We start from the raw sequence: 226,610 nt of genomic DNA, 5'->3' as shown, positions 1-226,610 counted from the left end.
GCTGGAATGCCACGGGCACCCGGGATGGCCTGGATCTGCTCATTGGAGATGGTCCGGCCCTCTTCCCGCAGGGTGATTGCGGACACGAAGGCCTGGGCACCTGCTGCCTTGACCTGCTGCACGTAAGCGGCGGGGTCCACGCCTACCAACGCTGCCAGCTTTCCTGCCGAATCCGCGGGATCTGCGCCGCCAAGCTGCGGTTTGTCGATCCCCACGTTCACCACCGGACGGTAGGTCACCAGCGGGACATCACCGGCACCCAGGATGTCTGCCCGTTTGGGTGACTGGGAGCCCTTTGTCACAATCTCGCTGTCCGCAAGGCCCGGTGCCAGCATGGCCGGGTCCCAGACGGTAAGCCACTTGTCGCCGGACTTCTTGAAGTTCGCCGCCAGGGTGTACTTCCACTCCGCATCGCCGAACTTCCAGGTGTAGTCCAGCGGTGCGGATGCCTTGTCCCCGTCCAGCGTGAGTCCGCCTGCCTGGACCTCTGGTTTTTGCGGGTCCAGGGCCGCGAAGACCTGCTTGAGCTGGTCGTTGGCCGCTGCGGCGTCCTTGCCGTCAAAGGCCACGGACCCGACATCCAGTGCCGAGACCGCGCCGGCCAACTGTTGTGCGGCGGCTTCCGCCCCGGATTTTCCGTCGTCGCAGGCCACCAGCGAGGTTCCGAGGATGAGCGCAGCTACGGCCAGCGAAAGTTTTGTTGATTTCCCCATCGCGCCATTATCCCCCGGCCCGGCCGCCTGCTGCGCCACGGCGCAGCAGGTCAGGACCCTAAAAGCCCAGGTCCGGGAGCGGCAGCTTGAAGACGTCCTTGAGGGCGTACCTGGCGGCATGCATCCCGGGCATGCCCGTCACCCCCGGGCCCGGCGGCGTGGAGGACGAGCACAGGTAGACGCCCAGCAACGGCGTCCGCCACGGAACTGGGGAGACCACCGGCTTCTGGATCAGCCCGCGCACGTCCATGATGCCGGCGCTGAAGTCGCCACCGACGTAGTTGCGGTTGTACTCAGCCAACTCCGCCGCTGTGATGACGTGCGATTCCACCACCAGGTCGCGGAAGCCGGGCGCGAACCGTTCCAGCTGGGCCACCACCTGGCTGGTCATGTCCTTGGTGGAGCCGGAGGGGACATGGCAGTAGGTCCACAACGTGTGCCTGCCTGCAGGGGCCCGGCTGGAGTCAAAGCGGGACGGCTGGGCCACGAGTACGTAAGGCCGCTCGGGATGGCGACCGGCACTGACTTCGTTTTCGGAGCGTGCCAATTCAGCCCTCGTACCGCCGACATGGACGGTACCGGCGTCGGAAAGTCCCGCACCTTGCCAGGGCACCGGGCCGGACAGGATGAAATCGACCTTGCAGGAACCGTTGCCGTAGCGGAAACGCTCCAGAGCCCGCCGATAGTGGCCCGGAAGTGAGCTGCCTGCCATGTTTAGAAGTCCCCGGGGGGCCACGTCCAGCAGGGTGGCCCGGGCGGCCGGGAGCTGCTCCAGCCTGTCTATGGGTGTTTCAGTGTGGATCACGCCGCCGTGGGCGCGGATGTCATCCGCCAGTGCTGCCGCGATCGAGGCGGAACCGCCGCGGGGGATGGGCCATCCCCCTGCATGTCCCAGGGCACCAAGCATGAGACCCGCCCCGGAGGCTGCCAGGGACGGCAGGTGTGAAATGGCGTGGGCAGCCACCCCGCTCAGGAGGGCCGGTGCAAGCTCTTCCCGGAACCGGAGGTTCCAGAGACCGGTGCCTTGTTCCAGGGTCCGCAGCCCGTAGATGCCCGCTATGAGCGGGTTCCGGGGGACCCGGAGGAGCTGGTTCTGGGTCAAGTCCATGACGTCATCGATATGGCGGACCAGCGGTTCCATGAGCCGGCGGTAGGCCGGGCCATCCTGTCCAAGTGCTTCCGCCGTCCTGTCCAGCGACTTGTACGCCAGCGCTGCGCGGCCACCCTCCAGCGGCGACCCAAAGGAGATCTCCGGGGTGATCAGGTCAACCCTTCGGGGCAGCTCGAAGGCGCGGAAGAACGGGGAAGCCACGGCCATCGGATGCACGGCGGAGCAAACGTCGTGGAAGTGGCCGGGCTGCATCAACTCGGTGGTCCGTGTGCCACCACCGATCTTTGATGCTGCCTCGAAGACCTCCACTGAGAGCCCGGCGCGTGCCATGACCGCCGCTGCCGAGAGCCCGTTCGGACCGGAGCCTACTACCGTGACATCAGGCATGGGACCTTGCTTTCAAAGGTAGAGGCGAACGGTCCGCGGCGTCGGCGAAGGGACCGCCATGAGGATCGTCAACGTGGTGCCGGCGGATGGGGTCGTAAGCGGGGTTGTAGATGTCCCAGGTGACCCGCACCATGAGGTACGCCACCGCGGCCATGTGCGCGGCAACGGCCAGGACGTAGTACGGCATGTCCAGGTTGTGCTGGGAGGAACCTGCGCTGGTCACTTGTCCAAGGTACATCCAGACCGCAGCCCAATGCAGGGCTTCGATGCCCTGCCAGACCATGAAGTCGCGCCACCGCGGCCGGGCCAGGGCCAGGAGCGGGATCAGCCACACCACGTACTGGGGTGAATAGACCTTGCTGGTGAAGATGAACGCTGCGACGATCAGGAAGGCGAGCTGGGCCAAACGGGGACGACGGGGCGCCGTCAGGGCGACAACCGCAATCCCGGCACAGGCCAGCACAAAGAACCCCGCGGACAGGACGCTGACACCGTCGGCCCCCAGCGTGGACCAGCCCAACCTGCCCGCCACCAGGTTGTAGGCAAACCAGGCCGAGCTGTATCCCGCGCCCCTGTCGGCACTGTACTGGAAGAAATAGCCCCACCCGGAAGGGTTTACCGCCGCGAACGGAAGATTAACCAGCAGCCACGTCCCGGCCGCACTGCCCGCAGTGACCAGGAACGGCCGCCATTTACCGGTCCGGACCGCGAGCAGCAGTATGGCTCCCAGGACCAGGAGTGGATACAGCTTGGTGGCGGTGGCCAGCCCGATCAGCACGCCCGCAAGTACGGGCCGCCTCCTGGCGAAAAAATACATGCCCACGGCAAGCAGGCAGGCAGCCCACAGATCCCAGTTGATGGTGCCGGCGAGCACGATCCCCGGTGCAACCGCCACCATGGCCGCATCCCAGGGCCGGCGGCCGGGCATGCGCGCCACCACCACCACGGTGACCATGGCCACCGCCGCCAGCAGCAGGGTGTTGATATCGAAGTAGGCCAGAGCCATGGCGTTGATATCTCCGCCGGGCACCAACCAGGCAGTGATGCCTGCGATCAGTCCGATGAGCACCGGGTATTCGAACTGGCTGCCGCTGCCCAGGATGGGGAAGATGCCATCCGCCATCCCACGGTTCCGGAACAGTTCAGGGAAGTCCGAGTAGCAGGTGGCGTAGAACTGTGTGGGCGTCTCCCAGCCGTTGGCCCGGCAGTACCCCTTCAGCAGGATCCCCAGCAGGGCTGCCAGCGCCGTAAGGACGATGAGCACCCTCTCCACCGTAAAGCGGCCGGGGGAGACCACGCCCGGTTCCGTCCTGGTCCCCAACGGGCCACCGACCACCTCCGTGAAATTCCGCAGCAGGTTGTCGCTGCGGCTGGGCACCACGATTCGGGGCCGTCGTGCATCCTCCGGCGGCTGGGTCTCGTGCATGGCATCGAGCTTACCGCCGGCCCCGTCCTGGCGGATCAGTGTTGGCAGGAACGGGGCCGGCCGTCAGCGCAGGCCGCCCAGCTGCTGGTGCAGGAGCACGAAGACATCGTTCCGATGGTGCTCCAGCAGGGCGCTGTTGAAGGAACTGCGGCGCTGCAGGGTGCGGGACAGGAGTCCCATGATCTTTTCCATCAAGGAAGCCACCTCCTTTCTTTGATCACTGAGTGAAAAATGGCACGTTGAATTAGCCCGGCTTTTAGGCGCAACAAACCGCATAAATACGGGCGCGGGGACTCCACAAAGGGAATTAGCGGAAATTGCACGCAGGCAGCGCAATTTAATGGGTGCTGCCCAGGAAAGAAGCCGTAAGGGAATTGCCTCAGAACTCTTTCGGGCAGGGACTATTCGAGTACAGCGCAGGGGCTATGCCAGGAGCTTTTCCAGGGAGTCAGCGGGGAAACGCAGCGGTCCGGAGCCGGGCGGGAGCCAAAGCTCCGGCCCGCCTGCTGATGCTGGTGCCGGTTAGCGGCGCCGCGGCGAGCCCGGGAAGGCAACCGTGCGGCGGGAACCGGAGTAGACCGAGGCTACGCGCGCGTGATCAGCAAAGGCCGGGAACGCATTGACGGGGGCATTCCATTCGCCAGTCAAAGTCATCATTATCCCAACCTCCTTTTCTGCTGTCCGCTGCGTTGATTGCGATGCGGTCTAAGACCCAGGCAGATCACCTTGGGTCAGGAACAAAGTTACCCCAGGAATCAGCAGAAGGCCAGCAATTCCTGGGGTAAAGGCAAAACTTCTTGGAAAAAAGATTCAGAGTCCCCACCGGACAATAGCGGGCGTCTTTTTATCCCACCCCAATGTGCAAACCTTGGCGGTACCCAAAATAAAGTGCCGGCCCTCCGTGGGCGGCAGTTCCAACCAGCGCGCGGTGAGGATCCGGGAAAAATGTCCGTGCGCCACGATCAGTACATTGTCCATTCCGGATTCCAGGACCCGGCCGATGATCTTGTCCGCCCGCGCTGCCACCTCGTCCAGCGTTTCGCCATTGGGCACGCCGTGCGTCCAGATCAAGTAATCGGGGTTGTCCTTGCGGATCAGGTCGGAGCTGATGCCCTCATAGTCGCCGTAGTTCCATTCGACGGCGAGCGGTTCGTGCCGTGCGTCGGGGAAGCCGGCGAGTTCGGCCGTCCGCCGTGCCCGCCGCAGCGGTGAGGTGAGCACCAGGTCAAAGTCGACGCCGTCCAGCACCTTGCGGGCCTCCACGGCCTGCTGTTCGCCTTCCACAGTCAGGGGAAGGTCGGTGAGGCCTGTGTACTGCCCGCTCTTGGACCATTCGGTCTCGCCGTGGCGGAGGATCCAGAGCTGGGGGCGCGGGGCAAAGGCGGGATTGGTCACTTGGACTCCTCAGCGGGTGAAGGTTCGACGACGGCGGGAGAGGCATCTGCCCCGGGTCCGGCAGGTGCTGATTCAGGCTGTTCGGCCCACCAACGGAGCAGGCGCGCCTCCGCTTCCTCCGTGGGCAGCGGTCCGTCTTCCATGCGCTCGTTGAGGAGGAATTTGTAGGCGCGGCCCACTACCGGCCCCGGTTTTAGTCCCAGGAGGGCCATGATCGCCGCTCCGTCCAGGTCCGGGCGCACCGCGTCCAGGGATTCCTGTTCGCGAAGTGCGGCGATCCGGGATTCGAGGTGGTCGTAGGCGAAGGCGAGCCGTTCGGCCTTGCGCTGGTTGCGGGTGGTCACGTCGGAGCGGGTGAGCCGGTGCAGCCGTTCCAGCAGCGGGCCGGCGTCAGTGACGTAGCGCCGGACGGCTGAGTCGCTCCAGCCGGCGTCGCCGTAGCCATAGAAACGCATATGGAGCTCCACCAGGCGTGCCACGGCCTTGGTGGTGTCGTTGTCGAACCGCAGCGCCTTCATCCTCTTGGTGGTGAGCTTGGCACCCACCATGTCATGGTGCCGGAAGCTCACCGCGCCGCCCGGTTCGAAACGGCGCGTAGCCGGCTTCCCGACGTCGTGCATTAATGCTGCGAAGCGCAACACGAAGTCCGGCCCGGGCACGGGGCCCTCTGCGCCGGTTTCCAAACCGGCAGCCTGTTCCAGGACCTGGAGGGAGTGCTGGTAGACGTCCTTGTGCCGGTGGTGCTCGTCGGCTTCCAGGCGAAGGGCGGACACCTCGGGCAGCACGTGCTCGGCCAGGCCCGTGTCCACCAGCAGGTCCACGCCCACGCGGGGCCGTGCCCCGCAGATCAGCTTGACCAGCTCGTCCCGGACCCGCTCCGCGGAGATGATCTTGATCCGGTCCGCCATGTTGGTCATGGCCTCCCGGACGTCGTCGCGGACGGAGACCCCCAGCTGGGCGGCGAACCTGGCCGCACGCATCATCCGCAGGGGGTCATCCGAGAAGGACGCCTCGGGCGAACCGGGCGTGGCCAGCAGGGAGGCGTGAAGGTCACGCACGCCGCCAAAAGGATCCACCAGCTCCATGGAAGGCAGCTTCAGCGCCATGGCATTAATGGTGAAGTCGCGGCGCAGCAGGTCATCGGTCAGGGAGGAACCGAACGCCACCACCGGTTTGCGGGAGTCCGGATCGTAGGCCTCCGCGCGGTAGGTGGTGATCTCGATCTGGAAACCGGCCTTGCGCATGCCGATGGTGCCGAAGGCCTTGCCGATCTCCCAGAAGTTGTCCGCCCACTTCTTGATCAGGGCCACCGTCTGGTCGGGAGTGGCGTCAGTGGTGAAGTCCAGGTCTGGGGAGGTCCGGCCAAGGAACAGGTCGCGCACGGGACCACCCACAAGGGACAACTCGTGGCCGGCGTCCACGAAGCGCTGCCCGAGCTCCAGGACCACCGGATCCACCTTGAAGTCGACAGTGTGGGTATCAATCTTGTGATGTGCGTGCGCCATAGTTCCTTAAGCTTGGCAGAAACCAGCGCCACGGCAGTCCAAAAAAGCGTCACGATCCGCGCTGAATGGTGTTCCCTTCCCGAAAGTACGTCACATCCCGTCCATGTTGGGGTCATGTTCCGGTCATCACCGGAGGGCAACAGTCGTTAGAGTGGACTCCATGGCCCATCCAGTACCGAGCGCTCCAGGCAGGAGGACAAACGCACCGTTGCCGTCGGCGATCGGTGCGCACGTTGCCCCTGCCCAGCAGTCGGCACCGGCGTCGCTGCCCACGGTTGAGGAAGTCTCGGCCGGCGGCGTTGTAGTGGACACGTCCGACGCCGAATTGAGGGTGGCGATTATCGCCCGCCTTAACAGGGGCGGACGCCTCGAGTGGTGCCTGCCGAAGGGCCACCCGGAAGGCAAGGAAAACAACGAAGAGGCCGCTGTCCGGGAAATTGCCGAGGAAACCGGGATCGAGGGCGTCATCCTGGCCCCGCTTGGCAGCATCGACTACTGGTTCACCGTCAGCGGCCACCGGGTCCACAAGACCGTTCACCACTACCTCCTGCGCGCCACCGGCGGCGAGCTCACCATCGAGAACGATCCGGACCAGGAAGCCGTGGATGTCGCGTGGGTACCCATCCACGAGCTGGCCCGGAAGCTGTCCTTCCCCAACGAACGCCGCATCGCCGACCTCGCCCGCGAGGTCCTGCCCGGGCACCTCTAAGCCAGCCCGCCGCCGTCGCCATTGCGGTGTTCTGTGCCCGCGGGTGAGACGATGAAGTCGATGTCAGCTACCAACTTTCCTTCCGACCGGTCCGGCCGGCCCGATGACGCCGCACCCGACGGCGTGCCTCCGGAGCCGGCGGCGCCGGACATTGCCCAGCCAGCGGCAGCGGGTGCCAGCGAGACACGCTCCAGTGCCATCATGGCTGCCGGGACGCTCGTTTCACGGTTCCTGGGCTTCGGCAAAACCTGGATGCTTGGCACCGCACTGGGTCTGGGATCAACGGTCAACGACACATTCATCAATGCCAACAACCTGCCCAACTTGATCTTCCTCCTGGTGGCCGGCGGCGTGTTCAATGCCGTGCTGGTCCCGCAGATCATCAAGGCCAGCAAGGCTCCGGACAGGGGAGCCGACTACATCAGCCGGCTGCTCACGCTGGCGGTCCTGCTTTTGTTGGGCCTGACCGCGCTGGTGACCTTGGCCGCCCCGGCGGTTATCGAGCTGACCACGCAAGGCTACTCGCCCCAGCAGAAGGCCCTGGCGGTCACGTTTGCCTTCTGGTGCCTGCCGCAGATCTTCTTCTACGGCCTCTACGCCCTGCTCACCCAGGTCCTCAACGCCAACGGCGCGTTCGGCCCCGCCATGTGGGCGCCCATTCTGAACAACGTGGTGGCCATCGCCGGCCTGGGCATGTTCATCTGGATCTTCGGCACCAACGAGTTCAGCCCGCATACGCTGGACAACTGGGGTGCCACCCAAACCCTGCTGGTGGCCGGGTTCTCCACCATCGGCGTGCTGTCCCAGACCGCCATCCTGCTGGTACCGGTCTTCCGCCTCAAGCTCGGACTCCGGCCGCGTTTCGGCTGGCGGGGCGTGGGCCTGGGCCACGCCGCCAGGCTGAGCGTATGGACGCTCCTGACGGCCGCCGTCGGGCAGTTGGCCTTCCTCTATGTCATGCGTATCGCCACCATTCCCGGTGCGGAACGCATCCGGCTGCAGCAGGCGGGGGACCCCTCGGCCTCCACCCTTCCCGGCAACGCGGTCCTGGAAGTCGCCAGCCAGCTGTACCTGCTGCCGCACTCAATCATCGCGCTGTCCCTGGCCACCGTGCTGTTCAACCGCATGACGCGCGCCTCCCAGGAGGGCAACCGGGGGGAACTGCGGGATGCGCTCTCGCACGGTCTGCGGACCATGGCCGTGGCCACCGTCTTCGGAGCCCTGGCCCTGTTTGCCCTGGCAGGTCCGCTGGGCATGTTCTTCTCCGGCGGCCTGCGCCAGGACGGCGTCATGCTGGCCCAGACGCTCACCATCCTGGCCCTCAGCACCCCGTTCATGAGCGCCAATTTCATGATGTCCCGCGTCTTCTACGCCAACGAGGACGCCCGCACCCCGTTCTACGTACAGCTGCTCCTCGCGGTGGTGTACGTGGCTGGTGCCTTCGCCATCCAGTTCCTGCCGGTAGGCCAGATTATCTACGCCATTGCCGTCCTCTATATGGTGGGCAACATCCTGTCGGTGGTCATCAGCGCGTTCTTCCTGCGCCGCATGCTGGGCAGCCTCGACGGTCCCCGGATTGCCAACGCATACATCCGGATGGGGTACGCGGCCCTCGGCTCCGCCATCGCCGGTGCCGTCGCCCTGTGGCTGATGGGCAGCTACAACCCCGACGGCTTCGCATGGAGCGGGCGACTTCAGGCACTGGTGACGGTCGTCGTGGCGGGCCCGGTCATGCTGGCCGTCTACTTCCTGCTGCTCAAGCTGTTCCGGGTCTCCGAACTCAGCGATATGCTCCGGCCCCTGCTCGGACGGCTTGGCCGCGGCGGCCAGGCCCCTGCGCCGGAAGCCGGGGACGCGCCGTCGTCCGCTCCTGCCGACGAACCCTCCAGGCCCCGCCCCGAACGGGCCACCACCTCCGTGGACACCGGCCTCATTCCCAGGATCTCTGGTGAGTTCGACGCCGTCTCCTTCCGCGCCGGGCCCGACCCGGAGCGGGGTGGCCGCCGCCAGGAAACGCACGACGACGGCACCCGCCACAGTGCCGACCCAGGCTCCGAAGCGACCTACCTGCCGGGCGAAGACCAGCCGGGCACGGCCCGCGGAGGCCTGCTCAGCGAACAGATTCCACTTCCCGGCCGCCGCACCTACCAGGGGAAAGCCGGTGAGAACCCGTATTTCAGCAGCCGGCGCAAGCGTAAAAAGTGACGCGTGCATGCTTTGGGGCTTGTCTTCTCCGCGGCCGTCCGGGGCGGATCGGCTAGGATCGAACAGGTACAGGGGTAGTTGCAGTCAGGGTTTGGTCGTGCGCGGCGCCTGAACAGCGGTTGCGTCATCGAGGCCGGCAAACCCGGACAGTCTAGGAGGAACACGTGTCCAACCCGATCGATGTCGGATCAGTACTGGGCGGCCGCTATAAAGTGACTGCCACGGTGTTGGCCTCGCATGACCACGATCTGGTGCTGGATGGTGTGGACCAGGTCCTAAACCGTCCGGTCAGCATCCTGGTTGCAGGCCCAGAGAACACGGAACAGGTTGCGCAGAGCGCCCGCGAGGTGGCCACGGGCGAACGTCCCGGCAGCGTGCAGGTCCTGGACCTCGGCGTAACCGAGGACGCCACGTACCTGATTACCAACCACACCTCCGCCGCCGACCTGCTGGACCTGGTGGTGGCCCCCAGCCCGCCCTATGTTGAGCCGTTTTTCACGGACACGCTTGGCAGCGAAATCTTCGGACAGCCGCGGTCCCACGAGCCCGAACCGTACGACGAAGAAGACCACGTCGACGCCGGATACATCAGCTACGCCGATTCACATCCCAGCCAGGTTGATCCGTACCGTTCCGCTCCCTCCGTACCGCCCCGGCCGCCCGTTCGTCCCGCTGCCCAACAGCCCTCTTCGCAGCAACCCTCTTCCAACGGTTACCGCGGTGCTGGTGCTGGTGCTGGCGTGGCCGCTGCGGGTGCTGGAGCTGCTGCAGCCGCGGGCGCCGCCGCTGCCGGTTCAGGTGCTTCCGGTACCGCGGCATCCAAGGCGGGGGCAGGCGCCTCCCGGGTTGATCCGGATGCCACTGCCGCCCACCCAGTAGCCGGCCGTGCCCCTGCTGCTCCCGGACGGGCAGTTGCCGCAGATACAGACACAGGCCCGAACGACACGGCTGCTGTGGGCAGCACCCAGGCACAGCCCGCCTCCCAGCAGCAGCGCAAGCCAAAGGTTTCCCTATGGTCCGAGGACGACTATGCGCAAGTGGATGACCAGGACCATTACGAGGACAGGGACGTAGCTCAGCAGGAATCGCGGCCTGCCAAGGGCAAGCCGGGCCTCTTCCCACGCGCAGCAGCACCCGCTGCCGCCGGAGTCACCTTTGCCGACCGGGACGACACCGACGATGACCGTGATGAGTCCCAAAACCAGCCGCGTTCCATGCGCTGGTTGGTCGGGGGACTGCTTGCTGTCGTGCTGATCGCCGGCCTCATCTTCGCCGTGACCAACCTGGGCAGCCTGTTCAGCTCGGACCCGCAGGCCAAGCCGACGGCCGCGCCGGTCAGCACCAATGCTCCGCAGGCCTCCGCGCCGGCAACGCAGGCAGCTCCTTCGAAGCCCCCCGTTGTTCCGCCGGTGATCGAAAGCGTCAGTCGGCAGGGTAATTTCGATTTCGCCGCCACCTTCGACCGCGACTTGATCAAGGCATATGACGGCAACGCCGCAAGCTACTGGTCCGACATGGAGTTCGCCACGGAAAACTGGGGCGGTTTGGCCCCGCAGGGTGTTCCCCTGGTGGTGAAGCTGGAGAGCCAGTCCACCATCTCTTCCATCACGCTTTCCCAGCTTGGTGGTTCGGGCGGCAACATCACCGTGTACACCAATGACCGGCCCACCACTGAAGGTGCCAAGGTTGTTGGAACCAACAGCTTCACTTCGACTGATCTGAACGTGCCCCTCCCGGAGCCGGTGCAGACACAGTACGTGATTGTGTCCATCAATTCGCTGCCCAAGCTCGCAGCCCCCAAGACCCGCTATGGCTACGGACTCCGGCTGGCTGAGATCAAGGTTCAGTAGGTCCAAGGCAGGCGCTGCGACGGCTCGTCGTCTGCCTTACCCTTTGTCCACCATGCCTGGGCGCTGGAATATTCAGCACACGGACACAGTTGTGCCATGTGGCCGGCCTCCATGGGGAGGCGAGTCGAACAAGGAAGAGGTTCACGGTCCAGTGACCATCGAAGAGAAGGCGGCGTCCGACGTCCGCGACGTCATCATTGTCGGTTCGGGCCCTGCGGGCTATACCGCAGCCGTCTACACCGCCAGGGCAAACCTCAACCCGCTGCTGTTGGCCGGCTCAGTGACTGCCGGCGGTGAGCTGATGAACACCACGGATGTGGAGAATTATCCGGGTTTCCCTGAAGGGATTATGGGGCCGGACCTGATGGAAAACTTCGAGAAGCAGGCTGCCCGCTTTGGGACGGAGATCCAGTTCGAGGATGTAACCGCGCTTGAACTGGAAGGGCCGGTCAAGACCGTCACCATCGCCACGGGGGAGACCTTCAAGGCAAAGGCCGTCATTCTCTCCACCGGTTCCGCATACCGGGAACTGGGGTTGCCCAACGAGAAGCGGCTGTCAGGCCACGGTGTTAGCTGGTGTGCAACCTGTGACGGTTTCTTTTTCAAGGATCAGGACATCGCTGTGATCGGTGGAGGCGACTCCGCCATGGAGGAGGCTCTCTTCCTCACGAAGTTTGCGAAGTCGGTAACGGTTGTCCACCGCCGCGATACGCTGAAGGCCTCAAAAATCATGGCGGACCGCGCGCTTGCCCACGATAAGATCAACTTTGTCTGGAACAGCACTGTTGACGACGTATTGGGAACAGACAAGGTGACAGGTCTTCGACTGAAGAACCTGCTGGACGGTACGGTATCAGAGCTCGCCGTCACAGGTGTGTTCGTAGCCATCGGCAATGACCCGCGCACCGACCTCGTCAAGGACGTACTCGATCTGACGACGGAGGGAACCATCGCAGTGGAAGGGCGGAGCTCCCGTACCAGCGTGCCCGGCGTATTCGCGGCCGGGGACGTTGTTGACCCCACCTACCGCCAGGCCATTACGGCCTCCGGCTCCGGGTGTGTGGCAGCCATTGACGTCGAACACTACCTGGCAGACCTGCCGGCATAATCTGCGCACTGTTATCCAAGAGAAAGATAAGGTTATGAGCAACGCTAAAGAAGTAACTGACGCGAGTTTCAGCACGGACGTCCTGTCGGCCGAAAAGCCCGTCATCGTGGACTTTTGGGCGGAATGGTGCGGCCCCTGCCGCAAGCTGGGCCCCATCCTCGATGAAATCTCCGTTGAGTACGGCGAAAAGGTCGATGTGGTCAAGGTGAACGTCGACGACAACCCTGCTATCGCTTCGGAATACGGCATCACCTCCATCCCTGCCGTGTACCTCTTCCAGGGTGGCGAAGTGAAGAGCACCGTTATCGGAGCCAAGCCGAAGCAGTTCTTTGAGAAGGAATTCTCGGACGTTCTTTCCTAATCGCAAGCGCCCGGGCTGATTCTGGGGCGCGTTTCGTAAAGCAGTGGCCGTTGCCGGAAGGCGATGGCCACTGTTTTTTTTGCGAATCAGGAACGCGACGTCTATACCTGCTGACACTCCGGCGCCGACTCTGGGCAGACGCGTGGCTGCTGTTTCACGTGAAACACTGGCAGCTTCCGCCCCAGGTCGCGAGTGAGGGGGAGGGACTGGAGGTAGAGCTCCTATGTTTGCCTCATGTCGTCGGAACGGGACGAGTGCCACTGCTGCGGTGTGCGGCGTTCAGAGCATAGGAGCGCGTGCCGCTACATCCTGCGTTCTAGCAGGGCATGAGGAGGTTCGGCGACTGTGCGCTGCAGTACGAAGAGCTTGCCCTCCATCCCGGGGTTACAAGACGCTGTCTATTCCTTCGCCGCGCAATGCTACCCGGCGCGCCTAATCGCGGTGCCGTTTCACGTGAAACAGTACGAGCCACCCGCGTTAGGGCATGACGCACTGCAAGCACGCAACCTACTTCGCAACATATCCAACTATCTTGCGTATGTTGGGAGCCGCTCGATGATGCCCCACTAGGCAGTTAGGCAAACGGACAACCGAACGCACCAGGGCCAGCACACACTCCCCAAGCACGAGGACTGACCCCGCGCAGTGCAGTCTCGTCTAGAACAAGCCGATCGCGTACTGACCTGCACCGCAGCCCTGGGCTTCACAGCCCGGCCGAAGGCTCGTAACACCGGGGCCGCCGTACGCCTGACTGCGGCTTACACGCGCCTCAAGCCGAAATTGCCTTTGCACATTCCTGTTGAATCCCACCTGCCGAAACGCAGGCCAGCCGTCTTGCACCACACTGTCTACCCACAGTACTGAGCGTGACTCCGCTCTGCCGTGCGGATGAAGACGGACGACATCACCCTGAACGCACCTAGTCGGGCCGCGCGGACAAACCCACATGTAGACCACGGCGGCTAGCAGTAGGCGCAGCCCGTGGGAGACCCGATATGTCTCTGCCTCTCCCTCTCGCAAGGTTATCCTCCATCAGCTTTCCATCGGCACCACCGCCTGCACATGGAGCTTGACCTGGTCAGTTAGCAATGAGGCCACAATGAGGCCCCTTGCGTCAGGGCTGCACGATGATGGAACCTGGTCTTGAAGGAGTACCAAAGAATCAACGTATTCCCAAGAGCGACGCCGCCTATAGCAGTCCGCAGACGTGGTACTCCTAGGGCAGAGTTGCCAGCCGCCACGGGGAGTCAGCGACCCCCCGCCCCTTCCAGCGGTGCCACCAGCCCTCCTCTCACTCGGTCCGTGTGTTCCCACGAGGCGGCGGCTGCGACTGCGCGGATGTTCCACGTGAAACTGGTGCCGTGCCGGCAACCTGCATGTATGAGGTCCGATAACGCGCGCAACGACTGCTGATGCGTGATGGAGCGCGGCGTGCGCCCTGCTCATAAGGCAGGGCCCGCGCCTTGCCGCGACCCCGGGATAATGAGCCCTCCGTCGCCGTGCCTAGGCACCACGCCGCACTGCGGACGAACAGACCCTGCCGCACACATGTTTCACGTGAAACTGTCGCCCCTCTACTGCAAGAGAAGGAACGAAAATGAGCGTTGCGACGTCAGTATCAGTGAACAGAAGAGCGTCCTCCGATGAGGAGAGTCAGGAACCAGGCCGGCGTGGCGAACCACTTAGGAGCAATCGCTGCCAGAACATGAGCCGTGGTGGCGTGCGGAGTTCGGTAACCGCACCGGCGCCGTATCAGCACCTCATGCCTGGGTAGCGCTTGTGGTCGCGTCCCACGAATCGCCGCGAACACCGGCGCCTGCCCGTGCATCTTAAGGTCTCTGTCGGAGCCTGCGGCAGCCTCGGCTAGTCGATGTCGTCCGCATGGTAGAAAGCCTCCCTGAGTGATCCGCGTGCGAACATTGGACGTCAAAGTATCAGCAGTTTGGTCGCGGCTGTCTCGAAGGGCGCAGCCTAAGGCCGTCGTACTCACAGTGGGTATGGCGGTCTGCTCAGCGTACGCGGAGACGTGACGGCCCTGTGGGGAAGCGGAGCCAACGCGTCTTCCTCGGCCACGATGACGCCCTTGGGGGTACCGACCGCACTCCTGGCAACGCAGTCGTCCCCAATCTTATCCACAGTCGCCGCGCGGCCATCCACAGGATTATCCACAGCGTCCATGAACCTTCACGAGTCGGGATTGCCGAACGCCTGAACAGTCGGAGCTGCGTACGTCGGCGTGCGCCCTAGCACCGATATTACCGGTCGCGTACGGAAGCTCCCAGGAGCCACAAGGGGCGTGCAGGGAGCAGTCAATGCAACCGATCCGCGGCGACTCCGAGGCAGAGCAGCGGCACGGCTGGGCGCTGACGATCGTTTCACGTGAAACAGCGCGGTTGCTTCGCTCCGCTGCACCCGACGGGCGCTCTTACGGGATGCTCGTGTCGCTGCAGGGGGATGGAGGATGCACCGAGATATCCCCAGACCGCCGCGGTTATCCACCTCGTTATCCACAGGTCCTGGATTCCCACGCGAGGCGAAGCCCGCGTACCGCTAGTTCCTAATAATAGGCGTAAGGAGACAGCTCAAATAGGAAAGACGCTATCCGGTGGGTTTGCTCAGGCGGTACCAGCATCTCCAACTAGTCCTCGCCCGGGCGGATCTCACAGCGATAGGGGCCGGCAAGCAGCTTCTTCCTGCAAACCCGAGTCGAACCATGGTGCAGAGGTACCTGGTGTCCGTTGGCGTGCTGTGGCCCTGAGATGGCAGTCGTACGGCTGTCCACCGTCACTGGCTCGATGCCTGGCCGTCCTGGACGGACGTGCGAACGGGTCTCGCCGCTACATGTCGAGTAGGGATAGCGGCGCCTTGCAGACCTCGGAGGAACGGCCCCGGTAGGGGCCGTGTACTTTAGCTCATCCTCACAGCGGCGCAAAGCTGTGCATCATGCCATTCGCCCTAACCGCTACGCACATCATGAGCGCCAGCGGGATACGCGCGGGTTCATAAGCACCCATGCAGACGTCGGTACACCTCCGTATACAGAGCAGCGCGGCGCGCAAACGGATCGTGCGCTCATCCCTGCACGAGCATCTCGCGTCGACGGCCTTAGGAGCTGATCGCGATTTAGATGTTGGGCGTCGTGCATCAGGACTGCAGGCGGGAGAGAAGTAGTTTCACGTGAAACATCCCCGGTGATAAGCGCGGATGCTGGGGCGATGGCGATGCATCCACAACGCTGGACGAGAGAACGAGCCCAGCGGAGACAGCAGATGCCATAGATGGAAGGAAACCTGTCCGAGCATGCGAGGGGAGCGTGCACTATCCAAAGCTGCGAGACGGGGCAAGCGGTTGAGCGGTCCTTGGCCCAGGCCGCGCTGTTTCACGTGAAACGTGCCTGCTCCTCCTTCCGCCTGCCAGTCACCACGGAAGTATCCGAGGTAGAGAGCTAGCCCCCCTCAATCCATCTACAGAACGAGTGCGCAGGTATCACAAAGCGACAAGAGAACGCGCGGGCATGCTAACGGTATCGGTGAACGGATGGCAAACGCCTATGCGCCGCGGTTACTCCGGCCCTTCCGAAGCCAAGATCCTGCTGAAGGGACAGGCCACCCGAAAAGGTGCTCGACGGAATCGCATGAATACACTTAATTGCGCAGGAATCGTACGGCCGCTGACGCACAAGAGGAAGGCCAGCGCCGACACGTCAGTCTGAGCGGGTGTCATCCGTAGACTCCCGTGTACCGTTCCACTGAACTGGCGTCTTTCAGTCGGCAGAAATGGAAGTGACTCGAGAGTAAACACCACGCTGTCTAAGTTGCCCATCACTGTAGATCTACGCATCGAGGCTCAGCAGCAGAGACGGAGGACACCGACATGGACACGGCAAAACGAGCGTGGGCGTCTGAGTGGCGTACCCCACTCGCCCGCGCCGCCGCTACTGGGGCAGGCGTGTTTCACGTGAAACGTGCGTTCCTCTAGCCTGGAAATGAACAAAGCCCAAATCTCGGTTCGCCTACTCGTCCATCAACGCGAACTGATATTTGCTGGGATCCATGAAGAAGGCACATGGAGACGGGGAGCTGGGACTAAAGAGACGAAAGCGTGGAGCTAGTAATCGAACAGTAGGCCACCGAAGAAGCTGGTGCCAACTGGAGGGGACGGCGACATACCCGCCATCAAGTACCGCCCGCATGGAGTCGGGCAAAATCTGCTGCAATATCGGCTGCCTGAAGGGCACTTATGTCCTCTACTGGTGCTGCTAAGTTGCAGGTGGCAAGCACAGGCTGCGCCGCTGTAGCGGAAGAGCGCCAAGGGGGAGCAAACGGCCTTGTCCTTCACGGCATCCAGCGATCCTCGGCAACGACCGGCTACCACACCGATATTGCATAGAAAAAGGCCCGATTCCGAGGAATCGGGCCTTCTCGGCGTTTCAGTTCGTCGAACCGGGAGCTAAAACATCCATGATTCGGTTCAGGTCCTCTACGCTGGCAAATTCGATGCTTACCTTCCCCTTCCTTACGCCAAGGGAAATCTTGACGTTCGTATCAAGGCGGTCGGAGAGCGAGGAAGCCAGGTAGTCCAGACGTTCATGTCGGGCCCCAGGGCGCGGAATGTTGTTCTTTGCAGGCTTTGCGGGGTCCTGGTAGAGGGTCACAGCCTCCTCTGTGGCGCGTACGGACATTCCCTCTGCCACGATCTTCTGCGCAAGGCGCTCCATGGCTGCAGCATCAGGAAGCGAGAGAAGGGCCCGGGCATGTCCTGCAGAGAGCACACCGGCGGCCACGCGGCGCTGTACCAGCGGGGGAAGCTTCAGGAGGCGGAGAGTGTTGGATACCTGGGGCCTTGAACGGCCGATGCGGTCCGCGAGCTGCTCGTGGGTGGTCCCGAAGTCTTCAAGGAGCTGCTGGTAGGCCGCAGCCTCTTCAAGCGGATTAAGCTGGCTGCGGTGGAGGTTCTCAAGCAACGCGTCCCGGAGAAGGTCGTCGTCCGCTGTATCACGAATGATGGCAGGGACAGTTTCGAGCCCCGCGGCCTGGACAGCGCGCCAACGGCGTTCACCCATGACGAGCTCATAGGGCTCGCTACCCGATTCGGTTGATGTCCGAACGACGATGGGTTGAAGAACCCCGATCTCGCGTACGGAGTGGACCAGCTCGGCCATGTCGTCTTCGTCGAAGACATTTCGGGGCTGCTTCCGGTTCGGGTGGATGTCGGCCACCGGAATCTCGGCGAAACGGGCGCCGGGAACCTCGACGAGCTCGATGCCTGAGTCAGCTGTCTTGCTGGCCGTGGCATTCCCAGCGGGAGTTGCAGTATCCGTCGGCGTCGTTGCTGCTGGATCGCCTACGGCGGCATCAGACTCGGCTGCCGGCTTGGACTCGGCGGTGGGGGACTTCGTGGCAGGAGTCCTTTTGGCCGGCATGGGCGGATCCGAGGGTGCTGGCGCGGATTTCCTGTTGCCCGTCGCGGGAGCGGATTTGGAGGCAGCTGTCTTAGCCGTAGAAGGACGGGCGGCCGGGGCTGCGGCTTCCTTCTCCTGCAACCGGGCGGCTGCCACCGCAGCGGGCTGCTCGGCCGATTCTGTTTTCTTCCGCCCTTCTGGGAAGAAGAGATCCACAGGCCGGGATACCGCCCCACTGTTGCCGGAACCATTGGTTGCGGCGGAACTTGGAATCAGCGCGCCAAGACCGCGGCCTAGGCCTCGTCGCTTATCGCTCATGGGTAAATCCCTCCAGTGGTAGAGCGAGGCCAAGCCTTGCTCCGTGCGTTGCGGTATTGAAGATTTTATCGTTCCGCTATTTCGGCAGCGGCTTCCAGGTAGGACAGGGCACCGCTTGAGGACGGATCGTACGTCATGACAGTCTGCTGGTAGCTGGGGGCTTCGGAGATCCGCACGGACCGCGGGACAACGGCCGAGAGCACCTGGTCGGGGAAGTGCTGGCGTACCTCCGCGGCAACCTGGGCAGCAAGGTTGGTACGGCCGTCATACATGGTGAGCAGGATGGTCGACACAACGAGGTCCGCGTTGAGGTGTTTCTGGATCATCTCGATATTCTTGAGCAGCTGGCTGAGGCCCTCCAGTGCGTAGTATTCGCACTGGATGGGAATCAGTACTTCACTGGCCGCGCAAAACGCGTTTACAGTCAGCAGGCCCAGGCTGGGCGGGCAGTCAATAAAGACGTAGTCCAGCCGCTCCTCGCCGTTCTTCTCCCGCGTCTTGGCATACACATCGATGGCGCGGCGCAGCCGCTGTTCCCGGGCCACGAGGGACACGAGCTCAATCTCGGCTCCTGCCAGGTGGATCGTGGCAGGTGCACAGATCAGCTTGCCAATATCCGGGCACGGGGCCACCACGTCAGCGAGCGGAACGTCGTTGATCAGGACATCGTAGATGCTGTCCACATCCGCGTGGTGTTCGATCCCCAGGGCGGTGGAGGCGTTGCCCTGCGGGTCGATATCAATGACCAGTACGTTCAGTCCGGCAGCTGCCAGGGCGGCCGCAATGTTCACCGTGGTGGTGGTCTTGCCCACCCCGCCCTTCTGGTTGGACACAGTGAAGATCCGGGTCTTTTCAGGGCGTGGAAGCTGGCGTCCCATCAGGCGCTCACGGCGCTTCGTCTCGTGGGCGAGCTCGCGTGCGATGGGGCTGGAGTCGTCGATGGCGTCAATAACGTTGGATCGACCATTGGAGGTTGTTTCACGTGAAACTGTTTTGCTGGGAGCTGGAGAGGAAACCGTTTTAGGGTGGTTTCCTCCTCGGGCAGGAGCCATGCCGGTTCCGGTAAGCCCGGACCCAGCGACAGAACGTGCCGACCCCAAGGACACAAACGGCGGGATCCGTTGTGCGGAGGCTTCACTACTGGTCACTGGGGCACACTCACTCTCGTTCAGCCAATTTTGCTGCCGTGTCTAGCCTAACTGCTCCGGTCTGCTGACAGCCGTCAGCGGGCCCGGGTCAGGACTTCTTTTGGGACTTGTTCACCACGATGCGGACCACCGTGGTGGGCTCCTCGAGGAGGTTGTCGCCTACAGTCAGCACCGACGTCTCAACACCACCCAGCTTACGGATAGTCTTGGCGGCCTTCTCAATCTCTTCACCGGCACTGCGGCCCTTGATAGCCACCACTTCACCCCGCCCACCCAGAAGCGGGATGGTCAGGCCGGCGAGGTTTGTCAGTGCAGATACGGCCCGGGCCGTTACTACGTCGGCGTCCACGTGCCCCACAGCCAACTCAGCCCGGGTACGCATCACCGTGACGTTATCCAACCCGAGGTCATCCACTACTTCCTGGAGCCAAATGACCCTGCGCTCCAGCGGTTCAATCAGGGTCAGCTCAAGGTCCGGGCGCGCGATGGCAAGGCACAGGCCGGGCAGCCCGGCGCCGCTTCCGACGTCGGCCACGTGGCTTCCGGGGGCAATCTCGCTTTCGATGACTGCACAATTTAGGACATGCCGGCTCCACAGCCTGGGAACCTCCCGCGGACCAATGAGGCCCCGCTCAGTTCCGGACGTGGCCAGGTGCTCCACGTAGCGCTTGGCCAGGTCCAGCCGGTCGCCGAAGATTTTCTCAGCAGCGAGTAGCTCTGCTGCCGTGATGTCAACCATGGTTATTGGGCCAGCATTCTCTAGTCCGCGGAAACAACAATATGGCGTCCGGCGCCTTCGCCCTCGGACTCGCTGACCAGGCCGAGGTCGGCCACAGCATCGTGCACAATCTTGCGTTCGTAGGCGCTCATAGGTTCCAGCGCCACAGACTTGCCGGTTTCCTTCACAGAGGCTGCGGCATCTTCGGCGATCTTCTGCAGGTGGCCGGTGCGCTCCTGCCGGTAACCGTTAATATCAAGGACAAGCCGGGAACGGTTTTCCGTGGCTGACAGTACTGCCAGCCGCGTCAATTCCTGAAGTGCTTCGAGGACCTCTCCGTCTTCGCCAACCAGGCCCTCAAGCCCTTCAACTTCCTCGTCGGAGACAATGGAGATATACGTGCGGCCGTTGCGGACCTCGATGTCGATGTCGCCGTCAATATCGGCGATGTCCAGCAGCTCCTCCAGGTAGTCCGCAGCCACGTCCCCCTCTTCCTCGAGGCGGCTGGCGGCAGAACCCTTGACGGCGGAATCATCCTGGTTCACGGAATCGTCCTGATCTTCGATCTCTTCAGAAAAGGCGTGCTCGGTGCTCTCAGCTGACATTACTTCTTCTTCCTGTTCTTGCGCTGGGGCTGGACGCGCTGTCCCTTGATCTCAACTGCGGCGGCCGCGGCGTCGTCGGCTGCTTCGTCCCGCTTGCCGGTCAGGACGGACAGTGCCGGCAGACCCTTGGCGGCGCGGCGTTCGGCGAGGGCCTTGGCTGCGGGGGATCCCGGCGTCGGCATGCGGCGGATGACGAAGAACTGCTGGCCCATGGTCCAGAGGTTGGTGGTGGTCCAGTAGATCAGCACGCCGATGGGGAAGTTGATGCCGCCTACGCCGAAGACGAGGGGCAGGATGTACAGCATCATCTTCTGCTGGCGCATGAACGGGCTGGCCATGGCTTCTTCAGACATGTTCTTCGCCATGATCTGCTTCTGGGTGATGAACTGCGAGGCCGTCATGGCCAGGATCATCACGATCGACAGCACCACCACGGCAACCTGACCGCCGCCACCCCCGCCATGCAGCAGGGAGGCGGACAGCGGAGCCCCGAAAATGCTTGAGGCGTCGAATTCCACCACCTGCTCGTGGCTCATGGCACCGATGCCCTGGCCCTGCTCCTTGGCCCCCGAAATACCGGACAGCACCTGGAACAGAGCGAAGAAGAACGGCATCTGGATCAGCATGGGCAGGCAGGCGGAGAACGGGTTGGTTCCGTGCTTCTTGTACATGGCCATCTGTTCCTGCGCCATGGCCTGGCGGGACAGCTGGTCGGTTTTGCCCTTGTACTTGTCCTGGAGCTTCTTCAGGTCGGGCTGCAGCAGCTGCATGCCACGCTGGGCCTTGATCTGCTTGACGAATACCGGGATCAGGGCGGCACGGATCACCAACACCAGTCCGATGATGGACAAAGTCCAGGTCCAGCCGTTCGCGGCGGGCATCCCGATGGCACTGAGGCCATCGTGGAATCCAATCATGATGATGGAAACCAGCCACTTGAACGGGGCCATGATTGTTCCAAAGAAGTCCATACTTATCCCTATTCGTCAGGCCGCACTGCGGCCTTCTTCATCAGTCTTAACAACCAGGAACTTGTCCGGGTTGTTAAGCACAACAATTGTGGGGGTCTGGCCTTCAGGCCATTCCCTGCCGCCGGCGGGGACGTGGTCCACTCCGCCGGCGTTCCATGGATGGCAGTGGCCAAGGCGACGGGCTGCGAACCAGCTTCCTTTGACGGCGCCGTGTACAGTGACCGCTTCAAGGGCATAGGCCGAGCACGAAGGGAAGAATCGGCAGACCGGGCCGTACAAGGGAGAAACCACCTTGCGGTATGCCATCAGCAGGAGAATGAGGATGTTCCGGGGCAGGTTCCAGAGGAACTTCCCGACGGCGGCGGTCACATTCCGGAGACGGGCGACGACGGCAGTGGCGTTAGGCACGCGTTGTCCCCTCCTGTGTTGTACCGGCCGAACCTTTGGCGGCAGCCCGTGGAGGGCGGCCGGCCAGCCGGTTCAGCGCAGATCCCAGTGCAGCGTTGTAGTCCGCCAGCAGCTGGTCCCAGCTGGCGGCGGCAGACGCGGGAAGCGCCCGCACCACAATGGCGAGCCCCGTGGGGTGCCCACCCAGCGATGCAGCAGCTGCTTCTCTCAGTCTCCTCTTAACGAGGTTCCTGACCACAGCGTTCCCTACACTCTTGGAAACAATGAACCCGATCCGGCTGGGTTCGTCGGCAGCAATGGCTGCCGCATATAACACTACGTTCCGGCGCCCATTGCGGACACCGGAACGTACAGTTGTTGAAAAGTCGGTTGAGGTCCTCAAGCGGTTGCGGGCGGCCAGCACCTTAAACTCGCAATGGGGATGTCTACCGACGAGCCAGTTATTTAGGCCGACAGTTCGGTGCGGCCCTTGCCACGACGGGCTGCCAGGATGGCACGGCCGGCACGGGTACGCATACGAAGGCGGAAGCCGTGCTTCTTGGCTCGACGGCGGTTATTCGGCTGAAAAGTCCGCTTGCTCACGTTAGTTACTCCAGTGGATCAAAGGTGCGCCCACCCGATCAGTATGGGGAAGAACTGGCCGACGCTAAGTTTTGTATATGTACGCTTGCCCCGGCTGCCCAGGCGCGCTGCGCTTGGATAGTTCGGTTGGGGCCAAAAGCGGACACAAAGGACTTCACAACGTTAGGGCAATCCGCGGTCAGGAGTCAAACCGGAAGGTGCCTCTCCGGCTGTCCCCAGCTGTGCCTAAGTATCCCCACAACCCTGTGGATGAAGTGCCTCACAGGGCCGGCTGGAGAACCACACCCGTGTAATTATCCACAGCCGGATAGCCAGCTATCTTCTAGGCTTTTCATCCCCTAGAGTGTCCCAGTAGCCGATTATCCACGGGCTGTGCATAACCCTGTGGATGAACTTGGGCCAGGACCCTGGTTCCGGACCTGGGCTGCAGGCAATGCAGGCATAGCAAGTTTTGAGGGAACCGATTGATGACAGTAGACGAAGCCAACCACGCCAATACTGTCGGAAGTTCCTGGCGCCGGGTTGTCAGCCTGCTGGAACAGGACCACCGTGTTTCCCCCCGGCAGCGGGGCTTTGTCATTCTTGCGCAGGCGCAGGGTCTCATTGGTTCAACCCTCCTCGTGGCCGTCCCCAACGAGCTCACCCGGGAAGTGCTGCAGACGCAGGTCAAGGATGCGCTTGACGACGCGCTGCACAATGTCTTCTCCGAGGACATCCGCTGCGCCATCGACGTCGACACTGACCTGGTTCCCATCCACGCGGAGCCCGAGCCCGTCGTCGAACCCGCCTACGCACCGGACCAGTTGATCGAGCAGAAGCCGCAGCCCATGCTGCCCAGTACTTCGCACGAATTTGGCCGGCTGAACCCCAAATACGTGTTCGATACCTTTGTGATCGGCTCCTCCAACCGCTTTGCCCACGCCGCCGCCGTCGCTGTCGCTGAAGCTCCCGCCAAGGCATACAACCCGCTGTTCATCTATGGCGACTCCGGGCTGGGCAAGACCCACCTCCTGCACGCGATCGGCCACTACGCCCGGCGGTTGTACAGCGGCATCCGTGTCCGCTATGTCAATTCCGAGGAATTCACCAACGACTTCATCAACTCCATCCGTGACGATGAGGGTGCCAGCTTCAAGACCACGTACCGCAACGTGGACGTGCTGCTGATTGACGACATCCAGTTCCTGGCCGGCAAGGACCGGACGCTGGAGGAGTTTTTCCATACGTTCAATTCGCTGCACAACAACAACAAGCAGGTGGTCATCACGTCCGACCAGCCGCCCAAGCTGTTGGCTGGTTTCGAAGACCGCATGAAGTCCCGCTTCGAATGGGGCCTGCTCACCGACATCCAGCCGCCGGAACTTGAAACCCGTATCGCCATCCTTCGCAAGAAGGCCCTGAGCGAGGGACTCTCCGCCCCCGATGATGCCCTGGAATACATCGCCTCCAAGATCTCCAGCAACATCCGCGAGCTCGAGGGCGCACTGATCCGGGTCACGGCATTCGCCAGCCTGAACCGCCAGCCCGTGGACGTGGCCCTTGCCGAGATGGTCCTGAAGGACCTCATCACCGACGACGGTGCACAGGAGATCACGTCTGCGCAGATCCTCCAGCAGACCGCGGACTACTTCAAGCTCAGCATGGAGGAACTCTGCAGCAAATCCCGCACGCGGACTCTGGTCACCGCCCGCCAGATCGCGATGTACCTCTGCCGGGAGCTGACTGACATGTCGCTTCCCAAGATCGGCCAGGAACTCGGCGGCCGTGACCACACCACCGTCATCCACGCGGACCGCAAGATCCGCGAGCTGATGGCCGAGCGCCGTGTGATTTACAACCAGGTGACGGAGCTGACCAACCGGATCAAGCAGCAGCAACGCGACTCCTGAATCCACACGGCGCCCCGCACTCTATACCTTATTAACAGGGGCATGTGGATAAGCCTGTGGATAGTTAAGGGGACAAGCGCCATTAATGGGCTTAAAACCCTTAAGCCGTCTGTGGATCGTCGAAAACCGGCTTTTGCGTTGTCCCCATCCACACCCTGTTTAAAACCCAGCTACGCACATTCGATGAACAGGGCTTAACCGCGGATCCGTGCGACAGGACTGGGTTATCCACAGTTTCCACAGCAGTTATTAACACTACAAATCCCAAAAAATTGAAGTCCCTCAAACAACAAGATCGATGCGCCCGTCCTCCGAGGGGGCCTGCCGGCCCAATGGAGCAGGCGGAGCAGACCCGGGGGATGGGTTAATCCCCGATCTTCCGGCTAAGCTGTCAGCAGCGCTCCCATCCCTGGGTTTTCGTGTGGTTCCCGTCTCCGCGGACCATGCACCAGCCGGGTTGCGCCCAACTTCTTCCGGAGTTTTCCAGCGAAACTCCCGGGTCATTTGGCAGCAGCAATGAAAGGCGGCACCCTTCCGTGAAGTTCAGAGTCGATCGGGACGTCCTGGCAGAAGCCGTTACCTGGACAGCCCGGTCCTTGTCTCCGCGGCCGCCCGTACCCGTCCTTTCCGGCCTGCTCCTGAAGGCTGAAGCGGGAACCGTCAGCCTCTCCAGCTTTGACTACGAGACCTCAGCGCGGCTTGAGATCACGGCAGACATCCGGGACGAAGGCACCATCCTGGTCTCCGGCCGGCTGCTTGCCGATATTTGCCGCAGCCTGCCTTCCGCGCCGGTGGACGTTGAAACCGACGGCAACAAAGTCACGCTTACGTGCCGCCGGAGCAGCTTCCACCTGGCCACCATGCCCGAAGCCGAATACCCGCCGTTGCCTGCCCTGCCCGCAATCAGCGGAACGGTAGCCGGCGATGCCTTCTCGCAGGCTGTCTCCCAGGTCATCATTGCGGCAAGCAAGGACGACACCCTGCCCATCCTCACCGGCGTGCGGATGGAGATCGAAGATGATCTGATCACCCTGCTGGCCACCGACCGCTACCGGCTGGCCATGCGCGAAGTCCCATGGAAGCCCGTTACACCGGGCATCTCCACCAGCGCGCTGGTCAAAGCCAAAACCCTCAACGAGGTAGCCAAGACCCTGGGCAACAGTGGAGACATCAACCTGGCATTGTCCAACGACGACAGCCGCCTGATCGGCTTCGAGAGCGGCGGCCGCACCACCACGTCCCTGCTCGTGGACGGCGACTACCCGAAGATCCGGTCGCTATTCCCCGAATCCACACCCATCCACGCCACGGTCCAGACCCAGGAACTGGTGGAAGCCGTCCGCCGTGTATCGCTGGTGGCCGAACGCAACACCCCGGTCCGGCTCGCCTTCACTGCCGGCTTGCTGAACCTGGATGCCGGCACGGGTGAGGATGCGCAGGCGTCGGAGGAACTCGAGGCCCAGCTGTCAGGCGATGACATCACCGTTGCCTTCAACCCGCACTACCTCATCGAGGGACTCAGCGTCATTGAGACCAAGTTCGTGCGGTTCTCCTTCACCACGGCGCCCAAGCCGGCCATGATCACCGCCCAGGCCGACGCCGACGGTGAAGACCAGGACGACTACCGCTACCTGGTGATGCCGGTCCGCCTTCCCAACTAGTCCCCACCGCCCCCTTGCCTCGCAAGCTCGGCCAGGGAACCCGGACGGCCTGGGCCCACCCACCGCCTCCCACCGCCAACCCCGTTCCTCCCACTAGCGCAGAAAAGAGTTCCACCATGCACATTGGACTGATCGGCCTCGGCAAAATGGGATTCAACATGCGCGAACGCTTGCGCAAGGGAGGCGTGGAGGTCACCGGCTACGACCGGAACCCGGACGTCACCGACGCCGCCAGCGTCGATGAGCTGATCGCCGCCGTTCCAGCACCAAGGATCGTCTGGGTCATGGTACCGTCGGGTGCCATCACGGACGCTGTGATTACTGAGCTTAGCGAAAAGCTGCAGCCGGGAGACCTGATCATCGATGGCGGCAATTCCCGGTTCACTGAAGACCAGAAGCATGGCGAACTGCTCGCCGCCAAGGGCATCCGCTTCGCTGACTGCGGCGTCTCGGGCGGAGTCTGGGGCCTGCAGAACGGGTACGGGCTGATGGCCGGCGGCGACGCGGCGGACATCGAACGGGCACTCCCGGTCTTTGATGCCCTGCGCCCGGAAGGAGAGCGGGCGGACAGCTTTGTCCACGTTGGCGGTATCGGCGCGGGCCACTACGCCAAGATGGTCCACAACGGGATCGAATACGGCCTGATGCAGGCGTACGCCGAGGGCTACGAACTGCTCGCCGCCAAGGAGATTGTCACGGACCTGCCCGGCACATTCCGGGCTTGGCAAAAGGGAACGGTGGTACGTTCCTGGCTCCTTGACCTCATGGTCAAGGCCCTGGACGAGGACCCGGGCCTGGCCTCGATCGACGATTATGTAGAGGACTCCGGCGAAGGACGGTGGACGGTGGAAGAGGCAATCGCCAACGCTGTCCCCGCGCCGGCCATCACCGCTGCACTGTTCGCCCGCTTCGCATCCCGGGAGGACGCCTCGCCCGCCATGAAGATGGTTTCCGCGCTGCGCCACCAGTTCGGCGGCCACGCAACCCGTCCCGCCAAGTAGCATCCATCGGGAACCAACAGCGTTCCCAGAATTGCCGAAAACCGCGTGTATCTGGAACACCTTTCACTGACCGACTTCCGCAGTTACGCCCAGGTTGACCTTGCCCTGGGTCCCGGCGTTACCGTCCTGGTGGGATACAACGGCATTGGCAAGACCAACCTGATGGAAGCCATCGGGTACCTGGCCACCCTCAGCTCACACCGGGTCAGCTCCGATGCTCCGCTGCTGAGGTTTGGCACGGAACGGGCCCTTGTCCGCGCCCGCCTGGTCCGTGGAACCCAAACCACTGTCCTTGAGCTGGAAATCAACGCCGGCCGGGCCAACCGGGGCCGCATCAACCGCAGCAACCCGGTGCGCGCCCGCGACCTTCTTGGCATCTGCCAGACTGTCCTCTTTGCCCCGGAAGACCTGGCCCTGGTCAAGGGTGATCCCTCCAACCGCCGTCGCTTCCTGGACGAGTTGCTGGCCAGCCTGGTTCCGCACCATGCCGCCACGCGCAGCGACTATGACCGCGTACTGAAACAGCGCAACGCCCTGCTCAAGTCGGCCCGCGCCGGGCGGTTTACCGCCGCGCATGAGTCAACCCTGGACGTGTGGGACCAGCACATGGCCCGGGCCGGAGCGGAATTGCTGCATGCACGGCTGGAACTGGTGGAACGGCTCCGCCCGCACCTCGCCCGGGCCTATGCGGAACTCACGGACGCGTCCAAGCCCGCTGACGCCACCTACCGGTCCACCCTCCAGAACCAGATGGACGACGACGGCGTCCCGGCCGCCGCAGGGCAGCCCGCCGCAGCGGGAGGTTCTTCAGGCGAACCGGACGACCTCCGCCTGCTCTCCGTTGAACAACTCACCGACCGGTATGTCCGGGCGTTCGCGGAATCGCGGAAAAAGGAACTGGAACGGGGCATCTCCCTGGTCGGTCCGCACCGCGACGAACTGGAGCTGATGCTCGGCCAGGCGCCGGCCAAGGGCTACGCCTCGCACGGGGAAACCTGGTCCATGTGCCTGTCCCTCCGGCTGGCCTCCTACTACGTCATGCTGGATGATGCCCGGACCGGCGGTTCAGCCCCCATCCTCATTCTTGACGACGTCTTCGCAGAACTGGACGTCCAGCGCCGGCGTAAACTGGCGGCAATAGTCTCCGGCGCGGAACAGGTCCTGGTGACCGCCGCCGTCGACGCCGATATTCCGGAAGAGCTGTCCGGGCGGCGGGTGAAAGTCATCCCGGGAGGTATCGATGAGCAGTGACCAAGGCGGCGGGCTGCAGCCCGGCCGGGAACCTGACAACATCGATGCCCCGCAGGCTGCGCTGAACCGCATGCGCGAGGCCGCGGCGGCGCGCGGCGAAGTCCGCAGGAAAGTGGCGCGGCCGGGTTCGCAAAAGGCCAAAGGCAGTATCCGCGACACCCGCGGCTTCAGCCAGTTCCACGCCACCGGCCGTGACCCGCTGGGCCTGGGAAAGGTTGTCGGACGGCTGGTGGCGGAGCGGGGCTGGACCTCACCCGTGGCCGTCGGATCCGTCATGGCCGAGTGGTCCACCCTGGTGGGACCCGAAATCTCCGCCCACTGCACACCGGAAAGCTTCACCGACACCACCCTCCACGTACGGTGTGATTCCACTGCCTGGGCCACCCAGCTGCGGCTTCTGAGCAGCAGCCTGCTCGACAAATTCCGCCGTGAACTGGGCGACGGCGTGGTCACCAGCATCCAGGTACTTGGCCCCTCGGCACCGAGTTGGCGCAAGGGTGGGCGCAGTGTCAACGGCCGCGGGCCGCGGGACACGTACGGATAGTCCGCGCGGCAGCTCTTGAAACTGCTTCCCAGGCCGTGTACGGCGCTGTAAGGACTCGAGGGCGTATAGGCACCCGGAGGGCGCACCGCTGGGCCGCCCTAGGCAGGGCCTAGAGCCTCGCAGAGCCATATTCGCTGCGGGCGAAGCCCCTGGAATGCGGGGATATGCGGCTGTTCGCGGTAGAATTGGTGCAGATAACTGGGCGCGGATGAAACGTTGACTTCAGTCCGTTCTCCGCGCACTTTTCGTGTGCGGGGCATGGACCACCATCGTCAGCAAGTCACCGGCGCCATAAGTTTGTGCCTGTTGGCGGGTGGCTTTTCCCTTGGGAAGAGAAACCGGCCGGCCATAATCGAGAACAGAGGAGTCGCAGCGCCTGTGGCTAACGACAATACAGATATTCTGGCAGCAGATACAGCAGTCGAGGATGGCCGCACCCCTGATACTCCACCTGCGGCAGCCACTCCAAGGGAATACGGCGCCAGTGACATCACTGTCCTTGAAGGCCTCGAGGCTGTCCGCAAGCGTCCCGGCATGTACATCGGCTCGACTGGTCCCCGCGGCCTCCACCACCTGGTTTACGAAGTGGTGGACAACTCCGTGGACGAGGCGCTGGCAGGCTACTGCAGCCACATCGAGGTAGTCCTGCAGGCCGACGGCGGCGTCAAAGTGGTTGACGACGGCCGCGGCATCCCCGTGGACATGCACCCGACAGAACACAAGCCCACCGTCGAGGTGGTCATGACCATCCTGCACGCAGGCGGCAAGTTCGGCGGCGGCGGGTACGCCGTGTCCGGCGGCCTCCATGGTGTCGGCATTTCAGTGGTCAACGCCCTGTCCAGCCGCGTGAACACCGAAGTGCGGCGCCAGGGGCACGTGTGGCGAATGTCCTTTGCCGACGGAGGCAAGCCGCAGGGCAGCCTGGTCAAGGGCGAAGAAACGGATGCCACCGGTACCAGCCAGACGTTCTACCCGGATCCGGCGATCTTCGAAAGCACCGAGTTCGACTTCGAAACGCTCCGTGCCCGCTTCCAGCAGATGGCGTTCCTCAACAAGGGCCTGCGCATCACGCTCACGGATGAGCGCGACGCCGCATCAAGTGAGGCCGACGGCGACCTGGACCTCGATGACCTCAGCACCGAGGGTGAGGTCAGCGCAGAACACCGCACGGTGGTGTACCAGTACGACGAAGGCCTGTTGGACTACGTCAAGCACCTGAACTCGGGCAAGAAAGTCGAAGTGGTCCACGAGGACGTCATCGCCTTCGAAACCGAGGACAAGGAACGCCGCGTCGCCCTGGAAATGGCCATGCAGTGGACCAATGCCTACTCCGAGAGCGTGCACACCTACGCCAATACCATCAACACCCACGAGGGCGGCACCCACGAAGAGGGTTTCCGCGCTGCCATGACGTCCCTTATCAACCGGTATGCCCGGGAAAAGGGCATCATCAAGGAGAAGGACGACAACCTCACGGGCGATGACATCCGCGAGGGCCTCACCGCTGTCATCTCCGTCAAACTGGCCGAACCCCAGTTCGAGGGCCAGACCAAGACCAAGTTGGGCAACTCCGAGGTCAAGGGCTTCGTCCAGCGCGTGGTCACCGACGGCCTGGGCGACTGGCTGGAGCGCAACCCCGGCCCCGCCCGCGATGTGATCCGCAAGGCCATTTCCGCCGCACAGGCCAGGATGGCGGCCAGGAAGGCGCGCGACAACGCCCGTCGCAAGAGCCCGCTGGAATCGTTCGGCATGCCCGGCAAGCTTTCCGACTGCTCCTCGAAAGACCCGGAAAAGTGCGAGGTCTACATCGTGGAGGGTGACTCCGCCGGCGGTTCCGCCAAGCGCGGCCGCAACCCTGAAACGCAGGCCATCCTGCCGCTGCGCGGCAAGATCCTGAACGTGGAGCGGGCCCGCCTGGACAAGGCCCTGGGCAACGCGGAGGTCCAGTCCATGATCACTGCCTTCGGCACCGGCATCGGCGAGGACTTCGACCTCGCCAAGCTGCGGTACCACAAGATCGTCCTCATGGCAGACGCGGACGTGGATGGCCAGCACATCACAACCCTGCTGATGACCCTGCTGTTCCGTTACATGCGGCCGCTGATCGAGAACGGTTACGTGTACCTGGCGCAGCCCCCGCTGTACCGGATCAAGTGGTCCAACGCCCCGCACGACTACGTCTACAGCGACCGCGAACGCGATGCCAAGCTGGTGGCAGGGCAGGCAGCGGGACGCCGCATCCCCAAGGACAACGGCATCCAGCGCTACAAGGGCCTGGGCGAGATGGACTACACCGAGCTGTGGGATACCACCATGGACCCGGATCACCGCACCCTGTTGCAGGTCACCATGGACGACGCCCTTGCCGCCGACCAGATCTTCTCCGTCCTCATGGGCGAAGACGTGGAATCACGCCGCAACTTCATCCAGCAGAACGCCAAGGACGTCAGGTTCCTGGACATCTAAGGACCCGCTCCAAAGTATTCGGAACCAGACATATACCTGAAACGGAAAATAAAGAATGAGCGACGAAACCCCCGAGAATCCCGCCCCCGAGGCCGGAACTCCGGACACCGTTCTTGAAGGTGACGTGCTGATCGACCGCGTGGAGCAGGTGGATCTGCAGACGGAAATGCAGCGTTCCTACCTGGACTACGCCATGGCAGTCATTGTGGGCCGTGCCCTCCCTGACGTCCGGGATGGCCTCAAGCCCGTGCACCGCCGCGTGCTCTATGCGATGTTCGACGGCGGCTACCGCCCCGACCGTTCCTTCAACAAGTGTGCCCGCGTGGTGGGCGAAGTCATGGGCCAGTACCACCCCCATGGTGACACCGCTATCTATGACGCCCTGGTGCGCCTGATCCAGGACTGGACCATGCGCTATCCGCTGGCGCTGGGGCAGGGCAACTTCGGCTCGCCGGGCAACGACGGAGCGGCGGCTCCCCGGTACACCGAAACCAAGATGGCGCCCCTGGCCATGGAAATGGTCCGCGACATCGACGAGGAAACGGTCGATTTCCAGGACAACTACGACGGCAAGAACCAGGAACCCACCATCCTGCCGGCCAGGTTCCCCAACCTGCTGGTGAACGGTTCCTCCGGCATTGCCGTCGGCATGGCCACCAACATCCCGCCGCACAACCTGCGGGAAGTGGCCGACGGCGTGCAGTGGTACCTGGCCAACCCTGAGGCCACCCGCGAGGAGCTCCTCGAGGAATTGCTGGTCCGGGTCAAGGGCCCTGATTTCCCCACCGGCGCCACCATCCTTGGGCACAAGGGCATCGAGGATGCCTACCGGACCGGACGCGGTTCCGTCACCATGCGCGCCGTGGTTGCCGTGGAGGAACTGCAGGGACGCACCTGCCTGGTGGTCACCGAACTTCCGTACCAGGCCAACCCCGACAACCTGGCCATCAAGATCGCCGAACTGGTCAAGGACGGCAAGATCCAGGGCATTGCCGACCTTCGGGACGAAACTTCCGGCCGCACCGGCCAGCGGCTGGTCATCGTGCTAAAGCGCGACGCCGTGCCCAAGGTGGTTCTGAATAACCTCTACAAGCACACCGAGCTGCAGAGCAACTTCTCGGCCAACATGCTGGCCATCGTGGACGGCGTCCCGCGAACCCTGAGCCTTGACGCATTCATCCGCCACTGGGTGACGCACCAGATGGACGTCATCGCCCGCCGCACCAGGTACCGGCTGCGCAAGGCGGAGGAAGAAGCCCACATCCTGCGGGCCCTCCTGAAGGCACTGGACATGCTGGACGAGGTCATCGCCCTTATCCGCGCCTCCAGCACCACCGAGGCCGCACGTGACGGGCTGATGGAACTGCTGGACATCGACGAGCTCCAGGCGCGCGCCATCCTCGACATGCAGCTGCGCCGCCTTGCCGCCCTGGAACGCCAGCGGATCCAGGAAAAGCACGCTGAACTCGAAGCCCTGATCACCGAGTATAAGGAAATCCTTGGCTCCGAAGAGCGCCAGCGCGGGATCATCAGCACCGAGCTGGGCGAAATCGTGGACAAGCACGGCGATGACCGGCGGACCAGGATTCTCATGGGCTACGACGGCGACATGTCCATGGAGGACCTGATCCCCGAAGAGGAGATGGTGGTCACCATCACCCGCGGCGGCTATGTCAAGCGCACCCGCAGCGACAACTACCGGTCACAGCAGCGCGGCGGCAAGGGCATCAAGGGTGCCCAGCTGCGCGGCGACGATGTTGTGGAACACTTCTTCGTCACCACCACCCACCACTGGCTGTTGTTCTTCACCAACCTGGGCCGCGTCTACCGTGCCAAGGCGTACGAGCTGATGGAAGCGGGGCGGGACGCCAAGGGCCAGCACGTTGCCAACCTGATGGCATTCCAGCCCGACGAACATATCGCCCAGGTCCTGGACCTGAAGGACTACCAGCAGTCGCCGTACCTGGTCCTGGCCACCAAAAGGGGGCTGGTCAAGAAGACCAGGCTGGAGGACTACGACACCAACCGCTCGGCCGGCGTCATCGCCATCAACCTGCGGGACGGTGATGAACTGGTTTCCGCACAGCTCGTCTCGGAAACCGACGACCTCTTCCTGGTGTCCCGCAAGGGCCAGTCGATCAGGTTCACGGCAACTGACGACGCACTCCGCCCCATGGGACGCGCCACGTCCGGCGTGACCGGCATGAAGTTCCGCGAGGACGATGAACTGCTGGCCGCCGACGTAGTCACGGACGGTTCGTTCGTGTTCATCGTGACTGAGGGTGGATATGCCAAGCGCACCGCCGTTGAGGAATACCGCCTGCAGGGCCGCGGCGGCCTGGGCATCAAGGTGGGCAAGTACCAGGAAGAACGCGGGCACCTCGTAGGGGCTCTCATTGTCCAGGAAGAAGACGAAGTCCTGGTGGTTATGGAGGGCGGCAAGGTTGTCCGGTCCTCCGTTGCCGGAGTCCCGGCCAAGGGACGCGACACCATGGGTGTCATCTTCGCGAAGCCGGATAAGAATGACCGGATCATCGAGGTGGCACGCAACAGTGAACGCGGCCTCGAGGACGAGGAATCCGCTGGCGATGACGTAACGTTGGCTGAAGATGGCGGGACCGCTGGGGAATCCGCCGCGCCAGCAATGGCAGAAGAATCACCGGCCGTTGAGTCAGAGGACGCCTCGGGCGACGCTGAGCCGAACGAAGACAATACGGAGGTAACGAGTGAGTAATTCCGACTCATTTCCCAAGCCGAACAGCGCTGTTCCCGACGGGAACCGACCTTCAGCGGCACCCCGCGTGAACGCTCCCGTTCGTCCGCAGCAGCGCCCCGCAGCCCCCGCGGGTGCACCAGGCCAGCGGCCAGCCGCCCCCGGCCAGCGTCCGCAGCAGGGTGACCGCCCCGTGCAGCCCGGGCAGCGGCCCTTCCAGGGCCAACAGGGGCAGCGCCCCTCGGCTGCAGGCCAGCGCCCTGTGCAGGGATCGGCCGGCCAGGGCACCCCCGGACTGGTCAAACCGGCCCCCAAGGCGAAAGTCCGCCGTGCCCGGCTGCTGATCAGCAGGGTGGACCCGTGGTCCGTCCTGAAGATGGCATTCCTGCTTTCCGTGGCACTGGGCATCGTCACCGTGGTGGCTGCCATCGTCCTCTGGACGGTCCTTGACCTGACCGGGATTTTCGACCAGGTGGACAGCCTTCTCGGCACGCTCGCCGGCTCTGAAAGCGGCGGTTTTGAGCTGAAGAAGGTTGCCTCGCTGGGGCAGGTGGCCTCGTTCGCCACCATCATTGCCGTGGTTAACGTTGTCCTGCTTACGGCGCTCTCCATGCTTTCCGCGGTCCTGTACAACATCTCTGCCACCCTGGTGGGCGGCATCGGGGTAACCCTCACCGACGATTAGGAAGCCATTTCGCCCGGTTCCGGACCGGCGGAAAGGCCCGATTTGAGATCGGGCCGGGGTGTGCTGTAAAGTCATGTCTCGGCCCGATGAGGGATCGGGGCGTATAGCTCAGGCGGTTAGAGCGCTTCGCTGATAACGAAGAGGTCCCAGGTTCAAGTCCTGGTACGCCCACGGAACCTGTGCAGGTTTCAAACGGAGGTTGGTACGGTTCGCCCGTACCTGGCCGGAAGGGGGAGCATGTGAAAAAGTTGCTCGTACTGGCAGCGGCAATCGCAGGCGTCCTGGTCTACCGAAAAGCACAGGAGTCTGAAGCCCGGAAAACGGTCTGGAGCAAGTCAACCGATACGGTGGACTAGCCCGGACGCCCGCCGGGAGCTGTCAAAGGCTCCCAGGTTCTAGGGTATGATGGACGGGTTGCTTCTTATGGGGGCATGGCGCAATTGGTAGCGCACCTGCTTTGCAAGCAGGGGGTTCGGGGTTCGAGTCCCCGTGCCTCCACCATAGGAAAGTCCCGGTCAGCGTAAAACGCAGGCCGGGACTTTTGCTTTCCACGGTCGCGGGAAAACCAGTATTCAGGGGGCTGCAGTGAACTCGATCATCGCGGCCCTGGGCGTGCTGGGCGTCGCTTCGTCAGGCCCCTTGATTGCGGCCACCCTCGGGGCCACCAGTGTCAGCGCCCTGGCCATTGCCTTCTGGCGCAACGCCATCGGTTCCGCCGTCATGGCCACCCCGACCCTGGTCGGGAACCCCCGCCAGTTCGGCAGCATCACCAGCCGCGAGTTCCGCTGGTCCGCGCTGGCAGCCGTCGCCCTTGCGCTGCACTTTGCCTGCTTCATCACCTCCCTCCAGCTCACCTCCGTGGCAGCGGCCACGGCCCTGGTGTGCCTGCAGTCGGCATGGATTGCGGTCTTCCAGCTGTTGCGCGGCACGCGCCACCGCTGGCAGGTACTGGCAGGGCTGGGCATAGCCTTCGGCGGTGTCGTAGCCATCACCGGCTTCGACCTGGGATCTTCCCCGCAGGCCGTTACCGGAGACCTGTTGGCAATGGCCGGCGGTGCTTTAGCGGGGCTCTATACGCTGGCCGGCGGCAAGGCACGGCAGAGCATGACCACCGGAACCTACACCACCCTCTGCTACGGTATGTGCGCCGCACTTGTGGCCGTACTCGCCCTCTTCACAGGCCAGCCCCTGGCCGGCTTCGAGGCTGCGGGATGGCTTGGCATCGCCGCCATTACCGTGTGCGCGCAGCTGGTGGGCCACACGGCGTTCAACCACCTGCTGGCCACCATGAGCCCGCTCATCGTCTCCATGATCATCCTCCTGGAAATCCCCGGGGCAGCCTTGCTGGCTGCCGTGTTCCTGCATGAAACGCTTCCTGCGGGAACGTACGCGGGGCTCGGCCTGATCCTGGCGGGACTCGCCGTCGTGGTCCTGGGCCAAAGGACCGGCAGGGGCGAACGGACCGGCAGGGACGGCACGGACGGGGCGGCACCCCAGGAGGAACCGCCGTCGGAACGCCTCGCCGAGCTGGGAACCGACTAAAGGCTACTGGCCGCCGCGGCGCATCGGCTGGGCCGTGTTGACAGTGTGGATTGCCCTGAGCAGCTTGGCCGGGAAATACACCGAGAAGAAGACCACCATGGGAGCCTTCAGGGCCATTTTCTTGACGTTGTGCGCCTTGTACGTGCGGTCAAACCGGGTGACGTAATAGCGGTAGTCACGCGGTGAATCCTCCAGCCGGCGCGCAGACATCCCGGACACCATTTGCGGCCAGTAGCGCACCGGGAGTTCATGGTCGGCGAGGTGCAGGGACAAATCGATGTCCTCATGCATCTCGTCCTTCTCGTCCCGGCAGGTCTCGGATCGGATGGTCTCCCAGGCGCTGGCACGCAGCGCCATATTGGAACCGAAGAGGAAGTGGTACTGGTGCTTGGCCAGCTTCAGCATGAGCTGGCGCATCTTGTCATCGGCCTTGAGCCCAAAGCGGCGCATCGGCATGTCGTAGTAGACCACCGGGCCGGTGGCAGCCTGGACTGACGGGTCGGCGAATGCCTTCTGCACCTGCTCCACCCAGTCCGGCTCGACGATGGAGTCGGCGTCGATGCGTCCCAGGACGTCCCCGGTGGCGCTGTCCAGCCCGAAGTTCCGGGTGGGGATCAGTCCCTGCTCCCGGTCCTGGCTGAGAAGGATGAGGGGGCTTTCCGGATACTCGAGCTGCATTTGGCGGACAATGTCGGAGGTACGGTCTTTCGAAAGGTTGTCCACCACGATGATCTCGTGCGCGGGAACAGACTGGTAGATGGCAGCGATGAGGCACTGCCTGATCACGCTCTCCTCGTTGTACGCCGGGATAACGATGGATACGCGGAGCTGTACGTCTGCGTCGTTCAAGGCATCCCCAGAGGGTCGATTGGATTGGCTGGCATCACCACAAATCTAGCACCCGTGCCCATCCCCGCCGGGGATGGTGCGCAGGCACAGGAAAGGGGCCCCGCACGGTGAACTGGTCACTGGACGGAGCCCCCTTTGGCTGCGGCAGGAAACTAGGCCGGGCTGCTGCCCTCGCCGTCCTTTGAGGCAGTCTTTGAACCTTCTGCGGCGTCGTCGGCCACGTGCTTTGCCTTCTCGGCGGCGTCAGCAGACTTCTCCTTGACGGTCTCCGCTGCGTCGGCTGCCTTGTCCGCGACGGCGTCCGCGGCCGAACCGGTTGCATCAGCAGCCTTGTCAGCTGCACTTGCGGTGGTTTCCTTGACGTCGCTGACGGTGGTGGCAGGAACCGGCGCGGGAGTGGGGGTGACCGGCGAAGGAGTCTTCCAGGGGTCCTCCACAGGCTTGGATGCCTTCCATGCCGCAACGCCGGCGGCCACGGCAGCGGCCACCACGCCAAACACCAGCCATCCGCGCTTCTTGGGCTTCTCCGGCTGGGCCAACTGGACATCCACCGCCCGGCCGGCGCCGGTAGCGGCTGCCTTGAGCTGGGTTCCGGTCAACTGGGCCTGCTCCTGGAGGGCGTGGATGAGCCCCACATCGCCCAGCTTCTGGGCCACGGCGTCCACCCGTGCCGGTGTGTTCTCCAGGGTCCGGTGGACTGCACCGGATGCCACGCCGATCTGGTCCGAGAGCTTGGGCAAGTATTCCACCACCACGCGGTCGCGCGCATTCAGGACAACCGGGGTGGCCCTATCCAGGGCGTCGTGCAGCCTGGGCGAGGCGCCTTCCACAACATCATTGATCTTGGGGGCCAGCTGGGCCAGCCCGTCCTGGATCCGGGGAGTCACGGTGGCTACGCCGTCAGCCAGGTTGTGCGCTGCCGACTTCAGGCCCTCCTGAATCTTGGGAGATGCGGTGTCCAGACTCTGCTGGAGGCGCGGAACAGCCCAGTCCACGGCAGCTTCCACCCGGGGGGCCGCCCAATCCTTGGCGTTTACCACCGCGCTGGTGACCGACTGCTCAAGGTCACGGGCAATACGATCCGATTTCTTCACAACTACCTCCCGATTAATGTGACGGTTCTGTCGCTAGCCTACGTGCCCAGATCTACAGGGGCTATTCACTCTGCAGTTTTTAGGGCGATTTCACCCAGCGCGGAACTGCCTCCGCTGCCGCTGCCGGCCGGAACTGGCATGGGAGAATGGGGCCATGACTGCCATCGCAACTGCAAAAGCAACCATCCACACCAGCCTCGGCGACATCGTGGTTAACCTCTTCGGCAACCACGCGCCCAAGACGGTCAAGAGCTTCGTGGGCCTTGCCACCGGCGAGCAGGCGTGGACCCACCCGGAAACCGGCGAGGACAAGACGGGCACCCCGTTGTACAACGGAACCATTTTCCACCGCATCATCAAGGACTTCATGATCCAGGCGGGCGATCCGCTGGGCCGTGGAACCGGCGGCCCCGGCTACCGCTTCGATGACGAGATCCACCCGGAACTGAGCTTCAACCAGCCCTACAAGCTCGCCATGGCCAACGCCGGCATCCAGATGGGCAAGGGCACCAACGGTTCACAGTTCTTCATCACCACCATCCCCACGGACTGGCTCCAGGGCAAGCACACCATCTTCGGTGAAGTGGCTGATGAGGAATCCAAGAAGGTTGTTGACGCCATCGAGGGTGTGCGCACCGGCATGGGCGACCGTCCTGTGGAGGACGTGACCATCAACAGCATCGACATCGAACAGCTGTAACGCTCAAGCATGAGTTACGGAATTCCGTCGGCTGAGCCGTCCGCCCAGGTTCCGGTCTGCCCCCGGCATCCGGACCGGCCGTCCTATGTGCGTTGCCAGCGCTGCGGGCGCCCGGCGTGCCCCGACTGCCAGCGGGCGGCCGCCGTCGGATTCCAATGCGTTGACTGCGTCAACGAAACACAACGCACGACGCCGGAGGTACGGACTGTCTACGGCGGTGCCGTTGCCACTGGCAAACCATTGGTGACGTTTGGGATCATCGCGGCCTGCGTCGTCGTCTACGCACTGCAGATGCTCATTCCCGGCGACTGGGTCTACAAGCAGTTCGCCTACAACAACTACTTTGCCGTCCCCCAGTTCGGCGCGTTCGAGCCGTGGCGGATGATCACGTCAGCCTTCCTCCATTCCCCGGATTCGCTGCTGCACATCCTCCTGAACATGTATACGCTGTGGATTTTTGGCCAGGCCCTGGAACCCATCCTTGGCCGGGTGCGATTCCTGGCGCTGTACCTCATCTCCGCACTGGGCGGCTCGGTGGGCTACCTGCTGCTGAACCCCCTGCTGGTGCCCGGACAGGGCCTCGTGGGACTGGTGGGTGCCTCCGGTGCCATCTTCGGCCTCTTCGGCGCCATGCTCCTGGTCCAGCGTCAACGCGGTGGAGATACCCGCCAGTTGTGGATCCTGATCGCCATCAACGGCGTCATTGGCTTCCTCATCCCACAGATTGCGTGGCAGGCCCACCTCGGTGGCCTCATTACTGGCGGACTCTGCGCTGCCGTCCTTGCCTATGCCCCCCGTGGGCGCCGCCGGGGACTCATCCAGGCACTTGGCCTTGCTGCTGTGTTTGCCCTGCTGATCGCCGTGAGCTGGGTGAAGGTGGCGCTCTAGTCCCCTGAATCCCTGTAAAACAGAAACGCCCCTCGCACCATTGGTGCAAGGGGCGTTTCTGTTATCCACAGTGGTTGTCCACAGTGTTAATAACTTACAAGGCTGTAGTTTGGACGTCGCGCCCGCCTCTGACGGCTCCGTTCGGGCCCTCGGCTGACCACGGATCTTCGTTCTCCACATCTGTGGATAACCTGTGGGGATATCACTGTGCGTAAGTGGATAAGCTGAGGATTAACCGCCGTTCTGTGGAAAACACTCCCCGGCCAAGCGCGTGGAAGCCCTCCTGCCGGTGCATTCCTGTGGTTATTAACAGCGTTATACACACTGTTAATAAGTCACACTCCTGTAGTTCACGTCCCGCCCCTCGCCGTGGGAGTAGGGCAGCGGGCCGGGGGGTGGCGGGATTTCCACTCGGTTTCCCACAGCTGTGGATAACTTGTGGGTATTGCGATGTTGGTAAGTGGATAAGGGGCCCCAGCACCGGCGATATCCTGCCTATGATGGTGCCTGCCGAGCCGTTCCAACGAGAAGGACACCCGTGAGCGTTACCGAGCACCTGTACCTCGACAAACAGCATCCAGCCCTGTGGAAGGCCATCAGCGGCTTGGGCCTCAAGGTTCAGGAAGCGGCAGAGGAAGCCGGGATCGGTCGCGGCCTGCTGGAGCTGCTCAACGTCCGGATCTCCCAAATCAACGGATGCGCCTACTGCCTGGACCTCCACGTGAGGAGGGCCGGCGAGGCAGGAGAAACCCCGCAGCGGTTGGCGGTACTGCCCGCTTGGCGGGAGACAGCACTGTTTACGGACAAGGAACGGGCCGCACTGGGGCTGGTGGAGAGCATTACCGGGCTCCCTGACGAACATGCCAGGGAGTATGCTGAGGCAATGGCGCGCAAATGCCTCACGGCTGAAGAATTTTCTGCGGTGAGCTGGGTCGCCGTGACGATGAACGCCTTCAACAGGGTCTCCATCACCAGCCATCATCCCGTCCGGCGGGACCGCCCGTAGCTTTCGGGCTCCACTGCGCGGAGCGTCCGTCCACGCCGCCCGCGCGGTTATCCACAGGTATTCCACACTGTTAATAAGCGGCCGGTGAAGGGGTGGACGGGACAGCTCACCGCGCTCCGCTGCCAAAACAGCTTTCCCAAGGCAGCGAGCATCATTTATCCACAGTGTGGATAACTTTCCCAACAGCTGGGGATAACGGGCAGCGGTAGGGTCTTTAGGCCTCTTTAGGTCTGTATGGACCAGATGCCGGAGGAACCGCGACGGTGGCTGCCCAACAGATGCGTGTCCACCATCCCCACAGCCTCCATCAGCGCGAACATGGTGGTGGGACCCACGAAGGAGAAGCCGCGCTTCCGGAGCGCCTTGGACAGGGCCACGGACTCCGCCGACTGCGTGGGAATATCGGCATGCACCGCGGGCTCGGGAGTGCTGGCCGGGCGGAAGCTCCACACAAAGTCCACCAGTCCGCCGTCGTTGCGAAGTTCCAGGGTGGCCTGTGCATTTTTGACTGCGGCAAGGATTTTGAGCCGGTTCCTGATGATTCCCGGATCCTGCATCAGCCGTTCCACGTCCGAGCCGCTGAACAAGGCAACCTGTTCCGGGTCGAAGCCGGCAAAGGCCACGCGAAAGGCAGGGCGCTTCCGCAGGATGGTGGCCCAGGAAAGACCTGCCTGGAAGCCCTCCAGGCAGATCCGTTCGTACAGTCCCTGCTCGTCGGTGACGGGCAGGCCCCACTCTTGGTCGTAATAGTTCCGCAGGAGCGGATCTGTGGCAGCCCAGGCAGGCCGGGCAAGGCCATCTTCGCCGACAATCATCCCGGCGGAGTCGGGAGCCACTGCAGGCCTCCTCGGTAACGGTTGTACGTCCGGCGGCCCGCTAGGAACGCCAGCGGGTGGTCATCAGGAATCCCAGGATGGCAATGCCGAAGCCGGCGACGATGTTCCAGGACTGCCAGGCCTGGACCGGGAAGCGGCCCTCGCTGATGTAGAAAGTGATGATCCACAGGAGGCCGATAATCATCAGGCCAAACATGACCGGCTTAAACCAGACGGGATTGGGCTTGTAAGCCTGCGGGGAAGCCGGCTGGGCGGTGCTGGCGGTCTTCTTGCGAGGCTTTGACTCGGGCACTGGCTCTCCTTGACGGGCTGGGCAAGCTCGGCGGTCCGGGCTTGGTATCCTGCAAGAAGGAAATTGCCAGCGGTCTGCGCGATCTTGGTCAAATCTGGATTCTTACTAGCAGCCAATTCTAGCCGCAGTTGATGGCCAGCCGGTGCCGGCCTGACCGGGGCCTGCCAGGGTAAACGCCAGGAGGGGAACGCGTGGTAGTGCAGGAGAAGGCGGGGCAGGCCACTGCGCCAGCGCCCCGTGGTGCCGTGCTGCGCGGCACCATCCAAGTGCTGGGCGAACTGCTGATCACTGCCGGCATCATCCTCCTGCTCTTCGTGGCGTGGCAGCTGTGGTGGACCAACGTGGAGTCCGACGCAAAGCAAAGCCAGGTCATCAAAGAATTCGCCAAGGACCTGGGCGGGGAGGCCCCTGCCCCCGCAGCCACGGCCCCTTCTGCGCCTGCTGCAGGGGTGGAGGACTTCGGCAAGCCCGTCGTGGGAGCCGCTCCCGGCCACGCCGGCACCATCGGCATCATCTACATCCCCCGGTTCGGTCCCACCTACACGCGCCCCATCGTCCAGGGAACCAGCCAGGACGTCCTGGACACCCTGGGCCTTGGACACTACAGCAACACGGCGATGCCGGGGGCAGTGGGCAACTTCGCGGTGGCGGGCCACCGCCAGACCCACGGTGCGGTGCTGGACAACATCCACACGCTGGTCCCGGGCGACAAGATCTATGTACAGACCAAGGACGGCTATTACGTCTACGTCTTCCGGAACAACCAGATCGTAATGCCGTCCCGCACAGACGTGCTGGAACCGGTGCCAACCCAGCCCGGCGCCGCACCCACCGAAAGCTACCTCACCATGACCAGCTGCAACCCCCGCTTCGGCGCGGAAGAACGCATCATCGCCTACGCCCTGCTGGACAGCTGGCGACCTGCCTCCGCCGGGCCGCCCGCCGAGATCGCGGCCCAGGTTGCGGCAGCCACCGGAAGGACCTGACCGTGTACGCCTGGATTTTCCGCCACCTGCCCGGCCCGCTCTGGGCCAGGATCATCATTTCGCTGGTACTGGTCTTCATTGCCCTGGTCCTGATGGTCCAGTTCCTTTTCCCCTGGATGTCCCACTTCACCCAATTCACCGACTCAACGATTGGTTCCGCAGACCAGCCATGACAACCAAGATCCTTGTAGTGGATAACTACGACAGCTTCGTCTACACTCTGGTGGGCTACCTCCAGGAACTGGGCGCCGAGACCACAGTGGTCCGCAACGACGACGTCACGCTGGCGGAGGCGATTGAACTTGCCAGAACCCGTGACGGCGTCCTGATTTCCCCCGGTCCCGGGAACCCCGCCGAAGCTGGAGTCAGCATCGAACTGATCAAGTGGTGCGGTGAGAACAGCGTCCCCATGTTCGGCGTGTGCCTTGGGCACCAGGCGCTGGCAGAGGCCTTCGGCGGCAAAGTAACCCACGCCCCGGAACTCATGCACGGCAAGACCTCCCAGGTGGAGCACATCGGCACCAGCGTGTTCGCCGGACTCCCCTCCCCCATCACGGCCACCCGCTACCACTCGCTGGCAGCCGTCCGGGAATCCATTCCTGATGTCCTGGAAGTCACGGCACAGACTGCGTCCGGCGTGGTCATGGGACTGCAGCACCGGACGGCGCCGCTGTGCGGGGTGCAGTTCCACCCTGAATCGGTACTCACCGAGGGCGGATACCAGATGCTGGGCAACTGGCTGGAGTCGCTGGGCATGAAGGGCGCAGCTGCGCGGGCCGCGAAGCTGAGCCCGCTGATCCAGCATTAGCCGGAGCCGGCACCCGCCGCAGAGGGATTAGCCCTTTTTGGTGGGCTTTGGCGTTGGCGTTGGTGTCGGCGTTGCCGTGGGCGTGGGCGTGGGGGTTTCCGTTGGTGCCGGCGGCGGTGGCGGGGCCTTGGCCACCACGATCGTGATGGTCTTCCCCTGGTCGACAGCGGCGTTGGCCGGATCACTCTGGTCCGTGACCTTGCCCGGTTCCACCTGCGAATTCTCCATCTCTATCACCGAGGGGACCAGGCCCAGCTGCTTTAGGGCCGCTTCGGCCTCGTCACGGCTCAGGCTGCGAAGTTCGGGGACTACCACCTTGCCGGTGGAAACGATCAGCTCCACGCTGGTGCCGACGCCGACGCTCTGCCCCGGCGCCGGGTTGGAGGTGATGACGATTCCGGCCGGCACGGTGGCGCTGTTGGCCGTGGTGGTGGACGGGGCACCAACCAGCCCCACCTGCCGCAGGATGTCGCGTGCGGCAGCTTCAGTCTTGCCGGGGAGGCTGTCCGGGATCTTCACCGAACTGGGCCCGTCGGAGACATTGAGGACTATTTCGGCCCCCGGGTCCAGTGACCCGCCAGCCGCGGGGTCAGTCCCGACGGCGGTCCCCTTGGGTACCGTGTCGTTTGCCGCCCTCGCAATCTTGGGCCGGAGCCCCGCGTTGTACAGTTCCTGCAGTGCCGCAGTTTCCGTCATGGAGGCCACAGATGGGATCTGCACTTTCGCCGGAGCAGGGGCAGGGCGGTTGACGGTTTGGTAAAGCCACAAGCCGCCGCCGGCGAGGACCAGCAGGGTGAAAATCACCAGGGTGGCAATCCAGGCGCGACGGCGCGACTTCTGCCGCTCGGTCCGCTCACGTTCCGGGGGGAGGCCGAGCGGCAGGGCTGCGGCTGCACTGTACCCGCCGGTGCCGTATCCATCTGGCGCATACTCAGCTGACCCGCGTTCATCGGCCAGTTCCAGTGGAACGGCTGGTCCGCCGTCGTCGTGGAAAAAGTTGGTGGCGGCCAGCCGGCCTGTGGGCCGGTCATCAAGGAAACCCGCCCCGGTGGCAGCGAATGCCTCGGTGGGCGGCGCTGGTTCGGGAACGTGGTCGTTTGGATCGGTGGGTGCCTCGGACGCCGGTACCGCCGGGACGGGGACTCCGGCCTTTGCAGCGCGCAGGGCACGCCGGAAAGCGGCAGCGTCCTGGAACCTGTCGTCCCGGTTTTTCTGCAGGGCCTTCGCCAGGACACTGTCCAGCGCCGGTGACACCTGGGGGTTCAGGCGGCTGGCCGGCTCCGGAATCTCACGGACATGCTGGTAGGCGACGGACACAGGACTGTCGCCAACAAACGGCGGCCGCGAGGTGAGCATTTCGTAGAGCAGGCAGGCAGCGGAATAGAGGTCGCTCCGCGCATCCACGGTCTCACCCCGGGCCTGCTCGGGCGACAGGTACTGGGCTGTTCCCACCACGGCCTGGGTTTGTGTCATGGTGGCGGAGGAATCGGCGATGGCCCGGGCAATCCCGAAGTCCATCACCTTCACCGAGTTGGTGCCCTGACAGTACATGACGTTGGCCGGCTTGATGTCACGGTGGACAATCCCGGCCTTGTGGCTGTACTCGAGCGCCCCCAGCACCCCGAGGCAGTAGTCGATCGCCTGGCTGACGGTGACGTCCTTGGCGCGGATCAGGTCGCGCAGGGTCTTGCCCTCAACGTATTCCATGACGATGTAAGGCACCCGGACGTCGTCGGCGGACCCGTCATGGACGGTGTGCTCGCCGGTATCGAAGATGGCCACGATGGAGGGGTGGTTCAGGGCGGCCACGGCCTGGGCTTCGCGCTTGAACCGTCCCTGGAACTGCGGGTCCCTGGCCATGTCCGGCCGCAGCAGCTTGATGGCAACCGTCCTGCCCAGCCTGGTGTCGGTTCCCTTGTAGACGTCCGCCATGCCGCCGCGGCCGATGAGGTTCCCCAGTTCGTAGCGGCCGCTGAGGACACGCCGGTTATCCACCGGCAGGCTGTCCTCCCGGTGCAACGGTGTGCGTGGTGACTCATTCACTGGTGTTCCTGACGTTTAGGGCGTGCAGGTGGGGGGTGTGCCGGGCGTTTGCCCCGCCGCGCAGGTTGCCAGCGGCGAGATGGGTGTGGGCCCCGCCTGGGAGGACGTGGTGGGCGTGGGGGTTGGTGCTGGTGCTGCCGTGGTGGGTGCAGGGGCCGGCGACGGCGCCGTTGCGTAGACCACGGTGATGGGCGATCCCTTGGGGACGACGCCCGTGGGGTTCAGTTCCAGGACGGTGCCGGGGGCGGCGGAGCTGCTTTCCTGGGGCAGGACCGTCACCTGGAGTCCCAGGCCGGCCAGGGCTGCCTGGACCTGCCGGTAGTCCTTGCCCAGGTAGGCGGCCGGGATCACGTTGACGGTGGCTTGGGTGGGTTCCGGTGTAGGCGTGGGCGTCGGCGTGCTCCGCGTCTGCGTAGGCGTGGCCGAAGGCGTCGGCGTCTTGCTCGGCGTTGCGGACGACGGCGGCGCACTGCTGGTGGTGGTGCCGGACGTGGGGTTGCCGGACGGCGAGAAGAGCCCCACCTGGTTCAGGAGGAAACCCACCAGGGCAAACAGGAGCAGCAGGATCAAGGCGACCAAAGGCCACGTCCAGGGGCTGCGGCCCTTCCGCCGGGGCTCATCGGAGGGCTCGTCGTCGTACGTTTCCTCCTCCTGGTCCCAGTTCCGCTGGGCAGCCAGCGCATTGGCACGCGCCAACGCCCCCTGAGGGGCGTCGCCCTCAGCGGCGGCGGCGCCCGCGGCGCCGGCAGCCATTCCGGCAGCAGCACCTGCCGCACCTGCACCAAGCACCGGCAGGGCGGACGTGGCCGTAGGTGAATCCCGCTGGGCACCAATGACGCCGGTGGGCGCGGTGGCGGTGTCGACCGGGGCCGTTATGGGACCGGTGTCGGCGTCGAAGAGAAGCATGCCCGGCACGGCGGCGCGGGCTGCACTGATGTCGCCGTTGCGGATGGCCTCCGCTGCCTCTGCGAGCTTGATGGCGTTCGCCGGCCGGTCCTTGGGGTCCTTGGCAAGCATGGACATCAGGAGCGCGCGGACCGGGGCAGGCAGGCTCTCCGGAAGCGGCGGCGGAGCGTCATTCACTTGGGCCAGCGCAATGGCGATCTGCGATTCGCCGGAGAAGGGACGGTGGCCGCTGAGGCACTCGTAGCCGATGACGCCGAGCGAGTAGATGTCAGAAGATCCCGTGGCGGTCTGGCCGGTTGCCTGCTCCGGTGCCAGGTACTGGGCCGTTCCCATAACCTGGCCGGTCTGGGTGAGCGGCACCTGGTCGGCCAGGCGGGCAATGCCGAAGTCGGTGACCTTGACCCGTCCATCGGGAGTGATCAGGAGGTTCCCGGGCTTCACGTCACGGTGGACCAGGCCCTGGGCGTGCGCGACGGCCAGGGCGCGGGCGGTCTGCGCGATGATCGAAAGCGTGCGGTCCGGTGAGAGGACCTGTTCGTGCTCGATGATGCTGCTCAGCGGCTGACCCGGGACCAGTTCCATGACCAGGTACGCGGAGCCTTCCTCTTCGCCGTAGTCGAAAACGTTGGCGATGCCTACGTGGTTCAGGAGGGCGGTGTGGCGGGCCTCTGCACGGAAGCGCTGGAGGAATCCGGGGTCGCCCGTGTATTCCTCCTTGAGCACCTTGATGGCGACGATGCGGCCCAGGACGAGGTCCTTGGCTTTCCAGACTTCCCCCATGCCGCCAATCGCGATCCGTGTGGTCAGCTGGAATCTGCCGCCGAGGGTGATTCCCGTTGTAGGCCTCACTTATTCAACACCGCCTCAAAAATCTTTTTCGCGTTGGGACTGGTTAGCTTTGCACCCGCGTAGATGTCTACGCCTTCCATGACGATCGTGACGCTGACCTTGGGGTTGTCAGCGGGGGCGAACCCGGTGAACCACGAATTGTTGGTTCCGTTGCCCAGTTCGGCGGTGCCGGTCTTGCCGGCTACCTGCACGCCCGGAACCGCAGCACCCTTGGCTATGCCGTCAGTGACCACACTGGTCATCCACTCGGTGATCTGCTTTGCGATCTCCGGGGTGGTGGACGTCCTGAGCTGGGCCGGCTGGGGCTCATTGATCACCCGCAGGTCCGGGGACCGCAGGGCCTTGATCAGGCTGGGCGCCATCTGGGCGCCGCCATTGGCGATGGCGTTGGTCATCATGTTGACCTGCAACGGCGTGACCCGGACATCCTTCTGGCCAATGGCTGACTGGGCAAGGCCGGGGGCGTCCAGGTTGTCCGGGAAGCTGTTGCCCTCGGCATGGCCCAGCTTCAGCTGGTCCCCGACGTCTTCGCCGAAGCCGAACTTCTTGTACTGCGCGGCGATGGCGTCGCGGCCAAGATCCAGGGCGATGCTCGCGAAGGGGGTGTTGCAGGACTGTTGCAGCGCGAAGGCGAAGCCTGCGGTATCCCTGGTGTAGCAGTTGCCGCCTGCGTAGTTGGGCAGTTTGTACTGGATGCCGTCAAAGGGCATCTCGGCGGGGTTGGGCAGCACGCTGTCCTTGTTGTACTTCCCCGAAGCGAGTGCGGCGGCGGTGTCCACGAGCTTGAAGACGGAACCCGGTGCGAGCAGTTCGCCGGTGGGACCGCTGACGTTCTGGTTCAGGTTGATGCCCGGGACCTTTACCAGCTCATTGATGTTGGCGCTTTCAGCCTTTGGATCCTGGGTGGCTATCAGGTTTGGGTTGTAGGACGGCTTGGAGACCATGGCAAGGATGGCACCGGTCTTGGGGTTGCTGACCACGATCGAGCCGCGCTGGCCGTCCGGGATGAGGTTGTAGACCAGCTGCTGGATCTGGGGATCGAGGGTGAGTTCCACGGAGGCGCCCTTGGGCTGGTTGCCCAGGAAGAGCTGGCCAACCCTGTCCAGGAAGAGCTGGTCCGAGTTGCCCGCCAGTTCGGCGCCCATGGTCTGCTCCAGCCCTGTGGCACCGTAGTTCTTCGAGAAGTAGCCGGTGATCCCTGCGTACAGCTCGGGCTGCGGGTAGGTGCGCTGGAATTTGCAGGTCTCCGACGTTGTCTCCACCGATTCAGCGACGGGAGTTCCGCCAACAATGATGGCGCCGCGGTCATTGCAGTAGTTCTGCAGGATGGCCCGCTGGTTCAGGGGGTTGGTCTTGAGATCGTCCGCACCCACCACCTGCACAAAGCTGATGGCGCCGAAGAGCAGCGCAAACATGGCGACGGCGGCTACCCACGCGTGTCGTACTGCCTGGTTCATGCCTGCTTCACCGCCTCGGTGGGAGTGTCAATGCCGGTTGCCGCTGCCGTTCCCGTGGGCGGGAGCGGGGTGGTGTCCACGGGGCCGCGCGCGACGTGGGAAATCATCAGGAGCAGTCCCACGATGATCCAGTTCGCCAGCAGCGAGGAACCGCCGGCGGCCAGGAACGGCGTGGTGAGGCCCGTCAGGGGAATCAGCCGGGTGACCCCGCCGATCACCACGAAGCACTGGAGGGCTACTGCGAAAGAAAGGCCGCAGGCGAGCAGCTTTCCAAAGGCATCCCTGGTGCCCAGGGCGGCGCGGAAACCACGGGTGAAGAACAGCAGGTACAACAGGACGACGGCGAAGAGGCCGATCAGGCCCAGTTCCTCACCCAGCGAGGCAATAATCATGTCGCTGTTGGCGAACGGGACCAGGTCCGGCCGTCCTTGACCCAGGCCGGTGCCCACCAGTCCGCCGTTCGCCATCCCAAACAGGCCTTCGATGACCTGGCGGCTGCCGTTCTCGTAGACGTCGGGGGAGAAAGCGTTGAGCCAGCCGTAAACGCGTTGCTGGACATGGGAAAAGACCTGCGCCGCCACAAAACCGCCGCCAAGGATCAAGGCCAGGCCGATCACAACCCAGCTGATCCGGCTGGTGGCGACATAAATCATGACAATGAACAGGCCGAAGAACAGCACAGACGATCCCAGGTCCCGCTGGAAGATCAGGACGCCGATGCTGACCAGCCATGCGGTGATCATGGGACCCATGTCCTTGAAACGCGGGAACTGCATGGGACCGATCTTCCGGCCTGCCAGCAGGATGAGGTCGCGGTTGGAGGAAAGATACCCGGCGAAGAATATGGCGAGGGTAATTTTTGCCACTTCACCCGGCTGGAACGTCATTGGGCCGAACCGGATCCAGACCCGGGCGCCGAGGATCTCACCGGCGCTGATCCCCGGAACAAGGGGGAGGATCAGCAACAGGGCGGATGCAGCCAGGGAAATGTAGGTGAACCGGCGCAGGATGCGGTGGTCCTTGAGGAAGAACACCACGGCAATTGCGACGGCCATGGCAATGAGGGTCCACCGGAGTTGGTTGTTCCCCGTATCCTCACCGGGTGCGTCGAGGCGGTGGATCATCGCCAGGCCCAGGCCGTTCAAGGCCACCACGATTGGAAGTATTACCGGATCCGCATACTTGGCGCGGAAGCGCAGGACGCCGTGGAACACGAGGGCCGCGACGGCCAGCAGGCTGGACTGGAACCAAAAGTCAGAGTCGAAGGCCTTTTCCTGGTCCACGCCCACCAGCATGTTGGCACCGATGCCCACGGCGAGGGCCAGCAGCAACAACGCGAGCTCAACGTTGCGGCGAGGCTTGGGCACGCTGCTTACCTGGCTCATTTCGCCGCCTCGCAAGTGATGGTGGGAGTAGGTGTTGGGGACGCCGCCGACGGCGCCGGGGCCGATGCGTTCGGGGCGGGCGGAGCCGCTGCGCTGGCGGGAGGTGCGCTGGGAGACGGGGCGGGGCTGCCGGGTGGGGCTGTGGCCGAGGCAGAGCCTGAAGGCTTGGGGCACTCCTCCTCCGGTGAGGTGGTTCCCGTAAGCTCCAGGTTCTTCACGATCCGCTGCGCGTCGTACAGGTCATTGGCCGGAACTGTCTGGCGGACCCGCTGCTGCGAGAACTGGGGCAGGGTGTCCATCCTGATATCCGTCACTGCCTCGAGGGAGGACAACTGGATGGGTCCCAGCCGTTGCGAAACGCCGTTGTAGATGGCAACCCGTGAATCGAATTCGCCCACGTAATAACGGGTCTGGGTCCATGCGTAACCGAGCCAGAGCCCAATGGCCACCACAAGCAGCACGGCGGCGGCAATGGACCATGCAAGCCACCGGCGCGGCTTCAGGGGCACCAGGTTGTCGTCGGGATCGGCGGAAGGTTCTGCCTTGTGGGTAAGGAGCGTGGCGGCCCGCCGGGCCACCGTGCGTCCGGCAACGGTGGGGATGGACCCGGATTCCGCGGCGGCTGCGGCCGCACCCACCAGTTCGTGCGGGCGCGAGGCAAGTTCTTCCCGCAGGACCTCGGCTGACAGGTGTTCGCCGAGGTGCGGATCGGTGCTGCCCGGGTCCGTGGAGCCGGCGTCCCCATCATCAGCGCCGCCTTCGGTGGCACCGCTTGCTGACTGTTCCTTCGCAGGCTCCGGGGTTTGCCTGCCGTCCTCGCGGTCCGGCGCGGCTTTAGTGCCGGCTTCGGTGCCGTCGTCATGACCGGCAGGACCGGTGGCAGCAGCGTTGGCGGCGGTGGCGCCGGCAGCCGCGGCAGCGGGCTTGCTGCCCGGCACCGGCGGGACGATTTCGACGGCGGCGGTGCTGACGTCGTCGGCCGTTTCCTCCACGATGTCCACCATGACCACGGTGACGTTGTCCGGGGAACCGGCCTCAAGGGTCAGTTCAACCAGGGTTTCGGCGCATTCATGCAGGTTGTGGGTCTCCCGGACCGTCCGCTCCACGGCATGTCCGGCCACGTAGTTCAGCCCGTCGGAGCACAGCAGCCAGCGGTCACCAGGCTTGGCGTCCAGGGTGTCCAGATCCAGTTCAGGACTGGCGTCGACATCGCCGAGGACGCGCATGAGGACGTTCTTGTGGGGGTGCGTTTCCGCTTCCTCCGGGCGGAGCCGGCCTTCATCGATAAGCCGCTGCACAAAGGTGTGGTCCACGCTGATCTGCTTGAATTCACCGTCGCGGAGCCGGTAGGCGCGGGAATCGCCGATATGCGCGAAATGGAGTCTGTCTTCCGCCAGCAGGAGCGCGGTGACTGTGGTGCCCATCCCGGCGAGCTTCGGGTTGATGTGCACCAGTTCGGAAAGCAGCGAGTTGGCGGTCTGGATTTCGTCGGCAAGGACGGTCCCGGCGTCGTCCCCGTGGTCCGGGCTGTCCAGGTGGATCATGTCCAGGACGGTTGCGGCGGAGGCCACGTCGCCACCGGCGTGCCCGCCCATGCCGTCCGCAACGACCGCGAGGTGGCGGCCAGCGTAGGCGGAGTCATCGTTCTTGGAACGGATCCTGCCGACGTCCGACCGCGCCGCGAAGCGCATGATGAGGGGCCGCTGCGCCGGACTGGAGCCGGTTGCGGGCTTTTCAGGAACCGCCACGGTTACGGCCTCAATTCAATGACCGTCTTGCCGATTCTCACGGGTACCCCTGGTTCAACCGGCAGGGCACGGGTAAGTTGCTGGTCTCCCAGGTAGGTGCCGTTGGTGGAGCCCAGGTCCTCGATGAACCAGCGGCTGCCCTGCGGGAAGAGCCGGGCGTGGCGGCCCGAGGCGTAATCGTCCTCGAGGACCAGGGTGGCTTCCTGTGCCCGCCCCAGGAGGATGGGGCTGGCGGCCAGGGGCAGGGTACGGCCCTTGAGCGGGCCTTCGACGACCACGAGCTGCCGCGCCTGCTGCTTCACGGGCTGCGCCGGTGCCTCGGCCAGTTCCGGGTTCCGGCGGACCTGCCGCGCAGTGGGGGCGCCCGCGGCGGCCTTGCGGCCCACCATGAGGTCCCTCCGCATGGCTGAGACGATGCTGAAGACAAGCACCCAGAGGAGCAGCAGGAAGCCGAACCGCAGGGCGGTGATGGTCAGGTCGCTCATGCGCGGCCACCCGGGTTGGCAGGAAGCAGGCGGAAAATGATCTTTGTCCGTCCCATCGTGATGGTGGAGCCGTCGGTGAGTTCCGTGCTTCCGGAGACCTTCTGGCCGTTGACGTAGCTGCCGTTGGTTGATCCCAGGTCCACGGCGCTGGTCACGCCGTTGGCCGTGCGGATTTCCAGGTGGCGCCGGGAGACTCCCGTATCTTCGACGTGGATGTCCGCTTCGGATGACCGTCCCAAAACGATGGACGGTGCGTTCAGCGAATAGCGCTGGCCGTCGATGTCCAGTACCGGCTGGAGCCGTACAGGCTGCCGGCTCGGCGCCGCCGGAACGTTGGGGCGTGGCTGGGCAGTGCCCCCGCCTTGGGATTTTTCGGTTGTTGAAGCAATTTCGAAATCTCCGGCGCGAAGCTCGGCGTCCCGGCGGAAGGAAATGCGCACCGGGCCCTGGAGGATGTACCCCTGGCTGCGGACGTGGTTGATCACGACGTCGCAGAGCTCTTCGGCCAGCGGCGTGCCCCATTCCTGCGCCCGCCCGAAGTCGTCATCGCTGAGCTGGACGTCGAAGACGTTGGGGACCAGCGTGCGTCCGGCCGCCACGGTGAGGGCTTTGTGGTCCACCTCGCGGCGGAGCCTGCTGGCGATCTCCACCGGTTCCACCTGCGCCTTGGAACCGGTGGAGAAGACGCCGCGGACGGCCTTTTCAATGCCACGTTCAACCTTGTCCAGCAGACCCATGGTTCTTCTCCTTTCCCCCCGGCTCCGGGGCAGTAGTTGTTGCTGACCAGCACCTGCAGGGCAGCCCACCGCTGTGCGGTTCACCCACGGGCAGTGCCCACTCCTACATCCGATACTACTTGCCACCCCTGTGAATGGCCTTAATCCGCAACGGCCGGACGCCGGCGAAAGTTCGGATTCCGGCCCGCTGCGGCCCGCCGCGGTGCTGTCTTTCCGCGGGTTCCCGCGCAGGCAGGCGCCCGCATTTTCAGTGGCTCTTCCGCAGGCCAGGGCGGGGCAGTACAGGGCGGATGGAGGCCAATTGGTAATTTGCGGCAACTGTCCGTTATGCTTGATCTCGCTGCTTTTACGAGGCGCGGAAACGGGAAACCGGCCGGCCAAGTGAAAGAAGTTGCGCGCGAGTGGCGGAACGGCAGACGCGCTGGCTTCAGGTGCCAGTGTCCGAAAGGGCGTGGGGGTTCAAATCCCCCCTCGCGCACGCAAATGGAAGAGCCCCGGTCTTTGGACCGGGGCTCTTCTGCGTTTCCGCGGGCTTGGGGTCCGCCTAGCTGGACGGACGCGATGAAGCCCTGAACCGGCGTCGTGAATTGGCCAGGTGGCTGCGCATGGCCGCGGCCGCGGCAGCCTCGTCACCATCGGCGATGGCGTCCAGGATGGACCGGTGTTCCAGCACCACCTGGTCGAAGTGATCCCGCGCGTAGTGTTCGACGCCGGTCATCAGGCGGGTGCGCGGCATGGCGATCATGGTCTGGCCCAGGGCGGCGAGGCAATCGGAGTAATAGGGGTTGCCGGAAGCCGTGGCCACCGCGCGGTGGAAATCGAAGTCCGCCTTCATGGCGTGCGCCGGGTGCCCGGCACTGGCGGCAAAGGTGTCCAGCGCGGTGCCCACAGCCCGCAACTGCCGCTCGGTGCGGTTGCGGGCGGCCAGCGCAGCGGCTTCCGTCTCCACTCCCATGCGGAACGCCAGCAGGTGCAGCCTGTCCTCGGTGGTGGCCACCGGCCGGCCCCCGGGCACTGCCGAGGGCCCGTCCGTTGGGGGAGTGAGGGCGAAACTGCCGCGGCCGCGCTCGGTCTCAACCAGTCCCTCAGCCTGCAGCCGGGTGAGGGCGGCGCGGACCACGGTCCGGCTGACACCGAAATCGCTGATCAGCGTGTTCTCGCTGGGCAGCTTTTCACCCGGCTGGATCACGCCCTCGACGATGCGGTTGCGAAGGTCAGCGGCGAGGTCCGCGGTGAGGTTCCGGGTCATGGCTCAAGGTTACGGCTTCAGGGTTACGCGCCGAACTCCACGCTTTCGGTGGTCCAGGCGCGGGCCTGGTCACTCAGGGTGACGCCGAGGCCGGGGCGGTCCGGAACGATCATGCGGCCGTCCTTGGTTTCCAGGCGCTCATTGAACAGCGGGTCCAGCCAGTCGAAGTGCTCCACCCAGGGTTCGCGGGGGTAGGCGGCCGCCAGGTGGAGATGGATCTCCATGGCGAAGTGCGGGGCCAGGCCCAGCCCGCGCTCGTCGGCCAGGGCGGCGAGCCGGAGGAACTGGGTGATGCCGCCCACGCGCGGGGCGTCCGGCTGGATGATGTCACAGCCGTCGGCGGCGATCAGGCTCTTGTGTTCCGCCACGGAGGCGAGCATTTCGCCGGTGGCGATGGGGGTATCCAGGACCTGTGCCAGGTGGGCATGGCCTTCGAAGTCGTAGGCATCCAGGGGTTCCTCGATCCAGACCAAATCGTAGTCCTCGAGCCGGCGGCCCATGCGCAGGGCGGTGGCCCGATCCCACTGCTGGTTGGCGTCCACCATGAGCGGAACGTCCGGGCCGATGTGGTCGCGGATGCCCTGGACGCGGCGCAGGTCCTCTTTGCTGTCCGGCAGGCCCACTTTGATCTTGATGCCGCCGATGCCTTCTCCAATGGATTGCGTGGCGCGTGCCTTAACCTCGTCAAGGCTGGCGTTCAGGAAGCCCCCGGAGGTGTTGTAGGTCCGCACCGAGTCCCGGTAGGAGCCAAGGAACTTGGCCAGCGGCAGGCCTGCGCGCTTGGCCTTGAGGTCATACAAGGCGATGTCGACGGCGGCGAGGGCCTGGGTGGCGACGCCGGAGCGCCCCACGGAGGCACCTGCCCACAGGAGCTTGGTGTAGATCCTGGCGATGTCGTTGGGGTCCTCGCCGATGAGGCCTTCGGCCACCTCTTTGGCGTGGGCGTACTGTGCAGGGCCGCCGGCGCGTTTGGAGTAGCTGAAACCGATGCCCGAGTGGCCCAGCTCCGTGGTGATTTCTGCGAACAGGAAAACCACCTCGGTCATGGGTTTCTGCCGACCGGTAAACACCTTGGCGTCGCTGATGGGCACGGCGAGGGGAAGGCGGGCGGTGGACAGCTTGACGTGCCGGATCAGATCGACGGAACTCATGTGGATTCTCCTGGAAGACGGGTGGGGCTTCTTCGCCCGCACCCCTAGGGTATAAGTTGATAACTTGTATTACAAGTACTCGGCGCCGCCGACTCAGGATGTCTTGCAGGTGCTGCTTCCCGGATTTTGTCTCCGTGGGATGATAGAGGGGATGACTTCCCCCACTCCTTCCCCTGAAACCCCTGTCCGCGCCCCGAAGGCGGCCGAAGGCGCTGCGCGTCCCCAGGTCCGGCCCACTGCAGAGGGCTGGGAGCAGGCCCGTACCGTTGAGGGGCGGCCGCTGCTCCAGTTTGCTTCCCCCAGGGTGAAGCAGCCGCCGACGCACCTGGCGGACATGAGCCTGGCCGAGCGCGGTGACAAGCTGAAAGAGCTCGGCCTTCCGGCTTTCCGGGCAAAACAGCTCTCCACGCACTACTTCCAGCACTGGACAGTGGACCCGGACCGCATGAGCGACCTGCCCAAGGCTGGCCGCGAAGAGCTGGTCTCCCAACTGTTTCCGCCGCTGCTTACCGAGGTGCGGCGCAACCGCACCGACAAGGGCGACACCATCAAGTTCCTCTGGCGCTTGTTCGACGGGGCGCTGGTGGAGTCCGTCCTGATGCGCTATCCCGGCCGCATCACCCTCTGTGTCTCCTCGCAGGCCGGCTGTGGCATGAACTGCCCCTTCTGCGCCACCGGCCAGGCGGGACTGACCCGCAACATGTCCACCGCCGAGATCGTCGACCAGGTGGTCGCTGCCAACCGGGTCATCGCGGCAGGTGAACTGGGTCCGAAAGAGCACGACGACGAGCGGGTCACCAACATCGTCTTCATGGGCATGGGGGAGCCGCTGGCCAACTACAAGCGCGTGATGGCCGCCCTGCACCGCTTCGTGGACCCCGCACCCGAAGGCCTGGGCATGTCCGCCCGGAACATCACCGTTTCCACGGTCGGCCTGGTCCCTGCGATCCGGAAGCTCGCCGACGAAGACCTTCCCGTCACGTTTGCGCTGTCCCTGCACGCCCCGGATGACGAGCTTCGTGATGAGCTGATCCCGGTCAACAACCGGTGGAAGGTGGACGAGGCGCTCGACGCTGCCTACGACTACTACCGCAAGACAGGCCGCCGGGTCAGCATCGAGTATGCGCTGATCAAGGACATGAATGACCACCCCTGGCGCGCGGACCTCCTGGGCAAGAAGCTCAACCAGCGCGGGCGGGGATGGGTGCACGTCAATCCAATCCCGCTCAATCCAACTCCCGGCTCCATCTGGACCGCTTCGGACAAGTCCGTGGAACAGGAGTTCATCGCGCGGGTCCGCGCCACCGGAGTGCCCTGCACCCTCCGGGATACCCGCGGCAAGGAAATCGACGGCGCCTGCGGCCAGCTGGCCGCGGCTGAGAGCTAGCCCGGCTGCCCCGTCCGCAGTGCACCCAGTCCGGAGACCAGGGCGTCCAGCCCAAGGTGGAAGGCGGTGTCTGCCGGGCGGCCGCGCTCCTGGCCGCCCTGGCCTCCCGCGCCGCCGCTCGCTGCAGGCGCATCAGGCCCCGTGGAGGCACTGCGGACGGCGGCAGTGAAATACGGAGTGGACTCAGCCATGCTTCCGGAGTCGAAGATGTCCTCCGGGGCGGTGACGTCATACGCGGACCCGAAGATAAAGGACTCAAGTGCCACGATGGCCGGCACAATGCGTTCCTGTGGAAACCCGGCGTCGGAGAATCCCTTGCTGACGGTCTCGTACATCGCCAGGGTCTGCGGCGCGTCCGTAACCGGCAGGACCGCGATGACCGGAATCAGCGGAGTGTGCTCGGCAAAAACGTTCCGGTAGCTCCAGGCCCAAGCGCGCACGGCGTCCTCCCAGCTGCCGCCGCTGAAACCGGAAACATCCACCAAAGACATCAGGTGGTCCTCCACCAGGAGCAATACATCCTGCTTTGACGCCACGTGGTTGTAAAGCGCGGAGGGTGCCACATCGAGTTCCTTGGCCAGGGCCGCCATCGTCAACCCGTCGTAGCCCTTCCGGCTGACCAGTTCCAGCGCAGCCGCCGTGATCCCGGACTTGTCCAGCACTGCCGCAGACGGCCGGCCGGCCCGCCTCTTCTGCCCGCCGCCATTGTGGGTGGAGCGTCCCTGTGCGGCTGATACTGCCGGCATTCCTGCCCTTTCGTCGGTGTCCCCTGCATTATTCCATCCGGTACTTCCGCTCCCGCCAGGCAGCAGCTATAGTTCAAATAAATGAATGACATTCATTTATTGGTTCCGATCACCAGGGACCGCAGAGAGGACATCATGCTGAACCTGAACCGCGACGTCGTGGTCGTTGGAGCCGGGCCGTCCGGACTCACCGCCGCCCGTGAACTGAAGAAGGCCGGCCTCACCGTGGCCGTGCTTGAGGCCCGAGACCGTGTGGGCGGCAGGACCTGGACCGACACCGTGGACGGCGCCATGCTCGAAATCGGCGGCCAGTGGGTCTCGCCGGATCAGACTGCCCTCCTGGAGCTGCTTGACGAACTGAACCTGGAGACCTACCCGCGCTACCGTGAAGGCGAGTCCATCTACATAGGTGCCGACGGCGCCCCGGTGCGCTACACCGGCGACACCTTTCCGGTAGACTCGGATACCGCCGTCGAGATGGACCGTCTGGTGGCCCTCCTGGACGGGCTGGCCGCCGAGCTCGGCCCCACCGAGCCCTGGGCCCACCCCAAGGCACGCGAGCTGGACACCATTTCCTTCCACCACTGGCTCCGGCAGAACTGCGACAATGAGGAAGCCTGCAAGAACATCGGCCTCTTCATCGCCGGCGGCATGCTCACCAAGCCGGCGCACGCCTTCTCGGCCCTGCAGGCCGTCCTGATGGCGGCCTCAGCTGGCTCATTCACTCATCTGACAGATGAGGACTTCATCCTTGACCGACGCGTGGTGGGCGGGATGCAGCAGGTGTCACTGCTGCAGGCACGCGAGCTGGGGGACGACGTCGTCCTCAACTCCCCGGTGCGCACCATCAACTGGGAGCCGGACGCGGATGGCGGCCACCGCGTGAGCGTCGTATCCGATCGTGCCACCGTCACCGCCCGGTTCGTGATCATGGCCGTGCCGCCCAACCTCTACTCCCGTGTCTCCTTCAATCCGCCCCTGCCCCGGCGCCAGCACCAGATGCACCAGCACCAGTCCCTGGGCCTGGTCATCAAGGTCCATGCCGTCTACGGCACCCCCTTCTGGCGGGACAAGGGACTGTCCGGCACCTGCTTCGGCGCGGACGCCCTGGTCCAGGAGGTGTACGACAACACGAACCACGGGGATCCCCGTGGCACGCTGGTGGGCTTCGTGTCCGATGAGAAAGCTGACGCCATGTTCGAGCTCAGTGCCGAGGACCGCAGGAAGGCGATCCTGGAATCCATCGCCGGCTACCTGGGCGCCGAGGCCCTCAGCCCCGAGGTCTATTACGAGTCCGACTGGGGCTCGGAGGAATGGACCCGCGGCGCATACGCGGCCAGCTATGACCTGGGCGGTCTCCATCGCTACGGCAAGGACCAGCATGCTCCTGTCGGCCCCATCTACTGGTCCTCCTCGGACCTGGCAGCGGAAGGCTACCAGCACGTCGACGGGGCCATCCGCATGGGGCGCCTGACGGCGGCGCGCATCGCCGAGCTGGCGAAGGTCCCGGTGCCGGCCGGCTGGTAAATAAGCTGCTTACTAATAGGCTGGCGGCGGGGAGCGTCCCCGACTTCAGACGAACGAGGTGAGGCATGACTGACGCCCAGAGCATCAGCAAAGTTACGGAGATCATCAACGATTCGAAGATCGGGATGGTCACCACCGTCAATGAAGAAGGCGCCCTCGTCAGCCGGCCGCTGGCCGTCCAGGAGGTAAAGGACGACGGCGACATGTGGTTCTTCACCGGCCTCGGCACGTCCCAGGTTGCGCATGTCCGTGCTGATCCGCGCGTCAACGTCGCCTTTGGCAAGAACACCGAATGGGTTTCCGTAGCCGGGACCGCCCAGGTGGTCACGGACCGGGCCAAGATCCACGAACTGTGGAACCAGGCGGTTGAAGCCTGGTTCCCGGAGGGTCCGGACACCCCCGAGGTATGCCTGCTGCGCGTCGATTCCGACTCGGCAGAGTACTGGACAAGCCCGGGCGGCACCGCGGCCACGGTGCTGCAGTGGGTAAAGGCGAAGGTCACCAACAGCCGGATGAGCGTTGGCGAAAGCGGCACCGTGGAGCTGTAGTCCGCGGATGCGGCAGGGGCGGGGCGGCTAAGGCTGCTCCGCCCCTTTCAATGCCTGCAGGACTGCAGGCAGCAGGACGTCGTTGCGCCCCCACACCGGATCCAGAATCTCCACGTACCAGGAGTCAGCAAGCAGCAGGGCCAGGGAGTCGTTGGTTTCTTCCGCCCAGTCCCGAATCTGCGCCTCCTCCACCGGGTTCTCGCTGGATCCGAGCACTGTGGTGATTTCCGTTCCGGCAATCGTTACCGGAATGGCGGCGTTGCTTGCCTCACCCGGTGCATGGGCCACGGTGACCAGATCGGTCCGGGCGGACAGCGCCAGCAGGTGGTGTGCGGCGGCCGCGCTGCAGAAACCTGTGACGTACTCCCGCTGCGCCGCCCCGCCGGCACGGATGCCCGGCTGTGATTCCTTGGTGAACAGTCCATTGCGGTTCAGTTCGGCCAGCACCTTGGCGATGGGCTTGGTCTCGTCGTCGAACTCTGCGGCAAGGTGCCCCGGCTGGTACGAGCTCCCGCCCTCCAGCCACCGGGCCGTCAGTTCACCGGCAGCTTCCAGCGTTGTGGCCTGCCGCCAAACTCCGCGGTCCTCCAGCAGCCGGCCGTACTGGTCTTGGGAAGGCAGTTCCTCAGGCTTCATCTTTGGATGCTATCGCCGGTCCTCATGGGCGATCCAACGCCGGCGACACAGCAGTTAACCTCGGCTGGCCTGCTGCGCGGGCAGGGCGGCTGAAATTCCCGCCGCCCGCTCCGCCGCAGCCAGGGCCGCGGCCAGGGTTCCGACGGCGTCCGGGTAACCCTGGTGCGCGGTGGCCCGCAGCTGGTCGGCAGTCCGCATGGACTTGATCAGTGCGGACGTTTCGGGCAGCCGTACATCGGTCAGTGCCGGAAAGTCGATGCTGCACGCCGGATCCAGCTCGTAGCGCCGCCACCGAAGCATGATTTGGTCGTGCTGAATCAGGGCCCCCTGGTGGGCCGCAAGCCGTTGCCGTTCCTCCCGGCGTACAGCACGCCATGCCAGGAACCTGGGGCTGCCGCGGTAGGCCGCAATACCTGAAGCGGCTGCCGCCCCGGCCAGCACCAACGCCGCCCACGGGGATACCAGCGCCGGGATGATCAACGCCGGAAGGGCCACGCACGAACCCAAAAACAGGTCCCAGAACAGCTGGTCCGTTCCCCCAGCTTCGCTGCTGCTGGGAGCCAGGGCCCGGCGTCGGATAACAAAAACGGTGGCGGCCACGCTGGCCACCAGCACTGGACCGCACAAGAGGACCGCCCACGCATCCTGAAGCAGTCCCTGCATCAAAGATTCCATGACTGACATCTGCGCACCTCCGGCGCCCCGCATTCCCGTTCAAGCGATGGCCCGGCCGGAAGGCCCGGGCTGGTCCTTCCATTGGACCGTCTTCGGTGCGCAGCGTCAATGGCGGGTGAAAAGGGAGGACGGTCCTAACCGTCACGGCCTGGCGGGTACCGTGGGACCATGCGACTCAAAATGTGCAGCATCCACGTCCAGGACCCCGCGGCCGCCCACGCCTTCTACACCGGGACCCTGGGGTTTGACACGCTCATGGCCATGCCTGAATACAACCTTTACATCATCAAGGATCCTGGAGCTGACGACAGTTCCGTGGGGCTGCTCCTGGAACCCAGCGACAACCCGATCGGTGCAAACTACATGAACGCCGTGCGCGAGGCCGGACTCCCGGCCATCGTTTTTGGAGTCCCGGATGTGCAGGCGGAGTACGACCGGCTGCTGGCTGCGGGCGTAAGCTTCAAGACCCCGCCCACCACGGATCCGTTCGGCACCAGCGCCGTGTTCGACGACGGCTGTGGCAACTACGTCCAGATCCACCAGGACTAACGGGCCGGGATGCAACAGAAGCCTGTTCGCGCATCCGGACGTTCAAGGTCCTGACGGGCGAACAAGCTTCTGAGACGCGGCTGCCGGCTACTGGGCCTGGGCGCGGTCCTTCTTCGCCTGCTTCTTCGCAGCCTCGTCCTTGACCCGCTGGGCTTCAGCGCGGACAGCCGCATGCGTGGCACGCTCGGTGACCAGCCACTGTGGCGGAGCCTGCAGCAGCGCGGTGATTTCCGCCGTCGTCAGGGCTTCCTCCACGCCGCTCCGGGCCAGGCCGCTGATCGAGACGTTAAGCTTCTGGGCCACCACGGGGCGGGGGTGCGGGCCGTTGCGGCGCAGCTCAGCCAGCCATTCGGGCGGGTTGGCCTGGAGCGCGGCGAACTCCTCGCGGGTGATGGTTGAATCCTGGAACTCCTGCGGCGTGGCCGGGAGGTAGATGCCAAGTTTCTTGGCAACAGTGGCCGGCTTCATGGACTGGGAGTTTGCAGAGGTCATGCTTCAAGGGTATCCGGGCGGCGGGTACTGTGAAGACGTGCCAGCCGACGATACCCCCGCCCCCGCAGCCCCGGACGCCCCTGATGAAACGGCGCAACGGGTGCTGCGCATAGCGTACGTGGCCGGCGTCACGCCGGGTAAGTGGATCCGCCGGTGGGAGGAGCGGATGCCCCATATTCCCCTTCAGGCATTCATGGTCGACGACGGCACTCAGCTTGGGCCGCTGCGGGACGGCAGCGCCGACATGGGCTTTGTCCGCCTTCCCATGGAGCGCGACGGCCTCAGCGTCATCCCGCTGTACGAGGAACAACCCGTGGTGGTGGCGCCCAAAGGCCATGAGATTTCGGTGTTCGAGGAAGTGCCGCTTGCCGACCTCGCGGAGGAGTCATTCCTGGATGTCGCTGCCGTGGGCGGACCTGAGGCCGCGCTCCAAGTAGTGGCTGCGGGTGCCGGCCTGGTGATCCTTCCCATGGCCGTGGCCCGCCACTTCAATGTCAAGGACACCGTTGCGCGCAGGCTCACCGGCGCGGAGGGAACCGGGATCGCGCTGGCCTGGCCCTCGGAGGCTACGGATGAGGTGCTGGAGGAATTCATCGGCATCGTCCGCGGACGCACCGCCCAGAGCTCCCGGCAGCCTTCCGCCCAGCCCGAGAAGGTGAAGAAGGACCCCAAACCGGACCGGCGGGGCTCCGGCGCCAAGAAGGCACCCAAGGTGGCCCAGCGGTATGCACCCAACCCGGACAAGGGGCGCGGCCGGGGCTCCCGGAAAAAAGGCAAACGCTAGCCAGGGTTTGCCGCGCCGCTTACAGGCCGTGCAGCAGCGAAGCCGGGCCGCAAGTGCGGTCCGGCTTCGCTGTTTGTTCTTTACCAGCCACGGGGACTAGGTGTTTTGGACGTTGTCTTTGGCGTCGGTGGCGCGGTCTTTGACGTCGGTGGCGGCTTGTTGGCCTTCGGTCTTGACGTTTTGGGCGGCGTCGGTGGCGGTGGCCTTGACGTTTTCCACGGCTTCCTGGGCGGGTTCCTTGAGGTCCTGGGCGACGTTCTTGGCGGCGTCGGTGACCTGGGCTGCCAGGGGCTGGGCTGCGGTTTTGAGTTGGTCCGCGGCTTCGCGTTCTTTCTGGCTGGCCGGGATCAGGGAGCTGATGAGCATTCCGGCGCCGAAGGCGATCAGCCCGGCGGCCAGCGGGTTGCCGGCGGTCTTGGCTTTGACCTGGTCCGGGGCGGCGGAGACGGCCTGGCCGGCGTCGGAGAGTTTGGCCGAGGCGGTGTCTGATGCCTGGTGCAGGCTGTCCCCGGCCGAGTGCACGGCACCGGTGGTGTGCCCGGCGCCGGTGGAGGTGGTGTCGTGGACTTTGGTGGTGGCGGTGTCTGCGGCGCCCATGATTTTCTCCTTCACCCCGGTCACGGCGTTCTTGACGGTGCCGGTGACCTTGTCGGTTTGGCGGTGCACGATGTTGGACGGGGTGACCTTGTCGGCCACGGCGTCCACGTTGGTGCCCAGGCGTGCCCGGGTGGCTTCTATGTCTGCGCGGATGACGTCAGGGTTTTCGCTCATCGGTTTACCTCACCTGGTTTTAGGGTTGGGGGAATTTCTGAGAGGGTCTCGCCGGTCTGGGGCAGGCCCTTGATCTGCTTGAGTTCCTTGCGGCCGATGGAGGCCAGGACCGCGGCGATGATCGCCCAGATCACGGCGACGATCAGCGCGGACCAGCCCAGCGGCATGATGGCGCCCAGGGCCCACATCAGGGCCAGGGAAAGGAAGAGCAGGACGAAGTGTCCGCCCACCCCGGCGCCGGCGAGCATGCCCGCGCCCTTGCCTGCCCGGGAGGTGGACTGCTTGAGTTCGGCCTTGGCCAGCTCCACTTCCTTGCGCATCAGGGTGGACAGGTCCCGGGTCACGTCCCCGAGCAGCTCGCCCAGGGACGCGTTGTCCGCTTTCACATGCGCCGCACTGGGCGGCGGCTCAGGAATCTGGCTACTCATCACAGACCACCCGTCTGGCCGTGACGGCCGGTGCCGGACGTGCCCTCAGTGCCGAAGGTCTCCTCATCGCTGTAAACGCCGTTCTCGGCCCGGTAGGGGTCGTCCTCGAACCGAAGCGGCGTCTCCTCTGCGGTACCAGAGGGGAGGGTGCTGGTGGACACCGGCGTTGCGCTGCTCACCACCGGCTCATCGAAAAGGTCATCGGTACCTGCGGCGTACACGGTCTCCTGGTGCAGCGGGGCTACCGGCGGCTGCACGGCCCGGTGCTGGCCGGTGCCCTGGGCGGAACCCGATGCCTGCAATTGTCCCTGCGATTCCGGGGTGCCTGCGGTGAGGCCGCGGGTGAGGCGTCCGGCAAGGACGCCGGCGCCGGCGGCCAGGAGCAGGAAGGTGCCGGGACGGTTGCGGGCGAAGCGCTGGACCTCGCCCAGGAGGTCGCCCGGTTCGCGGTTCTCCAGCCAGGACGCCACCGAGGAGGTGCGGTCCGCCGCCTGCCGGATGAGGTCGCTGGCCATTCCCTGCTGGTCCGGGCCGCTGGCCATGCTGTGCAGCTGGCTGGAAATGTTGCGGATGCCTTCGGCCGCCTTCTGCTGCTGCGTGCCCGCTTGGCTGGTCAGCCCGGACTTGGCCTGGTGCAGCAGGTCCTGCGCATTGGACTTAGCCTCATGCGCCACGTTCGCGGCCTCGCTCTTGGCAGTCTCCGCCACGCCCTGGGCGGCAGATGTGGCGTGGCCGGCCACGTTTGAAGCTTCTTCCTTGGCGGCCTGGGTCTTCGAGGTATCGCCCGAATCTGCAGGGTAGGAGGCCTGCTGGGGAGCTACCTCTGTTGCGCCGTATGGATCGGTGATGGCCGAGTCGGCGCTGGTGTGCGGAGTCTGGGGCCATTGGTTCTCTGTCATCTTCGCTCTCTTTCAGAAAGGGTTAGCTGGCGATCAAGAACCAGCAGTGCTGGCGACTTAGTAAGCAAGGTTACTAAGTAGATACTAAGCACACTTCCCATTTCGATTGCAAGGGGTAGTGCCGTGTGGGTTCATTCGGGGAGCGGCCTGCGCGGACGCTGGTCCCCATCGGATAGTAAGCCTACTTGCGAATGTGTTGCTAAGCATGCTTATTGTAGGGGTGTAGCGACGCAGGGTGACCAGCACTTCGCCACCTACAGGAAGGCCGCGGCCGATGACCAGCAATCTCGATCCGGACGCCCGGAGCAGCTACCGCCTGATTACTTTGGCGGCCCGGCTGATCCAGCGGCGGCAGGACGATGCACTGGCCCCCCTTGGCCTCACCCGTGCGGCTGTTATTGCACTGGAAGGCCTGACGGGGGGCCCCCTGAACCAGGAACAGCTTGCAGACGCGATCAGGGTCCAGAGCCAGACGCTGGGGCGGGTTCTTACCCGCCTCGAAGGCATGGGGCTCATAACCAGGACCCGGCATGCCTCGGACCGCCGGCAGCTGAAAGTCGAGCTGACGGATGCAGGCGGGGCGGCCGTTGAGGCTGCGCGGCAGGCGGAGGTCAATGCCTACCCGGATGATCCGGATATTGAGTGGAAGGTACTCCGGGAGGAACTTACGAAGTTTGTCCGTGCGGTGCCGCTTGGCCGGGATACCGGGGTTGTCCCGTTTGCCCCGCCGGAACATCGTGGCGGGCACCGTCCCCAGGCCGGCCGGGCTGCCGGCGTCCGGGGCTGGGAACAGCCACGCCAAAACTGACTGTCCCCGGTTTGCGCTGAAAGCAAAGCAGTGGCCGGCCCTTTCGGGCCGGCCACTGCTTTATCCAGCTTTTGTCCAGCTACCCTTTGTCTTCCTGGCCCTCCTGCAGCAGGCCCCGCTGGGCAAGGTCTGCGGCATCGGCTGCCTCGGGCGGCAACGGATCCGTCGCGGGCGGAACGTCACTGGGAGCAAAGTCAGCCAGTCCGGCCGCTACCCGCTCCTGTTCCACCGCCTTTTGGTAATCGTCGTCGTCAACGTCTTCGGGCATCTTGCCGTGTCCAGTGCGGGTGGGGGTGGGAAGCGCGTCCTCCTCCGGGACGATTACGCTCTCGAGGACGTCATCGGGGTTTTCATCTGCAGTGCTCATGGTGCACCTTCCAATCGATGGGTTCGGTGAAAAGGACGGGCCGCAAGGCTTTACGACGACGGGACGTCCGGGCCCGAGGACCAGCGCAGCAGTGCCGCGACGTGAACGCCCTCCGGCAGGACCGGTCCCGGGACCAGGAGAACACGGGCGTCAGTGAGCGCCGCTGCCCGAAGCAGCGCCGCCGGGGCCGGAACTTCTCCCAGGATTCCGGCGCCCAGGGCCTCTTCCTTGGCTGTGGCAATCCACGGTTCGGCATCCAGGGCCAGCATGGTCCGTTGGGACAACACGGCGTCATCGAGGATCAGGGTGTCCACCTGCGCCTGCTGCAGGGCGTGCACCACAGCTCCCACGCCGTGCGCGGATTCCGGATTGGCCTGGCCCTCCTGGACCGCCAGCCTGTCCATCACGCTCTGCTGTTCCTCCGCCCACACTTCGGCAACGCGCTGGTTGACGTTGTCTTCCAGGTTGGCGCTCTCCGAGCCCGCGGTGTGCGTGTGGGAATCAACGATCGACACCAGTGCCTGGCTGGCCTTGGAAAGCTGATCCTGGACAAGGCCGCGGGCATGGATGTCACCGGCGAGGACCACCAGCCGGGCCCCGCCGTCGGCCACGAGCTTGTCGATTTCACCTGCCACCTCGTCCGCATTCCGCCGCCAGACGTCCTCGGTGTGGTGCTGGAACCGCAGGTGTGACCAGCCCCCGCCGTGGAACTTCTTTATATGCTCGGACTCGCCCTCCACCTCCTGCACGCTGGCGGGACCAACAGTCCCGGCGCGGTACAGACGGATTTCGCCATGCTCCCGGCTGACCTCAGCCACGACATAGGCGAACTCTTCAGGCTGGTGCTTCAGCAGCGGCAGCAGGTCCGGGATGGACTCCACTGCCAGCCGTTCCGGCAGGACGAGATCGCCCGGGAGTACCTCGTTGACTTCGGTCTTCCCATCGTTGACCAGCACGAACCTGGATACGGGAGAGGGGACGCCGGCGGCCGGTTGGAGTGCCTGTTCCATTGCCGCAACATCAGCCGGGGTTGCGCCCTGGGCTTCGAGCTGGGCCTGGGCATTCCCTGGCCTGACATCGCCGGCTTCCAGCGTGTCCACCGTTCCGGTTCCGGCAGGCACATAGGCGGTGCACCAAGGGCCGGGGCGGCGGTAGAGGTCGGCATATTTCTGCAGGCTGGTGGTCACTGTTCCCCCTCTGTGGTGAGGGGGTCCGGCGAGGCGACGGGATTCAGCGCCTCCCGCACTTCGGCCGGGTCCGTGTCATCCGGGAAGGGCTCTGTTTCGCGCCATTCCTCGGCATGGGCGGGCTGGTTTCCGTGCACCACCCCCTGCGTTTCGTGCTTCATCTGGTCGTCCAGATTCTGGCCGTGGGTGGTATTGCCGCGTTCTGCCATGACGATCTCCTTCGCGAGCGATTTAGTATCACAGGCTTACTAGTTCGTCACTTCACCGTAGCACCATGAGGCAGGCCGCTGAAGAGGGCGGCCGGCGCTTCCGGCTCAGGCGCGGCAGGCGTCCTTCAGGGCCCGGACGGAGTCTGCCGGCACCTGGTCCCCGGCCTCGGCAATCCGGCCCAGCGGCGTCGTAATCTCCGCGGGAACCCCTGCCGTGCGCGCTGCCGAGACTAGGCCGGCCAGGGCCTGCCGGTCCGAGGGGCTGACCAGGCCGTCCTGCACCAGGGTGCAGATCTGCCGGTTGACTTCCTGGGCGGCGCTGGAGGCAACTTTGGACGCGGCGTCACTGGCAGCGGCGCCGGCAGCATCCCCAACGGCACCGCATCCGGTCAGCAGCAACAACGCGGTGGACAGGGCGGCGGCGGAGGCGACGGCGGGGCGAAATGTCATACCCCCAGCGTACCGGCGGCCGGTTAACGACGGGCCGGGACGCCCAGGATGCTGTCCAGCAGCCCGTTCCGGAACTTGCCTTCGGGGTCGTGGCCGGCGGCGAAGGAACGGAAGTCGGCGAAGCGCGGGTAAAGCGTTTCCCAGTCATGCCCACCGGGGGTGAACAGCTTGCCCCAGTGCGGTCGTGCGCCAAAGGGCCGCAGTGCGTCCTCAAGGACCGGAAGGAACGCTTCCACTTCCGGCTGCATCGGCTTCCAGGTGAAGTGCAGCGCCACGCTCTGCTGCCGGTAGAACGGGCTGAGCCAGAACTCGTCCGCGGCGCCGGTGCGTACTTCCGAGACGAAGAGCAGGGGTGAAAGCTGTCCGGCCAGCCCACGGACTGCCTGGAGGGCGGCGGGGGCGTGTTCCAGGGGAAGAATGAACTCGCTTTGGAGTTCGTCACCGTTGCTTGGCGTGAATTCGTGCCGGAAGTGCGGCAGCCGGTCCAGCCACAGTCCCGGCTCGTCCAGCTGTGCCGTGCAGTTCTCCGCGGACATGTCCGGGAGGGGGTGCCGCGGCCGCAGGGCGGCGGTTGCCCCGAACAGGCCGGGGAGCGCCGGCTCCTCGTCAAGCGCCTTGAGCCACACCTGGTTGACCGTGTTGCCGGCGTAGTCGGTAAACAGGCTCACGCTGTAGGCGGCGGACACAATGTCGTTGAAATTCCCAAGGGCGTTGTCCCACGGCAGGTCCTCAAGGACGCGCTGCCGCATCCTGAAGCTGGGGCGCACCGCAAGTTCGAGGCCGGTGACGATGCCCAGGGCCCCGATGCCCACCACGCTGGCCAGGAACTCGTCCCCGTCCGCCCGGGTCAGCGTGACCTGCTCCCCGGAGGCCCGGACCAGGTCGATGGATTCCACGGCGCCGGCCAGCGAAGGGTTGTTGACTCCGGAGCCGTGCGTGCCCGTTTGCACGGCGCCTGCCACCGAGATGTGCGGCAGTGAGGCGAGGTTGTGGATGGCGACGCCGGATTCCTCAAGCGTCCGGCAAAGCGCCCCGTAGCTCACCCCGCCGCTGACCCGCACCGTTCCACGGCTGGAATCCAGCTCCACCTGCTGCGGCAGGGCATCGAGGAGGACATGGACCCCCTCCGTGTCGCCCACCCGGTTGAACGAGTGCCGGGACCCCAGGGCCTTGATCCGCGGCGAATCAGCCACGATGGCGGCCAGTTCCGCGACCGATTCCGGCCGCCGGACCTCCGCGGAGGAGTATTCGAGGTTTCCTGCCCAGTTCTTCATCAGTGGCTTTCGCTTGGTGTCGGTTTCCTTTCACTGTCAGCGCTAACAATCGCCCCTGTCAAGGCGCTTCCGCTGGGTGGGCGGGGGACCGGGTCGGCTGCGCTGGGGACCAGTGGCCGGGCCGCTCAAGCCAGGAGGGGAGCTGGGTGGACGCGCTGCCGCGGGCTGCGCTGATTTGTGGCTGGGTGAGGAAGAGTGCGTGGGTGAGGTCGGCGCCGTCGAGCCTTGCATCGCGCAGGTCCGCACCCAGAAGGTCCACCGCCGTCAGGTCCGTGCCGCGCAGATCGGCAGCGATCAGGCATGCACCGCGAAGATCTGCCCCGCACAGCGCCAGGCCGCGCAGGTTTGCCCCGGCCAGGTCGGCGACGGGTGCCAGCGGCGTATTTCGCATGCCATCGCCGGGCCACCCATCGCAGAAGTACCCCGCGCGGACCTCCTCGCTCACCCAGCGCAGAGCTTCGCCCACCTGCCCATGGAGGGTCCCGACGTCGGCTGCCAGAACCTCCTCAAGGTTGCCTTCCGCCACCTCCCGGACCCGGGCCGCCAGACAGTGCACGTCGTCAGCGGTTTCCGGGCTGTAGGCCTTCGCCTCTGCCTGGGTAAGGTGCCACAGCATTTCGTGCAGCTGGCGCAGGACCCTGAAGGCGGCAAACATGTCCGCGGCGGTTTCCGGGCTTTCCCGCCAGCTGGTGCCGTGGAACAGCCCCTGGCTGACCGCCTGCCCGGCGCCAAAGCAGTCGAACCCGGTGCAGCCGGCAAAACCACGCGGCCGGAGCCTGTCGTGGATGGTGCAGGAAAAGTCTCCGGCAAGATTGGGGCACGGGGTGGCGGGCGGCTTGTCGATGGCGAAGTCGGCAGAGCGGGTGAACCCGAAGGCCGTGCAGCACAGGGCAAAGCACTGTGAGCAGTCGGGCCGGAGGGCAGCCGGGCCGGTGAGGGGCCGCGCCATGCATCCAGACTACCCACCTCAACAGGTCCCGTCAGTCGCTTTGTGCATGTCCTCCGGGGGTGGTGCGTGGTGGTGATACGCGCCGGCGGCCGGTCGCTTCGAACGCTGCCGCCAACCGGAGCAGTTCCGTGTCGCTGTAGGCCTTGCCCGCGATCGTGAGGCCCACCGGCATGGCGATGTCTGCTGCCATGCCCATGGGGACCGTGACCGTGGGGATGCCAAGATGCCGGGGGACCAGGTTTCCGTTGGCTACCCACACGCCGTTGCGCCAGGCGAGGTCCGCCGAGCGTTCATTCGTGTCGGCGTCTGCAGGGGCTACGTCGGCGGCCGCCGGGAACACCACAGCGTCCAGGCCCAACCGGTCCATCCACTCTTCCAGGTCCACCCGGCGGGTTTCCTCGAGCCCTGCCAGGCCGTCGGGCAGGTGCGGGATGTCGGCCAGGACGGGAACGCCGTGCTCCCGGATCCAGGCGGGATAGTCCCCAATGTGGTCATCGAACCCGTCGTAGCGGTCCGGCAGCGCACCTTCCGGGGCGGGGAAGATGGCGGAACCGTCCACGTTGGCAAGGCGGTTCAGCTGCGGGTCCCCGTTGGCGTCGAGGAAGTCGTTCCATGCCCAGACGGAGAGGTCCACGATTTCCCGGCGCAGGTACTCCGGGGACACCAGGCCGCGGGTGGCGATGGTGGGTGCGCCGGGGCGGTCGCCTTCGTAGTTGGACACCACGGGGAAGTCCACCTCCACCACCTCGGCGCCGGCTGCTTCCAGGTCGCGGCGGGCCGCCGCCCACAGTTCCAGGATGGATTCGCGCGTTTCAATCCGTTGTCCGGTGGGACCGCCGATGCCGGGTGCCTCCGCTGATCCGGCCTCGGGGTCGGCGTTGACGTACATCCGGGGAACGCCCAGCCGCTTGCCCGCAAGGACGCCTGCCGCGGCGGCTGAGTCCGTAACGCCCAGGGCGATGTACGACGGCGGGCGGACAGCGGATGTCTTGGGCACCGGGACCCAGGGCTGGACCCGCCAGAAGTCGCCGCGTGTTTGCGGGTCGTCGGCTACCACGGCGTCCAGGATTTCCAGCAGATCGGCCATCGTGCGGGTGTGCGGAACTACCACGTCCATCGTGGGGACCAGGGGCCAGTTGCCGCGGACTGAAATGACGCCGCGCGAGGGTGTGTAGGCGCAGAGGGCATTGTTCGACGCCGGCGCGCGGCCGGAGGACCAGGTTTCCTCCGCCAGGCCAAAGGCAGCAAAACTGGCGGCGGTTGCCGTCCCCGAGCCGTTGGACGAGCCTGAAGCGAACGCCGCTGTGAGGAAGCCTGCATTGTAGGGACTCTCTGCCCTGCCATATACCCCGCGCTGCATACCTCCGTTGGCCATGGGCGGCATGTTGGTCAGGCCGATCAGGACCGCACCTCCGGCACGGAGGCGTTCGATGGTGAAGGCGTCCCGCTGCGCCACGAGGTCCTTGAAGGCAGGAGAGCCGGCAGCGACGGTGAGGCCCTTGACCTGATAGCTGTCCTTCGCCGTGTACGGGATGCCGTCCAAGGGGCCGAGCGTGTATCCGGCGGCGCGGCGGCGGTCCGACGCCTGCGCCTCGGCAATGGCGTCCGGGTTCATCACGACCAAGGAGTTCAGGCATATGCCCGAGGAGTCATACTTCTCGATGCGCTTCAGGTAGAGGCGGACCAGTTGCTCGCTGGTCACATCGCCGGCCTCGAGGGCACCCCGCAGTTGGCTGATGCCGGCCTCCACCACGTCGAACGTTATCGCGGTGCGCCGTTCAGGGGCGTGCTCCACGAGTTTCATGCCGCTTCGCATTTCCGCGTGGCGGGCTGCTGCTGCGTGATGCAGTGGATGCCGCCGCCGAAGGCGAAGATGTCCCGGGCGTCCACGAGCTCCACCGTACGGCCGGGGTAGGCGCGTTCCAGGATGCCGGCCGCGATGCTGTCGTTGGGGTCGTCAAAGCTGCAGAGGACCACCACATCGTTTGCGACGTAGTGGTTGATGTAGGACCAGTCAACCCAGCCTTCGTCGTCCTTGAGCGTAGTGGGAGCGGGAACGTCAATGATGCGCAGCGGGCGGTCCCGGGCGTCCAGTTGGCCGGCAAGGACTGCCCTCAGTTGCAGGTACACAGCGTGGTCCGGGTGGGCGGGATCGTCCTGGCGGTGCAGCAGGATGGTGCCCGGGCCGGCGAAGGCGGCCACGATGTCCACGTGGCCGCGGGTGCCGAATTCGTCGTAGTCCCGGGTCAGTCCGCGCGTAATCCAGATGGCCTTGGTGGTGCCCAGGACTGCGTGGATTTCCGCCTCCACCCATTCCTTGGTGGCGCCGGGGTTGCGCCCGGGATCAAGCTGGACTGTTTCGGTCAGCAGCACGGTGCCTTCGCCGTCCACATGGAACCCGCCGCCCTCATTCACCAGGGCTGACGGCCGTACCGGAACGTCCACCCCTGCTGCCACGGTGCGCGCCACCTCCTGGTCCTTGCCCCAGGCAGCCCACTCCTGTGCGCCCCAGCCGTTGAAGGTCCAGTCGACTGCGGCCAGCGACCCGTCCGCCGCATGGACGAACGTGGGGCCGCTGTCCCGCAGCCAGGCGTCGTCGAGGGGCACCTCCACCACGTCGATGCCGCTGCCAAGCCATTCCCGCGCGGCCGTGGCGTCGCGGGGGTCGGCGATGACGGTGACGGGTTCGTGCCGGGCGATGGTCCGGGCAACTCTGGTCCAGGCGGTCCGCGCCCTGTCCAGGGTGGAGCTTCCGACGGGGCCGAAGGTGTGGTTGGGCGGCGGGAAGGCCATCCAGGTGCGCTGGTGTGCTTCCCACTCTGCGGGCATGTGGGCCTGGGTGCCGATGTGTGCGTTGCCGGGGGCGGCGCTGCCCCTGCCTGCGGTCGTGTAAATGAATGCCATTCATTTATTATGGGGACGCTGTTGGGCTGATGCAAGGGTGTTTCAGTTTTGGTCCATGTCCGTCCGATCAACCGCCCCCAGGATGGCCCGTGCCAGCTGGTCCGGCTTGGTGAATTGCGGCCAGTGCCCCGTGGGCAGGTCAATGTACTCCACGTCATGGACCTGGGCCAGTTCTGCGACGAAGGGGTTGCCGGCAGATACCCACTCCCTTAGCATCGCCGAGGGGAACTGGCAGGCGATCACCGTGACGGGCACGTCATAGCGCCGCCCATCATGCAGGTGCTGCTTGCCGTAGGCCACGCCCCGTGGTTCCGGAACGGCTCGGGCCCGGAAGGCCTGGCGAAGCCGGCCGTTGAGGTCCACCAGGTCGGCGTCGTCAAAGTCCTCCCAGCGAGGCAAGGGAACGTCGTCCCCCACAGCCGCCAGTTCGTCGTTGATCACCCCGCCTTCACCCAGCGGTCCGCTGTCCACGTAGATGGCGCGTTCCACCTTGTCCGGTCTCGCGTCCACCGCCCCGTGGATGATGGCTCCGCCGCCGGAATGCCCCACCAGGACAACCTTGCCGGGCAGTCCGTCCAGGACCTCCACCACTGCGTCGATGTGGTCCTGCAGGTTGATGCCCGCACGGCTTGCGTCCGCTGACTCCTTGCCCGGAAGGGTGAGGGGGTGGGGCCGGTGCCCGGCTGCTTCCAGGGCCGGCGTCACCTCCTCCCAGGACGAGGCGTCCAACCAGAAACCGGGTACCAGGATGATGTCCATGACGGAACCCTACTCCCCACCCCCGACAGCTGTACGTTCCCGCCCAGTTACTATTCGCAGCACCGTACCCACCTCCTGGAACACAAGGGAGCGGGGCAAAGTTGTCCGGCCTGGGCATCAGTAACTGGGCAGGAGCGCACGCATCCGGTCACCGCCGCTTGCGCTTGCCTCCGGACCGCTCCTGCCGTTCCGAGGCTTCCCGTTCCGCCCATCGCTGGGACTTTCCTGCTGACACCACCTTCTGGTGCCACTCGCGGTGGTAGGCGCGCTGGGCTGCGACGTCCGACCGCCGTGCCAGCGCTGCCAGCTCCCGCTGCATTTTCAGGTAGGAGTTCCAGCGGCGCTCGGTGAGGACACCGCCGTCGATCGCCTCCCGTACCGCGCAGCCCGGCTCGTTCCCGTGGGCACAGTCGGTGAACCGGCAGCCGGCGGCCAGTTCCTGTATGTCGCCGAACATGCCGCCCAGGCCTTCCTCGGCGTCGAACAGCCCGAAGCCGCGCACCCCGGGGGTATCCATCAGCACTGTTCCGTTGGACAGCGGCACCAGTTCGCGGGAGGTGGTGGTGTGCTTGCCCTTGAAGTCGCCGGACCGCACCTCCCCGGTGGGCTGGACCTCACGGCCAACCAGCGCATTGATCAGGGTGGATTTGCCGGCACCGGACGGGCCCAGGAGGACGATGGTGCCACCGGGCGGGATCCTGGACATCAGTTCGTCGATTCCGTCGCCGGTTTCGGCGGACGTAGTGACAACGTCTACGCCCGCCGCCTGCAGGATGACTTTTCCGACGACGTCGTCCGCCACCTGCGCCAAATCGGCCTTGGTGATAATCACCAGCGGGGTGGCGCCTGAGTCCCACGCAGCCACGAGGGTGCGTTCGAGCCTGTTGTGGGTGAGCGGCCGGTCGACCGGAACGACCACCCCCACGGTGTCCATGTTCGCGGCCAGGATCTGCTCCTCGGAGGAGTCCTCGAAGGCACGTTTCCGGCTGAGCTCGGAGCGGCGGGGGAGCACTGCCAGGATCTGGCGGTCACCGGCCCGGTTGGGGCCGATCCAGACCCAGTCGCCGGTGACGGCCGCTTCGCCGGACAGCGGATAGGGCAGGTGGAGCAGCCCGTCGCCGGAGGCAATCAGCAGCAGGGTGCGGTCCACGCGGACCACCCGCCCGCGTTCCGTGGCGCCTGCGAAGGGGTGCTGGTCGAAGTGGCGGGCGACGGCGGGTGTGTAGCCGTAAGCGGAGAGTCCGCCGGTTGGTTGGGTGGTGCTTGGGGTGTTGTCCAGGGGGTTGCCTGGGGAAGTATGCACGTTGGTGTCCTTGCGAAGGTCCCCGGTGCAGTCTCGCTGTGGCAGGCAGCTGCCGTCAGGCCAGGTGTGTGCAGCGGGGAGGATGGTTGATGTGGTGGGATGCGGGGCGCCCAAGGCGTGCGGCAACTGCAGTCATCAAAACCACCTCCATTCCCTCGCGAGGGTCCTTCAGCCGGGACGGCAGGGAAGAACCGCGTCCCACTCTAGTGCCCGCCGCCGTCGGGCACTAGAGGGCCGGCGCAGAAAAGCGGTTAGGCGCTGGTGGCGTCCTGCACCTCGCCCACCAGCTCCTCGATGATGTCCTCCAGGAAGAGCATCCCGGTGGTCCTGCCGTCGGCGTCGAATACCCGCGCCACGTGCGCGCCGGTCCGCCGCAACGACGCCAGCGCGTCCTCAAGGTCCGCCCCGGCGAATGCAGACGCCAGGCGCCGGACCCGCTTGGCCGGGACCGGCCGGTGGAACTTCTCCGCGGCGGTGAGGTCCATGACGTCCTTGAGGTGCAGGTAGCCGTGGGGCTCCCCCGTGCTCTTCACCAGGATGTAGCGGGAGTAGCCGTGCCCGGTCACTGCCTGCTGGATGTCCGCAGGCGTGGCGTCTTCGGGCAGCAGCACCATGTCAGCCATGGGCACCTGGACGTCGGCCACCGTTTTGGCGGTGAATTCGAACGCGTTGGTCAGGGTGCCCGTGGTGTCCGTCAGCATGCCGTCCCTGGTGGACTGCTCCACGATGGTGGCCACCTCGTCCAGCGTGTATGCGCTGGTGGCTTCGTCCTTGGGTTCCACCTTGAAGAGCCGGAGGATGCAGTTGGCAATTCCGTTCAACGCCCAGATCACGGGCTTGAACACCCGGCCACCATGACCAGCGGCGGGGCGAGCAGGAGCGCTGCCCGCGTGGGTATCGAGAAGGAGATGTTCTTGGGCACCATCTCGCCCACCACCACGTGCAGGAAGGTCACCAGCAACAACGCCACCATGAACGCGATGATGCTGATTGCCTCGTAGGACAGCGACGTCAGGCCCAGCGGGATTTCCAGCAGGTGGTGGATGGCGGGTTCGGACACATTGAGGATGACCAGTGAGCAGACGGTGATGCCCAGTTGGCTGGTGGCCAGCATGAGGGTGGCGTGTTCCATGGCCCACAGCGTGGTCTTTGCCGCCTTGCTGCCGGCCTCGGCACGGGGCTCGATCTGGGAGCGGCGGGCGGAGATGACGGCGAATTCGGCGCCCACGAAGAAGCCGTTCACCACCAGGAGCACCGCCAGCCAGATGATGCCGGGAAGGTATTCACTCATGGGTCAGCTCCTGCGTCAGGCTGTCGATGATGCGGTCATGGGGGCTCCGCCTGGGTTCGCCGGACGCGGCGGGGGTGAAGCGCAGCCGCTCCACGTGCATCCCCGCCACGCGTTCCACGCGTAGGATGCCGCCGTCGACCTCCACCTCGTCACCCAGCTCCGGCAGGCGGTCCAGCAGGTCCGTGACGAACCCGCCCACGGTGTCGTACTCGTCCCCGTCGGGGACTTCGATTCCTGTGCGGTCCAGCAGTTCATCCGTCCGCAAGGCGGCGTCGAACGTCATGGAGCGGCCCATACGGACAACGCCTGCCCGGGCCCGGTCGTGTTCGTCCTTAAGCTCGCCTACGATCTCCTCCACCAGGTCCTCAAGCGTCACGATCCCGGCGGTGCCGCCATGCTCATCGGAGACGATGGCCACCTGGAGCCCCTGGCTCCGCAGCAGGCCCAGGAGGGTGTCCACGCCCATGGATTCCGGGACCCGCAAGGGCTCGATCATGAGCTCCGCCGCAGTGGTGCTGGGCCGCTGGCCAAGGGCGACGGCGAACGCCTGCTTGACGTGCAGGAGGCCCAGCACGTCGTCCCGGTCGCGGCCAATCACGGGAAACCGGGAGTAGCCCGTGGCCGTGGCAAGGGAAACGATCTCCTCGGCGGTGTCGGAAAGGCCGACGGCGGCCATCCGGACTCGCGGGGTCATGACGTCAGCGGCACTGTACTCGGAGAAGCGCAGGGTGCGGCGCAGCAGGGTGGCATGGTCCAGGTCCAGAACGCCTTCGACGGCGGAGCGGCGCACCAGGGAGCTCAGCTCCTCTGCACTGCGGGCACCGGAGAGCTCTTCCTTGGGTTCGATGCCGAACCCGCGGATGATCCTGTTGGCTGTGTTGTTGAAGAGCCGGATCACGGGCTTGAACACGGCCGTGAACAGCGCCTGGAACGGAACCACCACCTTGGCGGTTGCCAGCGGCAGGGCCAGGGCGAAATTCTTGGGCACCAGTTCGCCCACCACCATGGAAAAGATGGTGGCCAGGAAGATCCCGGCCACGGACCCGACGGCGGGCACCAGCGCTTCGGGCACGCCGACGGACTGCAGCGGGCCGCTGAGCATCCGGCTGATGGCCGGTTCGAAGGTGTAACCGGTCAGGAGCGTGGTCAGGGTGATGCCCAGCTGCGCACCCGAGAGGTGGGTGGAGGTGATCTTCAGGGCTTTGATGGTGGGGCCAAGGCGTTTCTCGCCGCGGGCCTGGCGGGCTTCGAGATCATGCCGGTCGAGGTTCACCAGCGCGAACTCCGAGGCGACGAAGAAGCCGGTGCCGACGGTCAGGACCAGGCCGATGCCCAGCATGATCCATTCATGCATTGGGGCGCCCCTCTCCTGTGGTGGCCGGTGGTCCGGTCAGGTGGCAGAGGGGCCAGGGCATGTGTGAAGGAGGGTCGTCCATGCCCGGTTCAACTTAGGGGACAGCGAAGAAGTTCCCGGGGACCCTTACCGGCGCAGCTCCAGGGCCCGCTTCTGCCGCCCGCTGATGGACGAAACGTAGCCGCAGTTGGTGCAGGTGATCCGGAACTTCCGGGACACCGTGAGCACCGGGATGAAGAACAAGGTGAACTTCGTGGCTTGTTCCTCAAGGAGGTGGTGGATGAAGGCGCCGCAGTGCGGGCACGTTGCCGTCTTGCCTGGCAGCGCCTTGAGCACGGTCTTGAACCCGAAGAGGAGGAGCATCGCCGGCCTTTCGTTGTCCGAATGGTTAACCTCCCACCCTAGGCGAGTTTGGCAGGTGCCAATCAGGGGTACGGAACGTCTGCGCTCTGTGGTTGGATGCGATACTGGCGTGGGCAGTATTCGGGCTTTCTGGGGGGACTTCTGGCACATGGTTCTGGATACGGCAACCTTGCGCATCGCTTTTGGCCTGATGGCCCTGGTGCTGGTTGTTCTCTTCTACTTTTCCGCCTACCGGGTGACCCGTTCGCCGTACAGCGGGTGGTGGTGCGGCGCACTGCTGTTCTTCCTCTCCGGCTCCGGCTGTTTCCTGCTGGACGGCACGCCCCACCAGGGATGGGCCAACCCGTTGGGGAATACGCTGCTGGTGCACGGCGGGGTTGCGGTGTGGGCGGGAGCGCGCTCGCTGCGGACCGTCAGGCCGCCCAAATGGGCCTTTACCGGAATTCCCCTTGTCACCCTGGTGGCGTCCCTGCTGGACCATCCGGCCACCAACACCTGGTCCGGCGGTCCCGTGTTCCTCGCCGCCATGAGCCTGACCATCGGGCTGGCGTCGCGTGAGCTGTGGCGGCTTGAGCCGGGCTATTCACGGGTGCGCATCCCCATGGCGGTGGCGGCCGGCGGGCTCTCCGCTTATTACTTCTTCCGCTGGTTGGCGTTCCTGGTGGAGGGCCAGGACGGTCCCATCTTCGTGACTGTCTTTGGATCGGCCGTGACCACCATGGTGACCATGGTGCTGCTGGTGGTGGTGTCCTTCAGCATGGCGGCGTTGAGCAGTGAACAGCAGACCCGGGCGTTGCGGGTGGTTGCCACCCGGGACGACCTCACCGGACTCCTGAACCGCAAGGCCTTCCTGGATCTTGCTGCCGAACAGCTGGCCGACCGGACCATCACCGGTGGCTCCGGGGCGCTGATCCTGGCCGACCTTGACCATTTCAAGGCGGTCAATGACACCCACGGCCACGCCGCCGGCGACGTGGCGCTGCAGGCCTTCGCTGACGCCTGCGTGGCCACGGTCCGCTCCACCGACCTGACCGGGAGGTACGGCGGGGAGGAGTTCGTGATCCTGGTCCCCGGGGCCAGCGCCGAACGCGCCGAGACCATTGCGGAGGAAATCAGCAGGCGCCTGGCCGGCGCTGAAGCGCCGGACGGCATGGAGATGCCTACCGTCAGTTACGGCATTTCAACCTACGACGGCGGGACCTCCGATGTGGACGAGCTCATCGCCGCAGCTGATGCCGCCCTGTACAGGGCCAAGTCCCTGGGCAGGAACCGCGCCGCCCGCAGCGACGAGCTGCACTAGCTCCACTGCTGCGGGCGGCACGGTTCCGGATGGCTACTTCGCCTGGAGGGCGTCTGCCTGCTCGGCCAGGACCGTCAGTTCCACGCTCCCAGGGCGCTCAACAGTACTCTGGATGCTCACCGTCATGCCGCTGTGCGCGGCTTTCAGGACAGATTCCATGACCTCCAGGGCGTGGTAGGCCAGTGCCCCGCCCGCGCGGGGCTCCTTGCCTTCCGGGGTGGAGGCCAGGTCGGCGATGCCAAACCCGCGCCCGGCATCGACGTAGCCCGCCGAGACGGGAAGGGTCTCCCAGTCCTCGGCGCCCAGGGAGAACAGCTGGACGTCGCCGTCGAAGTGGTTGGGGTCGGGCACCACCAGGGATCCGCGCTCTCCGTGGATCTCGATGTTCGGCGACTTGGACTTCACGGCATCAAAGCTCATGAACAGCGTGGAGAGCGCGCCGGAGGCGTGCACCAGGATGCCCGTGACGTGGGAGTCGATGGTGACGGGCACCTTTTCCCCCTGCCGCGGACCGGAGCCGATGGTGCGTTCGTTGCGGGTATGGCTGGCCGCGCCCAGCACCGACACCACGGGTCCCAGCAGCGTCACCAGGGCGGTGACGTAGTAGGGGCCCATGTCCAGGAGGGGTCCGCCGCCCGGCTGGTAGTAGAAGTCCGGGTTCGGGTGCCAGCGCTCGTGGCCCGGCGTCACCATGGTGGCTGATGCCGAGATGGGGGCGCCGATGAGGCCGTCGTCGATCGCCTTGCGTGCGGTTTGGATTCCGGTGCCCAGGACGGTGTCAGGGGCACAGCCGACGACGACGCCTGCCTGGCGTGCCGCGTCCAGCACCGTGCGTGCCTCTTCCGTCGTGGCGGCCAGCGGTTTTTCGCCGTACACGCTCTTGCCGGCCGCGATCGCCTTCAGCGCCACGTCGGCGTGTGCCGCGGGGATGGTCAGGTTCAGGACGAGGTCGACGTCGTCTGCGGCGAGCAGTTCCTCGACGGAGAGGGCGCGGACGCCGTCGTAGTCGTCTGCCACGGCCTGGGCGCGTGCCTGGTCAAGGTCCGCCACGGCCACCAGGTTGATCTGGTCCAGGCGGCGGAAATTCTTCAGGTACTGCGCGATGATGGCTCCGCAGCCAATGATTCCGACGTTCAACGGCTTGCCCACAGCAGGCCCCTTTCGATGATGGTGCGTACGTTCTGGTCCTGCAGGATTTCCACGCGGTGCCCGGGGGTGGAAACGAAGATCCGGCCCTTGCCCCACTGGCGGGTCCAGATGGCAGGGGATGTCACTTCGCGGTTCCAGGGGTCCCACTCGCGGACTTTCTGGGTGGTGGTGGCCAGAACGTCGATGTAGTCATCGGCGAGGACCCAGTACTGCTCGGTCACGAGGTCGAAATCCTTGATGCCTTTGGTGATGGGGTGCTCGGCGGCGGCCGGCAGCATGTTGACCGTGTAGGGCACGTAGTTGTCCGACTGTTCGCCGATGCATTCGTCCGGGTGCTTTCCCGGGTGGCAGGCGAACTGGCCGCCGATCAGGTGCAGGTAGTCGGAGGTGTTCCGGTAGGAATCGGCGATGCCGCCGTGCCAGCCGGCCAGGCCGGTGCCGTTCTCAACGGCCGCCCGGAGTCCGGCAAACTCGTCCTTTTCGATGGTGGACATGGTCATGCACTGCATGATCAGGTCCACCCCTGCCATGTATTCAGCGTCCGCGTACACCTTGGGGGATTCCTCCACCCGGACGTCGTAGCCGTTCTCCTTGAGGTAGGGAATGAAGAGTTCAGTGGCCTCGTACGGCTGGTGGCCGTCCCAGCCGCCGCGGACGACCAGCGCCTTCTTGCGTTCTGACATTGAAGTTTCCTTTTGTTTGGCTGCCGGCGTCTGCCGGCAAAGCGTGGGTTCAGTGGCTGGCGAAGGCGGCGTCGAAGGCTGCCGCGGGCGGCGCGATGCGGGCAAGTTCCTGCACCATGGCCAGTGCCTGCGGGGCACCGATGAGCCGGTCCATGCCGGCGTCCTCCCACTCGATGCTGGTGGGACCGTCGTAGCCGATGGCGTTGAGGGTGCGGAAGATCCTGTTCCACTGCACGTCCCCATGCCCTGCCGTGACGAAATCCCAGCCCCGGCGCGGGTCAGCCCAGGCAAGGTGCGAACCGAGGCGGCCGTTGCGGCCATCGAGTTGGCGGACGGACTCCTTGACGTGGACGTGGAAGATCTTGTCCGCGAAGTCCTGCAGGAACATCACAGGGTCCAGGTCCTGCCAGATGAAGTGGGAGGGATCGAAGTTCAGGCCGAAATTCTTCCTGTGGCCAATTGCCTCGAGGGTACGTTTGGCTGTCCAGTAGTCGTAGGCGATCTCGGAGGGGTGGACTTCCAGGGCAAAACGGACATCCACCTCATCGAAGACGTCGAGGATGGGGTTCCAGCGGTCCGCGAAGTCCTGGTATCCGGCGTCGATCATTGACTGGGAAGCCGGCGGGAACATCGCCACGGCCTTCCAAATGGAAGACCCGGTGAAGCCTGTCACCGTCTTCACGCCGAGCCGCGCAGCCGCCCGGGCGGTGTCCTTCATGGCCTCCGCTGCCCTGCGGCGTACTCCCTCCGGCTCGCCGTCGCCCCAGGTCTCGGCCGACAGGATGCCCTGGTGGCGCTCATCGATGGGGTCATCGCACACGGCCTGCCCGGTCAGGTGGTTGGCGATGGCGAAAACCTTCAGGTTGTTCTTTTCGAGGATGTCCAGCCGGCCCTGGAGGTAGTTGTCGTCCTCGGCCGCACGGCGCGGGTCAAGGTGGTCGCCCCAGCAGGCGATCTCCAGCCCGTCAAAGCCCCACTCGCCGGCGAGCCGCGCCACCTCCTCAAACGGCAGGTCCGCCCATTGGCCGGTAAACAGCGTGATTGGTCGTGTCATGTCAGTTCCTAGATCGATCGAAGCCGTACGTTGCTCAGACTTTTTGCCACTGGCTGGAGTTCGCGGCACTGGACTCCACGGCGGCCAAAACCCGCTGCACCTGCAGCGCGTCTGCGAAGGACGGTTCGGGCTGGCGTCCTTCACCGATGGCCGTGACCAGGTCCACCACCTGGTGCGTGAAGCCGTGCTCGTACCCCAGGCCGTGGCCGGTGGGCCACCAGTTCCCCACATAAGGGTGCTCGGGCTCGGTCACGAAGATCCGGCGGAAGCCGGCGTCGGGGGATTCCGCCGCATCATAGAAGGACAGGACGTTCATGTCCTCAAAATCAAAAGCCAGGGAACCCTTGGTGCCGTTGACCTCCAGCCGCATGGCATTCTTCCTGCCCAGCGCGTAGCGCGTTGCTTCAAAGACGCCGATTGCACCTGCGGCCGTGCCGCCGTCGAACTTTGCGCTGAAGATGGCCGCATCATCCACGGTGACTTGCCCGCGCGGGGCGTCGCTGCTGAGGTCGCCGTGGCCGCCCAGGCCCACCAGGTCACCGGCCAGCGGGCGTTCCGGGACAAAGGTTTCGAGCAGCGCCGACACCCCGCTGATGTTCAGGCCCGTGACCCACTGCGCCGCGTCGATGCTGTGTGCACCTATGTCACCCAGTGAGCCGGAACCGGACTTGCTCTTGTCCAGCCGCCAGGTCATCGGGGCGTTGGCATCGGTGAGCCAGTCCTGCAGGTACTGCGCGCGGATGTGCCGGATCTCCCCGAGCCGGCCCTGTTCCACGAACCGCTTGGCCAGCGCCAGCGCGGGGGTGCGCCGGTAGCTGAAGCCGCACATGGAGAGGACGCCGTTCTTCGCGGCCGTCTCCGCGGCGAGGGTCATCCGTTCGGCTTCCTCCACGGAGTTGGCCAGGGGCTTTTCGCACAGCACGTGCTTGCCGGCTTCGAGGGCGGCGATGGCAATCTCGGCGTGGGTGTTGCCGGGCGTGCAGATGTCGATGAGGTCGATGTCGTCACGCTCGATCAGGTGGCGCCAGTCGGTCTCAACCGAGTCCCAGCCGAGTTTGTCCGCAGCAGCGCGGACGCCCTCGGCATTCCTGCCGGCCACCGCGGTGAGCTGCGGCTGCAGCGGCAGGTCGAAGAACCGTGGTGCGGTGCGCCAGGCGTGGGAGTGGGCGGCGCCCATGAAGGCGTAGCCCACCATGCCGACCCGCAGGGGTTTCGGGGTGGTCATGTTGAAAGTCCTTTCTGGAGATCCCGGGCGTTACTTGCTGAAGCCGGCGGTCAGGCCGGCGAGCAGCTGGCGCCGGCCGATGACGTAAAGCACCAGGATGGGCAGGGTGCTGAGCATGACGGAGGCGAGCACGGCGGGGATGTTGACGCTGAACTCGCCCTGGAAGGTCCACAGGCCCAGGGGCAGGACGCGCAGGCCGGGGCTCTGGGTGAGGACCAGCGGAAGCAGGAACCCGTTCCAGACGTGCAGGCCGTTGTAAATGGCAACGGTCACGATGGCCGGGCGGGTGAGGGGCAGGGCCAGCCGCCACATGGTCTGCCATTCGCTGCAGCCGTCCAGCCGCATGGACTCGAACAGTTCGTTCGGAACGTCGCGGATGAAGTTTGACAGGATCAGCACCGTCAGCGGGATGGCAAAGGCGATGGACGGCAGCATGAGAGCGAGCAGGCTGTCATACAGGTTGAGCCGGATGATCATCAGGTAGATGGGGATGATCGTGGCCTGCAGCGGGATGGCCAGCCCCATGAGGAACATGCCGTTGACCAGCTTGAGGAACTTCCCACTGCCGCGGACGATCGCGAACGAAGCCATGAAGGAAATCAGCACCGTGGGGATCACCGAACCCAGCGTCACGATGGCGCTGTTCATGAAGTATGTTGCGAAGTCCTTCTCGAGCACCAGCTGGTAATTTTCCAGCGTGGGTGAAGTGGGCAGCGCCAGTGGGTTCTGTCCGAAGTAGCCCGCCTGCGTCTTGAGGCTGGTAATGACCACATAGTAGATGGGCAGAATAATGATGGCGAGCCAGATCCAGCCGCCCAGCCCGCCGGGGATGTTCAGCCGGCCCAGCCGTGAACCGAGCCGCCGCTTGGCGGGCGCTGGGCGGCCGGACGACCCGTCGCGGGCTTCCTGGGTATTGCTTTTCAGGACGGTACTCACCCTACAAACCTTCCAATTGGCTGCCCTGCTTGTCCTTGCCTCCAAGGCGCTGGAGGAACAAGGCGAGTGCAAGGCCGATAATGACGAGAATGACCGCGATGACGCTGGCCGGGCCCATGAGGTTGGCGCGGAAGCCCCGCAGGTACATATCCAGGGCCAGGATCCGGGTGGAGTTTCCCGGTCCGCCGCCAGTGAGGACGAAAATCAGGTCGAAGTAGGTCAGCGAACCGACCACCATCAGCGTGGAGGATGTGATGATCGTGTACTTCAGCTGCGGAAGGGTGATGTGGAAGAACTGCTTTATGGTCCCGGCCCCATCGATCTGGGCGGCCTCGTACAGCGACTTGGGGATCTGGCGGACGCCACCTTGGTAGATGAGTGTGTGGAACGGCACGAACTGCCAGGCGATGACGAAGACGACCAGGCCGATTGCCAACTGCGGGACACCCAGCCAGTCCTGGGCAAGGAACGGCAGGCCCAGGCCGGTTGCCAGCCCGAAGTTGGGATCCAGCAGTGCCTTGAAGGCAATGGCGACAGCGGCGGAGGACAACAGCAGGGGCAGGAAGTACAGGACCGCGAGGACTGCCCGGTACCGCTGGCTTCCCGCGGTGAAGACGCCCAGCAGCAGGCTGATGGGCGTCTGGACCAGCCACGAGACGATCATGATCAGGAAGGTCAGGCCCAAGGCGTTGTACAGTCCGGGATCCGCCAGCACGGAGAACCAGTTGTCCAGGCCCGCCGCCCCGATGGCGCCGATTCCGTCCCAGCTGGCGAAGCTCAGGATGAGCACGCCGGCCAGCGGGATGACGGCGAACACCAGGAAGAAGAACAGGGCGGGCACCGTCAGCCACGCCAGCGCGGCCTTGCGCTGCTCGGTCTGCTTGGAATCCTTTAGGCTGACGGCGCCCCGCGGTCCCGTGGAAACAGCGTTACTCATTTCCCGAGGGTGCCGTTCATATTCTCGGCGAACTGCTGCGGCGTGATCGACTTCAGGAACAGCTGGTCGATGTTGTTCAGCAGGGCCTCGGCTGCGGTGGGGCTCAGCGCCTGGTCCCAGGACTGCTGGAAGTTCGGCGCGTTCTTTGCCATGTCGTAAACGAAGTTCAGGAACTCCTTGTCCTCGGAGGTGTTCAGCTTGTCTTCGATGCCGTTGACGATGGGCACGGAACCGGACTTGATGTAGGCATCGATCACGGCCTCGGTGAGGATGCCATCCTTGAAGAACTTCTTGGCGGACTCCTTTTCCTTGTCGCTGGCCTTCGAGGAGATGGACATGTACTGGGCAGGGTTGCCTACCCCATTCTTGGGGTCGCCCTTGCCGCCGGCAACGGTGGGGAACGGGACAAAGCCCAGTTTGCCGTCCTGGACGAAGTTCTGGCCAGCCTTCTTCATGGCCCCGTAGGTCCAGGAACCATGCAGCATCATGGCTGCCTTGCCGGAGAACAGCAGGGCCTGGTCGGCCTGGGAGTCCGCGGTGATGGAGGAGAAGCCCTTGATGAAGCCATCAGCGGAGACCAGTTCCTGGACCTTGGTGCCGGTTTCGATCACCGCGGGATCCATCCAGGCATTGGGCTTGCCTTCGAAGATCGCCTTGAACACATCGGGTCCGCCGATGCGGTCCAGCAGGTATTCAAGCCACATCATGGAGGTCCAGCGCGACTGGCCGCCCAGGGAGAAGGGGGCCACACCCATGCCATTGAAGGTCTTGACCAGCGACATGACGTCGTCCCAGGTCTTGGGTGGCTGGACGCCGGCCTTCTGGAAGAGCTCCTTGTTGTAGAACAGGACGATCGGGGCTACGTACTGGTTGGGGAGAGCGTAGATCTTGCCATTGACGGTAGCTGCGCCAAACACGGAGGGAAAGAACTTCTTCTTCAGGTCCGGGTTCTGCTCAAACCAGCTGGTCAGGTCGTCAACCTGGTTGGCCTCGGCGTAGGTCTTCAGGCCGCCGCCACCCCAGCCGTAGATGATGGTGGGCGCCTGGTTGGCGCCGATCGCGGTCTTGATCTTGGTCTTGTACGCGTCATTCTGGAAGTAGGTGACTGAAATCTTGTCGGCGGAGTTGGCCGAGTTGAAGGCATCGACAGCCTTCTGCATGGTGGTCTGGTTCGGCTCGCCCGACAGGTACCACATGCTGGCTCCCCCTCCGCTGCTTGAGGCACCCGGGCCTGACGTCCCACAGGCAGAGGTTGCGGCAACGGCAAAGGGAGTAAGGGCAGCGAGGGCGAGGAAAGAGCGCCGTGAGGTCTGGGGTTGCTTCATTGCTTCTCCATTGTGAATTTGCTGTCGAGGTACGGGGCGTTTGCTCCGACGATCGTTCGAAACATTTCGAACGGTGATATAAGTCACGGTGTAAACTAAAGCTCTAAAAATCCCCGGAGTCAAGGGATCGTAGAGGATATTTTCTGAAAACCGCGTTCCTGCGGGCTGTGCTTGACGGCGAAAACATCTCTTCTACAGAATGAAGGCACCTCTCATCTTCGAAAGATTGCGAACCCATGACAACCAAATTGCCGGAGCGTGCGAAACCCACGCTCGCCACCGTGGCCAGGCAGGCGGGGGTCTCCGCGCCGACCGTCTCCAAGGTGGTGAACGGCCGTGACGACGTAGCGCCGGAAACCAGGGCGCGGATTCTTGCGGTGCTGGAGCAGGCGGGCTACCAGTCGCCCGTGCAGCGCAGGGCTGCTGCCGAAAGCGCGACCGTGGTTGAAGTGGTTATTGACGTGCTGGATTCCGCCTACACCATCCAGGTCCTCAACGGCATACTGCAGTTCGCAGCCGCTGCCGACGTCGAAATCCTGGTGAGCGTGACTGGTCAATCGACCCCTGGCCGCCATACCCCGGAGCGCCGTGCCCAGCGCATGCTCGAAGAGGGCAGGGCGGGGATGATCGTGGTGACGTCCGCGTTCAGCGAGGTCCAACTGCATGCCTTCCGCCGCCGCCACATCCCGGTTGTGGTGATCGACCCGCTGAACCCGCCTTCGGCCGACGTCGTCAGCGTGGGAGCGACCAACTGGGCGGGTGGCAAGGCGGCCACCGAACATCTGTTGGGACTGGGGCACCGGCGCATTGCCTACATCGGCGGGATTGAGGGCGCCGAATGCAACCAGGCCCGGCTTCACGGGTATATGGCAGCCCTGATGGCTCAAGGCATCAAGGTGGACCCCCGGTACATCGTCTCCGGCGGGCGGTTCCGGACCGAAAGCGGCGTCATCGGATTCAGGGAGCTGCTGAAGCTTGATGCCCTTCCCACGGCCATCTTCGCAGGCAGCGATGCCATCGCCTTGGGTGTCCTCAGCGAAGCGCGGCACCACGGGATCAGGGTTCCGGAGGACATCAGCATCATCGGTTTTGACGGCACCAACCAGGGTGAGCAATCGGTGCCATCGCTGAGCTCGGTGTCACAACCTCTTGAAGAGATGGGCCGGGCCGCCCTGAGGTCTCTCCTGCGCCAGGCCCAGGGTGAGGTCTTGGATTCCCACCGCGTGGAGTTGGCCACCCAGGTCATCGTCCGTGAATCCACCGCCCCGCCAGCGGCCTGACTGACCTCGCCGGCACCCAAGCCGTTCATGAAAGACATCCCATGAAAATCACCAACCTCGACACCGTGGTCGTGGACTTCTACCGGACCAACCTCATCTTCGTCCGGCTGACCACTGATGAGGGCCTCACTGGAATAGCGGAGGCGACCCTCGAAGGCCAGGAGCATGCGGTCCGGGGCGCCGTGGCCGTCCTTGCCGACGCAGTACGGGGCAAGGACCCAACCCGCATCACTCAAACCATCTACGAAGTGAACCGGGACGCGTACTGGCGTGGCGGACCCATATCAACGACCGCCCTCAGCGCCCTTGAAATGGCCATGTGGGATGTCTCGGCACGTGCACTGGGAGTCCCCGTCCACCGCATGCTTGGCGGGCAGGTCCGCGACCGGGTCCGGGCCTACGCCAACGGTTGGTTTTCCGGGGCCAGAACCCCGGAGGAGTTCGCCGAGGCTGCCGTCCAGACGGTTGCCCAGGGCTTCCGGGGACTGAAATGGGATCCGTTCGAGGCGGCGGACCTCATCCTGGAGCCACGGGACCTGCGGCGGATGCTGGAGCCCGTGGCGGCCGTTCGGGATGCGGTCGGTGATGACATCGAGCTGTTCATCGAAGGGCACGGGCGCTTCGATGTTCCTACGTCCATCCGGGTGGCCCGGGAGATTGAACAGTTCCAGCCAGTGTTCTTCGAAGAACCCTGCCCGCCTGACGGTCTTGATGCTCTTATCGAGGTGCGGTCAAAATCCCCGGTCCCGATCGCGGCAGGGGAGCGGTGGATGGGCCGGAACACCTTCATCCCCGCGCTTGCGCGCAACGCAGTAGATTACATCCAGCCAGACGTCACCCATGCCGGGGGGCTGCTGGAATTGTCGTTCATTTCGACGCTGGCAGCGGCGCATTACGTTCCGTTTGCACCCCACAATCCCAGCGGGCCCCTCAGTACCGCGGCGACCCTGCAACTGGGTGCCACGCTGCCCAACTTCCGCTACCTGGAGATCATGGCCACGGATGTGCCTTGGCGGAGCGAGATCTCGACTGAGCGACTCCAGCTGACGGCGGAGGGTGACGTCATGATCCCGGAAGGGGTGGGTTTGGGCATCGAACTGGACTTCGACGCCATCGCCGAGCATCCCTTCACGCCGCATCCCATGCGGATCTTCAGCGACGTGGTGGCGGACATCCGGCCGCCGGACGCCAGGTCCTACTTCAACCTCGAGCGAACGCCGGCCATGTGAATTGATGGGCGTGGAACACCGCGGCCCGGACCGAAATGGTCCGGGCCGCAGTGCTTTTGGCGGTGTTCAGCAGGCTGCTACCGCTGGTAGGCGGGGTGGTGGGCGTCCCGCTGTTCCCCTCCCGGGTTCGCCTTGAGAAGGGTGGACTGCAGTGCATAATACGAAGGCTTCCGGGTGTAGTCCTCCCACATCACAGTGGCCTCGCCCTGGCCGCTGAAGAAGACCGGCACCCATGAGTACTTGTCGTTGAAGCCCCAGATGGTGAAGGAATTGCAGTCCTCGACATTCAGGCACGCCTCCAGCGCCTGCTGGTAGTAGCTGGCCTGTTTGGCCAACTGCGCTTCAGTGGGCTTGGTCCCGGCAGCGATGTTCATGCGGACGTCGATCTCGGTCACGGCAGTTTCCAGGCCGAGGTCGTCGAAGCGCTGAAGGTTCGCCTGCAGGTCTCCTGGGAAGCCGTACTGCGTGCTGAGGTGGCCCTGTACGGCGAAGCCATCCACCTGGACGCCCTGGGCCAGGAGCTTCGAGATAAGGCCCACATATGCGGTGCTCTTGGCATTGATGCTTTCCACTCCATAGTCATTGAAGAAGAGCTTGGCAGCGGGATCTGCTTCATGGGCCCACCGGAAGGCATCCGCAATGATCTCCGGACCAAGTTCACGGATCCAGATGTTGTCCGTGGTCCGGAGCGTGCCGTCGCCGTTCAAGATCTCATTCGCGACGTCCCATTGCTGGATCTTGCCCGCGTAGCGTCCAACAACGGTGGTGATGTGGTCCTTCAGGATGGAACGCAGTTCCTCCTTGCTGAAGCTGCCGTTTTCCAGCCAGGCAGGATTCTGGCTGTGCCAGAACAGCGTGTGGCCGCGGACAACCTGGCCGTGCTGCTGGGCGAAATCCACAATCGCGTCCATTTCGGCGAACCGGTACTGGTCGCGCTGGAGGTGGATGAATTCCCATTTTGCCTGGTTCTCGGGTGAGACCGAGCTGAACTCCGACCCCAGGACCTCCCGGTACTGCTGGTCAAAGGTAAAGGGGTTTGGGTACGGCATGGTCTCATGGTGTCCTCCACCGGCAACTGCGGTGCCGATCCGGAGGTCCTTGGGTGCGGCCCACCGCAGGGTGTCCTGCTTTGCAAGTCCCGGCGGCTGCGGCTTGTCATTCTCCCCGGCAACTGCCGGCAGCGCCGTGGGGAGGACAAACGTCGACGCCAGCACGGCGGCGGCGACAAGTTGGGCAACCTTCATTGAGTGCTCTCCTTTGAGGTACGAGTCGACCGGCGTGCGTGAGTGCCGGTCTCATGTGTTCCGGAAAGTTCCGGAATACATGCCTTGAACGGTAGGAAGATTCCCGAGTGTGCGTCAAGGGTTTTCAAAGAAAGTTTCAAGCCGGCGTCCAGGCGAGAACGCCTATACTTGCAGCGAAAGCAGGAGGAGATGCGTGCCCGAGACCCAGCGCCCCGCAGTCACAATTTCGGATATTGCGGCGGAAGCCGGTGTTTCAGTGCCCACCGTCTCCCGGGTCCTTAACGGCCGGAGTGACGTTTCCCCGAGAACCCGTGAACGGGTGGAAATCCTGTTGCGGGACCACGGTTACCGGCGGAGGGGCGTCCGCCCGGCCGTACGTTCCGGACTCATTGACCTTGTCTTCAATGACCTGGACAGTCCCTGGGCCGTTGAAATCATCCGTGGCGTGGAGGAAGCTTCAAACGAAGCCGGCGCATCCACGGTGGTCTCCGCGATCCATCGCAGGACAGGCTCAACGTCCACCCGGCAATGGCTGGACAACGTCAGCGCCAGGGCCAGTGACGGGGCCATACTCGTCACTACCGACCTTGACTCGTTCCTGCGGGCGGAACTGCAGCGCCTGGACTTGCCCGTTGTCGTGGTCGATCCCGCCGGGGTTCCAGACCTGGAGGTACCCACGATCGGCGCCACCAACTGGACCGGGGCCGTAGGCGCCACGGAGCACCTCACCGGGCTCGGCCACCGGCGGATAGGTTTCGTTGCCGGCGTACCCGGCCTGTGGTGCAGCAGGGCCCGGCTCGATGGCTACCGGGCAGGCCTTGATGCTGCCGGCGTTGCCTACGATCCTGCACTCGTAGTGGAAGGGGACTTCGACTACGAGTCCGGCTTCCGCGCCGGCTGCAGGCTTCTTGAATTGGCAGAGCCTCCGTCGGCCGTGTTTGCTGCCAGCGACCAGATGGCGCTGGGCGTGTATGAGGCGGTCCGTCAAAAAGGGCTGCGCGTACCGGAGGACGTCAGCGTTGTGGGATTCGATGACCTGCCGGAGGCCCGGTGGGCGTCTCCTCCACTGACCACTGTGCGGCAGCCACTCGCAGAAATGGGCAAGCTCGCTGCCCGCACCATTCTTAGGATGCTCCAGGGCGAGGGCGTCGAAAGCCCGCGCGTCGAACTGGCCACCAGGCTGGTAACCAGGGAAAGCACCGCGGCGCCCAGCCGGCACTGATCGCTTTTTTCCGCCGGCCTCCTCACACCCTTGACATGGCAACGCCCGCCTACCTACGCTAAGCCCATTCCGGAAACTTCCGGAAGTTTATAGGGACTCCGAAGAGGTAGCCATGAAGATGCCACCGCCCTCACTTCTTGCCCAAAGCAGCCTTGCCCCTGGCTGCCATCGCGTTGGCTGCGGCCGCCACAGTTCCCGCAGGCCTTGCCGGCGCCGCCCCCGCCTTTGCGGACCAGGCCACGCCTGCCATCGTCGATTCGGCCCGGCACGAGGGTCAGTACCTCAGCCTGACCTTCGACGACGGCCCCGACCCCGTCAACACCCCCAAGCTGCTCGCTGTGCTCGAAAAGCACCAAGTCAAGGCCACCTTTTGCCTCTGGGGCGACCACGTCAGGCAGCACCCGGAGATCGTCCGCCAAATAGCTGATGCGGGGCACGCGCTCTGCAACCACACCATGCATCACGACGACATGGCCACGTGGAGTGCAGAGGCGATCAGGGCTGACCTGGAAGAGACCAGCGCCCTCATCCGAGAGGCAGCTCCGGATGCCCCCATCAAGTATTTCCGGGCGCCTTACGGCAGCTGGGGGCAGACGCCGCAGGTCGCCGCCGACATGGGAATGCAGCCCCTTGGCTGGCGCCTTGCCATTGGTGACTGGGAGCCGCCCGGAACCAACGAACTGGTCCGCCGCCTCAAGGAGGGCATCGCTCCGGGTGCAGTCATCCTCATGCATGACGGCGGCGGGGACAGAACCCAAACCGTGGAGGCCGTGGACCAGATCATCCCCGAACTGCGCTCAGAGGGCTGGCGCTTCGACAAGCCCGCCCGGCGGGGCTGACATCGGGGCCCCGGTGCGCCGTGCTGGAATGTCTGCTAACTCTTGACAGCTTCCAGCTCTGACGCTTCCGCTGCCTCGGCCCTCCGCGGACCCACCGAACCCCGGCGCACCAGTGTTGCGGTGAACTGTGCGGGAGCGGCGGGAGGCAGGCCCTCCATCTGGCGGATCAGCGCCCTCGCGGCCGCCACGCCCATGTTGTAGACAGGCTGGGCGATAACCGTAAGGGGTGGGGTGGTGAGCCTGGTCCATGCGAAGTCGTCGTACATCAGGAACGAAACATCCGCCGGAATGGAAAGTCCGAGTTCCTGGATGGCCTCCACCACGCTGAGGGCGATCAGGCCGTCGGAAGCCACCACCGCCGTGGCTCGATCCGGGCCGCGGAGCACCTCGCGGGTGATGCCGCGGATGGAATCTTCATCTCCTGCATTCAGCCGAACCAGGTCCTCCGGGAAGGGCAAATCTGCCTCCAGGAAGGCCGCCCGCATCCCCTCAATACGGTCTGCGATCTGGGAGGACTCCAGCCTCATCCCGGCCGTGTAGCGGGTGTCAGTCGTCAAGGTGGAAATGAAGGCTATCCGCCGGTGCCCGGCCTCGATCAGGTATTGGGTGGCTTCCCGCGAGATCCTTTCCATGTCCACGGCCATGGTCTCCACCGGCATGTCTCCTGCCGTTCGGTCAATGAACACCAGGGGGCGGCCGGACCTGTGCACCTCCTGCAAGTGCCCGGTTTCCACCGATGACGCGGGAGCGACGATGAGGCCGTCCACGCGCTTGTCCAGCAGGACCCGGACTGCGTCCACTTCGGCCGCCCGGTCCTCGTCCGTGTTGACCAGGATGACGTTGTAGCCGGACTTCTTTGCCGTGTCCGTGATGCCCCGCGTGGCAAGCCCGAAGTGCGGGTTTTCAATATCGCCCACCACGACGCCGATGGTGTGGGACTTGCCCGTGTTCATGCTGCGGGCCAGCTCATTGGGCCGGTAGGAAAGGGCCTCGGCAGCAGCGAGGACGCGTTCGCGTACGTCGTCGCTGACTGCACCGTAATTGCCCAGGGCCCGCGCGGCCTGCGCCTTGGACACCTGGGCAGCCTTGGCGACGTCGGCAACCGTCACGTCCCGCCGTCGTGCTCCTTCGCTGTTCATCTTCACCTTTCGAAGGGTTGTTGACGCCCTCTGTGACTTCGGCTACATTTCTATCCATCGATGTGAGTCCGGTCTCAATCCTAGGGTGTGAGACCGGACTCAACAAGAGCATCGGCGACTTTCTTCGGCGGCCCTGACAGCACCGCCTTCCCACCAACGATTGGACAACGCTGTGAAGAAAAAGAATTTCCGCCCGGCCGGTATCGCCGCGGCAGCACTGGCCGCGGTCCTGGCCCTTTCCGGCTGCAACTCCACGTCAGCAGCCTCCAACACGGAGAACAACCCCTACGGCCTGATCCAGCCCGGCACCGTCCGGGTGGCCAGCCTGGGTGACTCCAAGCCATACACGTTCGCTGACGCCTCCGGGAACTTCACCGGCTTCGATGTGGAACTGTTCAAGGACGTGGCCCACCGGGCCGGTGTGGACAACGTAGTCTTCACCGGCCAGGACTTCTCCGGCCTCCTTGCCGCGGTGGCCAACGGACAGTTCGATGCTGGAGTTGCCGCTATCGGCATCACTGACAAGCGCAAGCAAACGGTGGACTTCTCGGACGGCTACCTGGCCGGCTACCTGACGGTCATCACCACCAAGACTTCCGGCATCACGGGTGTTGACGGTCTGGCGGGAAAGCGCCTGGGCGTAGTCCAGGGCACCCTGCAGGAGGCTTATGCGGTCAAGAACTTCACGTCGGCCAGCCTGGTCCGCTTCCCGGACAACAACACCGCCATCGCGGCCGTGAACAGCGGTGCAGTGGACGCACACTTCCTGGATTACGAGGCCGCAAAGGCCTATGAGGAGCAGCACGGCCTGGTCAGCGCCGCGGACATTCCGTCCTTCGACGCACCGGCCGGGTTCGCCGTAGCAAAGGGCAAAACGGCCTTCAAGGAAGCCCTGAACAAGGGCCTGGCGGCAGCCATGGAGGACGGGACCTGGAAGAAGCTCTACCAGAAGTGGTTCCCCGGTTCCCCGATGCCTGAGCAGTACCTGCCCAAGGCCGAGCAGACCGCCGCCTCCCCGGCACCGAGCAAATAAGCATCGAGCAAGAAAGCGCGGGCAAGTAAGCACCTGGCAACAGGGCTTTGCCCGCCTGGCCGGGCGCGCCGCAGCACGCGGCCGCCCGGCACCTTCCAAACAATCTACGTCTGAGAGCAACCATGGACTGGTTCAACACCATCATCCGTACTTTCTTCGACTTCGGTGCAATGGCCGAGGTCCTGCCCCAACTCCTGGCGGTCGGCCTGCTGAACACGCTGATCATCTCCATCGCCGCCACCGTCCTTGGCACGGTGCTGGGAATGGTGGTGGCCGTCATGGGCATCTCACCGTCCAAGTGGCTGCGCGTCCCGGCCCGGATCTACACGGACCTCTTCCGGGGCCTGCCTGCCATCCTGACCATCCTGCTGATCGGTCAGGGCTTTGCCCGCCTCAGCCAGTCGATCTTCGGGCCGTCCCCGTACCCGCTGGGCATCATCGCGTTGAGCCTGATCGCCAGCGCCTACATCGGCGAGATCTTCCGCGCCGGCATCCTCAGCGTGGACAAGGGCCAGGGCGAGGCCTGCCGTGCCCTGGGCATGAGCTACGCCAAATCCATGGCCCTGGTGGTGGTGCCCCAGGGGGTCCGCCGGGTCCTCCCAGCCCTGGTGAACCAGTTCATCGCCATCGTCAAGGACTCATCCCTGGTCTACTTCCTCGGCCTGCTGGTCACCGAACGCGAACTCTTCCGCGTTGGCCAGGACGCCGCCGTGCTGTCCGGCAACCTCTCGCCGCTGGTCGCTGCCGGCCTCCTCTACCTGGTGATCACGGTCCCGCTGACCCACCTGGTCAACTACTTCGACAACAAGTTCCGCACCGGCCGCCGCCGGGCCGCAGCGCCCACCAGCGGCCTGAAGGAAGTCACGGAACTCGACGCGGCCTCGCCGCTCACTGCCGGGAGCAACACATGAACACCCCCACCCCCACCAAAAACACCGCCACCGCAACCGCCCCGACATTCCAGGGGTCAAGCATGGAACTGCGGAACCTGACCATGGCCTACGGCGACATCGAGGTCCTGCGCAACGTCAGCCTCACGGTCGCCCCAGGCACTACCACCTGCATCATCGGACCCTCAGGCTCCGGCAAATCCACCCTGCTGCGTGGCATCAACCGGCTGCACGAACCCAAAAGCGGTGACGTGCTCCTCGCCGGCGACAGCACCCTTCGCGCGAACGCGGACACCCTCCGCACACGCATTGGCATGGTCTTCCAGCACTTCAACCTCTTCCCGGACCACACCGCCGAAGAAAACGTCGCCCTGGCACTGTGGAGCGTCAAGGGCATGCCCAAAGCCCAGGCCATGGAGCTCGCACGCCAGCGCCTCGCCGAAGTAGGACTCGCCGAACGCGCCGACCACCGTCCCCGCGACCTCTCCGGCGGCCAGCAGCAACGCGTCGCCATTGCCCGGGCCCTGGCAATGGAACCCGAAGTCATGCTCTTCGATGAAGCCACCAGCGCCCTGGACCCCGAACTGGTCAAAGGCGTCCTGAACCTCATGGCCGGCCTGGGCCGGCGCGGCATGACAATGCTGGTGGTCACCCACGAAATGGGTTTCGCCCGCAAAGTCGCGGACCAAGTGGTCTTCATGGACGAAGGTGAAGTGGTGGAAGCAGGAACACCTGCCCAGCTCTTCGACAACCCCCGCAGCGAACGACTGCAGCGCTTCCTCTCCGAGGTGCTCTGATGCGCACTGTTACCGCGGCACCCATCCGCACGGCCGTCGTCGGCTTCGGCGTCTCCGGCAAGGTCTTCCACGCCCCGCTGGTGGCGGCCAACACGGATTACTCGCTTGACGTTATCGTCACTGCCCAGCCTGAACGCGCCGCCGAGGCGGCACGTCTCTACCCCCAAGCCCGAATCGTTGCCACCTCCGAGGAACTTTTCACCCTGTCCGTGGACCTTGATCTGGTCATCCTGGGCACGCCACCGCATAGCCATTTTGCGCTGGCCGCCACCGCCATCGCGCATGGCCTGCACGTGGTGGTGGACAAGCCTTTCGTGCCCACGTCCGCCTTGGGCGAGGAGCTGGTCAACAGGGCGTACGACGGCGGGGTGCAGCTGACGGTGTTCCAGAACCGCCGGTGGGACGCCGACTTCCTGACCCTGCAGAAGGTCCTGGCCTCAGGAGTACTGGGACAGGTCAGCAGCTTCGAGTCGCGGTTCGAGTGGTGGCGGCCCGAGGGCTTCGGAAACTGGCGGGACACCGTGTCCCTCTCAGAAGGCGGCGGCATCCTGCACGACCTGGGCGCCCACCTGATCGACCAGGCCATCCAGCTGTTCGGCCCGGTGGAGAGGAGCTACGGCGAGACGGCCAACCGCGGTCCACATCCGGACGCGGCCGACACCGAAGCTTTCGTGTCACTGCTGCATGCCTCCGGCGTCCGATCCCGGCTGTGGATGAACGGCATGGCAGCCCAAGTCGGCGCCCGGTTCCACGTCCTCGGTTCCCAGGCCGGCTATACAAAGTGGGGACTCGACGGCCAGGAACCGGCCCTCGCGGCCGGGACGCTGCCGTCGGACCAGGCCTACGGCGTTGACCCCCAGGAGTCTTGGGGGCTCCTGGGAGTCGACGGCGCAACGTCTGCCATTCCTGCCGAACGCGGGGCCTATCCACAGTTCTACGTGCAGCTGGCCGCTGCCCTCCGAGGGGAGGGGCCGCTGCCCGTCGATCCCGCCGATCCGCTTGAAGTACTCAAGGTCATCGAGGGCATCCACGCCCTGGCCTGAACGTTCCGGGCCCCGGCGCTATTTCTTTGACGCTCCGTCCGCGTCCGCCACAACCACGAATTCCACAGAAAGGGACACTAATGTCCTCTACTACAGCCACCAAGCGCGTTGCCATCATCGGCGGCGGCATCCTGGGCGTCTCCACCGCCGTGCACCTGCTCCGCGAAGGTGCCTCGGTAATCCTGCTGACCGAGCGCGGCCTGGCCAGCGAAGCCAGCGGGCGGTCGCTGTCCTGGCTGAACTCCGCCGGCGAACGGTCCACTCCGTACCACCAACTGCGGGTTGCAGGCGTTGACCGTTACCGCACCCTCTTCGCCTCCAACCCCAGCCGGGACTGGCTCCAGTTCGGCGGCGGCCTCATGTGGAACGCCGCCGGCCAGGGTGAGGCCACAGAGTCCCGGCACGCCTACGAGAAGTCCATCGGCTATGACTCCAAGCTGCTTGCCCCGGAGGACATCGCATCAGCCACCCCTGGCATTGATGCCGGTGCCGTGCCCGACAACGCCATCTTCAACCCCGGCGAAGGCTGGGTGAGCCTGCCGGACCTGATCGACTTCCTGATGGAGGAGTTCCACTCCCGCGGCGGCGAACTTGTCCTCAACGCCGGCAAAGCCTCCGTCATGGTGGAGGGCGGCCGCACCACGGGCGTGGAGACGGCGTCGGGCGGGACCTACCCGGCCGACGCGGTCCTGGTGGCGTGCGGCGCAGCGACGCCCGCCGTCGTCGAACCCCTTGGCGTGCACATCCCCAATGGTTCCCCGGTGTCCATGCTGGTGGTGACCAAGCAGGTGCAGCACGACGTCATCGCCGTGATGAACACCCCCCGCGCCGCGGTCCGGCCCAACCCGGGCGGCACGTTCGCCCTGGACCACGACTGGTACGAGGAGCACATCACCGAGCACGCGGACGGCTCCTTCACCATTCCTGATGAGGTGGTGCAGGAACTGGCCGATGAGGCGTCCAAGCTGGTTGCCGGCAACCCCGAACTCAAGCCGGCCTCCTGGAAAATGGGGTACAAGCCGATCCCGGGCGACGGCGAACCGGTCCTGGGTGAACTGGGCCAGGTGCCGGGCTGCTTCGTCGCCTTCACCCACTCCGGCGCCACCCTGGGCCTGATCGCCGGCGAGCTTCTGGCCGGGGAAATCCTGACCGGGAAGAAGCACCCCATGCTGGCCACCTTCCGGCCCGGACGCTTCTCCTAGTTCTCCTGCGGAAGGGGCGGGCGCCACATGTGGCCCCGCCCCTTCGCCTGCCCGGCGGCTTCGCCTGCTCGAAGTGAGATTCCGCTTAGCCGCCCAGATGGCCGGAAAGGCGGCGGTGGAAGCCCGTGCTGCGTTCGTCGAGGCCTTCAATTTTCACCGTCGCGCCGTGGTCCGCGTACTTGGTTTCGATGGAGTCGAGCGCGGCGACGGTTGAGGCGTCCCAGATCTGGGCGCGGGTGAGGTCAATGGTCACCGAGGCGGGATCGTCGGCGTAGGCGAACTGCTCCACCAGGTCGTTGCTGCTTCCGAAGAACAGCGGCCCCACCACGTCGTAGCGGACGCTTTCACCGTCGTCCGCCAGGTTCCGCTCAACGCTGATGACGTGGGCCACCCGGCGGGCGAAGAGCACCATCGCAAGCACGACGCCCACCAGCACACCGTAGGCCAGGTTTCCAGTGAGGACCACCACGGCGACGGTGACAACCATGACGAGCGTCTCCGGCACCGGCATCCGCTTCAGCGTGGACGGTTTCACGCTGTGCCAGTCAACGGTGGTCACGGCCACCACCATCATCACGGCGGCGAGGGCCACCATGGGGATCTGCCCCATGATCGAGCTGAGCCCCGTCACCAGGGCCAGCAGGAACAGTCCCGCCACGAACGTCGAAATCCTGGTGCGGGCCTGGCCGGTCTTCACGTTGAGGACTGTTTGGCCGATCATGGCGCATCCGGCGATGCCGCCGTAGAAGCCGGAAAGGATGTTCGAGACGCCCAGGGCCCAGGACTCGCGGCCCTTGTGCGACGGCGTCTCTGTAATGTCGTCCACGAGTTTCGCTGTGAGGAGGGTTTCCATGAGACCCACGAACGCCACGCTCAGTGCAGTGGGGAGGACCAGCTGGAAGGTCTCCAGGTTTACCGGGAAGAGGAACGGTGTGATTCCGGGCAGCTTGCCGGTAAGCGGCCCCTCGTCCGCGACGTTCGGAACGGTTAGGCCGGCGATGATGACGATTGCGGTGACGACGACGATGGCCACCAGCGGCGACGGGACCACCTTGGTGAACCGGGGCAGGATGAAAATGATCGCGAACGTCAGGGCGAACAGGACGTAGGCGAGCCAGGGGACGTTGAGGACGTGGGGCACCTGCGCCATGAAGATCAGCACACCCAGTGCGTTGACGAACCCGATCATCACTGACCGCGGGATGAACCGCATCAGGCGCGCCAGCCCGGCCAGGCCAAAGACCACCTGGATCACGCCGGCGAGAAGCACCGCCGGCAGGACGTACTCGACGCCGTGCGCGTGGACCAGCGGGGCGATCACCAGGGCGACGGAACCGGCGGCGGCAGTGACCACACCTGGGCGGCCGCCCAGGATGGACATGGCCAGGGCCAGCACGATGGAGGCCACAAGGCTGACCATCGGATCGACGCCGGCCACGATCGAGAACGAGATGACTTCAGGGACGAGTGCCAGGGTGGTGACCATTCCGGCCAGGACCTCGCGGCTGAGCTGCCGCGGGGAGCGCAGGGCCGTGCGAACGGTGATTGGTTGCCTGATGGGCCGGGTGCGGTCAGCGACGGTCAAGGAGCAGCTCCAGGGGACTTGGCTCTCCTCCGGAGAGCGGTGTGCAAGTTTCTGCGCGCCACGGTGCGCACGGGTCCAGCCCTGACATGAAAGACAATGGGTGGAGGAAGAATGCGCCGGTGACTTTCGGCTGCGCATGCAACACTACCCTAACGTGAGGGTTGAGTGGATTGGTGACGTGATGACGAACGAGATGACGGCTGAAGAAGTAGTGGCCACAATGCATATCGGCGAACTGGCGGACCGTTCGCAGATGTCCCTGCGGACCATCCGCCACTACGACGAGGTGGGCCTGCTCAAACCGTCCGGGCGCACCGAGGGCGGGTTCCGCCTCTACACCGAGCGCGACTTCACACGCCTGCTGTTGATCCGCAGGATGAAGCCGTTGGGGTTCACTCTTGAAGCCATGTCAGGGCTCCTGAAGGTCATTGACGCACTGGAGACGGCCCGCCGGGACCAGGATGTTACGGAGATCAGGTCTGAGTTGAACGGTTTTATCGAAGAGGCAGCGAGGCGCCGCGCCAAGTTGGAGGAACAACTCGGCATGGCCGACGAATTCCTGGCACTCCTGCGCGCCCGCTAGGGTCCCGGCGCTGTTGCCAAACTGTGGTGTTCCGCGCGGCGGCGGCCCGCGGCAGCAGTAAGTGCGGCTGATAAAATGACCGGGTTGCATGGCGGCCTTGTGAAGCTGGGCGAGCAGTGCCGTAACAAGGTAGGGGACCAACAATCATGACGGCAGGCGGGTCACACCTCAGGACATCGGAAGCCAGGCCGGGCGCACCGGCCGACGCCTCGGTGCCCGCCAAGGGCCGTGCCTACCTGGCAACCCTCGAAGGTTTCATCGGCGCCCTCATGATGTTCGTCGGCTCCATCGGAACGGGCTGGATCGCCAACGGTTCCCCCATGATCCGCCAGCCGGTAGTGATCGCGCTCCGCACCGAGGGCTGGGGAGTGGCGGTTTCCACCGTGCTGCTGACCGCGGGCGCCATGCTGTTGATGCGCTCCTGGCTCCGCCTGGGCCAGCGGCTGGGGGACTGGGGACAGTCATCCCTGCGGTCCGTGGTGGCGGCCATCTCCGCCTGGTCCCTGCCCCTGCTGTTCTGTGTGCCCGTCTTTTCCCGCGACGTCTACGCGTATACGGGCCAGGGCCGTCTGGTCCAGGAAGGCCAGAACCCGTACGAGGTGGGCATTTCCACCCTCAACAACTGGTTCGCCCTGGGCGCCGACCCCGCCTGGGCCGAAAACCGGACCCCCTACGGCCCCTACTTCCTCTGGCTGGCGCGGGCGGTGGTCGGACTGACCGGGGCCCAGCCCGACGCATCCGTCCTGCTCTTCCGCCTGCTGGCCGGCGTCGGCGTGCTGCTCTGCGTCATCTACGTGCCCAAACTGGCAGAACTGCACGGCATAAATGGCGCGCGGGCCCTCTGGATCTCCGTGGCCAACCCGCTGTTCCTCATCAGCTTTATCGCCAGCGCCCACAACGACGCCCTCATGGTAGGCCTCGCCGTCGCAGGTGTGTACCTCGCCGCCACCCGCCGCTACCTGCTGGGCATCCTCCTGGTCACTGCCTCCATCGGCATCAAACCCATCACCGTGCTGCTGCTGCCGTTCATCGGACTCATGTGGGCAGGTCCATCGGCCACCTGGCCGCGGAAATTCCTGATGTGGGCTGCCACGGCGGGCATCAGCTTCGGTGTGCTGGCCCTCAGCGGCATCCCCTACAACCTGGGCATCGGCTGGACCTGGGCCATCATGGACCCCACCCCCGGGTACACCGGGTACTCGCCGTCGGGCTTCCTGGGCCAGCAGGTGGAGATGCTGGCCAACGCCCTGGGACTGCCCGGCGGAACGCTGGCCACCTGGCTGCGGACCGCCATGAAGTGGGGCGCCATTGCGCTGGTCCTGCTGCTGATGTTCCGGGGCGACTACTCCAGGGCGGTGCGTCGGATGGCCCTGGCGTTCACCGCCGTCGTGATGCTCTCGCCCATCATCCAGCCCTGGTACATCCTGTGGTTCCTGCCGTTCCTGGCCGTCACCGGCATCCGGGACGACTGGCAGATCCGGTCGCTCTACGTGGCCGTGACGTTCTTCGTGGTGTTCGGTGCCCAGGACCAGCTCTCGGTCTGGTCCTTCGTGGAGCTGCCCATCGACGCGTCGTCCCTGGCGTTCTTCACCGCGTTGGCGTTCACGTTCTACCTGCTGGTCCTGGACGTCCACACGCGGAAACTGCTGATTGAAGGCAAGCCGGTGGACCTTGCCCGCCGCGCCTGGCAGTGGGCAATGGAACGCCGGGCCGCGCGCCGCGCTGCCGCACCGCAGGCCCCCGCCGCCGTCGAGCGCCCGGAAGCCGCCCGCCGCGAGACCCTTTAGGCTCCAGCCCGAACCGGCGCCGCAGTCTTCCGGCCCAACTCCGCCGTGCGTTTCACCGACCACCACAGCAGCACCACCAGGAGCACGTTGCGGGTGGTGAGGATGGCCGCCATCACCGGGTGGGCGTGGATGAGCGGGGTGTAGAACAGTGGGTAGATCACGAATGTTGTCATGGCGATGCCCATGAGCAGGGCTGCCGGGACCTTCCAGCGCTCCCAGTCGTGCGTCAGGCCGGCGATGATCACCGGCGCCAGCCAGATGATGAACTGCGGCGATCCCACCTTGTTGAACACGATGAACGCGGTGACCATCATGAGCGATCCCTCAAGGAACAGTTCCTCCCGCTCCGCGCCGCGGCGCATGGCCCGCACCAGCAGGATGGCAGCGGTGATGGCAGCGAGGATCAGCAGCGGCTGCATCAGGAACGCTGCAGTACTGGCTCCCGGGCCGTAGACCTCGGTGGAGTTGATGGCCGTGTTGTCCGCCATCTTGGAGCCGGCGATGTGGAACACGCTCAGCCAGACCCAGGGCGTGGAGAAGGTGGCTTCCAGCTGCATGCCGCGTTCGCCCTGGTTGAGCAGGAAGTCCATGATGTGCGGCAGGCCGCCGGTCAGCCAGGTGCCCACACCCACGACGGCGGTCACGGCGGCACCGGCGAGCACCACCTGGACGCGCCTGTGGCTGGCGATGACGATGGGCACCAGGACCGCTGCCGGCCATACCTTGATCCAGGTGGCGACGCTGAGCAGGATGCCCGCCACCACGGGCCGTTCTGCCGCGTACAGCAGTGCGATCAGGACGATCGGTGCGGTGATGCCTTCCACGCGGGCGAAGCTGAGGTAGCCCATGAAGACCGTGAAGAACAGCCACCACCAGGCAGGCGCAATGCCGGTCACCTTCCGCGAGCCGCGGGTGAGGTACAACAGGCCGACGGCGTTGAGCGCCGTGATGATCAGGAACCAGACCAGCAGGTACAGGCTGGGGCCCGCGATGTTGGCGAGGAAGATGGGGATCTGCGCCAGCACCGGGTAGACCCAGGGGCTGATTTTGCCGGTCAGGTCCGCGGGGTTGTATCCGTCCGTGGCCCACTGCCGGTACTGCTCGGTGTCGCTGAACGTGTCGCCGTTCAGGAAGAAGGACGCCATCCAGCCCAGGAAGTAGAGATGGACGACGGCGAAGCCCCACCAGACGCTGGACGGGCGGGCGAACCAGTCCACAACCTTTGCCGGAAGGACTTTGCTGCGGACCGTCACCAGGCGGTCAAAGAACCTCGTGGAAATCTCAGGTCTCCTTGAGCGCAGGGGCAGGTGCAGTGGTCTTCTTGCCCAGCGAGTACAGGCGCCGGACGCTCCACAGGAACAGGACCACCAGCAGGACGTTGCGGATGGTCAGCACCAGCGCCATCCAGGGGTTGTTGTGGCTGAGGGCGTCGTAGAAGAGCGGGTAGATGAAGTACGTGGCCACGGCGATGGCGATCAGCATCAGTGCCGGGACGCGCCACTCCCGCCAGCTGTGTGCCAGGCCGACGGCGACTGCAGGTCCCAGCCACACCACGAACTGGGGGGAACCCACCTTGTTGAAGACCACGAAGGCGGCGGCCAGCGCGAGGGCGCCGGCCAGGAGCAGCTCGGTGCGGTCCACGCCGCCGGCCACTTTGTGTTGCTTGCCGTTATGGAGCGCCCAGAAGGCCAGTCCTGCCACCAGCAGGGCGGCCAGGACCAGGAGCGGCTGCATCAGCACGGACATGGTGGCGGTGCCGGGCCCGTCCACCTGCATGGAGTTGATGTCTGTGTTCATGTACATGCGGGAGCCGCCCACGTTCAGCACCGACAGCCAGAGCCAGGGCGTGGTGAAGGTGGCCTCGAGCTGCATGCCGCGGTCGCCCTGCTGGGTGAGGAAGTTCAGGAGCTTGGGGACGCTGCCCAGGGCCGCTGCCAGCGCTACAACACCCGCCGTCGCCGCGATCCCGGCCAGGACCACCAGCAGCCGGTTTTTGACGACGGCGAAGAGGGCCAGCATGATGGCCGCCGGCCAGACTTTCACCCAGGTGCCGATGGCAAGCAGGACCGAGGCGATGAAGGGGCGCTTGACGCCGTACGCCAGTGCCACCAGGACCAGCGGGGCGGTGAGGCCGTCCACACGCGCGAATCCCAGCCAGCCCATCAGGAAGGTGAAGGCAAGCCACCACCAGCCGGCAGGGATGGCGTTGGCACTGCGGCCGCGGTCGGTGAGTTTCAGCAGCGCCCAGCCGTTGAGGATCGTGGTCATGAGGACCCAGAGGAAGAAGAACGGTGCGGGTCCTGCCATGCCCGCGATGGCCATGGGGATCAGCGCAAGGATGGGGTAGACCCAGGGGCTGGGGCCGCCCCTCAAGTTCGCGTCGTTGAAACCCGCCATGGCCCAGTCGCGGTAGATAAAGGTGTCACTGAACGCTTCGCCGCGCAGGGAAAGTGACGCGGCGAAGACCAGGAAGACAAGATGCACCACGATGAAGCCGGCCAGCAATCCGCGGCCGGTGTTGAGCCGGCTCCGCACCGGCATGGGGAGGATGACGTTGCGGATCCTGGTCAGATTGCCGAAGAGAGCGTCGGTGGAAATGGCGGAATCCTTGTCAGGTCGTTGCACAGTCAGCGGTCGCGCAATAATGGCTCGGGTCAGGCCGCGAGGCGGGTTTCAGGGCAGCTGGAAGCCTTGAAAACCGGCTCCCATTCCTGTCCAACTCTAATTGACGGCACCTTGCTGCCAGTAATTGTCAGTGCAAAGCGGGGGAGTATGGCTCTGACCTGCGTCATTTATCTAAAGTTGCTGGCCCTTGGATGTTGGGGCACCATGGTGCGAGGCGCTGAGGCGTCCACCGCCTATGCAGCCAGGGGGAGCGCTGGGCGGCGCATTTCCACCACCCCCCGAAAGACATAAGGCAACCCCATGAACTTCCCACTGACCCTCACCGTGTCCGACCGCCGAAGCATGGACAGCGAGCTCGACGCCGCCGTCGCAGCTGCCAAGGCCCACGCCCTCACCGGCAAACGCCACGGAATCCTGGTAACCCGCCACGGCGTGGACAAGTTCACGGTTGACCTCAGTGAGGCAGTTCCCTTCGGTCTCACCCGCGAGCAGCAGGCCTGGTAGGGCCTCCGGTTCTAACTACCGGCGCTGCTCTCTCCCTCGCCACTTACGCGGTTGCTGCGCTGCTGCAGGCGGTCAATGTGCTTTGACGCATCCGCCTTGCTCAGGTCTGCGGGGAGTTCCTCCCCGGCCTCGCGTGCCAGCGTATCGAGGTAGCTGCGCTGCGCTGCCGTCATGGGTTCGTCTCCGGTCACCCAGTCTTCCGGGTCCCTGTTGATGCCTGCATTGGGCTCGGGTTCCGGGCTGCCGATTGTTTCCTGGTTGCTGTCGCTCATGGGTACGAGTCTAGGCTGGGGTGCCGACATTCTGCAGGAGCGTGTGCCGGCCGCCGGGTGAATAATTCAGGGAATCCTGGAGACGTTGAGTTGGTAGGGAAAGCCAAACCTGGACCAGGAGGACTCAATGGAAGCGAAACTCAAAGTTGCCGTGCTGGGGACCGGAATCATGGGGGCGGCCATGGCCCGGAACCTGTTGCGGGCCGGCCTCGAGGTCTCGGTGTGGAACCGGGACGCGGCCAAGACCGAGCCGCTGGCTTCTGAAGGTGCCCGGCGTGCCTTGGACCCGGCCGAAGCAGTCGAGGGCGCCGACGTTGTCCTGACCATGCTGTACGACGCCGCCGCGGTGGAAGAAGTCATTCGGGCCGCAGCCCCGGGCTTCCGGCCCGGCACGGCGTGGGTCCAGTCCACCACCGTGGGCGTGAAGGACGTGCCCGCTTTGGCCAAGCTCGCCGCCGGGCTTGGCCTGGACCTGGTGGAGGCCCCCGTTTCAGGTACCCGCGCTCCAGCCGAAGCGGGCCAGCTGCTGGTGCTTGCCGCCGGCCCTGGGGCTGCTCGTGAGCGGGTGGCGCCGGTCCTTGATGCCATTGGCGCCCGCACCATCTGGACCGGGGAGGACCCGTCGAAGGGGGCGGCTGCCCGTCTCAAGTTGGTGGTGAACAGCTGGGTCATCGCCGCTTCCAACGCCGCAGGTGAGGTGGTTGCCCTGGCCGAAGCCCTCGGCGTGGATCCGCAGCAGTTCCTTGACGTGATCGACGGCGGCGGCCTGGACCTGCCCTACCTGCGGACCAAGATGGGCCTCATTCTGGATAACGGCCTGGAGCCGGCTTCCTTCGCGGTGGACACCGCGTGCAAGGATGCCCACCTCATCGTCGATGCGGCAGCTGAGCAGGACATTAGGCTTGACGGCGCCGAGGCGTTTGCCGCGCGGCTGGACCGGGTGGCGGAACAGGGCCGGGCCAAACAGGACATGGCTGCCGCCTACTACGCCAGCCGGTAGCAGGGCGAAAAGTGGGTTGCACCGTTCGAGGGCATTTGAGGTTATCCGTGCGGACGGGTCCCAGCTTGCCATTGGTTCTTGATGTAGAGAAGGCAGCTGCCGGAGGCCGTGCTTGTGGCTTCCGACAGCTGCCTTCTGGAATGGCGTCTCAGGCTTTGGCGGTTACCACTACCGTTTCATCAGCCCCGGCCGCAAGGTTTGCCGGCTTGAGTGAGACGCCAGCGGCTACGTCAAGGCCGAGCCGGCGACGGTCACGCTGCTGGTTGACGAACATCAGGGCCAGGACGCCGAACGTCAGCATGAGCCCTCCGGCCAGGGCAAACGCCGCACGGTAGCCGTCTGCCGGAGTGGCCGCGCCGCCGATCAGGAAACCTGACACTGCCGGTGCGAACACGCCGCCGGTCGTGAGGACCGCGTTTGCGATGGAGAGGTTGGCACCGCGCTGGCCGATGGTGGTCAGTTCAGCGACCACCAGGTACGTGATGGCGAAGAGCGCCGGTGCGGTACCGAAGCCGAACACCATGAGGACGATGGACAGGACCGGGGATGTGGTCATGGTTGCTGCGACCAGGCACGTCCCAGCGAACGCTCCGGCACCGCCGAGGACCCAGCCGCGCGCTTTCCTGGTGGGAACGCCCTTGAGGTGCAGGCGTTGGGTAAGTGCGCTAAGGCCAACGGTGGCGATGGTTCCCCAGGCCGCGGGCAGGGCGATCATGGTGCCGGACTGCTGGCCGCTGAAGCCCAGGACGTTCTGGAAATAGGCGGGTCCCCAGGACATGGCGAGTGTGAAGGTCCAGTAGCCGAAGAAGGAGGCCAGGACCGCGAAGATCCAACTGGGGGACAGGATGGTGCGCCAGTAGCGGATCTTGGTTTCGCTGATCACCGGAGTTTCCTCCCGGGCGATGCCGTCAATTTCCTGTTCAGCTTTCCGGCTGGTGTAGGGACCCTCCTTGCCAGCGATGGCCCAGAAGACGGACCACAGCAGGCCCACGATGGCCAGCACGGCAAAGGCGGTCTGCCAGCCGAATTGTCCAATGACCCAGGCCAGGACCGGGGCGAACGCCACAATGCCCAAAGTCACGCCGGATGATGCCAGCGCCGCGGGTGTGGCGCCCTTCTTCTCGGGGAACCACTTGTAGATGCCATGCATCAGGACCGGTGCCAGCGGGCCCTCGCCGGCGCCGAGGAGCAGGCGGCTTGCCCAGAGCGCGGGCAGCGAGGCGAAGAGCAGGATGGGAACCTGCGCCACGGACCACAGCAGGCACAGGACCAGCAGGATCCACTTGCTGGATACCTTATTGGCGATTGGGGCGGCAACGATCTGGGCCACACCAAAGGTCAGGAACATGGCGCTGCCCACCAGGCCAAACTGCTCGGGCGTGATGCCCAGCTGTTTCATCAGGGGAACGGCCGCGATGCCCAGGACTGCCTTGTCCGCCCAGCTGAGCATCATCAGGAAAAGCAGGCCGAACGTCATGAACCAGCCGTAGCGGTTACGCTTGGCCCGGGACCAGGTGCGGGGATCGCGGGAGGCCGCGGAGCCCGGCGTCATAAGCGGAGTTTTAGACACGGTTGCCCAATCGTTGAAGGGGAGTCTTTGCCGGTTTCACCGGCGTTTCCTTGACTGTAGGCTCGTGTGACCGGCCTTACATTTGGGTTTTCCGTTGGCCGGAAAGTCACTTTTGGCGGCCCGTCCCAGGGGCGCCAGCAGGCCCATCCCCAAGCAGCTCAAGGCACACGTCAGCCACCAGGTGGTGCCCCAGCCGCCGGTGGTGGTGGCGAGCAGGGCGAACAGCATGGGCCCCGCAAAGTTTCCCACATTGAAGATTTGCTGCGTCAGCCCCAGCACGGCAGTGACGGAGCCATCTGCGGCTGCGATGCGCACGGAGTAGCTGGTCATCGCCGCCGGTATGAGGCCCCCGACGGCGGAAAACGCGGCGATCAGGACAACCTGGATAAAGATGCCGTTGCCGAAGCGGTCCCAGTTCACGGCGAACGTGGCCACGGAAGCGGCGGACATCGACAGGAAGGTCCAGAAAATGATGCTCCGCTCAGAAATTCCCCGCTGGATCAGCGGACCGGCACTGAGGGCACCGATGGCGTTGACGCCACCGACCAGGGCGCTGAGGATACCGGGCCACGGGCCGTCGAGCCCCGCTGAGCGGTAGATCGAGGGCAGGAAGCCAAGCACCGCCATCCACTGCGCCGTGTAGCAGGCGAACACCACGCCGATGATCCAGGGCCTGCGGGTGGCAACGGTGCGCCCCACCCTGCGCAGAGCGTGCCGGAGTCCGGCCTCGGCTGGAGCGACGTCCTTCGGCACCCGGCGCAGCAGCAGCGGCACCGGGAGAAGCGTGAGAACCGCCATAATCAGCCACCATTCCCGCCAGCCCCCAGCCTGCAGGAACAGTGCACCCGCGGAAAGGCCGATCAGCGTGGCCGTTCCCTGGAACGTGGCCCAGCTTGCCAGCGCAATGTTCAGCCTCTGCGGCGGGGCCACTTTGCGGATGAGGGCGGGCGCCACCACCACGGCGAGCAGGAAGCCGATGCCCTCCAGGGTGCGTGCTGCCATCAGCCATTCGGTGCTGGGGGCGGCCGCACCCACGGCGGACGCGCCGCTCAGCAGGACAAGTCCGAGGATCAGGAGTCGGCGCAGGCCGGCCATCTCACCGCCCACGGCCGTGGCCAGGCCGCCAACCACGCTGGCCAGCTGGATGATGCCCAGCAGCAGCCCGGCCTGGATCAGCGAGGTGCCAAGATCCGCCTGGATGCCGCCCAAAGCGGCGGGAAGCTTCCAGATGTGCATGGCCGCTGCGATACCGGCCGCGAGGACGGCAAGCCACGCCCGGTCCGTCGTCGCCTCGGTGTCATCAATGGGTGTGGCGTGCGACGGCAGGGCCAAGAGTTGTCCTCGCTGAGTTTGTGGCAGGCGACCCGGGATCAGGTTCTTCTCAGGCGGAAGCCAGGACGGGGCTGCCGATGCGGAAACGCTGGCCGCTGACGGCGACGTCCACGGTGCCGGCAAAGGTTGAGGCAGCACGGCTGCGCCACCACTGCGGTTCCGCCCGCCCGGCCAAGTGGGAGAGCACAAGCCGGTCCACCCCCGCCGCGGAGGCTACCCGGCCGGCGGCCTCAGGCGGCGTGTGGGCGATCCGCTGGTGGTTCAGGAACTCCGGCGCGAACCCCTTGTCCGCATAGAAGTCCAGGTTGACCGCTTCATGCACCAGGACATCCGCACCCTCGGCGAGCACAACCATGGCCTCGCATTCGGCGGTATCGCCGGAGAATACGACAGAACCGGCGTCGGTCTCGAAGCGGAACGCCAAGGCGGGCCGCACCGGCGGGTGCTCCACCAGGATGCCGGTGACCTTGACCCTGTCATCCTCGTAGACGTCGAAGGGGCGGGCCGCGTCCTCGGAACCGTGCGCGGGGGTGGCCAGGTCCACGGTGCGCACCAGCGACGCAAGGTCCGGGCGGGCCTCGTCATGGACCCGGATGTCAATGTCGTAGGAGAAGGCCTGCAGCGAGTGGGACACCAGTTCGGCGGTGCCGGACAGGCCGCCGCCACGCGTCCGGGTGGCATCCTTGCCCGGGCCAACAACGGATACCGGCCGCGTGAAGCCCTCCACCGGATTCCCCCAGTTCCACAGCAGGAAGCCGGGAAGCTCCACCACATGGTCCGAATGCAGGTGCGTGACGAAGCCGGCCACAAAATCCTTGCCCCGGAGCCCCGCCTCATGTGCCGCGCGGGAGCAGCCGAGGCCAAAGTCCACCATGTAAAAGGCATCACCCACCACCAGTGCGCTGGAGATGCCGTTTTCAGGTCCGCGGATGGCCGGGCCGGCGGCGGTGCCAAGAGTGATCAGTTCGACGCTCACATGGAAGTCCTTCTGCAGGGTGTGCGGGGGGGGGGGGGGGGGGGGGGGGGGTCAGGCGTGGGGGCGGGCATTGATGACACGGGTTTCCAGGTATTCCTCCAGGCCCCAGCGGCCGCGCTCGCGGCCGACGCCGGAGGCTTTCCAGCCGCCGAACGGGGCGTCCGGTTCCACCAGGGTGTGCTGGTTGACCCAGACCGTTCCTGCCTCAAGGCGGGAGGCAGTGGCGTAGGCCCGCTCCTGGTCCGGGCTCCACACCGATGCGCCGAGGCCGAATTCGCCGGCGTTCAGTCCCGCGATGATGTCGTCGAGGTTGTCGTAGGCCACGATGGGCAGCGCCGCCCCGAACTGTTCCTGCTCCACCAGGTCCATGCCGGGTTCGGCGTCGATCACTACGGTGGGGGAGAGGAAGTAGCCCGGCAGGTCGCAGCCGGCGGTGCCACCGGAGAGGATGCGGGCACCGGCGCCCACGGCGGAATCCACCAGGCCGTGGACCAGCTTGAGCTGGGACTCGTTGTGCATCGGGCCCATGGTGGTGCCATCAGCAATGCCGTGGCCCAGCACATGGCGGGCCGCCTCGGCGGCAATGGCCTCAGCAAGTTCCGCACTGCGGCTGCGCGGGACGTAGACGCGCTTGACCGCCATGCAGACTTGGCCGGCGTTGCGGAAGGCGCTGCCCACAATGCCGCGGGCGGTGACCGCGATGTCCGCATCGTCCAGCACGATGGCAGGATCATTCCCGCCCAGTTCCATGGTGACGCGCTTGACCGTTGAGGCGGCCTGCTGCGCGATGGAGATGCCCACCTCCGTGGAGCCGGTGAAGGAGATCTTCCGGATGCCCGGCGAGGTGCTCAAAGCAACGTTCACGGTCCGCCGCGAACTGGTCCGGACCTGCAGCACACCGGCGGGGAGGGCCTCGTTGAGCAGGTTCACCAGGGCAATCGTGGACAGGGGAGTGGATGGTGAGGGCTTGGCGACCACGGTGCAGCCGGCCACCAAAGCGGGGGCGAGTTTCACGCAGAGCAGGGAGATGGGAAAGTTCCACGGCGTGATGGTGCCAACGATGCCCACGGGCCGGTACTGGACCTCCAGGCTGCGGTCCGCGCGCGGGCTCAGCTGCTGTTCCGAGTCCCATTCCAGGTCGGCGTAGTACTCGAACAGCCCTGCGGCCACGGAGAATTCGCCGGCGGCCTCGGCCTTCGGTTTGCCCTGTTCCCGGGAGAGCAGGGTGGCCAGCGCGTCCAGGTCGCGGCGGATCAGGGCCGCACCTGCCCGCAGGGAACTGCGGCGGGACTCCCGGTCCGCAGCCCAGCCGGCCGACGCTGCACGGGCGGCTGCCACCGCGGCTTCGACGTCCTGCGCGGTGTTTTCCGGAGCATGTCCAACGAGCTCAAGGGTGGCCGGGTCGTGGACCTCATACTGGGCTGCCGTCATGGTTTGTCCTTTCGGCCGGGAGGGAATTCTTATCCCAGTGTCATGGCACCCGTCACATCCCGGGACGACCTTTCCGTCCAACGGAAAGTGTCCCGCAACCGCCCAGTCCCGCTTGCCACTATGGAGTGAAGCACGTCACGCACTAACGAGGAGTCTGCATGTCCCACGAGCAACTGCCCATCGTCGTCACCGGGGTCTCCTCCGGAATCGGGGCACGCGCGGCCCGCATCCTCGCCGGCCGGGGCATCCCGCTGATCGGCATCGACCGCAACCCACCCGCGGAGTTCAGCGGCACATTTGTCCAGGCAGACCTCTCGAGCCAGGCCGGCGTTGACGCCGCCGCGGCAGCAGTCACGGCCGCAGCGCCGCACGGCATCGCGGGCCTGGCGAACATCGCCGGCGTCCCTGGCACGGCCCCGTGGCGGACCGTGCTGGCGGTGAACGTATTCGGCGTCCGCGGGCTGGTCCGGGCGCTGGCCCCCCTTCTGGGCGAGGGTGCCGCCGTGGTGAACCTCGCCTCCAGCGTTGCCGTGAACTGGCGGGAGGTCAAGGCAAAGTGCTCCGCTTTCGCGCTCGCCGAAGACCAAGCTGCCGCGTTGGAGTCCATTGCCGGCGACGACGAGGTAATGGGCGAGTCCTACCTCTTCTCCAAACAGTGCGTCCGGGTCCTCACTGAGCATCTGGCCGCCGAACTTCTGCCGCAGCGGATCCGGGTCAACAGCGTCAGCCCGGGACCCGTGGCCACTCCCATCCTCGAGGACTTCAAGAAAGACCACGGCCGCGACAAGGTGGAGGGCGCCGGTGCACTGCTGGGCCGCTTCGGCGACCCGGACGATATTGCCCCCGTCATCGACTTCCTGCTCCGCCCCGAATCGGGCTGGGTGAACGGCTCGGACATCCGCGTGGACGGCGGCCTGGGCGCCTACCGCGGCTCCGGCCTCGCCGCAGTACCCAACTGAACCTTCTCCTCCCATGGAGGAGGCGCCTACAGTACGACGCCGGCGCCTCGCCTTGCGTCCTGGGAGGCACCGGCGTCGGGCGTTAAGATGGCGGGATGCAGCACCGCGCCACGGACGGCGCCGTGTCCTCCAGCGCGCAGAAGGGTGACCCATGGCTAACGCTGCCCCGGCAGGCCGGACCACCCGGCGCGCGGGTCCGACGGCCGCGCCAAAACGTCCAGCCGGCGACGACGGTGCTGCCGCACCCCAGGCGGCCAGCGTCACGTCGCGCGCCCTGGCGCTGCTGGGCACTTTCGATACCGAGCATTCCGTTCAAAGCCTCAGTTCCATGGCCCGGAGGGCAGGGCTCCCGGTGGCCACCGCACACCGCCTGGCCGGTGATTTGGTGGCGTGGGGCGGCCTCGAGAAGGCGAACGGCGAATACCGTGTAGGCCAGCGGATCTGGCGGCTGGGCCTGCTGGCACCCGCGCAGCAGAACATCGCCGAAGTGGCCGCACCCTTTATGCAGGACGTTCTCTTCGTCACCCACAACGTGGTGAACCTGTTCATTTTGGACGGCGAGGAGGTCCTGCTGGTGGAGCGGATGTCCGGCACCGGTGCCGGCCAGCCGTTCCGGCGCGTGGGCGCCCGCCTGCCCCTGCACGCAAGCGCCGCGGGCAAAATCATGCTCGCTTACGGAGCCAAGGACCTCTTTTCCTCCGCTGTCCAGCGGCTGGAGCCGCATACGCCGCGGACCATCACCCAGCCCGGACTGCTGGCTGCCGAGATCGAGCGGGTCCGTGCCAACGGCTACGCCACCACTGAGGAGGAAGCCGGCCCGGACAACTACGGCCTGGCCGTTCCGGTTTTACTGCCGAACAAGCAGGTGGTGGCCGCGCTGGGCATCGTCACCCGGGGGCGCCCGGCCCCGGTGGGCAGTGTGGTTCCGGTGCTCAACATTGCTGCACGCGGCATCGCGCGGCGCCTGGGCGTGGAGCACTTGCCGCACTAATTTGCGGTTGCGCGCCAAGTGCCGCGCCAGGTGCCGCGACAGCTGCCAGGGCAGATCTTTCCGTTGGGTGGAAAGGGTCGCCCCGCGTGTGGCGTGCAACACCTAACCTCAAGTAAGCCCTTAGAGCGCCGGACCTCCGGCCGAAGCCTGCCGCGCAGGCGAGCCGTCCCAAAGGAAGTGAAAACCCCATGAGTGCATCTGCAGGAGCCACCATCGACGCCGTGGTCGATCAGGTGGACAGCGTGGCGGACCAGGTGGTCTCCCTGGTGCTGCGGCGTGCCGACGGCCAGCCGTTCCAGCCCTGGCAGCCCGGCGCACACATCGATGTCCATGTGGGGGACGGCCTGGTGCGCCAGTACTCCCTGTGTTCCTCACCTGACGAGCTGGACCACCTCCGGATCGGCGTGCTGCACGTGCCGGATTCCCGGGGCGGGTCGAAAGCGGTGCACGCGCTGCTGGCCGGCACGCCGCTGACCATCTCCGAGCCGCGTAACAACTTTCCGATGCGTGACTCCCGCCGCTACCTCTTCCTCGCGGGCGGCATCGGCATCACGCCGCTGATTCCGATGCTTGAGGCGGCTGAGGCCGCCGGCAAGGAATGGACCCTGGTCTATGGCGGCCGGAGCCGGAATACCATGGCCTTCGCGCAGCAGCTCGAAGACCGGTATGGCCCGGACCGTATCCGCATCATCGCCGAGGACGAGGCAGGCCGGCTGGACCTGGACCAGATCCTGGGCATGCCCCGGGCGCACATGCTGGTTTACGCATGCGGTCCCGGCGGGCTGCTCGGTGCGGTGGAGGAACGCTGCATGGGCTGGCCTCCGGGCGCCCTGCACACCGAACGTTTCGTTGCCTCCACCTTGGGCGCTGCCGCGGCCAACGCCCCGTTCGAGGTCGAGCTGGCCCGCACCGGAACCACCGTGACCGTGCCCAACGACAAGACCATCCTCGAAGCTGTGGAGGAGGTGGGCGTGCGCGTCCTGTCCTCGTGCCGGGGCGGCTTGTGCGGCACCTGCGAAACCCAGATCATCTCGGGTGAGCCTGAGCACCGCGATGCCGTCCTCAGCCAGGAGGACCGTGACGCCGGCGAAGTCATGCTGGTTTGCGTCTCCCGTGCCGCGGCCGGCTGCCCGCGCCTCGTCCTGGATCTCTAGCCACCTCATTCATCCCGCCAAGTTTTGTCCCCAGGAGTGTTTCCCATGACCGTTATCACCCATGACGCCAGCGTGTTGGGCGAGGATCCGTTCGACACCGCGAACCTCCTGGACCCGTACCCGTTTCTGGGCCGGCTCCGCGATGCCGGTGCCGTCTCCTACCTGGAGAGCACCGGCAGCTACGCCGTGGCCGGCTACCAGGAGGTCTATGAGGTCCTCACCGACTTCGAAACCTACATCTCCTCGGGCGGGCTGGGCCCGCGGGACATCCGGAAGGATTCGGGCTGGCGGCCGCCCAGCATCCTGGAATCGGATCCGCCCATCCACACCGTGATGCGCCGGGCGCTGACCGGCGTCATCAATCCCAGTACAGTCCGCGCCCTCCGCGAACCGTTCACGCCACCGGCTGTGGAGCTGACGGAACAGCTGGCGCAACGCGAGCGGTTCGACGCCATCGCGGACCTCGCCGAAAAGTACCCCCTGCGTGTCTTCCCGGACGCGGTGGGGATTCCCGACGTCGGACGTGAACATCTGTTGCCGTACGGCAACATGGTGTTCAACGCGTTTGGCCCGGAGAACTACATCTTCAAGCAGGCTTTTGCCCAGGGCGATGAGCACGCTGCCGCGGTGATGCGGAACTGCCAGCGCGAAAACCTGGACGACGTCGGCTTCGGTGCCCAGATCTGGAAGCGCGTGGAGGACGGCCTGATTACCGAGCAGCAGGCCACGCTGCTGGTCCGCGCCCTGCTGTCCGCCGGAGTGGACACCACCATCTTCGGCATCGGGAACACGCTCTCGGTGCTGGCGCGTTACCCAGAGGCCTGGGCCCGGCTGCGCGAGAACCCCAAGCTGGCCAAATTTGCCGTGGACGAGGCGCTGCGCCTGGAATCGCCGTTCCAGAAGTTCCACCGGACCGTTGCCGTGGACACGGTCCTGGGCGGCGTGCACCTGCCGGCGGGCGCCAAGGTGCTGGTGTTCCTCGGGGCCGCGAACCGTGACCCGCGCAAATGGGGTGACAATGCCGATGACTTCGATCTCCACCGCAATGCGTCGGGCCACGTGGCGTTCGGCATGGGCCTGCACCAGTGTGTGGGACAGCCTATCGCCCGGCTCGAAATGGAGATTGTGCTGCAGCAGCTGCTCAAGCGCGTGGCCGCGATCGAGCCGGACGGTGCTCCCGCGCCGATACTGCACAACGTGCTCCGCGGGTTTGAATCCCTGCCGGTGAGGATCACTGCCGCATAGGCCGCATCTTCCGGGAGGCCGGGAGCCTCCCGGAGGTGTCCCATTCACCGGATAGCGCTTGCCCTTTGACGTAATGGACGTCACCTTCTATATTGGATGAATCGATTCAAGAGCTGACGCCCGAGCCCCTGTCCGGCGGTTTGCGGCGCTGACGCCGCCACAACTGTTTCCAGCGGTTCCGGTTCCTTGCCAAAGAAGACGAAGGACAAGCACATGAGCACCACCCCAACCCGCGTGGCCCCTTCCAGTCCAGCTGCTGGTGCAGTTTTGCGGGATCCGAAGAAAGCGGCAATGAGCGGCTGGATCGGAAGTGCCCTCGAGTACTACGACTTCGCGCTGTACTCGCTGGCCGCCACGCTGATCTTCCCCACCATCTTCTTTCCCGCGGAAAACCCCACCGTCGGGATCATTGCCTCCCTTGCAACCTACGCGGTAGGCTACGTCTCCCGGCCGGTAGGCGCCGTCGTCCTCGGTGCCTACGGGGACCGGCACGGGCGCAAGAAGGTGCTCGTCTTCGCCATGTTGCTCATGGGCTTCGCGACCTTCGCGGTCGGGCTCCTGCCCACCTACGGGCAAGTGGGCCTCCTCGCCCCCGCCCTGCTGGTGATCCTCCGCCTGATCCAGGGCTTCGCGGTGGCCGGCGAACTCGGCGGTGCCAGCGCGATGATCGTCGAACACTCGCCGGACGCCCGGCGCGGCTTCTTCGCCAGCTTCAGCCTCCAGGGCACCCAGGTGGGGTCAATCCTGGCCACCGCCGTCCTGCTGCCGCTCGCCGCCCTCCTTCCGGCTGACCAGTTCGGTGCCTGGGGCTGGCGCATCCCCTTCCTGCTCAGCGCCGTCGTTATTTTTGCCGGCTATCTCATTCGCCGCCGGGTGACCGAGCCCCCTGCCTACACCGCGCAGCCGGGTACCGAGGGAACCAAACACCGCTTTCCGCTCGCCGAGCTCCTGCGCACCCGGCCGGGAGCACTGGTCCGCTGCGTGCTCATGACCTTCACCAATGTCATCGGCATGGCCACCCTGATTTTCGGCGTCTCCTTTGCCACGCAGAAGGGTTACGGCAACGGCTTCTCCAGCAGCGAGTTCCTGTGGGTGACGCTGGTCGCCAACATCGCGGCCGTGGCCACCATTCCGGTGTTCGGCGCGCTCTCGGACAGGATCGGCCGGCGGATGCTGATGGCGGCCGGCGGCGTCATCGGCGGCGTCCTGGTGACCGGATACCTGTGGGCGATCGAGCAGGGGAGCCTCCCGCTGGTCTTCGTCTGCGTGGTCATCGTGCAGGGCATCTTTTTCCAGATGTGGAACGCCACGTTCGCCACGTTCTTCCAAGAGCAGTTCCCCATGCGGATCCGGGTAACCGGCTTCGCTGTCTCGCAGAACATCGGACTCATGATCGCGTCGTTCTTCCCGAGCATCTTCACCGCAATCGCTCCTCCCGGCTCGGCCAACATCCCCCTGACCATCGGGCTGGTCACGCTCGGCATCTGCCTGGTCTCCGCGGTGGCCACCCTGATGTCCTCCGACACCAGGGGCACGTCTCTCGAGGACCTCGAGGCGCAAAAGACCGGACGAACCGCAGGCCGCTAGGTGTACTGAGTCAGGACGTTGGTTACATCGTGAATAGGTGAAGACCTCTTAGGTTGGTGGTTGCCACACACAGCCAACGACTAAGAGGTCTTCATGCTCCACCGTAATGCCCGTCTGACCCCGACCGGTAGACGGATCCTCGTCGAACGCGTCTTGACCGGCCGTCCGGTTGCCCACGTGGCCAAGGAAATGGGCGTCTCGCGAACCTGCGCCCACCGCTGGATCCGCCGGTATCGGGCCGATGGCTGGAAGGGCCTGGAGGACCGCAGCTCCAGACCAAAGTCCTGCCCGCACGCCACTCCGGTGAACGTGGTTGCCGAGGTCCTGGCACAGCGCGTCGAGCACCGCGAGGGGCCGACTGATTTGGCCTTGCGCTGCGGTGTCAGCGCCCGGACGGTCTCCCGGATTCTGGCCCGTGCCGGCATGCCCAAGCTATGGGATCTTGACCCCGTGAGCGGGGCACGGATTCGGGCTTCGCGCGCCACAGACCGCCGCTACGAACGAGACGCCCCCGGGGACATGATCCACATTGACGTCAAGAAACTCTGTGAGTCTTATCAGCAGCTGGTCTGGGACTGGCTGGCAGGATGGTATCGGCCGTCCGCCTCGGTGGTTGTGACTCAAAGAAACTATGACCATTAGTGTCTTGCGTCCGACTTGTCCTTCCGTCGGGGTGGTCGGCCGGTACCTGTCCGGCCCACTTCGGTGACTTGATCAGAAGATTGTCCGCGTTGTTGAGCGCGTGACTCGTCACAGTGCTGTTCCGATGTGATTCCTACCCGGACCGGTACCGGCCTTTAGCGGCCGGACCTTGTCCATCGCTGAGGAAAGGTGCTGCACCGCCATGTCTATCGTTGCGCATTCCCACCCGTTTGTCGTGGGGGTTGATACCCACGCCCGGAATCATGTTTACGCCGTCCTCGCCGCCGGGACCGGCGAGCTGCTGGATACCCGGGAGTTTCCCACGACGCCTGCCGGCATCAGCAGGGCCATCGCCTGGGTCGCCCGCCGTACCGGGGCAGACGCTGGCGCGCTCTGGGTCATCGAAGGCGCCGCATCCTACGGGGCTGTCCTGGCCGGCACTGTTGCCGCCGAGGGCTTCCCTGTCGCCGAGGCACCACGCATGGATGCCAGGAAGCGCCGCGGCGTTGGGAAGTCCGATGCCCTGGACGCCCACCGGCTCGGCGCGGCCGTGCTGCCGCTGCCGCTGGAGAAGCTGCGCCGGCCCAGGGTGAACGACGGGGTCCGTCAAGCCCTGCGGATCCTGATCACGGCACGCGATGCGATGAGCACCGAGCGGACCCGCTCGGTCAACGCGCTCACCGCGCTGCTGCGCACACACGTTTTGGGAATGGACGCCCGGAAGCCTCTTTCAGGCGGGCAGATCACTGACGTCTCGCGGTGGCGTGCACGCGAGGAGGAGCTCTCCCTGTCCATTGCCCGCGCCGAGGCGGTTCGCCTGGCCAGGCGTGTCCTCGAACTCGATGAACAGCTCAAATCCAACGAGAACCAGCTGACCGAGCTGGTGCAGATCAGCGAGGCCGCGCCCCTGCTTCAGGAACCGGGCTTTGGGCCCGTCGCTGCAGCGACCTGCCTCGCCACCTGGTCCCACCACGGGCGGGTTCGAAACGAAGCCGCCTACGCCTCCCTGGCGGGCGTCAACCCGATCCCTGCGTCTTCGGGAAACACCGTCCGCCACCGCCTGAACCGCGGGGGCGACAGAAGCCTGAACCGCGCCTTACACATGGTTGCGCTCACCAAAATGGCCCACGATCCCGAGACCCGGAAATACGTCGAGAAGCGGCGGGCAGAAGGCCACACAAATAGGGAAATCCGTCGATGCATCAAGCGCTACCTAGCCCGACGCGTACACCGTACGCTCAATGCCTCCTGCACTTCGAATGCCGCTTGACAGACATAGAAGAGTCGGACGGATCCCCGACGGCGGAGGCTGGCGGGCTGACCCGGCACAGAGCCCCGCCAACCACCGCACGTCAGGCCAGAAACTCGGTTTTGACTACGTTCACGTGGCCGTCGATGACTACACCCGCTTCGCCTACGCCGAAGTCCTGCCCGACGAGAAAGGCCCTACCTGCGCAGGGTTTCTCACCAGGGCCGCGGCTGCCATGGCAGCCAACGGGGCACCGGTCAAACGCGTGATGACTGACAACGCGTTCGCCTACCGGCTCTCCCTCGATTTCCAGAACGCACTGGCAAAGCTGGGCGCTAAACACATCCTGATCAAACCCCGCCACCCCTGGCAAAACGGCAAAGCAGAACGCTTCAACCGCACCCTCCAGGAAGGCTGGGCCTATCGACAACCCTTCGCCTCAAACCAGGCCCGCACCGACGCCCTGCAGCCTTGGCTAAACTTCTACAACAACCACCGGCCCCACGGCAGCCTCGGAGGCAAACCACCCATCAGCAGGTGCAACCAACCTACTGGCTGAGTACAGCTAGGGGTCCGCAGTCATTTAGCCAGAAGGAGGGGCAGCGCGTGCTGCCCCTCCTTCTTCGTGTGCCGGCCTGTGCCCCCGGGCAGGGCGGCTTGCACGCAATGACAATTTGTATAGATGTATACAAGTATGATGGCTGGCGGAGGTACAAACGATGCGAGAGTCACGCGCCCGGAACACCGGCGCACACTTTGTCTACCAGGAACTCAAGCGCCGGATCCTGAGCCTTGAGTTGAAGCCGGGGGAGCGCATCTACGAACCGGCGATGGCGTCGGCGCTGCAGGTGAGCCGCACGCCGCTGCGCGAGGCCATCCGGCGCCTCATCAGCGAGGACCTGCTGGAACAGCAGCCCACAGGCGGGGTGCTGGTGCCGGCCCTGGACGAAGCTGCCATTTCAGAACTCTATGAGGTTCGCGCGGCAATGGAATCCCTGATGGCCCGCAACGCCTGCCTGAAAGCGACGCCTGCTGATATCGAAGCCCTGCACGGCATCCTTGAACGCAACGCCGCCATGGTGACGTTCGCCGACGATGCCATGCAGCAGGGCATGGCACTGCACGCCAGCATCGCAGCAATCGCCGGGAACTCCTGGGCCCGCCGCTTCCACAGCCAGATTTCCAGCCACATGGAGCGGTACCGGCACTTCACCAACAGCACGCAGGAACGCCGGGACCAGGCCCTCGCCCAGCACCGCACCTTGGTGGATGCAGTAGCCGGCGGCGACCCGGACAAGGCTGCCCGGATCGCCTTCGATCACGTCATGGGCGCCCGTGACGCTGCTGTCCGTGCCATGTCCGGCACCGCCACAACCGGCGCATGATCGGTGAACTCGGACGCCGCTCGGCCAAAGCCCTCCTGGTGCACTCCGCCCTGATCCAGGCCGTCACCTTCCTGGTCCGCCCGGCTGCCACCTACCGAGCCCTCGAGCTGGACGTCCCTGGTTTCGCGCTCGGCCTGCTGGCCGCCAGCTATGCGGTCTTTCCCCTGCTGCTCGCCGTACCCACAGGCGGCCTGGTGGACCGTCTGGGTGAGCGCCGGCTCATGGCGATCGGGTCCGCCGTCGTGCTTTCCTGCTCTGTCTTCCTGCTGCTGTGGGGCTCGTCGATTTTGACCCTGGTAATCGGAACCGCGCTGCTGGGGGCAGGGCAGCTGGCCTGCGTGGTGGGGCAGCAGGCGGTGGTGGCCAACAACGCTGCCGCGTCGCGGATGGACTCAGCCTTCGGCTACCTCACGTTCGCCGCATCCCTGGGACAGGCCCTGGGGCCGCTGGCGATTTCCCTGGTGGGCGGGGCGTCCGTCCGTCCCAACACGCAGGCGATCTTCCTGCTCTCGGTCATCATGAGCCTGGTGCTTTTCCTGGCCACCTTCGTAGTCTCAGCACCCGTCAGCGGCGGGAAAAGGAAGGCTATGTCCGCCGGCGGCAGGGGCAGCGCGGTGTCGCTGCTGAAGGCTCCCGGCGTCGCCCGGGCGCTGGCCACCAGCGCCACCGTCCTGGCCGTGGTGGACCTGACCATGGTCTACCTGCCGGCCCTCGGTGCCGACCGCGGACTCACGGCGGCAACCGTGGGCGCCATGCTGACCGTCCGCGCGGTCTTCTCCATGGTTTCGCGGCTCCTGCTGGGCCGGGTATCCCGGAAGATCGGCCGGATGCGGCTGCTGGTGGTCAGCCTTGCACTGTCCACGGCGGCGCTCGCGGTGGCGGCGATCCCCATGCCGGCGTGGCTGCTCTTTGTCGTGATGGCCGTGCTTGGCCTTGGCCTTGGCATCGGCCAGCCGCTGACCATGTCCTGGCTTTCGTCGCAGGCCCCGGAGGGGCAGCGCGGGCGTGCCCTGGCCCTACGGCTCGCGGGGAACCGGGTGGGGCAGGTGGTCCTGCCGAGTGTGATCGGCGGGGTTGCGGCCGGGCTTGGTGCCGGCGGCGTGTTCCTCGCGTCGGCCGTGGTGGTGGGCGGGACGCTCCTGCTGCTCCGGGGCGTGCAGCTGGACTGACGGTGCTTCCCTGCGTCACGGCGGGCACGCTTTCAGGGAAACGCACGACGGCGGGACCCCGGGTTTCCGGGGCTTCCCCGCCCCAGGTGGGCCGAAAGCGTGCCGTGCGTGACGCCGTCGTACGCTCTGAATGGTTCCGTTGGACAGAAACCGCCGTTGCCAGCCGCCCGCCCGCCCTGCAGGCTGTGTGGATGACGAAGCTGCAGCCCGACGCCAACCATTCAGGGCTCGACGCCACTGCGGTCGCCTCCGCGATCGAGCCGGACCCGGCCGGGGTCATCGCGCTGGAACCGGCGCTGGCCGGGATCTGGGAACTGGCCGCGCCGTACTTGAAGGTCCGGGACAACGACGCCCACACGCTGTACGCCTTCGGCCTGGCCCGCGCCCTGCTGGACGCCCATCCGGAAGCGGATGCTGCCGTCGTCCTTCCCGCGATCATGCTGCACGATATCGGCTGGTCCCAGGTGCCGCCCGCCGACGTCCTGGCGGCCATTGCGCCCGGCGGCGGCAGGCCGGACCTGGTGCTGCTGCACGAAAAGGGGGGCGCGCGGCTGGCCGCGGACATCCTCGCGGAGTGCCGTTATGACAACGCCCGGATCCCGGCCATCCTGGCCATCATCGACGGCCATGATTCCCGGCGGGAGGCCCTCTCCATCGAGGACGCAATCGTCAAGGACGCGGACAAGACCTGGCGCCTCAGCCCGCACGGGATCGACACCGTGATGGACTGGTTCGGTCTGGACCGCGGACAGGCCCTGCGGCTCTGCTCCCAGCGCGTGCACGGCCACCTGTTCACCGCAGAGGCGCAGGCCATGGCGCGCGCGCTGTCAGCACTGGAATCCGTCACCCTCTGGCCGCAGCGGCAGCGCCTGCTTGGCTGAGCCGGAAACCGGCGCGGCCCGGAGCCGTTCCCGCGCTTAGACTCGTTCCGGACGCTGCCGGCACCCTGGGCCCAGCGCCAGGAGCGAGGAGGCCCCCATGGCCGGCGGCAGCCGCGACCCCGGACGCACCGTGACGTCCAAAGTGCTGTCCATCCTGGAAGCCTTCGAGACCTCCCGCGGCGCCCTGAGCCTGACCGACATCGCGGACAAATCCGGACTGCCGCTCAGCACCGCGCACCGGCTGGTGAACGAACTGACCGACTGGGGATTCCTGTCGCGGGAACCGAATGGCCGCTACCAGCTGGGGATCCGGCTGTGGGAGCTGGCGCAGAATACGGGCCGCCAACTGCGCGATGCCGCCCACCCCTACATCCAGGACCTGTTCTCGCTGACCGGCGAGACGGCACACCTAGCTATCCGGGCCGGCAATGAGGTCCTGTACATCGACCGGGTCTACGGCTCCAAGCGCGTGCCCCGCGCGTCCCGGGTGGGCGGCCGCCTGCCGATGCACGCCACCGCCGTCGGGAAAGTCATCCTGGCGTTCGAAGACGACTGGGTGCGCGACGCCTACCTGCACCGGGACCTGGAACGCGCCACGGCCCACACCCACATCGACCCGCAGAAATTCACCGCCGAGCTGGCGGACATCCACGCGCAGGGTTACGCCACCACCCTCGAAGAAGTGCGGCTTGGCTCGTGCTCCATTGCGGTCCCGGTGTTCCACACCGGCCGGATCGGCGCCGCCATCGGCCTGGTGCTGCCCACCGCCCAGGCGTCCACCATGAACAGGTACCTTCCCGTCCTCAAGGGCATATCGGCCCAGATCGAAAAGGCCACAGCACGCATCCCCCTGGAGACACTGATCGGCGTCCACAAAGGACCCCGCGGCTGAGACCATTCGTTTCCGTCCAGTGGAAGCCGGCGCTGTCCCTGCCCGGTGATGTGGACCACACTGGTCACTAAGAACCCCCCGCCGCCCTGAGGCGCCGGACGGAGCCAAAGTCACCAGGAGTCACCATGTCATCGTCGACAGAAACGGCTGGCCGCTGTCCTTTCGGGTACGGCGCCGAAGCCCCCGCCGGGCACCACGGCTACGAACCCTTCCAGATGAAGGATCCCTTCACCGCCTACGCAGAACTCCGGGCCGAGCAGCCCGTGATGTTCGATGAGCGTATTGGCCTCTACGTGGTCTCCCGCTACGACGACATCAAGGCCGTCTTCGAGGACTGGGAAACGTTCTCCAGCGAGAACGCCCAGGCTCCGGTCCGGGAACGCGGTCCGTCCGCGAAGAAGATCATGGAAGAGGGCGGCTTCACCGCCTACTCCGGCCTGTCCGCCCGCCGGCCGCCGGAGCACACCCGCATCCGCGCCGTGGTGCAGAAAGCCTTCACGCCCCGCCGCTACAAGGCCCTGGAACCGTTCATCCGGCAGAACGTGGTGGACCTGCTCGAAAAGATGCTTTCCCGCGAAGAGCGCCGCGGGGACCTGGTCAAGGACTTGGCCTACGACGTTCCCACCATCACCATCCTCACCCTGATCGGGGCCGACGTTTCCCAGGTGGACACGTTCAAGCGCTGGTCGGACTCCCGCGCCGCCATGACCTGGGGCGACCTTAGCGACGAACAGCAGATCCCGCACGCCCACAACTTGGTGGAGTACTGGCAGGAATGCCTGCGACTGGTCCGGGTGGCCCACGAACAGGGCGGCGACAATCTCACCGCGGACCTGGTCAAGGCCCAGCAGGACGGCGCCGAGATCTCGGACCACGAGATCGCCTCGGTCCTTTACAGCCTGCTCTTCGCCGGGCACGAGACCACCACCACCCTCATCTCCAACGCCCTGCGCGAGCTCCTGGCCCGTCCGGAGCAGTGGCAGCAGCTGGTGGCGGATCCCAAGAAGATCCCCGCCGCCATCGACGAGGTCCTCCGCTACGCCGGCTCCATCGTCGGATGGCGGCGCAAAGCCCTCAAGGACACCGAGGTGGGCGGAGTACCCATCCAGGAGGGCTCGCAGCTGCTGCTCCTGATGGGCTCGGCCAACCGCGATGAAACCAAGTTCACCGCCGGCGAGGACTTCGACATCACCCGGCCCAATGCCCGCGAGCACCTTTCCTTTGGATTCGGCATCCACTACTGCCTGGGCAACATGCTCGCCAAGCTGCAGGCAAAAATCGCGCTCGAGGAAGTGGCCCGGCTCGCCCCCAGGTTGCAGCTCGACGCCCCGGAGGACATCGCCTTCCGCGAAAACCTCTCCTTCCGTGTTCCCGAGACCGTTCCTGTCACCTGGAAGGCCTAAGCACCATGCAAAGCAACGATTACGTCCAGTTCTTCGACGGCGGCATCGAGCCGAAGCTTGAAAACCTCGGCGGCAAGGGCGCGTCCCTGGTCACCATGACTTCCGCCGGCATGCCCGTTCCACCCGGATTCGTCGTCACCACCGCGCAGTTCGATGCCTTCATGGACGAAGCCGGCATTACGGCGAAGATCCACGAACTGCTCGCCGGCCTCGACCCGGAGGACACCCGGCAGGTGGACCAGGTATCCGCGGCCATCCGCGAGGACATCTGCTCCCGCCCGGTACCTGAGGCACTGCGCAGCATGACTATTGCCGCTTATGAATCCCTGATGGGACGCTTCGACGCCCCCGTCCCGGTGGCCGTGCGGTCCAGCGCCACCGCAGAGGACCTGCCGGACGCCTCCTTCGCCGGGCAGCAGGACACCTACCTTTGGCTGGACGGGGTCAAGGCGGTCACCGACCACATCCGCCAGTGCTGGGCTTCGCTCTACACGTCCCGCGCCATCATCTACCGGCTCAAGAACAGCATCCCCAACGAAGGCCTGTCCATGGCCGTGGTGGTGCAGAAGATGGTCAACTCCAAGGTTTCCGGCGTGGCCATCACCATGGACCCCACCAACGGCGACCGGTCCAAGATCACCATCGATTCCTCCTACGGCGTGGGCGAGATGGTGGTCTCCGGCCAGGTCACCCCGGACAACATCGTGCTGGACAAGGTGACCCTCGCCGTCGTCAGTGAACACCTGGGGGACAAACACGCCGAGCTGGTCCCGGACGCCGGTGCCAAGGGGCTGGTTGAGCGCGAGGTCGACGACGAACGCCGGGGCCGCCGCAGCCTCACCGACGCCGAGCTGACCGCCGTCGCCCAGATGGCCAAGCGGGCCGAGAAGCACTACAAGTGCCCGCAGGACATTGAATGGGCCCTCGACGCCGACCTCCCCGACGGCGAAAACCTGCTCCTCCTGCAGTCCCGGCCGGAAACGGTCCACTCCTCCAAGCCCGCACCGGTGACCGCGCCCCAGCCCGTCGTCACCGGCGGCTACTTCAGCGGACTGAGCACCCCCGCGCTCAAGCCAACTGCCTGACCCATCCGAGGCTTCACCCCACCAAGGCTCACCGCCGAGCCCTCCTGAAAGGACCACCATGTCCATGAAGTCGTTCCCCAAGCCCTCCGAGCTGCCGGTTCCCGCCGGCGCCGAAGGATGGGAAAAGCTCTACCCCTACTACCTGGTCTTCCAGGACAAACTCAAGGAACAGGAGGACGCCAAGTTCTGGTTCTGCGACAGCCAGCACTGGCCGACCGTGTTCAAGCCCTTCGAAACCATCGGCGGCGAATTCGCGGTCAAGTGCCTGGGCCAGTACAACGCCCGGCACCTGATGATCCCCAACGCCAACGGCATCGAATTCCGTATCCACCTGGGCTACCTCTACATGTCGCCGATTCCGGTTCCCGAGGACCAGATCGCCGCCCGCGTACCGCTGTTCGAGCAGCGCGTTGGCCACTACTTCCAGAACTGGGAGCAACTGCTCAAGGACTGGCACGTCAAGGTCAAGGGCACCATCGCCGAGATGGAAACCATTTCCTTCCCCAAGCTTCCGGACATGGTCCCCATGGAGGACATCACCTCCGGCAAGGGCAAGGACGGCTCCGAAAAGCTGCTGGAAAGCTACGACCGCCTCATCCAGCTGGCCTACCAGAACTGGCAGTACCACTTCGAGTTCCTGAACCTGGGCTACATCGCCTACCTGGACTTCTTCAACTTCTGCAAGCAGGTCTTCCCCAACATCCCGGACCAGTCCATCGCCAGCATGGTCCAGGGCGTCGACATGGAACTGTTCCGCCCCGATGACGAGCTCAAGCAGCTCGCCAAGCTCGCCGTCGAACTGGGCCTCCAGCCCCACTTCGGAAACACGGACGACGTCGAGGCTACCTTGGGTGCCATCGCCGCCGCCCCGGGCGGGGACCGCTGGCTGGCCCAGTACGAAGGTGCCAAGGACCCCTGGTTCAACTTCACCGTGGGCAACGGCTTCTACGGCCACGACAAGTACTGGAACGTGAACCAGGAAATCCCGCTGGGCTACATCGCCGACTACATCCGCCGCGTGGACGAGGGCCAGGAAATCATGCGTCCCGTCGAGGCCCTCATCGCCGAACGCGACCGCATCATTGAGGAATACCGCGACCTCCTCGAAGGCGACAACCAGGCCGTCTTCGACGCCAAGCGCGGCCTCGCCGCCACCGCCTACCCTTACGTGGAGAACCACAACTTCTACATCGAGCACTGGACCATGGGCGTCTTCTGGCGCAAGATCCGCGAACTCTCCCGCATGATGCATGCCGAGGGCTTCTGGACCCAGCCGGACGACCTGCTCTACCTGGGCCGCAACGAGGTCCGCGACGCCCTCTTCGACCTGGTCACCGGGTGGGGCGTGGGTGCCAAACCCATCGGCCCCGACTACTGGCCCGAGGAGATCGAACGCCGCCGCGGCATCGTGGACGCTCTCAAGACCGCCCGCCCCGCCCCCGCCCTGAACACCCCGCCGGCATCCATCACCGAACCCTTCACCCGGATGCTCTGGGGCATCACCACCGAACAGGTCCAGCAGTGGCTGGGAGCCGGTGAAGAGGTGGAAGGCGGCGGACTGCGCGGCATGGCCGCCTCACCCGGCGTGGTGGAAGGCCTGGCCCGCGTGGTCACCGACGCCGACCAGCTCTCCGAGGTGCAGCAGGGCGAAATCCTGGTGGCCACGGTGACCGCTCCCTCCTGGGGTCCCATCTTCGGCAAGATCAGCGCCACGGTCACGGACATCGGCGGCATGATGAGCCACGCGGCGATCGTTTGCCGCGAATACGGCCTGCCGGCCGTCACCGGCACGGGCTCCGGGTCCACCACCATCAAGACCGGTCAGCGGCTGCGTGTGGACGGCACCAAGGGCACGGTTCAGATCCTGGACGCCGAGGACGACCTCGTGGTTGCCGGACCCGGCGCCCACAGCCATAGCCATGTCTGATCTAAACATTCCCTCCGGGGCATATGCCGTTGACGGAACCGAGGAAAGGACGGTCCTTATCACCGGCGCCGCGGGCGGGCTGGGCAGGGCGTTCGCGCTCGGTTTTGCCGGCCGTGGATACCGGGTGGCGGTGGCGGACATCAATCCCGAGGGCGCCGAACAGACCGCCAAACTGGTCCGGGAAGCCGGTGCCAACGCCGCGGCCTTCGCCGCAGACGTGACCGACGTCCACTCCACGGAGCAGCTCGCCGCAAGCTGCGCGGAGTTCGGAAACGGACGCATCGACGTCGTCCTTAACAACGCGGCGGTGTACGCGGGGGTGACCCGCAGCCGCTTCGAGGACATCGATCCGGCCGAATGGGACCTGGTGATGAATGTCAACCTCAAGGGCCCCTGGCTGGTGACCCGCGCCGCGAGCCCCTACCTGGCCGAGGGCGGGCGCGTCATTAACCTCTCCAGCGCCACGATCTTCAGCGGCTCGGAACAGTGGGCGCACTATGTTGCCTCCAAGGGCGGCGTGGTGGCACTCACCCGGGTTATGGCCAAGGAACTGGGCCGGCGGGGGATCACGGTGAACGCGATCGCCCCCGGCTTCACGCTCACGGAAGCCAGCTACGGGCTCATGGAAAACGCCGAGAACTACGGCGTGGACCGCGGCGCCATCAAGCGCGCCAGCCAGCCCGAGGACATCGTGGGCGCCGCCCTGTTCCTCGCCGGGCCGGACAGCTCCTACTACACCGGCCAGACCATGGTGGTGGACGGCGGCCGGCAGTTCATCTGACCGGCCACCCCCGCCACCATCCAACCAACTTCAACCAAGGAGGACCACAATGCCAACGGTTCACTTCACCGACGCAGAAGGCACCGTCCGGGACGTCGAAGGCAATGCAGGCGATTCGGTCATGGAAACCGCGGTGCGCAACGGCGTCCCAGGCATCGTGGCCGAATGCGGCGGCTCGCTGTCCTGCGCCACCTGCCACGTCTTCGTCCGCGAGGACTGTGCATCGCAGCTGCCCGCCATGGAGGACATGGAGGACGAGATGCTCTACGGCACCGCCGTGGACCGTGAGGACAACTCCCGGCTGTCCTGCCAGCTCCGCCTGACGGACGAGCTCGAACTGTTCGTCACCACCCCCGAAACCCAGGTGTAGCCATGGGAACGCAGGCAGTGGAACAGGAAACCGCGACGGCCACGGTTCCCACCAGGACCGGGCTCCTGATCATCGGCGCCAGCCAGTCCGGCGTGCAGCTGGCGGTATCGCTCCGGGCGCTGGGCTTCGACGAACACATCACCCTGCTGGGGGACGAGGACCACCGCCCGTACCAGCGGCCGGCGCTGTCCAAGGAGTTCCTGCAGGGCACCGTGGAAAGCGAATCCCTCATCTTCCGCTCCAACGACTACTGGGCCGGGCACAACGTGGACCTGGTCAAGGGCGAATACATCGTCCGGATCGACAAGGAAGCGGACGGTTCCGGGGTGGCGCATGCGTCCTCGGGCCGGGAGTTTCCGTTCAAGCGGCTGGCCCTGACCGTGGGCGCCAGGGCGCGGAAGCTCGAGATTGACGGCAGCGGCCTGGACGGCGTGCTCTACCTCCGCAACGCCGACGACGCCCTGGCGCTCAAAGCGCGGGTTGGCGACGCCACGGACGTGGTGGTGATTGGGGGCGGGTTCATCGGCCTTGAAGCCGCGTCCAGCCTGCAGAAGATGGGGAAAAATGTCACCGTGCTCGAATTTGGGCCGCGGCTCGTGGGCCGGGCCGTGGGGGAGGAGACCGCCGAATACTTCCTGCAGGCCCACCGCTCCCGCGGCCTGGATATCCGCCTCAACACCAGTGCGGCGCGCTTCACCGCTGACGACGGCGGCACCCGGGTTGCCGCCGTCGAACTCCAGGACGGGACGGTACTGCCGGCACAGATCGTCCTGATCGGCATCGGCGTCATTCCCAACACGCAACTGGCGGACCAGCTGGGCCTGGCCGTGGACAACGGCGTGGTGGTGGACCGGTTCGCGTTGGCCTCCGACGGGACCACGGTGGCCGTGGGGGACGTCGCCAACATGCCCAACCCCGTTCCCGGCTCCGAGCCCGGGGAACGGATCCGGCTGGAAAGCGTCAACAACGCCATCGAGCACGCCAAAGTGGCCGCGTATTCGCTGACCGGACGGCGCGAGGAGTACGCCGGAATCCCGTGGTTCTGGTCCAACCAGGCGGACCTCAAGCTGCAGATCGCCGGCCTGTGCAACGGCTACGACCAGACTGTGGTCCGGAACGACCGGGAACGCGGAAAATTCAGCGTCCTCTACTACCGGCAGGGCCGCATCATCGCCGCGGACTGCGTCAACGCGCCGCTGGACTTCATGGCCGTCAAGAACGCGCTCGCCAAGGGCCTCAACATTCCCGCTGATGCCGCGGCAGACCCCGGCATCCAACTCAAGACCATCACCACGGACAGCTGACTGCACCCAGACAGTAGGTTGGCCAACCCGAAGGAGCATTATGAGCACCCCCAAGACGCCGTTTGCCCCGGCGGAGCCCGGCACCGCCGCCGGTAGCGCGCCCGGCACCGCACCGGACACCGGCGACGCCCTGGCCGATGCTTTCGCCGCGGAGTACAGCGTCCGCCCCATCCCAGCCCCCGGACCCGTGGACACCACCCCCATCACCGGCACGCCCGCGGCCCTGGACTCGCTCGACGCGCTTTGGAAGGCAGTGGTCCACGAAACCAGGACCCGCGGCAATGACATCCACCTGCCCATCTCCCTGGCCTTCGCCGAACGGTTGTGCCGGGCCTACCCCGACGCGGATGCCGAACTGGTGCGGGTGGCCACGCTGCTGCACGACACTGGTTGGGCACACGTGGATGAGTCCCGGATCCTCTCGGAAGGCTTCACGGGGGACTGGCGAAAGGCCACCATCCGCTATGAGCACGAGAAGCAGGGCTGCGACGTGGCCCGCCGGGTCCTTCCCGGCCTGGGCTATTCAGGCAGATTCGTGGAACAGGTCTGCGACATTATCGACGGCCACGACACCCGGCCCGTGGCCCGCTCACTGGAGGACGCGCTGATGCGTGACGCCGACAGGCTGTGGCGGTTCGACCACGCCGGCATCGCCCTGGCCTCCTCCTGGTTCGGGATGGATCCCGCCACCTACACCGACCGGCTGGCCACCGAAATCGTCCCGGAACTCATCACCCAGGCTGCCGTGGAGATGGCCACCGCGGACCTCTGCCGGTCCAACGCCCTGCTGAAGACGGCGGTGATCCGATGACCTCCGCCACGCACGACGCACCGGCTGACGCACCGGCCCTGGCCACGCGGTCCGGCCTGGCCCTGCCGCACACCCACGTGGACACCATCTACGTTGACGGCGCCTGGCAGCCCTCCCGGGGCACCGGCCGGAACCCGGTTACCGACCCCGCCACCGGCGAAGTCTGGGGTTCTGTCCCGGACGGCACGGCGGAGGACGTGGACGCCGCCGTCGGCTCCGCCCAGAAGGCTTTCGACGGCGAATGGCGCCGGCTGGCGCCATCTGAGCGGGCCGCTTACCTGCTCCGGATCGCCGATGAAGTGGAGAAGCGGGCGGAGGAGCTCTCACTGACCAACTCGCGGGAGAACGGATCCCCGGTGGCCGAATCCTCCGGCGCCGCTGCCAACGCCGCCGGCATCCTCCGCTACTTCGCCACCCTGGTCGGATACCTGGAACAGGAGGACGTCCGCCCCTTCCCGCGCGGCGGCGGCGAATCGGTGGTGCGGCGCGATCCCCTGGGCGTGTGCGCCCTGATCGCCCCGTGGAACTTCCCCATCAACCTGGTGATGATCAAGCTGGCGCCGGCGCTGCTGGCCGGCTGCACCGTGGTGATCAAACCGGCGTCCCCCACCCCGCTGTCCATCCGCGTGATCATCGACGCCATTGCCGCAGCAGGCGTCCCGGCCGGCGTCGTCAACCTGGTCACCGGCTCCGGCCGCCTGGGTGACGTGCTGGTCAGGCACCCCGGGGTAGCCAAGGTGGCATTCACCGGCTCGACACCCGTGGGCCGGAAGATCGCCGCCGCCTGCGGTGAGCTGCTGCGTCCGGTCACCCTGGAGCTGGGCGGCAAGTCCAGCGCAATCGTGCTGCCGGACGCGGACCTGGACGCCATGTCCCGGGTGCTCATCAAATCCTCCATGCGGAACACGGGGCAGACCTGCTACATCTCCACCCGCATCCTGGCCCCCGCCAGCCGCTATGGCGAAGTGGTGGACATGGTCACGGCCACCATCGCAGCCGGGAAGCAGGGCGATCCCCTAAACCCGGAGACGGTCTTTGGCCCCTGCGCCACCGAGTCGCAGTACCGCACCGTGCTGGAATACGTGGAGTCAGGGCTGGCCGAAGGCGCCCGAGCCACCACCGGCGGGCGCGCGGCCTCGCTGGCCGGGGGGCTGGAGAACGGCTACTTCGTGGAGCCCACGGTGTTCGCGGACGTTACCCCGGACATGCGGATAGCACGGGAGGAGATCTTCGGGCCGGTGATCACCATCCTCAAATACGACGACGCCGGCGGCAGCGTCGACGAGGCTGTGGCACTGGCGAACAACACCGAATTCGGCCTGGGCGGTTTGGTGTTCGGCCGGGACGAGGACGCGGCGCTCGCCGTGGCCGACCGGATGGACACCGGCTCGGTGGGCTTGAACTTCTTCGCCTCCAACCACGCGGCCCCCTTCGGCGGCCGGCACGATTCCGGGCTGGGCACCGAATACGGGATCGAGGGGCTCAACGCCTACCTGAGCTACAAGTCGATCCACCGGAAGAGGTAGGCGGTACCTGCGCAAAGGTCCGGCCGGCGATAATCACCGGCCGGACCCTCAACGTCACGCCAGGCATGCTTTCAGGCAGAACACGACGGCGGCGCCCCGGCTTTCCGGGGATCCCCACCCCAGGTGCGCCGAAAGCGTGCCCTGCGTGACGCCGTCGTCCGCGTTACGGGGCTGAGGAAGCCGCGTTGTACGCCTGCTGGATCACAGAACCCCAGTACGGGCCGTACATCTTGGTGGAGTTGCTGCCGTAGCCGTAGCTGTTGACCGAGTTCTGGTAACCGCTGGAGCTGGTGCCGATGAACCAGGGTCCGCCCGAGGAGCCGCCCGTCATGTTGCAGGGAATTCCCTGGCTGTTGAATTGGGGGTTGTAGGGATCGTTGGTGGCGGTGCCGGAGCAGCTCTTCAGGGATTCGCCGTTGAACGGTGAGGCTGCCGGGTAGCCGAATGCCTTGTAGGCGAGCCCGCGGGCGGCGTTGAAGCTGACACCGGAGGCCCCGACGACGTCGGCAAGGTTGCGGCCGTTGAGCTGGTTCATCACGGCAAAGCCCGTGTCATACTCCATGCTGCCGGACGAGCTCCACTGGGTGGGGGCGTAAAGCGCCTTGGCGGTCCACTTTCCGTAGGGCGCGGAGCCATTCAGGTAGGCGGGAACGAACGTGAATTTGGTGGCAAAGGCTCCGGGTCCTTCATTGAGGCAGTGGCCGGCGGTGGACACGGTGTTCCGGTTGGTGGACGCCACCGAGTTTGCCGAGCAGACGTAATTGGTGCCGCCGAGGGTGAAGAACACCTTGCCGATGTGGGGCACAGGGCTCTCGCTGGCGTTGGCCTTGGCCTGGATTTGGGGTGCGGAGCCCTGGACCCTGGTCTCCTGGCCCTTGGCCTGCTCAGGGAGAACCGCCGGGCTGGACTTCTGCCGGTCCACCGCCTTCCTGGCCAGGACGTCCGCCGGGATGGCCGAACGCATGCGTTCGGGCGTCCAGTAGTCGGCGCTGGTGGTGTCGGTGACGGCCGCGCTGCTGACGCCGGCAACGTCCTTGGTGTCCGACGGTGCGGGAGCCGCCGTTGCCTGACCCGCTGAGCAGAGAGCGAACAGTGCTGCCGTGCTGAAACTCATGAGGCTTGTGGCCAGAGTCCTGGTTGATGTCATAGCTGTCCTCGGTAGGTTCGGGTGAAGCGGACCTGGATTGCGGTTCGCTGGTGATGAACCTATCCCGGTATGACAAAGTTGTAAATAAGATTCTTCATCCAGTTAATTACTCAACTAGGCTGTAATTTAGGCAGGTCGGCATGGCATTTCGTACGGATTGACCCTTGGCCCGGGTGCTAGGGCAGCCGGGATGGCCGGAGCAGGCTTGCCTCGCCTGCCCGTGCAGGGTCAAGCGGCACCGGGCTGACCAGCACCGCAGGCCCGCGGTGCAGGAATCCGTTGGACAGGGCCCGGCAGCGGATGCCGCCGCGGCCGCGCATGGCCGGATGCGCGCCGGGGGCGAGCACCTCATTCATCCAGGCGCAGGGCTGGGCGTGCCGACCGCCGTGCAGCGTCACCGAGGAGCCTCCGGATTCCAGCACAAAGTCCTGCCCCAGCAGCGGGGCCAACTGCGCTCCACGGAGGACCACATTCCGGCGGGTCATCAGGGGGTCGAACGGTGGCGCGCCCAACTCGGCGGCAATGGCTTCGAGGGACTCCGCGGCAAAGAGGGTCACGGCAGCGTCCATGTGCGCCGCCTTGCCGAAGAACCGGTCGCCCACGATTCCCTTTCCGGCCACCACCTCCGCCTGGGGAGCGTCGGTGGTGGGGACGTCGGGGGCACCGTCCCGGGCACGGCCAAAGTACGCGTGCGCAGGGGACACCAGCAGGTGCAGGATCTCGACGTCGTACCGGAACTTTTCGGGCATACGGCCAGCGTAGGGCAGCCGGGGATTGAAATCCTGCCGCGGGATGGAAGGATCGGGAACCATGGAGACATCACCTGCCAGCCAGGGCAGCGCGCTGGCCAGGAAACGGACGGCCCTTTTCTGGGCATCGGTGGGGTGCACAGCTGCCCTGGTGGGGGTTGCACTGTGGATGCTTGCCGGGAACCCTGCCGTCCTGGGCGGCCACCCGCTGCTGCCGGGCATCCTGCTGGCCTCGGCTGCCGCCGGCGCAGCCTGGGCGGTCCTGTTGTGGCGCCGCCGCGATGTTCCCCGGCCCCGCTCCCGTGTCCGGGCCGTTGGGGCGTGGGCCGGCAGGGTGGCGGTCCTGGCGCTAGCCGCCGGGCTGGCCTGGCTCAACCCCTTTGCCTACCAGCCGGGGCCGACGGCGGAGGCCGGGCCGGCGTCAGACCTCACCGTCACCGAAACGGACACCGCCATCACCATGTCACCCGATGGCGCCAGACCCACCAACGGGCTGGTCTTCTACCCGGGAGCACGCGTGGACGCCGGGGCCTACCAGGACATCCTGGCTCCGGCCGTCGGCGCCGGGTGCCGGGTGGTCATCCTTAAGGAACCGCTCGGGCTCAGCCTGCTGGACGGCAACCAGGCCCGTAGCGCCATCGGGGCGAATCCGGACATCAGCACCTGGGCGGTGGGCGGCCATTCCCTGGGCGGGGTGTCGGCATCGTCATTCGCGCTCAACAACGCCGACGTCAAGGGCCTGGTGCTGTACGCCTCCTACCCTGTGGAATCACTGCGCGGACGGACGGGCCTCTCCGTCCTGTCCGTCTCCGGCACCAGGGATGGGCTCAGCACGCCGGAGAAGATCCGGGCCTCCCGGGAACTCCTGCCCCCGGACACGGAATTCGCCGCCGTCCAGGGAGGGGTGCACGCGTTCTTTGGTGACTACGGCATACAGCCCGGTGACGGCGAACCCGGCATGAGCCGCAGCGCGGCACAGCAGCAGGTCGCCGCGGCCACGGTGTCATTCCTGGGCCGGCTTTAGGCACCCACGTACGTTGCCAGGTGCCGGCCGGTGAGCGTGGCCCGGCCGGCCACCAGATCAGCCGGGGTGCCCTCGAAAACGATCCTGCCGCCGTCGTGCCCTGCTCCCGGACCGATGTCGATGATCCAGTCTGCGTGCGCCATCACCGCCTGGTGGTGCTCGATGACGATCACTGACTTGCCGGAGTCCACCAGGCGGTCCAGCAGCCCCAGCAGTTGCTGGACGTCGGCCAGGTGCAGGCCCACGGTGGGCTCGTCCAGGATGTAGACCTCGCCGGCTTCGGCCATCTGCGTGGCCAGCTTGAGCCGCTGGCGCTCGCCGCCGGACAGGGTGGTCAGCGGCTGGCCCAGGGAGATGTAGCCCAGGCCCACGTCGGCCAGGCGTTCAAGGACCTTATGCGCCGCCGGCGTCCTGGCCTCACCCTCCGCGAAGTACGCCAGCGCTGCGTCCACGGACATGTCCAGGACGTCGGCTATGTTCATGCCGCCCAACGTATATTCGAGGACGGCGGGCTGGAAGCGGCGTCCCTCGCAGTCCTCGCAGGTGGATTCCACCGTGGCCATCACGCCGAGCTCGGTGAAGATCACCCCGGCGCCGTTGCAGGTGGGGCAGGCGCCCTCGGAGTTGGAGCTGAAGAGGGCAGGCTTGACGCCGTTGGCTTTGGCGAAGGCTTTGCGGATGGGTTCCAGCAGTCCGGTGTAGGTGGCCGGGTTGCTCCGCCGGGATCCTTTGATGGCGCCCTGGTCGATCACCACCACGCCCTCCCGTTTGGCCAAGGAGCCGTGGATCAGCGAGCTTTTTCCGGACCCGGCCACGCCCGTCACCACGCACAGCAGACCCAGCGGCACATCGACGTCGACGTCCTTCAGGTTGTTCGTCGCGGCCCCGCGGACCTCCAGCGCGCCGTTGGTCTTCCGGACGGAGTCCTTCAGGCGGGCCCGGTCGTCCAGGTGCCGGCCGGTGATGGTGCCGCTGGACCGCAGCCCGTCGACGTCGCCCTCGTAGACGATCTCCCCGCCGCCGGTGCCGGCCTTGGGGCCGAGGTCGACGACGTGATCGGCAATGGCGATCATCTCCGGCTTGTGCTCCACCACCAGGACCGTGTTGCCTTTGTCCCGCAGCTGCAGCAGGAGGGTGTTCATCCGCTCGATGTCGTGCGGGTGCAGCCCGATGCTGGGCTCGTCGAAAACGTAGGTGACGTCCGTTAGGGAAGAGCCCAGGTGGCGGATCATCTTGGTCCGCTGCGCCTCGCCGCCGGAGAGGGTGCCCGCCGGACGGTCCAGTGAGAGGTAGCCCAGGCCGATTTCGGTGAAGGAATCCAGCAGGTCGCGCAGCCCGGCGAGCAGCGGCCGGACTGAGGGCTCATCCAGCTCGCGGACCCACTGCGCCAGGTCGCTGATCTGCATGGTGCACAGGTCCGCGATGTTCCTGCCGTTGATCCGCGAGTCGAGCACCTCCGCAGTCAGCCGGGTGCCGCCGCAGTCCGGGCAGGTGGCGAAGGTGACCGCGCGTTCCACGAACCGCTTCACGTGCGGCTGCATGGCCTCCATGTCCTTGGAGAGCATGGACTTCTGGATCTTGGGGATGACGCCCTCGAACGTGAGGTTGACGCCCTCCACCTTGATCTTGGTTGGTTCGGCGTACAGCATCGTGTCCAGCTGCTTGGCCGTGAACGTGGCGATCGGTTTGTCCATGGGCAGGCCCATACCCTCGAACAGGCGCCCGTACCAGCCGTCCATTGAGTAGCCGGGCACGGTGAGCGCGCCCTCGCTCAGGGACTTCGATTCGTCATAGAGGGCCGTCCGGTCGATGTCGCTGATGTTCCCCATGCCCTCGCAGCGCGGGCACATGCCGCCCAGGTAGGTGACCTGGCGGACCACGTTCTTCTCCACCCGGCCGCCCTTCTCGGTGCTCATGATGCCGCTGGCCTTGCGGGTGGGCACGTTGAAGGAGAAGGCAGTGGGCGGGCCGACGTAGGGCTTGCCCAGGCGGCTGAAGAGGATCCGCAGCATGGCGTTGGCGTCGGTGGCCGTGCCTACGGTGGAGCGCGGGTTGGCACCCATCCGCTCCTGGTCCACGATGATCGCCGTGGTCAGCCCCTCCAGCCGGTCCACGTCGGGCCGGGCCAGGCTGGGCATGAACCCCTGGACAAAGGCGCTGTAGGTTTCGTTGATCATCCGCTGCGACTCGGCGGCGATGGTGGCAAACACCAGCGAGCTCTTGCCGGAACCGGACACCCCGGTGAAGGCGGTCAGCCGCCGCTTGGGTAGCTCAAGGCTGACGTCCTTGAGGTTGTTTTCCCGCGCGCCCTGCACCCGGATCAGGTCGTGGCTGTCTGCGGCGTGCACCGCCTGCCTGGTTTCCATGTCTGCTTCCGTGCTCAAGGTGTCCCCCTTCTTCGTGGAGCGGCACCGAAGCCGAGCTGCGCTGGCAGCCCCGTTCCGGCGTCGTCCCTTATATACGTGTCTGTTTATATGCCTAGGGCTGCTGGTTGATGCGGACCGTGTTGCCGGCCGGGTCGCGGAAGGCGCAGTCCCGGATGCCGTACGGCTGGTCGATGGGTTCCTGGACGACGTCCGCCCCTGTTGCCTCCACCTTGGCGAACGCAGCGTCCACGTCGGGGGAGGAGAGGACGATGGTGGCGTAGGTACCCTTGGCCATCATCTCGGTGATGGTGCGGCGCTCACTCTCGGTGATGCCCGGGTCCACGGCGGGCGGGTGAAGGACGATGGAAACGTCCTTCTGGCCCGCGGGGCCCACGGTGATCCAGCGCATGGCGCCGCGGCCCACGTCGTTGCGGATTTCGAAGCCCAGGGCGTCGCGGTAGAACGCCAGGGACGCATCGGGATCGGTGGCGGGAAGGAAGGTCGAGGAAATGTTGATGTCCATGCCAGTCATGCTAGTAACGCCTCTGCGGCGGGCGCTTCTCGATTCCTGACCGGTCTGGTGACCTGCTTTTCCACGCACGCGGGGATGCCCGCCGTCGTGCCTTCCGCCTCCTGTTTGTAGACGCTGGGCGGCATGCCCACCAGTTCACTGAACCGGGTGCTGAAGGTTCCCAGCGAGGAACAGCCGACGGCGAAGCACACCTCCGTGACGCTGAGGTCGCCTTTGCGCAGCAGCGCCATGGCCCGTTCGACCCGCCGCGTCATGAGGTAGCTGTAGGGCGATTCACCGTAGGCGAGCTTGAAGCGGCGGCTGAAGTGGCCGGCGGACATGTGGACGTCTTTGGCGAGCGACTCGACGTCCAGCGGCTCGGCATACTCGCGGTCCATCCGGTCCTTGACGTGTCTCAGCTGGACGAGTTCGCGAAGGTAAGGATCGGATGCGGGACTGCTGGTCACAGCTTTGATCGTGCTACGTCCGGGGTGCCTTGTCCAGAGTCCGAACAGCGGGTTTCCGGTGGTCATCCGGCCCCGCGGAGCAGGGTATGATTATGCCGCTGACCAGCATGAGGTCCTCGCCCGAACAGGGCTCGAGTAACCCGGCATCCGGCAAACCAAACCCGTTCCACCCCCTCTTGAATCCTGCCCGAATAATGCTCGGGGACCCCTTGAAAGGACGCCATGAATCTGCTGTGGGAACTCGCCGGATGGGCAGGCGCTGTTGCGATTCTCAGTGCGTACCTTGCCGTTTCCATGGGCTGGCTGAAGGCCGGGAAGGGCTTCCAGACCGCCAACCTCTTCGGTTCCGTGGCCTTCATCATCAACGGCACCCTGCACAGCGCCTGGCCTTCCGTCGTCACCAACGTGGCCTGGTTCCTGATCTCCGCCGTTGCGCTGGCCCGGATGCGTTCGGAGGAGACGGCGCCTGCGCCCGCCGAAGCCGCTCATGTCCAGTACCCGGGCGTCCCGGACTCCACGGGCCAGATGGCCGTCGTCGAGGCATTCACCGAGGCCCTGCCGGTTGTCACGTCCGCTGTTGGTTCCGCCCCGGCTGTGGCGGACGGGCCGCGCCTGGCGCTGTAGCCCGGTTGTCGCGCGGCGGCTTGCACTCGCACCTTTCTCCTGTGGCAGGACAAACTTGCCGCACTTCGGAAGTCCGTGGCTTCAACCAGCGCCTGAGTACGCGATCGTCCATATAAGTGATCGTTTCTGCCATGGGAACGCGCTTGCACACTCCCTAGCCTTGAGGAGTGACCAGCGAACCCAAAGACCCCAGCAGGATCGTCCTGCCCGAGGCCCCGGCTGACCAGCGGGACGTTCTTGCGGCAGGCGGCGTGGCCTGCTGGAGCGAACCGGTATGGATCGACACCTACGCCCCCGGCAAACCGGACAAGTACCCGCTCTTCCTGGACCGGCGCGTTTACCAGGGCTCCAGCGGCAAGGTCTATCCCATGCCGTTCATTGACAGCATTGAGGCGGTGAAGCAGCCCAGGCTGTGGCAGGCCATCCACCTGGAGAATGAGTACGTCCGCCTGATGCTGCTTCCGGAGATCGGGGGCCGGATCCACGTTGGCTACGACAAGACCGCCGGCTACGACTTCTTCTACCGCAACAACGTAATCAAGCCCGGCTTGGTGGGCCTGGCCGGGCCATGGATCTCCGGGGGCGTGGAGTTCAACTGGCCGCAGCACCACCGGCCCGCCACCTTCCTGCCGGTGGAAACCGCCGTCGAACGTTCCGGCACAGGCGCCGTGACCGTCTGGCACAGTGACCTGGATCCGCTGCAGCGGATGCGCGGAACCCATGGCGTGCGGCTTAGGCCGGGCAGTTCATTGATCGAGGTCGATGTCCGGCTCCACAACCGGACGGATGAGCCGCAGACGTTTCTGTGGTGGGCCAATGTGGCTGCCCGCTCGCATGAGAACTACCAGTCGTTCTTTCCCACCGACGTCCGGTATGTAGCTGACCACGCGCGCAGGGCCATCACGTCCTTCCCACGTGCCGACCGGCCCTATTACGGAGTGGACTATCCGGCAGTGACTGCGGGCGGCGGGCGCCCCGGCGCTGACCGGCTCGATTTCTATGCAAATATCCCCGTCCCGACCTCCTACATGGTCACGGACACGGCGGACAGCTTCTTTGGCGGCTATGACCATGACGCCCAGGCCGGTTTTGTCCACTGGGCGGACCGCACCATCGCGCCGGGCAAGAAGCAATGGACGTGGGGTAACGGCCCCGTAGGCCGGGCGTGGGACGCGCATTTGACGGACGACGACGGTCCTTACGTCGAGCTGATGGCAGGCGTCTTCACGGACAACCAGCCAGACTTCAGTTACCTCGCCCCGGGTGAGAAGCGCACGTTCAGCCAGTACTGGTACCCCATCCGGCAGATGGGCCCGGCCCACCAGGCAAACCTGGACGCCGCCGTCGCGCTGTCCCTCGACGAGCCGGGCAGGGCGGTCACCGTTGGCGTCACCGGCACCAGCCGCAGGAAGAACGCCACCATTGTCCTGAAACACCGTGGCGGCACGGTCCAGGTCTGGAACGTCCTCGTCTCACCCGCCGATCCGTTCACCGGCACGGTTGAACTGCACTTGCCGGCAAAGGCAGAAGACCTTACGCTCCAGGTCCTCGACGGCGGCCGGGAACTTATTTCCTGGACGCCGCGGCAACCCGTGGACAACGCACCCGGCCCCTGGGTGGCCACCGAACCGGCGCAGCCGCGGGATATGGAAAGCCAGGACGAGCTGTTTGTCACCGCAACCCATCTGGCCCAGAACCGGCACCCCAGCAGGTCAGCCGTGCAGTACCTTGAGGAAATGCTCCGCCGGGATCCGCAGGACTCCCGTGCCTCCATTGCCCTCGGCGCGGCGAGATACCGGGAAGGCCGCTATGGCCGGGCACGGGAACTGCTCGAAAACGCCGTGGCACGCCTGAGCCGGCGGAACCTGAACCCGCCAAGCGGGGAAGCCCACTACCGGCTGGGCCTGGTCCTGGAGCGGCTCGGCCTCACCGCGGAAGCGGGGGAACGGTTTGGGAAGGCTGCCTGGGACAGGGCCTGGGCGCATCCGGCGCGGCTGGCACTGTCGCGGCTGGCCCTCCGATCCAAGGACCCAGCCCTGGCCCTGCAGCACGCCGACGCCGCACAGTCGCTGGAGAGCACCAGCCCCGAAGCGCGGCACCTCCGGTACCTGGCGCTGGAGTGGCTGGGGGACCGTGACCAGGGCGACCAACTGCTCCAGGACATCCTGGCCTCCGACCCGCTGGACCCCGTGGCCCTGGCGCTCGCCGGGACCCTGGACGCAGTGGATCCCAAAACCGCGCTGACCTTGGCGTGCTGGCTTGCCCGCGCGGGGCAGTGGCAGCGCGCCCTGGAACTGACCGAAACTGAAGCAGCGTCGGAGGCGTACCTGGCGTTCGGTAGGCCGGGGCCGCTTCGGCATTACCTGCGCGCCGGCTGGCTGGAGGAGCTCCTGGAACCGGCGGCCGCTGCTGCCGAGCGCGTCAAGGCCCGGCGCGTGGATACCACCTACGCGTTTCCTTATGGATTGGACGACTACGACGCGCTGCTCCGCGCCCTCGAGGCCGATCCCCGCGACCACGTGGCCCACGGGCTCCTGGGTTGCTGGCTGCTGGACGCCGGACGGACCGCGGACGCCCTCGCACACCTTGAACTGTCCATGGCGCACGGGAGCGGGGACCCCGTGGTCTGGCGGAACGCGGCGCTGGCTACGGTCAATACCGGTGGGGATCCCGCTGCCGCTGACCGCTGCCTTAGGCGTGCCCTGGAGTTGAGCCCGCAGGATGCCCGGCTCGCCTTCGAACGGGCAGTGCTGGCAGGGCTGCGTGGTGTGCCCGCAGGCCAGCGGATCGCGGACATTGAGCAGCACGGGCCGGGCGTCCTGGCCCGCGACGATCTTGCCGTCCTGTACGCAAACCTGCTGACCGACGTCGGACGGCCCCTCGACGCCCTGGCCCTGTTGGTGTCGCGCACCTTCCAGCCCTTCGAGGGCGGTGAGGGACTGGCGCTCGCCGCCTATGACCGCGCCGCCGTCCAGCAGGCACGGACGTTGATCGAGCAGGAGCCGACGGCGGCAGCCGCCCTGCTGCGTGAAGGCACCGAAGCGCCGGCCAACCTGGGCGAAGGGCGGCATCCCGCGGACAGCATGGCCGAGCGGCTGGTGGCGCTGGGCGATGCGCTGGAACGGGCGGGTGACCGGGTTGCTGCCCGCGAGGCGTGGGCGGCGGCGCGCGGGCGGGGGAACGCGCTGGCGGTGGATTCAAAGCCGGTTGGGCCTGCCGACTATTGGCGGGGCGTGGCCTGCGCCCGCCTGGGCGAGCGGCAGGAAGCGGACCGGATCTGGGGCAGCCTGGAGGACCGCGCCGCCGAACTGGAGGCAGCGCCCGCTGTTCCTGACTACTTCGCCACGTCGCTGCCGGAGCTTTTGCTGTTCGACACGGACAGCGCTGAGTCGCGGGGCGCTGCGGCGGCCTCCCTCCGGCAACTGGCCAGCCACGGCCGGCTGCTGGGCCGGCGCCTGCAGACGAAGGAAGAGGTCTCCCTGTGACTGAAGAACCGCGGTACCTAGGGTCCGGGACCTTGGACGGCGGCGTGCGCGGCCTGACCGGCCCGCCGCCGTCGCACCTTCCCGCCCGCCTGGCCATCACTCTCTGGGACTTCTCCTGGTACACCCGGGCCGAGGACGGCGGTCCCTACGCGGAGCTGGACAGGGCCTGCGCCAAGGCGGCGGAGCTCGGCTACAACGCCATCCGCATCTGCGCCGCGCCGCTGCTGCTGTTCGGCGACCTGGGCCTGGACGCGCTCGCGGAGGACCTGGAGATTGAGGGGCTGGGGACGGCACCCGACGGCGGAATCTACGCCCGCGGCACACGCTGGTACGACGCGCCCGGCGGCTACCGGCTGAATCTGCGGCAACGGCTGCTGGAACTGTTCGGCGCCGCCGAACGGCACGGCCTGGTGGTGGTCCTGGCCAGCTGGGAGTACCAGCAGTCACCCGTGTTTGCCGCGTCCCCGCAGTGGTTCGAGGCCATCGATGCCGTCCCGCTGGCCGACCGTTACCGCGTCCTTGCCGCTGCGTGGGACCGCTTGATCCGCACGGTCACCGACGCCGGACACCGGGACCGCATCGCCCTGGTGGAGCTGCACAACGAGGTGGACTTCTCCATCCTCCCGGCACTGGCCGACGGCGGCAGCGGGCAGGTGCGGCGGCTGCGGCGGCTGCATCCCGACCTGTTGATAACGGCCAGCTACGGCAAACCCCCGCACCTTGCCATGCATACAGTTCCCGACGGCCTGGGCGCGGCGCAGTTCCACGTGTACAGCTACAGCGTGCTGGATGCGCTGCAGCGGCGGATCGACATCAGGTCCGAGGGAACGGCAGGCTTCCCCAACCCGGCCCTGCGTGCGCTGCTCCGGAAAGACGCGCCGTCCTTCCCCGACTACGGACGACTGGCCCCGTGGAAATACCGGGCCACTGTGGTCACGGATCAGATGTTCTATGGCTATGACTGGATCGACCCCGGCGCCTGGGACACGTGGCTGCACGACGAGTACGGGCAGTACCGCGAGGTGATGCGGCGCGAGATCGAGTCCCGCGTCATTGCCATCGCCGCATGGGCCCGCTGGAAGAACGTTCCCGCCGTGGTGGGCGAGGGCTGGATCGGGTACACCCCGCTTCTCGGCACGTTCGAGGAGGGCCCGGTGGGGCGGGACCTGGCCCGGCACGGCATCAGAACGGCGCTTGAACATGGCGTCTGGGGCATGGTGTCCTGCTCCAACGCCGCGCCCCACCACCCGCTGTGGGCCGACGAAGAGTGGCAGCGCCGCATCAACACCCTGATACTTACCGCCTCTGCGAACTGAAGGACTTCCGCCAATGCGTGCCCCAGAGACAGCCCTTGAGCTGCTGACCGCCGTCCACCGGCCTTTTGCCTCGGAGTTGCGGCTGCCGGCGATGAGCAACACAGAAGACGTGCACAGCCGGTGGGGGCTCACCAGCCACTACCTGGAACAAGACCGCCGTCCGGTGATCCCGGTGTCCGGCGAGATCCATTTCAGCAGGCTTCCGCGCAACCGCTGGGAGGACCGGCTCCGGCTGATGAAGGCAGGCGGGGTCACGGTGGTGGCCTGCTACGTCTTCTGGATCCATCACGAGCCTGTCCAGGGGAAGCCGCGCTTTGACGGCAACCTGGATGTGGCAGCCTTCGTCCGGTTATGCGCATCCGTCGGCCTGGACGTGGTCCTGCGCATCGGACCCTGGGCCCACGGGGAGGTCCGCAACGGCGGGTATCCGGACTGGGTCCAGGCGGCCGCCGTCGAACACCGTACCAACGATGCCGCCTACCTGGCGCTGGTGGATCGCTGGTACAACCTGGTGGGTGCGCAGCTTGGCGGGCTGACCGGGCCGGGGAGCAACGTCATCGGCATCCAGCTGGAGAACGAGCTCTACGACCAGCCCCGGCACCTCACCGAGCTGAAGAAATTGGCGCGTTCGGCGGGGCTTAGTGCTCCGATCTGGACGGCCACAGCGTGGGGCGGAGCCGAGTTGCCGCTGGAAGACGTGCTGCCGGTTTTCGGCGGCTACGGCGATGGCTTCTGGGTGGACGCGGACGCGCCCTGGGACCCCACCTTCCGGCAGCACTACTTCTTCAGCCACCAGTGGGACGATCCCGGCATCGGCGCCGACTTGCGCGAGCATTTGTCCGGCGGCGGTGTTTCGGCGCCGCGATCTGTTTCCGACCTCTACCCGCCGGCCACCTGCGAGCTGACCGGCGGGATGGCCACGGCCTACCAGCGCCGGCCTTGGCCTGCGGGCAGGGATGTGGCTGCGGTGGCGAACAACAAGATTGGCAGCGGCTCCGCCTGGCAGGGGTACTACATGTTTGCCGGCGGGGCCAACCCCGCAGCCGGCCTGCAGGAGTCCCAAGCCACGGGTTATCCGAACGACCTGCCGGTGTTCGACTACGACTTCCATGCCCCGATAGGTGCGTCCGGCAGGCTGGCGCCAGGCTTCGGGCTGCTGCGCCGTCAGCATGCGTTCCTGGCAGCGTTCGGGGAGCGGTTGGCGCCCATGCCGTCCACGCTGCCGGACCAGATGCCGCCAGGAGTTGAGGATTCCGGGACGTTGCGGTGGGCGCTGCGCTCGGACGGGCACTCCGGGTTCGTCTTCATCACCTGGCACCAGCCACATATTCCCCTTCAGGCATACTCCAATGCCCAGTTCCGGCTGGGCCTCGACGCTGGAGCAACAACGTTCCCCGCATCCCCCGTAGACATTCCCCCTGGGACCATCGCGGCGTGGCCGGTGAACCTTGAGGTCGGGGGCGTGCAGCTGGCCTGGGCTACCGCCACCCCGCTGACAGTGCTTAATTCTGCCGGTGCGCCCACCCTGGTCCTGGCTGCCGAGGCAGGGATCGAGCCGAACCTGTGCTTTCCGGACGGGACCGTGCTGGAGGGGCCAGCCACTGCGCTGGGCGGAGGTGCCTACACTCTTGATGCCTCCGCGCCGGCGGCGTTGACGGCGAACTCGGGCCAGGGCGTCCTCAAGGTCCTGATACTGCCCGCAGCCGTGGCGGATGAGGCCTGGGTCCTGGACACAGGGCGGGGCCGGGAACTGGTGCTGTCCGCAGACCCGGTCTGGGTGGACGCTGAGGGGCGGCTGGCAGGCAGGTCGCCGGGAACTCCTTGCATCCGGCGGTACTCCGCGGGGGACTGCCGCTTTGAGGACGTAGCCGCCCAAGCCGAAGCCCAGGGGCCGGCACGCCAATCCGTGCCTGTGGAGCTTGTCGGTGCTGCGCAGCCTGTTCCTGCCTCCTTCGGCGCACTGGCCGGCCGGGCAGCGGCACCGGACGATGCAACCATCGGTGGGCTCTCGGCCTTGTACCGGCTTGAACTTCCGACGCCGGTACGTGCCTCCGCGGGCGGGATGACGGAGTTGGAGATCGCCTGGGCGGGCGACGTCGCCCGGTTGCTGGTCGACGGCCGGGTGGTGGCTGACAGGTTCTGGGACGGCTCCCCTTGGCTCCTCGAAACCAGTGATGTGGGCATCCAGCCCGGATCCGACGTCGTCCTTCAGATCCTTCCGCTGCCCAAGGCTGCCAAGGTGGGGGTGCCTGCGGCCGCCCAACGTCGACGGGACGGATCGGCAGGCGACCTGCTGGCCCTGGACAGTGTCAAGGTGGTCTGCTGGACGGATTGGCGGGAAGCCCGCGACTGATGCGCCGCTCCCGTCATAGGATGGACATTTCGTGACGGAAGGAGCGGACGTGGAGCGGGCGCACGGCTTCGCCAACCAGCGGCTGGTGGTGGTGCCGCGTCCGCTGGTCCGTGAGGCTCTTAGCCGTCCCATTACCCGGCATCTGGTGGTTACGGACGCCGGCGTCTTTCCTGCTGCGGAAGACCACGGACGCTACCGCCCGGTCGGCGCCGAGGAAACCATCATCGTGCTCTGCGTCGCCGGACGGGGGTGGGTGGAAACCGCCGGTGCGCGGACCGAGGTCGGCAAGGGGGCCGCCGTCGTCCTTCCCGGCGGGACCGGCCAGGCACATGCGTACGGTGCCGCGCCCGGCGATCCATGGACGATCTGGTGGTGCCATGTGCGTGGCAGCGACGTTTTCGAGCTGGTGGCCGAGGCCGGAGTGGGGACCGACCGGCCCATCATTCCACTGCTGGCCGTGGACCGGCTGACAGCCATGCTGGATGAGATCATCACTGCGCTGGAGAAAGACCAGTCGCCGGCGCGGCTGGTGGCCACGGCCGGGATGGCGTGGAAGTTGCTGGCCACGCTGGCGGTGGACCGCCGCGTTCCGGAGACGGGGACGCCGCTCCAGCAGGCCCTGAACTACCTGGAGGAACGGGCGGACGGGACCATCCGGCTGCCGGAACTCGCCGCGCTGGTGGGGGTGTCGCCGTCACACCTCAGCAAGCTGTTCCGCGAAGCGACGGGCGGTGGAGTCCTGGCCCACCACACCGCCCTGAAGATGGCCCGGGCCCGGCACCTTCTGGACACCACTGACCTGTCCATCGCCCAGGTGGGCCGGGAAGTGGGCCTGCAGGACCAGTTCTACTTTTCGCGCCAGTTCCGCCGTCTGCACGGGGTCAGCCCAAGCGCCTACCGGGCCGACCGGAAGGGATAGTTCACCTTCCGGTCCGTCAGTTACAGCAGGGGATGGTCTTGGTTCTCCGGATCCCCGGCATCAGCCTGCTCTCCGGCCCGGGTGGTGGCGCGCTCGATGATTTCGTGGGCAATCGCGTACACCTTGCGGTTCGTATCCTGGCTCAACTGGCTCATGAGCCCGTACGCTTCGTCCGCGGTGACGCCGGTGCGCCCCATCAGGATGCCCTTGGCCTGCTCGATGGCTGCCCGGTTCACCGCAGATGCGGCCACCGCCTCGGTGGCGAGTTGGTGCCGGTCTGTATGGATTGAGGTGGTGAGGTCCACCACCACACCCCAGACCCCGACCGGTGTAGATCCTTCCAGGATGTAGTCCGCAGAGTAGAGCAACTTGTGCTGGCGGTCCTTGCGGTCCCGGATGGACACATATATGGATGCCGGTCCGCCGTGGGCGGCCACGTGCTCCCAGTACGCCTGGACTTTTTCCCGGTCTTCGGGCTCCACGTGCGGAAGCACCATGTCCATGGAAGGGACCACCTCGCCCCGCTCATACCCGTACATGCGGTACAGCCCATCGGACCAGCGGAATTTACCGTCGGCGAAGTAGTACTCGACGAGCCCGGTGGGGCAGTCGAGAAAATCGCTGTGCGGGATGTCCACTGACATGGATCCTGGGTATGCGCTGCTGGAATTCACTGACGGGCCGTTCGACGTGCTTTAGCCCGGCTGCTCCCTGAACCGTGCTTCAAAAGATCAGGATATAGCAGGTCTTCCCAACGATTTCGGTGGTTCCCATGCCCGCGGCGGTGCAGCCCTGGCTCAGCTGGCGTCCTCCACGAGCACCAGGTCGCGGCCATTGGTCTCCGGGGTGAAGAACGTGGTGGCGAACGATATGGCAGCCAGGACCAGTGAGTAGACCGCGGGCACCAGCCAGGAATGGTTGGTCGCCGCCAACAGGGCCACGCCGATCATCGGGGCGAAGCCGCCGGCGAGCACCGCGGAAAGTTCACGGCTGAGCGCCACGCCGGTGAAGCGGTGCTGGGAGCCGAAGAGTTCCGGGAGCAGGGCGCACTGAGGGCCGAGCATGGCCTGCACGCCGAGGGCGATGCCCACCACCATGACCACCCAGACCAGGGTGACGTTGCCAAGCGTGACCAGGTAGAACGCGGGCAGGGCGATGAGGGCCTGGAAGAGGGCGCCGTAGCGGTAAACCGGAACCCGACCGAACCGGTCGGAGAGGGCGCCGAAGGCAACAACCATCACCGCCGCGAAACCCGCGGCGATCAGCAGGCCCGTGGGGCCGATGAACTTGTCACCGGCGAAGGCACCGGCCGGCATGCTGATGAAAGACACCAGAAGCGCTGAATAGATGGACGAGTTGCCGTTTTCGCCCATCCTCAGGCCGATGCCCACCAGCACGTTCTTCTTGGAGTGCTTCCAGATTTGGCCCACGGGGTTCTTGACCACGGCCTTGTGCTTTTCGAGTTCCTGGAAGACGGGGGTCTCCTTGAGCCGAAGCCTGATGAAGACGGCGATCGCGATCAGGATGACGCTCGCCAGGAACGGAACACGCCAGAGCCAGCCCTGGAGGACTTCCTTGTCAGCCAGCGCCATCAGGGCGAAGGTGCCGGCGCCCAGGAGGGTGCCCAGCTGGATGCCGACGAACGGCAGGGATGCGAAGAAACCACGACGGCGGCGCGGGGCCACCTCGGAGATGAGCGTCGTGGCGCCTGCCTGCTCGGCGCCGGCGCCCAGGCCCTGCAGGATGCGCAGCGTCACGAGCAGCACAGCTCCCAGCATCCCGGCCTGTTCAAAGGTGGGCAGCAGGCCGATGGCGCAGCTGGACAGGCCCATGAGGCCGATGGTGAGGATCAGCACCATCTTGCGGCCGAAGCGGTCACCGATGTAGCCGAACACCACGCCGCCGAAGGGTCTTGCGGCGAAGCCGACGCCGTAGGTGGCGAAGGAGGCGATGACCGCTCCGCTTTCCCCGAGCGGCGCAAAGAACAGCGGACCGAAGATCAGGGCCGAGGCAAGGCCATAGATGTAGAAGTCGTAGTACTCCAGGGCGGATCCCACGGAGCTGGCAAGTGTTGCCCTTCGCAATTGGTCCGGATCGACGACGGCGCCGTCCGTGGTGGCCTGCGGTGAGTTAGTACGAGTTGTCACGAAAACTCCCTCTAATGCACTCCAGGCCCCCGTTGGCCTGGTGGGATAGTGACAACACCTGTTGCGTCGATCACTATGCTGAACACAATACAGCAAGCTGAACGCTTCGCAACTGTTTCTGGTCTTGGAGTGCGCTGGCCGACTCGTTCGGGCCTATCCCATCGGGTTGCCCAGGGAGTGCGCCAGGTCCTGCAGTTCCTTGACCATTTGGGAGCCCTGCTCCGGCGTGTAGGTGGCCTTGAGGGCGGTTACGGACAGTCCCAGGCTGGGGCCGTGGGCTCCACGGGTGGGGACGGAGACGGCGAGGCACACCACGCCGGTAGTGGATTCCTCGTCCTCGAAGGCGAAACCCTGCTCGCGGATCTCCTTCAACTGCGCCTTTAGTTCCGCGCCAGTGCGCAGGGACTTGGGTGTGAGCACCGGCAGTTCGGCGTCGTCGGGGAACATTTCCTCAAGGTCATGGTCGCGCAGCCGCGCGATCAGGGCCTTGCCCACGGCGCACAGGGAAACGGGCATCTTGTCGCCGATATTGGACGTGAGCCGCACGGCAGGGTGGCCCTCGTACCTGGCCAGGTAGATCACGTTGGTGCCGTCCAGCATGGCGATCCGCACCGTTTCGCGGGAAAGGACGGAGGCTTGTTCGCAGTAGCGGTAAAACTCCTGGACCTCATCCATCCGGCCAAGGTAGGCGGCGCCCAGTTCCACCAGCTTGCGGCCCAGCGTGAACTCCGAGCCCTGCCGGCTGATCAGTCGCGCCTCCTCCAGAGCCAGCAGGAGGTTGGAGGTGGACGACTTCGGGATTCCCACTTCACGCGAGAGGTCGCTCAGGGTGAGGCGGCCGGTAGCCGAGGCGGCGAGGGCGTCCAGGACGGCTGCCGCCCGCGTAACGGCCGGCGCCGGCGAGGTGGCTCCCGGCTTGTCGGATGACGCGGGGATATGGGAATCGGCCATGATTCTCCTTAGGTCGCCAAGGCGGAGTGGGGTCGCGTTCAGTCAACTGAACGCTATCCATCCTAAGGGCCCTGGCGTTGCTCACCCCTGCTGTCAGGCCACGATGCTGCTCAGCGTGCCAATGCCCTCCACCGCGATGTCCACGCGTTCCCCCGGTTCCACGGGTACCGCGGTGCCGGGTGCTCCGGTCATCACCACATCGCCGGGTTGGAGGGTAAGCCACGACGTGACGTAAACCAGGCACTCCACCACGGTGGAAGGCAGGTTGAATGTGCCGGAGTTGGCCTTGGCGGTTCCGTTGACATAGACGTCGATGCCCGCCTGCTCGGGATCCAGGAGCTCGGTTTCGATCCAGGGGCCCAGGGGTGTGTAATTGACGCCGGCCTTGCCCTGGAAGTTCCGCTCGTCCACCGCGTTCTGGTCCACGTTGGTGACGTCGTTGACGCAGGTGTAGCCGAGGACGTGTTCCAGCGCATTCTCAGCGGTCAGGCTTGTGGCTGTCTTGCCGATAACGACGGCGAGTTCACCCTCCGCGTGGACGGTGCCCCGGTCGCGGGCCGCCACAATGGCATCCCCCGGTCCGGCCACGGTGTGGACGGACTTGTGCCACGCCTGGATAGGAAGGGAGTGGTCATTCAAGGTCCGGTTATGGCCAATGCCCAGGACGACGGCGGGCGTCACCGGGGCGAGGAACGTTGCCTCGCTGTGGGTGGTGGCGCCGCCGGTGTAGCGGAGGCTTTCCTCGAACGGGTCGGTGATGTGGTGCCAGGTGCCGTCGCTTTCAACGGCGTGCTGCGGACCTGCTGCTGTTTGGATTCTGGCGATGCGCACTTTTCCGCCCCGTCCTAGTAGAAGTGCACCGTGTCCACGAGGTGGGGGAGGTCCCCGCCGTCCAGGAACATCCGGAGATTGCTGCAGAAGCGCTCGGTGATGAGGCGGTTCTCGGCGGCGCTAAGGGCCGAAGTGTGCGGCGAGACCATCACCTTGGGATGGTCCCACAGAGGGCTGTCCTGCGGCAGCGGCTCCACAGCGAAGACATCCAGGCACGCGTAGCCCACCTGGCCGTTGTCCAGCGCCTCCAGCAGGGCATCCTCATCCACCACGGTTCCGCGGCCGACGTTGATAAACGTTGTTCCGGGTTTCATGGCAGCAAACAGTTCACGGTTGAACAGCTTTTCCGTATATGTCGTGCCAGGCAGAGTATTGACGACGGCGTCTGCCGTGGTCAGGAGGGCGGGGAGGCCTGCGTTGTCCGCCACCTCGTCGATGCCGTCGATGGGTGCCACGCTTCGTTTGGTGCCGCTGACGTTCATGCCCAGCGCCCGGGCGATCCGCGCGGTTTCCAGCCCGATTTCACCGAGTCCGGTGACTACCAGGTTCGAGCCGTTGACCAGGCGGGTGGGGACCCGCAGGTCGGGCCAGACCTTGGCTGCCTGGTCCTGCCCGAGTTCCGATGTACGTTTGAACCCGTTCAGGATCCCCATGACTGCGAATTCCGCGAGCGGGAGGGCATGGACTCCGGCGGAGGTGGTGATTTTGAACTTCTGCAGAACGGCCTGCCCAAGCCCCGACGCCTTGACTGCACCGCCCGCTCCTGCAGCCATGGCGTGCACCCACTGCAGCCTTGGGTTTTCCCGGGCGACCCGTGCCAGGCCCGCAGGGCTTTCGTTGGGGAATCCGTAGAGTACCTCGACGCTGTTGAGCATTGCCCAATAGCGCTCCTCCTGTTCCTCCGTGCGTTTAAAGGAAGGATCGCCGGCGTGATCGGCCGGGAAGCGTTCCCGCGGCAGGAGGTCAGGCTCGTAGAGAACGGTGACGGACGGGTCTACGGCTCGGATCCGGTCCACAAGCTCGGCTTCAAGGGGGACCGCGATGGCCACAGTTTTGGCGGAAGTCATCTGTCCAGCATAGTGGCTTGAGTTCGAAATGCTGGACAAATGCTGGCTTCGATTACGAGGAATGTGGCACTGCCTTTCCGCCCGGTCATTTCACATCAAGCCAGCATGCCCAGCAGCAGTTGGCGCCCGGACCAGGCTGACTGTTGCGTCAACGCAAGTAACGGGGCTACCGTATCGTCTCAGGATCCCAAAGGTGGATTGATGCTGGGTGTTCATGCACTGTGCCTGCAGCAGCCGCAGTGCCTGGCGCCGGCGTCGTCCGCCTTCCAAGGGGGTCCGCCGTACCAGCGGCCTTAGCCCTGCATGGAAGGATCGGTCATGGTTGATCGTATTGCCGAGATTTGGGGTACTCGTACTCCCTTCGCCCGGGATGAGCGGTGGCCGGTCCGGGTGGACCAGGTCCTTGCCGAGGGGGTGCAGGAGTCTGAGGTGGAGCGGTGGGTACAGTCAGCGTGCGTGCTCTGCAGTAACGGATGCGGCATCGACATCGCAGTGAAGGACGGGGCCATGGTCGGTGTCCGCGGCAGGGCCGCGGACATTGTTAACCACGGCCGCCTGGGACCGAAGGGCCTGTTCGCGAGCTGGCAGGGGGTGAACAACCAGGACCGTCTCACCAAGCCACTGGTCCGGGAAAACGGGGTGCTGGTCGAGTCGGACTGGGATACGGCGATGGAACGCATTGTCGCCCGCAGCAGGACCCTGCTGGATGAAAAAGGCCCTCTCTCGCACGGCTTTTACACGAGCGGGCAGTTGTTTGCTGAGGAATACTACGCCCAGGCCATCGTCGGTAAAGCCGGTATCGGCACGCCTCACATGGATGGCAACACCAGGCTTTGCACCGCAACCGCGGCCGCTGCCATGAAGGAATCCTTTGGCTCCGATGGGCAGCCGGGAAGTTACGTCGATATTGACGAGTGCGATGCCATGTTCCTGTTCGGACATAACATGGCCGAAAGCCAGACCGTCCTGTGGACGCGTGTCCTTGACCGGATCGCCGGCCCCGACAAGCCCAGGATCGTGTGCGTGGACCCGCGAAACACCGAGGTCGCCCGGCATGCAGAGGTGCACCTGCCGGTCAGGCCCGGCACCAACCTGGCCTTGATGCACGGGCTGGTACGGGAGCTGTTCGTCAACGGTTGGATCGATCAGGACTATATCGACCGGCACACGATGAACGTCGACGAGCTGCGGACCACGGTGGAACCGTGGACTCCCGAGGCCGTGGCACAGACCTGCGGCGTCAACGCGGAGGATGTGCGCCGGGCGGCGGAAATCTTCGGCACCTCGGACCGGGTGCTGTCCACGGTCCTGCAGGGCTTTTACCAGTCCTCCCAAGCCACCGCGTCTTCCTGCGCGGTGAACAACCTGCACCTGCTCAGGGGGCTCTTGGGCAAGCCCGGCTGCGGGATCCTGCAGATGAACGGCCAGCCAACGGCCCAGAACAACCGCGAATGCGGAGCCGATGGGGATCTGTCCGGGTTCCGGAATTGGGAGAACCCTGAGCACGTCCAGGAACTCGCGGATCTCTGGAACGTCGATGCGTCAATCATCCCGCACTGGGCTCCGCCCACCCACGCCATGCAGATCTTCCGGTACGTCGAACAGGGATCGATAGAGTTCCTGTGGATCTCAGCAACCAACCCGGCCGTGTCGATGCCTCAGCTGCCGCGGATCCGGGACATCCTCAACGCCGACAGCCTGTTCCTGGTGGTGCAGGACCTGTACCTGACCGAGACCGCCCAATACGCCGACGTGGTGTTGCCGGCGGCGGCGTGGGGAGAGAAAACTGGGACGTTCACCAACGTGAACCGCACAGTGCACCTGTCGGAGAAAGCGGTGGAACCTCCGGGACAGGCCCGCAGCGACCTGGATACATTCCTGGACTACTCCCGGCGCATGGGCTTCACGCAGCGTGACGGATCGCCCCTGCTGGACTGGAAAGGGCCGGAGGACGCGTTCAACGCTTGGAAGGAATGTACGCGCGGGCGTCCCTGTGACTACACCGGCATCACCTACGACAAACTCCGCGGCGGCAGCGGCGTCCCCTGGCCGTGCAACGAGGACCATCCAGACGGCACAGTGCGTATGTACCGTGACGGAGTGTTCGCCACCGACCCCGAGTACTGCGAAACCTACGGCCATGACCTGTTGACCGGAGCTACGGTCGGCCCGGAAGCCTACAAGGCCATGAATCCGGCAGGGCGGGCCATCTTCAAGACTGCGCCCTACCAGCCGGCGCACGAGACCCCGGATGAGGACTACCCCTTCCGGTTTACGACCGGACGCACCGTGTACCATTTTCACACCCGGACTAAAACGGCCAGATCCCCTCAGCTGAACCAGGCAGCTCCCGATGCATGGGTGGAGATGTCCGTTAACGACGCCCAGTCCGCGGGGCTGGTGGAAGGCGACCTTGTCCAGGTCGAATCACGCCGGGGACATATCACCGCCCCGGTACGGGTCAGCGGGATCCGGGACGGCAGCATTTTCGCCCCGTTCCACTACGGGTACTGGGACGAGGGGGGAACACCAAACAGCAGGCACCGGGCCGCGAACGAACTGACCATCACTGAATGGGATCCGGTCTCCAAACAGCCCGTCCTGAAGAACGCAGCGGTCCGCGTCACAAAGATCGCCGACGGTGTGGGACCAGCCCTTGCCCCAACCACCACAGCCTCGCGCCCCGCGACCCAAGGACGGGGAGGCAAACGGGTGCTGCCCACGGCGGGCGGGCCGGCAGCACAGGCCAAGGAGACAATCGCACCAGTCGAACCCCCGGCGGTGGCCACCAAGGAGGAACACTCATGAAGCTTCCCGTCTACCTGGGCCTGCTGCATAAGTCCGAAGGCACCCTCGCCGAATCCTTCCGACAGGTATCCGAAGGGCACGGGCACGAGCCCGACGTCCACTTCCTCTGCCAGACGCTGGCGGCACAATGCGACGAACACCAAAAGGCACTTCAGCCCGTCATCAACCGGTACGGCGAGGTCGATGCCGACGACGAACCGGAACGGCTGCACGCGGACGGGCTCCAGGACACCCGAACAGGGCCCGTTGGGCTGCTGAGGGACCTCCAGGACCTGTACCTCCTCGCGAGCCTTGTCGACATCACCTGGACGATGGTCAAGCAAGCCGCGCAAGGACTAAGGGATAAGGAACTCCTGGACGTCGTCGCCGCCTGTGACGGCCAGACCGGCACCCAACTCAAATGGCTGCAAACCCGAATGAAACAAGCAGCCCCGCAGGCCCTCCTCATCGCGAAGTGAGGTTCGTTCGCCGGCTTCCTTCAACCCTACGTTCGGTGACGAATGGCCCCAGCAGGAGATGCAGGTGGGTATGGACCTGTTCCAGTGGCTGTCCCGACTCAAGCAGGCGCGTGCCTGCGTGGACTACGGAGTTGATCATTTCGGCAAGGGACACCGGATCTGCGATGTTCAGATCGATCAGGGTTTGTATGAGCGGCTCCTGCAACTGGCGGTGCATAAGTCGGGCTTGTTCATCCAGTTCGGCCCCAGGCGCCAAGGTTGCCAGTGCGGAGCCGACGGCGTGGGCTCCTTCGGCCACGAGGTCCACGTTTGCGATGGCGTAGGCCATCACGCGGTCGGCATCTGTGGGGGCGGCCGCCATTGCGCCGGTGACGCGTTCGGTCCAGCGGGGGAAGACGTCACGGACCAGGGCTTGGAGAAGGTCCTGCCGGGACGTGAAGTATTGGTAAACGCTCGGGCGGGACAGCCCAGCCCGCGCAGCGACTTCCGCCATGGTTGGTGCTTCTGAGGTCTCCTGGAGAAGTTCGTGCGCGGCGTTAAGAAGGGCCCGTTGCTGTGCTGCGCGGTGCTCCGCCACAGTGGCGGCGCTGATCCTGGGCATTGCGTAGTCCTTTGGGTACTGGCTTGCGTGCTTAGCAAGCCTATGACGAGCGAAGCGGCATGCCGCAACCGCTTCGCTCGTCTCGTGGGCTCATCAGGTTGTCAGCGCATGTGCGGACAGGCGGCCATCCACCATTTCCAGCACCCGGTCGCAGTAGCCGAGCACGTCGTGGTCGTGGGTGACCATGACGGTGGCGACGCCATGCTCGCGGCTTTGCTCGGCGAGCAGCTCCACGACTTCCCGGCTCCTGGCTCGGTCCAGTGCCGCCGTCGGTTCATCGACAAGCAGAAGCTTCGCCCCTGTAACAAGGGCCCGGGCAATGCCAATGCGCTGCCGTTCCCCGCCGGACAGTTGGCCGGGACGGTTTGCGGCCCGGTGGGCCATGCCGACCGATTCCAGCGGGGCATTTGGATCGAATGACTTCGGTCCGCCGGCGAGCCGGTTGACCAGGCGAAGCTGGTCCGCGGCGGTCAGGGCCGGGATGAGGTTTCCTGACTGGAAAACAAAGCCGATGTTGGCGAGGCGGAAGGCCGCACGCTTGCCCTTGCTGAGCTGGGACAGATCCTGCCCGTTGATGCTGACCGTCCCGGAATCCGGAGTGGCCAGCGCTCCGGCCACGGCCAGAAGGGAGGACTTTCCGGAACCGGAAGGCCCTACTATGGCCACGAACTCGCCCGGTGCAACATTGAGGCTGACGTTGTCCAAAGCCGTGACCTTGGTGTCCCCGTCACCGAGTTGCATCACTGCGTTGCGAATCGACAGGCCTGAGGCTGCCGGGCTTGTGCCTTGGGCTGTGCCGGCTGCATTGATAGGTGAGGCGGTCATCGCTGTCCTCCAAGGGCATCAAGGGGATTTATGCGGGATATGCGGACGATCGCCACAGCTGCTCCGATGAGGCCAAGTCCGATTGTCAGGGCCGTGGCTATGGCGACCGGGGTGGCCTCAAGTGCGAACGGCATGGCGTCCGGCATGGCCGCGCCGAGTCCGACGCCGGCGGCGACGCCGAGTGCGGTAAAGCCCACGAGCAGTAGGGCAGCTTGAACGACTCCGTCACGGAGCAGGTAGCCCGTGGAGGCGCCGATGGCACGCAGGATGGCGATCTCATGCTTGCGCTGGATGGTCCATACCGTGAAGAAGGCTCCCACTACAAGGGCGCAGATTGCGTACAGGAAGACCTGGATCATGCTGAGCGTCATGGTTTCCGCCTCGTAGCCGGGGGAGGCGTTGAAAGCGGAGGAAAGTGATTTGCTCGAGGTTCCTGCCGCTGCATCACCGGCAGCGAGGTCCGGCTTGGTACCGGCGCTGGCTTGGACAGCCACCACGCTGGCGGTCTTGAAGTCCAGGGTGGAGAGCTGGCTTTCGGTAGGAGCGCCCGCTGCCGCCTGACCAGACGCGATCAGCTGCCAGGTCCTAAGCGGCAAATAGGCAACGTCCACATGGCCGAAGGTGGCCTGTCCCTCGGTAAAGCCGATGACCCGGAGCTTCGTGTCGATACGGTCCAGGGTCACTACCGAGCCAAGTTCAATCCCCTCCGCCTTGGCAGTGCTGGAGACTACAATTCCATCGATGTCGCCGAGGGGTGCGCCCGCTGACCTTGGTGGTTCAAGGAAGGAGCCGGGTTCAACTCCAAAGAGGGTGAGGTCCACCTGCTTGCCGCCGTCAATGGTGGCGTTGGCCATGCCCACGCCCAACATCGTGGCAGCCGCAACGCTGTCCTGCCCGCGCCAGGCGGCGAACTGCTCCTCATCGACCACGGAGCGGGAAAAGGCGTTGTCGGTCTTGGTGCCTTGGCATCTTTCTGACATGCTGTCAGAAAGATGGCTGCCTCCACAAGTTCTGATATCGCGGCATTCCTTAGGCGCGCGAATGGTACATGTCCGGGAATACCGCGGGCCCTTTCGCGTTACTCCCGCGTCAGGTGATCAGAGGTGCTGATTGCACAGAGCTGCCAGGCTTGGAAACCGCCGATGAGGTCGGTGGCGCGGCTCAGCCCCAACTGCTGCAGGGTGTATGCAGCCAGGCTTGAGCTATAGCCTTCGTTGCAGACCACCACGATCCGGCGGGCTGGGTCGTCGGCGATCGGGAGCCGGTGCGGGCTGGAAGGATCGAGCCGCCACTCGAGAACGTTCCGGTCGATGACCACGGCTCCCGGAAGTTCGCCGTCGCGCTCCCGCTGATCGGCCGGGCGTGTGTCCACCACCAGGGCGCCCGCTGCCATTTCCCGTTCAAGATCCGATGCGTGAACGCGGTCAAGCCCGATGCGGCTCTTCGCCAGCAGTTGGTCGATCGCAGGCGCGCCGGATGGGGCGCCTGGATCGAGGCTGTCCTGGCAGGTCACGACGCCGACGCCGGATATATGGCACTGCTCCACTTGTTTGCTCACTTTCCGTCGGAAGAGACTCCTAGTTGAACCCGGTGTTATTTAACCCAGCCAGGCCATATACGTCTTTAAGCATCGCCAGCGCCGCCCCTTTCGGGCTGGAGCGGCCGCCTTGGACGGTGATCTCGCCCGCTTCGGGGCAGCTGAAGACCATTGCCTTTTCCGGGCCGGTGATGAAAAACAACGGATCAGGCGGTGCCACTTCCTGCAGCTGCACGGTAACCAACATGGGCCGGTCAAGGGAGGCGCCGGCCACGGCGCGGAGGCGCAGCCCCTGTTCGGCTGCGGCCAGCGCCCTGGCAGCAGCGGAGGAGCCGATCGGCTCCGCCTCCACCGCAATCCGGGAAACATCCCAGTTCCACAGGAGCCCTGCGATCAGCCGTACCTTCGTAGCCGCATCCGAACCGGAGAGGTCCGCGGACGGTTCTGCCTCGGCGATTCCCCGGCGCTGCGCCTCAACGACCGCGGACTCCAGCCCAACACCCTCGGAAAGTTCATCCAGAATGAAGTTCGACGTCCCGTTGGGGCATGCCCGCACCGCATTGCAGCCCATGCCCCTCAGCGCGACCCTGGCCATGTCTGCCCCGGGAAGCGCAGCCCCGGTGGCCCCGGAAATCCGGACCCGGCTCCCGCCTTCCTCTGCTGCACGCTCAAGCTCCCGCCAATGGCTGAGCACATGGCTCTTCGTCGCCGCCACCACATCGACACCGCTCGCGAGGGCAGTAAGCGCCTCCTGCAGGGCACGCGGATGCGCCCCGGGCGAGGAGGGCAGCGCCTGGACCAGCACTGCAGCCCCGGTCCGGGCCAGCGTCTCCCCAATGGGCTTGATCGTCCCCCACGAAAAGCGCTCCGGCACCCCCAGGCCCGGCGCAAGGAGAACTTCAGTCACATGCCCCCGGATCGCGGCAACCTGCAGGAACCCATCCTGCTTCAGAACAGCATCAACAAACGCCTGCCCCACTCCACCGAAGCCTGACAGAACCAGGCGTACGGGTTCCAACAACCGCCCCTACTTCTTCGTCATCCGGTACCGCTCGATCTGCCGCAGCCGCCGCAGGAGGCTGTCGCGCCGGGGGTGCGGGACGACGTCGGGCGCTTCGGCGGTGAGGTCCACATGCCGGGTGCCGTACTGCCAGAGGAGGAGGTCGTCCAGGAGCCGGTCCGGCCCGGGGGAGTAGCGGTGGTCCAGGGCCTTGCGGACTTCCGTGATCCGGTTGGCGTTCAGCAGGCCGGCCAGCTGCATGGTCTGGTCGAGCCCGTGTGCGGCCAGGAGTTCGGCGGCCCACCCCCAGTCGTCATCCACCTTGCGGTCCACGTGCGGGAGCAGGGTGCGCCAGACGTCGCGGATGCGGTTGGGTGTGAGCGGCGCGGCTCCCTCCCCGTCCATGTCCCAGAAGCTGCGGACTTCCTCGTAGCTTTCGTGCAGGTCCGCGAAGGCAGTCTCCACAGTCTCCAGCATGGCCGCGGTGGCCGTGAACTGCCGGTCGAAGTGCGGCGTCCACGCACGCGGGTCCTCGGCCTTGAACCGGATGTCGTGCTCAATCTCGCTCCACGCGTGGGCGAAAATGGTGCGGATCTGGCACTCGAAGAAATAGCTGCCGTTCGGCTGCAGGTCCGGGTTGAAAACCTGCTGGTACTCCTTCACGGCCTCGTTCTGGATGGTCCGCAGGATCAGGTGCCGGCTGGAGTACCCGTAGGTGCCGGACTCGATGGACCCGATGTCCTTCTCGCGGTCCCCCCGGCAGTCGAAAACCTGGCGCTGCCGCTTGATGATGTTGGCCACCGCGGCATTCTCGGCCGGCAGCTTGGTAATAACGCGGATGCCGACCATGTCATTCAATGTGCGGAACGGGTCCGGGAACTTCAGGAGCCTGCGCCCGCCCGGCTCCAGCGGCTCCTCAGTGCGGGAAATCTTCTCCTTGAAGGACTCCACCGTTTTGGTGCGGCCGGTAACGAACAGCGGCGTGACTTCGCTGTCCTTGAGCATTCCCCGCAGGGTCAGCAGGACATCGCGGGTAACAAGCTTCAAGGCAGGGCGGACGCGTTCGTAGATTTCCACGTTTTGCTGCACCGACTCACGCAGCGGCGCGTCAAGGCTTTCCCAGTTACTCGGCATAACCCCAGCTTACGGCCGGGGTCCGACAGAACGACGGCGGCGCGGAGCCGGCGTCCGGGGGGGGCGGTGCCCCTGGTGCCCCGCCCCAAGGCCCCGCGGCCGGAGGGGGCCGGCGGGGTGCCCGGGGGTGCGAAAGGGGATGCACAAGGGGGCAGGAAAGCGTTGACACGCCGAAGGGGCGAACCTAGATTTCTTCCATCGTTTGGGGAGCAGCGGCCGTTGAGCCGCCGGGGCCGGTCTCGTCGCCGCGAAGGCACACGACAACTTGTACCCGAAGGGCGCGAAGCAGAACTGACGGAAGCGGGACTGCCGGCGCCTGCACCGTCCCAGGACTGCAACCATGCCCAACCTGACGAAGACACGCCGCATCGCTGCGGCGGCAGTGGCGTTATTGACGGCCGGCGCGGCCGGGATCAATGCAGCGCAGGCAGGACCCCAGGGCGAGCCCGACCACTATGGGCCCGGCGCCCAGGGAAGCGGTGATCCCTACTTCCCTTCCGCGGGCAACGGCGGGTACGACGTCCTGCACTACGACCTCAACCTCCGCTACTCGCCGCCGTCGGATCCGGCCGTGCTGGCCGGAAACCTCACTGCGGAGGCAACCATCACCCTCCGCGCCGGCCAGGACCTGGACGCCCTTAACTTCGACCTGCGCGGGCTGGCCGTGACCGGCGTCGACGTGGACGGCAAGGACGTCAACCGCGGTGCCGGCCCGGCCGAATGGACGCAGGTGCAGGACGACGCCAGCCGCACCTGGGAACTCACCGTGGGCCTGCGGCCAAAACTGAAGGAAGGCCAGGAGGCCACCGTCACCATTGATTACGGTGGCGCCACCGGCCGTCCCGAGGACACCACCGGGGCTCTCAACGGCTGGGTCACCACCGCTGACGGCGCCATGGTGGTCAATGAACCCGACGGCGCGCCCACGTGGTTCCCGGTCAACGACGACCCCGAGGACAAGGCCACCTATTCCTTCCACATCACGGTCCCGGAAGGGAAGACCGCGGTGGCCAACGGCCTGCCCGACGGCAGGCCCAGGACCAGCGGCGGATGGACCACGTGGAGCTGGGAAGCGGCGGATCCGATGGCCAGCTACCTGGCCACGGCCGGCGTCGGGGACTTCACCCTGTCCTACGGCAAGGGGCCCCACGGCCTGCCGATCATCAATGCGGTGGACCGCGATATGACAGGACCGGACCTTGAAACCACCAACGCAGCCCTCGCCCTGCAGCCCCGAATGATCACGTTCCTCTCGGACCTGTTCGGACGCTACCCGTTCGAAGCTTTCGGCGCGATCGTGGACGACGACTCCGTCGACTACGCCCTGGAAACCCAGACCCGTCCCGTCTATTCAGGGGTCGCTGAGGAGGGCACGGTTGTCCACGAACTGGGCCACCAGTGGTTCGGCAACAGCGTCAGCCCGGCGGACTGGAAGGACATCTGGCTCAACGAAGGCTGGGCAACCTACATCGAGTGGCTGTGGGCCGGGCACACCGGCAAGGCAACAGTGGCCCAACAGTTCGCAGACACCGTTGCGGAACTGGACAGCGGGAACCTCTGGAGCATGGACATCACCGATCCCGGACGGGACAACCTGTTCTCCGGGCCCGTCTATCTCCGTGGGGCCGCCGCGCTCCACGCCCTCCGCGCCAAGGTGGGGGATGAGGCGTTCTTCGCCGGCGCCAGGGAGTGGCTGGAGCACCATGCCAACTCTTCGGCTACCACCGAAGACTTCGAAAAAGTGATGGAGGAAGCCTCCGGCCGGCAGCTGGGCGCGTTCTTCAACGACTGGCTGCGGGAAGGTGATCGGCCGGCGATGCCGTAGTGGAACCGCGCACCACCAGGGACGTCTCCAGGGTGACGCCGCCGTGTTCCAGCGGCTTGCCCTCCATGAGCAGGCGCAGTTGCTCGCCGGCCCTCTGTCCCAGGGCAGTGGCGGGCAGGTGAACGCTGGTCAGGCCCGGGTTGCTGGTGGCCGAATAGGGCAGGTCATCGAACCCGGCCACGGCCAGCTCCTCCGGAATGCGGACGCCCTCCACGCGGGCCTCCTGAAGGACGCCATATGCATGGGTGTCGGTGGCACAGGCGACGGCGGTTACCCCCGCATGCTGCCATTCCGGCCAGGCGTGGGCAAACGCCGCCGCCGCCTCCCCGACGTCGATGGTGGTGCTGATGATGCGCTCCGGGTTGACGGTGATGCCGCGCGCTGTTGCCTCCGACAGGAATGCCGCGCGCCGCACCGCGAACGTCTCCGTGCCGGTCACGCTGTCCACATAGGCTGCTTCCCGGTGCCCGGCGTCCGCCAGGTGCGCCGCCAGTTGGCGTGCCCCGCTGGCGACATCCAGGTTAACGGAGGGCGCGTAGGCCTCCAGCCCCGGCGCGTCGAGCAGGACAAGGGGCGACGGCGACGCGAGGTCTTCGAGGAAGCCCGCGTTGGGTGCGTCCACCAGCAGGCCTGCCGGACGCAGGGACATCAGCCGCCGCACGTCGTCGGCCTCCGGAAATTCGCCGGCCTCGGTGACGGACAGCAGCAGCTGGGTACTGAGGGCCCAGGGATTCCCGCACGCCGGCGATGACCTTGGCGAAGAACGGGTTGGAGATGTCCGGCGCCACCAGGATTACGACCGAGCTGACGCCTTTGGCCAGGGAGCTGCCGATGCCGTCCACCACGTAGCCCAGTTCCGCAATGGCGTCACGCACCCGGGAGATGTTGTCTTCGGCCACGCGGCCAGCCGTCTTGCCATTGGCCACCAGAGACACCGTGGCCACCGAAACACCGGCCCGCGCGGCGACCATCGCCGCCGTCACCCGCCGCGGCCGCGGACGTTGCTGCTGCACCTGTTCCCCGGAATCCATACGTTGATCGTAGTAGCCCCCGGGCCCCGGCGGTCCCGGCCGGGAAAGACCGGCCTGGCGAAGGTTGCCGCCTTCCATGCCAGTCAAGGCATCAAGCGTTTGACGTGCGACGATGTCAGAGTCACGTTAAGCGTTTGACGTAGGCCACACAATGCTGCCATGATCACTCCCGGAATACTGAAACCCCTGCCTCCCGGCAGGCCCCAATGACGTGGAGCACCATCGTGGAACCTCATCCCCCAGCGAATCAGTCCCGGACGAACCCGGCAGGGCCCAGGAAGATCATTCTGGACTGCGACCCCGGCCATGATGACGCCGTGGCACTCCTGCTGGCGCACGGCAACCCCGACATCGAACTCCTGGCCGTCACCACGGTGGTGGGCAACCAGACGCTCGAAAAAGTCACCCGCAATGCCCTGGCCGTCGGCACCATCGCCGGCATCACCGGCGTCCCCTTCGCCGCCGGCTGCCCCCGCCCGCTGGTCCGCAGCATCGAAACCGCGCCGGACATCCACGGCGAGTCCGGCATGGACGGCCCCGCGCTTCCTGAGTCCACCATTGAACTGGACCCGCGCCACGCCGTCGACCTCATCATCGACACCGTCATGGCGCACGAGCCCGGCACCGTCACCCTGGTCCCCACCGCCGGCCTGACCAACATCGCCCTGGCCGCCCGCAAGGAACCGCGCATCGTGGAACGCGTCAAGGAAGTGGTCCTGATGGGCGGCGGCTACCACGTGGGCAACTGGAGCGCCGTGGCCGAGTTCAACATCATCATCGATCCCGAAGCCGCGCACATTGTCTTCAACGAGAAGTGGCCGGTGGTGATGGTGGGCCTGGACCTCACCCACCAGGCGCTGGCCACCCCGGACGTCGTGGAGAAAATCGCAGCGATCGGCACCGGGCCGGCGAAGTTCGTCACCGAACTGATGGACTTCTTCGCCCACACCTACAAGGACGCCCAGGGCTTCGACCACCCGCCGGTCCACGATCCCTGCGCCGTCGCGTACGTGATCGACCCCAGCATCGTCAGCACCCGCAAGGTCCCCGTGAACATTGAACTCCAGGGCACGCTCACCCTGGGCATGACCGTTGCCGACTTCCGCGCCCCCGCACCGGCCGACTGCCACACCAGCGTAGCCGTGGACCTGGACCACGCACGGTTCTGGGGCCTGGTCACCGACGCGCTGGTCCGCATTGGCGAGCCCGGCACCGGTGCCACAAACACCGGCGCCGGCGCGTCCGACGTCGAACTTAACAAAGGTGCCCAGCTCACCGCTGGAGGGGTCAAGTAGATGGCCACCGCAACCATGACTGAAACCAGGACCGGCCGCGGCAACATCGCCGCCCTCATGACCGCACTGCTGGCCGCCTGCGTGGCGTTCCAGCTCAACGCCTCCATGCTCAGCCCCGCCCTGGTGACCATGGGCCAGGAACTCAAAGCGGACCAGGCCCTGATCGGGCTCTCCCAGACCTGGTTCTTCACCGCCGCCGCCCTGTTCTCCCTGTTCCTGCCGCGCCTGAGCGACATCATCGGCCGCAAGAAGGTCCTGGTGGGCATGATGCTGCTCATGGCCGTGGGCTCCGTCATCGCCGCACTGGCCCCGGACATCACGTGGCTGTTCGTGGGCCGCATCATCCAGGGCGTCAGCGGACCCACCGTGCCGCTCTGCCTGATCATGCTGCGCTCCGCCGTCACCAACCCCCGCAAGTACGGCATGCTCATGGGACTCATCACCGCAGTCAACGGTGGCGTGGCCGGCGTGGACTCCTTCGTAGGCGGCTACTTCGCCGAGCACTTCGGCTTCCGCAGCATCTTCTGGCTCATGGTGGTCCTGGCCGTCGCGGCCACCGCCCTGATTCTGTTCCTCGCCACCGAGAGCAAGCCCGCCGCCGGCACCCGGATGGACTGGCCCGGCGTGTTCTTCATCGTGGTTGCCGTGGGCGCCCTGCTCACCGCGCTCAACGAAGGCGCCAAGCTGGTGGCCGGGTTCTCTGCCGGCACGCTGATGCTCAGCCTGGCCCTGGTAGTGGTCTCCGCCGTCGCGTTCTTCGCCTTCTGGCGCACCGAACAGCGCGCCGCCCAGCCGATGGTGGAAATTGTGCACCTGCGCCAGCGCGCCACCTGGGCTCCGCTGCTCACCACCACCCTGACCATGACCGGCATTTTCGCCGTCATCAACGGAATCGTCCCCGCCTACGTCCAGGCCGCCGACCCCGGCTTCGGCGTGGGCCCCACCGAGATGTCACTGATCATCCTCACCCCGTACGCCCTGCTGGGCTGGTTGGTGGGGCCGCTCAGCGGGAAGCTCGCGCCGGTCCTCGGCTACACCAAGGTGCTGCGGATCGGCCTCCTGGGCAGCATCGCGGCGCTCGCCGTCATCGCGTTCCTGGGCCTGCACAGCCTGCCGATGATGATCGCCGGCACGGTCTTGCTGGGCATCATGTACGCCGGTACGGTCAACATCATGCTCAACGGACTCGGCGTTGTCCTCTCGCCCGCCGGCAACCCCGGCTTCCTGCCCGGCATGAACGCCGGCGCCTTCAACCTGGGCGCGGGCCTGAGCTTCCTCATCCTGCCCGCCGTGCTGGTGGCGACGTCGGCACTCGGTGACACGACGGCGTCGTACCTCACCGTCGTGGCGGTGGGCCTGGCGCTGACCGTCGCCGCGTTCGCTGCCTCGCTGCTGATCCCCAAGCCGGTTGAGGCCGAGGTGGCCGCGTGAGTGCGGCAGCAGGCACTTCCGGCCGGATCGTCGTCGTCGGGTCCCTCAACGCCGACCTCACCATCTACTGCGAACGCCTCCCGCAGCCCGGTGAGACGGTCCATGGCAACGGGTTCGCGGTGAATCCCGGCGGCAAGAGCGCCAACCAGGCCGTGGCCGCAGCCCGGCTGGGCGGCCACGTCAGCCTGGTGGGCGCGGTGGGGGAGGACCCCAACGGTGCCATGCTTGAGGCTTCCGTGGCCGGCGCGGGCGTGGACGTCAGCCACGTGCGGGGGTCCAGCGAGCCTACCGGGGTGGCCGTCATCGCGGTGGATGCCCGCGGCGAGAACAACATCATCATTTCCGCCGGCGCCAACGGAACATTGTCCCCGGCCGACGTGGCCCGGGCGGCGGACGTGATGGACGACGCCGCAGTGGTGAGCCTGTGCCTGGAAGTCAGCACGGAGACCGTGCTGGCGGCAGCGCAGGCAGGGCACGACGCCGGCGCAACAGTTTTGCTGAACCTGTCGCCTTATGCGGAGATCCCGTCAGCCCTGGCCGAGTTGGCGGACGTCCTGCTGGTCAACGCGCACGAGGCCGCGCTGTTCCTCGGGTCTTCGGTTCCCGGTGCCGGTGCTTCCGCTGCGGACTGGGACGCGGCGCGCTCCCGGTTCGCGGACCGCGGGATTCGGCAGATCTTGGTGACGCTGGGTTCGAACGGTTCGGTGGTGCTGGACTCGCATGCCGCGCCCGGCTCCCAAGTGACGTTCGTCCAGCCCACCCAGGTGCACGCCGTCGACACCACCGGAGCCGGGGACGCCTTCACCGGCGCCGTGGCCGTGCGGCTGGCGGCGGGCGATGCGCTCGCCGATGCTGCCGCATTCGCCTCTGTTGCCGCGGCTTTGGCGACCACCCGTAAAGGGACCCAGGCGGCGTACCCGGAAGCGGCCGGCGTCGAACGCCGCCTCGGCACCTCTTAATCCCTCATCGATTGCTCCCCACCGGCACCCTAACCTCGCAAGCTCGGCCAGGGAACCCTGCCGGCGTGGGCCCAACTACCGTTTTCACGCTCCAAAACGGCGTTTACGGAGCAGTCGACTCCGGAAAAGTGACCCCAGTGTGAGTGGCGAGCTGCGCCATCAGGGCATCCTGGAACTGGGGATCATTGGCGGCCGGATGCGGGGTTTGGTGGCGCTGGTGGTACCAGTAGCCGCCGGTGGTCAAGGCCGCGGGATCGTCGCTGGTGGCCAGCCAGTCCTGCGTTCGGTGGCCGAGTTCCAGGCTGTCCGGCGCTGAGCGGCCGCCCATGCGGGTGGGCACCCAGCCCGGATCCACGGCATTGCTGGCGACGTTCGGGAAAAGCCGCGCCACCGCTGCGGACAGCGCAGTGACGTGCAGCTTGGTGGTGGAGTAGGAGGCCGTCGTCGTACGTCCTGCCCAGTCAAGGCCGTCCATGCCGGGGTCGCCGCCGCGGTGCATCCCGCTGCTCAGGTAGATGAGCCGACGGGGGCCGGGAATGAGGGCGGTCAGCAGGTACGGGGCGACGACATTCACGGGCAGCAGCGCCGCGCCGTTCAGGACCCCGGCGTTGTGGATGACGGCATCGATGCGGCCGATCCCATTCGCCTGGTCTGCGATCTTTCGGACCTCGTCCACGACGGCGAGGTCCCCGGTCACGCACTGCGCCCCGCGGTCCAGCAGGTGCTGGACAGCGGGGATCCGGTGGGAGGACCGTGCATGGACGATCACCTCGTGGCCGGCCTCGAGCAGCGATGCTGCGGCAGCCCGGCCCAGTCCGTCCGTGGATCCGGTGATGAAGACGCGTGCCATGCGGGACCTCCCTGGTTTGTGGGTGTTGTTCCTACGCTACTTCTGCTGGCTGGAGTTCATCATGCAGGCGTTTCACTTAGCGGCGCTTGCGGCCAAGGACCAGCGCCAGCAGCCCGCCGAAGGCAAGAAACAGCAGGCCCACTATCAACAGGCCGGTGTTCATGCCCGTGCTGGCCAGCGTCGCTGGAGCGGAAGAGTAGGCCGCGGACATTGGCGCAACGGCTGCGTTGGCCGCGACGCCGCCAAAGGCCAGGAGGCCGCCTGCGAAAGCGGTAGCGAACAGGCATCTGCGGATGTTGCGGTGCATCATGGGAGGTTCTCCTGAAAGTTGAATTGGGCCTACTGCCTGGCCCGGGAATTGGCGCGTACCCCGCGTTGTAATGACGCGGGCAGGGCCTCAACTAGTCAGGAGAAGAGCCGGGGTCGAAGGACGCCGGGGTGGGGGCAGTAAGCGAACGGCCCTGGATGGCGGCCGTCCCATCCGCTGGGGCCGGAAAGTAGTGTGGGCTGATCCAACCAGGAGCCGCCGGCCCGTTGGCGCCGGACGGGCTGTTTCCGCCTATCGCAGCGCCGGGCACCGCAGGCGGCAGATCGGACGGCGTGTGGAACGGGGCGTCTTCCGGGCCGGCCTCGGAAAGCACTGGAGTCACTGCGGCACGCATCATCTGCATGCGCCTTTCAGCAACGCTGGCCTGCGACTTAGCGGCGGACGGTGCAGGATGCGTCACGCCCCCAGTCGTTTGTGGCAGTTCAGCAACTGTGGGAAGGCCAGGCGCGGGCTCCTCGGCGGAAGCCGCGCTGACTGCCGTGGCGACAGGACGGCCTGCGCCTGGTCCTGCTTCCGGTCCGACGACGGGCGGGGTAACAGCGCTGACGACCGGTTCAAGGACCGGGTCCAGGGGTTCCAGGACAGCATCGGCCAAGGGAACAGCAGCCCCCACCGTCCCGTCGACGATGCCGTCCACGCCACCCACCACAGGATCAACCATGGCCGCTACCGCTCCCGTAGGCACAAGCTCGTTAACCACCGGAACGGACTGCACAGCATTGTCGGCCAAGCCGGAGACCTCCTCCGCGGCCGGGCGGAGGGACGGCGCCGGGATACGTGGCACCGGGATCAGTGAAGCAACAGTGGAAGCCGGGGCCTTGGCCGGCCCGCCGTCCAGCCCTGCCAGCATCGGGTCCAGCTCATCTTTGGCCTGATGGGTGAGGCTTGCGGTGGCAGAATCCACAGCCCCCGCAAGGGAATCGCGGGAAGGTGAGGAATCGGCGGACGCGCCAGCGGCTGACAGGGCAATCCAGGCTGCAGTTGCCGCCACCACGAGCAGGACGGGCCGGAGGAACGCCCAGGCACTGCCCTCGGACTTCACTTGATACCCCTCCCCACGGGTGCTTCGGCAAGCAATGCTGTTCACCATAAGCACAGGTCAGACGGCAAGTCCAAATGCGGACGCGCCAGCCTCAGACGGCATCCGTGGGAGCGGCGCGGTGATCAATGGCGGTGGTCAGCTCGTCAATCCGGTCCATGGCGGCGTTGAGTTTCTCGACGGCGGCCCACAGGTCCGGGTGCTGCTCGCGGACCTGTTCCAGGCCGGTGCCGGCCGACCGGAGCGAGCCGAGGTCGAAGCTGACATTGGTCCGCGCCCCGGCCATCGCGGCGCGGAGGGCACCGAATGCGACGACGACGTCCGCCACCAGCGCGCGGTTGCCGCTGGTTGCCAGCCAGGCGAGGTCGTCGATGGCTTCGATGGCGCGCTCGCCCAGGACAGCGGATGCGGCCGCAGCTTCAACGGATACGCGGCGGATGGCTTCGTCCCGTTCCTCGCCGGGTTCCAGGCGGAAGGCGGCCCCGAACGCTTTGGAAGCGGAGGCGTCCTCATCAGCCAGCCGAAGGGCTTCCTGGCGCAGCGCCTGGGCCCGCTCACGGATCCGGTCCGGCTCCCCGCCGTCGTCCTTGCTGTACCCGGCAACCATGGACGTCAGCGACGCCGCCACCGCCAGCATCAGCCCCGTGCCCGCCCCTCCGCCCGGGGAGCCCGTGGACTCCGCCAGCGCGCGCGTCCATTCCTCGACTGTCGAGTCCTGCGTGGTCACTTCAGGCTTTTCCATGATGGAACCGTGCCCACCAGCAGCCAAGCTAAACGGACTGTCCCGCTGCCGCCCCTGTAGTCTCGGCTGATGGTGCACCGGCACAGGTATTACTACGGCGACGACCCCAGCCAGTGGGGCGAACTTTTCCTGCCCGATCTCCCTGCAGGCGGGAAATATCAGGGCGTAGTGGTGGTGATCCACGGCGGCTACTGGCGCCCGCAATATGGGGCCGAACTCGGTGAGCCGTTGGCGAAGGACCTGGCGGAGCACGGCATGGCCGCCTGGAACCTGGAATACCGGCGCGCGGGCAACGGCGGGGGATGGCCGGGCACCTTCCAGGACATCCTGGCGGGCATCGACAAGCTCGCCGCGTTGGCCGCTCCCCACTCGCTGGACCTGGGGAAAGTGGTGGCGCTGGGGCATTCGGCCGGCGGGCACCTGGCGGTGTGGGCTGCGGGCAGGGACCGGATTGAGGGGCTTGGGCCGGAGGCCGGCCAGGTGGGGAACAGCGACGACGGCGTCCGGCTCACCGGCGTGGTGAGCCAGTCAGGCGTGCTCAACCTGGCCGAGGCCGAACGCCTCCGCCTCAGCAACGGTGCGGTGGCCAACCTGCTGGGCGGCCCGTCGTCGGACTTTCCGGGCCGGCACCGCGTTGCCGACCCCATGGCAGCGCTGCCGCTGGACGTTCCCGTCCACGCCGTCCACGCCACGGAGGATGTGGATGTGCCGCTGAGCATGTCCACGACGTATGTGGACGCGAGCCGTTCCGGGCCGGTCCCGGCGGAGCTGGTCATGGCGCCGGGGGACCATTTCTCCCTGATCGACGTCGACGCGGAAGCTTACGTGACGTGCCGGGAACTGGTGCATAAGCTGCTGCACTGACATGAACTGCTGGCCCGGGCCTCTTTCTGGCAGAGTATGACCATGCTCACGGTGATCGGCGAAGGCCTTGTAGATGTAGTCCAGCGTGCCTCCGGAATCCAGGCGCACGTGGGCGGAAGCCCGCTCAACGTTGCGGTGGGCCTGGCCCGGCTGGACCACCCGGTGCAGTTCATTGGCCGCTACGGCCGGGATGCCTACGGCGACTCGGTGGCCGCCCACCTGCGCGCCAGTTCCGTGATGCTGCCGGTGCCGCCGGATGACCTGCCCACCAGCGTGGCCACCGCGTTGATTGACGACGACGGCGCCGCCACCTACACCTTCGACCTCGCCTGGGAGCTTCCCGGCATCGGCGACCGGCTCGGCTTCATGCTGCAGGGCACCACGCTGCTGCACACCGGATCGATCGCCACAATGCTGAAGCCGGGGGCCACCGAGGTGCTGGCCGCCGTCGAATACGCCCACCCCTCCGCCACGATCAGCTTCGATCCGAACTGCCGGCCCAGCATCATCACCGACGTGGACTACGCACGGCAGCAGGCGGAAAAGTTCGTGACGCTTTCCGATGTGGTGAAGGCGTCCGACGAGGACCTGGCCTGGCTGTACCCGGGGCAGGACGTGCTGGATTCGGCGCGCAAATGGCTGGCCCTGGGCGGCGAGGAGGGCCCAGCGATGGTGGTGGTGACCCGCGGGGCTGAGGGCCCGTGGGGTGTGTGCCGCGCCGGCGAAGCGTCCGTGCCCGCGCCAAGGGTTGACGTGGCGGACACTGTGGGTGCGGGCGATTCCTTCATGGCGGCGCTGCTGTCGGGCCTGGTGGACCGGGAGCTGGACGGCGCCCAGAACCGGCAGGACCTGCGCGACCTTCCCGTCGAGGGACTCTCCGAACTCCTGGCACACGCCGCCAGCGCCGCCGCCGTCACCGTCTCCCGTCCGGGCGCCAACCCGCCGACGCGCGCCGAGCTGCACGGGATTGAGAAAGAGGCCTAGAGAGGGATTGCTGGCCAGGTGGATGCCGTTTACAGGGCCCATAAACCCAGCGCCCGGACCGCCGCCCACCCGTCCACGCTGGCCGGACGGGCTCCGTGTTGCTTAGGAGGACGCCCACCCCCATCGATTGCTCCGTAAGTGCCGTTTTGAGGGCTCAAAAGGACATCTACGGAGCAATGGATGGGGGTGGGAACTACTCCTTGCCGAGCCCCGCCGCCGTCGTCTTCCCGCCCGAAACGCTGTTGAGGGCGCGCAGGTCGAAGATCCCGCTGATGTCGGCCTGCTTGGTGGTGCCGGCAGTCACGCCATCGGCCAGGAGCTTCTGGTAGGTGCCGGCCAGCGGGTCCACGGTGAACACGATGTTCTTCAAGGAGCGGTCGATGACGTCGGGCTTCAGCTCGGCGCCCGCGGCTTCTTTGAGGGCTGCGTTGACGACGGCGGCCTTCTCGCCGGCGGATGCCGAGTTCAGCCACTCGACCGATTTCACGTGGCCCTTCAGGAGCGCCTCCACGGTGTCCGGGTGGTCGGCAGCGAACTTCTGGTTCACGATCAGGATGGTGGTGGGAAACTCGCCCGGCTTGCCGGACAACGACCCGTCCCACAGGTCCTTTTCGTCGACCAGCACTTTTGCCCCGGCGGTCAGCACCAAACGCGAGGCCCACGGCTCAGGCAGCCACGCGCCGTCGAGCTTTCCGTCCTGGAACAGCTTGAGGGTCTGGGCGTTTTCCGGCGGGTTGATGGCGACGTCGCCGCTGCCGTCCACGTTCGTCTTGTACCCCTGGGACGACAGCCAGGCGCGGAGGGCCACGTCCTGGGTGCCGCCAAGCTGCGGCGTTGCCAGGGTCTTGCCTTTCAGGTCGGCGGCAGACCGGATCTCCGGCTTGACCACCAGCTGGGCGCCACCGGCGGCAGCACCGGCGATGATGTTCACGGACTCGCCCTGGCTCTTCACGAACGAGTTGATGGCCGGGTTCGGCCCGATGTAGGTGGCATCGATGGCGCCTGCGTTCAGCGCCTCGATGGCGGCAGGGCCGGCGTTGAACACCTGCGTGCTGAGCTTGGTGCTGCCGAGTTCCTCGGCGATGAAGCCCTTGCTGACGCCAACCAGGGCCGGGGCATGCGTGACGTTGCCGAAGTAGCCGAGCTTCAGCTCCGCGGCGGGGCTGGCTGACGGGGCGGCTACCTGCGTGGCAGCCGGTGTGCCGTTGTTGGCGGAGGAGGCGACGGCGGCACCCCCTCCAATGAGCGCCAGGACGGCTGCCGCAATGCCGATCTTCAAGCCCACCGGGCGCTTGGGCCGGGTGGATTGGCCGGCAACGATGCGGGTGGAGCGTTGCTGGTTCTGTGGAACGTTGTCCTGCGGGTTTGCCATGGGGAGATCCTTTGCTGGGTGGATGCTGAGACGAGATTACGGAGCGCCCGGCACCCCCACAATCAATGCTGTAGCAGGCGTTCACGGGGCGTCGCTAACGCTCAACGCGGCGTAGCAGGGCGTCAAGATTCGTCGCGGGACGTCTTGATCCGAGGCCAGTACGGGGCCCGCATTGGCGCGGCTACAAGTCAGGAGCTGTGAGCCTTGATTCGCCCACCGTGCTGGTGGGTACGTGCACCGCATGGGGACTTTGTAAAACTAATCAAGGAGACTCTCATGTTGCTCTGGATCGCCATTATCATCGCTGTTCTCTGGCTTCTCGGACTGCTCGCAAACATCGGCGGCGGCCTCATCCATATTCTTTTGGTCATCGCAGTCGTCGTCCTGATCTTCCACTTCGTCACAGGCAGGCGGCGCGTCTAGGCAATAAACGTCCGGACAAGAACGTCCGGGCAGGAACGCGGTCCCGCCGCCGGCACGTGCGCCGGCGGCGGGACCTGTCCTGTTCAGGCCGCCTTCACCAGGGGGAGTTCGTCCCAATGTGTGGTGTACCGGGGCGAGCGCATGTCGCGTTTCATGGTCCAGTCCAGGCCGGACTTGATCCCCGCGTGCCCCAGCCCGATGGTGCCGCGCCCGAAGCGCCGGCTCACGTCCTCCAGCAGGGGCCCGATGCCGCGTTCCTCATGCCGGTTCTCGAACAGCTCCAGCGGAGGCTGGTTTCCGGTGGGCCGCAGGTCGGTGAGCATCAGGCCTGCCTTGGCGTACTTGAGCCCTTCGCGGACATGGGGCAACAGCGCGTGCGCGGCTTTGGTGAGCAGCAGCGGGTCCGCCGTGGGCATGGGCAACGAGACGCACACCGAAGGGTGGGCCTGTTCGTTGTCCCTGAACGGCGAAGTGGCCGCGAAAGCCGTCAGGATCTTCGCCTGCAGTCCGTGCTTTGCGAGCCGGGCGCTCGCCTGCTGGGCGTAAATGCTGAGCACCTCCCGGAGGCCGGCGGCAGTGGTTACAGGGGTGGCGAAGGAGCGGGAAAAGATCAGCTGGTCGCGTCCAATGCGCTCCTCTTCCATGGGGATGCACGAGGTGCCCCGCAGTTCCAGGACGGTCCGCATCAGCACCACGGAGAACCTGTCACGGATCAACACGGGGTCCGCCCCAACAAGGTCCTTGACAGTGAAGATCCCCAGCACATTCAGCCGCTTTGTCAGCCGCCCGGCAATGCCCCAGATCTCGTCCACCGGCAGCCGGGCCATCAAACCCTCCCGCACCTCCGCTGGAACGGACTCCCACAGGCAGACTCCGCCGAAGGCGGGATTGTTCTTGGCCCACTTGTTGCACAGTTTTGCCAGGGTCTTGGTGGGTGCGATGCCCACGCACACGGGAACGCCCACATGCCGCCGGACTGCCTCTTTCACCCTGTAGCCCAAGGCCAACAACTCTCCCGGTCCGCCCTTCACGCCCAGGAATGCCTCGTCAATGCTGTACACCTCCAGCCAGGCCGAGTACCTGCCCAGCAGCTCCATCACCCGGGCGCTGATGTCCCCGTACAGCTCATAGTTGCTGGATTTTGCCACCAGGCCCCACTCCTTGGCCCGCGGCGCGAGCTTGAACCAGGGCTCACCGGTGGCGATGCCCAACGCCTTGGCCTCAGGGGAGCGGGTCACCGCGCACCCGTCGTTGTTGGACAGCACCACCAGCGGGCGCCCTTGCAGGGAGGGGTCGAACGCGCGCTCGGCGGAGGCATAAAAACAATTAACGTCCACGTGCGCAATCTGCGGCATCCGCCGCATCAGGACAGGCTTAGCCACGGTCCCTCTGACCCATCACGGCTCTCAAACATGGTGCAGGCATCTGGTGGCGACGCCCCAGATGGTCAGCTCGGACAGCGCGGGGACCCGGATGTCAGGGTACTTGGGGTTCTCCGCCTGGAGCACCACACCGGTGGAGGTGAGGCGGAGGCGTTTCACCGTCAGTTCCCCGTCCAGGACCGCGATCACCACGCACCCGTCCCTGGGCTCCAGCGCCCGGTTGACGATCAGTTCATCGCCATCGCTGATGCCGGCCCCTTCCATGGAGTCACCGGTCACCCTGACGACGAAGGTGCTGGTGATGTCCTTGATCAGGTGTGCGTTGAGGTCGATCCGGCCGTCGAAGTAGTCCTGTGCGGGCGACGGAAAGCCTGCCGCCACCGCCACGGGGGAGATCAGCACGGAGAATAACGAGGCGCCCGCATCTATCACGCGGGGACCGATAATAACGCCCACAACACACCTTTATTCGAATGTATGTTCGATAGCTTCAGTGTAGCCCCGGCGGCTGACATCGGACACTCCTGCTCATGGGGGACTAGACTCGAGCCACTGTCTGCTCTGGGGGGAAGCGATGCGGTTGGCAAGGCTTTGGTGGATTGCGGCGACGATCACGCTGGGATTGACGGCGTGCGAGTACAGCGGGGCGCCCGAGGGGCAGCCGACGGCCCCATCGCACTCGGCCACCCCTGCCGTCCAGCCCAGTGTCGATCCGCGTGCCGCCGCGTTGGAAGGCATGCGCGAGTGGTCCCAGCAGCAGCTGCAGCCCAGGCTGCCTGGCGAGCTTGCCGGAGCCACCAGTTCGAACAGCACAGTCAGCTTTGGCTTCACTGGCGCGGCACCGGGCGGCTACGACATGCATTTCATCTGCGAAGGGCCGGCAATGGCAGAGGTGTCGCTTGCCAGCCAGGCCGGCGCCGAAGTCCTTGCCCCGCTGCAGGTCCCCTGTGACGGGAGTGTGCTCACTACGCGGGTGGCGCTCGCCGTTCGGGGAGTGGACTTCATCATGACGCCTGCGGACGGTGCCGACGGCCGCTATGCCTTCCGGCTGGTGCCGGCCTCCCCGCAGCTGTCCACCGCCGTCCTGCCGGGACCGGATGGGCTGAAGGCGATGGTCCATGACGGCCGGCCGTCCGCAGCAGGGCCGGAGGCGCAGCTCAACGGACATATGGATAAGGACGGGGCGGGGTGCCTCATCCTGCAGGCTGACGACGGGAACGATTACACGCTGATCTTTCCCGAAGGAGCCAGCTTCGACGCCGAAACCCTCGTCCTTCCCGGCGGCCAGCGACTTGCCGGCGGGGACCCGGTAGTCCTCAAGGGCACGCGGGTGCCGGCGGATGAAGGCCTGAGCATGTGCCTGAATTACGCGCGGCTGCTGTCCGTGGATTCGGTACGCATCCCGTCCTGACAGGCATACGCCCTTCGACATAAGCGCCGAGGTGCTTGACGGCGAAGTACGACGGCGGCCTGCCGCCTTCCGGCGCGCCCGCCGCCCCCGGCCCACGTAGACTTGCAGGATGCGGCTGGTTGCAAGTGATATCGACGGAACAATTCTCGGGCATGACGGAAAAATCAGCCCCCGCACCGTCCGCGCCTTCCATGCCTGCCGGGAGGCCGGCGTCGAACTCGTCTTTGTCACCGGCCGGCCGCCGCGGTGGCTGCACCCCCTCGAAGAGCAGCTGGGCCACGCCGGCCGGGTGATCTGCTCAAACGGTGCCGTGGTCTGGGACCTGGAGGCGGACCGCCTGGTCTCCGCCCGCACCCTGGCCATCGATACTGCCCTGGAAGTCCGCAGCATCATCAAGAAGCTCCGGCCAGCCGCGCTGTTCGCCGCCGAAACACTGACGGGATTCCATCTTGAACCCGGCTTCATCGAGAACGAATCCAGCGAGCTGCTCGCCGAATTCACCCCCGCACCGCTAAAAGACACCCTGACAACCAATGACTCCGTGGTGAAGTTCCTGGCGATCGTCCGCGACGGCACGCCGGATGACTTCCTCGCCGAGGTGGCTCCCGCCGTCGAGCACCTGGCCGCAGCCACCCATTCCTCGCCCGGCGTCGCGATGCTGGAACTGTCCCTGCCCGGGGTGAACAAGGCCGTCACCCTGGCTGAGTACGCGTCCGCCCTGGGCATCGACGCCGCAGACGTGGTGGCCTTCGGGGACATGCCCAACGACATCGAGATGCTTCGCTGGGCCGGGCACGGCTACGCAATGGCCAGCGGCCACCCGGAGGCCATCCGGGCGGCAGGGCAGCAGGCTCCGCATTTTGACGACGACGGCGTGGCCCAGGTCCTGGAGGCGCGGCTCGCTTCCCTGGGCGTCCAGTTTTCCTGAAACCGGCGTCCCGGGTCCCGCCGCCACCACCATTTTCACAGCTTCCGATCACCTGGCGTTTACCTTCCCTCCGTAGCGTGAAGCCTGGAGAGCCGGCACCTCCCGCCGGCTCAGAGGGGGCAATGATGGCAAGAAGCGCCAGGCAGCACGCAGCCGATGCGCCGCTGCGCAGAGCAACGCCTGCACCGCACTGGAAGCAGCTGCGCCAGGGCGACCACGTGCGGGTCCTTTTCGCACCCGGCTTTGAGGCAAGCGGTGTGGTGGACGCCATCACACCCGACCATGCCGCGGTCTGGGTCCACCTCGACGGCGGCCGCGGGCGGACCCTGCTGCACTGCGGTGACGGTGTGGATATCGTTGCCTGCGGAGAAACCGCCTGTGCTGACGAAACTGCCGGGCTGAGCTAAGGCCTCGCGCCTCCGGTACTCTCGCAGTGTGACCCTGCCCTTCTTCGAGCACCCGGACGACGCCGGGCGGCAGCTTCCCATCGCCATGGCCCACCGCGGTTTCTCAGCCGAGGGGCTGGAAAACTCCATGGCCGCGTTCCGCGCCGGTATCGAGCTCGGCTACCGGTACCTCGAAACGGACGTCCACACCACGTCCGACGGCGTGCTGCTGCTCTTCCATGATGAAACCCTGGACCGGGTCACAGACGGCAACGGCCGGGTGGCGGAACTGCCCGCCGCGGAGGTGGCAAAGGCACGGATCAGCGGCCGCGAGCCCATCCCGACTTTCGACGAGCTGGTCACCGAGCTTCCCGATGCCCGCCTGAACCTGGACGTCAAGGACTGGGGTTCGGTCCGCGCCACCGCGGACGCGATCGAGCGGCACCAGGCGCACCACCGCGTGCTGGTAACCAGTTTTTCGGACCGCCGACGGCGGGCGGTGCTGAAGCTGCTCAGCCAACCGGTGGCTTCGTCCGCCGGAGTGGCCTCGAACGCCCTTTTCACCCTGCTGGGCCCGGTACTTCCACGCGCGGTGTTCCGGCGGCTCATGCGCCGCGTCCTCCGGGACGTGCACGCACTACAGGTACCCGTCCGTTATGGACGGGTACCTGTAGTCACCGCCGGCTTCATCCGCCGGGCGCACGACCTGGACCTTGTGGTGCACGTATGGACCATCAACGAGGTGGCGGAGATGCACCGGCTCCTCCACCTTGGCGTGGACGGCATCGTCACGGACCGGGCGGACCTGCTCCGTGACGTGCTGCAGTCGCGCGGCCAGTGGCGGCATGCGCCCGGCTCAGAAGACCCAGCCTCCTGGACTTCGGGCTGACCTAGCCCCGGTCTGTGTCGGTGGGTGCCGTCGCGTCGCCGGCCAGGCCGCCGTCGTCCGTACCGCCATTCTGATCCGCGCCGTTCCGCGCCCGGTCGTCGTTGTGCGCCGTGTCGTTGTCCGTCTCATCCACGTCTCCGCCCAAGGGACTGTTGGACACGGGGGCCGGCGCAGCCCCGGTCTTGAGGCCGGGAGCCTTTTGCTTCTCCGCCTCCATCGCGTTTGACCCTTCGCTCAGGGACGAGTGGACTTCAACGTCGTCATTGGGGTCCGCGGGGTCCGGGACCCCCGTTTTCTCCGTCGGCTTGGATGTCCCGGCCAGGTCCTCCATGGCGTTTTCTGCTGCCTTGCCGATGCTGTCGCCGATTCCCATGTGACTGCTCCTTCCGACGTCGCGTGCCGGCGCCCCAGCGGCGTCCCGGCCCTACTCCTCCAGAATTATCAGCATGCTTACAATTAGTCCAGTGCTGGGGAACCGAACCGCAGCCGGAGAGGAAGGAAAGGCAGCATGAGCACTTACCATCCGGAAAATGACCCTGCCAACCCCGACCGTCCCGGGAAGGACGACGTTGGTGCGGCACAGCCGCACCTGGCGGAGCAGCGCAGTGCGGAATCGGGCGGGTCGCCCAACCCGGATCCTGCCGAGGGCAACGTGACCGGACTGGAACCGGGCGGAGGAGTGCCTCCGGGGGAGACGCCGCCGGCCGAAGACCAGATGAGCAGGGACCAGGGCCACTCCGAATAGCGTCGGGAGTTTGCGGTGCGGCGGGTATGCAGCCCGCCGCCCGCTGCCCCACGGCAAGTTTCAGGAAGCTGTTTTGCCCTGCCGGCTCCGCAGCTCGCCCCGGCCGGCCAGCTGGCGCTCGAGGCCGTCCAGGTCCAGGCGCGTGTTCCAGCTGGCCCAGTCCTGGGGCCGGACGGAAGGCCGGCCCAGCAGGTAACCCTGGCCGGCGCTGATGCCCAGTTCGGTCAGCGCCTTCAGTTCTCCCACTGTTTCAATGCCTTCGGCCACCAAGGTAACGCCGATCTTGTCAGTGAAGTCCACCAGGCAGGCCGCAAGGGCGTGCTGCAGTCCGTCCTTGTCCACGTCCGCGATGACGTTGCGGCCCACCTTGAGGAAATCGGGCCGCAGGTGGATCATGCGGCTGAGGGCCCCGGCGCCGGAATGGGTGTCATCGACCGCGATCCGCAGCCCCTCTTCCCGGAGCGGATTGATTGCGGAAATAAACTGCAGGTATTCCTCTTCCGGAACATCCGCAGTCAATTCCAGCACCACCCTGTCGATGGGAAGCTCAATGTGCTCGAACAGTTCCGGCAGCCGCGGGTCAAGGCAGGATGTGGGCGAAATGTTCAGGGAAACATAAAGGTTCTCTGGCAGGGCGCGGGCGGCCGCTGCGGCGGACCCGAGCGCGGAAAACTCAAGGTTTGCTCCAAGCCCCACGGCCGCGGCCTCAGCGAACCACAGCTCGGCCGCCGCCCCGTCGTCGCTGACGAAGCGGGACAGCGCTTCTGCACCCACCACGGTTTTTCCCCCCAGCCCGTAGATGGGCTGGAACGCGGTCATGAGCATCCGGTTTTCGAGCAAGGCGCTGATCCGGGACATGCTCCGGATGGCGTCCAGCTGCTCTGCGAACTGCGGCGGCAGCGCGGGCGGCGTGAGGCGCATCTCCCTGGCCGTTTCCAGCGTTTCCACCGTATTGGCATCGCTCCGCCGGGTTTCCAGCAGATACTCCAGCAACGCCCGCTCCGGCACGCCGGGATTCTCGTCGAGGCTGTTGCTCAGCCGCTGCCGGACGGCGGCTCCCGCAGGATCCGTATCCGCCAGGACGGCAGCGATGATTCCCCATGCCTGTACCCGAACCGACATTAGCAACGCCCCCAGTTGACGAAGTAATGACCCGATGGCCCAATAATGTTCAAATTTCCAAACGCCTTATAAAAGTACGGTGCCGAAAGACCTGAATTCCGCGGCGGCGAAAAACCGGACACCGCACGCTGATCGTATAACGGCGGCTCCAAAAGCGCAGTAGTTTTTTTCGCTACGGGTTAGCGCTTTCCTGCTGGTCAGCGAGCAGTTCCGGAATCTGCTCCGGTGGAACGGGCCGGCTGAAGTAGTAGCCCTGGGCGCTGCGGCAGCCCAGGTCCCGCAGGATCTCCGCCTGCTCCGCCGTCTCAACGCCTTCCCACACCGCTTCCAGCCCGCAGGCCCGGACCAGTTGCAGGACCGCCGCCACCAGGGCCGGCTGGCTTGGGTCGCTCTCAAGCCCGGTGATCAGCGACCGGTCCACCTTGACCCGGTCCACCGGCAGCCGGCGGAGGTAGCTGATGGAGGAGTAGCCGGTACCGAAGTCGTCAATCTCGATCCCCACGCCCAGCCCGCGGAGCCCGCCCAGCGAATACCGGTCCAACTCGTTGCCTTTGACGATGGCCACTTCCGTCAGTTCCAGGACCACCTGCTCCGGCCTGACCCCCGTCTCCTGGAGCGTGTTGCGCACGTCCTCAATGAACTGCAGGCTCTGCAGGTCGGTGGCGGAGATGTTGATTCGCACCGAAAAACTGCTGTCCACCAGGGACGCGTCGGTCCAGGCCCGAAGCTGCTTCACCGCGGTCCGGAGCACCCAGAGGCCCAGTTCGGAGATCAGCCCTGCTTCCTCGGCCAGGGGGATGAACTCATCAGGCATGATGAAACCGCGCGTGGGGTGGTTCCACCGGACCAGCGCCTCCACCCCTTCGATCCGTCCGGTGGCAAGCTCCACCACCGGCTGGTAGTGCAGAGTCAGGGCGTCACTCTTGATGGCAGCCCTCAGGTCGTCCACGAGCTGGCTCCGGAGCCGCCGCATCAGCAGCAGCGCCGGCTCGAACCGGTGCAGCCTGTTCTGCCCCTCAGCCTTGGAGGCGTACATGGCGACGTCGGCCTCCATCAGCATGTCCTCCGGGCTCTGGCCTTCGCTGCCCACACTGAGCCCGATGCTGGCACCGCAGCGGACACTGCGGCCGGGAAGCTCGATGGGCTCATTGAGCGACGCCAGGATCCGGTGGGCCACGAGGGCAGCCTGGTCCGCCGACGCCGAGGGCATGACGATCGCGAACTCGTCCCCGCCCAGGCGGGCAACCACGTCGGTCAGCCTGACGGCGTTCCGCAGCCTTTCACCTACAGTCACCAGCACCTGGTCTCCGGCCGTGTGCCCCATGCTGTCGTTGATGGACTTGAACGCGTCCAGGTCCATGAGCAGGATGGCCGGACCTTCCCCCGCCGGTTCACGGTCCGCCCCGGCACGTGCTGCCAGGGCGGCGCGAAGGGCCTCGATCAGCGCCGAGCGGTTGGCCAGGCCTGTCAACGGGTCCTGCATGGCCATCTTCTGCATTTCGAGGTGTGCCTCGTGCAGGAGTTGGGTCCGGACCTGGACCCGCTGCTCGAGTTCTTCATAAATGACCTGCAGGTCCTCTGCCAGCAGATTGGTGCCCATGATGATCGCGTCCAGCTCATCGCGGGCCGGTGACACCTCGATGCGTGAGGTGAGGTCGCCGGAGGCAAGCCGGACAATGCCTTCCAGCAGCTGGGAAAGCCGGGGGTCGTCGTCGGCAAACATGGCAGTCCTCCTTCGGCGCCTAGTTGGCCTGCACGCGGTCAGTTCCGAGCGGCAGGCTGACGGTAACCGTGGTGCCTGCACCCAGGGTGGAGTGGACGTCGATCCGCCCGCCGTGGCGGTCCACGATGTCCTTGGAGATCGCAAGGCCAAGCCCTGTCCCCGGAATGGCGCCGTTCATGGCGTTGGAGGCCCGGTAGAAGCGGGTGAACACGTGGTTGATTTCATCGCTCGAAATGCCGATGCCAGTGTCGGCGATGCGCACGGTGGCCCATTTGGAGCCGTCCTCCGCGGCGTGGGCTTCGCTGCCCACCTCGATCCGTCCGCCTTTGGGCGTGAACTTGATGGCGTTGGACACGAGGTTGGTGAACACCTGCTGCAGCTGCACCTCATCGGCAAGGATTTCGGGGTCCTCCGGCACCGGGTCCACATCGATGGTGACGTTCTGCAGCGTGGCCAGCGGCCGAAGCGCCGCGGCCACCAGGTCCAGGGTCTGCCCCAGGCGCACCGGCGCCAAGTGCATCTCCATGCTGTCCAGCCCGCCTCGCGAGACGCTGAGCATATCCTCGATGAGGGTCCGCAGCCGCTCGGTATTGCGGACCACGATGTCCAGCATCTGGTGGACTTCCCTGGACACCGGGTGCTCGGTGCTTTCCTGGATCATGTCCAGGTACGCCATGATCGAGGTCAGGGGCGTACGCAGCTCGTGGTTCACCGTGGCCAGGAAGTCCGTTTTGGCTTTGTCGAGTTCCCGCAGTTGCTTCACCACCTGCTGCTGGCTGCTGATCAGGTGGCTCTGGATCAGGCCGTAGGCGGCGTTGCCGGCCACGTGCTGGATCAGCCCCAGTTCAGCACTGGACCAGGTGCGGGGCCGGTCCATCATGGCGATCCAGATGATGCCCAGGGAGGAGTTTCCTTCACCGATGGGGACCGCCAAGGTGGAGGCGGCGCCGGCGACGGCGGCCACAGGCTTTTCGTCGGGCCCGGGCCCGGCATCGTTTCCCTCGGCGGAGAGCGTCTCCGTCCCGGCCCAGAGCGCGTCCGCCGCGGCCCGGGCCTCATCCTCGCCGGGAAGGGCATCGTGGGGCAGCTCTGCCAGGCCTGGCCGGCGCCAAGCGGCAGTGATCACAGGGACGCGGTGGTCCTCGAAGGTAGCCAGGACCACGTGGTCCGCCCTGAAGGTCCGGCCGAACCCGTTGACAACGTGGGTGGCGATTTCCTGAGGGTCGTTGGTGGCGCGTACTGCGGCAGAAACTTCGCGCAACTGCCCGCGGAGCCCCTCTGCATCCTCGCGGGAGGCACGGCGCCGGGACACCTGCTCAATGAGGACTGAGGCGCGGTGGACCAGCTCCCGCGGGGCCGGGGGCTTGGTGATGCAGTCGTGGATGCCTGGCGGGTTGGCCGCGGCGATCTCCTGCGGGTCGTCCAGGTCGACCATCACCAGGACGGGGGCCGCGGACGGGACATTCGGCAGTGCTGTGGACAGGACGGCGTCGGCGACGACGACGGACGGTTCGGTGGCGCGGAGCACGGCAGCAAGGCCCTCGGCGTTGGTTGCTTCGAAGACGCTGTACCCGGCATCGCGCAGTGCCTGGGCGTTGGTGGCCAGCCGGCCGGCGTCTGGATCAGCCACGACGGCGGTGCGGGGCAGGGGGACGTCACTCGGCACGGCCGTCACAGTGCTCCCTTCCCTCCCAGTTGAGTACATTCTAGGGGGATGGCGGCGGCGCAGGTCTACCACCGGGGGACCTCGTTCCACCTCCCCCTTCCCGTCCTCTGTTCGGACAGCGCCGGGCGTGGCGCGCCGAAATGTGGGCCAAGGTGCCGTGGCTGCCAGGGAGGGAACATATATTTGAGCCGTGCCCCCAACAAAATCATCATCCTCCGCCTGGCAGAAGTACCTGATGATCCCCAAACTCGTCAGGCTCTCGCGGAACGCCCCGAAGGACCGGCACAAGGCATGGGACACCTACTGGGCCGGCATCAGGGCCACCGGACCGGGCGGCGAGGTCCTGTGGGACTCGGGCAGCGACCACGAGTTCCATGGCTACACGGACAGCCTCCTGCGCCACCTTGACCCCGCACTTCCCGTGGTGGACACCGGCTGCGGCCACGGCAGTTTCACCCGGGCACTCGCCGCGGTCTTTCCCAACGTCATTGGCGTGGATGTCTCGCGGCACGCTGTTGCCCGGGCGCGGGCCGAGTCGGCAGGAAACAGCAATACATCTTTTGAAGCACGGGACATGACGGCGGACGGTGCCGGATCAGCCCTGGCCGACTCCATCGGCGCCGGCGTGGACGGTGCCAACGTTTTCATCCGCGGCGTGCTGCATGTCCTCGACCCGGACCACCAAACAGCACTCGTCGAGAACCTGCGGCACCTTGCAGGCCGCCGCGGCACTGTTTTCATGGCCGAAACCAATTTCCAGGGAAACCCGGTGGAGTACGTGTCCCACCTCGGAGCCACCACCCGCGGCATTCCGGCGCCGCTGGAGCTTGCCATCCGCGGACTTCCGATGCCGGGGCACTTTGGGCCCGAAGAGCGTGAACGGGCGTTTCCGGCGTCGGCCTGGGAACTCCTGGAGGACGGGCACGTAGCCATCGAAACCAACCCGGCCACCGGTGTCCCGGGACAGGACCGGGTGCCCGGCTACTACGCGGTGGTCCGGCCCCTCCGATAACCTGCCGCAACCGGCACCTGCAACCGGCAACCTCAACCCTTGGCGGAAGCTTTCGGTCGCCCCGCAGACTACAGCCACCTGCCCGCAGGCGATCCGCAGACTGCCTTCCCTCCCCTTGACAGGGGGCAGGATTCAGAGGCTCCATGGTAAGTAGACTTACTAGTTAGCCGGAGGGAGGAAGACGCGGTGGCAGAAGACAAAGGCAGGAAGGACCGCGAGGCGGAGGGAGACGGCGACAAACAAGACCTCGGGGCCGGCCCCGAGGGCGGGAAGATCCGCCACGGACCGGACTCCGCAAAATCCCTGAAGTACTCACAGGAAGTCACCTCCACCGAGGACGAGCCGGAACGCGAAGGCCGCAGCCTGGCCACCACCCACCACGAAGTCATCAAGGAGTGGGCTGAGGAGCGCGACGGCGTGCCTGCCACGGTGGAAGGCACGGAGCACGGCGACCATCTCGGCGTGCTGCGGATTGACTTCGGCGGCAAGGACGACAAGCTCCGCCACGTCAGCTGGGAGGAATGGTTCCGCACCTTCGACTCCCGGAAACTGAATTTCATCTACCAGGAACAGCGCAGCGACGGCGCCCAATCCAATTTTTTCCGGCTGGAAAACCCCAACCGGGAAGACGCCTAAGCCGCACCCGCGCCCCAGCGTTTGGCAGGCACCGGATCATCCTCCGGCGCCACCCAGCCAACCGCCGGCGCAAGACTTACAGGACATACCATGAGCAACCTCATTCCATCCGGCGCCCTGCGCCGGATGCTGCTGCCTCCCACCTACGGCCGCCACGTTACCTCCGCCACCGAATTCACCATCCTGTCCGTGGAGGTGTGGGCCTCCGGCCTGGTGGTGAACATCCACCTGCCCTCGGATGACGCGCCTGAGCCCCGGCTAACGGTGCAGGACCACTTCGGTACTGACTACAGGCTGCAGGACTCCGCCACCGTCGGCTCGCGCAACCTGCAGGTGTTCACCCCCACGGTGCCGTCCGGCACCCGGAGCCTGACCATCAGGTCCGAAGACGACTCCGATGACCGGCCCGTTGTGACGTTCGCCGTCCCGCTGATGGCAGTGCCGGAAACTTCGGACGACGCCGACGCAGCGGGCAGCGGGGACATTGCCGAAGCTGACAACGAGTCCTACCAGCCCGACCTCCGCCGCCCCGCCTGACCCCTAATGAAAGGCCCGCCATGCCGGACACCAGCAAATTCGCCCCCGCCACCGCCATTGTCACCGCGTCCGATTCGGGAATCGGAAAAGCCACGGCCGTGGCGCTCGCCCGCGCCGGGATGGACGTTGGGGTCACTTGGCACTCCGACAAGGAGGGTGCGGAAGAAACCGCCCAGGAAATCCGCGGCCTGGGGCGGAAGGCGGTGGTCCGGCAGTTGGACACCAGCGAACTGCACGCCGCGGCAGGGGTCATCGATGAACTCGCTGACGAACTGGGCGGCCTGGACGTGTTCGTCAACAACGCGGGCACGGGTGCGAGCACCAAGTTCCTGGATATGGGCATCGACGACTGGATGCAGATCCTGAACACGAATCTCAACGGCGCCTTCGTCTGCCTGCAGGCCGCGGCCAGGCGCATGGTCAAGGCAGGCAAGGGCGGAAGGCTTGTAGCCGTGTCCAGCGTGCATGAGTTCCAGCCGCGTGTGGGCTCGTCCGCCTACGATGCGTCCAAGCACGGCCTGGGCGGCCTGATGAAGACCCTGGCCCTGGAGCTGGGTCAATACGGCATCACGGCCAACACGGTGGCCCCCGGTGAGATCGCCACGCCCATGACGGGGCAGGAAGACGAGGACCCGACGAAGGCGGAGCGGCCCGGGGTGCCGCTGGGCCGGCCGGGAAACGCCTGGGAGATCGCCAACGTCATCGCGTTCCTGGCCTCGCCCGCTTCCAGTTACGTCACCGGCGCGGCCTGGGTGGTTGACGGCGGGATGCTCCAGATGGGCCCGCAGGCCGGCTCGCACCTCACCAGCAACGACTGGCGGGAAGCCTAGGAATCCTAGAGGGCCGCTGCTCCTGTCCCGGAGGTTGCTGCCAGGTCCGCATACCGGGCTTGGCAAACGCTTTCCATGTTGGTGCTGGCATGATGGAGCGCATGCGCATTCTTATTGCTCCGGACAAGTTCAAGGGCTCCCTGACCGCGGCTGAGGCCGCTGCAGCTATGGCTGAAGGGGCACTGCGGGTGTACCCGGACGCCGTCGCCACCCAGTTTCCCATCGCCGACGGCGGGGAAGGCACCCTGGAAGCGGCTGTCGCGGCAGGCTACGAGGAGCGGCTGAACGCGGTGGTTGGCCCCATCCTCGCCCCGCTGGGAGCAGCCTGGGCCGTTCACAAGGCCGGCGACGGCAAGGTGACAGCAGTGATCGAGACGGCACAGGCTTCCGGCCTGGCCGACATGGAACCGACCCCGGCAAATTCACTGCGCGCCCACAGCTACGGCTGCGGCCAGCTCATCGCAGCGGCCCTGGACGCCGGTGCCACCGAGATCGTCCTCGGCCTGGGCGGCTCGGCCATGACGGACGGCGGCAGCGGCGCCCTGCGCGCCCTGGGCCTGAAGCCCCTGGACTCAGCCGGCAACGTGGTGCCGCTCGGCGGGGGATCGTTGGCCGACGTCGTCGCCCTGGATCAGAGCGGGCTGGACCCGCGGCTCTCCGCCACCAGGTTCCGCATCGCCGTGGATGTCCAGAATCCGCTGTACGGGCCCGAAGGCGCCGCGCACGTTTTTGGCCCCCAGAAGGGTGCCGACCCGGACAGCGTGGAGATGCTCGACGCCGGGCTGCGCAACTGGGCGTCAGTGCTGCGGGAAGCGACCGGCCGGGACGTGAACGTCCCCGGCGCAGGCGCCGCCGGCGGCTTCCCGGCGTCGTTCCTTGCCTTCACCAACGCCACGCTGGAAGGCGGCTTCGCGCTGGTGGCCGGGCTGACCGGACTGGACGGGCAGCTGGCGCAGGCGGACCTGGTGATCACCGGCGAGGGGTCCATGGACTCCCAGTCGCTTACCGGCAAGGCCCCGATCGCGCTCGCGGATGCTGCCAGGGAGCGCGGAATTCCCGTGATCGTGGTGGCCGGCAGGATTCTGGTGACCCTTGAGGACCTCGCGGTCCACGGCGTGGTGGGGGCCGCACAGTTGCTGGACGTGGCCTCCAGCCCGGAAGACGCGGTGGCCAACGCCGGCAAGTACCTGGCCTGGGCTACAAGCCAGGTGCTCGAGGGCGCCTAGCCCACGATCGTGGTGTTGCGGCGGCGCCGGAAGACCACGATGGCAATGACCACCAGGACGGCCACGCCGGCGATTACCCACGGGGTGTAGTTCAGCCGCGTGTTCTCGTTCTGGGCCGACTCACCCGTGCCCGGGTTGGCAGGGCCGGTGGACGCGGTATCCCCGGGGGAAGGCGTGGGAGAAGCCACCGCCGCCCACGCCCCTCCTGAGGATCCCGAGGCCACCTGCGCCGGGCTTGCTGCTGCGACTGCCGACACGGGTGCCGCTGCGGTGGCCGGAAGGGCCGGGGCAGCCAGGAGCAGCAGGGCCAGAAGGGCGGTTCGGACGAAGGTTCGCATACAGTCTCTCCTTTTGGGTGGGGCTGGTTGGCGTGTCAGGCGCCGGTCTCGTAGTGGGGTTCTGCGACAGGTTTGGATTCCGGGGACCCCTTTTCCCGTAGGTAGACCGACGCGCCCACCAGGACCGCAACGGCCAGGAACTCGCTCTGCCAGTTCTGGAAGGACTCGAACCAGAAGCGGCTGGTGGCCAGGTACTGCAGGAACGTGATGGTGGGCTGGCCGTGGCTTTGCTGGTCCTGGTTGTATTCGTCCGCGCCGCCTGCGGCGTGCAGGAGGAACGACGCCAGGAACAACACGAAGAACATGATCGACAGGGAGTGCTGGTACACCTTGAGGGCCACTCCGCCGCGCCGGATGGGCCACGGCGTGGCCCTGCGGATACCGGCTTCCCCGGGGTCTTCGTCCTGCGGCGCCCTCTTGCCCATCGGCTTGGACTCGGATGAGCCCTTTTGGAAAAGGAACACCGTAAGGACCACGTACATGGCCATCTGCAGGAATTCCGATTCCCAGTTCTCAAAGGTGGCCTCCACGAAGGCGCCTGTTCCCAGGAACTGGAAAACCGAGACGGCAGGCTCTCCGTGGGTCTGCTGCTCCTCACTGTAGGAGGCGGCGCCGGAAAGGATCATGCCGATGAAAAACGCAACGAAGAGGCCTGCGTTGGCCAGCAGCAGCCCATGTTCTTTGGCCCACTTGCGCATTTATTCCTCCTTGGCCTTCTCCGTGGGAAGGAGCCGCCCCGAGGCCAGCTTGTTCAGCCGGAGCGGGACGAATACCAGCATGACCACCATGACGCCCAGCAGCGCGCCGCCGGCGGCGACCCCTGCGGACCTTCCGGCTGCCACGTCGAACACCAGGGCCGCGGTTCCTGCGCTGAGCAGGGCAATGCCGGCCAGGGCAATCTTGGTGATGGTGTCGGCGCTGGACACCAGCATTTCCTTGAGCCGTTTGCGGAAAAGGCGCCGGTGCACGCTGACGGGGAGGAGGATGAAGGCCGTGGTCAGTGCGGCGATCACCACGTTGACCAGGTAGAGGCCAACCTCCCAGTCATCCAGCATTTCAAACCGCTGCTGGAACGGAAGCGTCAGCAGGAAGCCGGCCAGGATCTGCACCCCGGTCTGCAGCACACGCAGCTCCTGCAGGAGTTCCGCCCAGTTGCGGTCCAGCTGCTCCTCGCGGGTTTCGTTCCGTCCCGTCCGGCCCGTGTAGTCCTCAACTTCGGACATCGGCCCCTCCTTCCTCTCGCCAGGCCGTCGCCTTCTTTCTACTCCTCCCATACCCAGAAACAAGGCCGGCCCGTTGCGCTCGTTACAACATTTGATAAGTTTACTGATTATTACCTGCGGGTGGTGGACGTGGTCCTCCACCCGGGATAGCTTCGAAGAGCCGGAGCATGGCGGATTTCTTCATAACCGACACAGGTCAATCGACACAGGCAGGCGGACTATGAGCGACACGGACAAGCAAACGGACCAGCCGAAAGATCCGCGCGGGGGCTACCACTCGGGCCCGTTCCCTGAGCAGGAACAGAAACAGCCCGGACTCACGGCGCCCATGGACCCGAAACCGGACCACGGGGAGCACAGCTACAAGGGGAACGGCAAGCTCGAAGGAAAAGCGGCGCTCATCACCGGCGGGGACTCCGGCATCGGCAAGGCAGCGGCCATCGCCTTTGCCCGCGAAGGGGCCGACGTCGCCATCTCGTACCTTCCCGAGGAGGAAGACGACGCCCAGGACACCGCGGAGTGGATCCGGAAAGCAGGACGGCGCGCTCTCCTGTTGCCCGGCGAGGGGCGCGAAGAGGAGTTCAGCACCCGCATCGTGGAGGAGACGGTGTCCGAATTCGGCCGTCTCGATGTCCTGGTGCTGAATGCGGCGTACCAGAAGAACCGCGAGAGCCTGGACACGCTTCCCACAGAGGAGTTTGACCGGGTCTTCCGGACCAACCTGTACTCGCTGCTTTGGTCGGCACGGGCCGCGGTGCCGCACCTCAAGGCGGGAGCCTCGATCATCACCACGGCCTCCATCCAGGCCTTCAATCCCTCGCCCGGGCTCATCGACTACGCCATGACCAAGGCCGCGCAGGTGGCATTCACCAAGGCACTGGCCCAGGAGCTCGGACCCAAGGGGATCCGCGTCAACGCAGTGGCGCCCGGCCCCATCTGGACGCCCCTGATCCCCGCCACCGAGTGGCCGGACAAGCTCCCGTCCTTCGGGCAGGACACTCCGTTGGAGCGCGCGGGTCAGCCCGCCGAGCTCGCGGCGGCCTACGTGCTGCTCGCATCCGAGGACGGGTCCTACATTTCCGGGGCAGTCCTGCCCGTCACCGGCGGCAAGGGGCTTTAGGTCCGGACCCGGTGCGAATACCCGGGCACCATCACCAGACCAGCATTATCGGCAACTCACAACAGGAGGAAGCATGACGCAGGAAAACCAGCAGGCTGAACCCGAGACCGCCCCGGGCGGCTACGGCACCCCCACCGCCGAGCAGGAGGCGGCCGGCACGCAGGGCGGCCAGCAGTCCGGCGGTGGCACGTCTTCGGCCGGCGCGGAGACCAACGAGCCGCAGTCGGGCACGGGCGGGGACCCACTCTCTCGCGATATGGACCTTCCCTCCAGCGCCGCGGACATCGATGAGTCGAATGACGATTCCCAGGGGTCGGCAGGGGTCTCATCCGAGTCCGGCCAGGAAGCCACGGGCATTCCCGACGGGAGCGGCAACGACCTTCCGCAGGAGGAATCCCCCAATGACGCCGACGAAAGCTTCGACGCCGGATAGGTCGCCCTGAACCATAGGCCCCCGTTCCTGCTGCCACCCGGCAGCGGAAGCGGGGGCCCTTGCCGTTCCGGAAGGGCAGGGCCCGGGACCCCGCGGAGCTGTGGCGGGGGATGGCGGCGCGAATACATCCCGCACGGCTGGGTACGGAACACGCGAAACCAATTCGCCGGCAACGGGCAGCGGCAGGTTGTGCCGCCCCGCCGGCGCCGACTTCGACGGCAGGAAGGTGGACCGTGGGCATGAGGTTTTCGGAGCAGTGGGCGCAGCAACAGGACCGGCCGGACACGACGGCGGTGGATGTCCTGGTGCCCACGTGCAACCGGCCGGCCGAACTCGCCGTCACCCTCGCGGGGCTGGCCGCGCAGCAGGAGCCCGCGTTCGCCGTCGTGGTCAGCGACCAGTCAGCGGGGCAGCCCGCGTGGCAACACCCGGCCGCCGCAGCGATGGTGCGGGTGCTTGAGGCGCAGGGCAGGCCCGTTACCCTGCTCCGCCACCTCCCGCGGAAAGGCCTGGCCGAACACCGGCAGTACCTGCTGGACCAGTCCACCGCGGACCAGTGCCTTTTCCTGGACGACGATGTCTGGCTGGAACCGGGCGCGCTGGCACGGCTGAGCCAGGCACTCGACGAACTTCAGTGCGGCTTCGTTGGAATGGCTCCCCAGGGGCTGTCCTTCCTGGATGACCGGAGGCCGCAGCAAATGGCGAACTTCAAAGCTTGGGACGGCCCCGTGACGCCGGAGCGGGTCCGTCCGGGCACCCCGGAATTCGAACAATGGCCGCTGCACAGCGCCGCAAACCTCAGCCACCTCAGCGCCGAACTGTCCCTGCAGCCTGGCCAGTGGGTGCCCTACCACGTGGCGTGGCTGGGCGGCTGCGTGCTCTACCGCAGGGAAGCACTGAACGACGCCGGCGGGTTCCGTTTCTGGGCCAGCCTCCCCGCAGACCATGCGGGGGAGGACGTGGTGGCGCAGTGGCGGGTCATGGAACAGTTCGGCGGGGCGGGCATCCTGCCCTCCGGCGCAGTCCACCTGGAATCACCCACCACCGTGACGGACCGGCGGGTGGAGGCGTACGACGTCGTCCTTAGCCAGGAGTCCGCGCGGACTCCTTAGTGGCGCCCTGGTGTCCGGGGCGGCAGCCTCAGTTTCCGTTGCCGGATGGCGTTGCGTCCTGCGGGTACGCAACGAAGGCGAACCGTTGGGAGTCCGGCGACCAGCTGTTGACGTTGAGCGTGCCCTGTCCGCCGAACACCGGCCAGGTGTTCAGCGGCGTGGTCCAGTCACTGGTGGAGACAAGGACGACGTCGACCGGCAGGTCCGCGGGGTGGCCTTGGGTTCCTGCGGGGAAACGGACGTAGCTGGCAAGGCGGCCGTCGGGGGAGAGATGCGGAAACCAGTCGACGGTCCCGCTGTCGAGCAGACGCTCGAACCCGGTGCCGTCCGTCCGGACCCGGGCAAGCTGTGCGTGGCCGGGAACCGTGCTGAAGGATTCGGTGTTGAGGTACAGCCAATCCCCGTCAGGTGAGTACTCGGGCCCGTCGCAGTGCCCCTCACCCACCTCCACATCTTGGGACTCTCCGCCCGTCGCCGGGATGGTCCGGAGCCGCCCGGGCCGGCCGAAGTCTCCGGCTGCGATGTCCACGTAAGCCAGCCGTCCGCCGTCGGGACTGACGCCGTGCAGGAAATGGAGGGACCCGTCGTCGTCCGTGATTCGGGCGGCCTGGCCGCCCGCAAGGGGTGCCCGGTAGATCTGCCCGTCGTCGCCGGACAGGAAGATGCCGTTGCCATCAGGGTCCAGGACATGGTCGTTGTTCAGGTTAGGGACGCCCGCGAGCGGAATCTCTGCCAGGTCACTGGCCGCCAGGTCGAACCGCCACAACCTGCCGTCCCCATTGAGGATCAGTGCCCGGCCGTCGAGCGTCCAGTTGGGTGCCTCGAGGAGCATATTCGCGGTGGAGTACGCGAGTTCGCGTTGCCCCGAGGCCGAGGCGACCCAGACTTCGCAGCGCTGCCCCGGCCCAAGCCTGCGCACCCGGCTCAGTCCTTGCTGCTGAAGGCGGCATCGAAGCTGGTTTGGGAGGCGGGGAAATCGTACTTCTTTAGGGCTGCGAGGGCTTCGGGGGCGCCGTGGAGCCGGTCCATTCCGGCGTCTTCCCATTCGACGGAGATGGGGCCGTCGTAGCCGATGGCGGCCAACGCGCGGAAGGATGCTTCCCAGGGGACGTCGCCGCGGCCGGCGGAGACGAAGTCCCAGCCGCGGCGGGGGTCGCCCCAGGCCAGGTGGGAGCCCAGGACGGTGTTGCGCCCGGTCTGGCGGACCTTGGTGTCCTTGCAGTCCACATGGTAGATCCGGTCCTTGAAGTCCCAGATGAAGGAAACGGGGTCGATGCCCTGCCACATCATGTGGGAGGGGTCCCAGTTCAGGCCGAACGCTTCGCGGTGGCCGATGGCTTCGAGGGTGCGGACGGTGGTCCAGTAGTCGTAGGCGATTTCGCTCGGGTGGACTTCATGCGCGAAGCGGACGCCGTTTTCGTCGAAGACGTCCAGGATGGGGTTCCAGCGGTCGGCGAAGTCCTGGTATCCGGCGTCAATGACCTTTTCCGGGACGGGTGGGAACATGGCCACGTACTGCCAGATGGAGGAGCCGGTGAAGCCGACGACGGTGTCCACACCCAGGGCTTTGGCGAGCCGGGCGGTGTGCTTCATTTCCTCGGCGGCGCGGGTGCGGACGCCTTCGGGGTCGCCGTCGCCCCATACCTTGGAGCCGACGATGGCCTGGTGGCGGAAGTCGATGGGGTCATCGCACACGGCCTGGCCCTTGAGGTGGTTGGAGATGGCCCAGACCTTGAGGTTGTACTTGTCCAGGATCTCGAGTTTGGAGTCGACGTAGCCGGGTTCGTCCCAGCGCCAGGCGTCCAGGTGGTCGCCGGAGACGGCGATTTCCAGGCCGTCGTAGCCCCATCCGGAGGCGAGGCGTGCGACTTCTTCAAAGGGCAGGTCGGCCCACTGGCCGGTGAACAGGGTGAAGGGGCGGGGCATGGAGGGGTCCTTAACTGGTGTGCGGCGTTAGTGGCGGACGACGGCGAGGGTGCTTTTGTTGGCGGCGGATTCCTCCACGGCGTCAAGGACGTACTGGACGTTCAGTCCTTCTTCGAACGACGGCGAGGGCTCGCTTCCGTCCTGGATGGCCAGCAGGAAGTCGCGCACTTGGTGGGTGAAGGTGTGTTCCCAGCCGATGATGTGGCCCTGCGGCCACCAGGCTTCGAGGTAGGGGTGCTCGGGTTCGTTGACCAGGATGCGGCGGAAGCCCTGTTCGCGGACGGGAAGGGTGGCGTCCAGGAAGCCGAGTTCGTTCAGGTTTTCCAAGTCGAACAGGAGGCTTCCCTTGTCGCCGTAAACCTCGATCTGGAGGCTGTTTTTCCTGCCGGTGGCAACCCGGGACACCTCGACTGAGGCGATGGCCCCGGAGGTGAGGGACAGCGTGGCCCAGGCGGCGTCGTCGACCGTTACATCCTCGGTGCCGTTTTCGCCGGGCCGTTGGTTGACGAAGGTGTTGAGCCGGCCGCTGACCTCGGTGACCTGGCCGCCCAGGAGGAACAGGACCTGGTCGATGGCGTGGGAGGCGATGTCCCCGAGTGCGCCGGAGCCGGCGGTTTCCTTCCGCAGCCGCCAGGTCATGGGTGCCTGGGCGTCGGCGAGCCAGTCCTGAAGGTACGCTGCCCGGACGTGCCGGACGGTGCCCAGGCGGCCCTCTGCGATGAGCTCTTTGGCCAGGGCCAGGGCGGGGACGCGGCGGTAGTTGAAGCCGATCATCGACTGCACGCCCTTGGCCCGGGCCTTGGTCGCGGCGGCGGTCATGAGTTCAGCCTCGGCCAGGGTGTTGGCCAGGGGTTTTTCGACCAGGACGTGTTTGCCGGCTTCCAGGGCGGCGATGGCAATCTCGGCGTGCATCCAGCCCGGGGCGCAGATGTCCACGATGTCGATGTCATTCCTGGTGATGACGTCACGCCAGTCCGTGGCCGATTCGGCCCAGCCGTACTGGGCTGCGGCCTGGGCTACGGCGCCGGCGTCCCGGCCAACGAGGACCTTTTGCTCGAAGGCCGGGACGTCGAAGAAGCTGGCCACGTTCCGCCACGCGTTGGAGTGGGCCTTGCCCATGAAGGCGTAGCCGATGGCAGCCACGCCCAGCGGGCGGGAGGCCGGGCGGGAACCCGGTCGGGAGGCCGGAGGTTCGGACGGGTGTGCGGGTGTGGTCATGATGCGTTCCTGCGTGCTTCCTGCTTGCCGGACTGGTTCTGCCGGGTTAGATGGTTGCGGTTTCCGGGGCCCAGTCCTCGGGGAGGGCTGGGGATGCCGGGGCCGAGCTTTGCACGTCGATGAACGTGCCGGCGTCAATGGATTCCGAGATCGAGACCATGGTGTCCAGGACGTGGTACGCCAGTTCGCCGGTGGCGCGATGGGGAACGCCCGCCCGGAGGGAGCGGGCCATGTCCAGGACCCCCATGCCGCGGCCGTTGGCCGGTCCGGTGGCGGGAACAGTGGTCCAGTCCTCGTCGCCGGCGCGCCAGAGCTTGATGTCGCCGGTGAAGTAGTTGGGGTCCGGCAGCGAGATGGTGGCCTCGGTGCCCGTGATTTCCACGAAGCCCATGCGGGTGCGGGGGGATTCGAAGGAGAACACGCTGTGCGAGGAGGCGCCCGATTCGAACTGGGCCATGGCGGAGACGTGGGTGGGCACCTCGACGGTGAACTCCTCGCCCGCCTTGGGTCCGGAACCGATCACGCGCACGTCCTTGGCCTTGGACCCGACGGCGGCCACCTGGCGGATGGAGCCGAAGGCCTGGACCAGGGTGGTGAGGTAGTAGGGACCCATGTCGAACAAGGGGCCGGCGCCGTGCTGGAAGAGGAACGCCGGGTTGGGGTGCCAGGACTCCGGCCCGGGGGTCTGGAACGTGGTCATTGCCGTCAGCGGGCTTCCGATGTCTCCGCGACGGATCAGCCGCAGCGCAGTTTGCAGGCCGGCGCCCAGGAAGGTGTCCGGGGCGCAGCCCAGGCGGATGCCGGCGGCGTCGGCGGTCTTGAGCAGGCCCAGTCCGGATTCCCGGTCCAGGCTGAAGGGCTTCTCCGTCCAGACGTGCTTGCCGGCGTTGACCGCAGCGGTTGCCACTTCCACGTGTGCGGCGGGGATGGTGAGGTTGACGATAATTTCGACGTCGGGGTGGTTGAGGGCCTTGTCCACCCCGCCCCATTCGGCGATGCCGTATTCCTTGGCGCGGGCCTCGGCTGCTTCCTCGAAGAGGTCCGCGATGACGTGGACCTTGAGGTCCGGGAACGCGGTGAGGTTGTCCAGGTACTGCTTGCTGATCACTCCGGCGCCGATGACGCCGACGCCCACGGGGCCGCTGCGGGCCGGCTTGCTGGATGCGGTGCTCATGCCTTGACTCCTTCACCGGCAGCGTTGAGGAAGGACAGGCTCTCGTTGATGCCCTCGAAGATGTCGCCTGAGTAGTCGTCGAATTCCACAACGCCCACTTCCAGCGAGGTGGCGGCCGCGATGACGTCCATGACCGGGACCTTGCCCTGGCCTGCCGGCTGCTGCGCCTTGTTGTCCTTGTTCAGGGGGCCGTCCTTGATGTGGATGAACTTCACCCGGTCGCCGAGCCTGCGCAGCAGCTCCACGGGGTCCTGGCCGCCCACGGCTGCCCAGTAGGTGTCCACTTCCAGGACCAGTTCCGGATCCAGCAGGGACTCGAAGTACTCCAGGGCGGTGCGGCCCTCGACGGTGGACTCCAGCTCCCAGGCATGGTTGTGATAGCCCACGCGGATGCCGTATTCGGCTCCCTTTTTGGCGGCGGCGTTGAGCTTCGCGGCTGTCGCCTGGATGTCTTCGGCTTTCTGCCAGTGCTCGGCCGGAAGGAATGGATCGATGACCGTGGTGATGCCCAGTTCCTTGGCCGCCGCGAAGATCTCGTCCTGGTCCTGGCTCATCAGCGGCGCATGGCCGGACGGTGCGGTGAGGCCGTTCTCCTTCAGGGCCGCGCCGAGTTCCTTGGCCGTGGCCACGAAGTTGTACGGCTCGACCTGGGTGTAACCGATCTCCGCCACCTTCTTGATGGTGCCGGGAAGGTCCTCCGAGATGGCGTTGCGGAGGGTGTAAAGCTGCAGTGAGTAGGACATGGATTTCCTTTGGAGTGGTTGTTCGGAGGAATGGGGTCAGCGGCCCGTGTTCACTGGACCTGTGCTCAGCGGCCGGCGAGCGAGCCGCCGATGCCGCCGACGCTGAAGTACTTGTTCAGGGCGGCGAAGACGATGACGGGCGGGAGCATCATGACCACGGCCAGGGCCATGACGGACGTCCAGTCCGTTGCGTTCTGCTGGAAGAAGGACTGCACACCCATGGGGAGGGTGAAGATTTCGTTGGAGCGCAGGAACACGATGGCTACCAGGTAGTCGTTCCAGGCCAGCAGGAAGGCGAAGATCGCGGTGGACAGGACCCCGGGAAGCGAGTTCCTCAGGACCACCCTGGTGAAGGACCCGAACACGGAGCAGCCGTCGATCCAGGACGCTTCCTCAAGGCTGATGGGAATGGAGTCGAAGTACGCCGCCATCATCCAGGTGGCCACCGTCATGGTGGATCCCACGTAGATGATGGTCAGGCCCAGGAGGTTGTCCACCAGGCCCATGCCTGCGAAGAGGATGAACAGCGGCACTACCGAGGTGATGATGGGCAGCGACTGCATCACGAACAGCAGCAGCGAGTAGCCGGAGACCGCCTTGCTGCGGCCGCGGGAGAGGACGTAGCCGGCAGGTGCGGCGACGGCCACGGACACCACCACAGTGGAGAGGGTGGTGACCAGGCTGTTCTTCAGCCAGGTGGCGGCCAGGGTCTTGGAGAAGACGTTGCTGAGGTTCTCGAAGGTCAGGCCGGTGGCAGTGCTGTTCGGTCCCGGAGTGAAGGCCAGCAGCACGGTGACCATGATGGGCACCAGCACGATTCCGGTGATGATGAGGATCGCCGCGAAGCGCCACCAGCGGCCGCGCTGCCCGGCTTCCGAGAGGGTCTTGCGCCGCTTGCCGGCATCGGTGCCGAGCGTGGGGCCGGATTCGGGATGGGCGTGGAGGACTGCGCTCATTATTCGACGCTCGACTTTCGGATCTGGCGGTAGAGGATGACCGAGATGACCACCAGGGTCATGGTCATGAGGAAGGCGATGGCCACGCCGGGGCCGGTGGCGAAGTCCTGGAACACGGTCCGGTAGGCCAGGACCACCAGGGACGTGGTGGCGTTGACCGGGCCGCCGCCGGTGAGCAGGTAGATGGTGGGGAAGTCGTTGACGCAGAAGATGGTCATCAGGATCCAGCTGATGTATGTGGAGCGGGCAATCAGCGGCAGGGTGATCTGGGTGAACTGCTGCCAGCGGCTGGCGCCGTCCATGCTCGCAGCCTCATAGACGGTGGTGTCAACGGACGCCAGGGCGGCCGAGATCATCATCATCATGAACGGGAAGCTGACCCAGACCTTGAACACCATCACGGTGATGGAGGCCAGGTTGGGGTCCGCCAGGAAGAGCGGAGTGCCCATGCCCAGATTCCGGAACAGCGAGGGGATCAGGCTGTCCGGGGTGGCCACCAGCCAGTTCCATGCGGTTGATGAGACCACGATGGGCACCACCCAGGGCAGGAGCAGCAGGACCTTGAAAGTGCCGCCGGCCGGGATCTTGGTGCGCAGGAGCAGGGCCAGACCCAGGCCTACCAGCCAGGAGCCGAAGACGCCGACGATGGTGAACCACAGCGTGAACTGGGCCGCCTTCCAGAATGCCGGTGACGTCAGGACCGTGGCGAAGTTCTGCCCGCCCACGAAGTTGCCGGTCTGGAGCAGGTTTCCGTCATGCGTTGCCTGGACGGCAGCATAGATCAACGGGTAGCCGTGGATCAGCACAAGGAGGACCACGGAGGGGAGCAGGAGCCAGAAGAAGGTCCTGGTGGCCTGCGCCGAGAGCTTGCTCTTGCGTTTTCCGGGGGCGGTCCCGGACCCGCCGGGGGCAAGCCCGCGGCGGGCCCGGCCAAGGCCGGACTGGGTGGTGGTGCTGGACATGGGCGGTCCGTCCTACTTCTTCAGGACTGATTCGAGGCCGGACTGGAAGGTCTGCAGGGCGGTCTTGGCGTCCGACTTCCCGGTAATGATGGTCTGGCTGAACTGGTTCAGTGCCTGTCCGCCGTCGAGCGCGGCGAGGTTGGCGTTGAGCTTGTTCCCCTGCGCTGCGAAGGTCTTGGCGATCGGCTGCCAGTCCTTGACGATCTTGACGTTGTTGGGGTCGTTCGCGAACTCGGGAATCTCGGTGATCGACTTGAAGACCGGCAGCGCGGACATCAGCTTCTTCTGCCACAGCTGCTTGAGCTGGCCCAGGTAGTACACCAGGAACTCCTCGGAAGCTTCCTGGGACGGGGTGTTGGTGTACATCATGATGTTGTTCGGGAACACGATGGTGGCCTTGTCCCCGTGCGGGCCCTTAATCGGGTCAGCCACCAGCAGGTCGCCCGAGGTGTCGCCGACGCGCTGGGGAACGTTCACCTGGAACAGGCCGTAACCTGCTTTCCCGTCCTTCCACTGCGCCGACATGTTGTCGGTGGTGTAACTGACAGCGGCGGGATCGACGATGCCGTTGGACACGAGTTCCAGGACGAACTCCATGGCCTCGACGTTGCGGTCGTTCATCAGGTCCAGCTCGCCGTCCTTGTTCCAGACGCCGCCGCCGTTGTTGACCATCATCATGATCATGGAGTGGTTGGCGTAGTTGTTGCCCGCGCCTGCGCCGGTGGTGAAGCCGAACGCCCCCACCTTCTTCAGGGCCTTGCCGGCTTCGAGGAGGGACGGCCAGTCCGTGGGAAGCGCCACGTTGGCCTTCTCGAACAGTGACTTGCGGTACCAGAAGACGCGCATGTCCAGCTGCCACGGGACAGCCACGTACCCCTTGTCCGACTTGAACGGGTCCAGCACGCCCGGCAGGAAGTCGTCGAACTGGCCGTTGGACTTCAGTTTCTCGATGACCTTGTCGGCGTAGGCAATCTGGCCCTGCTGCTCGAACTGGAACGCCTGGAAGCCGCCGCCCGTGGAGACAGCCGGTCCGGTCTTGGAGGCGATCGCCGAGGAGAAGGTCTGGTAGAAGTTGTTCCACTGGATGATCTGGTAGCTGGCCTTGGCGCCGTTGGCACCGTTGAATCCTTCCGCGATGCCCTTGGCGGCGTCGTTGTAGGCGGGTGTTGCCCAGGGCATGTCCCAAAACTTCACAGTCCCGCCGGCTCCGCCTCCGCCGCCCTGTGATGCTGAACCGCCGCCGCAAGCCGCGAGGAGGGGTGCTGCGGCAGCGGCAGCCGTCAGGCCCAGGAAACCGCGCCGGGAGAAGGGGCTGCGCTGTTCGGAAGTTGCGTTCATGATGTGTCCTTTCGGGACCGCTTGCGCTGTGCGCCGTTAACGCGGTCCTGCTCATCGTCGAGAGTGGAGGTGGGACTGACTGCGTGTTCGGTTGCGTATCGGAGGGGCTGGTTACGTGGCAGCGAGGGTTGCGTAGAGGTCGGTCAGCCGGGCGAACCCGGCCAGATCGTCCGGCTGGGTGCCGGCGTGAAGATGCTTCTTCAGGCGCCGCCACGCAGACCGGTGGGCGGATTCGTAAATGGTGGGAAGCAGGAGTTCGCCGTGGGCCGCTGTGACCCGGACGTTGGCAGGCCGGGCGGTGTCAGGATCGGGCACCATGACGGCCACCCCTCCATCGGAGGTGTACAGGCGGATGTCGACGCCGGACGGCCGGGCGGCGGTCAGCACGCCTTGGGCGGTAAATGGGGCACCGTTGGGCAGCCTGCCGCCCACCGTGTACCCGGCGGCGTCGCTGCGGAGGACGCGCGCGCCGTCGAGCGTTCCGCTGACGGCCAGCAGCGCGGCGAGGTGTTCGGTCAGGAGCCGCAGCGGATCTGTGTCCGGGGCCGCCGTCGCCACACTGTCCAGCAGGGCGGCGCTGCCCAAGGCGCTGCGCACTGCGTCACGGGCGTCCGGTTCCGTGGCGCCGCCCACCAGGGCGGGATTGGAGGCCCAGCGGAGGTCCAGGACGACGGCGGTTCCTGCGGCGTCTGCCGCGGCTGCCAGTTGGGTCGTGTCTTCGGGAATGGGGTTGGCCACCACCATGCCCCGGGCGCCCGCCGTGATGGCGCCGGCTGCCTCGGCAGTCCAGCCTGGTCCGCCAGCGACCACCACCACGTCAGCGGTCGCCTCCTGGTGCTCCTGGGCGGGCCCGAAGGTTTCAGGCAATGAAGCCACGGTCTGGGTGACCGCCCCGGCTTCCCGGGCAGAGGTGCTTGCCGCCACCGTGTAGTTGCCGCTCATGCCGAGACTCCTGCTTTTTCTGCCGCACCTTCATGTCCTGCCGCGGCCCGTGCCACAGTTGCGTCGGCGACGGCCAGGGCGAACGTCAGGTCGTCGATCAGGGTTTGGGCGGAGGGGGCCGGCCGGGTTCCCATTGCCAGTTCGGCCAGCACACGCCATTCGCCCTCGTAGCCGTTATGGCCGTAGGGGCCAAAGATGCTGGTTTCGCTTCCGTTGCCGCGGGAGATGGTGGCGGCGGCGGACCCTGCCTGGACGTAGGACGGCGTGAAGTCGATCTGCAGCGCAGCGTCGTCCCCGATGGCCTCGAAGGTCCACTCGGGCTTCCAGGTGCTGTTCATGACGGCGCGCAGTTCGATCACCCGCGTTGGGGTCCGGAGCGAGATTGCATAGCCGAAGGGGCGGACGTGGAACACGTTGAGGACCTCGATGTCTGCGAAGTCCGGCGTAAACCGGCGCACCAGGGGCAGGTCGTGGATGGCGAGCCCCATGATCCCGCCCTGGAGTGCGCTCTTGATGACTTCGATGTCCGAGTAGTCGGGCTTGCCGGCGGTGGGGCGGGTGATGATTTCCGTTGCGAAGTCCTCGAACCGGGCATTGGGCGGCAGGACGATCGAGGAGCGGACCGTGTGCACCCGCTCCGGAAGATCGCCCCAGTTCTGTTCGGCAGCCAGCCAGCCCGGATCGAACGTGTGCATGGCGCCGACGACGATCGGCACGCCGGTTTCGGTGCTGACTGCCGAGATGCGGGTGGCTTCCTCTGCATTCATCGCGAAGGGCTTTTCGCAGAGCACTGCCTTCTTACCGGCCCTGCAGGCAGCGATGACCTGGTCGGCGTGGAACTGGTGAGGGCTGCAAATGGCCACAATGTCCACGCCGGGATCGTTCAACAGGGCATCCATGCTGGTGCCGGATTTTCCGCCGACGCGGGCCGCCACGGAGGAGGCAACTCCGGCGTCCACATCCATGATGTGCCGTACCTCAAGGACGTCCTGCAGCCGGGCAAGGGCTGGAAGGTGGATGGCCTGGGTGACGGGGCCGGCGCCAAGGATGCCGACGCCGAGGGGCCGGGTTGCTGGCACTGCTTGGGATGACAAGTTCAATTACCTCTTTGTAAGCGGACTTTTGAGTATCGGGATCAGTGCCACGGATTCCTGCTATCCGGCCGGCAAATGTGTTGTGACTCACAACGTAGGACGACTTTTGACGCGAGTCAAGCAAAAGTTGTTTGTTGCGCGTCGTTCTTCTGCCGGAATGACAGGACTAAGTAAGAGTGTTATGACTTAGACATGACTCAAGCCCCGGGGAAGCAGGCTCTGAAGGACGCTGATGTCGGCAGCCTGTCACGGGCGGGGGACCTCTTCCAGCTGCTCCGTGACGGCAGGGCCCGCACCCGGGCTGAGCTGGCCCTCACCACCGGACTGGCGCGTTCCACCGTCGCCTCCAGGATTGATGCGCTAATGCTGTCCGGCCTGGTGGGCCCGGCAGGCGAGGCGCTCTCCAGCGGCGGCAGGCCGCCGTCGCGCTTTGCCTTCAACCCTTCCGCCCGCCTGGTCCTGGCCGTGGATGTGGGCGCCACGCACGTGGTTGTGGCGGTCACCGACCTTGGCGGGAACATCCTCGCCGAGCACCGGCTGGCGCAGCAGGTGGCCGACGGGCCGGAAGTGGTGCTGGACCAGGTGGTGGCGCAGGGTAAGGAGCTGCTGGCCTTGGTGGGACGCAGCGTGGGGGAACTCGCCGGAATCGGCATCGGACTCCCCGGGCCCGTGGAGCACGACAGTGGCAAGCCCGTTAAACCGCCCATCATGCCGGGCTGGGACGGGTTCGACGTGGTCAGCTATGTCCAGCGGTCCCTGCCGGTCCATGTCCTGGTGGACAACGACGTCAACATCATGGCCTTGGGCGAACAGTCCGCCCACTGGCCCGAACACAGCAATTTCTTCTTTGTGAAGGTGGCCACCGGCATCGGCTCCGGGATCATCAGCAACGGTGAGCTGCAGCGCGGGGCAAACGGCACAGCCGGCGACCTGGGGCATGTCCAAGTGGCGCGGGGCGCGGATGTCCTGTGTGCCTGTGGAAACTTCGGGTGCCTGGAGGCACTCGCCTCAGGTCCCGCCGTCGTGCGTGCCCTGGCGGAGCAGGGACTCGACGTGGCCAAGGGAGCGGACGTTCTCCGGCTGGCCGCGGACGGCAACCTGGAGGCCATCCAGGCCCTGCGCCAGGCCGGGCGGGACATCGGCGAGGTGCTGGCCACCGTGGTCAACCTGCTCAACCCGTCCGTCATCGTGGTGGGCGGCAGCGTGGGCGAGACGGGGGAGCACCTGGTGGCCGGCATCCGCGAGGTGGTGTACCGGCGCTCGCCGCCCCTGGCCACCTCGCACCTGCGGATCAACGTTTCCCGGGCGGGCGCGCATGCCGGCGTGCTGGGGGCAAGCCAGCTGGTCACCCAGTATGTCCTCTCGCCGGCCATCGTCGAAGCGACGCTGACGGCCGCAGCGGCCGGGTAGCACCGGGGATCCCCGGCGCTACCCCTGGCTTTATGCTTCGGCCTCCGGCTCCGGCTCCGTCAGAAGCAGCGCGGTCCCGCCATAGGCGGGCAGCTCGAGGAAGAAGCTGTGCAGGTCGTCCACCTGTCCCACAGTCTCGCCGCTGAACAGGTCCCTGACGCTCGCGCCGGACGGCAGCTCATTGGACTGGATGCTGCCGGCGATGTCCTGGCCGGAGAAGTTCAGTGCCGTGACCTGCAGGGCCCCGTCCTTCAGCCGGTTCACCAGCACCAGCGCGCCGCGGTTGGACACGTCCGGAACGTCCAGCAGCGTGCCGGTGGCGATCCCGTTGTCCTCACGCACGGCAAGGATCCGCTGCAGCCGGCGCGCGAACGAGTCCGGGTCCTTGAGCTGGTCCGGCAGTGCGCCATAGAGGCTGCGGGCCCGCGGCATGCCGGCGGAGGAGGTGGTGGCGTCCGGGCTGGTGCCCATGAGGTCGTGGGCGCCGCGGTTGATCCAGCGGGTATCACCCTGCGAGGTGAGTTGGCGGACACTGCTGCGGTCCAGGGCCAGGATGCCTGTCAAGTCCCAGCCGGAAAGCGCAAAGACGCCGGGCTGCAAGGCGTTGTACATGGCCAGGAGCAGGTGGACGTCCCGGATCTGGGCTTCCTGCTCCGGGGTTACGGCCTCCGGATCCTTGATTCCCAGCGCGGCCATAATGAAACTTACCGAGGTGCAGGCAATGCCGTTGGTGGTGAAAACCGCGTTGTACGGTCCGTTTTCACCGGTGATCCGGTCCCGCAAGGTCTGCTGGACCTGCTCGGCCAGCTGGGCGCCCGTCAGTTCCTCGCCGTTGAGCTCGAACATCTCGTCCCGGTGTCCGGCCGCGAAGTGCAGGAGTTCGTAGGTGAGCTCGTCATGATTCTGCAGGGCATGCACCAGCGAGGCCTGGTCAACCCCGATTTCCATGGAGAGGCGGAGGGTCAGCCGCAGGAACTCGGTGTCCGCGGTGACCAGGGCGTAGTGGTACGCCGGCCGGGTGATGAAGTCGTAGGAGAGGTCCGGGCCGGCTTCCGAGGTTGCCTTGATGTCGTCAATGGTCAGGTTCAGTTCCTGGAAGGAGAATCCGCCCACCTTGCGGATCATGGAACCGATGAGCTGGTTGGCGGCCTCTGAGAGCGGATGCCCTTCGGACCAGCCGGGCTGTTCCTCGGCGCTCTTTTCCACACCCAGGAAGCCGTTGGCGTCCAGGCGCAGCGCGCCGGTGCCAAGGTCCACGAGAGAGTGCAGGGCATCGCCCACCACGAGTCGCATTCCCGCGAAGGTGGGGTCCAGCCAGTTGATGGAGGGCTGGCCGGCTTTGAAGTAGTGCAGGTAGACCCAGCGGCGGGTCTTGCCGGTGGTGTCCACGATGGGCCGCGTGACGCTCCAGTTGGTTTCCTTCACCCCGGGCTCGTAGAAGATGACCCGCTGCAGCCGGCCGATGATGTAGCCGGCCTTCTGCAGCGCCTGCTCGGCGTCGGGGCTGAGGTTGACCGAGTCGGCACCCTCGGGGACGTCCGGGAGCAGGTTCCAGTCCTCCTCCGGAATATCGATCATGTGGTAAATCCCGGGGTAGTCCCGGAAGTTCATTTCGGCCAGCCGGAAGTCGGCTCCCTTGCCGGTGTGGCCGGGGACGATGTCGTCGATGACGGTGCCCTCGTGCTCAGCAGCCACCTCACACATGCGGCGGAACTCGTCCTCGGTGCCGAAAACAGGATCGATGGCCATGCTGATGCGGTCGAAGTGCCCGTCCACGCTGGGCGTGTGGGACCAGCCGCTGATGCCGCCGGCAAGTTTCACGGGTCCGGTGTGGATGCCGCGGATTCCGATTTCGCGGAACGCCTTCCACATCTGCGGGTCGCCCAAAGCGGAGAGGAACGACTGGCCCGTGGGGGTGATGAAGGACAGCGGGTAGGCGGTGAACCACACGGAGGCGCGTTCGACGGCGGCCCGCGGGTTGGGGTGCGCGTACGAGTTTTGCCACATGCTGGCCTGGCCGGACAGCTGCCGCGCCAGCGTGTTGGCATCCCCCAGCATTGCCTGGTTGCGCAGCCACTCCACGTAGGCGGCATTCCGTCCGTCGAACTCGAAGGACGGCCGGCTGCCGACGAACTGGCGCCGGCGCGCGATGGGCCGCAGCGCCTTGGGCCGGGCGGCGAAGAACTGCTCGTCGAAATTGACGTCGAGTTCCGCTGCCTGCTCCGCAGCGGCCGCTTCCACTTCCCCGTTGCCCGCGGCTGTATCCGCTTCTGAAGTGTGCCCGCTGGTGCCCGGCTCCCGCATAAGCTCCTCTTTCCGTTGCTCGTTTCCGTGCTGGCATGGATGCTCCAAGACCCCTTGCCCAAGGTCAGGTACCCAAGCGAGCAGGGAGTATTCGGTGTTCCCCCTCCCGATGCTACTGCGCAGCGGAGCCTGCGGAAGGGACACCGGCGCGCCGCTCCTCCCTAAGCCCGCGAATCCCCCCTGTTTTGCCCGTTTCCCCCACAACGCGTCCACGGGTCGTATTCTTAGAGCAAAGGTTTTGCAGTGGGCCGAAGCGCTGATAGCAGGGCTGGAGCATGGCCGCTGATCCCACGGGGCAGGTTGGCTGGGGACCGCTTCCAGTTACCCCGGAGCCGGTATTCGACAGCAAGGACGTCGAAGACTACCTCTGGGAGGTCACCCGCGACTTTATGACGGGTATCAAAGGTGAGCGCCGCGGCATCGGCTGGGCGGCCACCCTCTTTCGCCTGGGCAAGGCACGCACCCTCGCGGCCAGTACGGAACAGGCGCGCGAGGCCGACCGCGAACAGTGCTCGTTTGCCGACGGGCCGGTCATGGACGCCGTTCGCACCGGGGAATTCGTCCTGCTGTCCGACCTGGGCCGGGACCGGCGCTGGCCCGGCTATTCCAGCGCCGCGGCCGGCCATGGCGTGCAGTCCCTGCTTTCCGTCCCCATCCTTACCGAAGGCGCCACGAGCGCCGCCATCACCCTCTACGCAGCGTCCCCGCATGCCTTCACCAGCGATGACCTGGTGCAGAGCCAAAGCTATGTACGCCAGGTGTCGCGGGCCCTGCGCGTCGTAGTCCGCACTGCGGAGCGCGCGGAAGCAACAGCCGGTCTCGCCGTCGTCCAAAGCTCGCTGGTCCTGGTGGACCTGGCGGTGCGCAGCCTCATGAACGAATACGGACTCACCCGCGAGGGTGCACTGCGGTTCCTGCAGACGCAGGCGCTGCACCACGAAGTGGACCTGCGGCACGCGGCACTGAACGTTGTGGTCCCCGGCGGCGTGGACCGCGGGGGCGGGCAGGTTCCAGGGCGGCGGCAGGAAACGTTCGACGGCGTGGCGGAGCTTCCGCGCCCGTCGGCGACGGGGCGGGACTTTCCAACCGGAAAGTCGCCCCGCAAGGAAGCTGCGGCGGGGAAGGAACCCCCGCCGGCGGCGGAAGGAAGGACGGCATGACCATCGAGAAGCAGGAGCTGCGCTCCGTCGCCGAAGGACCGGACAGACACCCCTGGCACCGGTTCGTTGCCCTGGGGGACTCCTACACCGAAGGAATTGGCGACCCCGAACCGCACAGCCTGGGCGGCCTTCGGGGCTGGGCCGACCGCGTGGCTGAGGAACTGGCCGACGGCCAGCCGGACTTCGCCTACGCCAACCTGGCAATCCGGGGCATGCTGCTGAGGCAGATCCTCGACGGGCAGCTGGCCCCGGCCCTGGCGCTCAAACCCGACCTGGTTGCCATGTCCGGCGGCGGAAACGATATTGTGTTCCGCCACGGCGATCCTGACAAGCTGGCGGAAAAAATTGATGAGGCGGTGGGCATCCTGGCCGCCACAGGCGCCACGGTGCTGCTGTATGCGGGGCCGGACTGGGCCGATACACCGGTCTTTGGCAAGATCCGTGGACGCGTGGCGATCTATAACGAGCACCTGCACCGGATCGGGGCCCGGCACCATGCCATCATGGTGGACCTGTGGTGCCTGCCGGAGCTTCAGCACGCGGTGATGTGGGATCCGGACCGGCTGCACCTTTCCCCGCTGGGCCATCACTCCGTCGCCGTGGCCACACTCAACGCCCTGGGGGTGGCGCACACGCTCAAGCCGTCCCAGCCGCGGCCGCTTCCGGCCCACGGGTGGACGCAGGCCCGGGCCGAGGACCTGGTCTGGGCGCGCCAGTACTTTGTGCCGTGGGTCCTGAAGCAATTGCTTTCCCATCACACCGGCGAACTGGCGGCCAAGCGCCCCCAGCCGGTCCCCGTGTTTGGCCTTGGCCGCCCCGGACCATTCCCGCCCGGGCACCCCGTTGCGGGCCTGAACCCCGGAACCGCCGGCGGCCCGGCACCGGAAGGGCAGGCGGCGTAGCTGGCGTACCGGGCCGTGCTGCTTTGTGCTGTGCCATGCCGTGCCGAAATCCACTGCGCTGACCCCGGCTCCCCGCTGTCAGGGCCGGCCGGTGTCCTTGGCCAATACGATGAGTGCGGGAACGCCTGCCACCAGGGCCGGAACTGCCAGCAGCAACCCGTACTCCGGTTGCGATGCTGAAATGACGGCGGCGACGACAGTTGCAGCCAAGGAGGCGATGAGGGCGTAGGGCCATGGCCTGCGGCGGTCCCTGGCGTTGAAGAACAGGAAACCCCCGAGGCCGGCTGTGGCCACGCCAAGGGCGATGACGATCCCGGAAACGATGCCCGCCGCCGGCCCAGGAGCGTTCTTGAGTTGGTCAATAAGCGCCACTGGTACTGCAAGCATCCAGCTGCCAAGAAGGAATGCGATTACGCAGCCCGCCAGGCGGCCTTTGGGCGCCGGAACCAGGGTGTAGATCTGCTCCGCCGGCAGGTCGGACTGCTGGACGTGGCGGTGGTTTGCCGGCGGTGTTGGCCGCGGCAGGTGCATGAAACTCTCAAGCATGGATCCCCCGAACGTAGTGCTTGACGTCCTTCTACCCTACAGCCCGGCTCTTCAGCGCTGCCCCGCTGTATTCAGCCTCAGCGCTTCCTGGGGCCCCGCTTCGAGGCGGCGTTCAGCGCAGACTTGACCGCCGGCGGCAGCCCGCCCAGCTCGGTTTCGGGTTCTGCAACAGTGCCACGCGCCTTCGCGATGGATTTCATGCCGTGGTAGATCACCAGCGCGGCAGCCGAACCCAGCGCGATGCCGGTGAACTTCAGGTCCCCGATAGTCCAGGTGTAGTCCGCGATGCCGATGATCAGGGCGACGGCGGCGGTGGTCAGATTGACGGGGTTGGAGAAGTTCACCTTGTTCTGCACCCAGATCTTTACGCCCAGGATGCCGATCATGCCGTACAGCATGGTGGCCGCGCCGCCCAGGACGCCTGCCGGGACGGTGGCGATCAGTTCGCCGAACTTCGGTGAGAAGCTGAGCAGGATGGCGAACATCCCCGCCACCCAGTAGGCCGCCGTCGAGTACACCTTGGTGGCCGCCATGACGCCGATGTTTTCCGCGTAGGTGGTGGTGCCGGAGCCGCCGCCGAGGCCGGCCAGCATGGTGGCGGCGCCGTCAGCCATCAGCGCGCGCCCGGAGACGCCGTCGAGGTTCTGCCCCGTCATGGCGGCAACGGACTTCACGTGGCCGATGTTCTCCGCCACCAGCACCAGGACCACGGGGACGAACAGGCCCAGGACGCCGATGTGGAATTCGGGGGTCTGGAAGTGCGGAAGCCCGATCCAGGCTGCGGCGTCCATCTTGTCGTACTTCACCTCGCCGCGGAGCATGGCCACCAGGTAGCCCGCCACCACGCCCACCAGGATGCTGAGCCGGCCCAGGATCCCGCGGAACAGGACGCTGACCAGGATGATGGTCACCAGCGTGACCAGGGCGGTGATGGGGGCGGCGTCAAAGTTCTGCTTGGCAGCGGGGGCAAGGTTCAGGCCGATCAATGCCACGATGGCACCGGTGACGATCGGCGGCATCAGCCGATTGATCCAGCCGGCGCCGAACTTCTGGACCACGGCACCCACCAGGGCAAGGGTGGTGCCGGCCAGCACCACGCCGCCCAGGGCCCCGGGGATCCCGAACTGCGCCTGCGAAGCGGTGATGGGTGCAATGAAGGCAAAGCTTGAGCCCAGGTAGCTGGGCACCCGGCCCTTGGTGATCATCAGGAACAGCAGCGTGCCGATTCCGGAGAAGAACAGGGTGGTGGCCGGCGGCATCCCGGTGATGATGGGAACCAGGAAGGTGGCGCCGAACATGGCCACCACGTGCTGCATGCCCACGCCTATGGTCAGCGGCCACGCCAGACGCTCATCCGGGGCCACCACTTGGCCGGGCTTGATGTTTTTGCCGGTGCCGTGCAGCTTCCATTTGATTCCGAGCATGCTCATGGGAAGGAATGCCTTTCAGGGGTTGCCGCGAGGGGGCGAAGATCAACTCGGTCCAGAATACCGCCAAGTAATTCCCGCCGGCCTGCTGTGGCCAACGTCACCGGCCGTCACGGGAAGAGGGAGAAAGCACTTGAAGTTGCAACTATGGAAAGCAACAGAGGCCACCCCGGCAGGCGGGCGCCACAGCGAAAGGTATTCCAATGACCATTGCCCACGAAGAAGCGGTTATCGATTCGGCAGCCGTGGACGCCATCTTCGCCCAGGCCCGCACCGCCAACTCCTTCACCGGCGAGGTGACGGACGAGCAGGCCCAGGCCATCTACGAGCTCACCAAATTCGGCCCCACCGCCTTCAACTCCCAGCCGCTGCGCGTCACGTATGTCCGCTCTCCCGAGGCACGCGCCACCCTGGTCGATGCCCTGTCCCGCGGCAACCAGGCCAAGACGGCCTCCGCGCCGCTCGTGGCCATCCTCAGCTACGACACCGACTGGGCCGGCAAGTGGGACAATTTCCTCCCCGGTTACAACGCCCCCAAGGCCATGTACGACGCCGACCCGGCCCTTGCCGCCGCCACGGGCAACAACAACGCTCACCTGCAGGCCGGCTACTTCATCCTGGCCGTGCGCTCGCTCGGCTTCGCCGCCGGCCCCATGACCGGCGCCGACTTCGACGCGATTGACGCCGCCTTCTTCCCGGCCGGCGACCAGAAGAGCTTCCTGGTGGTCAACATCGGCCAGCCCGGTGAAGAGGCCTGGGGCGAGGCAAAGCCCAAGTTCTCCTACGACGAGGCCGTCCGCACCGTCTAACTCCTGCACTTCCCAGATGCTCTATCACTTTTGGTCCCTAACCACGGGGAATGGGAACCAAAAGTGATGGAGCATCTGTGTATTAAGGGGCGGGTGGGAGACTGGGGCTATGCCGATGCGCAACCTCATCTTTGTGGTTTTCGTGGAGCCGGTGGCTGAAGGGCAGGTTTTCCCGCGGACGGACTGGCCGCTGCACATCACGCTGGTGCGGTATGACGTGAGGTTCGACGCCGGCACCGAGGACGGTGCCGACGTCGCCGGGCGCATCGCCCGACTCGATGAGGAACCCGCCACCACCGCGCTCGGGGCCGGACTGACGGTGGGGAAGGACGCCGCTTTCGGGCGCAACGGCTCGGTCCCCGTGAACCTCATGCAACCGCATCCCGCCCTGCAGGAACTGCATGAGCGGCTGGTGCAGGTGGTGACGGACGTGGGCGGCAGGATCCTCACCCCGCACCACACCTTGACCGGCTACCGGCCGCACGTTTCCCACCAGGCCAGCGCGGCAGGGGGCGAAAAGCGCCTGAACCCGGGTGACGCCGTCGTGCTTGACCGCGTCGCCCTGGTGGACATGGCTCCCGACGGCGACCACACCATCAGGCGCATCCTGCGGCTGTGGAGCCGCGACAGTGAAGCCTAGGCGATGACGCTGTCCACCAGCGCCTTGGCCTCGGCCTGCACCTGCTTCAGGTGCTCCTCGCCCTTGAAGGACTCGGCGTAGATCTTGTAGACGTCTTCCGTGCCGGACGGGCGGGCCGCGAACCAGGCGTTCTCGGTGACCACCTTGAGGCCGCCGATGGGCGCACCGTTGCCCGGGGCCTCGGTGAGCTTGGCGGTGATGGTCTCGCCGGCCAGTTCTGTTGCGGGGACGTCCGCTGCGGAAAGCTTGCCGAGTTTCGCCTTCTGCTCACGCGTCGCCGCGGCATCGATCCTCGCGTAGACCGGGGCGCCGAACTGGTCCGTCAGCCCCTTGTACAGCTGGGACGGGGACTGGCCGGTGACGGCGGTGATCTCGGACGCCAGCAAAGCCAGCAGGATGCCGTCCTTGTCCGTGGTCCAGACGCTGCCGTCCAGCTTGTTAAAGGACGCGCCCGCCGATTCCTCGCCGCCAAACGCACCCTCGCCGGACAGCAGGCCGGGCACGAACCACTTGAAGCCCACCGGAACCTCGACAAGCTTGCGGCCCAGGCTCTCTGCCACGCGGTCGATGATCGAGGAGGACACCAGCGTCTTGCCCACCACGGAGGCCGGGTTCCAGCCGCTGCGGTTGCGGTAAAGGTAGTCGATGGCCACGGCCAGGTAGTGGTTGGGGTTCATCAGGCCGCCGTCCGGTGTGACGATGCCGTGCCGATCGGCGTCGGCGTCGTTGCCGGTGGCAACGTCGAAGGCGGGCTGGCCGGACGCTGCGGCGTCGGACATGCGTTGGATCAGCGAAGCCATGGCCGACGGCGAGGAGCAGTCCATGCGGATCTTCTCGTCCCAGTCCAGGGTCATGAAGGCCCACTGGGGGTCCACGGTGGGGTTCACCACGGTGAGGTCCAGGTGGTGGCGTTCGGCGATCTCGCCCCAGTAGTCCACCGAAGCGCCGCCCATGGGGTCGGCGCCGATCCGGACGCCGGCGTTGCGGATGGCGTCCAGGTTCAGGACGGACGGAAGGTCGTCCACGTAGCTGCTGAGGAAGTCGAATTTGCCGGTGGTGTCAGCGGCCTGGGCGTCAGCCAGGGAAATCCGGCTTACGCCGCGCAGACCGTTTTCCAGCAGTTCGTTGGCGCGGTTGGCGATCCAGCCGGTGGCATCCGAGTCTGCCGGGCCGCCGTGCGGGGGGTTGTACTTGAAGCCGCCGTCGCCGGGCGGGTTGTGGCTGGGGGTCACCACGATGCCGTCGGCCTGCGGGGCTCCGGGCGCGGCCTTCCGGTTGTACGTGAGGATGGCGTGGCTCAGGGCCGGGGTGGGGGTGTAGCCGTGCCTGGCGTCGACCAGGACCTGGACGCCGTTGGCGGCGAGCACTTCCAGGGCAGAGTTCTGTGCGGGCTCGCTCAGTGCGTGGGTGTCCTTGGCCAGGAACAGGGGGCCGGTGACGCCCTGCGCGGCCCGGTATTCCACAATTGCCTGGGTGATGGCCACGATGTGCTGCTCATTAAAGGAGGCCTTGAGGCTGGAGCCCCGGTGCCCGGATGTCCCGAATACCACGCGCTGGCCGGGATCACTGAGGTCCGGAGCAACGTCGTAATACGCGTCGAGGAGCGCAGTGATGTCAACAAGGTCCTGGGGTTGGGCAACTGTGCCCGCGCGGCTAGCCATGGCTCCAGCATGCCAGAAGCTGGCAGGAGTCAAAACGACCCGCCCAAAATCCGGACCCTGTGACACGCCATGACGCCGCCGGGCAGGCAAGTAGTCCACCTGAGTACAGGGCCCGGAAAGTACCTATATACCGGCCCTTTCCCGCCCTGCTACTTTCAGAAAAATTCCACGAAAACACGCAATGGGAACGGACGACGGCGGGACGCCGCCTTGGTCGGTTCCGGCAAGGAAACGGGGACGTCCAATGGGGGCAGGTGACGGGGCAGCGGAGCAGTCCAGGCTGGCGGCCGAGCGCGTAGCAAGGCTGAAGCGCCAACTTGACCAGGCCGAACGCTCCACCAAGTCGTGGGATGCCGGGGCCGTGGGGGAGCAGGTGGTGGCGGACAAGCTCAGCGAGCTGGTCCCGCGCGGCTGGTACGTGCTGCATGATGTCCATTGGCCAGGCCGCCCCAAGGCGAACCTTGACCACGTCCTGGTGGGTCCCGGCGGCGTGGTGGTGGTCGATTCCAAAAACTGGACCGGTGAGGTGCGGGTGGCATCCGGTGTCCTGTGGCAGGGCCGCTATGCGCGGACTCAGGCCGTGGAAGGCGCGCTTGCCCAGTGCGCTGCCGTGGCCTCGGTGCTGCCTCCGCCGCACCGCCGGCTGGTGCGTCCACTGATCTGCATGGCCACGCAGCCGGACCTCTTCGGGATAACGGATTCGGACGTTGCGGTGGCAGGTTCGCAGCGGGTGGTGGGGGCCATCGAGGCCCTGCCGGCGGTGCTGGATCAGCAGTCGGTGGTGGGGCTGTATGAACAGCTGGGCCAGCAGCTCACCCATGAACAGGAACCCGGCATCACTGCCCTGCGGAATGTGCGGCCCGGAACAGTGGTGCGGCCGGCCGGAGCGTTGCCGCCCGCCGGCCCAGCGGCAGGTCCCGTCGGTGGACGGGCCGGCAGCGCTTCACGCCACCCCGCAGGCCGGGGCCTGCCTCCGAAGGGGACTCAGCCCGGAAAACAGGCGGGGCAGCGGGCAGGGGCGCCGGCAGGATCACGTACGGGAGGGACTGCGGGGGCGGGCCGCCGGGGCCGAAACGCCAAGGCGGAGCACGGCGGCACCAGCGGGGCAATGCTGGCGGTGCTGGCTGCCTTCGTCATTTTCGCCGTCTATGTCCTGCCCTACTTGGGCCACTAGCCTTCCGGGCTCCACCGGTGCCCATCTCCCCGGGCTGCAGGTTGCCTTTGGCAGCGCTGCGGACTGCGGTGGTGAGCCGGTTGAGCCGTTCCGAATCCAGCGTCCAGGCCTGCCAATAGAGGGCCACGTCCTCATAGACGTCCTCCTCCAGGCGGACCAGGACCCCGCGCTCCAGCTCATCACTTATCTGGAGTTCCGGGATCATCCCCCAGCCCAGGCCGGCTGCGACGGCCGCGAGGAATCCCTGGGAGGAAGGCACGGTGTGCGTGGGAGGGGACTGGTTTATGTTCTTCGCTGCCAGCAGCTGCTGCTGCAGGTTGTCTTTGGTGTTGAATTTCAGAACCGGCATCGCGGCCCAATCCAGGCTGCCGGAGACGGAGAAACGCCTGCGCAGCCCCGGGGCGGCGACCGGGATGTACCGCATGGAGCCCAGCAGTTCCACCCGGCACCCGCTCACCGGAACAGGGTCCGACGTGACCGCCCCCATGACTTCACCCTCGCGGAGCAGTTGGCTGCTGTAGCCCTGGTCCTCCACGTGGAGGTCGATGGTGGCGTCCTCCCATCCGGCAGCGTGGTGGAGGACGGGGACAAACCAGGTGGCCAATGAATCAGCATTGATGGCCACCGGAAGGTGGGCCCGCGCGTTCGAGCCTGAGCCGAGCGCTGCCGCGGTCTCCGCTTCCAGGACCTGCACCTGACGTGCCATCCGCAGCAGCAGGGCGCCGGCGTCGGTGGCGGTGCAGGGCACCCGGCGGCGTACCAGGACCTGGCCCACGGAGGCTTCCAGGGCCTTGATCCGTTGGCTCACCGCGGAGGGTGTAATGCGGAGGAGGTCCGCCGCTGCCTCGAATGTTCCTTCATCGACAACCGCCACGAGGGCCTTCAGGTGCTCCAAATTCATGAAGCTATTCTAAGGATTACCAAGAATCTGTTGTTTGCCTGTATCGAATCCTGATCCTACGGTCATATGTATGTGGACTGCAGGACTAACCGGATTGCTGACAGGCTTGGCGCTCATCGTGGCCATCGGAGCGCAGAACGCCTTTGTGCTGCGCCAGGGCATCCGCCGGGAACACATTGGCGTGGTGGTGGCTGTCTGCATGGCCGGCGACGCCTTGTTGATTATGGGTGGGACCGCGGGCATCGGTGTGATTGTCACCCGCTTCCCGGTGGTGCTGGAAGTCCTGCGCTGGTCCGGGGCGGCCTACCTGCTGTGGTTCGCGGTGCGGTCCTTCCTGGCTGCGGCGAAGCCTTCCGTGCTGGCGGAGCAGGCGCCCCGGTCGAAAAACTCAGTGATCGCCACCACCGCCGCCCTGACCTTTCTCAACCCCCATGTCTACTTGGACACCGTGGTGCTGCTGGGGAGCCTTGCCAACCAGCAGGGCCCCGACCTGCGCTGGGTGTTTGCCGGCGGGGCCGTGACCGGGAGTGTGCTGTGGTTCTCCGGCCTGGGGTACGGGGCGCGGGCGCTCGCAGGAGTGCTCAGCAGCCCCCGAACCTGGCGCTGGATTGACGGAGCGATCGGTGTGCTGATGGTTATCCTGGCCATCCGTCTGGCCCTGCACTGAAGTAGGCTGTACGCAGATTCATAGGGGAGAAGTCATGAGCAACCAGCCGTCCCAGGGACCCGATTACCAGCGTCCTCAAAACCAGCGCAGCGGTTCTTCACCGTGGCCCGGCTACCAGCAGCCGGGCCAGAACCAGGGGTCCTCCTACGGGCAGCCGCAATACGGCCAGCCGCAATACGGCCAGCCGCAGTACAACCCGGGCCAGTACAACGAGCCCCAGTACTTCGGGCAGCCTTACTACGGCCGGGTGGTTGAACCGAAGACCCTGAGCATCGCCAGCATGGTCTGCGGCATCGCGTCCGTGATCATGGGCTGGCTGTTGCTTCCGCAGTTCGCTGCGATCATCACCGGGCACCTGGCCCTTCGCCGTGAACCCTCCGGCAAGGGGATGTCCCTTACCGGCCTGGTGCTGGGCTACCTCTGCCTGCTGGGCTATGGGGCACTCTGGCTGCTGTTCATCATTGGCGTGGTCATTGCCGGCACTGCCACTTCGAACACCGGCACCTTCTAGGCCTGCTAGCGGAGTAGCTCCACGTCCGAGACCAGCTCGATGTGCGCCAGCATGGCCTTGGCAGCGGCGTCCGCATCCTGTGCCCGGATGGCGTCGGCAATTTTCCGGTGCGAGGCGAGGGACTGCTCGGGCCGTCCGGGCTGGCCCAGCGACTCCATGCGGGTTTCCAGGATCATCTCCGCAATGAAGGCCATCAGCTGCGCCAGTACCGAGGAATGGGCTGCGGCGGTAATGGCCTGGTGGAACAGTTCGTCACCGCGGGCGCCCCGGTCGCCGTCGTTAATCTCCTTGGCCATGACCTCCAGGGCGTTCTCGATGGCGGCCAGATCCTGGTCCGTCCGCCGTTCGGCAGCAAGTGCCGCGAGCTTTCCCTCCAGGGTGCTGCGCGCTTCGACGATTTCCGGCAGCCTGCTCTGATGCTCGCGCAGCCCCTTGATGACCGATGCCACGCTCGGCCGCCGCGCCAGAACCGCGCCGGTACCGTGCTGCACGTCGATCACGCCCAGCACTTCCAAGGCCACCAGGGCCTGGGCCAGCGTGGCGCGGGAAACCCCGAGCCGCTCCGCGAGGTCACGCTCCGCAGGCAGGAGGTCGCCGGGCTTCAGCTGTGCCGACTCGATGTAGGCAAGGATCTGCTCCACCAGCTGCTCGTATAGCCGTGGGCGCGAGACCCGCTCCAAGCCCTGCCGCGCTGTCTTCTCCACAAAGCCCTCCCTTGGACGTACCGGATCAGAATACCTGCTCGCTGTATTGACAGATAGACTCACTGTCTAAGAGGCTAGTCCAGTGAGCCAGTAACTCACGTCACACTTTCGCTCCCCCAACGGAGGACCTACGATGTCCGCTCCTGTCTTATCCATCATCATCCTGGCGGCGATGTTCCTGCTCGCCACCGTCCTGCCCCTCAACATGGGCGCGCTCGCCTTCGTGGGCGCCTTCCTGCTCGGCGCCGTGGTGCTGGGCATGTCCACCAACGAGATCCTGGCCAACTTCCCGGGGGGCCTCTTCCTGACCATCGTCGGCGTCACCTACCTGTTCGCCATCGCGCAGAACAACGGCACCATCGACCTGCTGGTCCGCGGCGCGGTGAAGCTGGTGGGCAGCCGCGTCGCCCTCATCCCGTGGGTGATGTTCGCCATCACCGCCGTCATCACTGCCGTGGGCGCACTCTCTCCCGCCGCCGTCGCCATCATTGCCCCCATCGCGCTGAGCTTTGCGGGCAAGTACAAGATCAGCCCGCTGCTGATGGGCATGATGGTGATCCATGGCGCCCAGGCCGGCGGCTTCTCGCCCATCGCGGTCTACGGCGTCACGGTCAACGGCATCCTGGCCAAGACCGACCTCGCCTTCAGCCCCACTGCGCTCTTCCTCTCAAGCTTCATCTTCAACCTGGTCATCGCCGTGGTGCTGTTCGTGGTCCTGGGCGGCAGGAACCTCCTGTCCTCCAAGGTGGGGCACTTCGTGGAGCAGGCAGCCGAAGCACGCATGGCCGTCAGCGTTGGCGCCAAGGCAGCCGACGGGGACGTGCCCTTCAAGGGCTTCGGCTCCGGCATGTACGGTCCCCGTGACCCCGCGGGCGACGGCGTGGAGGCCACCAAGGAGCGCAAGGACCGGATCCCGCAGCTGGTCACCATCGCCGGCCTGGTTGTGCTGGCCGTCGTGGCCCTTGGCTTCAAGATGGACGTTGGCTTCGTGTCCATCACCATCGCCATCGTGCTCGCCCTGGTCTCGCCTGCCGCCCAGAAGGGCGCCATCAACAAGATCAGCTGGTCCACCGTGCTGCTGATCTGTGGCATGCTGACCTTCGTCGGCGTCCTTGAAGAAGCCGGCACCATCAAATTCGTCTCCAGCGGCGTGGCCGGATTGGGAATGCCGCTGCTGGCAGCCCTGATCATCTGCTTCATCGGCGCCGTGGTATCCGCCTTTGCCTCCTCCACCGCCATCCTGGCAGCGCTCATCCCGCTCGCCGTTCCGTTCTTGTCCACCGGCGAGATCGGCGCCGTCGGCGTCATCTGTGCACTCGCCGTCTCCGCCACGATCGTGGACGTCTCGCCGTTCTCCACCAACGGCGCCCTGGTGCTCGCCAACGCCCCGGAAGGCGTTGACAAGGACCAGTTCTACAAGCGGATCCTCGGCTACAGCGGAATCGTCATCGTGGCCGGACCCGTCCTGGCGTGGCTGGCGCTGGTGGTCCCCGGCTGGCTCTAGCAGCCATCGCACTCCAACGCCGCCCGTTTTTAGAAAGGAAACCCAGACCATGAGCACCGAGAACCGCCAAGGCCCCCTGGCCGGGCACACCGTCGTCGACCTCAGCCGGGCACTGGCCGGACCGCACGCCGGCATGATGCTGGCGGACCTCGGCGCCCGCGTCATCAAGGTGGAAAACCCGGGGACGGGGGATGACACCCGCGGCTGGGGCCCGCCTTTCGTGGGTCCGGAGGACGACCTGCAGTCCACCTATTTCATGTCCTGCAACCGCAACAAAGAATCCATCACCCTGGACCTGAAGAGCGGTGACGGCCAGGCGGTGCTCCGCGGGCTGCTGGAGCGGGCCGATGTGGTGATTGAGAACTTCCGGCCCGGCGTCATGGACCGGCTGGGCTTCTCCACCGCCGCGATGCATGAGCTCAACCCGCGGCTGGTGATCCTGTCCATCACCGGCTTCGGCCACGACGGACCGGAATCCCAGCGCAGCGGCTACGACCAGATCCTTCAGGGCGAAGCCGGGCTCATGTCCCTCACCGGCTCCGGGCCGGATGATCCGCAGCGGGTGGGTGTCCCCATCGCCGACCTGCTTTCCGGCATGAACGGTGCGTTCGGCGTGCTGGCCGCCCTGGTGGAACGGAACCGGACCGGCCAGGGCAAGGTGGTGCGCACGTCGCTGCTCGCTTCCCTGATCGGGGTCCACGCCTTCCAGGGGACCCGGGCCACTGTTGCCGGTGAAGTTCCGCAGGCCCAGGGCAACCACCACCCGTCCATCGCCCCCTACGGCCTGTTCAACTGCAAGGACGGCAGCGTGCAGATCAGCGTCGGCAGTGAAAAGTTGTGGCAGTCCTTCGCCGCCGCCTTTGGCCTGGACCCGGCTGCCCCGGGCTTTGTCAGCAACGCCGACAGGGTGCGGAACCGGGCGGAGGTGATTGCCGCCGTCGAACGTGCCTTTGCCGCGTACGGCGCGGAGGAACTGCTGCAAAAACTGAACGACGCCGGGATCCCGGCAGGGAAGGTCCGCTCACTGGATGAGGTGTACGCCTGGGAGCAGGTGGCGTCCCAGGGGCTCGTGGTGGACGTCGAGCATCCGCTGCTCGGAAAGGTGAGCCTGCCCGGCCCGCCGCTGCGGTTCTTCGCCCCCGGAGACGCCGCCGAAACCACGGTGAAGAAGCATGACGCGCCGCCGCTGCTCAACGAGGACGGCCCGGCGATCCGGGAGTGGCTGGGCCTCACCACTGCCGGCGCCCCTGCGGCTCCCGGTCCCAAGTAGCATGGCGACCGCGGAGAAGGTGCGGCACATGAACGCCACCGAACTGCTGGAGACCGTGGTGGACCCGGGATCGTTCGTCTCCTGGGACACGGAGCCGGAACAGCCGGTGCTGTCCGAAGAGTACGCCCGCGACCTTGCCAAGGCCCGCGAACGCAGCGGCGCCGACGAGTCGGTGATCACCGGTGCCGGACTCATCCGTGGCCGCCGGGTGGCGCTGATCGTCAGCGAATTCTCCTTCCTGGCCGGGTCGATCGGCCACGCCGCGGCACAAAGGATCGTCGCCGCCGTCGAGCGCGCCACCGCGGAGGGCCTGCCGCTGCTGGCCGGTCCTGCCTCCGGGGGTACCCGCATGCAGGAAGGGACGCTCGCGTTCCTGTCGATGGTGAAGATCACCGGCGCCGTCCGGGCGCACCGGCAGGCGGGGCTTCCCTACCTGGTGTACCTGCGGCACCCCACCACCGGCGGTGTCATGGCGTCCTGGGGGTCCCTGGGGCACATCAACGTGGCCGAGCCCGGCGCGCTGCTGGGCTTCCTCGGCCCGCGTGTCTATGAGGCGCTGTACGGCGAACCGTTCCCGGAGAACGTGCAGGTGGCGGAGAACCTCTTCCACAAGGGACTGATCGACGGCGTCGTGGAACCCGGCGACCTGGCAGACCTGGTGGGCCGGGCGCTGGACATGCTCTCCCCGCCGGCGCCCGTGACCGAACGGCTGCTTCCCGCTCCGCCCGAAACGCTGAACATCCGGCCCTCAACCGTTGACGCCTGGACGTCCATCCAGATCTCCCGGCGCCCCCGGCGGCCCGACCTTCGCCAGCTGCTGAGATTCGGCGCCAGCGACGCGCTGCCCCTGAACGGGACCGGGCAGGGGGAGAAGGACCCCGGGCTGCTGCTGGCCCTCGCGCGCTTTGGCGGCCAGTCCTGCATTGTGTTGGGGCACGCGCGGCCGCTGCGGAAGGACGCCGCCGGCATGGGGCCCGGTTCGCTGCGGGAGGCCCGCCGGGGGATGAAGCTGGCGGAGGAGCTGCGTTTGCCCCTGCTCACCGTCATCGACACCGCCGGCGCCGCCCTGTCGCAGGAGGCGGAGGAAGGCGGGCTTGCGGGGGAGATCGCGCGCTCGCTGCACGAACTGATCGGGCTGGAATCGCCGTCGGTTTCGGTGCTGCTGGGCCAGGGCGCCGGGGGAGGGGCCCTGGCCCTGCTACCCGCCGACCGGACCATCGCCGCCCAGCACAGCTGGCTCTCACCGCTGCCGCCGGAGGGCGCCAGCGCCATCGTTCACCGCACCACCGCGTTCGCGCCGGCCATGGCGCAGGCGCAGGGTGTGAATGTCGCTGCTTTGTACGCGAACGGACTGGTGGACCACATCGTGGATGAACGCGGTGATGCCTCTTTGGAGCCGCGCGGGTTCTGCAGCCGGATGGCGCAGGCCATTGAGTACGAACTGGCTTCCGTTGCGGGGGTTCCGGTCGCAGAACTGGTGGCGTCCCGGGCCCACAAATTCGCCAACCTGGGCTCGCGCTGACGCCCGGCTACCGCCGGTCCGGAGTGTAGAGGGCCATGAGGATGCCGGTGGGCGTGTGGTCCGCCTCAACGAGCCGCAGCGCAGCGTGGCTGCCGCCGGCGAAAAGCTGGTGGCCGCTGCCCAGCACCACCGGATTGATCATGAGCAAGTACTCATCGATCTGGTCCGCAGCCATCAGGGAGCGGATCAGCTCCCCGCTGCCCATGATCACCAGGTTCGCACTGGAGCCCGCCCTGAGTTCCTGCACTGCGGCGGAGACGTCTCCGTGCAGGAGGGTGGAGTTGGGCCACTTGAGCCTTGTTTCCGGGTTCCGTGAAGCGACGAACTTGGGCGTGTTGTTCAACGCGTCCTTGAAAGGGCCGCCCTGGGTGTTCCAGGACTCGAGCAACTGCCCGTACGTGCGCCGCCCGAACAGGAAGGCCGGGTCCGGGCCCATTCTTTCGCCCATCTTCTGGACGGTGGACTGGTCTGCATAGGGAAGCGCCCAGCCGCCGCGGCTGAATCCGCCCCGGGTATCCTCGTCCACGCGGCCGGGGCCCTGCATGACGCCGTCGAGCGTTACGTGGTTGACCACAACTACCTTGCCCATCGAACCCCCTTGTCCAGTGCTGCGGGCTTTCCCGCGGCGGCCAGTTCTGGCGGAGCCGCCTACCTCCGCTGCTGCACCCTGGACCGGTGGGTGTTCCTGCGGAGCTGCAGGATGCGCGCGCCGCCTGCCGCGGCCACCAGGACGCCGCCGGTCACTGCGGCGATGAACAGTGCCATGCCCAGCGGGACGGAGCCCTCGAAGCCCAGGAACTTCACCAGGACCAGCTCCTGGTTCTGCAGGATAAAGATGATCAGCAGGATCAGGAGCACCAAGGCGGCCACCACTGCTGCCCAGATAACTCCGGCCCGGGTGACTTTGCGCTCCGGGGTGACGCCGGCCGAGGGGGTCGGGGCAGCTCCCGTGGCGGGTGTTTCCGGCCCTCCCGACGAGTAGGACGGCGCGTTGCCGTAGCTGGCTGCGCGATCATTCGAGGCCTGTGCCGCATCCAACGGCGCCGTGTTGGTTTCCGTTTCCGGCCGGTGGTCCGGTCCCGGTGTGTACCGTCCTGTACTCATGATCGTTCCCTTTCCCAGAATGCTAAGCATGCTTATCGTTCAACCATAGACGCCAGTCTTGCCGAAGCACAACGACCGGGACGCCAACTCATGGGGTGCGGCTGCAGGGGGAACAGGCTGCGGAAAGGCGCCGTCGCAGCGGAGGGACCCCCAGGCGGGGATCCCTCCTTTGACTTTTGCCCGGGGGCTGGCCGGAAGGTCAGACCCTCTCCCTGCTCCGTTCGCCGGAGGGGGCGGGCGGCGCAGGCGTCCTGCGCCACTTGGGGAAGGCCCAGAACGTGAAGTCCTGTGCCTTGACCGGTTCCTCGGAAGTTTCCGCGGGGGTTTCCGGTTCCGCTTCAGGGCGACGCTTGGTTTCCTTCCTTGCGCCCCACCCGAAGTCCTTGCTCGATGCGTAGCACATCACAGACCTCCTCTTGGTGACTGCCCTTTAATCGTCCTCCTGCTTGGCGCGGGAGTCGATATGCCGTTGATGCAAGCTTCGGCAGGCAGGCAGGGATGTGTCTGTCAGCTGCCCCCGCGCACTACGTCCTGCGCCTCCTGCGGTCGGTGGAACTCGCAGGGGCCCTGGTGGCGGAGCGGGAGGAGGCAGGTCCGGCCGGTCGGCAGGTGGACCAGGGCGCAACGGCCGGCCATGGCCAGGTCCTCCCTGACGTTGGAGTTGCTCAGGTCCGGCCGTTCGTCGTCGGCCGTCTGCATGGGTGCGGCGCTCGCCGCAGCTTGTTCAGCGTTCATTGTGGGGCAACTCCTCATCGGGCGGTGGGCTGGTGGAGGGTGCTCAAGATGCTCTATCCAGTGTGCGCCGCGGGGGTTACCAGCGGGTTAAGCGGACGTTTAGGTTCAAGTCAACGAGAACACGGGTGGGTTGGGCTCCGGATGGCCAGCCATCCGGAGGGGCCTTCCTAGTAGCCCAGCTGGTGTGCCACCTGCAGCAGGAGGCCTTCCGATTCCATCGGACCCACCAGTTGGATGCCCATGGGCAGCCCGCGGCAGGCGGTTCCTCCCGTCCAGTGCACGGGAATGGTGATGGCCGGCAGCCCGCACACGTTCACCATGGAGGACCACGGCGCGTATTCGCACTGCTTCCGGTAGTCGCCGTCGGCATCCCCGGTCCACGCGGCGGCCGGCCACCGGTCGCTGCCGTGGGCCGTGCCGGTGAACCAGCCCACGGGCCGCGGCGTCTGCGCCAATGCCGGCATCAACATCAGGTCCCACTGTCCGTACTGCGCCAGGGTGTCGTGTTGGAATCGCCGCAGGAATGCCAGCGCCTCGGCGAGCTTTGCCGCGCTGCGCTGTTGGGCGCGCCGCCTGAAGGTCCGGGTCAGGGGCGCCAGCAGCGCTTCCCGGGTGGGACTGATCCTGGCGGCACCCACTCCCGCAGTCCAGGCCGTGGTGAAGGCATCCGGGTAGCGGTTGTCGTAGCGGATAGCGGCATCGCCAAGAACATGGCCTGCATCCTCCAGGAGGGCAACGCCCGCACGGAGCGCGTCCAGGGACTCTTGTT

At 65.9% G+C, this 226,610-nt stretch carries 214 protein-coding genes, 3 tRNA genes and 3 pseudogenes (2 of these 220 only partly in view); 103 read left to right on the top strand and 117 right to left on the bottom strand.

Annotated features, from left to right (window positions below):
* From QF031_RS20285 to QF031_RS20255, 7 genes are all read right to left on the bottom strand, one after another.
* A protein-coding gene (locus tag QF031_RS20285; protein WP_307432468.1) for a penicillin-binding transpeptidase domain-containing protein crosses the window boundary here: on the bottom strand, positions 1-713 show its beginning. 1,276 nt of this gene lie to the left of the window's left edge; the window shows 713 of its 1,989 coding nt (coding positions 1-713); the start codon lies at positions 711-713; its stop codon lies beyond the left edge, outside the window.
* 58 nt (positions 714-771) lie between these two features.
* Positions 772-2,211 (bottom strand): phytoene desaturase family protein, encoded by a 1,440-nt coding sequence (locus QF031_RS20280; protein WP_307432466.1) that lies wholly within the window; start codon positions 2,209-2,211, stop codon positions 772-774.
* Positions 2,204-3,637, bottom strand: a complete 1,434-nt coding sequence (locus QF031_RS20275; protein WP_307432463.1) for a glycosyltransferase family 87 protein — start codon at positions 3,635-3,637, stop codon at positions 2,204-2,206. The genes QF031_RS20280 and QF031_RS20275 overlap by 8 nt, the downstream gene beginning before the upstream one ends.
* A gap of 63 nt (positions 3,638-3,700) precedes the next feature.
* A complete protein-coding gene (locus tag QF031_RS20270; RefSeq protein ID WP_307432461.1) occupies positions 3,701-3,841 on the bottom strand; it encodes a hypothetical protein in 141 nt (46 codons plus the stop codon).
* A gap of 318 nt (positions 3,842-4,159) precedes the next feature.
* A complete protein-coding gene (locus QF031_RS20265; protein ID WP_307432458.1) occupies positions 4,160-4,294 on the bottom strand; it encodes a hypothetical protein in 135 nt (44 codons plus the stop codon).
* A gap of 153 nt (positions 4,295-4,447) precedes the next feature.
* Positions 4,448-5,032: a histidine phosphatase family protein gene (locus QF031_RS20260; RefSeq protein ID WP_307432455.1), complete on the bottom strand. Its 585-nt coding sequence runs from the start codon at positions 5,030-5,032 to the stop codon at positions 4,448-4,450.
* A complete protein-coding gene (locus tag QF031_RS20255) occupies positions 5,029-6,537 on the bottom strand; it encodes a CCA tRNA nucleotidyltransferase (RefSeq protein ID WP_307432453.1) in 1,509 nt (502 codons plus the stop codon). The genes QF031_RS20260 and QF031_RS20255 overlap by 4 nt, the downstream gene beginning before the upstream one ends.
* A 208-nt stretch (positions 6,538-6,745) precedes the next feature.
* Here QF031_RS20255 and QF031_RS20250 point away from each other — a divergent pair, with 208 nt between their 5' ends.
* The 5 genes from QF031_RS20250 to trxA all read left to right on the top strand — a co-directional run bounded on the left by QF031_RS20250 (position 6,746) and on the right by trxA (position 12,770).
* Positions 6,746-7,246, top strand: coding sequence for an NUDIX hydrolase (locus QF031_RS20250; RefSeq protein WP_307433540.1), 501 nt, complete (start codon positions 6,746-6,748; stop codon positions 7,244-7,246).
* A 60-nt stretch (positions 7,247-7,306) separates the two neighbouring features.
* Complete coding sequence (gene murJ, locus QF031_RS20245; protein ID WP_307432450.1) at positions 7,307-9,451, top strand: murein biosynthesis integral membrane protein MurJ; 2,145 nt, start codon at positions 7,307-7,309, stop codon at positions 9,449-9,451.
* 164 nt (positions 9,452-9,615) lie between these two features.
* On the top strand, positions 9,616-11,301 hold the full coding sequence (locus QF031_RS20240; protein WP_307432447.1) for an ABC transporter substrate-binding protein: 1,686 nt from the start codon (positions 9,616-9,618) through the stop codon (positions 11,299-11,301).
* 151 nt (positions 11,302-11,452) lie between these two features.
* Complete coding sequence (trxB, locus tag QF031_RS20235; RefSeq protein ID WP_307432443.1) at positions 11,453-12,409, top strand: thioredoxin-disulfide reductase; 957 nt, start codon at positions 11,453-11,455, stop codon at positions 12,407-12,409.
* Positions 12,410-12,443: 34 nt separating this feature from the next.
* Positions 12,444-12,770: a thioredoxin gene (trxA, locus tag QF031_RS20230; RefSeq protein ID WP_307432440.1), complete on the top strand. Its 327-nt coding sequence runs from the start codon at positions 12,444-12,446 to the stop codon at positions 12,768-12,770.
* Between the two features lie 4,429 nt (positions 12,771-17,199).
* On the opposite strand, the gene QF031_RS20225 is transcribed toward trxA, so the two are convergent.
* The 8 genes from QF031_RS20225 to rpmH form a co-directional block, all read right to left on the bottom strand.
* Positions 17,200-18,489, bottom strand: coding sequence for a ParB/RepB/Spo0J family partition protein (locus QF031_RS20225; protein ID WP_307432437.1), 1,290 nt, complete (start codon positions 18,487-18,489; stop codon positions 17,200-17,202).
* Between the two features lie 65 nt (positions 18,490-18,554).
* Positions 18,555-19,637 (bottom strand): ParA family protein, encoded by a 1,083-nt coding sequence (locus tag QF031_RS20220; RefSeq protein ID WP_307432434.1) that lies wholly within the window; start codon positions 19,635-19,637, stop codon positions 18,555-18,557.
* An 88-nt stretch (positions 19,638-19,725) separates the two neighbouring features.
* Positions 19,726-20,376 (bottom strand): 16S rRNA (guanine(527)-N(7))-methyltransferase RsmG, encoded by a 651-nt coding sequence (gene rsmG, locus QF031_RS20215; RefSeq protein ID WP_307432431.1) that lies wholly within the window; start codon positions 20,374-20,376, stop codon positions 19,726-19,728.
* A 20-nt stretch (positions 20,377-20,396) separates the two neighbouring features.
* Positions 20,397-20,960, bottom strand: coding sequence for a Jag family protein (locus QF031_RS20210; RefSeq protein WP_307432428.1), 564 nt, complete (start codon positions 20,958-20,960; stop codon positions 20,397-20,399).
* Entirely contained in the window at positions 20,960-21,931 is a 972-nt protein-coding gene (yidC, locus tag QF031_RS20205) for a membrane protein insertase YidC (RefSeq protein WP_307432425.1), read from the bottom strand. Before yidC ends, QF031_RS20210 begins: the two co-directional genes overlap by 1 nt.
* A gap of 15 nt (positions 21,932-21,946) precedes the next feature.
* Positions 21,947-22,339: a membrane protein insertion efficiency factor YidD gene (yidD, locus tag QF031_RS20200; RefSeq protein WP_307432422.1), complete on the bottom strand. Its 393-nt coding sequence runs from the start codon at positions 22,337-22,339 to the stop codon at positions 21,947-21,949.
* Positions 22,332-22,742 carry a ribonuclease P protein component gene (gene rnpA / locus QF031_RS20195; RefSeq protein ID WP_307432419.1) on the bottom strand — a complete coding sequence of 137 codons (411 nt, stop codon included), beginning with the start codon at positions 22,740-22,742 and terminating at the stop codon, positions 22,332-22,334. The genes yidD and rnpA overlap by 8 nt, the downstream gene beginning before the upstream one ends.
* A gap of 41 nt (positions 22,743-22,783) precedes the next feature.
* Positions 22,784-22,921 (bottom strand): 50S ribosomal protein L34, encoded by a 138-nt coding sequence (rpmH, locus tag QF031_RS20190; protein ID WP_003800212.1) that lies wholly within the window; start codon positions 22,919-22,921, stop codon positions 22,784-22,786.
* A gap of 467 nt (positions 22,922-23,388) precedes the next feature.
* Here rpmH and dnaA point away from each other — a divergent pair, with 467 nt between their 5' ends.
* The 12 genes from dnaA (at position 23,389) to QF031_RS20130 (ending at position 36,673) form a co-directional block, all read left to right on the top strand.
* Positions 23,389-24,810 carry a chromosomal replication initiator protein DnaA gene (dnaA, locus tag QF031_RS20185; protein ID WP_307432416.1) on the top strand — a complete coding sequence of 474 codons (1,422 nt, stop codon included), beginning with the start codon at positions 23,389-23,391 and terminating at the stop codon, positions 24,808-24,810.
* Between the two features lie 536 nt (positions 24,811-25,346).
* Positions 25,347-26,471 carry a DNA polymerase III subunit beta gene (dnaN, locus tag QF031_RS20180; RefSeq protein WP_307432412.1) on the top strand — a complete coding sequence of 375 codons (1,125 nt, stop codon included), beginning with the start codon at positions 25,347-25,349 and terminating at the stop codon, positions 26,469-26,471.
* Positions 26,472-26,587: 116 nt separating this feature from the next.
* A complete protein-coding gene (gnd, locus tag QF031_RS20175; RefSeq protein ID WP_307432407.1) occupies positions 26,588-27,472 on the top strand; it encodes a phosphogluconate dehydrogenase (NAD(+)-dependent, decarboxylating) in 885 nt (294 codons plus the stop codon).
* Positions 27,473-27,517: 45 nt separating this feature from the next.
* On the top strand, positions 27,518-28,723 hold the full coding sequence (gene recF / locus QF031_RS20170) for a DNA replication/repair protein RecF (protein ID WP_307432405.1): 1,206 nt from the start codon (positions 27,518-27,520) through the stop codon (positions 28,721-28,723).
* Positions 28,713-29,267: a DUF721 domain-containing protein gene (locus QF031_RS20165; protein ID WP_307432402.1), complete on the top strand. Its 555-nt coding sequence runs from the start codon at positions 28,713-28,715 to the stop codon at positions 29,265-29,267. Before recF ends, QF031_RS20165 begins: the two co-directional genes overlap by 11 nt.
* A 378-nt stretch (positions 29,268-29,645) precedes the next feature.
* Positions 29,646-31,733 carry a DNA topoisomerase (ATP-hydrolyzing) subunit B gene (gyrB, locus tag QF031_RS20160; RefSeq protein WP_307432401.1) on the top strand — a complete coding sequence of 696 codons (2,088 nt, stop codon included), beginning with the start codon at positions 29,646-29,648 and terminating at the stop codon, positions 31,731-31,733.
* A gap of 55 nt (positions 31,734-31,788) precedes the next feature.
* Entirely contained in the window at positions 31,789-34,467 is a 2,679-nt protein-coding gene (gyrA, locus tag QF031_RS20155; RefSeq protein ID WP_307432398.1) for a DNA gyrase subunit A, read from the top strand.
* Positions 34,460-35,131: a DUF3566 domain-containing protein gene (locus tag QF031_RS20150; RefSeq protein ID WP_307432395.1), complete on the top strand. Its 672-nt coding sequence runs from the start codon at positions 34,460-34,462 to the stop codon at positions 35,129-35,131. The genes gyrA and QF031_RS20150 overlap by 8 nt, the downstream gene beginning before the upstream one ends.
* Before the next feature lie 97 nt (positions 35,132-35,228).
* Positions 35,229-35,302: transfer RNA gene (locus QF031_RS20145), tRNA-Ile, on the top strand.
* A gap of 68 nt (positions 35,303-35,370) precedes the next feature.
* Positions 35,371-35,487, top strand: a complete 117-nt coding sequence (locus tag QF031_RS20140) for a DLW-39 family protein (RefSeq protein ID WP_229748488.1) — start codon at positions 35,371-35,373, stop codon at positions 35,485-35,487.
* Between the two features lie 69 nt (positions 35,488-35,556).
* Positions 35,557-35,632, top strand: a tRNA-Ala gene (locus QF031_RS20135).
* A gap of 84 nt (positions 35,633-35,716) precedes the next feature.
* Positions 35,717-36,673, top strand: coding sequence for a DMT family transporter (locus QF031_RS20130; protein ID WP_307432393.1), 957 nt, complete (start codon positions 35,717-35,719; stop codon positions 36,671-36,673).
* A 3-nt stretch (positions 36,674-36,676) separates the two neighbouring features.
* Here QF031_RS20130 and QF031_RS20125 read toward each other — a convergent pair whose 3' ends face one another.
* Positions 36,677-37,522: a glycosyltransferase gene (locus tag QF031_RS20125; protein WP_307432392.1), complete on the bottom strand. Its 846-nt coding sequence runs from the start codon at positions 37,520-37,522 to the stop codon at positions 36,677-36,679.
* A gap of 152 nt (positions 37,523-37,674) precedes the next feature.
* Positions 37,675-38,616, bottom strand: coding sequence for a hypothetical protein (locus tag QF031_RS20120; protein ID WP_307432389.1), 942 nt, complete (start codon positions 38,614-38,616; stop codon positions 37,675-37,677).
* A gap of 154 nt (positions 38,617-38,770) precedes the next feature.
* Between QF031_RS20120 and QF031_RS20115 the strand changes: the two genes are divergently transcribed.
* The 3 genes from QF031_RS20115 to QF031_RS20105 all read left to right on the top strand — a co-directional run bounded on the left by QF031_RS20115 (position 38,771) and on the right by QF031_RS20105 (position 41,210).
* A complete protein-coding gene (locus QF031_RS20115; RefSeq protein WP_307432386.1) occupies positions 38,771-39,316 on the top strand; it encodes a peptidylprolyl isomerase in 546 nt (181 codons plus the stop codon).
* 9 nt (positions 39,317-39,325) lie between these two features.
* Positions 39,326-40,204, top strand: a complete 879-nt coding sequence (locus tag QF031_RS20110) for a rhomboid family intramembrane serine protease (protein ID WP_307432383.1) — start codon at positions 39,326-39,328, stop codon at positions 40,202-40,204.
* Between the two features lie 538 nt (positions 40,205-40,742).
* The gene (locus QF031_RS20105) at positions 40,743-41,210 is read left to right on the top strand and encodes a carboxymuconolactone decarboxylase family protein (protein ID WP_307432381.1); all 468 of its coding nucleotides are present in this window, start codon (positions 40,743-40,745) and stop codon (positions 41,208-41,210) included.
* Between the two features lie 224 nt (positions 41,211-41,434).
* Here the strand turns inward: QF031_RS20105 and QF031_RS20100 are convergent, their stop codons facing one another.
* Both QF031_RS20100 and QF031_RS20095 read right to left on the bottom strand, forming a co-directional pair.
* A complete protein-coding gene (locus QF031_RS20100) occupies positions 41,435-42,025 on the bottom strand; it encodes a DNA-3-methyladenine glycosylase I (RefSeq protein ID WP_370874575.1) in 591 nt (196 codons plus the stop codon).
* 61 nt (positions 42,026-42,086) lie between these two features.
* Positions 42,087-42,338, bottom strand: a complete 252-nt coding sequence (locus tag QF031_RS20095) for a cell division protein CrgA (protein WP_307432377.1) — start codon at positions 42,336-42,338, stop codon at positions 42,087-42,089.
* 191 nt (positions 42,339-42,529) lie between these two features.
* Here QF031_RS20095 and QF031_RS20090 point away from each other — a divergent pair, with 191 nt between their 5' ends.
* The 3 genes from QF031_RS20090 to QF031_RS20080 are packed head-to-tail and all read left to right on the top strand — an operon-like array spanning position 42,530 to position 44,132.
* Entirely contained in the window at positions 42,530-43,324 is a 795-nt protein-coding gene (locus QF031_RS20090) for a class E sortase (protein WP_307432375.1), read from the top strand.
* Between the two features lie 2 nt (positions 43,325-43,326).
* Positions 43,327-43,497: a hypothetical protein gene (locus QF031_RS20085; protein WP_307432373.1), complete on the top strand. Its 171-nt coding sequence runs from the start codon at positions 43,327-43,329 to the stop codon at positions 43,495-43,497.
* On the top strand, positions 43,494-44,132 hold the full coding sequence (locus tag QF031_RS20080; protein WP_307432371.1) for an aminodeoxychorismate/anthranilate synthase component II: 639 nt from the start codon (positions 43,494-43,496) through the stop codon (positions 44,130-44,132). Before QF031_RS20085 ends, QF031_RS20080 begins: the two co-directional genes overlap by 4 nt.
* A gap of 27 nt (positions 44,133-44,159) precedes the next feature.
* Here the strand turns inward: QF031_RS20080 and pknB are convergent, their stop codons facing one another.
* The 7 genes from pknB to QF031_RS20045 are packed head-to-tail and all read right to left on the bottom strand — an operon-like array spanning position 44,160 to position 53,742.
* Entirely contained in the window at positions 44,160-46,175 is a 2,016-nt protein-coding gene (gene pknB, locus QF031_RS20075; protein ID WP_307432368.1) for a Stk1 family PASTA domain-containing Ser/Thr kinase, read from the bottom strand.
* Positions 46,176-46,190: 15 nt separating this feature from the next.
* Entirely contained in the window at positions 46,191-47,930 is a 1,740-nt protein-coding gene (locus QF031_RS20070; RefSeq protein ID WP_307432366.1) for a serine/threonine-protein kinase, read from the bottom strand.
* Positions 47,927-49,387, bottom strand: coding sequence for a peptidoglycan D,D-transpeptidase FtsI family protein (locus QF031_RS20065; protein ID WP_307432363.1), 1,461 nt, complete (start codon positions 49,385-49,387; stop codon positions 47,927-47,929). The genes QF031_RS20070 and QF031_RS20065 overlap by 4 nt, the downstream gene beginning before the upstream one ends.
* Entirely contained in the window at positions 49,384-50,772 is a 1,389-nt protein-coding gene (locus QF031_RS20060; protein ID WP_307432361.1) for an FtsW/RodA/SpoVE family cell cycle protein, read from the bottom strand. Before QF031_RS20060 ends, QF031_RS20065 begins: the two co-directional genes overlap by 4 nt.
* Positions 50,769-52,520, bottom strand: coding sequence for a PP2C family protein-serine/threonine phosphatase (locus QF031_RS20055; protein WP_307432360.1), 1,752 nt, complete (start codon positions 52,518-52,520; stop codon positions 50,769-50,771). The genes QF031_RS20060 and QF031_RS20055 overlap by 4 nt, the downstream gene beginning before the upstream one ends.
* Before the next feature lie 2 nt (positions 52,521-52,522).
* Positions 52,523-53,005, bottom strand: coding sequence for an FHA domain-containing protein FhaB/FipA (locus QF031_RS20050; RefSeq protein WP_307432357.1), 483 nt, complete (start codon positions 53,003-53,005; stop codon positions 52,523-52,525).
* Positions 53,002-53,742 (bottom strand): FhaA domain-containing protein, encoded by a 741-nt coding sequence (locus QF031_RS20045; RefSeq protein WP_307432355.1) that lies wholly within the window; start codon positions 53,740-53,742, stop codon positions 53,002-53,004. The genes QF031_RS20050 and QF031_RS20045 overlap by 4 nt, the downstream gene beginning before the upstream one ends.
* 395 nt (positions 53,743-54,137) lie before the next feature.
* Between QF031_RS20045 and QF031_RS20040 the strand changes: the two genes are divergently transcribed.
* A tRNA-Leu gene (locus tag QF031_RS20040) sits at positions 54,138-54,220 on the top strand.
* 66 nt (positions 54,221-54,286) lie between these two features.
* On the opposite strand, the gene QF031_RS20035 is transcribed toward QF031_RS20040, so the two are convergent.
* The gene (locus QF031_RS20035; protein WP_307432352.1) at positions 54,287-54,991 is read right to left on the bottom strand and encodes a FadR/GntR family transcriptional regulator; all 705 of its coding nucleotides are present in this window, start codon (positions 54,989-54,991) and stop codon (positions 54,287-54,289) included.
* A gap of 23 nt (positions 54,992-55,014) precedes the next feature.
* Complete coding sequence (locus QF031_RS20030) at positions 55,015-56,142, bottom strand: L-talarate/galactarate dehydratase (protein ID WP_307432349.1); 1,128 nt, start codon at positions 56,140-56,142, stop codon at positions 55,015-55,017.
* 151 nt (positions 56,143-56,293) lie between these two features.
* Here QF031_RS20030 and rlmN point away from each other — a divergent pair, with 151 nt between their 5' ends.
* Positions 56,294-57,529 carry a 23S rRNA (adenine(2503)-C(2))-methyltransferase RlmN gene (rlmN, locus tag QF031_RS20025; RefSeq protein WP_307432347.1) on the top strand — a complete coding sequence of 412 codons (1,236 nt, stop codon included), beginning with the start codon at positions 56,294-56,296 and terminating at the stop codon, positions 57,527-57,529.
* Here rlmN and QF031_RS20020 read toward each other — a convergent pair.
* Positions 57,526-58,275: a TetR/AcrR family transcriptional regulator gene (locus QF031_RS20020; protein ID WP_307432344.1), complete on the bottom strand. Its 750-nt coding sequence runs from the start codon at positions 58,273-58,275 to the stop codon at positions 57,526-57,528. The genes rlmN and QF031_RS20020 overlap by 4 nt on opposite strands.
* A gap of 81 nt (positions 58,276-58,356) precedes the next feature.
* On the opposite strand from QF031_RS20020, the gene QF031_RS20015 reads away from it, so the two are divergent.
* The gene (locus tag QF031_RS20015; protein ID WP_307432340.1) at positions 58,357-59,802 is read left to right on the top strand and encodes a flavin monoamine oxidase family protein; all 1,446 of its coding nucleotides are present in this window, start codon (positions 58,357-58,359) and stop codon (positions 59,800-59,802) included.
* Positions 59,803-59,867: 65 nt separating this feature from the next.
* Complete coding sequence (locus QF031_RS20010) at positions 59,868-60,350, top strand: pyridoxamine 5'-phosphate oxidase family protein (RefSeq protein WP_307432338.1); 483 nt, start codon at positions 59,868-59,870, stop codon at positions 60,348-60,350.
* A 27-nt stretch (positions 60,351-60,377) separates the two neighbouring features.
* Here QF031_RS20010 and QF031_RS20005 read toward each other — a convergent pair whose 3' ends face one another.
* Positions 60,378-60,986, bottom strand: a complete 609-nt coding sequence (locus tag QF031_RS20005) for a DUF6919 domain-containing protein (protein ID WP_307432335.1) — start codon at positions 60,984-60,986, stop codon at positions 60,378-60,380.
* 54 nt (positions 60,987-61,040) lie between these two features.
* Positions 61,041-61,649 carry a hypothetical protein gene (locus QF031_RS20000; RefSeq protein WP_307432332.1) on the bottom strand — a complete coding sequence of 203 codons (609 nt, stop codon included), beginning with the start codon at positions 61,647-61,649 and terminating at the stop codon, positions 61,041-61,043.
* Positions 61,650-61,829: 180 nt separating this feature from the next.
* Here QF031_RS20000 and QF031_RS19995 point away from each other — a divergent pair, with 180 nt between their 5' ends.
* Entirely contained in the window at positions 61,830-62,210 is a 381-nt protein-coding gene (locus QF031_RS19995) for a VOC family protein (RefSeq protein WP_307432329.1), read from the top strand.
* 87 nt (positions 62,211-62,297) lie between these two features.
* On the opposite strand, the gene QF031_RS19990 is transcribed toward QF031_RS19995, so the two are convergent.
* On the bottom strand, positions 62,298-62,702 hold the full coding sequence (locus QF031_RS19990) for a DUF5997 family protein (RefSeq protein WP_307432326.1): 405 nt from the start codon (positions 62,700-62,702) through the stop codon (positions 62,298-62,300).
* Here QF031_RS19990 and QF031_RS19985 point away from each other — a divergent pair.
* A complete protein-coding gene (locus tag QF031_RS19985; RefSeq protein ID WP_307433537.1) occupies positions 62,665-63,486 on the top strand; it encodes a LysR family substrate-binding domain-containing protein in 822 nt (273 codons plus the stop codon). The genes QF031_RS19990 and QF031_RS19985 overlap by 38 nt on opposite strands.
* Before the next feature lie 96 nt (positions 63,487-63,582).
* Here the strand turns inward: QF031_RS19985 and QF031_RS19980 are convergent, their stop codons facing one another.
* The 3 genes from QF031_RS19980 to QF031_RS19970 are packed head-to-tail and all read right to left on the bottom strand — an operon-like array spanning position 63,583 to position 65,584.
* A complete protein-coding gene (locus QF031_RS19980; protein ID WP_307432321.1) occupies positions 63,583-64,257 on the bottom strand; it encodes a DUF3618 domain-containing protein in 675 nt (224 codons plus the stop codon).
* Entirely contained in the window at positions 64,254-64,685 is a 432-nt protein-coding gene (locus tag QF031_RS19975; RefSeq protein ID WP_307432319.1) for a phage holin family protein, read from the bottom strand. The genes QF031_RS19980 and QF031_RS19975 overlap by 4 nt, the downstream gene beginning before the upstream one ends.
* Positions 64,685-65,584, bottom strand: a complete 900-nt coding sequence (locus QF031_RS19970; RefSeq protein ID WP_307432316.1) for a hypothetical protein — start codon at positions 65,582-65,584, stop codon at positions 64,685-64,687. The genes QF031_RS19975 and QF031_RS19970 overlap by 1 nt, the downstream gene beginning before the upstream one ends.
* A 274-nt stretch (positions 65,585-65,858) precedes the next feature.
* Between QF031_RS19970 and QF031_RS19965 the strand changes: the two genes are divergently transcribed.
* Positions 65,859-66,392, top strand: coding sequence for a MarR family winged helix-turn-helix transcriptional regulator (locus QF031_RS19965; protein WP_307432313.1), 534 nt, complete (start codon positions 65,859-65,861; stop codon positions 66,390-66,392).
* A 79-nt stretch (positions 66,393-66,471) separates the two neighbouring features.
* Here the strand turns inward: QF031_RS19965 and QF031_RS19960 are convergent, their stop codons facing one another.
* From QF031_RS19960 to QF031_RS19900, 13 genes and pseudogenes are all read right to left on the bottom strand, one after another.
* The gene (locus QF031_RS19960) at positions 66,472-66,759 is read right to left on the bottom strand and encodes a hypothetical protein (RefSeq protein ID WP_307432309.1); all 288 of its coding nucleotides are present in this window, start codon (positions 66,757-66,759) and stop codon (positions 66,472-66,474) included.
* 50 nt (positions 66,760-66,809) lie between these two features.
* Entirely contained in the window at positions 66,810-67,946 is a 1,137-nt protein-coding gene (locus tag QF031_RS19955) for a baeRF2 domain-containing protein (protein WP_307432306.1), read from the bottom strand.
* A complete protein-coding gene (locus tag QF031_RS19950; protein WP_307432303.1) occupies positions 67,943-68,155 on the bottom strand; it encodes a hypothetical protein in 213 nt (70 codons plus the stop codon). Before QF031_RS19950 ends, QF031_RS19955 begins: the two co-directional genes overlap by 4 nt.
* A gap of 105 nt (positions 68,156-68,260) precedes the next feature.
* Positions 68,261-68,605 (bottom strand): hypothetical protein, encoded by a 345-nt coding sequence (locus tag QF031_RS19945; RefSeq protein ID WP_307432300.1) that lies wholly within the window; start codon positions 68,603-68,605, stop codon positions 68,261-68,263.
* 23 nt (positions 68,606-68,628) lie between these two features.
* Entirely contained in the window at positions 68,629-69,879 is a 1,251-nt protein-coding gene (locus tag QF031_RS19940) for a D-arabinono-1,4-lactone oxidase (protein ID WP_307432297.1), read from the bottom strand.
* A gap of 58 nt (positions 69,880-69,937) precedes the next feature.
* Positions 69,938-70,828 (bottom strand): pentapeptide repeat-containing protein, encoded by an 891-nt coding sequence (locus QF031_RS19935; RefSeq protein WP_307432296.1) that lies wholly within the window; start codon positions 70,826-70,828, stop codon positions 69,938-69,940.
* A 31-nt stretch (positions 70,829-70,859) separates the two neighbouring features.
* Entirely contained in the window at positions 70,860-72,632 is a 1,773-nt protein-coding gene (locus tag QF031_RS19930; protein WP_307432294.1) for an amidase, read from the bottom strand.
* Positions 72,629-73,732 carry an agmatine deiminase family protein gene (locus tag QF031_RS19925; RefSeq protein ID WP_307432292.1) on the bottom strand — a complete coding sequence of 368 codons (1,104 nt, stop codon included), beginning with the start codon at positions 73,730-73,732 and terminating at the stop codon, positions 72,629-72,631. Before QF031_RS19925 ends, QF031_RS19930 begins: the two co-directional genes overlap by 4 nt.
* Before the next feature lie 42 nt (positions 73,733-73,774).
* Positions 73,775-74,491 carry an alpha/beta fold hydrolase gene (locus QF031_RS19920; RefSeq protein ID WP_307432291.1) on the bottom strand — a complete coding sequence of 239 codons (717 nt, stop codon included), beginning with the start codon at positions 74,489-74,491 and terminating at the stop codon, positions 73,775-73,777.
* A 148-nt stretch (positions 74,492-74,639) separates the two neighbouring features.
* Positions 74,640-75,794 carry a ribosome small subunit-dependent GTPase A gene (gene rsgA, locus QF031_RS19915; protein WP_307432288.1) on the bottom strand — a complete coding sequence of 385 codons (1,155 nt, stop codon included), beginning with the start codon at positions 75,792-75,794 and terminating at the stop codon, positions 74,640-74,642.
* 251 nt (positions 75,795-76,045) lie between these two features.
* Positions 76,046-77,085: pseudogene (locus tag QF031_RS19910) on the bottom strand (hemolysin family protein).
* Positions 77,078-78,439 carry a hemolysin family protein gene (locus tag QF031_RS19905; RefSeq protein WP_307432285.1) on the bottom strand — a complete coding sequence of 454 codons (1,362 nt, stop codon included), beginning with the start codon at positions 78,437-78,439 and terminating at the stop codon, positions 77,078-77,080. Before QF031_RS19905 ends, QF031_RS19910 begins: the two are co-directional and overlap by 8 nt.
* 126 nt (positions 78,440-78,565) lie before the next feature.
* Positions 78,566-78,802 (bottom strand): zinc-ribbon domain-containing protein, encoded by a 237-nt coding sequence (locus QF031_RS19900; protein WP_286400699.1) that lies wholly within the window; start codon positions 78,800-78,802, stop codon positions 78,566-78,568.
* Positions 78,803-78,950: 148 nt separating this feature from the next.
* On the opposite strand from QF031_RS19900, the gene QF031_RS19895 reads away from it, so the two are divergent.
* Positions 78,951-80,102 (top strand): GGDEF domain-containing protein, encoded by a 1,152-nt coding sequence (locus QF031_RS19895; protein WP_307432280.1) that lies wholly within the window; start codon positions 78,951-78,953, stop codon positions 80,100-80,102.
* A gap of 33 nt (positions 80,103-80,135) precedes the next feature.
* Here the strand turns inward: QF031_RS19895 and QF031_RS19890 are convergent, their stop codons facing one another.
* Genes QF031_RS19890 through QF031_RS19860 form a run of 7 tightly spaced genes read right to left on the bottom strand, consistent with a single transcriptional unit; the run spans position 80,136 to position 87,411 of the window.
* Positions 80,136-81,251: a Gfo/Idh/MocA family protein gene (locus tag QF031_RS19890; RefSeq protein WP_307432277.1), complete on the bottom strand. Its 1,116-nt coding sequence runs from the start codon at positions 81,249-81,251 to the stop codon at positions 80,136-80,138.
* The gene (locus QF031_RS19885) at positions 81,236-81,934 is read right to left on the bottom strand and encodes a ThuA domain-containing protein (protein ID WP_307432273.1); all 699 of its coding nucleotides are present in this window, start codon (positions 81,932-81,934) and stop codon (positions 81,236-81,238) included. The genes QF031_RS19890 and QF031_RS19885 overlap by 16 nt, the downstream gene beginning before the upstream one ends.
* Positions 81,935-81,983: 49 nt before the next feature.
* Complete coding sequence (locus QF031_RS19880) at positions 81,984-82,988, bottom strand: sugar phosphate isomerase/epimerase family protein (RefSeq protein ID WP_307432270.1); 1,005 nt, start codon at positions 82,986-82,988, stop codon at positions 81,984-81,986.
* Positions 82,989-83,022: 34 nt separating this feature from the next.
* Positions 83,023-84,213 carry a Gfo/Idh/MocA family protein gene (locus QF031_RS19875; protein ID WP_307432268.1) on the bottom strand — a complete coding sequence of 397 codons (1,191 nt, stop codon included), beginning with the start codon at positions 84,211-84,213 and terminating at the stop codon, positions 83,023-83,025.
* Between the two features lie 30 nt (positions 84,214-84,243).
* On the bottom strand, positions 84,244-85,149 hold the full coding sequence (locus QF031_RS19870; protein ID WP_307432265.1) for a carbohydrate ABC transporter permease: 906 nt from the start codon (positions 85,147-85,149) through the stop codon (positions 84,244-84,246).
* Position 85,150: 1 nt separating this feature from the next.
* Complete coding sequence (locus QF031_RS19865) at positions 85,151-86,086, bottom strand: carbohydrate ABC transporter permease (RefSeq protein ID WP_307432262.1); 936 nt, start codon at positions 86,084-86,086, stop codon at positions 85,151-85,153.
* Positions 86,083-87,411 (bottom strand): extracellular solute-binding protein, encoded by a 1,329-nt coding sequence (locus QF031_RS19860; RefSeq protein ID WP_307432259.1) that lies wholly within the window; start codon positions 87,409-87,411, stop codon positions 86,083-86,085. Before QF031_RS19860 ends, QF031_RS19865 begins: the two co-directional genes overlap by 4 nt.
* 236 nt (positions 87,412-87,647) lie before the next feature.
* Between QF031_RS19860 and QF031_RS19855 the strand changes: the two genes are divergently transcribed.
* Together QF031_RS19855 and QF031_RS19850 are read left to right on the top strand one after the other, a co-directional pair.
* On the top strand, positions 87,648-88,691 hold the full coding sequence (locus tag QF031_RS19855; protein ID WP_307432256.1) for a LacI family DNA-binding transcriptional regulator: 1,044 nt from the start codon (positions 87,648-87,650) through the stop codon (positions 88,689-88,691).
* A 41-nt stretch (positions 88,692-88,732) separates the two neighbouring features.
* The gene (locus QF031_RS19850; RefSeq protein ID WP_307432253.1) at positions 88,733-89,920 is read left to right on the top strand and encodes a mandelate racemase/muconate lactonizing enzyme family protein; all 1,188 of its coding nucleotides are present in this window, start codon (positions 88,733-88,735) and stop codon (positions 89,918-89,920) included.
* 77 nt (positions 89,921-89,997) lie between these two features.
* On the opposite strand, the gene QF031_RS19845 is transcribed toward QF031_RS19850, so the two are convergent.
* Positions 89,998-91,164: an endo-1,4-beta-xylanase gene (locus QF031_RS19845; protein WP_307432251.1), complete on the bottom strand. Its 1,167-nt coding sequence runs from the start codon at positions 91,162-91,164 to the stop codon at positions 89,998-90,000.
* 193 nt (positions 91,165-91,357) lie between these two features.
* Here QF031_RS19845 and QF031_RS19840 point away from each other — a divergent pair, with 193 nt between their 5' ends.
* Positions 91,358-92,386 carry a LacI family DNA-binding transcriptional regulator gene (locus QF031_RS19840; RefSeq protein WP_307432247.1) on the top strand — a complete coding sequence of 343 codons (1,029 nt, stop codon included), beginning with the start codon at positions 91,358-91,360 and terminating at the stop codon, positions 92,384-92,386.
* A 137-nt stretch (positions 92,387-92,523) separates the two neighbouring features.
* Positions 92,524-93,225 (top strand): polysaccharide deacetylase family protein, encoded by a 702-nt coding sequence (locus tag QF031_RS19835; RefSeq protein WP_307432244.1) that lies wholly within the window; start codon positions 92,524-92,526, stop codon positions 93,223-93,225.
* 35 nt (positions 93,226-93,260) lie between these two features.
* Here QF031_RS19835 and QF031_RS19830 read toward each other — a convergent pair whose 3' ends face one another.
* Positions 93,261-94,364 carry a LacI family DNA-binding transcriptional regulator gene (locus tag QF031_RS19830; RefSeq protein WP_307433534.1) on the bottom strand — a complete coding sequence of 368 codons (1,104 nt, stop codon included), beginning with the start codon at positions 94,362-94,364 and terminating at the stop codon, positions 93,261-93,263.
* 172 nt (positions 94,365-94,536) lie between these two features.
* On the opposite strand from QF031_RS19830, the gene QF031_RS19825 reads away from it, so the two are divergent.
* From QF031_RS19825 to QF031_RS19805, 5 genes are all read left to right on the top strand, one after another.
* Entirely contained in the window at positions 94,537-95,397 is an 861-nt protein-coding gene (locus tag QF031_RS19825) for an ABC transporter substrate-binding protein (RefSeq protein WP_307432242.1), read from the top strand.
* 122 nt (positions 95,398-95,519) lie between these two features.
* Positions 95,520-96,308 carry an amino acid ABC transporter permease gene (locus QF031_RS19820; protein ID WP_307432239.1) on the top strand — a complete coding sequence of 263 codons (789 nt, stop codon included), beginning with the start codon at positions 95,520-95,522 and terminating at the stop codon, positions 96,306-96,308.
* Positions 96,305-97,084, top strand: a complete 780-nt coding sequence (locus QF031_RS19815) for an amino acid ABC transporter ATP-binding protein (RefSeq protein ID WP_307432236.1) — start codon at positions 96,305-96,307, stop codon at positions 97,082-97,084. Before QF031_RS19820 ends, QF031_RS19815 begins: the two co-directional genes overlap by 4 nt.
* Positions 97,084-98,127: a Gfo/Idh/MocA family protein gene (locus tag QF031_RS19810; protein ID WP_307432232.1), complete on the top strand. Its 1,044-nt coding sequence runs from the start codon at positions 97,084-97,086 to the stop codon at positions 98,125-98,127. Before QF031_RS19815 ends, QF031_RS19810 begins: the two co-directional genes overlap by 1 nt.
* Before the next feature lie 80 nt (positions 98,128-98,207).
* Positions 98,208-99,329, top strand: coding sequence for an NAD(P)/FAD-dependent oxidoreductase (locus tag QF031_RS19805; RefSeq protein WP_307432229.1), 1,122 nt, complete (start codon positions 98,208-98,210; stop codon positions 99,327-99,329).
* An 85-nt stretch (positions 99,330-99,414) separates the two neighbouring features.
* Here QF031_RS19805 and QF031_RS19800 read toward each other — a convergent pair whose 3' ends face one another.
* The gene (locus QF031_RS19800) at positions 99,415-100,914 is read right to left on the bottom strand and encodes a SulP family inorganic anion transporter (RefSeq protein ID WP_307432226.1); all 1,500 of its coding nucleotides are present in this window, start codon (positions 100,912-100,914) and stop codon (positions 99,415-99,417) included.
* Positions 100,915-101,095: 181 nt separating this feature from the next.
* On the opposite strand from QF031_RS19800, the gene QF031_RS19795 reads away from it, so the two are divergent.
* Positions 101,096-101,497 (top strand): helix-turn-helix domain-containing protein, encoded by a 402-nt coding sequence (locus QF031_RS19795; RefSeq protein WP_307433531.1) that lies wholly within the window; start codon positions 101,096-101,098, stop codon positions 101,495-101,497.
* 146 nt (positions 101,498-101,643) lie between these two features.
* Positions 101,644-103,284, top strand: coding sequence for a polyprenol phosphomannose-dependent alpha 1,6 mannosyltransferase MptB (gene mptB, locus QF031_RS19790; RefSeq protein WP_307432224.1), 1,641 nt, complete (start codon positions 101,644-101,646; stop codon positions 103,282-103,284).
* Here mptB and QF031_RS19785 read toward each other — a convergent pair.
* A complete protein-coding gene (locus tag QF031_RS19785; RefSeq protein ID WP_307432221.1) occupies positions 103,281-104,537 on the bottom strand; it encodes a glycosyltransferase 87 family protein in 1,257 nt (418 codons plus the stop codon). The two genes, mptB and QF031_RS19785, sit on opposite strands and share 4 nt — an antisense overlap.
* Positions 104,538-104,565: 28 nt before the next feature.
* Positions 104,566-105,825 (bottom strand): glycosyltransferase family 87 protein, encoded by a 1,260-nt coding sequence (locus QF031_RS19780; RefSeq protein ID WP_307433528.1) that lies wholly within the window; start codon positions 105,823-105,825, stop codon positions 104,566-104,568.
* Positions 105,826-106,209: 384 nt separating this feature from the next.
* On the opposite strand from QF031_RS19780, the gene QF031_RS19775 reads away from it, so the two are divergent.
* The gene (locus QF031_RS19775; RefSeq protein WP_307432218.1) at positions 106,210-106,413 is read left to right on the top strand and encodes a hypothetical protein; all 204 of its coding nucleotides are present in this window, start codon (positions 106,210-106,212) and stop codon (positions 106,411-106,413) included.
* An 11-nt stretch (positions 106,414-106,424) separates the two neighbouring features.
* Here the strand turns inward: QF031_RS19775 and QF031_RS19770 are convergent, their stop codons facing one another.
* Positions 106,425-106,685 carry a DUF3072 domain-containing protein gene (locus QF031_RS19770; RefSeq protein ID WP_307432216.1) on the bottom strand — a complete coding sequence of 87 codons (261 nt, stop codon included), beginning with the start codon at positions 106,683-106,685 and terminating at the stop codon, positions 106,425-106,427.
* Between the two features lie 127 nt (positions 106,686-106,812).
* Here QF031_RS19770 and QF031_RS19765 point away from each other — a divergent pair, with 127 nt between their 5' ends.
* A complete protein-coding gene (locus tag QF031_RS19765; protein WP_307432213.1) occupies positions 106,813-107,685 on the top strand; it encodes an NAD(P)-dependent oxidoreductase in 873 nt (290 codons plus the stop codon).
* 148 nt (positions 107,686-107,833) lie between these two features.
* On the opposite strand, the gene QF031_RS19760 is transcribed toward QF031_RS19765, so the two are convergent.
* Genes QF031_RS19760 through QF031_RS19745 form a run of 4 tightly spaced genes read right to left on the bottom strand, consistent with a single transcriptional unit; the run spans position 107,834 to position 112,994 of the window.
* Entirely contained in the window at positions 107,834-109,237 is a 1,404-nt protein-coding gene (locus QF031_RS19760) for an MFS transporter (RefSeq protein WP_307432209.1), read from the bottom strand.
* 54 nt (positions 109,238-109,291) lie between these two features.
* The gene (locus QF031_RS19755) at positions 109,292-110,587 is read right to left on the bottom strand and encodes an MFS transporter (RefSeq protein ID WP_307432206.1); all 1,296 of its coding nucleotides are present in this window, start codon (positions 110,585-110,587) and stop codon (positions 109,292-109,294) included.
* 49 nt (positions 110,588-110,636) lie between these two features.
* The gene (locus tag QF031_RS19750; RefSeq protein WP_307432203.1) at positions 110,637-111,563 is read right to left on the bottom strand and encodes an MBL fold metallo-hydrolase; all 927 of its coding nucleotides are present in this window, start codon (positions 111,561-111,563) and stop codon (positions 110,637-110,639) included.
* A gap of 51 nt (positions 111,564-111,614) precedes the next feature.
* Entirely contained in the window at positions 111,615-112,994 is a 1,380-nt protein-coding gene (locus QF031_RS19745; protein WP_307432201.1) for an aldehyde dehydrogenase family protein, read from the bottom strand.
* A 158-nt stretch (positions 112,995-113,152) separates the two neighbouring features.
* Here QF031_RS19745 and QF031_RS19740 point away from each other — a divergent pair, with 158 nt between their 5' ends.
* From QF031_RS19740 to QF031_RS19645, 20 genes and pseudogenes are all read left to right on the top strand, one after another.
* Positions 113,153-113,953, top strand: coding sequence for an SDR family oxidoreductase (locus tag QF031_RS19740; RefSeq protein WP_307432198.1), 801 nt, complete (start codon positions 113,153-113,155; stop codon positions 113,951-113,953).
* Positions 113,954-114,104: 151 nt separating this feature from the next.
* Positions 114,105-114,944, top strand: a complete 840-nt coding sequence (locus tag QF031_RS19735; RefSeq protein ID WP_307432195.1) for an IclR family transcriptional regulator — start codon at positions 114,105-114,107, stop codon at positions 114,942-114,944.
* A gap of 188 nt (positions 114,945-115,132) precedes the next feature.
* Positions 115,133-116,098 (top strand): PDR/VanB family oxidoreductase, encoded by a 966-nt coding sequence (locus QF031_RS19730; protein WP_307432192.1) that lies wholly within the window; start codon positions 115,133-115,135, stop codon positions 116,096-116,098.
* 45 nt (positions 116,099-116,143) lie between these two features.
* Entirely contained in the window at positions 116,144-117,343 is a 1,200-nt protein-coding gene (locus QF031_RS19725) for a cytochrome P450 (protein ID WP_307432188.1), read from the top strand.
* 291 nt (positions 117,344-117,634) lie between these two features.
* The gene (locus tag QF031_RS19720; RefSeq protein ID WP_307432185.1) at positions 117,635-118,930 is read left to right on the top strand and encodes an MFS transporter; all 1,296 of its coding nucleotides are present in this window, start codon (positions 117,635-117,637) and stop codon (positions 118,928-118,930) included.
* 93 nt (positions 118,931-119,023) lie between these two features.
* Positions 119,024-119,572 (top strand): helix-turn-helix domain-containing protein, encoded by a 549-nt coding sequence (locus QF031_RS19715; protein ID WP_307432182.1) that lies wholly within the window; start codon positions 119,024-119,026, stop codon positions 119,570-119,572.
* A gap of 202 nt (positions 119,573-119,774) precedes the next feature.
* Positions 119,775-120,842 (top strand): IS110 family transposase, encoded by a 1,068-nt coding sequence (locus QF031_RS19710; RefSeq protein ID WP_307431224.1) that lies wholly within the window; start codon positions 119,775-119,777, stop codon positions 120,840-120,842.
* 7 nt (positions 120,843-120,849) lie between these two features.
* Positions 120,850-121,380 (top strand): annotated as a pseudogene (locus tag QF031_RS19705) (integrase core domain-containing protein); the annotation flags it as partial.
* 160 nt (positions 121,381-121,540) lie between these two features.
* Positions 121,541-122,206 (top strand): GntR family transcriptional regulator, encoded by a 666-nt coding sequence (locus QF031_RS19700; RefSeq protein WP_307432180.1) that lies wholly within the window; start codon positions 121,541-121,543, stop codon positions 122,204-122,206.
* Positions 122,203-123,375 (top strand): MFS transporter, encoded by a 1,173-nt coding sequence (locus QF031_RS19695; RefSeq protein WP_307432178.1) that lies wholly within the window; start codon positions 122,203-122,205, stop codon positions 123,373-123,375. Before QF031_RS19700 ends, QF031_RS19695 begins: the two co-directional genes overlap by 4 nt.
* 191 nt (positions 123,376-123,566) lie before the next feature.
* Complete coding sequence (locus tag QF031_RS19690; RefSeq protein ID WP_307432176.1) at positions 123,567-124,256, top strand: HD domain-containing protein; 690 nt, start codon at positions 123,567-123,569, stop codon at positions 124,254-124,256.
* 97 nt (positions 124,257-124,353) lie between these two features.
* Positions 124,354-125,148: an IclR family transcriptional regulator gene (locus QF031_RS19685; protein WP_307432172.1), complete on the top strand. Its 795-nt coding sequence runs from the start codon at positions 124,354-124,356 to the stop codon at positions 125,146-125,148.
* A 125-nt stretch (positions 125,149-125,273) separates the two neighbouring features.
* A complete protein-coding gene (locus tag QF031_RS19680) occupies positions 125,274-126,551 on the top strand; it encodes a cytochrome P450 (RefSeq protein ID WP_307432169.1) in 1,278 nt (425 codons plus the stop codon).
* 5 nt (positions 126,552-126,556) lie between these two features.
* On the top strand, positions 126,557-127,636 hold the full coding sequence (locus QF031_RS19675) for a PEP/pyruvate-binding domain-containing protein (protein ID WP_307432166.1): 1,080 nt from the start codon (positions 126,557-126,559) through the stop codon (positions 127,634-127,636).
* Between the two features lie 58 nt (positions 127,637-127,694).
* On the top strand, positions 127,695-129,563 hold the full coding sequence (locus QF031_RS19670) for a PEP-utilizing enzyme (RefSeq protein ID WP_307432163.1): 1,869 nt from the start codon (positions 127,695-127,697) through the stop codon (positions 129,561-129,563).
* Complete coding sequence (locus QF031_RS19665; protein ID WP_307432161.1) at positions 129,556-130,344, top strand: SDR family NAD(P)-dependent oxidoreductase; 789 nt, start codon at positions 129,556-129,558, stop codon at positions 130,342-130,344. Before QF031_RS19670 ends, QF031_RS19665 begins: the two co-directional genes overlap by 8 nt.
* A gap of 49 nt (positions 130,345-130,393) precedes the next feature.
* On the top strand, positions 130,394-130,714 hold the full coding sequence (locus QF031_RS19660) for a 2Fe-2S iron-sulfur cluster-binding protein (protein WP_307432158.1): 321 nt from the start codon (positions 130,394-130,396) through the stop codon (positions 130,712-130,714).
* A gap of 2 nt (positions 130,715-130,716) precedes the next feature.
* Entirely contained in the window at positions 130,717-132,018 is a 1,302-nt protein-coding gene (locus QF031_RS19655; protein WP_307432153.1) for an NAD(P)/FAD-dependent oxidoreductase, read from the top strand.
* 40 nt (positions 132,019-132,058) lie between these two features.
* Positions 132,059-132,829 (top strand): HD domain-containing protein, encoded by a 771-nt coding sequence (locus tag QF031_RS19650; protein ID WP_307432151.1) that lies wholly within the window; start codon positions 132,059-132,061, stop codon positions 132,827-132,829.
* A complete protein-coding gene (locus QF031_RS19645) occupies positions 132,826-134,355 on the top strand; it encodes an aldehyde dehydrogenase family protein (RefSeq protein ID WP_307432149.1) in 1,530 nt (509 codons plus the stop codon). Before QF031_RS19650 ends, QF031_RS19645 begins: the two co-directional genes overlap by 4 nt.
* A 163-nt stretch (positions 134,356-134,518) precedes the next feature.
* Here QF031_RS19645 and QF031_RS19640 read toward each other — a convergent pair whose 3' ends face one another.
* Both QF031_RS19640 and QF031_RS19635 read right to left on the bottom strand, forming a co-directional pair.
* A complete protein-coding gene (locus QF031_RS19640) occupies positions 134,519-135,502 on the bottom strand; it encodes a trypsin-like serine peptidase (RefSeq protein ID WP_307432147.1) in 984 nt (327 codons plus the stop codon).
* A 176-nt stretch (positions 135,503-135,678) separates the two neighbouring features.
* Positions 135,679-136,251 carry an MOSC domain-containing protein gene (locus QF031_RS19635; protein WP_307432144.1) on the bottom strand — a complete coding sequence of 191 codons (573 nt, stop codon included), beginning with the start codon at positions 136,249-136,251 and terminating at the stop codon, positions 135,679-135,681.
* Positions 136,252-136,312: 61 nt separating this feature from the next.
* Between QF031_RS19635 and QF031_RS19630 the strand changes: the two genes are divergently transcribed.
* Positions 136,313-137,275, top strand: coding sequence for an alpha/beta hydrolase (locus tag QF031_RS19630; RefSeq protein ID WP_307432141.1), 963 nt, complete (start codon positions 136,313-136,315; stop codon positions 137,273-137,275).
* On the opposite strand, the gene QF031_RS19625 is transcribed toward QF031_RS19630, so the two are convergent.
* The 3 genes from QF031_RS19625 to QF031_RS19615 form a co-directional block, all read right to left on the bottom strand.
* Complete coding sequence (locus QF031_RS19625) at positions 137,272-139,641, bottom strand: excinuclease ABC subunit UvrA (protein WP_307433525.1); 2,370 nt, start codon at positions 139,639-139,641, stop codon at positions 137,272-137,274. The genes QF031_RS19630 and QF031_RS19625 overlap by 4 nt on opposite strands.
* A 112-nt stretch (positions 139,642-139,753) precedes the next feature.
* A complete protein-coding gene (locus tag QF031_RS19620) occupies positions 139,754-140,173 on the bottom strand; it encodes a VOC family protein (protein WP_307432139.1) in 420 nt (139 codons plus the stop codon).
* Entirely contained in the window at positions 140,170-140,619 is a 450-nt protein-coding gene (locus QF031_RS19615; protein WP_307432136.1) for a helix-turn-helix transcriptional regulator, read from the bottom strand. Before QF031_RS19615 ends, QF031_RS19620 begins: the two co-directional genes overlap by 4 nt.
* A gap of 222 nt (positions 140,620-140,841) precedes the next feature.
* Between QF031_RS19615 and QF031_RS19610 the strand changes: the two genes are divergently transcribed.
* The 5 genes from QF031_RS19610 to QF031_RS19590 all read left to right on the top strand — a co-directional run bounded on the left by QF031_RS19610 (position 140,842) and on the right by QF031_RS19590 (position 149,316).
* A complete protein-coding gene (locus tag QF031_RS19610) occupies positions 140,842-141,243 on the top strand; it encodes a CBU_0592 family membrane protein (RefSeq protein WP_307432133.1) in 402 nt (133 codons plus the stop codon).
* Between the two features lie 167 nt (positions 141,244-141,410).
* Complete coding sequence (locus QF031_RS19605; protein WP_307432130.1) at positions 141,411-144,728, top strand: DUF5107 domain-containing protein; 3,318 nt, start codon at positions 141,411-141,413, stop codon at positions 144,726-144,728.
* Positions 144,725-146,044 carry a cellulase-like family protein gene (locus QF031_RS19600; RefSeq protein ID WP_307432127.1) on the top strand — a complete coding sequence of 440 codons (1,320 nt, stop codon included), beginning with the start codon at positions 144,725-144,727 and terminating at the stop codon, positions 146,042-146,044. Before QF031_RS19605 ends, QF031_RS19600 begins: the two co-directional genes overlap by 4 nt.
* Before the next feature lie 13 nt (positions 146,045-146,057).
* Positions 146,058-148,397 carry a beta-galactosidase gene (locus tag QF031_RS19595; protein WP_307432124.1) on the top strand — a complete coding sequence of 780 codons (2,340 nt, stop codon included), beginning with the start codon at positions 146,058-146,060 and terminating at the stop codon, positions 148,395-148,397.
* 31 nt (positions 148,398-148,428) lie between these two features.
* Positions 148,429-149,316 (top strand): AraC family transcriptional regulator, encoded by an 888-nt coding sequence (locus QF031_RS19590; RefSeq protein WP_307432122.1) that lies wholly within the window; start codon positions 148,429-148,431, stop codon positions 149,314-149,316.
* A 20-nt stretch (positions 149,317-149,336) separates the two neighbouring features.
* Here QF031_RS19590 and QF031_RS19585 read toward each other — a convergent pair whose 3' ends face one another.
* The 5 genes from QF031_RS19585 to QF031_RS19565 form a co-directional block, all read right to left on the bottom strand.
* A complete protein-coding gene (locus QF031_RS19585; protein WP_307432119.1) occupies positions 149,337-149,960 on the bottom strand; it encodes an ANTAR domain-containing protein in 624 nt (207 codons plus the stop codon).
* A gap of 153 nt (positions 149,961-150,113) precedes the next feature.
* Positions 150,114-151,463, bottom strand: coding sequence for an MFS transporter (locus QF031_RS19580; RefSeq protein WP_307432116.1), 1,350 nt, complete (start codon positions 151,461-151,463; stop codon positions 150,114-150,116).
* A gap of 153 nt (positions 151,464-151,616) precedes the next feature.
* Positions 151,617-152,414 carry an IclR family transcriptional regulator gene (locus QF031_RS19575; RefSeq protein ID WP_307432113.1) on the bottom strand — a complete coding sequence of 266 codons (798 nt, stop codon included), beginning with the start codon at positions 152,412-152,414 and terminating at the stop codon, positions 151,617-151,619.
* Positions 152,415-152,507: 93 nt separating this feature from the next.
* A complete protein-coding gene (locus QF031_RS19570; protein ID WP_307432112.1) occupies positions 152,508-153,245 on the bottom strand; it encodes a fumarylacetoacetate hydrolase family protein in 738 nt (245 codons plus the stop codon).
* Positions 153,246-153,259: 14 nt separating this feature from the next.
* The gene (locus tag QF031_RS19565; protein WP_307432109.1) at positions 153,260-154,312 is read right to left on the bottom strand and encodes a D-2-hydroxyacid dehydrogenase; all 1,053 of its coding nucleotides are present in this window, start codon (positions 154,310-154,312) and stop codon (positions 153,260-153,262) included.
* A 318-nt stretch (positions 154,313-154,630) separates the two neighbouring features.
* On the opposite strand from QF031_RS19565, the gene QF031_RS19560 reads away from it, so the two are divergent.
* Positions 154,631-157,120 (top strand): molybdopterin oxidoreductase family protein, encoded by a 2,490-nt coding sequence (locus QF031_RS19560; RefSeq protein ID WP_307432107.1) that lies wholly within the window; start codon positions 154,631-154,633, stop codon positions 157,118-157,120.
* Positions 157,117-157,578 (top strand): hypothetical protein, encoded by a 462-nt coding sequence (locus QF031_RS19555; RefSeq protein ID WP_307432105.1) that lies wholly within the window; start codon positions 157,117-157,119, stop codon positions 157,576-157,578. The genes QF031_RS19560 and QF031_RS19555 overlap by 4 nt, the downstream gene beginning before the upstream one ends.
* Here QF031_RS19555 and QF031_RS19550 read toward each other — a convergent pair.
* The 6 genes from QF031_RS19550 to QF031_RS19525 form a co-directional block, all read right to left on the bottom strand.
* Complete coding sequence (locus tag QF031_RS19550; protein ID WP_307432103.1) at positions 157,565-158,179, bottom strand: TetR/AcrR family transcriptional regulator; 615 nt, start codon at positions 158,177-158,179, stop codon at positions 157,565-157,567. The genes QF031_RS19555 and QF031_RS19550 overlap by 14 nt on opposite strands.
* A gap of 93 nt (positions 158,180-158,272) precedes the next feature.
* A complete protein-coding gene (locus QF031_RS19545) occupies positions 158,273-159,004 on the bottom strand; it encodes an ABC transporter ATP-binding protein (protein ID WP_307432101.1) in 732 nt (243 codons plus the stop codon).
* Positions 159,001-159,984: an ABC transporter permease gene (locus QF031_RS19540; RefSeq protein WP_307432097.1), complete on the bottom strand. Its 984-nt coding sequence runs from the start codon at positions 159,982-159,984 to the stop codon at positions 159,001-159,003. The genes QF031_RS19545 and QF031_RS19540 overlap by 4 nt, the downstream gene beginning before the upstream one ends.
* Before the next feature lie 98 nt (positions 159,985-160,082).
* Entirely contained in the window at positions 160,083-160,562 is a 480-nt protein-coding gene (locus QF031_RS19535; protein WP_307432095.1) for a rhodanese-like domain-containing protein, read from the bottom strand.
* A 19-nt stretch (positions 160,563-160,581) separates the two neighbouring features.
* Positions 160,582-161,559, bottom strand: a complete 978-nt coding sequence (locus QF031_RS19530) for a hypothetical protein (RefSeq protein ID WP_307432093.1) — start codon at positions 161,557-161,559, stop codon at positions 160,582-160,584.
* Positions 161,560-161,568: 9 nt separating this feature from the next.
* Positions 161,569-162,675, bottom strand: a complete 1,107-nt coding sequence (locus QF031_RS19525) for a GTP pyrophosphokinase (RefSeq protein ID WP_307432090.1) — start codon at positions 162,673-162,675, stop codon at positions 161,569-161,571.
* Positions 162,676-163,015: 340 nt separating this feature from the next.
* Between QF031_RS19525 and QF031_RS19520 the strand changes: the two genes are divergently transcribed.
* A complete protein-coding gene (locus QF031_RS19520) occupies positions 163,016-164,500 on the top strand; it encodes a M1 family metallopeptidase (protein WP_307432086.1) in 1,485 nt (494 codons plus the stop codon).
* Here the strand turns inward: QF031_RS19520 and QF031_RS19515 are convergent.
* Positions 164,457-165,471, bottom strand: a pseudogene (locus QF031_RS19515) (LacI family DNA-binding transcriptional regulator). The gene QF031_RS19520 and the pseudogene QF031_RS19515 sit on opposite strands and share 44 nt — an antisense overlap.
* A gap of 266 nt (positions 165,472-165,737) precedes the next feature.
* Between QF031_RS19515 and uriH the strand changes: the two are divergent.
* From uriH to QF031_RS19500, 3 genes are read left to right on the top strand one after another with little or no spacing between them, the layout of a single operon-like run.
* Positions 165,738-166,826: a uridine-preferring nucleoside hydrolase UriH gene (uriH, locus tag QF031_RS19510; RefSeq protein WP_307432083.1), complete on the top strand. Its 1,089-nt coding sequence runs from the start codon at positions 165,738-165,740 to the stop codon at positions 166,824-166,826.
* Positions 166,827-168,257, top strand: a complete 1,431-nt coding sequence (gene uriT, locus QF031_RS19505) for a uridine transporter UriT (RefSeq protein ID WP_307432081.1) — start codon at positions 166,827-166,829, stop codon at positions 168,255-168,257. It abuts the gene before it with no gap.
* Complete coding sequence (locus tag QF031_RS19500) at positions 168,254-169,216, top strand: ribokinase (RefSeq protein ID WP_307432079.1); 963 nt, start codon at positions 168,254-168,256, stop codon at positions 169,214-169,216. The genes uriT and QF031_RS19500 overlap by 4 nt, the downstream gene beginning before the upstream one ends.
* 103 nt (positions 169,217-169,319) lie before the next feature.
* Here the strand turns inward: QF031_RS19500 and QF031_RS19495 are convergent, their stop codons facing one another.
* The 4 genes from QF031_RS19495 to QF031_RS19480 form a co-directional block, all read right to left on the bottom strand.
* Positions 169,320-170,066, bottom strand: a complete 747-nt coding sequence (locus QF031_RS19495) for an SDR family NAD(P)-dependent oxidoreductase (protein ID WP_307432076.1) — start codon at positions 170,064-170,066, stop codon at positions 169,320-169,322.
* A gap of 76 nt (positions 170,067-170,142) precedes the next feature.
* Complete coding sequence (locus QF031_RS19490; protein ID WP_307432074.1) at positions 170,143-170,376, bottom strand: hypothetical protein; 234 nt, start codon at positions 170,374-170,376, stop codon at positions 170,143-170,145.
* 91 nt (positions 170,377-170,467) lie between these two features.
* The gene (locus tag QF031_RS19485; protein WP_307432070.1) at positions 170,468-171,436 is read right to left on the bottom strand and encodes a hypothetical protein; all 969 of its coding nucleotides are present in this window, start codon (positions 171,434-171,436) and stop codon (positions 170,468-170,470) included.
* Positions 171,437-171,527: 91 nt separating this feature from the next.
* Positions 171,528-172,175 (bottom strand): cyclodeaminase/cyclohydrolase family protein, encoded by a 648-nt coding sequence (locus tag QF031_RS19480; RefSeq protein ID WP_307432068.1) that lies wholly within the window; start codon positions 172,173-172,175, stop codon positions 171,528-171,530.
* A gap of 69 nt (positions 172,176-172,244) precedes the next feature.
* Between QF031_RS19480 and QF031_RS19475 the strand changes: the two genes are divergently transcribed.
* Both QF031_RS19475 and QF031_RS19470 read left to right on the top strand, forming a co-directional pair.
* Positions 172,245-173,039 (top strand): alpha/beta hydrolase, encoded by a 795-nt coding sequence (locus tag QF031_RS19475; RefSeq protein ID WP_307432065.1) that lies wholly within the window; start codon positions 172,245-172,247, stop codon positions 173,037-173,039.
* A 36-nt stretch (positions 173,040-173,075) separates the two neighbouring features.
* Positions 173,076-174,023 carry a carbohydrate kinase family protein gene (locus QF031_RS19470; protein WP_370874544.1) on the top strand — a complete coding sequence of 316 codons (948 nt, stop codon included), beginning with the start codon at positions 173,076-173,078 and terminating at the stop codon, positions 174,021-174,023.
* A 193-nt stretch (positions 174,024-174,216) separates the two neighbouring features.
* Here the strand turns inward: QF031_RS19470 and QF031_RS19465 are convergent, their stop codons facing one another.
* Positions 174,217-175,395, bottom strand: coding sequence for an ABC transporter substrate-binding protein (locus QF031_RS19465; protein ID WP_307432057.1), 1,179 nt, complete (start codon positions 175,393-175,395; stop codon positions 174,217-174,219).
* Positions 175,396-175,671: 276 nt separating this feature from the next.
* Here QF031_RS19465 and QF031_RS19460 point away from each other — a divergent pair, with 276 nt between their 5' ends.
* Positions 175,672-175,818 (top strand): lmo0937 family membrane protein, encoded by a 147-nt coding sequence (locus tag QF031_RS19460; protein ID WP_307432055.1) that lies wholly within the window; start codon positions 175,672-175,674, stop codon positions 175,816-175,818.
* Positions 175,819-175,901: 83 nt separating this feature from the next.
* On the opposite strand, the gene QF031_RS19455 is transcribed toward QF031_RS19460, so the two are convergent.
* Together QF031_RS19455 and QF031_RS19450 are read right to left on the bottom strand one after the other, a co-directional pair.
* The gene (locus QF031_RS19455) at positions 175,902-177,182 is read right to left on the bottom strand and encodes a Y-family DNA polymerase (RefSeq protein WP_307433522.1); all 1,281 of its coding nucleotides are present in this window, start codon (positions 177,180-177,182) and stop codon (positions 175,902-175,904) included.
* Positions 177,183-177,224: 42 nt separating this feature from the next.
* Positions 177,225-177,656 (bottom strand): LexA family protein, encoded by a 432-nt coding sequence (locus QF031_RS19450; protein WP_307432052.1) that lies wholly within the window; start codon positions 177,654-177,656, stop codon positions 177,225-177,227.
* A gap of 118 nt (positions 177,657-177,774) precedes the next feature.
* On the opposite strand from QF031_RS19450, the gene QF031_RS19445 reads away from it, so the two are divergent.
* From QF031_RS19445 to QF031_RS19430, 4 genes are all read left to right on the top strand, one after another.
* Positions 177,775-178,611, top strand: coding sequence for a hypothetical protein (locus tag QF031_RS19445; RefSeq protein ID WP_307432049.1), 837 nt, complete (start codon positions 177,775-177,777; stop codon positions 178,609-178,611).
* Between the two features lie 109 nt (positions 178,612-178,720).
* A complete protein-coding gene (locus tag QF031_RS19440; protein WP_307432044.1) occupies positions 178,721-179,539 on the top strand; it encodes an HAD family hydrolase in 819 nt (272 codons plus the stop codon).
* Between the two features lie 125 nt (positions 179,540-179,664).
* On the top strand, positions 179,665-179,946 hold the full coding sequence (locus QF031_RS19435) for a hypothetical protein (protein WP_307432041.1): 282 nt from the start codon (positions 179,665-179,667) through the stop codon (positions 179,944-179,946).
* A gap of 28 nt (positions 179,947-179,974) precedes the next feature.
* Positions 179,975-180,814 carry a glycerophosphodiester phosphodiesterase gene (locus tag QF031_RS19430; RefSeq protein WP_307432038.1) on the top strand — a complete coding sequence of 280 codons (840 nt, stop codon included), beginning with the start codon at positions 179,975-179,977 and terminating at the stop codon, positions 180,812-180,814.
* Position 180,815: 1 nt separating this feature from the next.
* On the opposite strand, the gene QF031_RS19425 is transcribed toward QF031_RS19430, so the two are convergent.
* Positions 180,816-181,187 carry a hypothetical protein gene (locus QF031_RS19425; protein ID WP_307432036.1) on the bottom strand — a complete coding sequence of 124 codons (372 nt, stop codon included), beginning with the start codon at positions 181,185-181,187 and terminating at the stop codon, positions 180,816-180,818.
* A gap of 135 nt (positions 181,188-181,322) precedes the next feature.
* Here QF031_RS19425 and QF031_RS19420 point away from each other — a divergent pair, with 135 nt between their 5' ends.
* The gene (locus tag QF031_RS19420; protein WP_307432033.1) at positions 181,323-181,559 is read left to right on the top strand and encodes a DUF6480 family protein; all 237 of its coding nucleotides are present in this window, start codon (positions 181,323-181,325) and stop codon (positions 181,557-181,559) included.
* 60 nt (positions 181,560-181,619) lie between these two features.
* Here the strand turns inward: QF031_RS19420 and QF031_RS19415 are convergent, their stop codons facing one another.
* The 3 genes from QF031_RS19415 to QF031_RS19405 form a co-directional block, all read right to left on the bottom strand.
* Positions 181,620-182,681, bottom strand: coding sequence for an EAL domain-containing protein (locus tag QF031_RS19415; RefSeq protein ID WP_307432029.1), 1,062 nt, complete (start codon positions 182,679-182,681; stop codon positions 181,620-181,622).
* Between the two features lie 172 nt (positions 182,682-182,853).
* Positions 182,854-184,404: a putative bifunctional diguanylate cyclase/phosphodiesterase gene (locus QF031_RS19410; RefSeq protein WP_307432025.1), complete on the bottom strand. Its 1,551-nt coding sequence runs from the start codon at positions 184,402-184,404 to the stop codon at positions 182,854-182,856.
* A gap of 19 nt (positions 184,405-184,423) precedes the next feature.
* Positions 184,424-186,109, bottom strand: coding sequence for an ATP-binding protein (locus QF031_RS19405; RefSeq protein WP_370874541.1), 1,686 nt, complete (start codon positions 186,107-186,109; stop codon positions 184,424-184,426).
* Positions 186,110-186,305: 196 nt separating this feature from the next.
* Here QF031_RS19405 and QF031_RS19400 point away from each other — a divergent pair, with 196 nt between their 5' ends.
* From QF031_RS19400 to QF031_RS19380, 5 genes are all read left to right on the top strand, one after another.
* Positions 186,306-187,082: a class I SAM-dependent methyltransferase gene (locus QF031_RS19400; protein ID WP_307433519.1), complete on the top strand. Its 777-nt coding sequence runs from the start codon at positions 186,306-186,308 to the stop codon at positions 187,080-187,082.
* 186 nt (positions 187,083-187,268) lie between these two features.
* A complete protein-coding gene (locus QF031_RS19395) occupies positions 187,269-187,718 on the top strand; it encodes a hypothetical protein (RefSeq protein ID WP_307432019.1) in 450 nt (149 codons plus the stop codon).
* Between the two features lie 90 nt (positions 187,719-187,808).
* Positions 187,809-188,255 (top strand): hypothetical protein, encoded by a 447-nt coding sequence (locus tag QF031_RS19390; RefSeq protein WP_307432017.1) that lies wholly within the window; start codon positions 187,809-187,811, stop codon positions 188,253-188,255.
* 20 nt (positions 188,256-188,275) lie between these two features.
* Positions 188,276-189,085: an SDR family oxidoreductase gene (locus QF031_RS19385; protein ID WP_307432013.1), complete on the top strand. Its 810-nt coding sequence runs from the start codon at positions 188,276-188,278 to the stop codon at positions 189,083-189,085.
* A gap of 101 nt (positions 189,086-189,186) precedes the next feature.
* Entirely contained in the window at positions 189,187-190,311 is a 1,125-nt protein-coding gene (locus QF031_RS19380; protein WP_307432011.1) for a glycerate kinase, read from the top strand.
* Here QF031_RS19380 and QF031_RS19375 read toward each other — a convergent pair.
* From QF031_RS19375 to QF031_RS19365, 3 genes are read right to left on the bottom strand one after another with little or no spacing between them, the layout of a single operon-like run.
* On the bottom strand, positions 190,308-190,649 hold the full coding sequence (locus QF031_RS19375; RefSeq protein WP_307432009.1) for a LuxR family transcriptional regulator: 342 nt from the start codon (positions 190,647-190,649) through the stop codon (positions 190,308-190,310). The genes QF031_RS19380 and QF031_RS19375 overlap by 4 nt on opposite strands.
* 35 nt (positions 190,650-190,684) lie before the next feature.
* Positions 190,685-191,347: a DUF6766 family protein gene (locus QF031_RS19370; protein ID WP_307432006.1), complete on the bottom strand. Its 663-nt coding sequence runs from the start codon at positions 191,345-191,347 to the stop codon at positions 190,685-190,687.
* Positions 191,348-191,872 carry a DUF6328 family protein gene (locus QF031_RS19365; RefSeq protein ID WP_307432004.1) on the bottom strand — a complete coding sequence of 175 codons (525 nt, stop codon included), beginning with the start codon at positions 191,870-191,872 and terminating at the stop codon, positions 191,348-191,350.
* A 220-nt stretch (positions 191,873-192,092) separates the two neighbouring features.
* Between QF031_RS19365 and QF031_RS19360 the strand changes: the two genes are divergently transcribed.
* The 3 genes from QF031_RS19360 to QF031_RS19350 all read left to right on the top strand — a co-directional run bounded on the left by QF031_RS19360 (position 192,093) and on the right by QF031_RS19350 (position 194,537).
* Positions 192,093-192,992, top strand: a complete 900-nt coding sequence (locus tag QF031_RS19360; protein WP_307432001.1) for an SDR family oxidoreductase — start codon at positions 192,093-192,095, stop codon at positions 192,990-192,992.
* A 73-nt stretch (positions 192,993-193,065) separates the two neighbouring features.
* Positions 193,066-193,425: a hypothetical protein gene (locus QF031_RS19355; protein WP_307431998.1), complete on the top strand. Its 360-nt coding sequence runs from the start codon at positions 193,066-193,068 to the stop codon at positions 193,423-193,425.
* 239 nt (positions 193,426-193,664) lie between these two features.
* Positions 193,665-194,537 (top strand): glycosyltransferase, encoded by an 873-nt coding sequence (locus QF031_RS19350; protein ID WP_307431995.1) that lies wholly within the window; start codon positions 193,665-193,667, stop codon positions 194,535-194,537.
* A gap of 28 nt (positions 194,538-194,565) precedes the next feature.
* Here the strand turns inward: QF031_RS19350 and QF031_RS19345 are convergent, their stop codons facing one another.
* The 10 genes from QF031_RS19345 to QF031_RS19300 form a co-directional block, all read right to left on the bottom strand.
* Positions 194,566-195,456, bottom strand: coding sequence for a TolB family protein (locus QF031_RS19345; RefSeq protein ID WP_307431993.1), 891 nt, complete (start codon positions 195,454-195,456; stop codon positions 194,566-194,568).
* 5 nt (positions 195,457-195,461) lie between these two features.
* Positions 195,462-196,463: a sugar phosphate isomerase/epimerase family protein gene (locus QF031_RS19340; protein ID WP_307431990.1), complete on the bottom strand. Its 1,002-nt coding sequence runs from the start codon at positions 196,461-196,463 to the stop codon at positions 195,462-195,464.
* 27 nt (positions 196,464-196,490) lie between these two features.
* Entirely contained in the window at positions 196,491-197,681 is a 1,191-nt protein-coding gene (locus QF031_RS19335) for a Gfo/Idh/MocA family protein (RefSeq protein ID WP_307431987.1), read from the bottom strand.
* 46 nt (positions 197,682-197,727) lie between these two features.
* Complete coding sequence (locus QF031_RS19330; RefSeq protein WP_307431984.1) at positions 197,728-198,855, bottom strand: Gfo/Idh/MocA family protein; 1,128 nt, start codon at positions 198,853-198,855, stop codon at positions 197,728-197,730.
* Positions 198,852-199,598: a sugar phosphate isomerase/epimerase family protein gene (locus tag QF031_RS19325; RefSeq protein WP_307431982.1), complete on the bottom strand. Its 747-nt coding sequence runs from the start codon at positions 199,596-199,598 to the stop codon at positions 198,852-198,854. Before QF031_RS19325 ends, QF031_RS19330 begins: the two co-directional genes overlap by 4 nt.
* A 65-nt stretch (positions 199,599-199,663) precedes the next feature.
* Positions 199,664-200,554, bottom strand: a complete 891-nt coding sequence (locus QF031_RS19320; protein WP_307431979.1) for a carbohydrate ABC transporter permease — start codon at positions 200,552-200,554, stop codon at positions 199,664-199,666.
* The gene (locus QF031_RS19315; RefSeq protein ID WP_307431976.1) at positions 200,554-201,516 is read right to left on the bottom strand and encodes a carbohydrate ABC transporter permease; all 963 of its coding nucleotides are present in this window, start codon (positions 201,514-201,516) and stop codon (positions 200,554-200,556) included. The genes QF031_RS19320 and QF031_RS19315 overlap by 1 nt, the downstream gene beginning before the upstream one ends.
* Before the next feature lie 12 nt (positions 201,517-201,528).
* Positions 201,529-202,854 carry an ABC transporter substrate-binding protein gene (locus QF031_RS19310; RefSeq protein WP_307431973.1) on the bottom strand — a complete coding sequence of 442 codons (1,326 nt, stop codon included), beginning with the start codon at positions 202,852-202,854 and terminating at the stop codon, positions 201,529-201,531.
* Between the two features lie 111 nt (positions 202,855-202,965).
* On the bottom strand, positions 202,966-203,796 hold the full coding sequence (locus QF031_RS19305; protein ID WP_307431970.1) for a hypothetical protein: 831 nt from the start codon (positions 203,794-203,796) through the stop codon (positions 202,966-202,968).
* Positions 203,793-204,890 (bottom strand): Gfo/Idh/MocA family oxidoreductase, encoded by a 1,098-nt coding sequence (locus QF031_RS19300; protein WP_307431968.1) that lies wholly within the window; start codon positions 204,888-204,890, stop codon positions 203,793-203,795. Before QF031_RS19300 ends, QF031_RS19305 begins: the two co-directional genes overlap by 4 nt.
* A gap of 192 nt (positions 204,891-205,082) precedes the next feature.
* Here QF031_RS19300 and QF031_RS19295 point away from each other — a divergent pair, with 192 nt between their 5' ends.
* Positions 205,083-206,300 (top strand): ROK family transcriptional regulator, encoded by a 1,218-nt coding sequence (locus QF031_RS19295; RefSeq protein WP_307431966.1) that lies wholly within the window; start codon positions 205,083-205,085, stop codon positions 206,298-206,300.
* Between the two features lie 30 nt (positions 206,301-206,330).
* Here the strand turns inward: QF031_RS19295 and treS are convergent, their stop codons facing one another.
* The gene (treS, locus tag QF031_RS19290) at positions 206,331-208,604 is read right to left on the bottom strand and encodes a maltose alpha-D-glucosyltransferase (RefSeq protein WP_307431963.1); all 2,274 of its coding nucleotides are present in this window, start codon (positions 208,602-208,604) and stop codon (positions 206,331-206,333) included.
* Between the two features lie 275 nt (positions 208,605-208,879).
* Here treS and QF031_RS19285 point away from each other — a divergent pair, with 275 nt between their 5' ends.
* Both QF031_RS19285 and QF031_RS19280 read left to right on the top strand, forming a co-directional pair.
* Positions 208,880-209,764, top strand: a complete 885-nt coding sequence (locus QF031_RS19285; protein ID WP_307431961.1) for a GAF domain-containing protein — start codon at positions 208,880-208,882, stop codon at positions 209,762-209,764.
* A complete protein-coding gene (locus QF031_RS19280; protein ID WP_307431959.1) occupies positions 209,761-210,666 on the top strand; it encodes an SGNH/GDSL hydrolase family protein in 906 nt (301 codons plus the stop codon). Before QF031_RS19285 ends, QF031_RS19280 begins: the two co-directional genes overlap by 4 nt.
* A gap of 78 nt (positions 210,667-210,744) precedes the next feature.
* Here the strand turns inward: QF031_RS19280 and QF031_RS19275 are convergent, their stop codons facing one another.
* Together QF031_RS19275 and QF031_RS19270 are read right to left on the bottom strand one after the other, a co-directional pair.
* Positions 210,745-211,212, bottom strand: coding sequence for a hypothetical protein (locus QF031_RS19275; protein WP_307431956.1), 468 nt, complete (start codon positions 211,210-211,212; stop codon positions 210,745-210,747).
* A 77-nt stretch (positions 211,213-211,289) separates the two neighbouring features.
* Positions 211,290-212,642, bottom strand: coding sequence for a uracil-xanthine permease family protein (locus QF031_RS19270; RefSeq protein WP_307431952.1), 1,353 nt, complete (start codon positions 212,640-212,642; stop codon positions 211,290-211,292).
* Positions 212,643-212,842: 200 nt separating this feature from the next.
* Here QF031_RS19270 and QF031_RS19265 point away from each other — a divergent pair, with 200 nt between their 5' ends.
* Positions 212,843-213,448 carry a malonic semialdehyde reductase gene (locus tag QF031_RS19265; RefSeq protein WP_307431949.1) on the top strand — a complete coding sequence of 202 codons (606 nt, stop codon included), beginning with the start codon at positions 212,843-212,845 and terminating at the stop codon, positions 213,446-213,448.
* A gap of 115 nt (positions 213,449-213,563) precedes the next feature.
* Entirely contained in the window at positions 213,564-214,088 is a 525-nt protein-coding gene (locus QF031_RS19260; RefSeq protein WP_307433518.1) for a hypothetical protein, read from the top strand.
* Here the strand turns inward: QF031_RS19260 and pgm are convergent.
* Positions 214,085-215,749: a phosphoglucomutase (alpha-D-glucose-1,6-bisphosphate-dependent) gene (pgm, locus tag QF031_RS19255; protein WP_307431947.1), complete on the bottom strand. Its 1,665-nt coding sequence runs from the start codon at positions 215,747-215,749 to the stop codon at positions 214,085-214,087. The genes QF031_RS19260 and pgm overlap by 4 nt on opposite strands.
* A 244-nt stretch (positions 215,750-215,993) precedes the next feature.
* Between pgm and QF031_RS19250 the strand changes: the two genes are divergently transcribed.
* A complete protein-coding gene (locus QF031_RS19250; RefSeq protein WP_307431944.1) occupies positions 215,994-216,923 on the top strand; it encodes a nuclease-related domain-containing protein in 930 nt (309 codons plus the stop codon).
* On the opposite strand, the gene QF031_RS19245 is transcribed toward QF031_RS19250, so the two are convergent.
* Positions 216,883-217,824: a LysR family transcriptional regulator ArgP gene (locus QF031_RS19245; RefSeq protein WP_307431941.1), complete on the bottom strand. Its 942-nt coding sequence runs from the start codon at positions 217,822-217,824 to the stop codon at positions 216,883-216,885. The genes QF031_RS19250 and QF031_RS19245 overlap by 41 nt on opposite strands.
* 70 nt (positions 217,825-217,894) lie before the next feature.
* Between QF031_RS19245 and QF031_RS19240 the strand changes: the two genes are divergently transcribed.
* Positions 217,895-218,491, top strand: coding sequence for a LysE/ArgO family amino acid transporter (locus tag QF031_RS19240; RefSeq protein ID WP_307431938.1), 597 nt, complete (start codon positions 217,895-217,897; stop codon positions 218,489-218,491).
* 34 nt (positions 218,492-218,525) lie between these two features.
* Positions 218,526-219,002, top strand: a complete 477-nt coding sequence (locus tag QF031_RS19235) for a DUF4190 domain-containing protein (RefSeq protein ID WP_307431935.1) — start codon at positions 218,526-218,528, stop codon at positions 219,000-219,002.
* Between the two features lie 5 nt (positions 219,003-219,007).
* Here QF031_RS19235 and QF031_RS19230 read toward each other — a convergent pair whose 3' ends face one another.
* Entirely contained in the window at positions 219,008-219,706 is a 699-nt protein-coding gene (locus tag QF031_RS19230; protein WP_307431932.1) for a FadR/GntR family transcriptional regulator, read from the bottom strand.
* Between the two features lie 133 nt (positions 219,707-219,839).
* On the opposite strand from QF031_RS19230, the gene QF031_RS19225 reads away from it, so the two are divergent.
* Genes QF031_RS19225 through QF031_RS19215 form a run of 3 tightly spaced genes read left to right on the top strand, consistent with a single transcriptional unit; the run spans position 219,840 to position 224,002 of the window.
* Complete coding sequence (locus QF031_RS19225) at positions 219,840-221,210, top strand: SLC13 family permease (RefSeq protein ID WP_307431929.1); 1,371 nt, start codon at positions 219,840-219,842, stop codon at positions 221,208-221,210.
* Between the two features lie 49 nt (positions 221,211-221,259).
* Entirely contained in the window at positions 221,260-222,480 is a 1,221-nt protein-coding gene (locus QF031_RS19220; protein WP_307431927.1) for a CaiB/BaiF CoA transferase family protein, read from the top strand.
* A 1-nt stretch (position 222,481) separates the two neighbouring features.
* Complete coding sequence (locus QF031_RS19215; protein WP_307431923.1) at positions 222,482-224,002, top strand: carboxyl transferase domain-containing protein; 1,521 nt, start codon at positions 222,482-222,484, stop codon at positions 224,000-224,002.
* 7 nt (positions 224,003-224,009) lie between these two features.
* Here the strand turns inward: QF031_RS19215 and QF031_RS19210 are convergent, their stop codons facing one another.
* From QF031_RS19210 to QF031_RS19190, 5 genes are all read right to left on the bottom strand, one after another.
* Entirely contained in the window at positions 224,010-224,591 is a 582-nt protein-coding gene (locus tag QF031_RS19210; protein WP_307431920.1) for a dihydrofolate reductase family protein, read from the bottom strand.
* A 59-nt stretch (positions 224,592-224,650) separates the two neighbouring features.
* Positions 224,651-225,106, bottom strand: coding sequence for a LapA family protein (locus QF031_RS19205; protein ID WP_307431916.1), 456 nt, complete (start codon positions 225,104-225,106; stop codon positions 224,651-224,653).
* A gap of 199 nt (positions 225,107-225,305) precedes the next feature.
* A complete protein-coding gene (locus QF031_RS19200; RefSeq protein WP_307431913.1) occupies positions 225,306-225,509 on the bottom strand; it encodes a hypothetical protein in 204 nt (67 codons plus the stop codon).
* Positions 225,510-225,613: 104 nt separating this feature from the next.
* Positions 225,614-225,841 carry a hypothetical protein gene (locus QF031_RS19195; RefSeq protein WP_307431910.1) on the bottom strand — a complete coding sequence of 76 codons (228 nt, stop codon included), beginning with the start codon at positions 225,839-225,841 and terminating at the stop codon, positions 225,614-225,616.
* A 167-nt stretch (positions 225,842-226,008) separates the two neighbouring features.
* Positions 226,009-226,610, bottom strand: the final stretch of a protein-coding gene (locus QF031_RS19190; RefSeq protein WP_307431908.1) for an amidase. 808 nt of this gene lie beyond the right edge of the window; only the last 602 of its 1,410 coding nucleotides appear in the window; its start codon lies beyond the right edge, outside the window; its stop codon occupies positions 226,009-226,011.

It is taken from the genome of Pseudarthrobacter defluvii (assembly GCF_030816725.1).
In the GTDB taxonomy this organism is placed as follows: domain Bacteria; phylum Actinomycetota; class Actinomycetes; order Actinomycetales; family Micrococcaceae; genus Arthrobacter; species Arthrobacter defluvii_A.
The sequence above is the reverse complement of the archived record's forward strand: the minus strand, read 5'-3'. Positions and strand labels throughout refer to the sequence as shown.

Excerpts from the sequence above, each read along its gene's own strand:
- QF031_RS20280 (WP_307432466.1), bottom strand. The coding sequence starts at position 2,211 with ATGCCTGATGTCACGGTAGTAGGCTCCGGTCCGAACGGGCTCTCGGCA.
- QF031_RS20275 (WP_307432463.1), bottom strand. The coding sequence starts at position 3,637 with ATGCACGAGACCCAGCCGCCGGAGGATGCACGACGGCCCCGAATCGTG.
- QF031_RS20265 (WP_307432458.1), bottom strand. The coding sequence starts at position 4,294 with ATGATGACTTTGACTGGCGAATGGAATGCCCCCGTCAATGCGTTCCCG.
- QF031_RS20255 (WP_307432453.1), bottom strand. The coding sequence starts at position 6,537 with ATGGCGCACGCACATCACAAGATTGATACCCACACTGTCGACTTCAAG.
- murJ (WP_307432450.1), top strand. The coding sequence starts at position 7,307 with ATGTCAGCTACCAACTTTCCTTCCGACCGGTCCGGCCGGCCCGATGAC.
- trxA (WP_307432440.1), top strand. The coding sequence starts at position 12,444 with ATGAGCAACGCTAAAGAAGTAACTGACGCGAGTTTCAGCACGGACGTC.
- QF031_RS20225 (WP_307432437.1), bottom strand. The coding sequence starts at position 18,489 with ATGAGCGATAAGCGACGAGGCCTAGGCCGCGGTCTTGGCGCGCTGATT.
- rsmG (WP_307432431.1), bottom strand. The coding sequence starts at position 20,376 with ATGGTTGACATCACGGCAGCAGAGCTACTCGCTGCTGAGAAAATCTTC.
- QF031_RS20210 (WP_307432428.1), bottom strand. The coding sequence starts at position 20,960 with ATGTCAGCTGAGAGCACCGAGCACGCCTTTTCTGAAGAGATCGAAGAT.
- yidC (WP_307432425.1), bottom strand. The coding sequence starts at position 21,931 with ATGGACTTCTTTGGAACAATCATGGCCCCGTTCAAGTGGCTGGTTTCC.
- dnaA (WP_307432416.1), top strand. The coding sequence starts at position 23,389 with ATGACAGTAGACGAAGCCAACCACGCCAATACTGTCGGAAGTTCCTGG.
- gnd (WP_307432407.1), top strand. The coding sequence starts at position 26,588 with ATGCACATTGGACTGATCGGCCTCGGCAAAATGGGATTCAACATGCGC.
- QF031_RS20165 (WP_307432402.1), top strand. The coding sequence starts at position 28,713 with ATGAGCAGTGACCAAGGCGGCGGGCTGCAGCCCGGCCGGGAACCTGAC.
- gyrA (WP_307432398.1), top strand. The coding sequence starts at position 31,789 with ATGAGCGACGAAACCCCCGAGAATCCCGCCCCCGAGGCCGGAACTCCG.
- QF031_RS20115 (WP_307432386.1), top strand. The coding sequence starts at position 38,771 with ATGACTGCCATCGCAACTGCAAAAGCAACCATCCACACCAGCCTCGGC.
- QF031_RS20110 (WP_307432383.1), top strand. The coding sequence starts at position 39,326 with ATGAGTTACGGAATTCCGTCGGCTGAGCCGTCCGCCCAGGTTCCGGTC.
- QF031_RS20100 (WP_370874575.1), bottom strand. The coding sequence starts at position 42,025 with ATGATTGTCGGCGAAGATGGCCTTGCCCGGCCTGCCTGGGCTGCCACA.
- QF031_RS20080 (WP_307432371.1), top strand. The coding sequence starts at position 43,494 with ATGACAACCAAGATCCTTGTAGTGGATAACTACGACAGCTTCGTCTAC.
- QF031_RS20065 (WP_307432363.1), bottom strand. The coding sequence starts at position 49,387 with ATGAACCAGGCAGTACGACACGCGTGGGTAGCCGCCGTCGCCATGTTT.
- QF031_RS20060 (WP_307432361.1), bottom strand. The coding sequence starts at position 50,772 with ATGAGCCAGGTAAGCAGCGTGCCCAAGCCTCGCCGCAACGTTGAGCTC.
- QF031_RS20050 (WP_307432357.1), bottom strand. The coding sequence starts at position 53,005 with ATGAGCGACCTGACCATCACCGCCCTGCGGTTCGGCTTCCTGCTGCTC.
- QF031_RS20045 (WP_307432355.1), bottom strand. The coding sequence starts at position 53,742 with ATGGGTCTGCTGGACAAGGTTGAACGTGGCATTGAAAAGGCCGTCCGC.
- QF031_RS20035 (WP_307432352.1), bottom strand. The coding sequence starts at position 54,991 with ATGACCCGGAACCTCACCGCGGACCTCGCCGCTGACCTTCGCAACCGC.
- QF031_RS20030 (WP_307432349.1), bottom strand. The coding sequence starts at position 56,142 with ATGAGTTCCGTCGATCTGATCCGGCACGTCAAGCTGTCCACCGCCCGC.
- rlmN (WP_307432347.1), top strand. The coding sequence starts at position 56,294 with ATGACTTCCCCCACTCCTTCCCCTGAAACCCCTGTCCGCGCCCCGAAG.
- QF031_RS20020 (WP_307432344.1), bottom strand. The coding sequence starts at position 58,275 with ATGCCGGCAGTATCAGCCGCACAGGGACGCTCCACCCACAATGGCGGC.
- QF031_RS20015 (WP_307432340.1), top strand. The coding sequence starts at position 58,357 with ATGAATGACATTCATTTATTGGTTCCGATCACCAGGGACCGCAGAGAG.
- QF031_RS20010 (WP_307432338.1), top strand. The coding sequence starts at position 59,868 with ATGACTGACGCCCAGAGCATCAGCAAAGTTACGGAGATCATCAACGAT.
- QF031_RS20005 (WP_307432335.1), bottom strand. The coding sequence starts at position 60,986 with ATGAAGCCTGAGGAACTGCCTTCCCAAGACCAGTACGGCCGGCTGCTG.
- QF031_RS20000 (WP_307432332.1), bottom strand. The coding sequence starts at position 61,649 with ATGCAGGGACTGCTTCAGGATGCGTGGGCGGTCCTCTTGTGCGGTCCA.
- QF031_RS19995 (WP_307432329.1), top strand. The coding sequence starts at position 61,830 with ATGCGACTCAAAATGTGCAGCATCCACGTCCAGGACCCCGCGGCCGCC.
- QF031_RS19990 (WP_307432326.1), bottom strand. The coding sequence starts at position 62,702 with ATGACCTCTGCAAACTCCCAGTCCATGAAGCCGGCCACTGTTGCCAAG.
- QF031_RS19980 (WP_307432321.1), bottom strand. The coding sequence starts at position 64,257 with ATGAGCGAAAACCCTGACGTCATCCGCGCAGACATAGAAGCCACCCGG.
- QF031_RS19975 (WP_307432319.1), bottom strand. The coding sequence starts at position 64,685 with ATGAGTAGCCAGATTCCTGAGCCGCCGCCCAGTGCGGCGCATGTGAAA.
- QF031_RS19970 (WP_307432316.1), bottom strand. The coding sequence starts at position 65,584 with ATGACAGAGAACCAATGGCCCCAGACTCCGCACACCAGCGCCGACTCG.
- QF031_RS19965 (WP_307432313.1), top strand. The coding sequence starts at position 65,859 with ATGACCAGCAATCTCGATCCGGACGCCCGGAGCAGCTACCGCCTGATT.
- QF031_RS19960 (WP_307432309.1), bottom strand. The coding sequence starts at position 66,759 with ATGAGCACTGCAGATGAAAACCCCGATGACGTCCTCGAGAGCGTAATC.
- QF031_RS19950 (WP_307432303.1), bottom strand. The coding sequence starts at position 68,155 with ATGGCAGAACGCGGCAATACCACCCACGGCCAGAATCTGGACGACCAG.
- QF031_RS19945 (WP_307432300.1), bottom strand. The coding sequence starts at position 68,605 with ATGACATTTCGCCCCGCCGTCGCCTCCGCCGCCGCCCTGTCCACCGCG.
- QF031_RS19940 (WP_307432297.1), bottom strand. The coding sequence starts at position 69,879 with ATGAAGAACTGGGCAGGAAACCTCGAATACTCCTCCGCGGAGGTCCGG.
- QF031_RS19935 (WP_307432296.1), bottom strand. The coding sequence starts at position 70,828 with ATGGCGCGGCCCCTCACCGGCCCGGCTGCCCTCCGGCCCGACTGCTCA.
- QF031_RS19930 (WP_307432294.1), bottom strand. The coding sequence starts at position 72,632 with ATGAAACTCGTGGAGCACGCCCCTGAACGGCGCACCGCGATAACGTTC.
- QF031_RS19925 (WP_307432292.1), bottom strand. The coding sequence starts at position 73,732 with ATGGCATTCATTTACACGACCGCAGGCAGGGGCAGCGCCGCCCCCGGC.
- QF031_RS19920 (WP_307432291.1), bottom strand. The coding sequence starts at position 74,491 with ATGGACATCATCCTGGTACCCGGTTTCTGGTTGGACGCCTCGTCCTGG.
- QF031_RS19905 (WP_307432285.1), bottom strand. The coding sequence starts at position 78,439 with ATGCATGAATGGATCATGCTGGGCATCGGCCTGGTCCTGACCGTCGGC.
- QF031_RS19900 (WP_286400699.1), bottom strand. The coding sequence starts at position 78,802 with ATGCTCCTCCTCTTCGGGTTCAAGACCGTGCTCAAGGCGCTGCCAGGC.
- QF031_RS19895 (WP_307432280.1), top strand. The coding sequence starts at position 78,951 with ATGGTTCTGGATACGGCAACCTTGCGCATCGCTTTTGGCCTGATGGCC.
- QF031_RS19885 (WP_307432273.1), bottom strand. The coding sequence starts at position 81,934 with ATGTCAGAACGCAAGAAGGCGCTGGTCGTCCGCGGCGGCTGGGACGGC.
- QF031_RS19880 (WP_307432270.1), bottom strand. The coding sequence starts at position 82,988 with ATGACACGACCAATCACGCTGTTTACCGGCCAATGGGCGGACCTGCCG.
- QF031_RS19875 (WP_307432268.1), bottom strand. The coding sequence starts at position 84,213 with ATGACCACCCCGAAACCCCTGCGGGTCGGCATGGTGGGCTACGCCTTC.
- QF031_RS19865 (WP_307432262.1), bottom strand. The coding sequence starts at position 86,086 with ATGAGTAACGCTGTTTCCACGGGACCGCGGGGCGCCGTCAGCCTAAAG.
- QF031_RS19860 (WP_307432259.1), bottom strand. The coding sequence starts at position 87,411 with ATGAAGCAACCCCAGACCTCACGGCGCTCTTTCCTCGCCCTCGCTGCC.
- QF031_RS19855 (WP_307432256.1), top strand. The coding sequence starts at position 87,648 with ATGACAACCAAATTGCCGGAGCGTGCGAAACCCACGCTCGCCACCGTG.
- QF031_RS19850 (WP_307432253.1), top strand. The coding sequence starts at position 88,733 with ATGAAAATCACCAACCTCGACACCGTGGTCGTGGACTTCTACCGGACC.
- QF031_RS19845 (WP_307432251.1), bottom strand. The coding sequence starts at position 91,164 with ATGAAGGTTGCCCAACTTGTCGCCGCCGCCGTGCTGGCGTCGACGTTT.
- QF031_RS19830 (WP_307433534.1), bottom strand. The coding sequence starts at position 94,364 with ATGAACAGCGAAGGAGCACGACGGCGGGACGTGACGGTTGCCGACGTC.
- QF031_RS19820 (WP_307432239.1), top strand. The coding sequence starts at position 95,520 with ATGGACTGGTTCAACACCATCATCCGTACTTTCTTCGACTTCGGTGCA.
- QF031_RS19815 (WP_307432236.1), top strand. The coding sequence starts at position 96,305 with ATGAACACCCCCACCCCCACCAAAAACACCGCCACCGCAACCGCCCCG.
- QF031_RS19810 (WP_307432232.1), top strand. The coding sequence starts at position 97,084 with ATGCGCACTGTTACCGCGGCACCCATCCGCACGGCCGTCGTCGGCTTC.
- QF031_RS19805 (WP_307432229.1), top strand. The coding sequence starts at position 98,208 with ATGTCCTCTACTACAGCCACCAAGCGCGTTGCCATCATCGGCGGCGGC.
- QF031_RS19795 (WP_307433531.1), top strand. The coding sequence starts at position 101,096 with ATGACGAACGAGATGACGGCTGAAGAAGTAGTGGCCACAATGCATATC.
- mptB (WP_307432224.1), top strand. The coding sequence starts at position 101,644 with ATGACGGCAGGCGGGTCACACCTCAGGACATCGGAAGCCAGGCCGGGC.
- QF031_RS19780 (WP_307433528.1), bottom strand. The coding sequence starts at position 105,825 with ATGCCGGTGCGGAGCCGGCTCAACACCGGCCGCGGATTGCTGGCCGGC.
- QF031_RS19775 (WP_307432218.1), top strand. The coding sequence starts at position 106,210 with ATGAACTTCCCACTGACCCTCACCGTGTCCGACCGCCGAAGCATGGAC.
- QF031_RS19770 (WP_307432216.1), bottom strand. The coding sequence starts at position 106,685 with ATGAGCGACAGCAACCAGGAAACAATCGGCAGCCCGGAACCCGAGCCC.
- QF031_RS19765 (WP_307432213.1), top strand. The coding sequence starts at position 106,813 with ATGGAAGCGAAACTCAAAGTTGCCGTGCTGGGGACCGGAATCATGGGG.
- QF031_RS19760 (WP_307432209.1), bottom strand. The coding sequence starts at position 109,237 with ATGACGCCGGGCTCCGCGGCCTCCCGCGATCCCCGCACCTGGTCCCGG.
- QF031_RS19745 (WP_307432201.1), bottom strand. The coding sequence starts at position 112,994 with ATGACGGCAGCCCAGTATGAGGTCCACGACCCGGCCACCCTTGAGCTC.
- QF031_RS19740 (WP_307432198.1), top strand. The coding sequence starts at position 113,153 with ATGTCCCACGAGCAACTGCCCATCGTCGTCACCGGGGTCTCCTCCGGA.
- QF031_RS19735 (WP_307432195.1), top strand. The coding sequence starts at position 114,105 with ATGGCTAACGCTGCCCCGGCAGGCCGGACCACCCGGCGCGCGGGTCCG.
- QF031_RS19730 (WP_307432192.1), top strand. The coding sequence starts at position 115,133 with ATGAGTGCATCTGCAGGAGCCACCATCGACGCCGTGGTCGATCAGGTG.
- QF031_RS19725 (WP_307432188.1), top strand. The coding sequence starts at position 116,144 with ATGACCGTTATCACCCATGACGCCAGCGTGTTGGGCGAGGATCCGTTC.
- QF031_RS19720 (WP_307432185.1), top strand. The coding sequence starts at position 117,635 with ATGAGCGGCTGGATCGGAAGTGCCCTCGAGTACTACGACTTCGCGCTG.
- QF031_RS19715 (WP_307432182.1), top strand. The coding sequence starts at position 119,024 with ATGCTCCACCGTAATGCCCGTCTGACCCCGACCGGTAGACGGATCCTC.
- QF031_RS19710 (WP_307431224.1), top strand. The coding sequence starts at position 119,775 with ATGTCTATCGTTGCGCATTCCCACCCGTTTGTCGTGGGGGTTGATACC.
- QF031_RS19700 (WP_307432180.1), top strand. The coding sequence starts at position 121,541 with ATGCGAGAGTCACGCGCCCGGAACACCGGCGCACACTTTGTCTACCAG.
- QF031_RS19695 (WP_307432178.1), top strand. The coding sequence starts at position 122,203 with ATGATCGGTGAACTCGGACGCCGCTCGGCCAAAGCCCTCCTGGTGCAC.
- QF031_RS19690 (WP_307432176.1), top strand. The coding sequence starts at position 123,567 with ATGACGAAGCTGCAGCCCGACGCCAACCATTCAGGGCTCGACGCCACT.
- QF031_RS19685 (WP_307432172.1), top strand. The coding sequence starts at position 124,354 with ATGGCCGGCGGCAGCCGCGACCCCGGACGCACCGTGACGTCCAAAGTG.
- QF031_RS19680 (WP_307432169.1), top strand. The coding sequence starts at position 125,274 with ATGTCATCGTCGACAGAAACGGCTGGCCGCTGTCCTTTCGGGTACGGC.
- QF031_RS19675 (WP_307432166.1), top strand. The coding sequence starts at position 126,557 with ATGCAAAGCAACGATTACGTCCAGTTCTTCGACGGCGGCATCGAGCCG.
- QF031_RS19670 (WP_307432163.1), top strand. The coding sequence starts at position 127,695 with ATGTCCATGAAGTCGTTCCCCAAGCCCTCCGAGCTGCCGGTTCCCGCC.
- QF031_RS19665 (WP_307432161.1), top strand. The coding sequence starts at position 129,556 with ATGTCTGATCTAAACATTCCCTCCGGGGCATATGCCGTTGACGGAACC.
- QF031_RS19660 (WP_307432158.1), top strand. The coding sequence starts at position 130,394 with ATGCCAACGGTTCACTTCACCGACGCAGAAGGCACCGTCCGGGACGTC.
- QF031_RS19655 (WP_307432153.1), top strand. The coding sequence starts at position 130,717 with ATGGGAACGCAGGCAGTGGAACAGGAAACCGCGACGGCCACGGTTCCC.
- QF031_RS19650 (WP_307432151.1), top strand. The coding sequence starts at position 132,059 with ATGAGCACCCCCAAGACGCCGTTTGCCCCGGCGGAGCCCGGCACCGCC.
- QF031_RS19645 (WP_307432149.1), top strand. The coding sequence starts at position 132,826 with ATGACCTCCGCCACGCACGACGCACCGGCTGACGCACCGGCCCTGGCC.
- QF031_RS19640 (WP_307432147.1), bottom strand. The coding sequence starts at position 135,502 with ATGACATCAACCAGGACTCTGGCCACAAGCCTCATGAGTTTCAGCACG.
- QF031_RS19635 (WP_307432144.1), bottom strand. The coding sequence starts at position 136,251 with ATGCCCGAAAAGTTCCGGTACGACGTCGAGATCCTGCACCTGCTGGTG.
- QF031_RS19630 (WP_307432141.1), top strand. The coding sequence starts at position 136,313 with ATGGAGACATCACCTGCCAGCCAGGGCAGCGCGCTGGCCAGGAAACGG.
- QF031_RS19625 (WP_307433525.1), bottom strand. The coding sequence starts at position 139,641 with ATGGAAACCAGGCAGGCGGTGCACGCCGCAGACAGCCACGACCTGATC.
- QF031_RS19620 (WP_307432139.1), bottom strand. The coding sequence starts at position 140,173 with ATGACTGGCATGGACATCAACATTTCCTCGACCTTCCTTCCCGCCACC.
- QF031_RS19610 (WP_307432133.1), top strand. The coding sequence starts at position 140,842 with ATGAATCTGCTGTGGGAACTCGCCGGATGGGCAGGCGCTGTTGCGATT.
- QF031_RS19595 (WP_307432124.1), top strand. The coding sequence starts at position 146,058 with ATGCGTGCCCCAGAGACAGCCCTTGAGCTGCTGACCGCCGTCCACCGG.
- QF031_RS19585 (WP_307432119.1), bottom strand. The coding sequence starts at position 149,960 with ATGTCAGTGGACATCCCGCACAGCGATTTTCTCGACTGCCCCACCGGG.
- QF031_RS19575 (WP_307432113.1), bottom strand. The coding sequence starts at position 152,414 with ATGGCCGATTCCCATATCCCCGCGTCATCCGACAAGCCGGGAGCCACC.
- QF031_RS19565 (WP_307432109.1), bottom strand. The coding sequence starts at position 154,312 with ATGACTTCCGCCAAAACTGTGGCCATCGCGGTCCCCCTTGAAGCCGAG.
- QF031_RS19560 (WP_307432107.1), top strand. The coding sequence starts at position 154,631 with ATGGTTGATCGTATTGCCGAGATTTGGGGTACTCGTACTCCCTTCGCC.
- QF031_RS19555 (WP_307432105.1), top strand. The coding sequence starts at position 157,117 with ATGAAGCTTCCCGTCTACCTGGGCCTGCTGCATAAGTCCGAAGGCACC.
- QF031_RS19550 (WP_307432103.1), bottom strand. The coding sequence starts at position 158,179 with ATGCCCAGGATCAGCGCCGCCACTGTGGCGGAGCACCGCGCAGCACAG.
- QF031_RS19545 (WP_307432101.1), bottom strand. The coding sequence starts at position 159,004 with ATGACCGCCTCACCTATCAATGCAGCCGGCACAGCCCAAGGCACAAGC.
- QF031_RS19540 (WP_307432097.1), bottom strand. The coding sequence starts at position 159,984 with ATGTCAGAAAGATGCCAAGGCACCAAGACCGACAACGCCTTTTCCCGC.
- QF031_RS19525 (WP_307432090.1), bottom strand. The coding sequence starts at position 162,675 with ATGCCGAGTAACTGGGAAAGCCTTGACGCGCCGCTGCGTGAGTCGGTG.
- QF031_RS19520 (WP_307432086.1), top strand. The coding sequence starts at position 163,016 with ATGCCCAACCTGACGAAGACACGCCGCATCGCTGCGGCGGCAGTGGCG.
- uriH (WP_307432083.1), top strand. The coding sequence starts at position 165,738 with ATGACGTGGAGCACCATCGTGGAACCTCATCCCCCAGCGAATCAGTCC.
- uriT (WP_307432081.1), top strand. The coding sequence starts at position 166,827 with ATGGCCACCGCAACCATGACTGAAACCAGGACCGGCCGCGGCAACATC.
- QF031_RS19495 (WP_307432076.1), bottom strand. The coding sequence starts at position 170,066 with ATGGCACGCGTCTTCATCACCGGATCCACGGACGGACTGGGCCGGGCT.
- QF031_RS19490 (WP_307432074.1), bottom strand. The coding sequence starts at position 170,376 with ATGATGCACCGCAACATCCGCAGATGCCTGTTCGCTACCGCTTTCGCA.
- QF031_RS19480 (WP_307432068.1), bottom strand. The coding sequence starts at position 172,175 with ATGGAAAAGCCTGAAGTGACCACGCAGGACTCGACAGTCGAGGAATGG.
- QF031_RS19475 (WP_307432065.1), top strand. The coding sequence starts at position 172,245 with ATGGTGCACCGGCACAGGTATTACTACGGCGACGACCCCAGCCAGTGG.
- QF031_RS19470 (WP_370874544.1), top strand. The coding sequence starts at position 173,076 with ATGACCATGCTCACGGTGATCGGCGAAGGCCTTGTAGATGTAGTCCAG.
- QF031_RS19465 (WP_307432057.1), bottom strand. The coding sequence starts at position 175,395 with ATGGCAAACCCGCAGGACAACGTTCCACAGAACCAGCAACGCTCCACC.
- QF031_RS19460 (WP_307432055.1), top strand. The coding sequence starts at position 175,672 with ATGTTGCTCTGGATCGCCATTATCATCGCTGTTCTCTGGCTTCTCGGA.
- QF031_RS19455 (WP_307433522.1), bottom strand. The coding sequence starts at position 177,182 with ATGCGGCGGATGCCGCAGATTGCGCACGTGGACGTTAATTGTTTTTAT.
- QF031_RS19445 (WP_307432049.1), top strand. The coding sequence starts at position 177,775 with ATGCGGTTGGCAAGGCTTTGGTGGATTGCGGCGACGATCACGCTGGGA.
- QF031_RS19440 (WP_307432044.1), top strand. The coding sequence starts at position 178,721 with ATGCGGCTGGTTGCAAGTGATATCGACGGAACAATTCTCGGGCATGAC.
- QF031_RS19435 (WP_307432041.1), top strand. The coding sequence starts at position 179,665 with ATGGCAAGAAGCGCCAGGCAGCACGCAGCCGATGCGCCGCTGCGCAGA.
- QF031_RS19425 (WP_307432036.1), bottom strand. The coding sequence starts at position 181,187 with ATGGGAATCGGCGACAGCATCGGCAAGGCAGCAGAAAACGCCATGGAG.
- QF031_RS19420 (WP_307432033.1), top strand. The coding sequence starts at position 181,323 with ATGAGCACTTACCATCCGGAAAATGACCCTGCCAACCCCGACCGTCCC.
- QF031_RS19415 (WP_307432029.1), bottom strand. The coding sequence starts at position 182,681 with ATGTCGGTTCGGGTACAGGCATGGGGAATCATCGCTGCCGTCCTGGCG.
- QF031_RS19410 (WP_307432025.1), bottom strand. The coding sequence starts at position 184,404 with ATGTTTGCCGACGACGACCCCCGGCTTTCCCAGCTGCTGGAAGGCATT.
- QF031_RS19405 (WP_370874541.1), bottom strand. The coding sequence starts at position 186,109 with ATGTACTCAACTGGGAGGGAAGGGAGCACTGTGACGGCCGTGCCGAGT.
- QF031_RS19400 (WP_307433519.1), top strand. The coding sequence starts at position 186,306 with ATGATCCCCAAACTCGTCAGGCTCTCGCGGAACGCCCCGAAGGACCGG.
- QF031_RS19390 (WP_307432017.1), top strand. The coding sequence starts at position 187,809 with ATGAGCAACCTCATTCCATCCGGCGCCCTGCGCCGGATGCTGCTGCCT.
- QF031_RS19385 (WP_307432013.1), top strand. The coding sequence starts at position 188,276 with ATGCCGGACACCAGCAAATTCGCCCCCGCCACCGCCATTGTCACCGCG.
- QF031_RS19380 (WP_307432011.1), top strand. The coding sequence starts at position 189,187 with ATGCGCATTCTTATTGCTCCGGACAAGTTCAAGGGCTCCCTGACCGCG.
- QF031_RS19375 (WP_307432009.1), bottom strand. The coding sequence starts at position 190,649 with ATGCGAACCTTCGTCCGAACCGCCCTTCTGGCCCTGCTGCTCCTGGCT.
- QF031_RS19370 (WP_307432006.1), bottom strand. The coding sequence starts at position 191,347 with ATGCGCAAGTGGGCCAAAGAACATGGGCTGCTGCTGGCCAACGCAGGC.
- QF031_RS19365 (WP_307432004.1), bottom strand. The coding sequence starts at position 191,872 with ATGTCCGAAGTTGAGGACTACACGGGCCGGACGGGACGGAACGAAACC.
- QF031_RS19360 (WP_307432001.1), top strand. The coding sequence starts at position 192,093 with ATGAGCGACACGGACAAGCAAACGGACCAGCCGAAAGATCCGCGCGGG.
- QF031_RS19355 (WP_307431998.1), top strand. The coding sequence starts at position 193,066 with ATGACGCAGGAAAACCAGCAGGCTGAACCCGAGACCGCCCCGGGCGGC.
- QF031_RS19350 (WP_307431995.1), top strand. The coding sequence starts at position 193,665 with ATGAGGTTTTCGGAGCAGTGGGCGCAGCAACAGGACCGGCCGGACACG.
- QF031_RS19340 (WP_307431990.1), bottom strand. The coding sequence starts at position 196,463 with ATGCCCCGCCCCTTCACCCTGTTCACCGGCCAGTGGGCCGACCTGCCC.
- QF031_RS19335 (WP_307431987.1), bottom strand. The coding sequence starts at position 197,681 with ATGACCACACCCGCACACCCGTCCGAACCTCCGGCCTCCCGACCGGGT.
- QF031_RS19330 (WP_307431984.1), bottom strand. The coding sequence starts at position 198,855 with ATGAGCACCGCATCCAGCAAGCCGGCCCGCAGCGGCCCCGTGGGCGTC.
- QF031_RS19325 (WP_307431982.1), bottom strand. The coding sequence starts at position 199,598 with ATGTCCTACTCACTGCAGCTTTACACCCTCCGCAACGCCATCTCGGAG.
- QF031_RS19320 (WP_307431979.1), bottom strand. The coding sequence starts at position 200,554 with ATGAGCGCAGTCCTCCACGCCCATCCCGAATCCGGCCCCACGCTCGGC.
- QF031_RS19315 (WP_307431976.1), bottom strand. The coding sequence starts at position 201,516 with ATGTCCAGCACCACCACCCAGTCCGGCCTTGGCCGGGCCCGCCGCGGG.
- QF031_RS19310 (WP_307431973.1), bottom strand. The coding sequence starts at position 202,854 with ATGAACGCAACTTCCGAACAGCGCAGCCCCTTCTCCCGGCGCGGTTTC.
- QF031_RS19305 (WP_307431970.1), bottom strand. The coding sequence starts at position 203,796 with ATGAGCGGCAACTACACGGTGGCGGCAAGCACCTCTGCCCGGGAAGCC.
- QF031_RS19295 (WP_307431966.1), top strand. The coding sequence starts at position 205,083 with ATGACTCAAGCCCCGGGGAAGCAGGCTCTGAAGGACGCTGATGTCGGC.
- treS (WP_307431963.1), bottom strand. The coding sequence starts at position 208,604 with ATGCGGGAGCCGGGCACCAGCGGGCACACTTCAGAAGCGGATACAGCC.
- QF031_RS19285 (WP_307431961.1), top strand. The coding sequence starts at position 208,880 with ATGGCCGCTGATCCCACGGGGCAGGTTGGCTGGGGACCGCTTCCAGTT.
- QF031_RS19280 (WP_307431959.1), top strand. The coding sequence starts at position 209,761 with ATGACCATCGAGAAGCAGGAGCTGCGCTCCGTCGCCGAAGGACCGGAC.
- QF031_RS19275 (WP_307431956.1), bottom strand. The coding sequence starts at position 211,212 with ATGCTTGAGAGTTTCATGCACCTGCCGCGGCCAACACCGCCGGCAAAC.
- QF031_RS19270 (WP_307431952.1), bottom strand. The coding sequence starts at position 212,642 with ATGAGCATGCTCGGAATCAAATGGAAGCTGCACGGCACCGGCAAAAAC.
- QF031_RS19265 (WP_307431949.1), top strand. The coding sequence starts at position 212,843 with ATGACCATTGCCCACGAAGAAGCGGTTATCGATTCGGCAGCCGTGGAC.
- QF031_RS19260 (WP_307433518.1), top strand. The coding sequence starts at position 213,564 with ATGCGCAACCTCATCTTTGTGGTTTTCGTGGAGCCGGTGGCTGAAGGG.
- pgm (WP_307431947.1), bottom strand. The coding sequence starts at position 215,749 with ATGGCTAGCCGCGCGGGCACAGTTGCCCAACCCCAGGACCTTGTTGAC.
- QF031_RS19250 (WP_307431944.1), top strand. The coding sequence starts at position 215,994 with ATGGGGGCAGGTGACGGGGCAGCGGAGCAGTCCAGGCTGGCGGCCGAG.
- QF031_RS19245 (WP_307431941.1), bottom strand. The coding sequence starts at position 217,824 with ATGAATTTGGAGCACCTGAAGGCCCTCGTGGCGGTTGTCGATGAAGGA.
- QF031_RS19240 (WP_307431938.1), top strand. The coding sequence starts at position 217,895 with ATGTGGACTGCAGGACTAACCGGATTGCTGACAGGCTTGGCGCTCATC.
- QF031_RS19235 (WP_307431935.1), top strand. The coding sequence starts at position 218,526 with ATGAGCAACCAGCCGTCCCAGGGACCCGATTACCAGCGTCCTCAAAAC.
- QF031_RS19225 (WP_307431929.1), top strand. The coding sequence starts at position 219,840 with ATGTCCGCTCCTGTCTTATCCATCATCATCCTGGCGGCGATGTTCCTG.
- QF031_RS19220 (WP_307431927.1), top strand. The coding sequence starts at position 221,260 with ATGAGCACCGAGAACCGCCAAGGCCCCCTGGCCGGGCACACCGTCGTC.
- QF031_RS19215 (WP_307431923.1), top strand. The coding sequence starts at position 222,482 with ATGGCGACCGCGGAGAAGGTGCGGCACATGAACGCCACCGAACTGCTG.
- QF031_RS19210 (WP_307431920.1), bottom strand. The coding sequence starts at position 224,591 with ATGGGCAAGGTAGTTGTGGTCAACCACGTAACGCTCGACGGCGTCATG.
- QF031_RS19205 (WP_307431916.1), bottom strand. The coding sequence starts at position 225,106 with ATGAGTACAGGACGGTACACACCGGGACCGGACCACCGGCCGGAAACG.
- QF031_RS19200 (WP_307431913.1), bottom strand. The coding sequence starts at position 225,509 with ATGTGCTACGCATCGAGCAAGGACTTCGGGTGGGGCGCAAGGAAGGAA.
- QF031_RS19195 (WP_307431910.1), bottom strand. The coding sequence starts at position 225,841 with ATGAACGCTGAACAAGCTGCGGCGAGCGCCGCACCCATGCAGACGGCC.